General features: G+C 43.3%; 172 protein-coding genes, 5 tRNA genes and 1 other RNA gene. 76 read left to right on the forward strand and 102 right to left on the reverse strand.

All coding sequences use genetic code 11. From position 1 onward, the window contains the following. Positions 1-363 precede the first annotated feature (363 nt). From DV872_RS06020 to DV872_RS06030, 3 genes are all read right to left on the reverse strand, one after another. Complete coding sequence (locus DV872_RS06020) at positions 364-1,212, reverse strand: SDR family NAD(P)-dependent oxidoreductase (RefSeq protein WP_114628960.1); 849 nt, start codon at positions 1,210-1,212, stop codon at positions 364-366. Between the two features lie 66 nt (positions 1,213-1,278). Beyond that, the gene (gene dgoD, locus DV872_RS06025; RefSeq protein WP_114628961.1) at positions 1,279-2,415 is read right to left on the reverse strand and encodes a galactonate dehydratase; all 1,137 of its coding nucleotides are present in this window, start codon (positions 2,413-2,415) and stop codon (positions 1,279-1,281) included. 15 nt (positions 2,416-2,430) lie between these two features. Then, positions 2,431-3,213, reverse strand: a complete 783-nt coding sequence (locus DV872_RS06030; RefSeq protein ID WP_199563438.1) for an SDR family NAD(P)-dependent oxidoreductase — start codon at positions 3,211-3,213, stop codon at positions 2,431-2,433. Between the two features lie 149 nt (positions 3,214-3,362). On the opposite strand from DV872_RS06030, the gene DV872_RS06035 reads away from it, so the two are divergent. Continuing rightward, a complete protein-coding gene (locus DV872_RS06035; protein ID WP_114628963.1) occupies positions 3,363-4,223 on the forward strand; it encodes an AraC family transcriptional regulator in 861 nt (286 codons plus the stop codon). 32 nt (positions 4,224-4,255) lie between these two features. Here DV872_RS06035 and DV872_RS06040 read toward each other — a convergent pair whose 3' ends face one another. Beyond that, complete coding sequence (locus DV872_RS06040) at positions 4,256-5,128, reverse strand: AraC family transcriptional regulator (protein WP_114628964.1); 873 nt, start codon at positions 5,126-5,128, stop codon at positions 4,256-4,258. Positions 5,129-5,239: 111 nt separating this feature from the next. On the opposite strand from DV872_RS06040, the gene DV872_RS06045 reads away from it, so the two are divergent. Further along, positions 5,240-6,499, forward strand: a complete 1,260-nt coding sequence (locus tag DV872_RS06045; RefSeq protein WP_114628965.1) for a hypothetical protein — start codon at positions 5,240-5,242, stop codon at positions 6,497-6,499. Positions 6,500-6,575: 76 nt separating this feature from the next. Here the strand turns inward: DV872_RS06045 and DV872_RS06050 are convergent, their stop codons facing one another. Beyond that, entirely contained in the window at positions 6,576-7,262 is a 687-nt protein-coding gene (locus DV872_RS06050) for a hypothetical protein (RefSeq protein ID WP_114628966.1), read from the reverse strand. Positions 7,263-7,360: 98 nt separating this feature from the next. Here DV872_RS06050 and DV872_RS06055 point away from each other — a divergent pair, with 98 nt between their 5' ends. Beyond that, positions 7,361-8,815: a DUF2779 domain-containing protein gene (locus tag DV872_RS06055; RefSeq protein WP_199563439.1), complete on the forward strand. Its 1,455-nt coding sequence runs from the start codon at positions 7,361-7,363 to the stop codon at positions 8,813-8,815. Positions 8,816-8,833: 18 nt separating this feature from the next. Here the strand turns inward: DV872_RS06055 and DV872_RS06060 are convergent, their stop codons facing one another. The 7 genes from DV872_RS06060 to DV872_RS06090 form a co-directional block, all read right to left on the reverse strand. Then, complete coding sequence (locus DV872_RS06060) at positions 8,834-10,981, reverse strand: hypothetical protein (RefSeq protein WP_114628968.1); 2,148 nt, start codon at positions 10,979-10,981, stop codon at positions 8,834-8,836. Then, positions 10,978-11,805 (reverse strand): peptidyl-prolyl cis-trans isomerase, encoded by an 828-nt coding sequence (locus tag DV872_RS06065; RefSeq protein ID WP_114628969.1) that lies wholly within the window; start codon positions 11,803-11,805, stop codon positions 10,978-10,980. Before DV872_RS06065 ends, DV872_RS06060 begins: the two co-directional genes overlap by 4 nt. Beyond that, positions 11,802-12,722 (reverse strand): metal ABC transporter substrate-binding protein, encoded by a 921-nt coding sequence (locus DV872_RS06070; RefSeq protein ID WP_158546857.1) that lies wholly within the window; start codon positions 12,720-12,722, stop codon positions 11,802-11,804. Before DV872_RS06070 ends, DV872_RS06065 begins: the two co-directional genes overlap by 4 nt. Positions 12,723-12,733: 11 nt before the next feature. Further along, positions 12,734-13,903, reverse strand: coding sequence for an ABC transporter permease (locus DV872_RS06075; RefSeq protein ID WP_114628971.1), 1,170 nt, complete (start codon positions 13,901-13,903; stop codon positions 12,734-12,736). Continuing rightward, positions 13,900-14,592, reverse strand: coding sequence for an ABC transporter ATP-binding protein (locus DV872_RS06080; protein WP_114628972.1), 693 nt, complete (start codon positions 14,590-14,592; stop codon positions 13,900-13,902). Before DV872_RS06080 ends, DV872_RS06075 begins: the two co-directional genes overlap by 4 nt. A 29-nt stretch (positions 14,593-14,621) precedes the next feature. Then, positions 14,622-17,255, reverse strand: a complete 2,634-nt coding sequence (locus DV872_RS06085; RefSeq protein ID WP_114628973.1) for a HEAT repeat domain-containing protein — start codon at positions 17,253-17,255, stop codon at positions 14,622-14,624. An 86-nt stretch (positions 17,256-17,341) separates the two neighbouring features. Next, entirely contained in the window at positions 17,342-18,925 is a 1,584-nt protein-coding gene (locus DV872_RS06090) for an adenylate/guanylate cyclase domain-containing protein (protein WP_114628974.1), read from the reverse strand. 173 nt (positions 18,926-19,098) lie between these two features. On the opposite strand from DV872_RS06090, the gene DV872_RS06095 reads away from it, so the two are divergent. From DV872_RS06095 to DV872_RS06110, 4 genes are all read left to right on the forward strand, one after another. After that, positions 19,099-20,109, forward strand: a complete 1,011-nt coding sequence (locus DV872_RS06095; protein WP_114628975.1) for an NAD-dependent epimerase/dehydratase family protein — start codon at positions 19,099-19,101, stop codon at positions 20,107-20,109. 79 nt (positions 20,110-20,188) lie between these two features. Further along, positions 20,189-20,563 carry an FHA domain-containing protein gene (locus DV872_RS06100; protein WP_114628976.1) on the forward strand — a complete coding sequence of 125 codons (375 nt, stop codon included), beginning with the start codon at positions 20,189-20,191 and terminating at the stop codon, positions 20,561-20,563. Positions 20,564-20,574: 11 nt separating this feature from the next. After that, complete coding sequence (locus DV872_RS06105) at positions 20,575-21,312, forward strand: GntR family transcriptional regulator (RefSeq protein WP_114628977.1); 738 nt, start codon at positions 20,575-20,577, stop codon at positions 21,310-21,312. Between the two features lie 15 nt (positions 21,313-21,327). Next, positions 21,328-21,744, forward strand: a complete 417-nt coding sequence (locus DV872_RS06110) for an arsenate reductase ArsC (protein WP_114628978.1) — start codon at positions 21,328-21,330, stop codon at positions 21,742-21,744. Here DV872_RS06110 and DV872_RS06115 read toward each other — a convergent pair. After that, complete coding sequence (locus DV872_RS06115; protein ID WP_147283110.1) at positions 21,739-24,414, reverse strand: hypothetical protein; 2,676 nt, start codon at positions 24,412-24,414, stop codon at positions 21,739-21,741. The two genes, DV872_RS06110 and DV872_RS06115, sit on opposite strands and share 6 nt — an antisense overlap. A gap of 140 nt (positions 24,415-24,554) precedes the next feature. Between DV872_RS06115 and DV872_RS06120 the strand changes: the two genes are divergently transcribed. Next, a complete protein-coding gene (locus tag DV872_RS06120; RefSeq protein WP_114628980.1) occupies positions 24,555-25,400 on the forward strand; it encodes a hypothetical protein in 846 nt (281 codons plus the stop codon). Between the two features lie 98 nt (positions 25,401-25,498). On the opposite strand, the gene DV872_RS06125 is transcribed toward DV872_RS06120, so the two are convergent. Further along, positions 25,499-26,089 (reverse strand): hypothetical protein, encoded by a 591-nt coding sequence (locus DV872_RS06125; RefSeq protein ID WP_114628981.1) that lies wholly within the window; start codon positions 26,087-26,089, stop codon positions 25,499-25,501. Between the two features lie 64 nt (positions 26,090-26,153). Here DV872_RS06125 and DV872_RS06130 point away from each other — a divergent pair, with 64 nt between their 5' ends. Beyond that, positions 26,154-26,882, forward strand: coding sequence for a metallophosphoesterase (locus DV872_RS06130; RefSeq protein WP_114628982.1), 729 nt, complete (start codon positions 26,154-26,156; stop codon positions 26,880-26,882). A gap of 34 nt (positions 26,883-26,916) precedes the next feature. On the opposite strand, the gene DV872_RS06135 is transcribed toward DV872_RS06130, so the two are convergent. Further along, a complete protein-coding gene (locus DV872_RS06135; RefSeq protein ID WP_114628983.1) occupies positions 26,917-28,698 on the reverse strand; it encodes a B12-binding domain-containing radical SAM protein in 1,782 nt (593 codons plus the stop codon). A gap of 74 nt (positions 28,699-28,772) precedes the next feature. Further along, positions 28,773-30,590 carry an excinuclease ABC subunit UvrC gene (gene uvrC / locus DV872_RS06140; RefSeq protein ID WP_114628984.1) on the reverse strand — a complete coding sequence of 606 codons (1,818 nt, stop codon included), beginning with the start codon at positions 30,588-30,590 and terminating at the stop codon, positions 28,773-28,775. A 55-nt stretch (positions 30,591-30,645) separates the two neighbouring features. Here uvrC and DV872_RS06145 point away from each other — a divergent pair, with 55 nt between their 5' ends. Together DV872_RS06145 and DV872_RS27185 are read left to right on the forward strand one after the other, a co-directional pair. After that, positions 30,646-32,103, forward strand: coding sequence for a LamG-like jellyroll fold domain-containing protein (locus DV872_RS06145; RefSeq protein WP_158546858.1), 1,458 nt, complete (start codon positions 30,646-30,648; stop codon positions 32,101-32,103). Between the two features lie 10 nt (positions 32,104-32,113). Further along, a complete protein-coding gene (locus DV872_RS27185) occupies positions 32,114-34,486 on the forward strand; it encodes a lipopolysaccharide assembly protein LapB (protein ID WP_114628986.1) in 2,373 nt (790 codons plus the stop codon). Positions 34,487-34,507: 21 nt separating this feature from the next. On the opposite strand, the gene thyX is transcribed toward DV872_RS27185, so the two are convergent. Beyond that, on the reverse strand, positions 34,508-35,344 hold the full coding sequence (thyX, locus tag DV872_RS06155) for an FAD-dependent thymidylate synthase (RefSeq protein WP_114628987.1): 837 nt from the start codon (positions 35,342-35,344) through the stop codon (positions 34,508-34,510). A 105-nt stretch (positions 35,345-35,449) separates the two neighbouring features. Beyond that, positions 35,450-36,061, reverse strand: coding sequence for a YigZ family protein (locus DV872_RS06160; RefSeq protein ID WP_158546859.1), 612 nt, complete (start codon positions 36,059-36,061; stop codon positions 35,450-35,452). Positions 36,062-36,250: 189 nt separating this feature from the next. Between DV872_RS06160 and DV872_RS06165 the strand changes: the two genes are divergently transcribed. Next, on the forward strand, positions 36,251-37,669 hold the full coding sequence (locus tag DV872_RS06165; RefSeq protein WP_114628989.1) for a trehalase family glycosidase: 1,419 nt from the start codon (positions 36,251-36,253) through the stop codon (positions 37,667-37,669). Between the two features lie 116 nt (positions 37,670-37,785). Here DV872_RS06165 and recR read toward each other — a convergent pair whose 3' ends face one another. The 8 genes from recR to DV872_RS06205 all read right to left on the reverse strand — a co-directional run bounded on the left by recR (position 37,786) and on the right by DV872_RS06205 (position 41,115). Next, positions 37,786-38,373, reverse strand: a complete 588-nt coding sequence (gene recR, locus DV872_RS06170; RefSeq protein WP_114628990.1) for a recombination mediator RecR — start codon at positions 38,371-38,373, stop codon at positions 37,786-37,788. Positions 38,374-38,376: 3 nt separating this feature from the next. Next, positions 38,377-38,697 carry a YbaB/EbfC family nucleoid-associated protein gene (locus DV872_RS06175; protein WP_114628991.1) on the reverse strand — a complete coding sequence of 107 codons (321 nt, stop codon included), beginning with the start codon at positions 38,695-38,697 and terminating at the stop codon, positions 38,377-38,379. A 2-nt stretch (positions 38,698-38,699) separates the two neighbouring features. Further along, on the reverse strand, positions 38,700-40,481 hold the full coding sequence (dnaX, locus tag DV872_RS06180) for a DNA polymerase III subunit gamma/tau (RefSeq protein ID WP_114629122.1): 1,782 nt from the start codon (positions 40,479-40,481) through the stop codon (positions 38,700-38,702). A 79-nt stretch (positions 40,482-40,560) separates the two neighbouring features. Then, an RNA gene (gene ffs / locus DV872_RS06185) (signal recognition particle sRNA small type) lies at positions 40,561-40,659 on the reverse strand. A 20-nt stretch (positions 40,660-40,679) separates the two neighbouring features. Then, positions 40,680-40,764: transfer RNA gene (locus DV872_RS06190), tRNA-Ser, on the reverse strand. A 43-nt stretch (positions 40,765-40,807) separates the two neighbouring features. Continuing rightward, positions 40,808-40,881 (reverse strand) — tRNA-Arg (locus DV872_RS06195). A gap of 5 nt (positions 40,882-40,886) precedes the next feature. After that, positions 40,887-40,973, reverse strand: a tRNA-Ser gene (locus tag DV872_RS06200). A 57-nt stretch (positions 40,974-41,030) separates the two neighbouring features. Continuing rightward, positions 41,031-41,115 (reverse strand) — tRNA-Ser (locus DV872_RS06205). Positions 41,116-41,234: 119 nt separating this feature from the next. Between DV872_RS06205 and DV872_RS06210 the strand changes: the two genes are divergently transcribed. Next, positions 41,235-43,385 (forward strand): DUF4954 family protein, encoded by a 2,151-nt coding sequence (locus DV872_RS06210; protein ID WP_114628992.1) that lies wholly within the window; start codon positions 41,235-41,237, stop codon positions 43,383-43,385. Positions 43,386-43,431: 46 nt separating this feature from the next. Here the strand turns inward: DV872_RS06210 and DV872_RS06215 are convergent, their stop codons facing one another. Both DV872_RS06215 and DV872_RS06220 read right to left on the reverse strand, forming a co-directional pair. Beyond that, a complete protein-coding gene (locus DV872_RS06215) occupies positions 43,432-44,319 on the reverse strand; it encodes a ParB/RepB/Spo0J family partition protein (protein WP_171832065.1) in 888 nt (295 codons plus the stop codon). Further along, positions 44,312-45,085: a ParA family protein gene (locus tag DV872_RS06220; RefSeq protein WP_114629123.1), complete on the reverse strand. Its 774-nt coding sequence runs from the start codon at positions 45,083-45,085 to the stop codon at positions 44,312-44,314. The genes DV872_RS06215 and DV872_RS06220 overlap by 8 nt, the downstream gene beginning before the upstream one ends. 129 nt (positions 45,086-45,214) lie before the next feature. Between DV872_RS06220 and DV872_RS06225 the strand changes: the two genes are divergently transcribed. Together DV872_RS06225 and add are read left to right on the forward strand one after the other, a co-directional pair. Then, positions 45,215-45,439, forward strand: coding sequence for a NifU family protein (locus DV872_RS06225; RefSeq protein ID WP_114628993.1), 225 nt, complete (start codon positions 45,215-45,217; stop codon positions 45,437-45,439). A gap of 118 nt (positions 45,440-45,557) precedes the next feature. Beyond that, positions 45,558-46,637 carry an adenosine deaminase gene (add, locus tag DV872_RS06230; protein WP_114628994.1) on the forward strand — a complete coding sequence of 360 codons (1,080 nt, stop codon included), beginning with the start codon at positions 45,558-45,560 and terminating at the stop codon, positions 46,635-46,637. A gap of 395 nt (positions 46,638-47,032) precedes the next feature. On the opposite strand, the gene gyrA is transcribed toward add, so the two are convergent. Both gyrA and gyrB read right to left on the reverse strand, forming a co-directional pair. After that, complete coding sequence (gyrA, locus tag DV872_RS06235) at positions 47,033-49,591, reverse strand: DNA topoisomerase (ATP-hydrolyzing) subunit A (protein WP_114628995.1); 2,559 nt, start codon at positions 49,589-49,591, stop codon at positions 47,033-47,035. A gap of 20 nt (positions 49,592-49,611) precedes the next feature. Further along, positions 49,612-51,519 (reverse strand): DNA topoisomerase (ATP-hydrolyzing) subunit B, encoded by a 1,908-nt coding sequence (gene gyrB / locus DV872_RS06240; protein ID WP_114628996.1) that lies wholly within the window; start codon positions 51,517-51,519, stop codon positions 49,612-49,614. Between the two features lie 368 nt (positions 51,520-51,887). On the opposite strand from gyrB, the gene dnaA reads away from it, so the two are divergent. From dnaA to DV872_RS06290, 10 genes are all read left to right on the forward strand, one after another. Next, positions 51,888-53,249 (forward strand): chromosomal replication initiator protein DnaA, encoded by a 1,362-nt coding sequence (gene dnaA, locus DV872_RS06245; RefSeq protein ID WP_114628997.1) that lies wholly within the window; start codon positions 51,888-51,890, stop codon positions 53,247-53,249. A 333-nt stretch (positions 53,250-53,582) separates the two neighbouring features. Further along, positions 53,583-54,689: a DNA polymerase III subunit beta gene (gene dnaN, locus DV872_RS06250; RefSeq protein WP_114628998.1), complete on the forward strand. Its 1,107-nt coding sequence runs from the start codon at positions 53,583-53,585 to the stop codon at positions 54,687-54,689. Positions 54,690-54,691: 2 nt separating this feature from the next. Further along, positions 54,692-55,780, forward strand: coding sequence for a DNA replication/repair protein RecF (locus DV872_RS06255; RefSeq protein ID WP_158546860.1), 1,089 nt, complete (start codon positions 54,692-54,694; stop codon positions 55,778-55,780). Continuing rightward, positions 55,767-56,207, forward strand: coding sequence for a DUF721 domain-containing protein (locus DV872_RS06260; protein WP_114629000.1), 441 nt, complete (start codon positions 55,767-55,769; stop codon positions 56,205-56,207). The genes DV872_RS06255 and DV872_RS06260 overlap by 14 nt, the downstream gene beginning before the upstream one ends. Positions 56,208-56,286: 79 nt before the next feature. Further along, positions 56,287-56,442: a 50S ribosomal protein L34 gene (gene rpmH, locus DV872_RS06265; protein ID WP_114629001.1), complete on the forward strand. Its 156-nt coding sequence runs from the start codon at positions 56,287-56,289 to the stop codon at positions 56,440-56,442. Continuing rightward, positions 56,423-56,761, forward strand: coding sequence for a ribonuclease P protein component (gene rnpA, locus DV872_RS06270; protein WP_114629002.1), 339 nt, complete (start codon positions 56,423-56,425; stop codon positions 56,759-56,761). The genes rpmH and rnpA overlap by 20 nt, the downstream gene beginning before the upstream one ends. Then, a complete protein-coding gene (gene yidD, locus DV872_RS06275; RefSeq protein ID WP_199563440.1) occupies positions 56,754-56,987 on the forward strand; it encodes a membrane protein insertion efficiency factor YidD in 234 nt (77 codons plus the stop codon). The genes rnpA and yidD overlap by 8 nt, the downstream gene beginning before the upstream one ends. Positions 56,988-57,002: 15 nt before the next feature. After that, positions 57,003-58,748, forward strand: a complete 1,746-nt coding sequence (yidC, locus tag DV872_RS06280; protein WP_114629003.1) for a membrane protein insertase YidC — start codon at positions 57,003-57,005, stop codon at positions 58,746-58,748. Between the two features lie 54 nt (positions 58,749-58,802). Next, a complete protein-coding gene (gene jag, locus DV872_RS06285; protein ID WP_114629004.1) occupies positions 58,803-59,480 on the forward strand; it encodes an RNA-binding cell elongation regulator Jag/EloR in 678 nt (225 codons plus the stop codon). 138 nt (positions 59,481-59,618) lie between these two features. Beyond that, positions 59,619-60,023 (forward strand): DUF2784 domain-containing protein, encoded by a 405-nt coding sequence (locus DV872_RS06290; protein ID WP_114629005.1) that lies wholly within the window; start codon positions 59,619-59,621, stop codon positions 60,021-60,023. 80 nt (positions 60,024-60,103) lie between these two features. Here DV872_RS06290 and thrC read toward each other — a convergent pair whose 3' ends face one another. Next, on the reverse strand, positions 60,104-61,387 hold the full coding sequence (gene thrC, locus DV872_RS06295) for a threonine synthase (protein WP_114629006.1): 1,284 nt from the start codon (positions 61,385-61,387) through the stop codon (positions 60,104-60,106). Between the two features lie 9 nt (positions 61,388-61,396). After that, entirely contained in the window at positions 61,397-62,776 is a 1,380-nt protein-coding gene (locus tag DV872_RS06300; protein ID WP_114629007.1) for an aspartate kinase, read from the reverse strand. 161 nt (positions 62,777-62,937) lie between these two features. Between DV872_RS06300 and murA the strand changes: the two genes are divergently transcribed. Next, positions 62,938-64,215, forward strand: a complete 1,278-nt coding sequence (gene murA / locus DV872_RS06305; RefSeq protein WP_114629008.1) for a UDP-N-acetylglucosamine 1-carboxyvinyltransferase — start codon at positions 62,938-62,940, stop codon at positions 64,213-64,215. Positions 64,216-64,408: 193 nt separating this feature from the next. Here murA and DV872_RS06310 read toward each other — a convergent pair whose 3' ends face one another. Together DV872_RS06310 and DV872_RS06315 are read right to left on the reverse strand one after the other, a co-directional pair. Continuing rightward, positions 64,409-65,071, reverse strand: a complete 663-nt coding sequence (locus DV872_RS06310) for a winged helix-turn-helix domain-containing protein (RefSeq protein WP_114629009.1) — start codon at positions 65,069-65,071, stop codon at positions 64,409-64,411. Between the two features lie 33 nt (positions 65,072-65,104). Then, positions 65,105-65,659 carry an STAS domain-containing protein gene (locus tag DV872_RS06315; protein WP_114629010.1) on the reverse strand — a complete coding sequence of 185 codons (555 nt, stop codon included), beginning with the start codon at positions 65,657-65,659 and terminating at the stop codon, positions 65,105-65,107. Positions 65,660-65,859: 200 nt separating this feature from the next. Between DV872_RS06315 and DV872_RS06320 the strand changes: the two genes are divergently transcribed. Then, positions 65,860-66,339: a hypothetical protein gene (locus tag DV872_RS06320; protein WP_114629011.1), complete on the forward strand. Its 480-nt coding sequence runs from the start codon at positions 65,860-65,862 to the stop codon at positions 66,337-66,339. Between the two features lie 10 nt (positions 66,340-66,349). On the opposite strand, the gene DV872_RS06325 is transcribed toward DV872_RS06320, so the two are convergent. Genes DV872_RS06325 through DV872_RS06350 form a run of 6 tightly spaced genes read right to left on the reverse strand, consistent with a single transcriptional unit; the run spans position 66,350 to position 71,221 of the window. Next, complete coding sequence (locus tag DV872_RS06325) at positions 66,350-67,441, reverse strand: sigma 54-interacting transcriptional regulator (protein ID WP_114629012.1); 1,092 nt, start codon at positions 67,439-67,441, stop codon at positions 66,350-66,352. A gap of 51 nt (positions 67,442-67,492) precedes the next feature. Further along, on the reverse strand, positions 67,493-67,939 hold the full coding sequence (locus DV872_RS06330) for an FxsA family protein (protein ID WP_114629013.1): 447 nt from the start codon (positions 67,937-67,939) through the stop codon (positions 67,493-67,495). A gap of 24 nt (positions 67,940-67,963) precedes the next feature. Next, positions 67,964-68,695 (reverse strand): WecB/TagA/CpsF family glycosyltransferase, encoded by a 732-nt coding sequence (locus DV872_RS06335; RefSeq protein ID WP_114629014.1) that lies wholly within the window; start codon positions 68,693-68,695, stop codon positions 67,964-67,966. Continuing rightward, positions 68,695-69,426, reverse strand: a complete 732-nt coding sequence (locus tag DV872_RS06340; RefSeq protein ID WP_158546861.1) for a 16S rRNA (uracil(1498)-N(3))-methyltransferase — start codon at positions 69,424-69,426, stop codon at positions 68,695-68,697. The genes DV872_RS06335 and DV872_RS06340 overlap by 1 nt, the downstream gene beginning before the upstream one ends. Next, positions 69,423-69,824: a secondary thiamine-phosphate synthase enzyme YjbQ gene (locus tag DV872_RS06345; RefSeq protein ID WP_114629016.1), complete on the reverse strand. Its 402-nt coding sequence runs from the start codon at positions 69,822-69,824 to the stop codon at positions 69,423-69,425. Before DV872_RS06345 ends, DV872_RS06340 begins: the two co-directional genes overlap by 4 nt. A 2-nt stretch (positions 69,825-69,826) precedes the next feature. After that, positions 69,827-71,221: a S41 family peptidase gene (locus DV872_RS06350; protein ID WP_114629017.1), complete on the reverse strand. Its 1,395-nt coding sequence runs from the start codon at positions 71,219-71,221 to the stop codon at positions 69,827-69,829. Between the two features lie 178 nt (positions 71,222-71,399). On the opposite strand from DV872_RS06350, the gene DV872_RS06355 reads away from it, so the two are divergent. The 5 genes from DV872_RS06355 to DV872_RS06375 all read left to right on the forward strand — a co-directional run bounded on the left by DV872_RS06355 (position 71,400) and on the right by DV872_RS06375 (position 78,343). Continuing rightward, entirely contained in the window at positions 71,400-72,542 is a 1,143-nt protein-coding gene (locus DV872_RS06355) for a P-loop NTPase (protein WP_114629018.1), read from the forward strand. A 9-nt stretch (positions 72,543-72,551) separates the two neighbouring features. Next, positions 72,552-75,422: a FapA family protein gene (locus DV872_RS06360; RefSeq protein WP_114629019.1), complete on the forward strand. Its 2,871-nt coding sequence runs from the start codon at positions 72,552-72,554 to the stop codon at positions 75,420-75,422. 12 nt (positions 75,423-75,434) lie between these two features. Continuing rightward, positions 75,435-76,391: a prolipoprotein diacylglyceryl transferase gene (gene lgt, locus DV872_RS06365; RefSeq protein ID WP_114629020.1), complete on the forward strand. Its 957-nt coding sequence runs from the start codon at positions 75,435-75,437 to the stop codon at positions 76,389-76,391. Continuing rightward, positions 76,388-77,548 carry a transglutaminase domain-containing protein gene (locus tag DV872_RS06370; protein ID WP_114629021.1) on the forward strand — a complete coding sequence of 387 codons (1,161 nt, stop codon included), beginning with the start codon at positions 76,388-76,390 and terminating at the stop codon, positions 77,546-77,548. Before lgt ends, DV872_RS06370 begins: the two co-directional genes overlap by 4 nt. A 156-nt stretch (positions 77,549-77,704) precedes the next feature. Next, entirely contained in the window at positions 77,705-78,343 is a 639-nt protein-coding gene (locus DV872_RS06375) for a diacylglycerol/polyprenol kinase family protein (protein ID WP_171832066.1), read from the forward strand. 1 nt (position 78,344) lies between these two features. Here the strand turns inward: DV872_RS06375 and DV872_RS06380 are convergent, their stop codons facing one another. Beyond that, complete coding sequence (locus DV872_RS06380) at positions 78,345-79,154, reverse strand: hypothetical protein (RefSeq protein ID WP_114629022.1); 810 nt, start codon at positions 79,152-79,154, stop codon at positions 78,345-78,347. A 97-nt stretch (positions 79,155-79,251) separates the two neighbouring features. On the opposite strand from DV872_RS06380, the gene DV872_RS06385 reads away from it, so the two are divergent. The 3 genes from DV872_RS06385 (at position 79,252) to DV872_RS06395 (ending at position 82,586) form a co-directional block, all read left to right on the forward strand. Continuing rightward, positions 79,252-79,944, forward strand: a complete 693-nt coding sequence (locus DV872_RS06385; protein WP_114629023.1) for a DUF2259 domain-containing protein — start codon at positions 79,252-79,254, stop codon at positions 79,942-79,944. A gap of 168 nt (positions 79,945-80,112) precedes the next feature. Beyond that, on the forward strand, positions 80,113-81,837 hold the full coding sequence (locus tag DV872_RS06390) for a proline--tRNA ligase (protein WP_114629024.1): 1,725 nt from the start codon (positions 80,113-80,115) through the stop codon (positions 81,835-81,837). A 92-nt stretch (positions 81,838-81,929) separates the two neighbouring features. Next, positions 81,930-82,586, forward strand: coding sequence for a hypothetical protein (locus DV872_RS06395; protein ID WP_114629025.1), 657 nt, complete (start codon positions 81,930-81,932; stop codon positions 82,584-82,586). Here DV872_RS06395 and DV872_RS06400 read toward each other — a convergent pair. From DV872_RS06400 to DV872_RS06420, 5 genes are read right to left on the reverse strand one after another with little or no spacing between them, the layout of a single operon-like run. Continuing rightward, entirely contained in the window at positions 82,579-83,832 is a 1,254-nt protein-coding gene (locus DV872_RS06400; protein WP_114629026.1) for a dicarboxylate/amino acid:cation symporter, read from the reverse strand. The two genes, DV872_RS06395 and DV872_RS06400, sit on opposite strands and share 8 nt — an antisense overlap. 37 nt (positions 83,833-83,869) lie before the next feature. Continuing rightward, positions 83,870-84,532, reverse strand: coding sequence for an SDR family NAD(P)-dependent oxidoreductase (locus DV872_RS06405; protein WP_158546862.1), 663 nt, complete (start codon positions 84,530-84,532; stop codon positions 83,870-83,872). Positions 84,533-84,547: 15 nt separating this feature from the next. Further along, positions 84,548-87,673 carry an alpha-amylase family glycosyl hydrolase gene (locus tag DV872_RS06410; protein WP_114629028.1) on the reverse strand — a complete coding sequence of 1,042 codons (3,126 nt, stop codon included), beginning with the start codon at positions 87,671-87,673 and terminating at the stop codon, positions 84,548-84,550. A gap of 12 nt (positions 87,674-87,685) precedes the next feature. Then, the gene (gene lysA, locus DV872_RS06415) at positions 87,686-88,942 is read right to left on the reverse strand and encodes a diaminopimelate decarboxylase (RefSeq protein WP_114629029.1); all 1,257 of its coding nucleotides are present in this window, start codon (positions 88,940-88,942) and stop codon (positions 87,686-87,688) included. A 9-nt stretch (positions 88,943-88,951) separates the two neighbouring features. Continuing rightward, positions 88,952-89,131 (reverse strand): hypothetical protein, encoded by a 180-nt coding sequence (locus DV872_RS06420; RefSeq protein WP_114629030.1) that lies wholly within the window; start codon positions 89,129-89,131, stop codon positions 88,952-88,954. A 169-nt stretch (positions 89,132-89,300) separates the two neighbouring features. Between DV872_RS06420 and DV872_RS06425 the strand changes: the two genes are divergently transcribed. From DV872_RS06425 to hisE, 4 genes are read left to right on the forward strand one after another with little or no spacing between them, the layout of a single operon-like run. Continuing rightward, positions 89,301-90,293, forward strand: a complete 993-nt coding sequence (locus tag DV872_RS06425) for a WG repeat-containing protein (RefSeq protein WP_114629031.1) — start codon at positions 89,301-89,303, stop codon at positions 90,291-90,293. A 3-nt stretch (positions 90,294-90,296) separates the two neighbouring features. Beyond that, positions 90,297-91,298: a dihydroorotase gene (pyrC, locus tag DV872_RS06430; RefSeq protein ID WP_114629032.1), complete on the forward strand. Its 1,002-nt coding sequence runs from the start codon at positions 90,297-90,299 to the stop codon at positions 91,296-91,298. A gap of 59 nt (positions 91,299-91,357) precedes the next feature. Then, entirely contained in the window at positions 91,358-92,104 is a 747-nt protein-coding gene (hisA, locus tag DV872_RS06435) for a 1-(5-phosphoribosyl)-5-[(5-phosphoribosylamino)methylideneamino]imidazole-4-carboxamide isomerase (RefSeq protein ID WP_114629033.1), read from the forward strand. Continuing rightward, complete coding sequence (gene hisE / locus DV872_RS06440) at positions 92,101-92,673, forward strand: phosphoribosyl-ATP diphosphatase (protein ID WP_216664366.1); 573 nt, start codon at positions 92,101-92,103, stop codon at positions 92,671-92,673. The genes hisA and hisE overlap by 4 nt, the downstream gene beginning before the upstream one ends. Before the next feature lie 80 nt (positions 92,674-92,753). On the opposite strand, the gene gltA is transcribed toward hisE, so the two are convergent. From gltA to DV872_RS06460, 4 genes are all read right to left on the reverse strand, one after another. Then, on the reverse strand, positions 92,754-94,241 hold the full coding sequence (gene gltA / locus DV872_RS06445; RefSeq protein WP_114629034.1) for an NADPH-dependent glutamate synthase: 1,488 nt from the start codon (positions 94,239-94,241) through the stop codon (positions 92,754-92,756). After that, the gene (locus DV872_RS06450; RefSeq protein ID WP_114629035.1) at positions 94,238-95,092 is read right to left on the reverse strand and encodes a sulfide/dihydroorotate dehydrogenase-like FAD/NAD-binding protein; all 855 of its coding nucleotides are present in this window, start codon (positions 95,090-95,092) and stop codon (positions 94,238-94,240) included. The genes gltA and DV872_RS06450 overlap by 4 nt, the downstream gene beginning before the upstream one ends. Positions 95,093-95,188: 96 nt before the next feature. After that, positions 95,189-95,623: an Lrp/AsnC family transcriptional regulator gene (locus tag DV872_RS06455; RefSeq protein ID WP_158546863.1), complete on the reverse strand. Its 435-nt coding sequence runs from the start codon at positions 95,621-95,623 to the stop codon at positions 95,189-95,191. Between the two features lie 13 nt (positions 95,624-95,636). Next, positions 95,637-99,953, reverse strand: a complete 4,317-nt coding sequence (locus DV872_RS06460; protein WP_114629037.1) for an acyl-CoA dehydratase activase — start codon at positions 99,951-99,953, stop codon at positions 95,637-95,639. A gap of 203 nt (positions 99,954-100,156) precedes the next feature. Between DV872_RS06460 and mnmA the strand changes: the two genes are divergently transcribed. Further along, the gene (gene mnmA / locus DV872_RS06465) at positions 100,157-101,209 is read left to right on the forward strand and encodes a tRNA 2-thiouridine(34) synthase MnmA (protein ID WP_114629038.1); all 1,053 of its coding nucleotides are present in this window, start codon (positions 100,157-100,159) and stop codon (positions 101,207-101,209) included. Here the strand turns inward: mnmA and DV872_RS06470 are convergent. The 6 genes from DV872_RS06470 to DV872_RS06495 all read right to left on the reverse strand — a co-directional run bounded on the left by DV872_RS06470 (position 101,167) and on the right by DV872_RS06495 (position 107,314). Continuing rightward, positions 101,167-101,997 carry a glycerophosphodiester phosphodiesterase gene (locus tag DV872_RS06470; RefSeq protein ID WP_114629039.1) on the reverse strand — a complete coding sequence of 277 codons (831 nt, stop codon included), beginning with the start codon at positions 101,995-101,997 and terminating at the stop codon, positions 101,167-101,169. The two genes, mnmA and DV872_RS06470, sit on opposite strands and share 43 nt — an antisense overlap. 16 nt (positions 101,998-102,013) lie before the next feature. Next, positions 102,014-103,198 carry an iron-containing alcohol dehydrogenase gene (locus tag DV872_RS06475; protein WP_114629040.1) on the reverse strand — a complete coding sequence of 395 codons (1,185 nt, stop codon included), beginning with the start codon at positions 103,196-103,198 and terminating at the stop codon, positions 102,014-102,016. Further along, entirely contained in the window at positions 103,192-103,500 is a 309-nt protein-coding gene (locus tag DV872_RS06480) for an antibiotic biosynthesis monooxygenase (RefSeq protein ID WP_114629041.1), read from the reverse strand. Before DV872_RS06480 ends, DV872_RS06475 begins: the two co-directional genes overlap by 7 nt. 64 nt (positions 103,501-103,564) lie before the next feature. Next, on the reverse strand, positions 103,565-105,097 hold the full coding sequence (locus DV872_RS06485) for an NAD(P)H-hydrate dehydratase (RefSeq protein WP_114629042.1): 1,533 nt from the start codon (positions 105,095-105,097) through the stop codon (positions 103,565-103,567). Positions 105,098-105,100: 3 nt separating this feature from the next. Beyond that, positions 105,101-105,373, reverse strand: a complete 273-nt coding sequence (locus tag DV872_RS06490; RefSeq protein WP_114629043.1) for a hypothetical protein — start codon at positions 105,371-105,373, stop codon at positions 105,101-105,103. Positions 105,374-105,472: 99 nt separating this feature from the next. Then, a complete protein-coding gene (locus DV872_RS06495; protein ID WP_147283111.1) occupies positions 105,473-107,314 on the reverse strand; it encodes a hypothetical protein in 1,842 nt (613 codons plus the stop codon). A gap of 185 nt (positions 107,315-107,499) precedes the next feature. Here DV872_RS06495 and DV872_RS06500 point away from each other — a divergent pair, with 185 nt between their 5' ends. Further along, positions 107,500-108,963, forward strand: a complete 1,464-nt coding sequence (locus tag DV872_RS06500) for a tetratricopeptide repeat protein (protein WP_114629045.1) — start codon at positions 107,500-107,502, stop codon at positions 108,961-108,963. Beyond that, positions 108,960-110,165 (forward strand): TraB/GumN family protein, encoded by a 1,206-nt coding sequence (locus DV872_RS06505; protein ID WP_114629046.1) that lies wholly within the window; start codon positions 108,960-108,962, stop codon positions 110,163-110,165. The genes DV872_RS06500 and DV872_RS06505 overlap by 4 nt, the downstream gene beginning before the upstream one ends. Here DV872_RS06505 and radA read toward each other — a convergent pair. Genes radA through DV872_RS06520 form a run of 3 tightly spaced genes read right to left on the reverse strand, consistent with a single transcriptional unit; the run spans position 110,151 to position 113,615 of the window. Continuing rightward, the gene (radA, locus tag DV872_RS06510; protein ID WP_114629047.1) at positions 110,151-111,521 is read right to left on the reverse strand and encodes a DNA repair protein RadA; all 1,371 of its coding nucleotides are present in this window, start codon (positions 111,519-111,521) and stop codon (positions 110,151-110,153) included. The genes DV872_RS06505 and radA overlap by 15 nt on opposite strands. A gap of 21 nt (positions 111,522-111,542) precedes the next feature. Continuing rightward, a complete protein-coding gene (locus DV872_RS06515) occupies positions 111,543-112,556 on the reverse strand; it encodes an FKBP-type peptidyl-prolyl cis-trans isomerase (protein WP_114629048.1) in 1,014 nt (337 codons plus the stop codon). A gap of 30 nt (positions 112,557-112,586) precedes the next feature. Next, positions 112,587-113,615 (reverse strand): peptidylprolyl isomerase, encoded by a 1,029-nt coding sequence (locus tag DV872_RS06520; RefSeq protein ID WP_114629049.1) that lies wholly within the window; start codon positions 113,613-113,615, stop codon positions 112,587-112,589. A gap of 578 nt (positions 113,616-114,193) precedes the next feature. Between DV872_RS06520 and pheS the strand changes: the two genes are divergently transcribed. Continuing rightward, complete coding sequence (pheS, locus tag DV872_RS06525; protein WP_114629050.1) at positions 114,194-115,237, forward strand: phenylalanine--tRNA ligase subunit alpha; 1,044 nt, start codon at positions 114,194-114,196, stop codon at positions 115,235-115,237. Between the two features lie 14 nt (positions 115,238-115,251). Continuing rightward, entirely contained in the window at positions 115,252-117,666 is a 2,415-nt protein-coding gene (gene pheT / locus DV872_RS06530; protein ID WP_114629051.1) for a phenylalanine--tRNA ligase subunit beta, read from the forward strand. Positions 117,667-117,836: 170 nt separating this feature from the next. Here the strand turns inward: pheT and DV872_RS06535 are convergent, their stop codons facing one another. After that, complete coding sequence (locus DV872_RS06535; protein WP_114629052.1) at positions 117,837-118,439, reverse strand: hypothetical protein; 603 nt, start codon at positions 118,437-118,439, stop codon at positions 117,837-117,839. Between the two features lie 128 nt (positions 118,440-118,567). Beyond that, positions 118,568-119,215 carry a sensor histidine kinase gene (locus tag DV872_RS06540; RefSeq protein WP_114629053.1) on the reverse strand — a complete coding sequence of 216 codons (648 nt, stop codon included), beginning with the start codon at positions 119,213-119,215 and terminating at the stop codon, positions 118,568-118,570. 155 nt (positions 119,216-119,370) lie between these two features. Between DV872_RS06540 and DV872_RS06545 the strand changes: the two genes are divergently transcribed. Then, the gene (locus tag DV872_RS06545; RefSeq protein WP_114629054.1) at positions 119,371-119,961 is read left to right on the forward strand and encodes an ATP:cob(I)alamin adenosyltransferase; all 591 of its coding nucleotides are present in this window, start codon (positions 119,371-119,373) and stop codon (positions 119,959-119,961) included. Here the strand turns inward: DV872_RS06545 and DV872_RS06550 are convergent. The 12 genes from DV872_RS06550 to DV872_RS26370 all read right to left on the reverse strand — a co-directional run bounded on the left by DV872_RS06550 (position 119,947) and on the right by DV872_RS26370 (position 132,120). Then, the gene (locus tag DV872_RS06550) at positions 119,947-120,693 is read right to left on the reverse strand and encodes a GDSL-type esterase/lipase family protein (protein WP_114629055.1); all 747 of its coding nucleotides are present in this window, start codon (positions 120,691-120,693) and stop codon (positions 119,947-119,949) included. The genes DV872_RS06545 and DV872_RS06550 overlap by 15 nt on opposite strands. A gap of 22 nt (positions 120,694-120,715) precedes the next feature. Then, the gene (locus tag DV872_RS06555) at positions 120,716-123,790 is read right to left on the reverse strand and encodes an AAA family ATPase (RefSeq protein ID WP_114629056.1); all 3,075 of its coding nucleotides are present in this window, start codon (positions 123,788-123,790) and stop codon (positions 120,716-120,718) included. After that, complete coding sequence (locus tag DV872_RS06560; protein ID WP_114629057.1) at positions 123,787-125,007, reverse strand: exonuclease subunit SbcD; 1,221 nt, start codon at positions 125,005-125,007, stop codon at positions 123,787-123,789. Before DV872_RS06560 ends, DV872_RS06555 begins: the two co-directional genes overlap by 4 nt. 2 nt (positions 125,008-125,009) lie before the next feature. Continuing rightward, positions 125,010-125,627 (reverse strand): sulfurtransferase-like selenium metabolism protein YedF, encoded by a 618-nt coding sequence (yedF, locus tag DV872_RS06565; RefSeq protein ID WP_158546864.1) that lies wholly within the window; start codon positions 125,625-125,627, stop codon positions 125,010-125,012. After that, positions 125,614-125,868: a DUF3343 domain-containing protein gene (locus DV872_RS06570; protein ID WP_114629059.1), complete on the reverse strand. Its 255-nt coding sequence runs from the start codon at positions 125,866-125,868 to the stop codon at positions 125,614-125,616. The genes yedF and DV872_RS06570 overlap by 14 nt, the downstream gene beginning before the upstream one ends. After that, positions 125,861-126,895, reverse strand: a complete 1,035-nt coding sequence (gene selD, locus DV872_RS06575) for a selenide, water dikinase SelD (RefSeq protein ID WP_114629060.1) — start codon at positions 126,893-126,895, stop codon at positions 125,861-125,863. Before selD ends, DV872_RS06570 begins: the two co-directional genes overlap by 8 nt. Continuing rightward, positions 126,874-128,025 carry an aminotransferase class V-fold PLP-dependent enzyme gene (locus tag DV872_RS06580; RefSeq protein ID WP_114629061.1) on the reverse strand — a complete coding sequence of 384 codons (1,152 nt, stop codon included), beginning with the start codon at positions 128,023-128,025 and terminating at the stop codon, positions 126,874-126,876. The genes selD and DV872_RS06580 overlap by 22 nt, the downstream gene beginning before the upstream one ends. A gap of 5 nt (positions 128,026-128,030) precedes the next feature. Continuing rightward, positions 128,031-129,653, reverse strand: coding sequence for a selenium-dependent molybdenum cofactor biosynthesis protein YqeB (yqeB, locus tag DV872_RS06585; RefSeq protein WP_114629062.1), 1,623 nt, complete (start codon positions 129,651-129,653; stop codon positions 128,031-128,033). Between the two features lie 26 nt (positions 129,654-129,679). Beyond that, positions 129,680-130,447, reverse strand: a complete 768-nt coding sequence (gene yqeC / locus DV872_RS06590) for a selenium cofactor biosynthesis protein YqeC (protein ID WP_114629063.1) — start codon at positions 130,445-130,447, stop codon at positions 129,680-129,682. Continuing rightward, positions 130,444-130,632: a hypothetical protein gene (locus tag DV872_RS06595; RefSeq protein ID WP_114629064.1), complete on the reverse strand. Its 189-nt coding sequence runs from the start codon at positions 130,630-130,632 to the stop codon at positions 130,444-130,446. Before DV872_RS06595 ends, yqeC begins: the two co-directional genes overlap by 4 nt. Before the next feature lie 38 nt (positions 130,633-130,670). Next, positions 130,671-131,801: a KamA family radical SAM protein gene (locus tag DV872_RS06600; RefSeq protein WP_114629065.1), complete on the reverse strand. Its 1,131-nt coding sequence runs from the start codon at positions 131,799-131,801 to the stop codon at positions 130,671-130,673. 106 nt (positions 131,802-131,907) lie between these two features. After that, positions 131,908-132,120 carry a hypothetical protein gene (locus DV872_RS26370; protein ID WP_147283112.1) on the reverse strand — a complete coding sequence of 71 codons (213 nt, stop codon included), beginning with the start codon at positions 132,118-132,120 and terminating at the stop codon, positions 131,908-131,910. 224 nt (positions 132,121-132,344) lie between these two features. On the opposite strand from DV872_RS26370, the gene DV872_RS06605 reads away from it, so the two are divergent. Next, positions 132,345-132,551, forward strand: a complete 207-nt coding sequence (locus DV872_RS06605; RefSeq protein WP_114629066.1) for a zinc ribbon domain-containing protein — start codon at positions 132,345-132,347, stop codon at positions 132,549-132,551. An 8-nt stretch (positions 132,552-132,559) separates the two neighbouring features. Here DV872_RS06605 and DV872_RS06610 read toward each other — a convergent pair whose 3' ends face one another. The 5 genes from DV872_RS06610 to DV872_RS06630 all read right to left on the reverse strand — a co-directional run bounded on the left by DV872_RS06610 (position 132,560) and on the right by DV872_RS06630 (position 137,042). After that, positions 132,560-133,039 carry a PspC domain-containing protein gene (locus DV872_RS06610; RefSeq protein ID WP_114629067.1) on the reverse strand — a complete coding sequence of 160 codons (480 nt, stop codon included), beginning with the start codon at positions 133,037-133,039 and terminating at the stop codon, positions 132,560-132,562. A gap of 173 nt (positions 133,040-133,212) precedes the next feature. Continuing rightward, positions 133,213-133,950 carry an ABC transporter permease gene (locus DV872_RS06615; RefSeq protein WP_199563441.1) on the reverse strand — a complete coding sequence of 246 codons (738 nt, stop codon included), beginning with the start codon at positions 133,948-133,950 and terminating at the stop codon, positions 133,213-133,215. After that, positions 133,943-134,920, reverse strand: coding sequence for an ABC transporter ATP-binding protein (locus tag DV872_RS06620; RefSeq protein WP_114629068.1), 978 nt, complete (start codon positions 134,918-134,920; stop codon positions 133,943-133,945). Before DV872_RS06620 ends, DV872_RS06615 begins: the two co-directional genes overlap by 8 nt. Beyond that, positions 134,907-136,082, reverse strand: a complete 1,176-nt coding sequence (locus DV872_RS06625; RefSeq protein WP_114629069.1) for an ABC transporter permease — start codon at positions 136,080-136,082, stop codon at positions 134,907-134,909. Before DV872_RS06625 ends, DV872_RS06620 begins: the two co-directional genes overlap by 14 nt. A gap of 6 nt (positions 136,083-136,088) precedes the next feature. Continuing rightward, the gene (locus tag DV872_RS06630) at positions 136,089-137,042 is read right to left on the reverse strand and encodes an ABC transporter substrate-binding protein (protein ID WP_114629070.1); all 954 of its coding nucleotides are present in this window, start codon (positions 137,040-137,042) and stop codon (positions 136,089-136,091) included. A gap of 191 nt (positions 137,043-137,233) precedes the next feature. Here DV872_RS06630 and DV872_RS06635 point away from each other — a divergent pair, with 191 nt between their 5' ends. Together DV872_RS06635 and DV872_RS06640 are read left to right on the forward strand one after the other, a co-directional pair. Then, positions 137,234-137,833: a GPR1/FUN34/YaaH family transporter gene (locus DV872_RS06635; protein WP_114629071.1), complete on the forward strand. Its 600-nt coding sequence runs from the start codon at positions 137,234-137,236 to the stop codon at positions 137,831-137,833. A gap of 89 nt (positions 137,834-137,922) precedes the next feature. After that, a complete protein-coding gene (locus DV872_RS06640; protein ID WP_114629072.1) occupies positions 137,923-139,884 on the forward strand; it encodes a methyl-accepting chemotaxis protein in 1,962 nt (653 codons plus the stop codon). Positions 139,885-139,929: 45 nt separating this feature from the next. Here DV872_RS06640 and DV872_RS06645 read toward each other — a convergent pair whose 3' ends face one another. From DV872_RS06645 to DV872_RS06710, 14 genes are all read right to left on the reverse strand, one after another. Beyond that, positions 139,930-141,546 (reverse strand): carbon starvation protein A, encoded by a 1,617-nt coding sequence (locus DV872_RS06645; protein WP_114629073.1) that lies wholly within the window; start codon positions 141,544-141,546, stop codon positions 139,930-139,932. Positions 141,547-141,555: 9 nt separating this feature from the next. Beyond that, the gene (locus tag DV872_RS06650; protein WP_114629074.1) at positions 141,556-142,065 is read right to left on the reverse strand and encodes a hypothetical protein; all 510 of its coding nucleotides are present in this window, start codon (positions 142,063-142,065) and stop codon (positions 141,556-141,558) included. A gap of 145 nt (positions 142,066-142,210) precedes the next feature. Further along, complete coding sequence (locus DV872_RS06655) at positions 142,211-143,710, reverse strand: tripartite tricarboxylate transporter permease (protein WP_114629075.1); 1,500 nt, start codon at positions 143,708-143,710, stop codon at positions 142,211-142,213. Positions 143,711-143,721: 11 nt separating this feature from the next. Beyond that, positions 143,722-144,198, reverse strand: a complete 477-nt coding sequence (locus tag DV872_RS06660) for a tripartite tricarboxylate transporter TctB family protein (RefSeq protein WP_147283113.1) — start codon at positions 144,196-144,198, stop codon at positions 143,722-143,724. A gap of 67 nt (positions 144,199-144,265) precedes the next feature. Then, positions 144,266-145,273, reverse strand: coding sequence for a tripartite tricarboxylate transporter substrate binding protein (locus DV872_RS06665; protein WP_114629077.1), 1,008 nt, complete (start codon positions 145,271-145,273; stop codon positions 144,266-144,268). 140 nt (positions 145,274-145,413) lie between these two features. Then, complete coding sequence (locus DV872_RS06670) at positions 145,414-146,064, reverse strand: response regulator transcription factor (protein ID WP_114629078.1); 651 nt, start codon at positions 146,062-146,064, stop codon at positions 145,414-145,416. A 4-nt stretch (positions 146,065-146,068) separates the two neighbouring features. Continuing rightward, the gene (locus DV872_RS06675) at positions 146,069-149,197 is read right to left on the reverse strand and encodes a two-component regulator propeller domain-containing protein (RefSeq protein ID WP_114629079.1); all 3,129 of its coding nucleotides are present in this window, start codon (positions 149,195-149,197) and stop codon (positions 146,069-146,071) included. A gap of 5 nt (positions 149,198-149,202) precedes the next feature. Then, the gene (gene citX, locus DV872_RS06680) at positions 149,203-149,730 is read right to left on the reverse strand and encodes a citrate lyase holo-[acyl-carrier protein] synthase (protein WP_114629080.1); all 528 of its coding nucleotides are present in this window, start codon (positions 149,728-149,730) and stop codon (positions 149,203-149,205) included. Beyond that, on the reverse strand, positions 149,720-150,571 hold the full coding sequence (locus DV872_RS06685) for a triphosphoribosyl-dephospho-CoA synthase (RefSeq protein WP_158546865.1): 852 nt from the start codon (positions 150,569-150,571) through the stop codon (positions 149,720-149,722). Before DV872_RS06685 ends, citX begins: the two co-directional genes overlap by 11 nt. A gap of 32 nt (positions 150,572-150,603) precedes the next feature. Beyond that, positions 150,604-152,160, reverse strand: coding sequence for a citrate lyase subunit alpha (gene citF / locus DV872_RS06690; RefSeq protein WP_230391467.1), 1,557 nt, complete (start codon positions 152,158-152,160; stop codon positions 150,604-150,606). After that, the gene (gene citE / locus DV872_RS06695; protein ID WP_114629082.1) at positions 152,138-153,055 is read right to left on the reverse strand and encodes a citrate (pro-3S)-lyase subunit beta; all 918 of its coding nucleotides are present in this window, start codon (positions 153,053-153,055) and stop codon (positions 152,138-152,140) included. Before citE ends, citF begins: the two co-directional genes overlap by 23 nt. Next, positions 153,052-153,348, reverse strand: a complete 297-nt coding sequence (citD, locus tag DV872_RS06700; RefSeq protein WP_114629083.1) for a citrate lyase acyl carrier protein — start codon at positions 153,346-153,348, stop codon at positions 153,052-153,054. Before citD ends, citE begins: the two co-directional genes overlap by 4 nt. Further along, complete coding sequence (gene citC / locus DV872_RS06705) at positions 153,311-154,378, reverse strand: [citrate (pro-3S)-lyase] ligase (RefSeq protein ID WP_114629084.1); 1,068 nt, start codon at positions 154,376-154,378, stop codon at positions 153,311-153,313. Before citC ends, citD begins: the two co-directional genes overlap by 38 nt. 186 nt (positions 154,379-154,564) lie before the next feature. Continuing rightward, entirely contained in the window at positions 154,565-156,148 is a 1,584-nt protein-coding gene (locus tag DV872_RS06710) for a Na+/H+ antiporter NhaC family protein (protein WP_114629085.1), read from the reverse strand. 184 nt (positions 156,149-156,332) lie between these two features. On the opposite strand from DV872_RS06710, the gene DV872_RS06715 reads away from it, so the two are divergent. Next, positions 156,333-157,550, forward strand: a complete 1,218-nt coding sequence (locus tag DV872_RS06715; protein WP_114629086.1) for an aminoacetone oxidase family FAD-binding enzyme — start codon at positions 156,333-156,335, stop codon at positions 157,548-157,550. Positions 157,551-157,553: 3 nt separating this feature from the next. On the opposite strand, the gene pyk is transcribed toward DV872_RS06715, so the two are convergent. Together pyk and mnmD are read right to left on the reverse strand one after the other, a co-directional pair. After that, positions 157,554-158,969: a pyruvate kinase gene (pyk, locus tag DV872_RS06720; protein WP_114629087.1), complete on the reverse strand. Its 1,416-nt coding sequence runs from the start codon at positions 158,967-158,969 to the stop codon at positions 157,554-157,556. Between the two features lie 55 nt (positions 158,970-159,024). Next, entirely contained in the window at positions 159,025-159,792 is a 768-nt protein-coding gene (mnmD, locus tag DV872_RS06725) for a tRNA (5-methylaminomethyl-2-thiouridine)(34)-methyltransferase MnmD (protein WP_147283114.1), read from the reverse strand. Between the two features lie 149 nt (positions 159,793-159,941). Between mnmD and galE the strand changes: the two genes are divergently transcribed. Then, on the forward strand, positions 159,942-160,955 hold the full coding sequence (galE, locus tag DV872_RS06730; RefSeq protein WP_114629089.1) for a UDP-glucose 4-epimerase GalE: 1,014 nt from the start codon (positions 159,942-159,944) through the stop codon (positions 160,953-160,955). A 133-nt stretch (positions 160,956-161,088) separates the two neighbouring features. On the opposite strand, the gene DV872_RS06735 is transcribed toward galE, so the two are convergent. Continuing rightward, positions 161,089-162,462 (reverse strand): glycoside-pentoside-hexuronide (GPH):cation symporter, encoded by a 1,374-nt coding sequence (locus tag DV872_RS06735; RefSeq protein WP_114629090.1) that lies wholly within the window; start codon positions 162,460-162,462, stop codon positions 161,089-161,091. A 161-nt stretch (positions 162,463-162,623) separates the two neighbouring features. On the opposite strand from DV872_RS06735, the gene DV872_RS06740 reads away from it, so the two are divergent. The 6 genes from DV872_RS06740 (at position 162,624) to DV872_RS06765 (ending at position 170,628) form a co-directional block, all read left to right on the forward strand. Continuing rightward, positions 162,624-163,220, forward strand: coding sequence for a 4Fe-4S binding protein (locus DV872_RS06740; RefSeq protein ID WP_147283115.1), 597 nt, complete (start codon positions 162,624-162,626; stop codon positions 163,218-163,220). Between the two features lie 500 nt (positions 163,221-163,720). Beyond that, positions 163,721-164,491 carry an ABC transporter permease subunit gene (locus DV872_RS06745; RefSeq protein ID WP_199563442.1) on the forward strand — a complete coding sequence of 257 codons (771 nt, stop codon included), beginning with the start codon at positions 163,721-163,723 and terminating at the stop codon, positions 164,489-164,491. A gap of 9 nt (positions 164,492-164,500) precedes the next feature. Then, a complete protein-coding gene (locus DV872_RS06750; RefSeq protein ID WP_199563443.1) occupies positions 164,501-165,415 on the forward strand; it encodes a carbohydrate ABC transporter permease in 915 nt (304 codons plus the stop codon). Positions 165,416-165,469: 54 nt separating this feature from the next. Further along, a complete protein-coding gene (locus tag DV872_RS06755) occupies positions 165,470-166,999 on the forward strand; it encodes an ABC transporter substrate-binding protein (protein ID WP_114629093.1) in 1,530 nt (509 codons plus the stop codon). Positions 167,000-167,107: 108 nt separating this feature from the next. Continuing rightward, entirely contained in the window at positions 167,108-169,504 is a 2,397-nt protein-coding gene (locus DV872_RS06760; RefSeq protein WP_114629094.1) for a glycoside hydrolase family 2 TIM barrel-domain containing protein, read from the forward strand. Positions 169,505-169,554: 50 nt separating this feature from the next. Beyond that, positions 169,555-170,628 (forward strand): LacI family DNA-binding transcriptional regulator, encoded by a 1,074-nt coding sequence (locus tag DV872_RS06765; RefSeq protein ID WP_114629095.1) that lies wholly within the window; start codon positions 169,555-169,557, stop codon positions 170,626-170,628. Positions 170,629-170,771: 143 nt separating this feature from the next. On the opposite strand, the gene DV872_RS06770 is transcribed toward DV872_RS06765, so the two are convergent. Then, a tRNA-Leu gene (locus DV872_RS06770) sits at positions 170,772-170,855 on the reverse strand. Positions 170,856-170,982: 127 nt separating this feature from the next. On the opposite strand from DV872_RS06770, the gene DV872_RS06775 reads away from it, so the two are divergent. Both DV872_RS06775 and DV872_RS06780 read left to right on the forward strand, forming a co-directional pair. After that, positions 170,983-171,795, forward strand: a complete 813-nt coding sequence (locus tag DV872_RS06775) for a TIGR00282 family metallophosphoesterase (RefSeq protein WP_114629096.1) — start codon at positions 170,983-170,985, stop codon at positions 171,793-171,795. Then, positions 171,773-172,240 (forward strand): SoxR reducing system RseC family protein, encoded by a 468-nt coding sequence (locus tag DV872_RS06780; protein WP_114629097.1) that lies wholly within the window; start codon positions 171,773-171,775, stop codon positions 172,238-172,240. The genes DV872_RS06775 and DV872_RS06780 overlap by 23 nt, the downstream gene beginning before the upstream one ends. A gap of 6 nt (positions 172,241-172,246) precedes the next feature. Here DV872_RS06780 and DV872_RS06785 read toward each other — a convergent pair whose 3' ends face one another. Both DV872_RS06785 and DV872_RS06790 read right to left on the reverse strand, forming a co-directional pair. Then, positions 172,247-173,380, reverse strand: a complete 1,134-nt coding sequence (locus tag DV872_RS06785; protein WP_114629098.1) for a chemotaxis response regulator protein-glutamate methylesterase — start codon at positions 173,378-173,380, stop codon at positions 172,247-172,249. A gap of 14 nt (positions 173,381-173,394) precedes the next feature. Next, on the reverse strand, positions 173,395-174,213 hold the full coding sequence (locus DV872_RS06790) for a protein-glutamate O-methyltransferase CheR (protein WP_114629099.1): 819 nt from the start codon (positions 174,211-174,213) through the stop codon (positions 173,395-173,397). A 148-nt stretch (positions 174,214-174,361) separates the two neighbouring features. On the opposite strand from DV872_RS06790, the gene lptC reads away from it, so the two are divergent. The 13 genes from lptC to DV872_RS06855 all read left to right on the forward strand — a co-directional run bounded on the left by lptC (position 174,362) and on the right by DV872_RS06855 (position 186,430). Further along, on the forward strand, positions 174,362-174,916 hold the full coding sequence (gene lptC, locus DV872_RS06795; protein ID WP_114629100.1) for an LPS export ABC transporter periplasmic protein LptC: 555 nt from the start codon (positions 174,362-174,364) through the stop codon (positions 174,914-174,916). Further along, on the forward strand, positions 174,913-175,638 hold the full coding sequence (locus tag DV872_RS06800) for an LptA/OstA family protein (RefSeq protein WP_114629101.1): 726 nt from the start codon (positions 174,913-174,915) through the stop codon (positions 175,636-175,638). The genes lptC and DV872_RS06800 overlap by 4 nt, the downstream gene beginning before the upstream one ends. Beyond that, entirely contained in the window at positions 175,631-176,377 is a 747-nt protein-coding gene (lptB, locus tag DV872_RS06805) for an LPS export ABC transporter ATP-binding protein (protein WP_114629102.1), read from the forward strand. The genes DV872_RS06800 and lptB overlap by 8 nt, the downstream gene beginning before the upstream one ends. A 90-nt stretch (positions 176,378-176,467) precedes the next feature. Then, positions 176,468-177,847: an RNA polymerase factor sigma-54 gene (gene rpoN / locus DV872_RS06810; RefSeq protein WP_114629103.1), complete on the forward strand. Its 1,380-nt coding sequence runs from the start codon at positions 176,468-176,470 to the stop codon at positions 177,845-177,847. Between the two features lie 69 nt (positions 177,848-177,916). After that, positions 177,917-178,210 carry a ribosome hibernation-promoting factor, HPF/YfiA family gene (gene hpf / locus DV872_RS06815; RefSeq protein ID WP_114629104.1) on the forward strand — a complete coding sequence of 98 codons (294 nt, stop codon included), beginning with the start codon at positions 177,917-177,919 and terminating at the stop codon, positions 178,208-178,210. A gap of 167 nt (positions 178,211-178,377) precedes the next feature. Beyond that, positions 178,378-179,352 (forward strand): HPr(Ser) kinase/phosphatase, encoded by a 975-nt coding sequence (gene hprK, locus DV872_RS06820; protein WP_114629105.1) that lies wholly within the window; start codon positions 178,378-178,380, stop codon positions 179,350-179,352. A gap of 16 nt (positions 179,353-179,368) precedes the next feature. Further along, the gene (locus tag DV872_RS06825; RefSeq protein WP_114629106.1) at positions 179,369-179,635 is read left to right on the forward strand and encodes an HPr family phosphocarrier protein; all 267 of its coding nucleotides are present in this window, start codon (positions 179,369-179,371) and stop codon (positions 179,633-179,635) included. Continuing rightward, positions 179,592-180,188, forward strand: coding sequence for a hypothetical protein (locus DV872_RS06830; protein WP_147283116.1), 597 nt, complete (start codon positions 179,592-179,594; stop codon positions 180,186-180,188). The genes DV872_RS06825 and DV872_RS06830 overlap by 44 nt, the downstream gene beginning before the upstream one ends. Next, entirely contained in the window at positions 180,185-181,963 is a 1,779-nt protein-coding gene (locus tag DV872_RS06835; RefSeq protein WP_114629108.1) for a PAS domain-containing sensor histidine kinase, read from the forward strand. Before DV872_RS06830 ends, DV872_RS06835 begins: the two co-directional genes overlap by 4 nt. Beyond that, complete coding sequence (locus tag DV872_RS06840) at positions 181,941-183,302, forward strand: sigma-54 dependent transcriptional regulator (protein ID WP_114629109.1); 1,362 nt, start codon at positions 181,941-181,943, stop codon at positions 183,300-183,302. Before DV872_RS06835 ends, DV872_RS06840 begins: the two co-directional genes overlap by 23 nt. Continuing rightward, on the forward strand, positions 183,299-183,901 hold the full coding sequence (lexA, locus tag DV872_RS06845; RefSeq protein WP_114629110.1) for a transcriptional repressor LexA: 603 nt from the start codon (positions 183,299-183,301) through the stop codon (positions 183,899-183,901). Before DV872_RS06840 ends, lexA begins: the two co-directional genes overlap by 4 nt. Next, positions 183,894-184,865 (forward strand): DNA polymerase III subunit delta, encoded by a 972-nt coding sequence (gene holA / locus DV872_RS06850; protein ID WP_114629111.1) that lies wholly within the window; start codon positions 183,894-183,896, stop codon positions 184,863-184,865. The genes lexA and holA overlap by 8 nt, the downstream gene beginning before the upstream one ends. A 65-nt stretch (positions 184,866-184,930) precedes the next feature. After that, complete coding sequence (locus tag DV872_RS06855) at positions 184,931-186,430, forward strand: bifunctional diguanylate cyclase/phosphodiesterase (protein WP_114629112.1); 1,500 nt, start codon at positions 184,931-184,933, stop codon at positions 186,428-186,430. On the opposite strand, the gene DV872_RS06860 is transcribed toward DV872_RS06855, so the two are convergent. Continuing rightward, positions 186,405-186,998 carry an RlmE family RNA methyltransferase gene (locus DV872_RS06860; RefSeq protein WP_114629113.1) on the reverse strand — a complete coding sequence of 198 codons (594 nt, stop codon included), beginning with the start codon at positions 186,996-186,998 and terminating at the stop codon, positions 186,405-186,407. The two genes, DV872_RS06855 and DV872_RS06860, sit on opposite strands and share 26 nt — an antisense overlap. Before the next feature lie 75 nt (positions 186,999-187,073). On the opposite strand from DV872_RS06860, the gene DV872_RS06865 reads away from it, so the two are divergent. Genes DV872_RS06865 through DV872_RS06880 form a run of 4 tightly spaced genes read left to right on the forward strand, consistent with a single transcriptional unit; the run spans position 187,074 to position 191,150 of the window. Continuing rightward, positions 187,074-188,126, forward strand: a complete 1,053-nt coding sequence (locus DV872_RS06865; protein ID WP_114629114.1) for a polyprenyl synthetase family protein — start codon at positions 187,074-187,076, stop codon at positions 188,124-188,126. A gap of 33 nt (positions 188,127-188,159) precedes the next feature. Continuing rightward, entirely contained in the window at positions 188,160-189,722 is a 1,563-nt protein-coding gene (locus tag DV872_RS06870; RefSeq protein ID WP_114629115.1) for a hypothetical protein, read from the forward strand. Positions 189,723-189,781: 59 nt separating this feature from the next. Beyond that, entirely contained in the window at positions 189,782-190,441 is a 660-nt protein-coding gene (locus DV872_RS06875) for a rhomboid family intramembrane serine protease (RefSeq protein ID WP_114629116.1), read from the forward strand. 43 nt (positions 190,442-190,484) lie between these two features. Further along, positions 190,485-191,150, forward strand: a complete 666-nt coding sequence (locus tag DV872_RS06880) for a hypothetical protein (protein WP_114629117.1) — start codon at positions 190,485-190,487, stop codon at positions 191,148-191,150. Between the two features lie 10 nt (positions 191,151-191,160). On the opposite strand, the gene DV872_RS06885 is transcribed toward DV872_RS06880, so the two are convergent. After that, positions 191,161-192,336 (reverse strand): phosphoglycerate dehydrogenase, encoded by a 1,176-nt coding sequence (locus tag DV872_RS06885; RefSeq protein WP_114629118.1) that lies wholly within the window; start codon positions 192,334-192,336, stop codon positions 191,161-191,163. Positions 192,337-192,386: 50 nt separating this feature from the next. Beyond that, positions 192,387-193,016, reverse strand: coding sequence for a hypothetical protein (locus DV872_RS06890; protein WP_114629119.1), 630 nt, complete (start codon positions 193,014-193,016; stop codon positions 192,387-192,389). Positions 193,017-193,168: 152 nt separating this feature from the next. Between DV872_RS06890 and DV872_RS06895 the strand changes: the two genes are divergently transcribed. After that, complete coding sequence (locus DV872_RS06895) at positions 193,169-194,506, forward strand: cyclic nucleotide-binding domain-containing protein (protein ID WP_114629120.1); 1,338 nt, start codon at positions 193,169-193,171, stop codon at positions 194,504-194,506. Between the two features lie 263 nt (positions 194,507-194,769). On the opposite strand, the gene DV872_RS06900 is transcribed toward DV872_RS06895, so the two are convergent. Continuing rightward, positions 194,770-196,126 (reverse strand): transposase (locus DV872_RS06900; RefSeq protein WP_114629121.1); only part of this gene is annotated, 1,357 nt, incomplete at its 5' end.

Raw genomic sequence — 196,126 nt, forward strand, 5'->3', positions numbered from 1 at the left:
ACTCTTTATAGTCCCGGATTATGTGATCCCAATCTTCTGATGTTCTTCTTTTCATTTTCCACTCCTTTAGAATAGAAAATGCATAGAAATCTCAGTTACTGGTAGATGGGGCTTTATTAGCGGTTACGGAGGTTCGAGTCCTCTTCCAGGCACAATCAAAGCTTCAATGACCTTCAGGTCGTTGGAGCTTTTTTTTTATTTCTTTAAAGTGAGGACTCGAACCTGAGGAGCGGCCTGAATAATTGGAGGGCAAACAGACGGGGATGTCAATTTAGCTCTGCATGAGGTCTAAAAAAGAAGTTAAACATGTATCAATTATCAGAATATAGAAAATTATTGCCATTAAATTCCCATGGAATAAAACTACAGCATTGGGGAGAACCCCAGTTTTACGAATAGTTTCTCAGTTTCAGAATAGAGCAGGTCTCTATGTTTGTCATCTAAGCAGCGTTTATTATAGGGCACTATCTGGTCCTGTTTTTCAACGAAGAAACCGTTGAATCTGGAAACATCACCAGTCTCCACAAGATGAATGCTCGTTTCAGCACCCTCTTCTATGGTTTGATATTTTTTTCTGACTATAGGGGCCATCATCTTCATAAAAAAAGTGTCGCCGGTCCATATGTTTGAAGCGACTTCACCGGGGTGAACGGCAATAACATCAATACCGACGAGTGAATCGGCAAGACTCCTGGTCCATAAGACTAAAGCAAGCTTCGACGCGGAATATGCGGGAAAGCCATGAGCTGCTTTCAAACTGTAAAAATTCTTGAACCTGATCTTTCCAAAAAGAGCAGCCCTTGAAGATACATTGATAATTCTTGCGCGTCCGGATTCTTTCAATAAAGGCAGAAGCCCCTGGGTTAACAGCACCGGTGCAAAATAATTTACCCCAAGGGTCATTTCAAGACTCTGTGCAGTCTGCCGATAGGAATCACAAAACAGACCCGCATTATTAATCAGTACATCAACAGAACTGTAATATGATTTGATTTCCCGGCAAACTGACTGCACAGAATCAAGATCAGAAAAGTCCGCATTGAAATTTGTTATGCTCCCTTCTGTTTTAATATCCTTTTCAAACTTTTTCTTAACTTCCTCAGCCCTGTCAATGTTACGGTTAACTGTTATGAGTTCATGACCATTCTTAAACAGTTCTCGAAGAGTTGCATAACCAATTCCATTCGTTGTTCCGCTTATGATAATTCTCATAGTATTATTATATCATTAATCATATTCCCATATTAGTTAATAAAGAACAGGGGGGATTTATAAAATTCACCAGTCAACAATGGTGTTATCATCCTCTGTATAGAGCCGGGGAGAATCCCAGTCTCCTGAAAATGCCCTCTCCTGGAGCATCTCTTCATTCACAGTAATCCCCAGACCCGGACGATCGGTCAACTTGATATAACCGTCTTCAACCTCAAAAGGTATTTCTAAATATCCCTCACCAAGATCCCACTCTTCCTTCATCCCGAAATGCTCGGCAATCAGGAAGTTGGGAGTACAGGCTGCCAGCTGAATATTGGCAGCAAGGGAAACAGGGCCTAATGGATTGTGGGGAGCAACTTTGCAGTAATAGGTTTCAGCCATAGCGGCGATTTTTCTTACCTCGAGAATTCCTCCGGCATGGGAGAGATCAGGCTGAATAACAGAAACAGTACCGGCCTCAAAGAGTGGACGGAATGCACCGCGACCTACAAGACGCTCCCCCGTGGCAATGGAGGCTGTGACAGAGTTTGAAATTCCGGCCATGGCATCCGTATTCTCAGGAAGACAGGGTTCCTCGATAAATAGAGGATAATAGGGCTCGATTCCACGAATAACCTGTACAGCCATATCGGGAGTCAGGCGGCCATGAAAATCAATGGCAATATCCATATCATCCCCGACAGCTTCCCTGATTTCTTTAAAGCGTTGGATCTGAGATTCTATATATCTTTTTGTCCCCCTGTTTGCGGTGAAGGGTTCAACAAGAACTTTAATGGCTGTAAATCCATTTGTTTTTCTTTCAAGGCCTCGGGTGATTATCTTCTCTGTAGTTGCACCCCAGCAATGACCATAGATTCTGATTCGATCCCGGTACATTCCTCCAAGCATCTCATAGACGGGCATATTATAGAACTTACCTTTAATATCCCAGAGAGCCTGTTCAATACCACTTATGGCACTCATAAGAATGACCCCTCCCCGATAGAAGGTATTCCGATACATAGACTGCCAGAGATACTCAATCCTTAATGGATCCTTTCCTATCAGGAACTCAGCCTGCTCCATCACTGCAGCCTCAACTGTCCGGGCTCTACCCTCAAGAATGGGTTCACCCCAGCCGATGATTCCCTCATCAGTAGAGATCTTTAAAAAACTCCACCTGGGTTTAACATGAAATATTTCCAATTTTGTTATTATCATTTCAAGACTCTCTTTTTACTGAATTTTTGTGGAGGACCAATCTGTATCCAGATCATTTTCTGTATAAATGGGAAGAAGGGCCCCCCCGTCTATATCGAGACAGGAACCTGTCATATAGGCGAAATCATCTGAGATAAGATGACCGACAACCCGGGCGATCTCTTCCGGGGTCGCAAATCTCTTTAATGGAATTTTATCTGTGGCCTCATGAACAGGGTCTTCCGCAGGCCAACCGACATCAGTATATCCAGGGGCTATGGCAATGGACCGGATCTTATAGGGAGCCAATTCCATGGCGATATGCTTTGTAAATTTTGCAATAGCAGCTTTAGTGGGACCATAGACACTTGCCGTCGGCCAGCACCCGTCTTTCTGATTTGAAGACATATTAAGGATGACTCCACCCGATTTACTTTCAATCATATTCCTGGCAGCTCTCTGGGCAGAGAAAAAAGTTCCTTTCCAGTCAATATTTGTGATCGAATCCCATATTTCTTCTGTCACACCAACAAAGGGTTTGAATGTACTTATTCCGGCATTATTTACAAGGAGATCAATTTGCCCGAAACGTTCAAGAAATTGATCAAACAGAATATCTATATCAGCCTTTCTCCCTATATCAGCCCTGAAGAGTTCAACATCAACACCGGATTTTTCAGCAAGCTCCTTTGTATCAAGAGCCCCTATATCACTGCTGTGATAATTTATACCGATATCCCATCCTCTGCGGGCAAGCTCCAGGACGATTTCCCGGCCGATCCCCCGCCCTCCTCCGGTAACAAGTGCTTTCTTTCTCATAATTTCCCCTTACAGACATTCACTCAATTATCTTTTACAGAAAATTTCCTCCATAAAACAAATAAACATCAATTCCATATTAAGAGGGCAATAATGTAAATGAAATAGATATATTTGCACAAATAACTAGATTATATTAATATGGATCAATGAAAAGAAGAGACGGTTTTTCAAACCAGATCATGATTGTTGTGCCTCCTGAGAACTTTCAGAAGTCCGATGAAATAATAAAACAGCTTTATGTTAGTGATATTGGTCACTTTCCCAGGGCCGAAGAGAACCTTGTCTCCCGAAAAGAGGGATGTGATTCCGAGGTCATGATAATATGTACAGGAGGAAACGGCTGGTTTGAGTTCAATAACCAGCACTTCGATATGAAAAAAGATGAAGCAATCATCATGCCCGCAGGAATCCCTCATATATATGGAACAAGCGAGGGTGGATGGTGGCAGATCTTCTGGATTCATTTTGGAGGATTACAATCGAAGGAAATAAGAAGCAGTTTAAGAGGAATACATTCTGATGCTCCCTTCCCCCTACCCTTCGGTCAGGAGAGCCGAAATATTTTTTCACTCATATGCAGCTCCCTCCAGGACGGAATCAGCCCTATAAAATATGATCTGGCCTGCAGCAGGCTATGGCATTTGATGGGAGCTCTACGTAGTGATAGAAAGATGGGTTCTGCGCTTTCCCAGGGTGCAATCATTGAGTGCCTATCCATAATGGAAAGCAGGATCAACAGCTGTCTCACTCTTGAAGAATTAAGCAATAAGGTATCTATGACCCCTCAATACTTATGCAGACTTTTCAAGCAGAAAACTGGACACAGCCCTATTGAACACTTCAATCGGATGAAAATCCAGAGAGCCTGTAATTTGCTGGATATGACTTCAGAGAAAATTGGCGAGGTCAGCACACAGATAGGAATTAGTGACCCTTATTACTTTACCCGGATCTTTAAAAGAATTATGGGTGTTCCTCCCCGGGAATACAGAAATCGTCAGAAATAAGTAGTCCAGAATATCACTTACCGGAAGGAACTCTATTTCCCCCTGTAAATCTTCCTGTAGTTTCCAGGAGTAATGCCACTGTCTTTTTTGAACATATTTGTAAATTGAACTGGAGAAGTAAAACCCAGTTCATGAGATATGGACTTTGCAGGGATGGATGTATTTCTCAGTTTCATTTTTGCCATTTCAATCTTGCTTGAGATTATGTAGCGGTAGGGGCTTATGCCCAATTGCCTTTTAAATACCCGACTCAAGTGCTCTCTTGATATGGAAAGTTTGTCCGCAAGTTCTCCGGCATTGTACAAGCGGTTTGAATTGGTATTGATAATCTGCAATGCCTTTTCTATTAGAACAGTTTCAATGTTTCCTGTATTTTCTTTTTCTTTACTCCAGATCAGTTCATATAATAGTTCGCTAGCCAATTTTGCATTTTCAGAGGCAAGCATTGTCGAGTAGGATTCCTGCAAGCTTTTTAAATCGAGAAGCTTTTTAATAATGCCGGTCGTTTCGGGTAAATGAAAAATATATCCAAAACGGGAGTTTATCTCCTCAACCATTTTCATAGAATATGATGACTGGAAATTGCACCAGAGAACAACCTGCCGTTCAGTTAAACTTTCGGGATAATAGTATCTGTAATGTTTATCCATCGTATTAGTAAGGAATGCTGTACCTGAAGGCAGCCTGTGGACATTGTCACCATCATCAAAAGCTCCGCATCCTGATAGGGTAAACTGAAAAATAGAAGTCTCCTCACTTTTATATTGGCCATGTTCCTCGGAACTCCATTGATAGCGGGAATCATTTATTGTGCTTTCGTGAATATTGAGAATTCGGGGAAGATTCTCCATTGGGCTGATAATATTGAAATCAACACCCCAGTTATGAGTAACGATATCACACATAGATAATAATTATCATAAATTGTATGGTAGATTCAAGAGTCTTCCAATGAGATAATTATCTAATTGAATATAATATATGCATTTGGTAACAATAGTGGGAGATAGTAAATTATGGTTTTAGAAATCACAAATAATGAAAAATCATATTTGAGAGAACTGGCAAAGAAGTATAATGAGTATTCAAAACTGGATGTCATGGAAGAGAGGACAACTCTCTGGAATGCTCATAATCAGCTGAGTAGTGATAAGCCGGTAGTCGTTATGGAGAATATTACCTTCAATAGTGATTTTCTGCCTGAATTGAAGTGTTCCACAGTGCCTGGACAATACCTTGAAAATATCCTTTTGGAACAGATCCTGAATTATGAATTGATAAACGATGACAAGGTCATTCCTCCCTATATCCCCATGGAACTGAAAATTGACTTCAAAGCCTTTGCAAGCGGATATAAACACAAATATTCGAAAGACAGTGAGGGACGGGAAATAGGGTATGAAAGCAGTCATCTTATCAGTAATTTGAAGGACGATCTGCCCAAGCTGCAGCATTCAGAATATTCAGTCGACTGGATCCAGACAAATGAAACTAAGAATTTTATTGAAGGAGTCGTCGGAGACATTCTTCCCGTAGTGATAAAAAATACATCACTCAACTGGCACATTATGCCTACCGCCCAGATTATTGAACTTATGGGAATGGAGGCAATGATGTTTGCCATGTTTGATGATCCTGATGAGATGCATCAGCTTTTCTCCTTTATCAAGGAAGATATAATCAGATATATCAGATGGCAGGAAAAAGAGGGACTCCTTACTCTGAATAACGGCAATGATTATGCCGGTTCGGGAAGTTATGGATTTACATCGGAAATTCCCCGTAGGACTGTTGATGGAAATGATATTATATCAAAAGATTTATGGGGAAACATGAATTCTCAGGAGTCTGTAGGGATCTCACCGGATATGTTCGGCGAATATATCTATCCCTCTTATGGTGAACTGGCAGAAGAATTCGGACTCCTGTATTACGGCTGCTGCGAGCCTGTCCATGATGTCTGGGAAGATTACATAAGCAAGCTGCCCAATCTGCGGAAAGTATCCATTTCTCCCTGGTGTGATGAAAAGAAAATGGGAGAATACCTGAAAGGGCAGAATGTCATTTATTCAAGAAAACCCAGTCCCAATTACATCGGAGTTGGGAAGGAACTGGACGAAGAGAATTTTAAAAAGCATATAGATGAAACACTGGATGCGGCAAAAGGAAATACTCTGGAAATCATCTTCAGAGATATCTACAACCTGGAAGGCAATAAAGGAAAACCGGGAAGAGCTGTGGAGATCGTCAGGGAATTGATTGACTCAAAATGGTAATATATTTGTGTCGTTAATTTAGTCATTCTTTTTAACCCTTGATATCTTTATCATTTAACGGCAGGAAGATTCTTGTTTATTTCATCCTGATTTCAACGATTAAATCTTCTGAGATAGCTTCTGCCAGAGATTTGGTAATACCGGAACCACCATATTGAATCATCAAGAGTTCTCCCTTCGCCATTGAAAGGCTTTTATTGAACTTTAATTTAATAACGAATCCCTCAAGTTCGAGACTGGTTTCATTAAAAGCCTTACAAGCTTTCATCGCTCCCAGACCCTTAATTTTTTCACAATCAGCCGGCTTGGACTGGGCTATGGAAGAGGCTCTACCATCATTCCTTTGTACAGGTAAAAACTCATAAAAAAGAGTGTTTGTGGAGGTATCCCATTCTGCGGTCCCCGAAAGATGGTGTGTAAAATTATAATAGCTTTGTCTTGTGACTCCACCTAGGGGTCCTGCATCTGTTATTGAAAAATAATTTCCGAAATTAAGATCTCCAATAAACTGAACGATCCCGGGCGAATCACTGTCCCAGGTAAAGATCCAATCTCCCTTATATGGAAATGGTACTGCCGGAGAATCCTCTGTCCAATCTGCATTCTCCTCATAAAAAGTCACTTCTGTCTTTACAATTGCATCTACAGCCATTGGCATTTCGAGTGAACCGGAAATCCGTGCATGACCAACTCTGATCTCGCCATGAATTGACGTAATAAATATTAGAAAAAAGAGCCCGGTGAGTAGTTTCTTGACTTTCATTAAACCCTCCAGATTAACTATAAGATGAATCAAGCTCCCTATCATTAATTTTTAATATCTATGTAGTTCCGGCTGAAAACATAATCTATAATAAAATCATGCTTTCAAAATCTCAATACACATGTTATCTCCAATGCCCTAAATTCTTCTGGCTCTCCAGAAAGAAGCGTGAAGTTCTGACTCCTCCCTCTACACATCAGCAGCAGATATTTGATACTGGACATTATGTTGGAGAAACGGCCTGTAGATTATTTCCCGGTGGAGAGGAAATACCTTTTGACAGAACCGACCTGCCGGGGATGGCCGCCCGTACAAAACAGCTTATCCATGAAGGTGTAACCACAATATACGAGGCATCATTTATCTTTGATGAAATATTTGTTGCCGTAGACATTCTCCATTATGAAAATGGTCTATGGAATATATACGAGGTAAAAAGCTCCACGGGAGTGAAAGATATATATATTCATGATGCGGCGGTTCAGAGCTATGTGCTGGAAAACTGCGGAATAAAACTGAAATCTGAAAATATCGTTCATATTAATAACCGATATGTCAGAGGAGCTGAACTCGATCTGAAAGAACTATTTACTATTGCAGATATCAGCCTCAATATCCTTGCTCATAAAAGACTTATCCCCGAGAGAATTAAAGAGATGAAATCTCTTCTGGAAGAGAGTGAACCTGAACAGGAAATCGGACATCGATGCCTTTCCCCCTACGAGTGCTTTGCAAGGGACTACTGCTGGCAGACACTTGCCGGTATACCTGAAGACTCAGTATTCACACTGACAACCTCAAGAATGGATGACAAATTCAAATATTTCACAGAGGGAATTATCAGACTGAGCGATCTGAATCCGGCTGAAATGGGTAAGGCGCAACAGCTGCATATAGAGGGAAATCTTCATATTGAATCAGATCCCATCAGAGAGTTTCTCAGCTTACTGGAGTATCCTATCTCTCATCTGGACTTTGAAAGTTTCCAGCAGGCAGTTCCCGAATATGAGGGAGTAAAACCCTATCAACAGATACCCTTCCAGTATTCATTGCATATTGAGGATGGAAATGAGTTAATCCATAAGGAATTTCTCGGCCCCTGGGATTCAGATCCCCGTAGGGAACTGGCTGAAAATCTTATTAAAGATATTCCCGAAGAGGGAAGCATCCTTGCCTATAACAAATCTTTTGAAAAAGGTGTTATCAACAAACTTGCCGCCCTTTTTACCGATATTGAGAAAGAGCTGACTTCAATCAGTGAACGGATTTCAGACCTGATGCTTCCTTTCCAGAAACGCTGGTATTACCATCCTGAGATGAAAGGGAGTTATTCCATCAAGAAAGTCCTTCCTGCCCTGGTTCCTGAAATGGAAAAGGCCTATGCCGATCTTCCCGGGGTAAAAAACGGAGGAGAAGCATCGACGATATGGCTTTATCTATCGTCTTCGACTGATCCCCGGGACCAGGAAAAGATAAGGCAGGGACTTCTGGAATACTGCAGACTGGATACTCTTGCCATGGTGAAGATTCTTGAGATATTGAGAACCGTATAATTCAGATATCGGAAATATCTAGAATTCCCGCTCTTCCCTCAGCATCTTCAGATTTGTAATCTTCCAGCTCTTCTCTTCAACCGTAAGCAGAATATCGGCCAGATAGCGGTTTTTCCTGTAATGAGTATGGCCGAAATGTGAGACAGAGCCGCTGACGGTCCATTCAGCATCAGCCCTGAATCCATCTTTTTCCTTGCGTAGATTATCCATGGAAAGAAGCTCCAGATGATCCATCCTGGCCCTGGCACCACCTTTATTTTCAAGAACCATAGCCTTTCTGTTCTGCAGGAAAACATCCTGTAGAAGCTCCCCCGAAACCGATAGTGCCAGACGATCATAGACTTCTCTGTCTTCCTGAACATCAAATGAGCGGTAGAGATTTGTCAGCAGAGCTTCCGTTACAGCGGCAATCTGTTCTTCAGTTCTGGGAGACCATCCTCCGGGAATTGGAATTCTGGCAAAGGGATAAGTCAGGATGGAAGTAAGAAGCAGCAGGGATAGAGCAAGCCTCTGAGAAAATGCCTTTCTGATGACAACAACTGCAGCTCCAATTAGAAAAAGAATTGAAAGAAACGGTATCCCCGCAGACTTCACTGAGATCTCCTGGATTTCAGGAAAAAGAGAGCGCTTCACAGGATTGGCCCATGCCCATATATTATCTTCCCTGCTGATCATTACAGCCTCTGTTCCCCAGATCTGTGAAGTCCTGCCGGGTAGAGAATCAATTCCTGAAGGGAAAAAATTCCACTCCACCTGAACCTCTCTGAGAAGTTCTGCAGTTCCATATATAAGGGAAAGACCCACAAGCCCCTCATTGCGTTTTTCAATCACGGCAGTGGACCGCAGACTGACTCCACCGCTGCCTAAAGTCACAAAATCGGCCCTTTTGTCTATGGGGTGTAATGACACATCGTCAGCGCTGACTCTGATAGATGAAACAAACTCATCTATCAGAGTTATCAGAAAGTCCTTCTGATCCTCTAAAGCAAGGGAATTATCGTCCATATGCAGAGTGCTCATAAGTTCATCAAGACGGAGCAGAACTTCTATACGCAGTTCAAAGGGATCTATCGCCATATAGGCCTGTGCCGGAACAGTCATACTCAGCATGGATTTTGTATTCTGGTTATTCTGAAGAACCTGAGGATCAGGCAGGTCATAGCGGCTCTGGTTAGTACCGGCCGAAAGATTCAGAACATCCCGTTCTCCCGTCACGACTCTCTCCTGAAATAGGAGGAGGAAAAAAAATAAAGCAAAAACTCCACAGAGATATTTCAAGACTGAGGAGAGAAGGCCCTTCTCTATCAGAATTGATGATGCCAGAATCAGAAACATAGTAAACAAAGTAAAAAGCAGGTTCCAATAGACTGTACTGAGGAGGTGAAGGATAAGAAGAATATCCGGACTATAAGGAAGAAATGATATCTCATTGAATAAGCCGGCTCCAAAAAGATATCCGACAACTCCAGCCGGAGCAAACAAAACTCTCAGGTCTGGAATATCTCTGAAGGAAGCTATAAAAAGAGCTAAGGCGAGAACTAAAAGCTGAGCATATAGAAGATCGGGGCCCGGAAGGCCCAGTTCTCCTGTTACCATGGCCAATGACTGCCCGGCAAAAAAAATGAGACAGAAATTTAATGCACTTCTTAAAGATTCAAATGAAGCCAGTATCAGTGCCAGCAGGATAAAAGGGATCAGCAGTTCCGCCCTGGATAAAAGCTGCCGTATCCAGGCTGTAACAATCTCACCCTTAGTTCTTACCTTATGAAAATAACTGCCAAGAGGAATTTTAATCCCTTCAAGAGTCCTTAAATACAGGCGCTGTTTCAGATCGCCGTCCTGTCTGAATACGGTGAGGGATGTGCCGTTGATGATCCAGGGCAGTATAAGAAGATCCTTTTCATTAAGAGCATCTGTCAGGGAGTTATAGCGATAGTGAAGAGTGACCATCCCCTGGAACTCACTCCTCCCTTTTTCACTCAGAATAAAACGATCGGGAAAAACAGGGTCACCGATTGCAGATTCCTGAAGGATCGGAACCTCAACCTCCAGTAGATAATCTCCCTCAGCCAGCTCAATCAACCGGGACTTGAGAATTCCCGTATTGTCGGCATAAAGAGAATTCAGACTGCCCAGAAGAGCAATCAGAAGCAGAGCCTTTTTCATGGAATATCAGCTTCTTCTATGACAATCCTGTAAGACTCTCTCATCTGTAGAATCTTTTTCTCCTGAACTTCTTTATTTTTTGTATAAACATAGCTTTCACCAAGATAGATCTTAATGTCTTCATATTCAGGAACCTGACTTGGAATAACATCTTCCATCAGTACATAGTGAATACCCTCACCCGTGGCAATAGGTCCAGCCCAGCTTGAATCGGGAATATCAAACAGCATGGCCGCAAATTCTCTGCCGAAAAAAATACTGCACTGTTCAAAAGAGAGATGCCTGAACTCAAAACCATTAAGAAAAAGATCCCCTGCCCTATTAAAATCTGAATCTATTTCTTCAAAGTAACTCAGAAAACTCTGCAGATCGGCGGGTGTGTCACTGCTTTCATTGGAGAAGAAGACATGCTTAAAATTTCGCAGTGCCGGAATTCTGAAATCATCACGGTTATCCAGATAGAACTGTTTCAATACTTCCTCAGAAGGCTGCTTAATATTATCATTCAGTCCGCTGCGCATCAAATCGAGGAGCTGTTTCCGGACCCTGTAATTACTTCTGTCCAGGCCTTGTCTGTAGGCTTCTCTTATCAAAACCTCTTCATCAATATAGTCCTGTACCAGGTCTATTATTTCATCATTACTCAGAGGATTTTCACGGACCTCCTGCTCAGATCTGACAAGGCTGTTCATGGTCTGCCGGGTGATTATGATCTCTTCTTTTTCAGGAGGGAGGAGATATTCATATAGGATAAAAAGAGCCAGTGCAATCACAGCAAAATGGAAAATCGGAGCTTTCAGTATTTGATATAAGGCCTGCTTCATTTATTGAGATCCCTCAGACTCTCAAGTTCTTCAAGGTTTTTCTTAAGGATATCAAGATAGTCTCCCTCAAGAGGCTTATTGAATCCTGGTGATATAACAACCCAGATAATATCCATCTCTTTAAGTTTTTTCTGAGTTTCCAGAACTGGTTTCCCCTCCCAGATCATCAATGAAGAATTATTTTCTTTTTTAAGATCCGCCAGAAGATCCCAGTCTTCTTCGGAAGGAAAGATATCAGGCTCCAGAAGTAGAGATTTAACCTCTCCCGTATAGGCTCTGGAAAAATACTGATAGATGGGATGACTGGCCAGAAGGACCTCTGATTTGAATATTGCCCCGGCTGTGTGAAATGACTGATCCAGTTTGTCCAGCTCCTGAAGCAACTCTCCATGCCGCTGTTCAAGGATCTCTTTCTCTGCAGGAAGCAGTGTCAGGAGGGCTTTATGTACAGCTTCAGCCTGACGAGCATACAATTCCAGGTCCAGCCAGAGTGAAAATGCCGTAGCTCCATGATCATGCAGAGCACCGGCACCATGGCTGTGGCTTGTTCCCCCTGTTGTCACAATATAATCTTCTTTAAAACGGGAAGAGCTGTCCACTGCCAGGTTGGGATCAATAAAGCTGTACTCCAGCCATTTTTCATATTCGGCACCGTTCAGAATCAGAAGATCCGCTGTTTGCAGCTCTCTGATTTGAACATCCAAGGGCTCCCAGAACGCCGGATCTTCATCATCAGCGAAGGGCCAAATCAATTCGATGAAATCTCCGGAATATCGCTGACAGATATAATATAGTGGATAATTGGCGGCAAAAACGATGGGCCTGCCCAGTTCTTCTGGTTTTGTCTCATTCGATCCCGATGCATGAAGACTGGCGGCACAGATAAAAACAGTAAGTACCAGAAAAACCCTTTTCACAGTATTATCTCCTATTGAATCAATAGCTCAAGAATCCGCAGTCTGAACATCCAGGTCACAGCCAGAAGTAGAAAAGATATCAGTAGGGAGAGAAAGCTTAATATCACAGTTTCCACGGCGGTTAACTTTAGAATAAGGATACCGCTCCCCCCCATCCTGTAGAGAGTTAGACTCTCCTTCTTTCTGAGTCTAACCGTCAAAGCAAGTATAAAAAAAATGGCGGCAATGGTAACAACCAGAGTAACAGCTAATACCCAGTTCAGAATCTCCCGTATTCTGAAAAGTGTATGGAGCAGTTTGAGAATGACCTTGTCCGATTCAACTGCCTGCAGTAAATCATCATCTGAAAGTGTAGAGAGAATCAGGGCTTCCGATCTGGGATTGTCCGGGAAAAATAAAATACCGCTCAATGGAAACTCATCTACAGAACCGTGAAAGTGAAAGTTATTCCGCATATCAGGATCGATGGAGTTATACATTTTCACCGATGCATTCCCCACAACATTGCCATCTTCCTCTTTTAGAATACTGAAAGGATTGGCAGCCAGATTATCATGCCCATGCCCCAGTCCTCTGGCTATCCAGGCAGTTTTAATATCTGTGAATACGGCCTTGTCATCCCAGGATGAGGAGCTGGCCAGAATGCCAGTCACCCTGAGTTCCAACGGATAACTTCCGGCCAGATGATAGGGATTTTCCGGATCGGTAATAAGAGTATCTCCGGGTTTCAACCCCAGAGCATCGGCTGTAATTCTGCCCAAAATACAATCCCCCAGTCCGGTGATCATTGCACCCTCCTCAAGCCGAAGGTTCCTATGTGAAAAATAGGCAGGCGTAGTTCCGACTACGGCAATGCCGCGGGCCGTATCACCCAGATAATAGGGAACCGGAACACCCAGTTTCATGTCATTAAGGACTGTTAAGATTTTATAGGGAATCTCCCTCTGAGCCGAAGGCTGAAAATAGAGTGCATTCATTACAAGATCCAGATCACTTCCTCTTGATCCAATGACTACAGGACTGTCTTCAGCCCGGGAGCTCAGACTCTTCTCCGAAAGATCCGTTATCAGAGAAAGAGCCAGGGGGAGATAAAAAAGACTGACCAATGTTAGAACCAGAATCAGGGTTCTGATCCGGTGGTATTTTAAATAGCAGAGGGCAAGATAAAGGAGCTTCCTCATGGCAGCTCCTCAAGAAGAACTGTTTGAGCAATAGACGGCAGATCCAGAACCCGGTCAAAACGATCCATCCCGCTGCGGTCATGGGTAGCCTCCAGAAGAGTGGCCCCTTCCTTTCGGCAGAACCCAACAAGCAGCTCCCGGATCACATCCCGGTTAGCAGGATCGAGACTCCCTGTAGCCTCATCCGCAAGGATCAGTGAGGGTCGATTAAAAAGACCACGACAGAGTGCAACTCTCTGCTGCTCTCCCCTGGAAAGCCGGGATGGATAGCGGTGCAGATGTTTCTCGATTCCTGTCTCAGAGGCTAGAAATCTCACACGTTCTGCATACTCATCTTTCGTATGTTTTCCCCGAGTGGATGATTTTCCCAGGAATCTACTTACTGCAATATTGTCAAAAACATTGAGATAATCCAGAAGTTCAAAGTCCTGAAAGATAAAACCGATATTTTCAAGACGAAAACACCTCCGCTCCTTTTCAGGTAGCATAGGCAGATTCTTGCCGGAGATTATTATACGACCGCTTTGAGGAAGAAGTATTCCAGCTATCAGAGAGAGGAGTGTAGTTTTACCGAATCCGCTTGGACCTGTAATTCCACAGATCTCACCACTTTCGACAATCAGTTCCGGCAGTTCAAAACGGAACAGTCCTTCGGGGTAGGAGAAACGGAGATCCTGAATCTGAATCATATTCTTTCAGCCTTTCGATCACTGTTTAATCAAACCAGAGATTTTGTTCTCACTCTTTCCAGGGCCCAGAATGTATACTTTCTGACACTCTTATCCGGATCTTCTTCCAGAGCCTTCAAAATCTCCTTGCCCTCATCAGTATTCAGAACTTCCAGGGCTTTTGTGACTTCTATCCGGACATCTGGATTGGGATCCCTGGCAGCCAGAACGATACCTCTGAATGCGGCCTTAGTCCTGATTGCAGCCAGGAATGCTGCAGATTCCTGACGAACCGCGGAATCACGATGTTTGAGCTTTCTGATATGATTTTCCACAAAACCTGTGGACTCAAGAACTTCAGCAATATATTTCTGCAGAGAGGGTATATCTTCTTTAAGAAGTTCAACCATAGTCTTCTCTCCCTCATAGCCCATCATCTTGAAAACTGTACTCAAATCCTCCCTGAGCTGTGGTCCCGCATCTTTAAATAATTCGATTGCGGCGGAAATACTCTTCTTGTCCTTCTTTCGGCTCAGGCTTCGAATACAGTCCATCTTATATTCATCTTCATTGGCAATTTTTCTTCCAAGAATATCCACGGAGGCAGCACTTTCAGATGCCCCGAGACCATCGATAATTCCATATATAACTGCAGAGACTTCATTTTTATCATTCAGAACGGCTTCCATATCCTTAAGAACCGCCTGTGTTCCGCTGGTTCCCAGAGCTCTGGCGACTTCCTTCCTGACTTCAGGAACCGGATCCCGGAGCATTGATGTACAGCGGGCCAGCTCCTTGATCTCTTTATATTCAACAAGAGCCCATATACTGGCAATTCTTACAACTGGATTTGCGTCATCCAGAGCGGCTCTGATCTCCTTGAGAAAAGTCTTTTTACCTGTAGCAGGAAGAGAGACGATAATGGCTGCTCTGCTCTGGGCATCAACAGATTCCAGGATGGATTTCACCCTCTCATTAAAGAGATTTTCCGCATAGGAACTGAGCATTCCAGCAAACTCTCTGGCCTCTTCAAGAGGCAGGATGGGAAGATTCTCAAGGATAATCTGCAGACAACTCTCTTTTTTCATTGCTCCCAGAACCTTTAAAGCCTGGATTCTGACAGCATGGGAATAACTGTCACGTCCTTTTCTGATTATCTCCATAGCCACTGTCTGTACTTCTGCTTCAGGCATTGTCTGGAGAGTCGTCCGGAGTTCATCTTTAAGAGGAAAGTCCGGATCCTTCAGAAACTCCTCAAGAACAGGCATAAAGATATATGCTCCTCTGGGAGGCAGTGCTACCAGAGTATCTTTTAGGAGAATTACTCTATTCCGGATATCAAGGACCTCACGGCCCAATAGAACAAGGGCGGTATCATTACCCCGGAGCCTGACACATTCAAGAGTATTGGTGTAGAGCTCATTCAGTTCTGAATCCTCTTTCTTTTCAATATCCTGAGTAAAGACCCGGTCAGCCAGATGTGTGATTGAATCCTGAGGACCGGCAGTTTTCAAGAGTCTTGAAGCCAGGAGTAATGAGCCTCGATTGTTATTGGATTGAAGACCTCCAAGGAATCCGGAGACATTAACCTCCAGAGAATTCTTCAAAAGGGAGTAATTTCTCTCAAGCTGTTCACTGTCATTCATATAGCTTTCTTTAAACAGACGGTCTAATACAGCACATTCCTGAAGATAACTGGCAGCACCCTGCCGCAGCTCAAGATCATCTCCCGACAGAATCTGCAGAGCAAGATCCTGATCCTCGGGAGACTCAGGAGACAAAAGCTGAATAACATGCAGTACCTGCTCGTTATTCATAGAAGCGAGATCCAGGGAGTAGGATGTAGCAAAATCTTCCATTATTCTCTTTTTAGCTTCCTGTCGAACCTCAAATACCGGATCATTGAGAAGCAGATTAAATAGAACAGCATAGAGAGAAGACTGATCTGTATCGGAGAATTCTGTAGTATCATCCGACCCGAAGGGGCGTGCATCCCCGGGGATTTCCCTGATAACCGTACTGCGAATCAGAGAATGCGGGTCTTCAAAAGATTCCCAGACAGCACGAGCCGAACGTTCATCATCATCATGAAGAAGAATATGAATAGCGAAAAAACGTGACGCCCATTCGGGATCACCGGTCATTTCACGAATTTCATCCAACCGGTCTTTAAAGAGTTTCAACGCCTTGGCACCGTCAAAGGGCTCACCCTTTCCGGAAAGGGCTATTCTTCTCAGCTTTAAAAAATCACTGCTTCTATCAAGAAACTGTTCGAGTTTCTGAGCAACCTTTTGATGGTTGAGGGCTCTCTGAAAGACCGTAAATAGACCTCTGTCAGGTATGTATTCAAGTATCCAGCCAAGAAGCTTGCTATTGTGACTATTCCCATAGCGTGTGACCCAGTCTTCTCCCAGATCAAGAATTTCCGGAAGGTTAACATTTTTCCTTTTTGAGATATCCACCAACAGGGCAGACTTCTTCAAAAGCTTCTCTTTCCTGTAATGCTTTAGAATCTCCATTTTTTTCAGGTCCGGTTCAGCAGCAAGGGCTTCCAAAGATTTTCTGAATCGTCTTTTACTGATAAACAGAATGATAATGAGAAAGACAAGTGCTGCGATGATTAGAGCCGCCGCGATCAACACATAAAGTGGCAGAGAATAGACGACTTCCATCAGCTGTTCCATAAGGGTCTCCTTTTAACTACCGGGATTTGTTAATTTTCCCGGTAAAATATTCAAACTGGTCCGAAGAGTCCGGGCCCAGGGGCTTTCTATGACATTCCGATTACGTTAAAAATCTGAATGGGTTTTACTTTTCCCTTCACTTTTACCGCATCACGGGGTTCAATTTTGAATCTATCATCCAGATACCGACGTGTATCTTCTGTTATAATAATCTCTCCGGCTTCGGATACACCTTCAAGACGAGCTGCCAGGTTGACTGTATCTCCGATAACCGTATAGTCCATACGCCTGGAGCTTCCCAGGTTTCCTGCAACCAGATCTCCCGTATGCATACCGAAACCGACGGTAAGCTTGGAGGCCCGGCCCTTAAAAAACTGCCTGTCTTTAGCCTTCACAAGATTCTGTATTTCAACGGCACAGGAGACTGCTTTAATTGCATCTTCCTGCTCATTGACCATGGGAACACCCCAGGCTGCCATGATGCAATCCCCGATAAACTTATCTATATATCCGCCGTACTTGATAACAATCTCAACAGCTTCAGTAAAATACTCATTTAGTACTTCAATTATGTATTCAGGTGATTTGTCTTCAGAAAAAGAGGTATAGCCCCTGATGTCCGCAAAGAAAACAGTGGCATGTTTTGTTCCACCCCCGGGTTTCACCATCTCAGGAGAGTCCATCAGATTCTGAACAATATCATTTGAGAGGTAGCGGGCGAACATATCCTTTATCACCCGTCTGTCTTCGGTGGCGACTTCAATGGATGCCTTCAGTTCCTGCTCCCTGGTCTGATCGGTTAAAAGGAGGGTAAGCCCTTTATGTTTACCCCTGACACCTTTCAGAGTGGTCACATTGAGTGAAAAATCCATATCCCTGTCATCACCCGGCGGTTTGAATATTCCTTCCATACCTGGAATCTCTATACCGGTTTTCCCGGCTTTTTGAATCGCATTAAGAATTTTACGGCTCAGGGATTTTTTAAAAAACTGATCTACCGGAACACCTATGGCGTTCTCATCCATGCCCATGGATTCCTCTGCCATATGGTTGAAATATTCAATCCGGTTATCCTCATCCGTTGTGATTAGAATATTGGTCATGGATTCAAATATATTTTTCTGATACTGCTGCAGATCCTCAACCTGTTTCACATAATCTTTCAGCTCTTTATAGAGCTTGGAATTCTGAAGCATACCACTGGCCTGCTTGGTAAATGAATCGAGAAAGTTGAAACTGTTTCTGTTATAGAAAAGTTCCTGTTTAGAATTCAGAACCAGAACGGCAATCCTGGATTTCACAGTATTCATAGGCAGGGCGATACCGCTGTTCATCATGGGATGAAGAAATAGATCTTCAAAATGTACTTCCTGACGGGAAGAACGTCCCTGAAGGACAACAGCCTTTCCACATTCATTGAGAAATTCTATAAGCTCTGAATCATGAGACAGAGATTGGGGTGCCTCAAATGCACCTCTTTTATACATCTGTATCAAATCTGAATTTTTATCTTCAGAATTTTTGAAAAGATAAAGGACAGCCATATCCGATCTGGTAATATCCAGAGACTGCTCCACAAGAACAGAGATAAGGCTTTTAAAATCCCCTTCATCCGCCATCAGGGCACTGGCACGGACCAGTTCATCAAGAACCTGAAGTTCCTTTACCATACGCGGCTCCTATTAATAATCAACTGCTGAATAATAAAAATATAAATCAAGTGAGCATTATGTTACAAGCTAATTTTTGTCATCACATAACTTTAATCTAATTTAAATCTGGAAAGCAGCCATAAAGACCGGAAAGCTTTGATCTAACAGGCATAGCTGTATAAAATAAGATTATGACTCAAAAGATACTGATTACAGGAGGAACCGGCTTTATCGGTTCACATACTGTCCTTGAGATTCTGAAAGAGGGACACGAACTGCATCTCCTGATCCGTGATATTAAGAAGGCTCAGCGAATTTTCGGACAGCCTGATAATCTTTATTACCACAAGGGTGATATCCTTGATACAGAATCTCTGGAGTCCGCGGCCCGGGGCTGCAGCTCACTTATCCATTGTGCCGCCATGGTCACCCTGAACCTTAAACAGGAAGAACAGATGCACCGGGTGAACGAAGAGGGTACAGAAAATATTGTCAGCCTTGTAAAAAAGTGCGGAATTAAAAAAGTACTCTTTGTCTCCTCCTGCGTGACCCGCTTTCATCCCCAACAGAAACAAATGACTCCAGAGAGCCCTTTGCAGGAGGGATTTACACCCTATGCCTGTAGTAAGTCCAGAGGGGAGCAGATGATTCTGAGCCTCAGGGATGAGGAAATCAAAGTCTTTGTCACCTATCCTTCATCAGTGATAGGTCCCGATGATCCCGGTCTCAGTGAAGCAAATAATGCCCTGATCTATATGATGAATTATGCAGTTCCTATCTGCAGCGGAGGATTTCAATTTATAGATGTACGGGATCTTGCTGTAATTCACCGCCGTCTGATGAGAGAGGAGGCAGTTCCCGGACTCTATATGACTGGCGGCCATTTTTTTACCTGGAGTGAGATGCATCCTCTGGTTCAGAAACTCTGCAGCAGGAGAATCCTTCGCATCAGAATCCCCGGATTTGTATTACGCGGTGTTGGAAGAGTTGTTTCTTTCTTCCAGAAAAGAATCGGATTCACCTTCCATCTGACCTATGAAGGAGCCTTGTATATGACCCGCTGGAATATTCTCGATGACAGCAAAACCCTGAAAGCTCTGAACTTCACCTTTCGTCCGGCAGAACAGACTCTGAAGGAGACTGCATCATGGCTGACAGAGAATAATTATATACATATGAAGAATAGTCCGTTAGAACAATAGGGCTGATAAATTATTACTATTGAGGAAAGGGCATTCACTGGAGTATTATGCTATAATTATTTCCTAGAGGAGAGTATTAGTGGAAGACCAGACCATTATACAGAACAGCAAAAAAAAGAAAGAAACATTTCTGAAGGAAAAGGCTGTTCTTCTCATATTATCATCTCAGGAACTGGGAACATCATATATTATAGATACAGATGAGGTTGTAATAGGCAGAGATCCGTCTTGTACCATCCGCCTCCAGGACCCGGAAGTAAGCAGTATCCATTGCAGGATTTCTGTCCCCGAAGAAAAAACCTTTATTCTGGAAGATATGGAATCAACAAACGGAACATTCCTCAATAAAAAACCGGTTACGAAACCGACTCAGATTTTTTACAGTGACAGGCTAGTTCTGGGAAAAACTGTTCTCCGCTTCTTTCTGGAAGAATCTCTAAGTGATTCGGTTTAGGAGAAAGATCAATGGCCACCGGAAAATTACCAATACTTGTACAACAGACCTATGAAGATATTAAAGAGATTATTGAACGGGGAGAAGTAGAGGCCTCGGGGCAGCTCCCTTCGGAGAATATTCTCTCGGCTCAGCACAATGTCAGCAGAGCAACCGTAAGAACAGCACTGGCCAGACTCGAATATGACGGCCTTATCGTAAGGGTTCATGGAAAAGGGACTTTTGTCCGTGAAAAAACACTTAATCTGGAAACCTCTCTTAATGAGAAATGGGATTTCATCCCCATGCTTGAAGAGAACGGAAGAAAGGTAAAGATTGAGCTTATTGGAATACACCAGCGTTCGGCAGGATCAGAAGATGCCCACCTTCTGAATGTCAGACCCAATACTGAGATTGTTGAACTTAAACGGCTTTATCTGGCTGATGGAGCCCCTGTTATTTATTCTCGGAATATCTTTCCAAGAAATGCTCTGAGAAAAGGTGCCGACCCTGTACTTATGAATTATCAGTGCACTGCTTATGAACTTTTCAATGACTACTTTAATGAGGAAGCAGATAGCAGCCTGACGGACCTTCTCCCTGTTCTTCCTGATGAACAGATTGCGGCCCATCTTAAAATTGAGAAGACAACCCCTATATTTCTCTTTAAGGATCTATTTTTAACACAAAATGAACATATCCTCCTTGCAGGTGAAAACTTTATGCATGAGAATCTATTAAAATTGCGTTTTCTTAGTAACCCTAAGTAAGACACAGGAGATTTCATGAAAAAGAATATACTATTTCTATGTACCGGAAATTCATGCCGGAGCCAGATGGCCGAAGGCTGGATGAGAGAATTACACAGTGATGAATATAATGTCTATTCTGCGGGTATCGAGACACACGGTCTGAATCCCGCTGCCGTTAAGGTCATGGCGGAAGCGGGTGTCGATATCAGCGGACACAAGAGTACCCTTGCCACAGATTATAAAGAGATTGATTTTGATGTGGTAATCACTGTCTGCGGACATGCCGATGAAAATTGTCCTGTCTACCTGGGCAGAACAAAAAAAATTCATCACGGATTTGATGATCCTCCCCGCCTGGCAAAGGACATCGAAGATGAAGAGAAGAAACTTGATCCCTTCAGAAGAGTCCGGGACGAAATAAGAGATTATCTGAAAGATTTTACCCTATAGAAATGATGCATTCATAAAGACCAGCTGAAAAGCCGGTCTTTTTTCATCCAGCAGCCAGAGAAAACGAAAACCGAGATTAAATTCTCCCTGCTCCTGATTGGCTGCAGTCATATCAAGAGTAAGTTCTGTTCCAACGGATCTGTAATTCTGATCATCCCCGGCCAGATCTCCCTGAATCAGATAATCATAAAACAGATTCCCCCTGATCCTTTTGATATAGAGAAATGAACCTGCTGCGGCATCAGGATAGGCTATGGGAAAATCATAGTCTCCTGATACTTTCAGAGTTCGATATGCGACAGAGGAATCATAGCCCCTTGCAAAGGGGAAACGCAGAGAATAATTACCGCTCTGCTGTTCAAATGCCGCTCCGAAACTGAAACCTGCATTCCGGAAAAATCCAGGAGTATAGAGAATAGAATGAGTATAGTACTGATAAAACTCTGAAGGATCCGCAGGATTCATACTGCTGCCGCAGCGCTCATACACCCCCCACTTAGGTTTAATGGAACGGTAACTCCCCGGCAGGACGGCATATGCAATCAATCCGGTATTCACTGGAAAATAGTGGGCAGTCTCCTCTCCTTCAAGAGGAAGATAAGCTCTGATTCCAGCACTTACAGCAGGATTAAGATAAACGTCCCAGAGTTCTCTGCTCAGGTTCATGGGAAAGGAGAACATCATTCTGCTATATACATCAAACAGTTCGACTCCTGAGAGAACTCTGTAGTCCGCCGAATTTCTCAAACTTATAACAGGATAGAATCTCTGCCAGTCCATATCTAAAAAAGCGCCCCAGGTTTGCTCATTAATATCGTATTCCCCTCCTACAGACCAGTTGAAGGTTCCCATTATATTGGCAGACTGTAAATTGAAACGGAGGCCCGTCAGGGTTTCAAGGTTGGGAGAAATTCCCCAGCTGTGTATATTGAAAGCTGAGGCAAAAAGAGAATAGTCCTCAATCTCATCTTTACTGCTGTCATCTGCTGCAGAGTGAACCGACCAATCTCCCTCTCTTAGATACGGAAAGCTGCTCTCAGAATCTTCAACAGTCTTATCAAAGGGAATCCAGTTCTCAGGATTCAGCTCCAGGGCCACTGGAACAGATCCGTTTATTCCCCGGGTATCGGAGTAATAGAGTATATCCCCCCCTCTTTCAACATAGGGAAACCCTACGCCGAAAGCTCTGGAAGTCAGCTGATATTCCTCACTGCTCTCCAGATCCAGAGCCATGATATTTTCAAGCCCCCCGGCGTTGGATGCATATATAAGGTAGTTCCTCCAGGAACAGAGACGCTTAACCGTTTCATGGCTGTAATCTTTCTGAACATTGAATTCGCCACTCTCCAGATCCAGGGAGATGATGGCCCTTCCTTTTTCATTCTGCTGCAGGAAATAGAGAGTCTCTTCATCTTCTGACCAGGCAGGATAGGAGGGAAAACCCTCTTCGGGGACTTTATACTCCTTCAGGATTTCTCCATCTGACGGATTCAGAATACGGATGGAGCCCTCTCTTCTCCGGCTCCAGTAGACAGCAGCCAGACTCTCTCCTCCCGGAGAAAAGGCCGGAAAGAGTGTTCGGCTCTTTTTTGTCAGATACTTTTTCTTTCCAGTCTCCAGATCGTAACTGATCAGATCAGACCAGTTCAGAGATTCATACAGCATTGAAGGTCTGTTATAGGTCCAGATAATCTGCCTGCCGTTACTGCTCGCTCCCGCAAAGGGCTGGAGCCTCCGGATAGACTGCTCTTCCCCATCCTGAATTCTTAAGAGTTCAGACGGTTCAGCCAGAGAGTATTTACGAGCCAGTACTCCCCTTTCATCACTGAAGAGAACCTCATAGCGGCTGTAAATATTAGGAAGTTCATTCAGGAGGAGACTGTCCTCTCTCAGTTCAAGAGCATTAATTTCTTCTTCCCAGTTCTTCTTCAGATCCTCCATCATATCCAGAAAAAGACGAGACCAGGATTTACCGCTAACCTTCTTTGCACCCAGATAGAGCCCGAAGGCAGGGAGGGGGATGGCAGCTGTTGTCTTCAGGATTCTGTTCCAGCTCTCCTCTCCATATTCACGGCGGATATAACTGGTCATAAAATATCCGAAACTGTATCGGTTGGGATAATATATTTGATATGAACGGTTCACAAACTGCTGGTAAGAGTAATCACCCTCCAGACTCATCACCTTAAGCTGCTCATAAAATGCGGGATCACGCCCTCTACCGCCATCGGAGTATATGGTTTCTGCAGAAACAGCATCTCCTTCCAGAAACCAGCGTGGGATAGATAGATGGATTCCTCCGGTCTGAGCCAGTTCTCCCCCGATATAATAAAGGAAGCGGATAAATCTCATATTCATGGAATCCATCTGTACCATATGCCTTGTTTCATGAAGTCCAAGAAGATCATACCAGTCCAGTGTTGAGAGACCTTCCGCCGCAGGAGTTCCATACCAGACCCCTTTTCTGGGCGGCATGGCGACATAACCGTTACTGACCATTCCTGAATTTGTCAGAATAAGGGGCCAGCGGGTCTGTTTTCCACTGCTGAAATCCAGGCTCTCTCTCTTGTAAACTTCATCGATTTTTTCAGCCAGAACCAACGCTGTTTCACTCAGTTCTTCCGGAAAAATGAGGAGAATGTGTTCTTTTTCGATTTTTTGCCAGTTCACTCCGGGGGAGTATTGTGCGGAAAGAGGAAGGATGAAGATGAGAAAAAGAACCGGTACTTGGATTAATCTTTTTAAAGGCATTATAATCATCCTCATTAAGCGGACACTTTAAGATCTCTTCACCATTATGGAGTAAAGATATGATAAAATCAAAAGTAACCGCCCTTGATCACAAGGAAATAAAAAACAAAGGTATTCAGATGAAAAAAATTTTATTGCTTTCCCTTGCAACCTTCTTTCTTGCAGGCAGCCTTTTTGCCGAAACAACAAAGACCATTATAATTGAGAATTTTCTCGAAGAGACAGTCTACTATCTCTATCTATCTCCCGTTGATGAAAGGGAATGGGGAGAAGACAGACTTGGTGATGATCTCTTTGATATGGGCAGCACTATAGAAATCGAGATTACTTATGATGAATCTCAACCCATATATGACCTGATGGCGGAAGATGAGATGGAACAATCATACCGCATTGAAGAGATAAATCTGAATGAGACAAATTTCATTTCAATAAGCCCTGAATCTTTCCTTCCCTTCGGAGGACGAAATCCTGTGGTCAGAGAGATGACATTCAGCAATGAAACAGGGGAGGATATCTACTATCTCTATGTTTCTTCCAGAGATTCCATGTACTGGGGAGAAGACCTTCTTGGTGATGAAGTATTGGAAAACGGCGCGACCATAAGCATCACGATTCCAATTGATGAAGATTATCCTGATAACGACATACTTGCAGAAGGTGAAACCGGTTCATCATATGAACTGATGGACTTTAATATGCTTGAAGAAGATTTTTTCAGTATAACGTCTGATGATTTGAGTCAGTCCGGTGATGATTACAGTGACTATGACGACTATGATTATGATGATTACGATAATTCAAATGGTAATGACGAGTATCTTCAGGGGTATAAAGACGGATTTACAGATGCATGGAAGGAAGCATACAGCCAGGGATTTCAGGCTGCCATGGAACAGAACTGATTTATATAAAATAGTGATATATGATCCTCTTCTCAGGGGATCATTTTTTTGATATGAATCATATTGCATTCAGACCAGTTCACACACCAATGTTTCCCCTAGCTCAGTTTTGCCAGTCTTCTGAGAATAAGTGGCTTGTTCTCCTGCACATACTCTTTAAATTCTTCAAAATCATCTTTTGTTTCCGAAGCGGCTCCGGAAAGAATAAGCACACGGTTTTCCCATTTAAACCATAAGAAATGCTTTGCCTCTATCGGTCTATAACCGCCAGCAGCCAGACGGCTCTCGAGAGCACTGTCCAGTTCAATATGATTAGCCGTTCCGCTTATATACAGAATATCTCCATCCTGAGCCATAAATAAAACACAGCGTGTAAATCCCTGGGAAAGGGCATCATCATTTCTAAAACCTTCCAGCTTCAGATCCAGAGAGCCCAGGCGCAGATTATACCCCTGCATACGCAGTGCCTTTCTGATGATTACAAGCTCCCGCCGGACATCCTGCATAACCTCAGTATCGGTTCTGTTCTTTTCAAGCCTGTGACGCAACTCTCTCAACTGGGACTCATACTGATAAAAAATTTTCGTATTATTCGTCAGGAAAATTGTAGTATCTGACATGAGGGTCCATACAGTTGCAAAATACTCGTTGAGATTACCGATTGCTTTGTTGAATATATTTTTTTCCATTTATACCTATACTATAATCAAAAGAGAATTATAAAACTATGAAACTTTACAGTTGGAGATTTAATTGAAGGTACTTGTACTCTCAGATATTCATGGAAACCTGGAGGCTATGGAAGCCGTGCTGGAAGCTGCATCGGGTATGGACTGGAAAGAACTGTGGTTTCTGGGAGATCTCTGCGGCTATGGACCGGATCCCGAAGCCTGTTACAGAAGGTTGATTCAGGAGAAACATATATTTATACCCGGTAATCATGACCTCTATCTCTGCGGGCGTATGAAGGGAGAATTCTTCAGCACTGAGTCCCATAGAGCACTGATTCTCAGCCGTTCTCTTATTTCCGGAGAGTTGGTAAATCATATGAAACAACTCCCGGCATTTATAGAAAGAAAAGGATTTCTACTACTCCACGGTTCACCCGAAGAGCCGTCTCGGAGTTATATTCTTGGAGAAGATGATGCCTTAAGAAATTTCAAGGCGGCCTCAAAAAAATGGATACTCTTTGGGCATACCCATATTCAGGAGCATTACTCACTCAGAAGTAGAGAGCTCAGTTCATCAAGAGCTGCCGATGGAGATCTAATTTCTCTTAAGGGTGTAAAGATCCTGATCAATCCGGGGAGTGTGGGTCAGCCCAGGGATAATAATCCCAAAGCCGCCTGGGGAGTTCTGGATACGGGTAAAAAAGAATTCAACTTTTACCGCACAGCCTATGACTATACGAAGACACAGGCAAAAATGAAGGATTTGGGATTCTCAGATTTTCTTATTGAACGGATTTCCAGAGGGGTTTGATTCCTCCCCTGGATTTAACCTCACTTCTCTGGATTTATCCGGCAATAATATAGGCCTCCAGAATTCCACTGAGAATAAATTCATCAATTCCTTTATAGGAAGCCTTCAGATCCTTATAGCTGATCTTCCTACCCTTCAGCTTTCCTATTATCTCCTCTTCCTCTTCAGAAAGAAGATCAACACAAAGTTCATAATCCCTCAGCCAGAACAAGGTTCTGAATAATTCTGAGTCCACCATCAGCTCCTCAGAAGAGGCGGGAAATCCGGCAGTGACCACTGTGGGATGAAGATGAAGTTCCTGTACACGGCAGCTTGAGTGAAGTGAAAGCATTAGGTCATCTTCCAGAAGTATATGTTCTCCCGGAATCGTACTGCTCTCTCCGTTTTCCAGCTCCTCAAGAATATCCAGATAGCCGAGCAGGTCTTCAAGTACGGAATAGAGACGAATCTGTCCGGCCTCTTCATATACATCCCGGAGAAAATCCTTCAACAGAATATCCTGGGGAACTGCAGATTCATTCAAGTTTTTCCACTTTATAACAAGGTCAACAGCAGTCATATCCAGATCATAGCAGACCCTGCTGAACCAGCTGATCCCCCGGTTTTTATTGTACAGGGAATCACAGGCCTCACTCAGTTCACTGGCAGACTTTAAATCTTCAGGAGAAAAATCGGGTGTTTCACGTACAATATAGGGATCCGAACTATCCGCTTTCAGATCAAGATCATTCCGTCTGTCATACAGAGCCGTACCGGGAAGAACCGCCAGAGGAAACAGATCCAGATGATTCGGTTCCAGGGACAGAGCATATTCTATGGAATCTCTGAATCCCGAAAGAGTATCACCGGGAAGACCATAGATAAGATCGACTCCAAAGGAGACTCCCGCCTGACCCAGAAGATCTGTTTTCGCCCTGAACTCATCAGGATCAAAATTTCGGTTTATATTTTTAAGAACTTCGGGAGATGAACTCTGCAGACCTATCTGAAGGGTACAGGGAACTGATGCGAAAGCCTCTGCGGTCTCTTCATCAAGAAACTCTGTTCTAATCTCAAAATAGTAATAGGTTTCCGGTGTAAGCTCTCTGATCCAGCCCAGAATGGAAAGGACTCGATCTCTATTAACATTAAATGTGGGATCCAGCACAAAAACCTGCTGTATGCCGGCTTCCCTCATGACCTTCAGTTCTTTACGGATCCTCTCGGTATCAAAAACACGGACCATACCGCTTCCCTTCGATTCAAAGCAGAAGTCACAGGCAAAAGGACAGCCCCTGGACAGCTCCCAGAGAAGACCGGGATTCCGGCTCAGATCCAGGGATCCCGAGAGAATGGGAGATTCAAGAGTATTAATATCTTTACAGAAAGCAGACCGGGGAGAGAAAAAGTCAGCTGTACTCAATCCGGGAATACGGGGGAATGGTTCCCCTGCTTCAAGAGCATCCAGTACTGGATTGATAAGCTCTTCTCCCTCACCCTGCATGACAAGTTCGATTCCGCTGTCATCCAGAAATGCCTGAGGCGCCGCAGTAACATCGGGCCCTCCGGCAATAATAGGCACTCCGGGTCTGATTTTCCTGATAGCAGAAATAACCTCCAGAGCAAGAGATCTGTTCCATAAGTAGATAGGAAAACCTATACATCCACAACTTTCATCTGATGTAAGATCTTCTGCGATAAGTCGGGCACTATGCTCAAGGGTAAAATCCTTCAGCTCTATATCATGCTTCGGAGCCGCCGCTTTCAAACAGGCCGCAGCCAAAGGAATTGCCCGTGTAGACTCTTCAAGGTGAATCGTAGCCATTACTAGTTTCATATTATTTATTGTAACAGAAAGGCAGAATGCGGGACAGAGAGAAATACTGAGTTACATACAGAACCAAGTCCGCTTTATGGCTCCTCGGCCTTCTCTTTCCGTGAAAGATACTGACGTATCATTTCAGCTGCCTCAAGACTGACTCCCGCTGTATTGGAAATTTCCTCTGCCTTTGCTGCATACAGTTTCTCCATAGAACCGAACCCGACAAGGAGCTTTTTGCTTTTTGCAGGACCTATCCCCGGGATATTTTCCAGGGAATTCAGGGATATCTGTTTTTTACGGAGTTTCTGATTGTGGGAAGTTGCGAAACGATGGGTCTCATCCCTTACATGCTGTAAAACTCTCAGACCTCTGTCACCCTCAGGTAAATCTATTGGCTCTTTTTCTCCCGGTAAGTAAATAAGTTCTTCCCTTTTAGCCAGACCGATAAGAGGAATTTCAAGACCCAGGGCATCAAGAATTGAAACTGCAGCACTCACCTGCCCTTTACCTCCATCAATAAGAATCAGGTCAGGCATCTCCTTCTTTTCGTTCTTCAGCCTGGTATACCGACGGGCCACGGCTTCACTTATAGCCTTGAAGTCATCAATTCCCCCGTCCAGGGAACGAATATTATAATGTCTGTAATTTTTTCTATCCGGATTTCCATCTTTAAATGAGATCAATGATGATACTGTGAAGTGTCCGTCTAGCTGAGCTATATCAAATCCTTCGATTCTCCGGGGGAGCTTTTTCAAATTCAGAACCATCTGCAGATCTTCAAGTGCGGGAATATTCCCCATATCCTGCAGCTTTCTGGCCAGATCACTTCTCGCATTTTCAACAGCCATATTGAGGACTGCCTGATCCCGTTTACTCCGGGGCAGTTCAAGAACCATTTTATCTGCACCCCTTACCTCACGGTTCAGATAATCCTGAATCAGGCTCCGGTCCTTTAAAGATAGAAATACACGGGAAGGAAAATCTTTATCGGGAGTGCCGTAATATCGAAGTAAAAATTCCTGGGTGGCATCCTGTTCACTACCGTAGTACTCTGACCTGAAGGATTCTTTTCCTAGTAGTTTTCCATTCCTCATCTGAAAAACTACGAAGGAGTAGTAATTTCCCGAAGAATCCACCCCTACATAATCCCGGCTCTCTTCTTCAAAATCCTCGACTTTCTGTTCTGTCTGCAGCAGCTGCAGAGCAATTAGGATGTCCCTCAGTTCTGCGGCCTTCTCAAATTCAAGAGATTCCGACAAGACCTTGATCTCTTTTAAAAGATCTTTTTCCAGACCGACAGTTCTCCCCGTTAGTATGGCTCTTGCCTTGTTTACCAGAGTACGGTAATCCTCTTTACTGATCAGTCCGGCACAGGGTCCCGAACACTTTCCCATATGATAATAGAGACAGGGATTCTCTCTTTTCTTCAGTTTCCTGCATCTGCGCAGAGGGAGCATCTTCTTTATAAGTGCAAGTGTTTCATCCAGAACTTTAACATCCGGATAGGGTCCGTAATACTGAGATTTATCATTTACAATATTTCGAGTCCTGAATACACGGGGATATTCATCCGATGTAATCCGGATAACCGGATAACTCTTCCCGTCTTTCAGGTTGATGTTGTATCGGGGATTCCATTTCTTTATTAGATTATTTTCAAGGAGAAGTGCCTCATATTCACTCTTGGTGACTATATGATCAATACTGTGAATCTGATGGACAAGAGTTCTGGTTTTTATATCTTTTTCCCCTGAAAAATAGGAACGAACCCGGTTTCTCAATTTGACAGCCTTTCCGATATAGATGATTTTTTTCTGCTCATCCTTCATCAGATATACACCGGGTTGGAGGGGGAAATCTTTTATTTGTTTTCGAAGTGTCTCGACTCTTTCTTTATTACTATCCATAATTTACCGATAAGATTCATATATTGCTATGAAGATAAAACATACCCTCATTCTGATGATTTTACAAACCCTGATTTTCTCACAGATTCTGTTTGCCGAAAGCCTGACTCTCGGTGGAGAGGATGACTGGAACGGAACGGTTCTAAATAACCTGAAAACAACCCCCGGAAAGGGTGGTTTTCTCGATCTTGTACTGAACAGAACCGAACTGAACTCCCGTATAGATTCAACCGATATCCTTCTCCCCTTCAATGAAGCGGAAGGACGAGATAAATCGGGTAACTATATTATTGGAGAACAGCCGGAATACAGCCGCAAATACTTTAAATCCGGTGCCGGCAGTGCAACTTTCGATAGAGAAAACAGAATAACACTGAAAGCAGATACCCGTGGTTCCCTTTTTTATCCTTTTACAAACTGGGAAGATTTCACAATTGAATTCTGGCTCTACCCTGCGAATCCCAGGGAAGGTGAAAATATTATTCAATGGAAGGGACTGGGCCGTGACGGAGATGAAATTTACTCTCAGTCAATTCTTTGTCATTTTATCAACCGTCGCCTGGTATGGAGTTTCAGTAATATTTTTCAGATGCCCGACAGCCCTGAATCTTTCTATGAAATATCCGGAGATCCTGTCCTTCCCAGACAGTGGAATCACCATATGCTCCGTTATGACAGCCGTACAGGGATGCTGGAATACCTGGTAAACGGTCAACCCTCGGCAATAATCTATACAACTGATGATGGAAATGAATCCAGCACTGTTTACACTCCAAGAGTGGGTGATGAACCTGGTGAACTGGTCATCGGTTCCGGTTTTACAGGTTTTATGGATGAATTCAGGATGGAACGCCGTTTTGTTGAAAACCGTTCCACAAGACGCTACGACCAACCGGGCTATGGAATAAGCACCGTACTGGACCTGAAATTCACGGACTCCAGATTAAACAGTCTGAGTGCTGTGGACAGCAGTCCCGGAAATGCTGCTGTATTTCCCTACTATTTTGCAACAAACAGTCTTCTTGAAGCCGAGGAGAGAAGACAGAATTTCCAGGGAGAAAGCACTGTTCTGGACGCTCCTGAATTATGGAAACCATTTTCTGAAATTGATGAAGACAGCCGGGGACGTTATCTGCTGATGGCATTTCTTCTCTACCCCGACATGAAAGAAGATCTAACTCCGGGCCTCTCGTTTATGAAACTTGATTACACTCCTTCACTCCCGCCCCTTCCTCCGGCGTATATACATGCAAGGCGATCTGATAACGGAGAGCTCAGGCTGGATTGGAATCCCTCCGCCTCTCCTGAAGTTGAAGGATATCTTCTGTTCTTCGGGGAAAATCCCGGTGAGTATATATATCCCGGCAGTCCCTTAAAAATTGAAAAAGAGAGTTATACTCTTTTAGACGGACTCTCTCCCTTTAAACAGTATTTTTTCGCAATAAAATCCTATACTGGATCGGATAATCCCCGTTACAGTGATTTTTCCGAAGAAATTTCTATAAGACCCTGAAGGATGGTTCATGAGTAATTATCAGAACAAATACAATCAGGCCATTTCAGCTTACCTCCTTGAAGACTATGAACTGTCAAGAGATATGACTGATACCCTCCTGAAAGAAAACGGAGACAGCATACTTCTCCTTATTCTTTCAGGAAATATTCATGAGGCTCTCAAGAACTCGGATAAAGCCATCAATGACTATAGAAAAGCAATCCATCTCTCTCCTGAAAACCCGGAAGCATATAACAATGTAGGGGTCTCCTATAAAAACAAAGGCGACTTCACAAAAGCGGAAACCGCCTTTAAACAGGCCGCCAGACTTGCTCCGGACCGTCCGGACATAAGTTACAACCTTGGAAATCTTTATAAACGAAACGGCGATCTCGAACTGGCCGAGAAATGGTATAAAAAATCAATCAAACAGGATCCTTCCTACATAAAGGCCTATAATAATCTGGGAACCATCTTTGAGCAGAGCAAAAATTATGAAAAAGCCGAAGAGATCTATCGCCAGGGTCTCTCCATGGACAAAAATAATGCAACCCTCCACTACAATCTGGGAATAACATATCAGGACAGGGGAAATCTGGATGAGGCTAAAATCCAGTATGAAGAGTCCCTGAAATACAGGCCCGGCTGGACACCAAGTCTCGGAAATCTGGGAGAGGTTCTTCAGAATCAGGGATCCCTGGATGAGGCCGAAAAAAAATTCGAACAGCTTCTGGATAAAGAACCTGAAAATGTTCGTGCCATAAATAGTATGGGTACAATTCACGCCGAAAAAGGTGATGAAGAGAAAGCCCGCCATTACTTTAAAAAAGCTCTTTCCCGTGATCCTTCCTATAAAACTGCCACACTTAACCTTCAGCAGCTGTATATGAAACAGAATGCTCTGCAGGAAGCCCTGGAAGAGCTGAATAAACAGGCTAACTACCACCCTTCTGATATGCATATCCGTCTTCAGATCGGTGACATCCTGACAAAACAGGAACGCTATAAAGAAGCTGAAAAAGTATACAACCATGTCATTGAGAGACAGACAGATAACCTGGAAGCCTATAGAGCCCTTGCGGCACTCTATGCCATTGAGAAAAGACCGGATTTGGTCCGTTCCTGTGTGATAGAAATTTTCAAACTGGATCCTAATGACAAATCAATTCTTTATACCCTCTCCAAAACCTATCTGGAGGGAGAACGCTATGATGAAGCCCTGAAGTATATTGAAGATTATCTTGAAGCATTTCCTGCTGATAAAAAGGCACTTCATATTAAAGCAAGAATCCTTCAGAAGACATCCAGACAGGATGAGGCGGCGGAACTCTATGAACAGCTTGATGGAGATCCTGAACTGATCAACGATCCGGAAACACTTACCGATATGGCTGAAGCCTATTTTCAATCTGGAGAGAGAGAAAAAGCGGTTAACAAGCTGGAATCTCTGCTTAACCTCCAAGGTGCCTCAACTGCAACTGAAGATATCAATAACCTTACGCAGACACTGGAACTGTATGAAAAAACCGTATCCTCCTTTGAGGAAGGTTCTGAGAACTGGCACAACAATCTGGCAAAAATGAGACAGATAACCATCAGGGATTTGAAACAGGATCAATCCCAGAATTATTCGACAGGACCAAAACTGTCACAGATACCCATGGATGAAGAAGATGCCATCAGTCTGCTGGATATAAATGCCATGGAGCCCGTAATAAATATCAATGAGGAAGAAGATACTCTCCTTCTTGAAGAAGATACAGAAGATATGGAAGACGTTTACACTGAATTGATGAAAGAAGGTGTAATTCCTGAAGAAGAGGAAGTTATACAGGAAGCCCCACCACTTCCTCCTGCCGCCTATCCTCCAGCTCCGCCTTCTTCCTACCCGGCGCCCGAACCTTATCCTGTAGAGATGCCCTACCCGGTCAATCCGACACCGCCTCCGGCAGCTGAATCAGAACCCGCCCCCCCTGCTCCGGCGGGAGAATCCAAACCTGCAGCTCAGACAGAACCTGCTTCTCCGGAAGATCCCCTGAAAAAGAAAGAAGAGGATGAGCTGGAACCACGTCTGGATATTGCGGGAATGATGAATTATCTATTTACCCTTTCCCACGATCTGCCTGATGACAAAAGACAGATTCTTATAGATAAGGCTATTCCTCTGAAGATGGCATCGGTTGTTAAACGACTTTCCGGCGGACGTCATTTCAAGGAGAAAGTCTCCAGTTACGACAGACGAAACGGCAGTAGAAAAGATTTTAATATCAGTGAAGAAAATATGAAGGACTCACTCTCCGCCTTTAGAAATCTGACAGAGCAGCATCCTGATAGTCTCATCAGTTCAGCCTTTACTAAGAAAATGGATGAGCTGATGACAAAGATTAAGCCCTATCTCTGATCGAGTACGGCGGGAAAATATTTAAAGTTGCTTATGATCCTTCAGTTTTGCATTAAAGCGCTCAAGGTCTTTTCCTTTAAGAGAATTCTCTTCTCCCGCTATTACCCTGCTTAAAGCATCAAGCTCCGCTGCTGAAAAACGGACTGAACCTTTTATATGATTATCAAATGCCTCCATGGCAACCGGACAGACAAGACTGACCAGCTTGTGGATCTCCTCGGCATAGACTCTGATTTCCATCTGCGCATGGGCATCCATTCTCAATTTCAGAAAATGAAACATATTTTTTAAATCCATCTGCCAATACCACTCGGTATAAAGACTGAGGGGCAGATTGATACGAGCCAGTTCACGGGCGACATTGTCATCCAGAAGGGCTGTATAATTTTCGTATACCTTGTTCTGCTCTTCCTCAAGCATGCTTCGGACCTTCTGTTTCAATTCAGGGGGTATTTCCTCTTCAGAACGGCCCTGCTTATTATCAAGACTCTGAAACGCCACGTCTTTTTCAGACGGTAGATAAAACTCATTTTTCATAACGCTGTAGCGGCCTGAGATTTCATTTACCCTTGCAGTTCTATGACGAACCCACTGACGGGCAACAAAAATCGGCATCTTGGTATGAAAAGTAAATACAACCTGTTCAAAGGGTGAAGTGTGTTCATTTCGAAGGAGATAGTTTATCAGTCCCTTATCTTCACGGAAGGATTTGGTTCCGCTTCCATAAGAAACTCGAGCGGACTGTACAATTCTGTCGTCACTTCCCATATAATCAACGAGCCTGACAAAACCTTTATCCAGTACGGGAAACTCCTTGTCCAGTACGGCTTCAGCTTCAGGAATCACACTATGTCCCATAATATCTCCTACTCAGGGCATATCCTCTCTGGATTCCCTGTCTTTAATCTTTCCGCTGTATTGTAAATTGAAACAGAGGAAAGCTCAATATTCCTTTATATACACTTATTCCTCTTCAACAATATTGATTTCAATAGAACCCTGAGAGAAATTTTTTACATCTCTGCGGCAGTCTTCAATATTTCTCCGGGGTACTTTTCCCGATATTGTTACACCTTCTGAAAAATCTTCCACACAGTCCAGTGCTTTATTCTCTAGCAGTATTGCCTTCACACCTTCATACTGAGCATAGGAACATGATAGTGAATACTTTGAATACTCAATTTTTTCAACAGAATTCACCAGGGCCAGAACATCCTGGGCAGCCTGTGTATAGGCTGAAACAAGACCTCCAGTTCCCAGCTTTGTTCCTCCGAAATAGCGAATAACAAAAAGTGCCACATAAGTCAGGCCTGATCCCTTCAGAACTTCAAGAGCCGGTCTACCTGCCGTTCCATGGGGTTCTCCGTCATCACTCAGGCCGTAAAGAGTCCCCGCATCACCCAGAACATAGGACCAGACAACATGTCTTGAGCTGGGATGTTCTACCCTGAGCTCCTTCAATTTACTGCGAACTTCCATATCGTTTTCTACCGGAAACACCATACTTATGAACCTTGATTTCTTTACAGAGAACTCAGATTGAACTTTATTAGCCGGTATCATAATTTTTTTCATTTTTTTTATCCCGAATTTAAAAAATGTACTATAATTTATTAAAGTATATATAGTCAATTTCATAATTTAAAGCATCCAGCCGAACTGGTAAAAACTGACTCTTTTACATTGTGTAATTGATGAATTAATTGTATTATACGAAATTCACAATAATCGAATTTTTTAGTTATAAGCAATCGAGGAGCTATAGTGGTTAAGAAAGATTTTCCAAAGGTACACTATTACGACCAGGACTTTGTAGATATATACAACCGATCCTGGGCATGGGTACAGGACTACTGGTTTAAAGGCAGTTCAGAGATTAAGAACAGCTTCTTCAACCATAAGGAAAATACGACTCTCGATCTCTTCGAATCATGTATGTCTACTTTCTTTCTTGTTTATCATAATATGAAATACCCCGTTGCTCCCATGCTGGACAATTTTTACCAGCTGCAGGAAGAAAACGGTGCCATTCGTTCCAATTATGATCTTGAAACAGGAAAGCCGGTATTTACAGATGAAAATCCTGAGGGCGTATCGCCTCCCCTACTTGCATGGGTTGAATATAACCTATACCACAAAGTAGGTCAGAAAAAGAGAATCAAAGAAATCATGCCTTTCCTGGAGCGTTACTACAGCTGGCTTGATGTTACTTTTAAAGATGTAGATTCCGGACTTTATGTTGTTCCCCTTGAAGCTACAAAGATGACCAACTCTCCCAGAGAGAAAATGAAGTTTGCCGTCGATTTCAATGCACAGCAGGCTCTGAATTCACTCTACATGTCAGCTTTGGGAGATATCCTGAATGATAAGGAACTCAGCTTCAAATACAAAAAACAGTATTTTTCTCTGAAAACCAGAATCAACACTCTCATGTGGAATAAGGAAGATAATATCTACTACGATCTGGATAAAGATCTTGAGCAGGTAAAAGTTAAGACAGCCGCTTCCTACTGGCCCCTCCTGGCGGAGATTCCCAATGAAGCACGTGCTGAAGGAATGATTGAGCTGTTGAAGGATCCTGAGATTTTCGGAACGGATAATCCCTTTCCTTCTCTGGCTGCAGACGAACCTGAATTTGACAAGAAAGGAAACGGGTACCGTGGTTCTGTCTATCCTTTTCTCACATTCATGATCATCAAAGGGCTTGAAAAATTCGGCCGTTATGATTTTGCAAGAGAGTGTTCCATCCGTCATATGTACTATATCCTGGATACCTTTCATCCCGACGGGAATAAAAAAGGAACCCTATGGGAATCCTATGCACCCATGAGCGAAGGTCCTGCAGTTTGTAAGGATGAAAACATGGAGAATAAACAGCTCTTTCTGAGTTATGCAGCACTCTCCACCATCACTCTTATGATCGAAAATGTTGTAGGACTCTATATCAGTCTGCCACGTAAAACTGTAGACTGGATTGTTCCCACTCTTGAACTGATGGGAATAGAAGATCTTTGTCTAAAGAGAAACATGATCACGATCCTCAGTAATAAAAGCGCCAGAGGCTGGGAAATCCGTCTTGAATCAGAAAAACTCTATTACTTCACAATAGATATACTCGGTCAAAAGAAAAAGACACTTCCCATTCCATCTGGTAAATGTTCAATGCTCATAGATAAATTATAATTGAGCAGTCAGACTCTGAACGAACTCTGACGACAGAGAGCATCAACTTATAAATAAAAAAGCCTGATCCTTAGGGATTCAGGCTTTTTTTTATGTCCTGGTGAAAATAAATAAGCTCAGTATTCCATTCTACCTTTCAGAGCTCTGGAAATGCTCATCGTGTCAGCGTACTCCATATCACCTCCAACAGGGAGACCCGAAGCTATACGTGATATGCGGATACTGTTCCCATCAAGAAGATGTTTGATATACAGAGCCGTAGAATCTCCCTCAAGGGTGGGATTGGTGGCCAGAATAATCTCACTGACTCCAAGTGATTCAATTCTCTCCATCAAACGCTCAAAACCCAGCTCTGACGGCCCTATTCCGTCCAGGGGAGACAGTACACCATGGAGCACAAAATAAAGCCCTCTAAAGTCTCCAGTGCTCTCTATCATCATAATATCCTGAGACTCCTCCACGACACAGAGAACTTTACTGTCCCGGTCGGAAGAACTGCAGATAACACAGAGATCATCCTCCGTGTAATTTCCGCACTCTTTGCATTTATGGATTCTCTCTTTCAGCTCCCCGATAGATTGTCCCAGGAGCCTATTATAATCCTCATCTCCTTTAAGAAGGGAATAAGCCATTCGAACCGCACTTTTCTTCCCTATACCGGGAAGCCGCGACAGAAGGGTAATCAGATTTTCGAGGGTATTCATCCCTCAGACTCCGGGAAATCCGGGAGGAAGAGGCATTCCCGCAAGATCGGACATTTCATCCTTAATCTTCTCTTTAATGCTGGAAGTTGCTGCAGAACAGGCGGAGACAATAAGTTCCTCCAGCATCTTCACATCTCGTGGATCAACGGCAACAGGATCTATAGTTACACTACAGACCTCCATCTGACCGTTCATTTTGACAGTGACCAGATCACCTCCGGAAGAACCTTCAGCATATATATCTTTCAGCTTAGCCTGAACATCTCCCATCTTACCCTGCATTTCCTGCAGGTTCTTCATTAAATCCATCGGGTTAAAACTCATTCTCAACTCCTGTTTATCAAGGTTCCTCTGAATATATTCCGGACCAGTTCAACCTGTTCCTCTACTTCCTGATTCAGATCTTCTTCTTTTTTATGTTTTACAATTGTTTTTATATGCAGACTCCAGCCTAGAGCCTTTTTTACAATGGCCTCGATCTCTCTGCTCTCTTTCTCAATAAAAGTGGATTCAAAGGGACTGTTAAAACTGAGGGTAAGACCGGAGCCATCAAGATCCCAGCTTCCGGACTTATCCATAGCGGCAGCAAGAGAATGTCTTTCCTGCCTTAATGCTATCAGAACCTTTTCCCTGAATTCCGGAAGAGGAGGGAGGGGCTCATTCTGAACAGTTTCCTGCTGGATTTCCCCCGGGGCATCTTCAATTTCTTTAAGGTTTTGCAGCTGATTTTCGGTATGCCTTACAGTGGGTGTTTCTCTCCTCTCTTCCTTTTCATTAATTACAGGAGGAGCCGGAGGGTTCGATGAAGCCGAAACAGCTTCTGCTTCATTTGGTTTCGCAGCAGATACTGCAGGTGCTGAATGCCGCTCTCTCAGCTTTTGATCAAATGCATCTGATAATACCGTCTCAGGTATTTTCAGTTTTTTTTTTATCTCTTCCCCGGAAGAGCTGATCTGTATATTTGAAGAACCCAACTGTTCTTTCATCCTGGAGAGTTCCTCCAGAAGAGCCTTGGGATCGATATGATATCGGATACTGGAGAGACGGCTGACAAGCAGTTCCAGCTCAAATCGGGGGTTAAGAGAATAACGGATATTCCTGAACAGAGTGATAACCTCTTCAAGGGCCCACTCAATCTGCCTGGAATTCAGATTTTCAAACACAGCGGAGGAGAATCTGTCTTCGGTGTAGCCAAGGAGTGATTCCTTCCTGACACCATGAAAGATAAAGAGAATATTTCTCAGGTACTCAGCCAGGTCTACAATAAACTGTTCTACTGAAACACCGCCTGAGAGAATACAGTCCAGAAGATCCAGGGAGGCATTTGTTTTTTCCTCAACCAGATGGGTCATCAGATTATTTAGCTGATCCATTCCTATCAGGCCGAGTTTCTCCCTTATTTTATCCAGACTGAGATGTCCTTCGGAAAAAGAGACGATCTGGTCAAAGAGAGTATAGGCATCACGTACGGATCCCGTAGATTCTCTGGCAATCCAGAAAAGGGCATCCTCGTCATATTTAACTGCAATTTCATCACATACATTGGCAAGAAGTCTTTTAATCTCACCCAGTTCCACGAGTCTGAAATTAAACTGCTGGCAGCGGGAACGTATAGTTGCGGGGACCTTATGGATCTCTGTGGTGGCGAAAATAAATATAATATAGGGAGGTGGTTCTTCAATGGTCTTCAGCAGGGCGTTAAACGCACTGTTTGAGAGCATATGAACCTCATCGATAATATAGATCTTATAGCGTGAGCTTCCGGGACCGAAGAGAACTTCATCCTTGATCTCCCTGATGTCGTTTACACTTGTATTTGAAGCACCATCAATTTCAATGACATCCATGGAATTACCCCGGGCAATTTCCACGCAGTTCGAACAGACACCACAGGGTGTGATACTAGGTCCTTTTTCACAGTTAAGAGAACGTGCCAGAATTCTGGCTGATGAAGTTTTACCCACACCCCTGGGACCGGAAAACAGATACGCATGAGCAATTCTGCCGGACTCAATTGAGTTTTTCAGTGTGGCAACAACAAAATCCTGTCCTGATAATTCCATCAGAGACTGGGGTCTTTTCCGGGTGGCGGTTACTTCAAATTCCATATAGGGGATTATAGCTGAAAGGGAGGCAGACAGCAAGGTTGACTTGCATTCAAAAAAGGGCAAAAAAAATCCCCTCAGCTCCTCTCAAGCGGGTCATGACACATCAAACAATCACTTACGGCTGCTACCTTCCGATCCTGACCGGGTTGGGCGATGTTCAATTGCATGGAGCCTGAAAATCAACACTGAAGGGAAATACGGAGAGGGGGGGATTCGAACCCCCGGTACATTGCTGTACATACGCTTTCCAAGCGCACACCTTCGGCCACTCGGTCACCTCTCCAGATGATTCATATGAGAATAACAGGATACCTGCTACTCAATGATATGCCCAAGAGGGTTCGAACCTCTGACCTTCAATTCCGCAAACTGACGCTCTATCCAGCTGAGCTATGGGCACGTGTTCGGAGAGGGAGGGATTCGAACCCTCGGTGCGGTTACCCGCACAACACCTTAGCAGGGTGCCACCTTCGGCCGCTCGGTCACCTCTCCTGGTTTGTCTTTTTAACCAGAAACAATAATTAAGTAAAAAATTTGGTCTAAAAACTACGGAGAGGGTGGGATTCGAACCCACGGTAGGTCTCCCTACGCTGGTTTTCAAGACCAGATCCTTCGACCACTCGGACACCTCTCCAAAAACCGTAGCTTAAAATATCTTATGCCTAAATCTTTGTCAAGCCTTGAAAAGAATTAGATCAAAGTCCCCGGGTTTTTTGTCTTTGCCAGACTCTGTTTTTTAATTATAATAGGATTATGAACAATATCAGAAAGAATCCCCTGAAAGAAATCGGTTATGATTTCATACCTCTGGAATACCTCCCCGAAGGTAATGATGAATACTATATAAGAAACAGACAGATCGGCGAATATAAAGGGTACCGCCAGCTGTCGGCTCACGAGATAGAGGTCCTGGTTAAAAATGAGAATTCAGCGGATAACTGGAATGATATTTATGTTACAGACAAGTTCAATCCGAAACTTGTTAAACACAACGAGTTTCATGGTCTGATACGGATCGGAAATCTGGAAAACTACTCTCTGGAATTCCATGACATTCCATTTCCTGTAGGAATCTATAATTCCCAGATTATTTCATGCGATATGGGATCTAATGTCTCAATAAATAATGTAAACATACTCTCTCACTTTATTATTGATGATGAAGTCATTTTACAAAATATCAATGAACTGGTTACCACTAACTATGCAAAATTCGGTAACGGGATAATTAAAGAGGGTGAAGAAGAAGATGTCCGGATATGGGTGGAAGTCTCCAACGAAAACGGCGGAAGAAGGATTATCCCCTTTGATGGTATGACAGCCGGTGATGCCTGGCTCTGGTCACGAAACAGAGACAGAGAACAGCTCATGGAAAAACTTAAAGCCATGACACAGTCCCGCTTTGATGTAAGGCGGGGTTATTACGGCCGCATCGGTACAAGATCGGTTCTGAAGCACTGTCGCATACTCAAGGATGTAACCATTGGAAGTGATGCCTATATAAAGGGTTCTAATAAACTGAAAAACATAACCATCAACAGTTCTCCTGCAGCTCCTTCACAGGTAGGTGAGGGTGTTGAACTGGTCAATGGAATTGTCGGCTACGGTTGTCATATTTTTTACGGCGCCAAGGCTGTCCGTTTTGTAATGGATGATCATACGAATCTTAAATATGGTGCCAGACTGATAAACTCCTTTCTAGGTAACAACTCGACAATATCCTGCTGTGAAGTACTGAATGCCCTGATCTACCCGGGTCATGAACAGCACCACAACAGCTCTTTTCTATGTGCTTCCACCATTTTGGGCCAGAGCAATATGGCCTCAGGCGCAACAATCGGTTCAAATCATAACTCCAGAGGAAATGACGGAGAAATTGTCGCCGGACGTGGATTCTGGCCAGGACTGAGTACAAGTCTCAAACATAACTGTCAATTTTCCTCCTTTAATCTGCTGGTTAAAGGAGCCTATCCTGCGGAGATAAATAATCCCCTGCCCTTTTCTCTTGTTTCTAACGATGAGGCCCATGACTGCCTTAATATCATTCCGGGATACTGGTTCCGATACAATATGTATGCCCTGGCCAGAAACTCATGGAAGTACGGTGCACGTGATAAAAGAATAAAGAAAAATCATATGATTATTTTTGATTATCTCGCACCTGATACTTCTAATGAAATATTCACAGCAATGGATCTTCTGAGACAGTATATGGAAAAGACTCCGGAATACCAGAAACAGAATAAACACAGTTCCACACACGATTTTATGTGCAGCGAAGATATCCCCAACTTGAAAATGAACGATTTAGAGAACGGAAAGAGAGACGTTTTCATTCTGAAACCATGTTCTGCCTATAGAGAATACAGGGATATGCTTATCTACTACTCTGTAAAAACGATTGTCGAATCAGGAATAGAGGCCGGAACTCTTCTGAAACAAATTATTAATTGCGGCGAACGGACCAAGTGGGAGAATGTGGGTGGTCAGCTCATAAGAAAATCAAAGATTAAAAAATTCCTTAAAAACATAGAGACTGACAGAATCAGCAGCTGGGATGAGATTCATGAATATTATAAATATGAAGCTGACAAATATCAGAGAGATATGGGTGATCATGCAGTGGCATCTTTAAAAGATCTGCTGATCATTGAAGGTATGGAGGAAAACAGTGACTCCCTGATTAATTATTTCAGAAGGTCAGTTGAAATAAGCAGCAGGCTCACACAGCGCTGCTACGAATCCAGAGCCAAGGATTACAGCAACAGTTTCAGAAATATGACCTTCAGCTCAGATAGTGAACGTGATGCGGTTATCGGTCCCCTGGAAGAGAACAGTTTTATAAAGAAAACTAAAGAAGATGCCGCAGAACTGGAGAAAAAAATCAGCGCATTTCTGCGCTGACTGTTCTGCTGAGGTATCTGTCTGGATTTTTTCAGACAGATATTTATTAGTGTATTAGATCATAAATCCGTTCAAGATCATCCTCAGAAAAATAGGAAATCTCAATCCTACCTTTCTTGAGATTCCCCTTGACCTGTACTTTTGTGCCGAAATGATCGATAAATTTCTGTTCTATTCCCAGTATTTCAGGAGTTTTATTCTTGGGGAGAGCGGCTTTTTCACGATTCTGAGGGCGTTTACCCTGATTCAGATCCTCAACCATACTCTCAGTTACACGGACAGACAGTCCTTCATCCTTAATTCTGCTGTGAAGGATCTTCTGATCCGCAGGATTTATCACCGCAAGGATGGCACGGGCATGACCCGCTGTAATAAATCCCTGATTCAGAGATTCCTGAATATCTGAAGGCAGATTAAGAAGCCGCAGACTGTTTGCAATGGTTGATCTCTTCTTACCTACTTTTTGGGCAATTTCCTGCTGACTCAGATCCAGACTGACCATAATATGTTTATAGGCTCTTGCCTCTTCAATGGGAGTCAGATCTTCACGCTGAATGTTTTCAATAAGAGCTATTTCAAGTTTTTCTTCATTCGTAAAATCACGGATAATGGCAGGTATTTCCATTTTTCCGGCAAGCTGAGATGCTCTGAATCGACGCTCACCTGCAATTATCTCAAATGAGTCACCTACTTTTTCAACAAGAATGGGTTGTATGACACCCCGGGAAGCAATTGAATTTGCCAGTTCCTGCAGTGATTCTTCAGAAAATATTTTACGGGGCTGATCAGGATTTGCCCTGATCCGGGAGATTTCAAGTTCCTTGACTGCATCCTGTATTTCTTCAGGAATTATTACTTCAGCCTGATCATCATTATCATCCAGGCTGAGAAGGGCATCCAGACCCATTCCGCCTAGTGCTTTTTTCTTAGACACGCTTTAAAACCTCGTCAGTCAGTTTTTCATAACATTTCGCACCAATACAGCTTCTGTCGTAAAGGTTGATCGGAACACCGTGTGAAGGTGCTTCGGATAATCTTATATTTCTGGGAATAACAGTCTGAAAGACCATTTCGGGATGCTGTTTGAAGCTCTCCTGGACACTTTTGATCACTTCTTTACCGAGATTGGTTCTGGAATCATACATTGTAAATATAATGCCCCCTATCTTCAGTGCAGGATTCACAGATTTCTGAATTCGTTTAATGGTCATTGAATACATGTATTTAAGACCTTCAAGAGCAAAGTACTCACACTGAAGGGGAATAAGAACTGTATCTGCTGCTACAAACCCATTAATAGTGAGAACTCCCAGAGATGGGGGACAGTCAATCAGGATGTAATCATAAAAATCCTGCAGAGGCTGAAGAGCATTCTTCAGATATTGAAGGGACTCCTTCTTATCCATCTTACTCAGTTCCACTGTAGCACCCGAGAGATTCAGATTGGAGGGGAGAATCTCCAGGTTTTCCTGTGGAGTTTTCTGAATAGCCTCCTTTACACTGATCTCCCCCAGAAGTACTTCATAAATACTTTTGGATGTTTCCTTAATACCAAGACTGCTTGAAAGATTACCCTGGGGATCAAAATCCACAAGAAGTACACTCTTTCCAGCTTCCGCCATATACGCGCCGATGTTAACGGTTGTAGTGGTTTTACCCACTCCGCCTTTCTGATTCGCAAATACTACTACTTTTGCCATAGGCAGAATTATATCCGAACAGTTATTTCTTGTCACTTCAATCATTCAATGTTGACCAACAAGTTTTTATTTAATACCTTAGTAAATGAAAAATAATTTATTATATATATAGAATTGGGAGAATAATCAATGATAACTGAAAAAGTAAAGCAGGCTCTGGAAGACGTAAGACCTTCCTTACAGGCTGACGGTGGAGATATAGAACTGGTAGAAGTTAAAGAAGATGGAACGGTCATGGTAAGACTTCAGGGCGCCTGTGCAGGGTGTCCAATGTCCCAGATGACACTGAAACAGGGTGTTGAAGCATATCTCAAAAAACAGATTCCTGAAGTTAAATCAGTAGAGTCAGTTTAAATTCTTTTTTTAGGTACTTTGTTCCGATAATTTATAAAGCTTGATTTTTTTATTTTATGCTTTAAATTTCTAGTTACGCTCGTCATACTGAGGGTCATCACTAATAGAGGAACCAATAATGAGTACTTCATTACAGAAAGAATTCTCTAAGTCTTTACTAGGTAAAGACTTATTATATAAATTTCCTAAAATTGAACTTCATCGTCATTTAGAGGGTACCTTTGATTTAGATACCCTCTATAATTTATCCGTTAAAAATGATCTTGATACTCCCAGAGATAGAGCAAAATTCAAAGAATATTGTCAGTTTCCAAAGGATCATGATTCAGATTTTTTGCTTTTTCTTGGAAAATTTCACAATAATTGGTATAAATCTTTAGATGATGTCTCAGAAGTTGTATTTAATTCCGTAAAAAATATAAAGAAAGAGGGACTTCATTATATTGAGCTCCGCTTCTCTCCGGAGCATTATGCTCTGGTAAATGATTTTGATAGAATTGATATTACAAAGCTGGTTGTGGATTCTGCCAATTCTGCTGCCCGTCAGACTGATCTTAAGATAAAATACATACTTACATTCAACAGAGGTAAACAGACTGCTGATGGAATGATAGCGCTGTATAAAAAAATGCTTGATCTGAATATAGACAGCATCGTCGGTGTTGATCTGGCGGGAGATGAAAAAAATTACCCCCCCGAATTATTTATCAGGTTTTTTGATTTTGTAAAAAAAGTCGGTGTACATAAAATAGATATTCATGCCGGAGAAGTAACTGATTCCAGCCAGATATGGACTGCCATAGATAAACTGCATGCGGATAGAATTGGTCATGGTGTATCAGCTATTCACGATAAAAAACTGCAGCTTGAACTTATAGAGCGTCAGATATATCTCTGTCAGTGCGTAATATCAAATTTTCAGACAGCCGCGTGGTCTGATACTCCAACACACCCTCTTCCACGTCTTTTTAGAAATAATGTTCCTGTATCCATAAGTTCAGACGATCCTACTATTCAGAATGCTAACCTTGTAGATGATTACCGGACCATAATAGAATCTTTTGATTTTAATTTCCAGGATCTGGTAGATATTAATTTTAATACAATTGACGCTTCATTTCTATCAAAAGATCAGAAGAGCACAATGAAAGAGGACTATTCACAGGCCTTGGATTCTTTTATCATCGAGAACTCTTAACAGTTTATCCACAAGTAAAATTTATTATTATCCTTAGTATTAATACAATTAATTCTATTAATACTAAGGATATACAGGCAAAGATGCTTTTAAAAGCTGAATTTATCCCCAGTTTATCAACAGGCTGAAAGCTTTAAACTTTATCCATTATTGATATATCTATTGTAGATACCTAATCTGATTAGGCTGACATTTCAAATTGAGTTTTTTAATTCTATTCACATAGATATTTAGAAATATTAAAGTTGAATTTCATTGTGATGTTTCACGTGAAACAATACTAAATGAGTAAATGATCCACTGCAAAATATTAACAACTCCTGTGTTTCACGTGAAACAAAAAAAAAGCTGCACCCTGATGGATGCAGCTTCATGTTTAAATACTAATATTTACTTTATTCTTCTGTTTCACGTGAAACATCTTCTGAATCTGAAGGTTCTGTAATTACAGTTTCCTGCTCCACAGATACTGTTTCAATAACTTCAGACTGTTCAGAACTATCTAATTCACTTTCTTCATCTACATCTTCTTCTTTCTGCTGTACCGCAACTCCGACAAGTGTATCCTTATCACTGATATTAACAATTCTTACGCCAAATGCATTTCTCCCAATTATGGAAATACCATCCAGGTTTAGTTTAATTGTTTTTCCAAGAGTAGATATACATATAAGAGAATCAGTCTCGTTTACAGACATTACAGAAACCAGCTTACCTGATTTTTCATTTACATTGTAAGCTTTCTGTCCCTGAGTTCCTCTACCATGAGGATTAAACTCTGAAAATTGAGTTCTCTTTCCATATCCATTTTCAGATATAAGGAATAGCTGGTTTTCTTCAGAAACACAGGCTACACCAATAAGGATATCATCACCATTCAGTCTGATCCCCCGTACTCCATGTGAGTTTCTACCCATACAGCGTACAGAATCTTCAGGAAAACGTAATCCCTTACCGTTTTTAGTAATAATCATTATATCCCTTGTACCGTCTGTAAGTTCGGCAGATACAAGATGATCCTCTTCATCCAGGTTTATTGCAATTATTCCCCTGGTTTTAGCATTTCTAAAGTCATATGTGGATACTCTTTTTACAACACCCTTCTGGGTAGCCATGAAAAGGAAGTTATCTTCTGAGAATTCCTCAAGTTGAACCTGTGTTGTAATCTCTTCATCTGGCTCAAATTCAAACATGGTTTTAAGGTGTTTACCTCGGGAAGCTCTTGAGCCCTCTGGTATTTCATATACTTTCAGCCAGTAAGCTTTACCTGCGCTTGTTACAAAAAGAATATAGCTATGTGTATTTGCCAGGAATATATGTTCAATGAAGTCTCCGTCTTTCAGAGATGCTGAATTGGAGCCTTTACCACCTCTTCCCTGCTCTTTATATGCTGATAAGGGAACTCTCTTGATAAAACCTCTATTGGAAATCAGAACAACCATGTCCTCTTTCTCAATAAAGTCTTCCATATTCATGGAACCTATCTCTTCAAGACGAATTTCTGTACGTCTCTCGTCACCGTATTTTTCTGATACTTCTGCTGTTTCTTCTTTTACAACATCAAGAATCTTTTCTTCATGAGCAAGTAGATCTTCAAGATAATCTATAAACTTCATTATCTCGGCCAGTTCATCCAGTATTTTCTGGGTTTCCAGACTGGTAAGCTTTTGCAGACGCATATCGAGGATAGCCTGTGCCTGTATCTCAGAAAAATCAAATCTTTCCATCAGGTTAGCTCTAGCCATATTTACATTTGCAGATTTTTTAATTATTTCTACTATTTCATCAATATTTTCCAGGGCTTTTTTAAGACCTACCAGTATATGAGCTCTGGCTCTGGCTTTTCTCAGTTCATATTCAGATCTTCTTCTGATAACAATCTGTCTATGACTGATAAAATAATCAAGAAGGTTCCTCAGGTTGCATACTTTAGGCATCCCATTAACAAGCGCGAGATTATTTACATTGAAATTAACCTGCAGATTGGTATGGGTGAAAAGAAGGTTGAGAACTACTTTAGGAGAAACATTACGTTTCAGCTCTATAACAACTCTCATACCCGTTCGGTCTGACTCATCTCTTAAATCAGAGATCCCTTCAATTTTCTTTTCTCTTACAAGTTCGGCAATTCTGATAACCAGATTTGCTTTATTAACCATATAGGGGAGTTCTGTGATGATAATGGCATCTTTTTCAGCTGTCATCTCTTCCAGGTTATACCTGGCACGGACAGTTATCTTTCCGCGTCCGGTCATGGATGCCTGCCTGAAACCAGTTCTTCCGAATACAACTCCGGCAGTAGGGAAGTCAGGACCTTTTACAATATCCAATAACTCTTCCATCTCAATTTCAGAATTATCTATTACTGCAGATATGGCTTCACATATCTCTTTAAGGTTATGAGGTGGCATATTTGTTGCCATTCCAACGGCAATTCCACTCGCTCCATTTACCAGAAGCATGGGAAACGCTGAAGGAAGGATAAGAGGTTCCTTCATGGAATCATCGTAGTTGGGACCAAAATCAATGGTATCCTTTTTGATATCCATCAATATGGCTTCGGAAACTTTCGCCAACCGGGCTTCTGTATACCTCATGGCTGCGGGTGGATCTCCGTCTACTGAACCAAAGTTTCCCTGACCCTGAACGACTGGTGTTCTAAGTGAGAAATCCTGAGCCATACGTACCAGAGCATCATAGATAGATTGATCTCCGTGAGGATGGAATTTACCAAGTACATCCCCAACAATACGACCACATTTTTTATATGCTGTGTTATATCTTATGCCCATTTCACTCATAGAATAAAGAATTCTACGGTGAACCGGCTTCAATCCATCTCTGACATCTGGAAGTGCCCTGCTGACAATAACAGACATGGCATAATTCAGATAGGATTCTTTTACTTCATCTTCAATGGCAATTGGAAGGATTTTTCCAAAATTATCCTGCACGTTTGACTCCTGTGAGACTATTAAATATCAAGGTTAGATACGGTTAAGGCATTGTCTTCAATAAATTTTCTCCGGGGAGGAACATCTTCACCCATGAGAGTAGTGAACATTTCATCTGCAGCAACAAAATCTTCAAGCTTAACCTGTTTCATTAATCTAGTTTCGGGATTCATTGTCGTTTCCCAGAGCTGATCTGGATTCATTTCACCAAGACCTTTATATCTTTGCATGTTAATTTTTTCTTCAGGAACACTCAGAGTTTTAATATATTCATCTTTCTCAGCATCATCATAAACATAATGAGATTTCCCAGCAGCAGAAATTTTATATAGTGGCGGCATGGCCAGATATACATGTCCAGCTTCAACAAGGGGCATCATATAGCGAAAAAAGAAGGTTAAAAGCAGCACTCTGATATGAGAACCGTCTACATCCGCATCCGCCATGATAATAACCTTATGATATCTAAGTTTCTCAAGATTAAATTCGTCGCCGAGGTTGGTTCCAAGGGCTGTAATTATTGGGAGCATTTTTTCATTGGAAAGAACTTTTTCAAGCCTGGTCTTTTCAACATTGATCATCTTTCCCCAGAGAGGAAGTATGGCCTGGAATTTTCTGTCCCTTCCCATTTTAGCTGAACCGCCGGCTGAATCTCCCTCAACAATATAAACTTCACAGTTTCTGGGATCTTTATCAGCACAGTCAGCCAGTTTACCGGGAAGACCCGAACTTTCAAGAAAACCCTTTCTTCTGGTAAGATCCCTTGCTCTACGGGCAGCAGCTCTTGCTTTGGAAGCAGTGATAGATTTATCAAGAATAATATCTATTACCTGAGGATGCTCTTGGAGATAAGTAGTGAGTCTTTCATTAACTATTGAATCTACAATACCCCTGACTTCAGAGTTACCGAGTTTTGTCTTAGTCTGGCCCTCAAACTGAGGTTCTGGAACCTTAACCGATATAACACAGGTTAAACCCTCTCTTACATCATCTCCTGAAAGATTTTCATCAACTTTTTTGGCAAGCTTTGAATTTTTAAGAAAATCGTTAAGAGTTCTAGTTAAAGCAGCCTTAAAACCTGAAAGGTGAGTTCCACCTTCCCTGGTATTAATATTATTGACATATGAAAAAATTGTCTCAGCATATCCTTCATTATATTGAAGAGAGAGTTCAACAATTACATTGTCTTTTTCAAACTCAAAGTAGACTGGTTCTTCGAATAAAGGTGTCTTTGATTTATTAAGATATTCAACAAATGACTTTACTCCACCTTCAAACATAAAGCATCGCTCTTTCTCAGGAGTGATTCTTTCATCTGTAAGATTAATTTCAACACCCTTATTAAGAAATGCCAGTTCCCGCAGACGGTTCGATAAAATATCAAAACTATATTCAAGTTCATCAAAAATTGTAGGATCTGCCTGAAAGCGCACAACAGTTCCGGTTTGACTTGTTGTTCCTATAACCTTTACAGCCTCATCAGGGACACCTATTTTATATCTTTGATAATGAATACTTTTTAACCTGTGAACAGATACTTCACACCATTCAGAAAGGGCATTTACTACCGAAACACCCACACCGTGAAGTCCACCGGAAACTTTATAACTATCCTTGTCGAATTTACCACCGGCATGAAGTTTTGTCATTACAACTTCAAGTGCCGAAATATTTTCGACAGGATGTAAATCAACAGGAATACCACGGCCGTTATCAACGACACGAATAATATTACCTTCTTCTATGAATACACTGATTTTTGAACAATGGCCGGCTAATGCCTCATCGATACTATTATCAACTATTTCATAAACGAGATGGTGTAAACCTTCCGGACCAGTTGATCCGATGTACATACCCGGTCTCTTACGCACAGCTTCCAATCCTTTAAGAACTTGAATCTGCTGAGCATCATAGTTTTCCTGCATATTTATACCTAAATTTGTTATTTGAAAAGATTGAATTAGTATATCTCTACAGCATAAAAAAGTAAAGACAAGCTGACTCCTTGTCAGAAGAGATAAATTGCCATAATATACAGCTCAATCCGCTTGTTGATAATTTGTGGATAAGTATATTTAATTTTATATGTTATATAGATTAATAGCATAGTTAATTTGAGTTTATATTTTATATTTTATCCACAATCCTGTGGATAACTATTGTAATTACTTACTATACAAGGATTTATTAATTATTTTATTTTATTTAATAAATCAATGATAATTTTTTACATTTTCCTGGATTATCTATTAGAATAAAATTTAATCTGTGGAAAAACTGTTAATGGGGATATATGAACGAATTCGACTACAGCATATTCTGGGAAGAGACAATCAAACAGCTTAGAGAAGAAAAGGAAATATCCGACCAGGAATATAATATGTATTTCCAGAGCATTCATTATGTTGAATCCACCAGAGATAAAATTGTCCTCAGCATACCTTCCCGTTTTATACAGTCTCAGCTTAAGCAACGTTATACTTCCGCCATAGAGACCAGATTATATGAAATATCGGGTATTGAACTCAGTCTTGCATTTGAAATTGAAAACAGGTCCAAAGAAGAAGAAAGCAGTGAAAAACCAAGTGAAAAAGTAATAGAAGCAGTTCCTGAGCGTAAATATATACCCCACCCTCAGTTAAGAAAAGATTATACATTTGATAATTTTGTTGTTGGAAACAATAATTCCTTTGCTGCCAATGCTTCAAAGGCCATTGCCGAAAATCCCGGTTCCAAATATAACCCCTGTCTTATATACGGCGGTGTCGGTCTGGGTAAAACTCATTTAATGCAGTCAATTGGAAATACAATTCATAAAGAACAACCTGATATGAAAATTGTCTATATACCGGCTGAAACTTTTATTAATGATTTTATTGAATCTATAAATACTAAAAAGCAGACACATTTTAAAAATAAATATAGAAATGCAGATATTCTTCTTATTGATGATATTCATGATCTTCAGGATAAAAAAGGAACACAGGAAGAGCTCTTTCATACATTTAATGCACTGTATGATGCCAATAAACAGATGGTTTTTACCTGTGACCGTCCACCTTCAGAATTAAAGAACTTTGCAGACAGACTGAAAAACAGATTTGTCAGGGGTCTCAATGTAGATCTTCATCCGCCAAACTATGAAACCAGATATGCTATTTTGAGGAAAAAACTTGAAGATCGGAATGTAGTAATATCAGATGATATTCTCGAACTCATCAGTCAGAATATTAATACTAACATCCGTGATCTGGAAGCTGCGCTTACAAGTATTGTTGCCTACGCTGAACTCGTTCAAAAAGAGATAACTCCTGAAATTGCAAAGCAGCAGCTGAAACAATTCTTTTCATCACCTATACAGGCAAATATAACCATTGATAAAATTCAAAAACAGGTTTCAGAATACTTTAATGTTACTCTCAGTGATCTCAAAGGAAAGAAAAGAACCAAGCAGATAACATTTCCCAGGCAGATTGCCATGTATATAATACGTGAAATTACTGACTACTCCACTACAGAAATAGGATTGGAGTTTGGCGGCAGAGATCATACAACTGTAATGCATTCCTGCCAGAGAATAGAGGACAGAATAAAAACTGACTCAACAATAGAACCGACTGTACAGGAATTAATCCGCTCAATTAAAGAGACATAATGCCTGTTGATAAGTCTGTGAATTCTTTCTGATAAACCATGACTTATTAGATTATTTATGGATAATCAGAATTAATAATGCATACTGTGGATAAACGCTCAATTATATGTACAGCTTATGCACAGGGCTATTTTTAACTGTAATAGGCAATTAAGTGCTGAATTCACATATCCACAGGCCCTATTACTACTACTACTATTTAAATTTATTAATAAGTATTAGGAGAGTCTTTATAAAACTGTGTATAATCGATGATAATTCGTATGTATTTATTCTATACAAACAGGAAATTATTTTTTATTATTCTTCATAGAATATGAACAGGGGATCCAAATGAAATTTATCTGTGATAAAAGCGTAATTGTAAAAGAGATATCCATTGCTCAGGAAATTATTTCCTCAAGGAATGCTCTCTCCATACTTTCCAATGTATTACTGGAAGCTAAGGATGATGTTCTTATTATAAAAGCTACTGATCTAAAAGTAGGATTTGAAACAAGAATTCCTGCAGTTATAGAAATACCCGGAAGCACAACTGTTTTCTGTGATAAATTTCTTGGAATACTTCGTTCTCTTCCAGATGGTGAAATAACCTTTGAACAGAATGAAAATGAAAGACTATCCATTAAACCTTTGGATAAGAAAATAGTTTTTGAATTGAACTGTATTTCAGCTGAAAAATTTCCTGAACTTCAGAGTATTGAAGATGAAAGCTATTTTGAAATATCACAGAGTCTTTTTAATAATATGATTTCTCAGACTATATTCTCCATATCCGTAGATGAAGCTCGTTATTTTATGAACGGGGTCTATATGGAGAAAAGCGATAATTCTCTACTTATGGTTGCTACAGACGGAAGAAGACTTTCTTATATTTCTGCAAATCCTGAATCTGAGTTTAATGACTTCAGTGGTATTATCATTCCTCCAAAGATTCTTAATCTCATAAAGAAGCTCTCTTCGGGAGAAGGAAATCTTTCACTGGCTGTTACTGAAAAAACTATTTATGCAAAATTTGATAATCAGAAAATTACTTCTACCCTTATTGAAGGTCAGTTTCCTAATTTCTCAAGAGTTATCCCTGAAAGCCAGGAATACAATGTTATTATTGATAGAGCATCTTTGAATGAAGCATTAAAACGTGTTTCACTTCTAGCTGAACAGAAATCAAAGAGAATATACATGACATTCAGTGAAGGTAATCTAAATCTTAAATCTGAAGAAAGTGAAATTGGTATGGCTGATGAAGATATTGCATGTGATTATTCAGGTGAAGAGATCAGACTGGCTGTAAACTATATTTATCTTCAGGATCCCCTGAAGGTTATTAAAGAAGATTCTCTTAAAGTTGAATTTTCTGAAGCAAACAAAGCTGTAAGTCTTAAATGCGAACCTGAAGCAGATTATTTTCATATTATTATGCCTATGCAGATGGACTGACATTGGGTTTTACATCTGTAAAATTCAGTAATTTCAGAAATTTAGCAGAACAGGAAATTAATCTTTCTCATAAAGAAATTTTTCTTATTGGGGAAAACGGTCAGGGAAAGACTAATTTTCTGGAGATGCTATATTTTTTATGTTATGCATCATCTTTCAGAATTAGAAATGACAAAATATTAATACGTGAGGGTGAAGATAATTTTTACCTTTCTGGTCAGTTTCTCCACTCTTCTGATCTTATATCCAATAGACTTGATGTTTCTTTTGATTCCCATAATAAAAAAATACGTCTAAATGGCAAAAATGTAGCAGATAGAAAAGATATCCTATCCAATATGCCCTGTATTGTTTTCTGCCATAATGATATGTATTTTGTGAACGGCAGTCCTGAAAAAAAGAGAATATATATGGATCAATGCCTCAGTCTTCATGATCCTCTCTATATCAATTATTTAAGGCAATATAGAAAAATTCTCAAAGAGAGAAATTTTCTTCTTAAAAATAAGGAGAAATCGATGCTTCCGGTTTATACGGAGCAGTTGATAGATAAAGGTTTTTCTCTTCTGGAAAAAAGAAAAAGTTTAGTTGAGTTTTTAAATAATTCATTTTCTTCATACTATTCCCAGGTAAGTGGTACTGATGTTTCACTGCATATTTCATATAACAGATCCTGGAAAGATGATGATAAGGGCAAAATAAGAGAAACTATGCTGAAAAAGACTGAAAAGGAATTTCAGTATGGTCTAACCCTCTCAGGTCCTCATAGAGATTCATTTTCAGTTATGCTTGGGAACAATAATTTTCTTGATATGGCTTCCACAGGTCAGCTGAGGATTATTTCTCTATTATTGAGAATACTTCAATCTGAATATTATCAGATGGCAACAGGTAAAAACCCTGTACTTCTTGTTGATGATGTACTTTTAGAACTGGATAGTGAGAAAAGAAAAAGAATGATGGATATATTTCCTCAATATGAGCAGATATTTTATACTTTTCTTCCGGGTTATCTCAAAGATAAGAAGGAAAATTCGTTATATTTGAGGGTAAAAGAGGGCATATTGGAGAATTTTGATGGAGAAAGCTGAAGATATTATATCCGCCATATTTGATAAAAAAGCCGGGATTGAATCAAAATCCTTTGTAAGGGCATATAAAAACTGGCAAAACATTGTTCAGGATAACAGGCTTGCCGATCACTGCAGACTCGAAGATATAAGCAATAACAGCATAAGAGTATCTTTTGATCATCCAGGTTGGATACAGGTATTTAAAATGAATCAGAGGATGATACTGCAAAGGTTGAACTCTCAATACAAGGATCTGCATATAAATTCTGTTTCTATGCATCTGAAAGATCAGAAATTTCCTGAAAAAATAGTTAAACCTGAGCCTGTTAAAAACGATATTAAAGTTAATAAAAAAGACTTTAAAGGGAATATGAGTTCCATTAAAGATGATGAACTTAAACTGAGGCTTCTAAATTTAAAGAAAAAGCTTCAGGGAGATAAATAATGAGAGTTGACATAGTTAAAACATAACCGTATATTATGCACACTAAAAGATTTGACTATTAATTGAGGAGTTAAAATATATGAAACGTACTTATCAGCCTAGCAAGACAAAAAGAAATAGAAAATTCGGATTTCGTGCCAGAATGGCGACTAAAGCCGGTAGAGCAGTTCTTGCCAGAAGAAGACGTAAAGGTAGAAAAAAACTTTCTGTTGCCGATGAAAGAAAACCTTACTAAGAAAGAGCGCTTAGGTAAAAAATCTGATCTTAATAAAATCTTTGCTAGCGGCAATGTATATAAATGCCGTGGTGCAAAGATTTTATTTTTAGAGAGCTCTTTATCTTACAGCCGTTTTGCAATAACCCTTGTTAGAAAATTCGGGAATGCTGTAGAACGGAATTATACAAAAAGAATTTTCAGGGAATTTTACAGAAAACATAAGAATAAACTGGATCATGGCTATGATATAGTTTTTGTTCTTTATCCTGGAGATTTTTCTTATCAAAACAGACTGGAGCAGTTCAGTTCTTTGATGAAAAGAGCACATCTTGTTTAAATTTTTTAATTGGATTATCAGTAGAATTTTATTATTTTTTGTTATCATCTATAAAAAGGTGATTTCTCCCTGGCTGCCACGCTCATGCAGGTTCTATCCTACTTGTTCGTCATACGCTCAGGAAGCTTTACTTAAACATGGCCCCTGGAAGGGGTTATATCTTTCTGTAAAAAGGATCCTTAAATGTCATCCCCGGCATCCCGGCGGATATGATCCTGTACCATAATATTTTGGAGTCATCATGGATAAGAATACCTTTCTGGCTATTATCCTGTCAGTTGTAGTTATTTCAGTAGGGTTTGTCGTTCAGACAACATTTTTCGTGCCTGATGAGGCATTAGTGGAAGCTTCTGCTGAAGAAGTTGTTAGTGAAATAGCCGATGTTCAGGAATCTGCCTCTACTGTAAGTATTGCAGAAACAGCAGATATTGATGCTGTTGAATTTGAAATGGGAGATGAAGATTACATTTCCCGTACTATAGAAGCAGAAACAGATAAATTTCTGATTACCTTCAATACTGAAGGTGCCGTAATAACTTCACTTAAATTAAAAGAACATCTGGACGGTGAAGAGCCTGTTGATATGATACTGAGAGAAAACACAAATCTTGGATCATTCGGTCTTTCTTTCGGTGAGAATACTTCCTCCTATATGACTGAAGCTTATGATTATCAGCACGTTTCAAACAGTGATGAGTACAGCTTTATCAGAAATTATAAAGTAAAACTTAGCGATGGATCCTATTCAGCACCCTTTCAGATCAAAAAAACTTATATTTTCTTTCCTGATGAATATATGTTTGAAATTCGGGTAGCCATTGTAAACTCTGAAAACTCTGCAGTTCCCCTTAATTACAGCGGGGCTGCTTATACTCTGTCCACAGGTCCTCAGATTGGTCCTGAGTTTGTTAAATTGGACGGTAGAAATGAATATAGAAAATATTTTTCACTCTCCGGCGATAAACGCTCTACTATAAAAATTAAAGATGGTTTTGCAGAATCTTCTGAGCAGATGAAATGGAGTGCAGTCGTCAATAAATACTTTGCCCTGATAGGTATTCCCGGATCAGATATCTCAAAAGTTATCTGGTCTAATGATCCTACAGAGGGTTTAAAAGAGACTTCCAAGATGTCCTATGTCAGATCATCTACAAAAGGCTCACGCATTGAAGATGTATACCGGTTTTATGCCGGACCCAAATTAAACAATGAATTGGGAAAATATAATCTGGGAATGGATAATCCTTTCGGATTTTCGGATATGTATCTTGATAAGGCTGTTGATTCCAGTTCATGGCTGGGATGGCTTGAGTTTATTCTTAAATTTTTTATGGAGACATTCTATAAGCTTATACCCAACTATGGTGTAGCTATTATTCTCCTTACAATCCTTATTAAGGCCATTTTCTTCCCCATTACACATAAGAGTTATGAATCGACAGGTAAGATGCAGAGCATTCAGCCCAAGATTAAAGAACTCCAGGAAAAGTATAAAAGCGATCCAAACAAACTGAACAAAGAGATGGCGGCTTTATATAAAACAGAGGGTGTAAATCCCATGGGTGGATGTCTGCCCCTGGTAATCCAGATGCCTATCTTTTTTGCTTTGTACGGATTATTAAATAAATATTTTGATTTAAGAGGAGCCGTATTCATTCCGGGTTGGATTACCGACCTTTCGGCTCCCGAATCAATTCTTAATTTTGGTAACTTCACCCTCCCTATTCTGGGTTGGAATGATCTGAGACTTTTACCTATTCTTTATCTGGGAACACAGTTATTGATGAGTAAATTCACTCAGGCTCCCAGCAGCGGAGGACAAAGTGCTATGCAGACCAAGATGCTTACTCTGGGTATGCCTATTATGTTCTTCTTTATCCTGTACGATATGCCGTCTGGATTATTGATTTACTGGACATTTTCAAACCTTCTGACAGCAGCTCAGCAGGGTTATATAAGCAGTAAAAAGAAGAAGCAGGCCTCCTGAGGGAGGTTCGGAGTAAGCTCCTGAAATAGAAAATCGATAACCAGGAGTTATTTTATGGTAAAAGAATATGAAGGTAAGACGGAACGGGAGGCTATAGAAAAAGCTGCCGCAGATCTTGGAATGCAACAGGATCAGTTTGATGTTGAGATTCTGGAATCTGAACAGAAAGGATTGTTTTTCAAGAGAGGGAACGTCAAAATAAAGGTTTATGTAAATGAACCTCATCATCAGACAAAACGTGTTGTCGAAGCAATTGAACCTTCAGGGGATATTGAGCAGCAGTTGATTGATTTTTTAAAGAAAGCAATTGAGCTTATGGGTTACCCCGGAGAGGTATCTATTACTTTCAGAGAAAAGGGAAAGATTGGTATGGATATTCAGTCCGATCATTCTGCAATTCTGATTGGTAAGAAAGGAAAGAACCTTGATGCCCTGCAGATGCTGGTTAATGTATTTGCAAGTAAAATAGGCGGCAGCAGTTATAGTGGAAAGGTCATAATTGATACTGAAAACTACAGACAGCGTCGGGAAGAAAATCTGGTTCGTCTGGCTACAAAGACAGCTGAGCAGGTATGTAAATCAAGATCTTCCAAGCTTCTGGAACCTATGAATCCCTTCGAAAGAAGACTGGTTCATATGGCTCTTAATGAAATGGATGAAGTTATGACCAAGAGTGAAGGTGAAGGCCTCTACAAGCAGGTTCGCATTATCTATAAGGGAAGCAATAGCTGATAGATTCAGCAAAAATATTTAATTAAAAGAAAACCGGGTAGTTTCATTGTGAAATGACCCGGTTTTTTATTTCTTCTTTACTACAAGAGTGAATATACTATTTGCAGTTTTTATAATATCAAAGCATATTTAGATTATATGATATGGGCATTTATAGCTGACTTTATTGTATTTATACACTTTCTCTATGTGTTTTTTACCGTATTCGGTGAGTTGCTGATACTGATAGGGGGACTCTTTAAATGGCATTGGGTCAAAAACAGGATTTTCCGGATCACACATCTTATTGCTGTACTCTTTGTAACACTGGAGTCCATGGCAGGTATTCTTTGTCCTTTAACTCAAATAGAATATGAATTTAGAAGAAGAGCAGGACAAGTAAGAGAAGATAATATTTCCTTTGTCGGGCGATTGATAAGGAAGTTTATATTCTATGATTTCCCAGAGATTTTTTTTATTTTACTATATGTCGGATTTGGTCTAATGGTAATTCTGACTTTTTTATTTATTCCAATTAGTAAAAAGCGTAAACAAATTATGTAATTTCCGCCAGAGAAATGGCTCTCTTCTGGCGGAAATTTTTTTTCGGGGCTAAAGCCCTAAACAATCACTATCCATAGTTTTTAAGAAAACATAGTTAAAAGAGTCTTTTTAAGATTATTTGAACTGTTAGAAATTTTAGATGATTTTTTTTCAAGATCTTTTACAGCAATTAAGGAATCGGGTAAAACAGGTTTTGCTCCTACGGCCTTTTCATAAACCTCCGTAAATTTACCAGGATGTGCCGTTGAAAGTACCGTTAAGTGTTTTTCATTGCTGTCCATAGCAGCTTTTATTCCGACAGCCGTATGAGGACATACTTCATAATTATAGTCCCGCCCAATCATTGCCATGGTTTTCATTGTCTCATTATCGTCAACCATGACACCCCTGATATCCTTTCTCATGGCCTCTACATCATTGTTATAGAGTTGAAGCATCCTTTCAAAGTTGCTGGGGGCCCCAACATCCATTGCGTTTGAATATGTCTGTACAGAGGCTCTGGGCTCATATACTGAGCTTTCCAGATAGGAAGGTACAACATCATTTCTGTTGGTGGCAGCAATAAAGTGATCAATATCCAGGCCCCAGGATTTTGCATAGAGACCTGCGGTCAGGTTTCCGAAATTTCCGCTGGGAACACAGAATGTTGTATCTTTTCCTCTCAGTCTGCTTTCTGCCCATACATAATAGAATGACTGAGGAATCAGACGGCCGAGGTTTATTGAATTTGCTGATGAAAGATTGATACTGTCCAGTTCACTGTCTGTAAAAGAGTCTTTTACCATTCTCTGGCAGTCGTCGAAGGAACCCTCCACTTCAAGGGCATGGATATTTTTTCCCAGAGTTGTCATCTGTTTTTCCTGAAGAGGACTTACCCTTCCTGAGGGGTAAAGTATAACTACATCAATATTATTTTTATTATAGAAGGCTCTTGCAACAGCACTTCCGGTATCACCTGAAGTTGCAGTCAGTATTACTGCTTTATGATCGCTTCCCTTGAGAAAATACTCCATAGTACTGGCCAGAAAGGAGGCACCGAAATCCTTAAATGCGGAACTGGGTCCGTGATAAAGTTCCAGTATACTTATTTTTTCATTAAGATCTCTTATTTCAGGAGAAAATGGAAAAGCCCTTTCGGCTAGTTTCACGGCATCTGCAGAGGGGATTTCTTCTCCAAGAAGATTCTGGATCATTGAAGCTGCGATTGACTGAAAGCTGCTGTTTTTATCAAATCCATCAAAAACAGATTTTAAATCCGGAGTCTCCAGGGGATAGAACAGTCCTCCGTCGGGAGAGAGTCCCTGAAACATGGCATCTTTAAAGCTCAGTTTATAGTCAGCATTTCTTGTACTGGCAAATTTCATATACAATCCTTATCCAATAAACTTTTTATGTACGGCATTAAGGGCTTTATTCTTGTCTTTCTGCCTGATTACAAAAGATATATTTCTTTCTGAAGAGCCCTGCGCAATGGCCAGAATATTTATTTTTTCTTCACCTACGGCAGAGAATAGCTCACCTGTCAGCCCAATCTGTCCAATCATGTTTTCACCGATTACCGCTATTATAACGAGATTATCAACAACATCAATTTTTTGGATTTTTCTCCGTTTAATCACTTCTTCCAGGTTCTCATTGAGTTTATTAACTGCAGCTGCAGTCTCTTCGCTCCGGCAGAGAATAGATATACTATGCTCAGAAGAAGCCTGGGTTATCATGATTATATTGACATCAGCCTCCGCAAGAGAACTGAAAATACGAGATGCAATTCCCGGCATTCCCATCATACCGCCACCCTCAATATTTATAAGTGAGAGATCGTCAATTGAGGCAATACCTGTGATAATACGTTTTTTCTTTGTGTAGTCTTTGGTAATTACTGTTCCCTCAGCCGAAGGATTAAGGGTATTTTTTATATAAACAGGAATATTCTTATCTGTGGTGGGTACCAGAGTATAGGGGTGTATTACCTCTGCTCCGAAAAAGGATAGTTCCATGGCCTCCTGAATACTCAGCTGAGGTATTACGAAAGCGGCGGGTACAATCCTCGGATCCGCAGTTAGTACGCCATCAACATCAGTCCATATTTCCACTTTATCCGCATCAAGGGCTGCTCCGATGATACTGGCTGTATAATCACTGCCGTTTCTGCCTAGAGTTGTTGTACGTCCGGATTCATCAGAGGCAATGAAGCCGCAAATAATTGGAATAACCCGGTCGGCATCATGAAGCTTGCTTTTAACTTCTCGGTAGGTTCTTTCAAAATTTACATTTCCCTTTCCATGGGTACTGTCGGTTTTGATAATATCTCTGGAATCTATAAATTGAGCCGGAATATCTATAAAATTAAGATATTCTGCAACCTGCATACAGTTCAGGCGTTCTCCGAAACTCATAATAAGATCCATTGATTTAAGAGAACATTCACGGACAAGTTCCACACCATGAAGTATTTCACTGAGATCCAGAAGAAGTTTTTCTATTGTATCCTGTAGTTCAGCACTTTTCTTATCTGCAAAAAGATCATCAAGACAGCTTAAATGTTTCTCTCTGATAGTCTCTATATTCTCTTTATATTTCTGATCTCCTTTTTCGGCACAGATAGCGGCTTCAACAAGAAGGTTGGTAACACCCTTCATTGCTGAGAGTACTACGCAGAGGGGAGATGTTGCACTTTGTCTGATTATTTCTACGGTCTGTCGGATTTTATCGGCATCGGCGAGAGAACTGCCACCGAATTTTTTTACATTCATGTAAATGGATCCTTTTGTTTAGTATTAGATGTTTATAGCTTTTTTTGGTAAAATTATCTATACCTGTACTTTGTAAGCTGATAGGATAGCAGTTGTTTTTAAAGCAAATAATTTGTTGACCTATCCTTTACAGGAAAAGAAATAAGTGGTGAAAAAATTCTATGCATAAATATGATATTGAAGGCGGATTTCCCATCAAGGGTAAAATCAAGGCCAGTGGTAATAAAAATGCGGCATTGCCTTGTATTGCTGCAGTTCTCCTGAGTGATGAACCTATTGAACTGAAAAATATTCCGGACATTGAGGATGTCAGAGTCATGGTTGAAATCCTTGAGCATCTCGGTTGCAAGGTTGAACGTGCCGGAAAAAATCATCTGAAGTTTCAGATGACAGATATAAAAAATGAAGTTCCTGAAGCAATGGCTTCTGTAGTACGGGCTTCAATACTTTTTGCCGGGCCTCTCCTGGCCAGGACAGGTAAAGTTGTCCTTCCTCCTCCCGGAGGAGATGTAATCGGCAGAAGACGTCTTGATACCCATTTTCTGGCTTTGACAGCTCTTGGTGCCCAGGTCGATATTGACGGACAGTTTACAATCACGGCCAACAAGCTTGTTGGTGTGGATATTTTTCTGGATGAAGCTTCGGTTACTGCCACAGAGAATGCCATTATGGCCTGTGTTCTTGCTGAAGGTAAAACTATTCTCCGGAATGCAGCATCCGAACCTCATGTGCAGGATCTCTGCAATATGCTCAACGGAATGGGTGCAAAGATAAACGGAATCGGATCCAATATCCTCTATATTGATGGAGTAAAAAAACTGCATTCTGTTTCCTATACTATCGGGGCTGATTTTATGGAGGTCGGATCTTATATTGGTCTGGCTGCAGTGACCCGGGGTGAACTTGAAATTACTAATGCAAATCCCGAACATATGCGTATGTGTAAAATTGCATTTGCTAAATTAGGTATTCACTGGAATTCAGATGGAAATTCTATTTATGTTCCTCCAAATCAGAATATGAAAGTACTCAGTGATATGGGAGGGATGATTCCACAGATTGACGATGCACCCTGGCCCGGATTTCCACCTGATCTGACGAGTATTATTACCGTTGTGGCCACTCAGGTTGAAGGAACCGTTCTTATTCATGAAAAGATGTTCGAGTCCAGAATGTTTTTTGTGGACAAACTAATTTCCATGGGAGCCGGAATAATCCTCTGTGACCCACACAGAGCCGTTGTAAGCGGCTCCAGAGTACTCAGTGGATCAGATTTAGTCTCTCCAGATGTAAGAGCCGGTATGGCCATGGTTATTGCTGCTCTCTGTGCCAGGGGAACAAGTACAATTCATAATGTTTATCAGATTGAGAGGGGATACGAATCCCTGGTGGAGAAGCTTCTTTCACTGGGAGCCCATATAAAGAGAATAAAAGAGTAAATAAACTTTTCCACAGCTTATCCACAAGGGAATTTCCGAAAATTCGGAAATTCCCTTTTTTTATGAAAATATATGAAATAGAATATGAATGAAGTAAATATATACATAATAAGCAATTAAAATTTTTTTATTAGAATTTAGAACTTCTTTAGGAAATAATTAAGTGTTGATTTTCAGAGAACTAGAGAGTTATTTACAGTTTATCCACATCTTTACACAAGTTATCCACAGGTAAAAGTAATATATATCCACGACGATTTGAGTTTTTCACTGTTATTGATTTACCGTAGCTTTCGGGCAGCTTCTCTCGAAGGATTTTTCTAATATGATGAATCTGAACATAAAGTGAGTTCTCAGATGCAATATCTCCGGAAGGCAGAATATTCTGAAAATCCTTACAGTCAAAATAGAAATTTGGATTATCAAAAAGGATTTTCAGCAATCTGCTCTGCACAGGAGTGAAATGTATTAACTCACCATTTATATAAAAATTTTTATTCCTCCAGTATATTTCACTTTTTTCAACCTTGATTCTTCCATCACTCAGGAATTTACTGCTGCGGATGATAAGTTCAGAACAGTCCCAGGGATCCTTGAGATAATCCTTGGCAGCTGCCAGATATGAACTTTCCAGAAGACCGGCAGTACCGAAGGCAATGAGGTTTTTATACAATTTTTTTTGATCAGGATTCAGCAACAAAATTGAAGGGATTATCAGAAGAGACGCAGAATCCGGAATATTATCAGTATTCTGCATGAAAACACATCTATCGTACCAGGATGGATATTTATCTTTAAGTTCAATCTGTATCAGGGGCGGTAATTGAATACATACGATCTCTGCTGTTGTAGGCATATAAAAAAACCGGGCTGCAAAGCCCGGTTCGTTTTATCCCAGAAATACCTGGCCGGTATTGTCGATGGCCAGAATTGTTTTACATTCACTGCATCTGAAGCGTCCCGGCTTGGTAGCCTTAAGCTTTTTTGAACAAATGGGACATCTGAAAATCTTGGGAAAGATATCACTTGATTTCGTTTCACCTTCACTTTCAAAAAATGCAACTGCTTCATCAAGATTATCTTTGATATTAAAAAACTGAGAAAATCCAAGAAGCTGGAAAACTTCATAGACCTTAGGCTGTATTTCCAGAAGAACAAGATTTCCTCCTCTGGGTTTTACAGTTTTTAGAAAAGCGGTGAAAGAACCGATTCCAGTACTGGATACATAATTCAAGCTTCCACAATGGAAGATCAAACGCGAATAGCCGGATTCGATTGCTTTATTCACACGCTTCTGAAAGAGGTTTGAATTGTATGTATCTATATAACCGGTTAGATAAAGAACCAGACAACCCTTTACAGAATCAATTTTCTGAAGTCTTATTTTAAGACTGTCATCTTTCTCTATATCAAAACCAGCTACGATTTCATTATTACCACTCATATATAAATCACCTTTAACTTATGTAAAAATACAACTTGAATATACATCCTTTATTCTATTAATCTGCAGACTATTTGTCAAATGAATTAATTTTTGTCATTTTTTTCTTCAAGGATACTTAAAGAGTATACTTGATATGTGACAGATGGGGTTGTAATATTGAATGAAATGATGTTTTTATTTCTGTAGGAGAAAAAAATATGAAGAAACGGCTCATTTTTATTTTGCTTCTACTTTCTTTTTTAATTCCTGCTTTGCTGACAGCAGAGGAATCGGGGTTGGAAAATCTTCAATTCTCCATAACAATTAAAGATTTGAACAGTCTGAGTACCCGGCAGCTGGATGAACTTGCTGAGAAAGGCGACTGGTTTCTTTTAGATGGAATCATTGCCGGAATGACCCTTTATTCTGCAAAAGATGAGGAATATCTCCTGGATGTTCTGCTGATGCAGGGTGAATGGATAGGTCTTGAAGAGGTTAGAAAATATGATTGTCATCTTATTTTTCAAGGTGAACAATGGAGAGATTTAATTCCTGATAAGACCCCCCGAAAACCTGAAGAGGGTCAGATATTACTGAATGCTAAGGTTCTTGTTTTGGCTCAGGTTTTAAGTTATGAACGGACGGGAGATAGAATCCTTCCCTATCTTATGGTTGAAAAAATCCGCGAACTACCCTGATACTACTTCTCTAATAAAATTTAATATGTTCCTGTTTAATCTCATTTTCGGATTCTGAAAGAATACAGGCCCTCTTCAAAATTGATGACAGTTCTCTAATATTACCGGGCCATGAATAGTCAAGAAGTTTCATCATGGCTTCTGATTTTATAGTCTTATCAGATTTTTCCATTGTCAGAAGGTGCTGGCAAAGAAGGGGTATATCGGTTTTTCTCTCTCTCAGAGGAGGGATCTGAATAAGTAGAACATTGAGTCTGTAATATAGATCTTTTCTGAAACTCCCCTCTTCAATCATCTTTCTGAGGTTTGCTGCTGTGGCACATATAATACGGACATTAATTTCCCTGCTCTGTGTACTGCCGAGTCGTGTGACCCTTTTATCCTCAATTATACGAAGAAGCTTTGCCTGCATTCTTATTGGAAGCTCAGCTATCTCATCAAGGAAGAGAGTCCCTTCATGGGCGGCCTCAAAGTATCCTATTTTGCTTATGGAGTCTGTATATGCTCCCCGGATTGATCCGAACAGTTCCGCTTCAAGAAGAGTTTCAGGAATGGCGGCACAGTTAACAGGAATAAAGGATCCGCTGCGCCGGCTGTATTTATGAATGGCTTTGGCACAGACCTCCTTTCCGGTTCCTGTTTCTCCCAGAAGGGCGACAGAAGCCGGGTTCGGTGCAAACTGGCTTATTATTTTTTTAAGTTTTGATATGGAATTACTGATTCCATGAAGCCCCATATCATGGAAGAGCTGAGTTTTTCCATCCGGAATTTTTCTACTGTGAATTATTATAAAATCATTAAGTTTCTCATGTGTGTTCGGAAATGGAAAATAGCTGTATCCCTTCTCAATCATATAGACGACATCCGCTATTGTATCGTGCCTATTACCCCAGAGAAGTATCTTCTCACTGTAGGGCAGACCCTCTGTAACAAGTTCTTTTTCATTACTCCAGTCTTCTGAACCAAGAATTATTACATCAGGCTGAACCCTGTTGTATTCTTCCCTGGTGAAGCGGGAAATGTTTTGGAGACATATATAAGGCGGGACCAGGGATCTCAGCTGCTGAAAATTCCTGGAACAAAGACAGGAGAGAACAGTCATTTACTAATCCTGATAAAAAGTTATTAGTAAATTGTAATAAACAATTGTTAATTATTCAACAACATTAATAAATTCATGAATTTCCTTCCACTCTATTCTTAAAAAGTTGCTGAGAGAACTCCCGGCTCTGTATCTCAGGGAGGGGATGGAAATGATAAGTGCTACAACTGTTCCGATTATTCCCGGCATTATCAGGAAAATTGAGACAAAGACAGTTCCAGGAAACATGGAGTAATAATACTCTGAGTAGTAATGATTATCTGTATTACTTCGAATAATTCTAAGGTTTTTAATTATCATATGTCTGGACATATAAAATCCGCCCAGACTGAATGCTATCAGCACTGCAAGGAACAGATATTTACCTATATATGAAGCGGTCATTATTATCAGGTAGCAGTCCAGAAGTGGTATGAGAGCCGTTAGCAGAAGGATATAGAGATAGCGGACAGTATGCTCCGGATTTAGAATTTCATATAAAACTTTTATATTCAGCATTTATTATTCCTGTAATTTAAGCGGTCAGCGGTTTTTTATCTTTTCTATTGTAAGAAGCAGAAAAAAGAGGATATGTCTCAGAAGACGCCAGGGGAGAAGAACCGATAATATACTTTTAGATATTATTCTTCCGGGAGTATTACTCACCGGTTTTTTTGTTTTTCCGGAAAATATTTCAAAGCAGCTTCTGCCCCAGAGACTCAGTCCTGGGGGAAACATTTTTCTGTTTCTATAGAGCCAGAGGTTGTTTCCTTTAAGTCCCTTGCCCGTAAGAAGGAGCGAGGGAGAAGATTTCCTTACAGCCATAATGATGTCTTTTTCTTCCTGTTGTGAAAATGTTCCGGCATACCGTCCGACTATATGGAGTCCCGGAAAGGATGCTTTCAAATTTGACTCAGAAGTGAGAATATTTTTTTTTCTTGAACCGAGAACATAGATAGACTTTCCGGAATGTTCGAGAACTCCAAGAAGACGTATCACAAATGTAAAGGGATTGGAAATTCGAGGAGTTTCTTTTTTAAGGTATTTTGCTGCAAATGTTACAGAAGATGATATGGGAATATTGAGTCTTGATGAACGCAAACAGTCCATATATTCCCGGTTAAACTGGGCTTTCATGATATCCAGATAGCTGATAAGGCAGATCTGTCCGGTAGTTTCTTCCTCCAGCAGTGCTTTAACGGCATCACCAATCTGTTCTTCAGAAATCAGATCAATAGGTATATGAAGGATGCTGATTCGATTATTTTGATACATTAAATTAACTCCATGCAGCTGATAATTGTCCCCAGAGCAAATATACTTGCAGTCTCAGCCCGGAGAACATTATATCCCAGAAATAGAGAAGAAAATCCCTTTTTCTGCATTATTTCAATTTCTTTATTCGATAACCCGCCCTCTGAGCCAATCAGAAGATGCACTTCATTTACAGAGCTGCTGTTCATCTGTGAGAGTGGATTTCCATCAATTTTTTCCTGATGACAGAAAATACCCCATCTTCCTGAACTGCTGTCCAGATCCGGAAGTTCCGTAAACGAAATCAGGTCATTCAGTTCCGTATTCACAGGAGAACCGCTCTGCTGTCGGGCTTCACGGATGATTTTCCGCCATCGTTCATATTTATGAGCTTCGCTGCCGCTGAATCTTACCTGAGAATGCTGACTGTCTACAAGTGTGATGCTGTTAACTCCCGCCTCGACAGCCTGACGAATCATTGAATCCTGTTTTTTTCCTTTACAGAGACAGAGGTATAAGTGAAGTTCATATTGCCTGGTATAAGCTGTAAGTTCCTCTTCCACCAGAATGTCGCACTCGTCATTACGGATTTCCAGCATCCGGGCCCGAAAACGTGCGGAAGCTGAATCTGTGAGTTCCAGGATATCTCCCTTTTCGGAACGTCTGACCCGGCATAGATAATGAAACTCATCGTCCATGAGAGTTATGGTCTGCCCCGGTTTCAGTTCCTGATTACAGACAAACTGTTTCACTCGGCACCTTTCAATATCTGTACATGGAACTTTCTGTTCCGCGGACCATCATATTCACAGAAATAAATTCCCTGCCATGTCCCAAGAACGGCTCTACCCTGATGAACAGGAACCATAATATGAAGTCCCGTGAAAGTCGTTTTAATATGGGCGGCGGAATTTCCTTCCATATGGCGGTAGTTATCGGAAAAAGGAACGATCTTGTTTATTTCATAGATCATATCCCGCTGCACATCGGGGTCTGCATTTTCATTAATGGTTATACCCGCAGTTGTATGCGGGCTGTAGACCATGCATATTCCCTCTTCAATACCGCTTTTATCTATAAGCTGATTAACCCGGGCAGTTATCTCGCACATTTGAGCCTGCTTATCTGTTCTCAGTTCTTCGGTATACAAATTCAGCCTCCGATTAGTTCCATAACTTTCTGTAGAGACTTATCATATTCAAGATCAAATACAGGGGGGTTGTCCAGACGGCGATTTATTTCGTTTCTTACCATTATTCTGATAAAATCAATATCAAGTTTGATACCTTCTTTTCTCAGATTGGCGATAAAGTCATCTATTTCTTCTGCATCTGGTGTGCTCTCTTCATCAATAAAACGGCTGATTCTGTTCTCTTCCAGGAGAATCTTGTAATCGAGGATATCATCCTCGCTGAGTTCTTTCTCCTCGACCTTCACATCAGGTTCAATACCCGTCTTGTCGATGTTTACACCGCTGGGTGTGTAGTAGCGGGCCATTGTCAGTTTAATGGCACTGTTCCCCAGCATAAGCATCTGCTGTACAGATCCCTTTCCATAGGTTGTCTGTCCCACAATTGTGGCTCTTCCCCGGTCTTTCAAAACTCCTGTCAGAATTTCGGAAGCTGAGGCGGATCCGTTATCTATAAGAACATAAATATCTGTTTTATCAGAAACGAGGGAACCCGACTTTGCCTTGAAAATTTCATTTTCACCGGGGATCCTGGAGCGTGTACTCACAATTGTTCCGTTATCGAAGAAGAAATCGCTTATATCAACTACAGAGTTGAGGAGTCCGCCGGGATTGCTTCTGACATCCACGATTATAGAGTTGACCCGTTTCTTTCTAAAATCTTTTAGTGCTTCTTCAACTCTTTCTGATGTATAAGGAGTGAACTGAATTATTCTCAGATAGCCTGTTTTTTTATCGATGTATTCCCATTTTACTGTGGGAATTTCTATTATGGCTCTTGTTATGACAACATCGAATGTTATGTCCTCTCCTCTGAGGATTGTGACTGTAACATCCGTACCTGCCGGACCACGGAGAACGTTGGAAACTTCGTCAGTGGTGAGATCTTTAGCTGATTCACCGTCTATCTGATAGATAAAGTCTCCCGCATGTATTCCGGCCCTGTAGGCGGGGGTTCCCTCGATGGGAGATACAACTTTTACATAGGGTCTGCGGCCGTTGGCGCTCCCCTCTTCATAGATATCTTTGGAAATATATAGACCCACACCGCCGAACTGACCGCTTGTTGTGTCTGTAAGAGACTGAAGTTCTTCCTCGCTCAGGTAGAGGGAGTAGGGATCATCCAGACTTTCAAACAGCCCTCTCATGGCTCCCTGGAACAATTGTTCAGGAGGTACTTCATCAACATAATTTCTTAGAATAAGATAATATGCGGTTTCAAACAGTCTCAAATAGTTTTCTGTACTCAGCCCGGAGGACTGTGCCGAAACGGAGGGAGCCAGTATAATTACTGACAATACCAGTATTAATGAGAGAGTTACGGAAAGCCATAATGCTCGTTCAGTCTTTCTTTTCATTGTATAATCCTTTTGAAAGTATTGTAGATGCAGGGCATTCTTTGTCAACACCTTCACTTGACCTGTATTTCAAACAGTTTTACACTTAAACTTGTCGTGTCCCGGACCCATTCCGGATTTCCGGTTTCTATAAACCAGTAACAGGTTATGATTATAATATTATACGGGAGTTTGATTCATGCAAGTAATTGCTGTCGCTAGTGGTAAAGGCGGAGTGGGAAAATCCCTATTAGCATCCAATATGGCTATTGGATTGGCCGAAAATGATAAAAAAGTTATTTTAGCGGACCTCGATCTCGGGGGATCCAATCTCCATCTGGTAATAGGACAGAAACCCTCTACCATCGGACTTGGTTCCTTTATAAACAATCCCAAGCAGAAAATTGAAGAGATAATTCAGGATACGGATTATAAAAACCTCCGTTTTATCTCCGGTGAGGGAGAAGTCCCCGGGGCCGCCAACATCACGACTCCCCAGAAGAAAAAACTAATAAACAGGATGACATCCCTTGATGCCGACTACCTGGTGATGGACCTCGGAGCAGGATCCAATAGTACTATCCTTGATTTTTTCCTGATTGCAGGATGCGGTATTATTGTCACCACTCCTACTCTTACGGCAACCCTCAATGCGTATCTGTTTATAAAGAATGTTCTTTTCAGGATGCTTTATACTTCATTTAATAGAAAATCTCCCGCAATGAGTTATCTTGAGACTTTAAGGAAAGATGGAGTTTCTCTCCAAAAAGTCTATCTCTCAAATCTTGTGGATAAGCTTCGGGATCTGGATATGGCAGGAGCCGATCTGTTTGAAGAGAAAAAGAAACATTTTCAGCCCAGACTTGTAATGAACATGATGGATAATCCGGATGATCTGCAGAAGGTTGATAAACTGATAATATCCGTCAGGGATTATCTGGGAGTTAATCTGGATTTTCTGGGAGTACTCTATAGAGATGAATTTCAGAAAAAAGCTCTTAATTCCCGACTTCCTGTAATAAAATACAAACCAGGAGCCGTTGTCTCTCAGGGTATTTACAGAATATGCGACAAGGTTCTGGAGATTAAGATGGATGAAAGGATCAATCTTTCAAATCTTGATGCGGAATTTTCCTATCAGTCTGCAGGAATGGAAGCTGAGTCAGATTTTAATGATAAGGTTCAGTCTCTTGAAGAGTTGCTGCACAGCGGTGCCCTTACCCAGGGAGATCTTATTGAGACAATCCGAATGCAGCAGTATGAAATAAATAAATTGAAGAAAGAGAACAGGTTTATAAAGGCCAAACTGGTCAAAGCGTCAGAATCGGGATTTAAAGTGTAATTAAATTTTATGAGTATAGAATTCAGAGGCAGCTTAAAAGTAGAAATAGATTCTAAATGTCTATTTGCGAAAATAAAATTTACTCCCCTGGACAGTGCTGACCCGCACAGTCTTGATAGTTTAAAAGAACTCTTAGCCGCTGAAGGGATTGTCTTCGGTATCGATCAGGAAAAACTGGAAGAAACTGCCATAGAATTTTCTGAAGCCATGGAGCCCTATCTTTCAGATGTAATAGCATCAGGAGAAGTGCCCAAGCCCGGCAGCGGGCAGACCTATGATTTCTCTGAATTCAAATACCCCCCGAACCTGGAAAAAGTTGTAGAAAAAATAAGGTCCATGAACAAGGTTCCTCTGGTCTATCAGACCATGAAGGTCATGGTTATGAAGGACAAGCGGGTAAAAGATAAGGGTCTATTCAAGAGTGGAAAAGAGAAAATAATCACTGTTGAAGAGGAAGAGGAGAAGAAGATCAGGGTCGATGTCTCTCCTGCTATCAGGGAGCTTGGATTTTTTGAGAAGGGTGATGTCATCTGTACTGTTGTCACCGGTTCCGGAGAGCCTTCTGATGGGAAGGATATAAAAGGAAATGTGCTGAAGGCTCCTACCTCTATTGAAGGTGAGTTTTACCCGGGTCGCAATATCCAGAAGGAAAAATCAGAGTTTATTGCCGCAGAGACCGGTTTTGTCAGAAAAGGAGAAAACTGGCTGGATCTGATTCCTTTTCAGAATCACAGCTGGAGTCTACGGGTCAGTAATAATAAGGTTGACTGTTATATCGATATAATTGCCGGGCATAAATCGGCACCTCCCCCAGATATTAACATTGTTATGCAGGCTGTTAAAAAACTCTCATTTTCTGATGAGAGCCTGCTTGATGAGTCTCAGATTAAAAAACTTATTATCAGCGGCTGCCGCTCTGAAGGTGCTCAGTCTTTCTGCCTGACCAAAGACCGGGATGGATCATTTGATCTGGAATTGAATTCTCTAAAGACCGAAGCAAATCTTCATCTATATAAAGGCTCCGGACGGGGCCGGGCTCTGAACCTCAAGCAGGCCTGGGCCAGGGTGTTGGATCTTAAAATTGCCGGTTTTGAGGCTGAGCGGGTTAAAAAAAAGATTCTTGATTTCAACAGTTCTGAAGATCGGGAAGTTACTATTTTTCTTGCCAGAGGCGAAGATCCCAGAAGAGGGGATGATAGAGAAATCATTCTGGAAGCCGAATATCTGGCAGATAATGATATTCAGTTGATAAAAGAGAGAATAAAAGAGCGGAATCAGAAATTTCCCTCTTTCAAAGATTTTCCTCCCGATGAAATAGAAAAAATGGCCAAAGTAAGTAAGGGTACAAAACTCTTTCATATCGGTCAGCAGAAAGGCGGCAAGGACGGAAGGGATATTTTCGGCAAGGTTATAAAAGGGATAGAAGGTAATGATCCTATCCTCAATGTATATGAAAATATCGCTATCCAGGAGGGAATCGCCACATCAAAAATTGATGGAATTCTTGATTACTGCTGTAAGGAAATGGTTTATTCTCTCCGTGTCCGTGAACATCAGGATGCTAAGATTATCGTCTCTCTTTCAGATAATCATATGTCTGCAACAATTTCATTTTTATCTCCCCAGGGAAGCGGTTCTCCTGTTACCAGAGAGAGAATTGCTACAGCCCTTGAGCAAAACGGCATAGTTGAGGGAATTCTTGATGATGAGATCACTAATATCTGCAGTCTCGGGGAAGAGGGCAAAATAGTAACCGATCACCTTGTCGCTCAGGGACAGATTCCTTTTCAGGGAGAACAGTCTCTGAAGTTTCTTGTAGATCTTGAACCTGGAAAGAAAAATACAGTTCCTGTTGAAGAGGGTGAGATTGTTGCCGAGCTGGGACAGAAAGGTGATTCTTCATCAACGGGTTTTAATGTTCTGGGAGAACAGCTCTATGGAGAGGATGACAAAGGGATAGAACGGGAGAAGAATGTTCTCCAGGAAGAGATTGATGGACAGCAGGTTCTGAAAGCCGGTGCCAAGGGTCTTCTCTGTATTGAAAACGGCAGGATTTATATCAAGGAAAAACAGACTATCAGAGGAGATGTTTCCAGGGCTACCGGTAATGTTCAGTTTCCCGGGTCAGTAGCAATCTCAGGTTCTGTTCTCTCCGGAATTTTTGTCAATGCGGGGAAAGATCTGACTGTCATGGAGGTTGTTGAAGCCTCCCTCCTGACAGCCGGTGGAAATATTATGATTGGAAAGGGAGTCAAGGGAGACAAAAAGGCTGTCCTGCGCTCAGGGGGCAGTATCTCTGTAGGATTTGCCGAGTCGACCAATATAATGGTTACTGATATCCTGAAAATTAAAAAAGCCCTGATGAACTGTATCGTCAAGTGCAACGGTCAGCTGAAATCTGATTCAGAAGATACCAGAATCATAGGGGGTATTCTGAAAGTGAAAAACGGTTTGAGTGCCGGTACTCTTGGATCTGAACGTGAGATAAAGACTTATATTTCTTTCGGCCAGGATTATCTGGTGGAGGACCAGATAAATGTTGTAAGCCGTGAAATAGAGAAGATCAATGAGCAGCTTCCTCAGATTGATTCTCAGCTTGCTTTAGCTGAAGAGAAACAAAATCAGAAAAAGCTGATGGCTCTGCGTAAGAAGAAAGTCCAGATGCTGAAGATTCTGGAGAAGAAGGGGATTAAAAACTTTTTTTTGAAAGAAAAATTTGAGATTCACTATGATTCTGAAGTGAGAGTCAGTAATACTATTTTTCCCGGAGTTGTCTTTGAGAGTCATGGACGTTCCTTGGAAATTAAAGAAAAAATGACATCTGTCACTGTCTTTTTTGACAGTTCAACCGGTAAAATAACTACCAGATCAATATCCTGATAAGGACATAAAATGCTTTATATATATTTTCCTGAATGGATTAAACCCGAGATTATTCCGGGACTTCCGGTCCGCTGGTACGGACTTATGTATCTGTTGGCCTTCGGGGTTGCCTTTCTTTTGTTCAGGCGTCAGATGAAGGAAGAATCAATCGAAGTTAGTGACGACGATGTCTCAAATCTTTTTTTCTATCTGATTCTGGGACTCATTCTGGGAGCTAGACTCATTTCTGCTCTTGTTTACGATACTTCCGGTATTTACTGGCGTAAACCGTGGCTTATCTTTTGGCCCTTTATGGGAGGACGGTTTGTGGGTCTCCAGGGAATGTCCTATCACGGAGGGCTTATAGGTGCTGTCCTTGGGGGAATTCTGTTCTCCTATAAAAATAAATGGTACTTTCCCGCCATGGCGGACAGAATCGTGCTGGGTGTACCCCTGGGTTACACTTTCGGGCGTCTGGGGAATTTTATAAATGCCGAACTTTATGGAAGGGTCACTACATCCAGAGTCGGGATAATCTTTCCTCATGCAGAGCGTTTTTCAGCGGACAAGCAGTGGGTTCAGGATGCGGCTGCGAAAATAGGTATGGATATCTCATCAATGTCATCGGTAAATCTTCCAAGACATCCCTCTCAATTGTATGAAGCTTTTGCAGAAGGGATCGTTCTGTGGCTTATTCTGTGGTTTATTGTTCGAAAACGGAAGAAATTCGAGGGTGCTGTCACGGCTTGGTATCTTATAGGATACGGGACTTTTCGTTTTATTATCGAGTATTTCAGAGAGCCTGATGAAGGATTGGATTTTCCCATATTGCTGGGAGACCCCTCTCCAAACTATATCTTTTCCTCACTTTTGAATTTTACAACGGGACAGATTTTCTGTTTTGCGATGATTCTGTCGGGAATTCTCTGCCTCTTCTTTTTCAGATGGAAAAGCGGCAGGCGTAAAGGATCGGGTTTAATACTTTGAAAATAAGAGTTCTTGTCTTTTTTGTTCTGGTTTTACCATTGTTTTCCCTCTCTGCAGGAGAGTGGCTTCTTGGTGACAGCGGCAGTTCCGTTTTTCTTCCTGAAGGATGGAATCTGTTTTCTCAGGAGGAACAAAACAGGATCTCTTTTATTAATCCCGGGGAGGATATTATTTTCCAGATATCTGTCTACCCCGGAGATCTTTACAGTTCAGATACTGCCATGATTGATAATCACCTTGAAGCTCTGACCATCCTTGAGGAAGACAGATCCCAGTTTCTGTACAGAGGCAGCCCATGTACTCTGGCGGATCTCAGTCTTGATTCTGAAGGAGTACAGATCAGAGGATGGTTTCTGTTTATAAACAGGGATGATTTTGATTATTATCTTACGGTTATTACTTCCCCCGATAATTATGAAAATGCCCTGCCTCTTATCCTTTCATGCCTGGACGGATTTTCTCCTGACGAACAGAGTCGTAGTGAAGCAGGTCCCATTAGCTCTTTAATTGCATCTGCTGGCAGTGAAAATCAGATAAGTACTCTTGAGTATCCTGAAGGAGTTCTTGAATATGAGTGGAATGATGCCCGCGAAGAGGCCGGCAGACTTCTTATTGAAAGGGAGGCGTCCATACTTTCTGCCTACGGAGAGCCAGAGTTATTTGATGAAGCCTGGAAACGCTATTATCAGATGATTTACAGAAACAGTGCTGAAGATCTGAAGGATCTTGCAGCTCAGATCCAGGAGGATTTTCTGGCAGTTGAAGATACCGAAAAGGCGCGAATTCTTCTGCAATGGCTTCAGGAATTTGAATATGGGAGTACAGAGCGTTTTTCTGATCTTATGACTTCAACCGAGTCTCTTCTTACCCGGACAGGGGACTGTGATTCGTTGGCTTTGATTTATGTCATACTGCTGAACACTATGGATATACCGGCGCTGCTGATGGTTTCCAGGGAATTCAGTCATGCCATGGCGGCAGTTGCTGTTCCCGCCGAAGGAGCCAATATTCCTTTTAAAGACAAGTACTATGTGGTTGCCGAAATGACCAAAGATGTTGCTCTGGGTCAGATCGCAGCAGACATGGCTGACATAAATAAATGGGTGATCATTCCTTTTAAAGACTATGGACAGGGTGTATTGCCTCTGGGAGAGTAGTAATAAATGAACATCCTGTGTATACAAAAAGATACAGTATCCGTGTAGTTCCTTTATAATGAAATCTGATAATTTATTAAAGTCATATAATACAAGGTCTTAATTGATTGTGGATTAAATAGGACTGGTTGGTATGGTCCTTGCTTTAATGTAAGCATGCCCGGAAGAGAAAATTTCCTGTTTCACAATGATGGAACAGCAAGTACAAAAAGACTGATTCTTGATACTGTACAAAAAGAATTTATCAGAAAATCAATTCATTTGATGATTGCTCTGGTGCCTACACTGGCAGCGTGGAATTATCGTTTGACGACGATGCTCCTTATCGTCGGGATACTTGTGTACACATATGCTGAATATCTCAGAGGAAAAGGGCATTTTGTTCCTATAATTTCTGATATCACTGCTCTTGCTTCAAGAGATCGTGACAAGGGCCATTTTGTATTGGGACCGGTAACCCTGGGACTCGGTGCTCTGGCTGCACTTCTTCTTTATCCTCATCCGGCGGCAACCATTGCAATCTATGCTCTGGCATTCGGAGATGGACTTTCAAGTCTGGCGGGAAAACTTTTCGGCGGATACAAAATTCCTTTTACCGGCGGTAAGACTTTAAGCGGATCACTTACCTGTTTCGTTTCAGTTTTTATTGCAGGACTGACTCTGTCAGGAAATACAACCGCTGTACTTATTGTTGCAATTTCGGCCACTTTTCTGGAAGCACTTCCTTCAAAAGACCTGGATAATATTATAATTCCAATTGGAACGGGCCTGATAGCCCAGATGATTCTTTTCTGATTTAACTCCAGAGAAACAACTTTCTACTCGTACGTATAAATAGAATGGTTCCCGGTAACAGGCAGGCAAAGCCAGGTATTATAAAGGGAGTATGCAGAAAGAAAAGCATTTCGTATCCTGCAATGATCAGTAGACTGAGAGTTGCCAGACGGTAATATTCGGGTCTTCCCTGATTGTAGGCTGCCGAGATATAGGTCAGCACCGTAAGCAATTCAAGAATAATACACAGCAATGCAAGGTACTCTTCTTTTGCTATCCGGTTCAGAAGGGCACCGCTGATGGAGCTGATATTGATAGGTAAAATACTGGAAAGGGTAAATGCTGTAAGAAGAATCAACAACAGCACCATTCCGAATTTCTGAATCTGCAGGCCCGAGCTGAACAGGGATGCAGAAAAAAGGGCTGTCAGGGCAAGTATCCTGCTGAAGTATATAATTCTTGTAATCAGGCCGGAATCGGCCAGGAAATGTGAAGGATCAATCAGATTAGGCAGCCGGAAAATCTGAAGAGAAAATGAAAACAAAAACAGATAAAAGAAGGAGAGTTCGGCTGAGGGATTTCTTTTAATCTGATTGGAAATGATGAGGCTCATCAGAAAGGCGAATAGGAGCTGTGCGCTCAGGGAGAGTGCCTTCAGCAGCCCAGTTGAAGGTATGTCTGAATAGAGGGTCCACCATATCTGTTCTTCTGCCCAGCTCCGGGACATTTGGTTACCGTAATTGAGAAAAGACCAGACTGCCACAATAATAAGGGCCAGACCTGAGAGATAGAGCAGAATACGGACAATATACTTTCTGAAAATTAGGATCATACTCTCTATTAAAGACTAAATCCTCAAAAACGTCAAAATGTGAAAATTTATCTACAGTATGTTTTTAGATGTTCGATAATAATATTGAGGTAAAATCATGAAGAAGACGATTCTATTACTAACAGCATTAAGCCTGGTTTTGGTAGGTACAATATCAGCCGGTGATAAAGCAGAGTATGTAAATCTGGGTTTTTCCCCTGACGGTAACTATTTTTTCTTTGGACAATATGGTTTTGCTGCAGATATCTCCCAGAGCTATGCAGACCTGTACCTAGTGGACATCAGTAAAAACAAATTTGTTCCCGCAGGTCTTTTCTCAGGAGAATATACCGGGACCATTGAGCCGGGTCAGTCTCCTGACGGAGCGCTGTTTTCTCTTCTGGAAACAGCAGGAAGCGCAAGAAAAAAATATAATATTGATTACCTGAAGAAGGGACGTCCCCTCTATATAAGAATCAGTGACAGCGAAGAGTCTATAGATGTTCTGGATTTCAGAGATTTTGAAACTGGTTCACGTTTTTCAATGGAATTGATTCAGAGTGCTGACCTTGATGATGACGGTAAATCCAGTGATTCATCTTTTTATATTGAGATGACATTCACAGGATCCGGTGGAGTGGAAGTACCGTTCGTAATCGGACATCCTGATTTTAAGCGTAAAGGGATATCATCTTATAGAATAGAGAGGGTTCTGACAGATCCTGAGAATAAATCCATCATCATTATTATTGCAAAAATTGATAATGATCTGAATATCCGATACATGGTGGAGACCGTAAGAATCCGTTGATGGCTTATTCTTCTCTTTTTACAGTATGAACCGCCTGTTTAAGGGCGGTTTTTTTTATGATTCCAAAGAAATCAATTCTATCCTGTATTGAGAAATACCACTCTTTGGATATAATAGTCAGACAATTAAATAGAGAAAGAACTAATCAGTTCAGAATGAGGAGACAGAATGCGTATCAGCCAGCTCTTTTACCAGACAATGAAAGAAGTACCCCGGGAGGCCCAGGTACCGAGTCATCAGCTTATGTTCAGAGCAGGAATGATCCAGCAGTTGGCCAGCGGTATATATAACTATCTGCCACTGGCTAAAAAGAGCCTCAGTAAAATTGAAACTATTATCCGGGAAGAACTGGAAAAAAAGGGTTGTCAGGAAGTTCTGCTTCCTATTGTTCAGCCTGCAGAGCTTTGGGAAGAGAGTGGCCGTTGGGGATATTACGGTCCTGAACTTCTCCGCTTCAAGGATAGAAAGAATGGAGATTTCTGTCTGGGTCCAACCCATGAAGAAGTCATGACCAATATGGTTTCCAAGGTTCTAAAATCATATAAACAGCTTCCCTGGAATCTCTTTCAGGTACAGACAAAATTCCGTGATGAGGTTCGTCCCCGTTTCGGTCTGATGAGAGGCCGTGAATTCATAATGAAAGACGGTTACAGCTTTGATGTGGATGAAGAAGCATCAAAGGTAATGTACTGGAAAATGTATGATGCCTATACTACGATTTTCAAACGCTGCGGCTTAAGCTTCAGGGCTGTTGATGCGGCAACCGGTAATATCGGTGGAGATATGAGCCATGAGTTCCAGGTTTTAGCCCAGAGCGGGGAAGATCTTATTCTCAGCTGTGACAGTTGTGATTATGCGGCCAATGCGGAAAAAGCAGTAAGTCCTCGAGAAGCAGCTCAGCTGTCTGATGAAGGAATGGAATCCCTTGAAGATATTCATACTCCTGACTGTAAAAGTATTGAGGACATCTCCGGATTTTTAAAGCGGGATGAATCAGATTTTATCAAGAGCATTATTTATATTGTGGATGAAGAGCCTGTTCTGGTTCTGATCCGGGGCGATCTTGAGATCAATGAATCAAAACTTCAGACCGCCCTCAGTGCCAATGGAGTTCTCCTGGCAGATGATGCAGCAGTTCTGGAAGTGACAGGAGCCGGAACCGGCTTTGCCGGGCCTGTGGGTCTGAAGAAGAAGGTCCGCATAATTGCAGACTATTCTGTAACAGAAAAACAGAATATGGTCAGCGGTGCCAATAAAAATGATTATCATAGTCTGAATGTGAATTTCGGCAGAGATTACAAGGCTGATATTCTCGGTGATCTGAGTTTTGCTCAGGCCGGAGATCGCTGTCCTAAATGTGATGGAAAACTGGAAGCTCATAGAGGTATTGAGGTTGGTCAGGTTTTTTATCTGGGAACCAAATACAGTAAGGCCATGGATTGTAACTATCTGGATAAGGACGGTAAGTCCCACCCCGCTGTCATGGGTTGTTACGGCATAGGTGTAGGCCGGACCATGGCATCCGCCATTGAGCAGAACCATGATGAGGACGGAATGATATGGCCTGCAGCAATTGCACCGTTTGAAGTTGTTATCCTTCCTCTGCAGATGAATAAAGATGAGGTGGTACAGGCTGGAACAGATCTGTATGACAGTCTGAAAGAGGCTGGAGTAGATGTTCTACTGGATGACAGGGATGAACGTGCAGGATTTAAATTCAAGGATGCCGACCTTATCGGATATCCTCTGCAGATCATAATCGGTGCCCGTTCTCTGGAGGCCGGAGAGCTTGAACTGAAGATCAGAAAAACCGGTGAAAAGAAAAATATTCCCCTGAAGGATGTAAAATCCTTTGTTGAAAACTTCCTTAAAGAGGAAAAAACACTGAGCTGAAACCCTTTCAGAATAATATAATTGGAGCGGAGAGAATCTTTCGGAGATTTTCTCCGCTTTTTTTTTTATCTAAAGCGATATATATTGAAGACATGAGGAAATCCATTTTTTCAATATTATTAGTACTTATCTTTTTTGCAGCAGCAGATCTCTCTGCGCTCTCACTGAACTATGAAGGTATAGATGGAGAGATGGGTTTTCTATGGAAGAATAATGAAGGCTATGATACAGAAAAGGGAGACAGCGGTCCTGATACCCTGACCTTTATTCCAGGTGTGTCAGTTTTCTTCAGTATAGACGAGCACTGGTTTTTCAGACCATCAATATTCTATTACGGTGAGACTCTTGAGTATTTACCCGACAGGGATTATACGATTCCGGTTGATTATTCCAATATTAATTCACTTTCTGTAAGTTCTCTGTTTTTGCAGCCTGCTGCGGGATACAGATTTACATTCAAGGAGCGTCATACAATCGGAATACAGGTCGCTCCTGCTTTAAACTTTCAGTTTCCCCTCTTTGGACCGGGTAAGGAAGACCGGGCTGATATGTTCAAAACCCTGATGAAAGAATTCCTGTACTTTACCGTCGGTGTCTGGTATTACAACCCTCTGACAGAACGTTTCGGTTTCAACTTCAAGGTCGAAACAGCGCTTCCTTTCTACAATGTCTGGCTGGATAGGGGGCTCCCCTTCAGCGATGGTCTGATGCTCAGCTTTCAGTTCGGTATCAGAGTCCTGGTTAAATAAAATCTTCCGGCTCTTCGGCTATTCTTAATTCCTTATCATAACTGAAACAAAGGGTTAGATAGGCTGAGTTCACTGCATCAAGAAGTCCGGCAATCAGAATCAGAATAGGCAGAACGGGGAGAATTAGAATATATCCATCCACCAGACCTCTTCCGTAAAATGCACAGGCTGTTATAAGGGCCGTATAAACACCAAGATAGGACTGGGAAAAGAGGGTGTAGGAGACAATTATTGATATTCCGATAACCCAGAAAACCTGGAAAGCCGTTAGTTCCAGACTGGAATAGGATTTTAATATTGTCAGCATACTCACAGCCGTAATAAGAGCGGATCCTGAGCGGGAAAATAGTGTGAAAAACGGCAGGGAAAGAGCGGACAGTTTCCTTTTGACTCCTCCGTTCTCTTTGAGGGTTTTAGTCATTACCAGCATATTGATAAAATTATCTCCGCTGAACATGGCTGAAATCATCCCGGGGAGAAATGTCATCATCTCTCTATAGGGGTTTTTCCGGGTAAGCAGATAGACCGCCAGAGGCTGCAGAATAAAAAGAATAATCACAGATGCAACCGCAACAAGGCGGATCAGTGTGAAATATGATCCCAGGTCGGGGATCTGTCTGATATGTCTGACTGCATCAAAACTGAGGCTGAAAAGGGTAAATGCCAGGAATGAAGTAAAGAGACCGGTCATTTTATAGAACATCCGGCTGAAGGAATCGAAGAGGTTGTATACCGGTTCGGCTTCTTCTTTGTCATGATAGAGCTGAGTTCCCAGAAAAAATGCGAATAGTAGGGCAGGCAGAATAAAATTCCCGGCTGTATGAAAAATTTCAAAACCGTTTACAGGGATCAGTCCCCGCAGATATTCCGCAGTTCCAGGATTGAATATTCTGTTCCTGAAGGGGATTGCAGACTGCCATCCCGAAGAATCTGTGAGGATTGGAATACGCTGAACGGGAATGATAAAGGAGAGGCCTACGGCAACAAGGGTGTACAGAAATGCTGCCGCGGCACTGAGTCCCAGCAGACGCAGGAGAACTTTCCACAGGTCACCGCTTCTCCTTAACTGGCATACAGAGATACTCAGAGAGAAAAAGGCCAATGGGAAAACAAGGAAACGACCTGCCCTGAGTGTCAGTTCGGCAATAACCGTAAGTGTTCCGTCAAAGATCTGATTTTCTGGTATCAACAGGGCCAGGATAAGCCCAAAAGCGGCGGAAAGAGTATATTTCATCCAAAGTTTCACGGAATCCTCCAGGATTAATCTGCGTCAGTAGGAGCAGTTATTTTCTTTTGATTATGGGGAGGCTCTGAAAAAGAGCTTTCTTTTCGGAGAACTGAAGCCATTCACCGTTTATCTTAGGCTCTCCGGACTTGAGAATCCCCTTGATGAATTGTGCATAGTCTTCCATTTCAGTCAAGCGGGATGTAAAGGCGCATCGTATGTCGCTGCCCGAGGACGAGAGGAGAATCGATTCAGCCATATTGTGGAACCCTCCCCTTATAATAGAGGGAATTATAGATTCTGTGCTGAGACCCTTTTCAGTTTCAGCAAAGGCCAGTATCCCTTTCTCCTGTTTTTTAAAATAGTCCAGGATCTCCTTGATCAGGTACAGAGTACCGTGGGTATAAGTGTAGAGAGCTTCATCCAGCTTTTCGGTTTCACACTCTTCGAGGACAGAAGTTTCGCTGATTTCGGGATTAACCACAATTGCTTTATCCAGAGATGATAAATTTCTTAAAACTTCACGCATTACTGTTTTGGCCGATACAAGAGAGCTTCTGTTCCAGGGGATTACCTGTAGGTTTGTCTTTTCTGATCTTTTTAAAGTCTCCTGTGTGGTCATGACCGGGGCAATAACCTTATAGGCACTGTTAAGATATACTTCGATAAGCTTTCTACCCAGAAGAGTCTCACTTCCAATGATCAATACAGTTTTGCTCATATCCATTCCTTATTCTTATTCATTCATGCTCTCTGTGTCTTCATCCAGAACATGGGAAAGTCTGTATTCTGATTCTCCCAACCGGCACTGCAGTCTGCTTAGAGAAGATATATGTTGGTCAGTTGCTTTGCTGCTCAGTTCTGTTGATCTCATGTTCAGAAGACGAAGAGTCGACAGAATGCTGAACCACCAGAAGGCCTCATCCATGCTCTCTTTATTGTACCATAAAATGTCTTTATAACGGTTTATCCCCAGCCACGGGGCAAAGTCTTCGTCTTGAAGTATTCTGTTCCAGAGTCTTATGGAAGATTCTTTTTCTTCTGTCCAGAGTTGATAAAAACGGGTCATATAGAACAGGCTTGTATCATTAAGTTCACAGAGCATCAGCGACATAAAGGAGGGGCGGATAATGTCCTCCAGCAGTTTCTGTTCCTCTCTTACGGGTTTTTTATTCTGATTAAGAATCTTTCTGATCTTATTCAGATCCCTTGAGAACATTGTTATCAGGTCGCTCATAACAGCTGTGTCTATTACCCGTGAAGCCATAAAAGTTTTCATCATATGTATGAGAGGTTCAAGTTCGGAGTAGCGGAGGGCTCGGTCCAGATCAGGAACTCCGCGGTCTCCTATTTTCTGCTTCAGCTTTTCGAGTCTTCGCTCTTCATCATCTTCCTGATGCCTTATGGGTGAGAATACCTTGGACTGATAACCGTATAGTTTTACGGGAAGACCGTTTTTAATAAGATCAAGGTTGCGATGTATATACCACAGCCTCTTCTTTGCTTCGAAAAGAACAGTGTATCCCGTCTCGTTGAGATCCATTAGGGTGGCGATATCATTGTTCTCTTTATCCAGTCGTTCACCATCGTCGCTGTTGACCGCCTTGGTACATTCACGGAATATTCTTCCCTCTGTCAGGGTATTGCTGTTGTTGTAGAAAACCAGAACTTGGTCTTGATCCCGTGAGTTGCAGAAGGCATAAACATCTTCGTTGACCTTTTCCTGAACAATGTAGTCAAAGAGATGAAACTGTTTGGCTCCGGCAAATATAAGCCTTTTTTTCATGAGTGGGTATATTTCTCTCTCATGACGATCCAACAGCTCCCGATCCTCTTCCTCGTTGAAATAGGCCCTTCTGTACTCCATTCCGTATTTTTCTGTCAGACCCTCCATCTGGCCGTGTCCGATCATTGGCAGACCCGGCAGAGTGACCATCAGGGTACAGATACCGAAATATTTATCTCCCTTTCCGAATTGTGTGACAGCAGTGTCTTCATCCGGGTTATTCATGAAGTTGACAAAGCGTTTCAGAATTCTTGGATTGCTCTTGAGTGTCTCTTTCAGGATTTTTCGGAATTCACTGTTACTCTCTGTTTTCAGTAGATTCATAAAGGCGGAATTATAGACCCTGTGCATACCGAGGTTACGTACGAAGTATCCCTCCATCATCCAGAAAGCTTCAGCCAGAAGCAGAGTGTTGGGAGCTTCTGTATTGATCCGATCAACAACTTCTCTCCAGAATTCCTCGGGCATCTTCTCCCTGAATTCCTTTTCACTCATGCTGTAAGCTGACCGTGATGGAATGGCGCCTCCGTCTCCTGGTTTGGGAAACCATAGTCTCTGAACATGTTTTCGTGCCAGGGTCATGGCGGCATCAAAGCGTATAATGGGGAATTTTTCCGCTACCAGCAGTATCTGATGGATGAGTTCCTCTCGTACTTCCGGGTTTAAAAAATCAAGTTGAGCCGTATCATTCCAGGGCATGGATGTGCCGTCATTACCGTGATAGATATATTTTTTACCGCCGCTTTTATTATCCTTTCTCAGAAAAACGACAGCTGCATCACTCCGGTTGTAGTATCCCTCCTCCAGGAAGAGACTTATGTCGGGGCTGCTGCTCAGGTCGGGTCCTTCAAAGCTGTAGTTGGGGAATGGGGCTTCGGGTAGCTGCAGGAAATATTCAGGGTGTTCCTGCATCCAGACTGAATCAAGACCTGTATGGTTTGGTACCATATCACTGGCAAGGCGGATACCTTTCTGCAGACATCTGTCCCTGAGGGCGGCAAGTGCTTCTTCTCCTCCAAGATCATCAGCAATCCGATAATCCATCAGAGAGTAGGCCGACGCTTCGGCTTCAGGGTTGCCGCATATCCGTTTTATGGATTTTGAGGCAACGCTTCTTTCCCATATACCGATAAGCCACAATCCGGTTATTCCTCTTCGTCTCAGTTCATCCAGCTCCTCTGAGGGGATGTCGTTGAGGGTTTCGACAGGTCGGCTGTATTTCTGAGTAAGTTGATACAGCCAGACATAGCAGTTTTTTGCAATGAGGATAAGGTTCGGCATCCAGTCGGAGTCGATGGAAAAATGGGCCTCATTATCCTCATGAAAGGAGAAGTCTATCCCCTCTACAGGTCCCGGACCGCTTAAGCCGATTTTACTGTCCTCTCTCATCAGATCGAGTCCTGAAAGGAGATGCTTTTTGTCCGAAATAAAGGAATACAGCTCGGAGCTGCTGATAAAGCGTATCTGTTCCTCAAGAGAGTCGGGGAATTTCTTTTCGGGTGCCTTCAGAAGGGATATAAGATCATCCTTCCATTCTGAAGGAACGGGGAACTTTTTTATGAACAGTTCCAGCTGTGTCAGCTGATTATTATATGCTTTTCCTTTGATGCCCGTATCTGAAAAGAGCTTTTTCAATTTTCTGCAGCCCATATTACTGTTCAGCAGTTTCAGGGTCAGGCTGTCAATTATTCTTTTTTCAAGGATTTCAGGGGGAGAGGAGAGATCTCCTGTTGTTTGTACAGGAAAACTTTTATCAAGGCGTTTCAGAAAGGCATTCCAGCTGTACTCATCATCAGTAGGAATCATTCCCCCGAGACTGATATCAGCCCCCGTCTGTCTCAGAGAAACCATATAGCTGTCTATCAGAGTCCGGTAGAAATCCGTCAGTAAACCTGTCAGATATAATTCTCCAGCCTTCACTGTCTCTTCTACATATTCAGCCTTTCTGAGGAAGACTGCCAGCTGTCTTGCTTCACTTTGGTCCTGTATTGTCAGAAATCTGTGCTGAGACAGGGAATGTACCTCGGCAGGTAGAGAATCACGGATACTTTTTTCCAGGTATAGACAGCCGATCACAATGATTCCGGACTACAGCTCTGTAAAATCAAGAGTTGCAAAGTAGTCCTCAATGGTCTCTGCTCTTCTGATTAGACGAACTGATTTATCTTCATTGAGAATAAGTTCAGCATGGCGGAGTTTTCCATTATAGTTGAATCCCATGGCATGACCGTGGGCTCCGGTGTCATGGATTACAATGTAGTCTCCGTTTTCAATAAAAGGCAGATATCTGTCTATGGCGAACTTATCATTATTTTCACATAGTGAACCGGCGACATCATACTTGTGATCTGCAGCATTGCCTTCTTTGCCGGGGATGGTGATATGGTGGTAGGCACCGTACATTCCGGGTCTCATCAGGTCTGTCATACAGGCATCAACTCCGATGTAATGCTTGTAGGTATCTTTTTTGTGGATTGCCCTGGTTACAAGGTATCCGTAAGGTCCTGTGATTACACGGCCGCACTCCATCAGAACCCTCAGGGTGCCTTCATTTACTGTTCCTTCCAGTTTCTCCTTGTAGGCCTTCTCGATACCTTTTGAAACAAAATCAATATCCACGGGATTGTCTTCGGGTTTATAGGGGATACCTACACCGCCTCCCAGGTTGATGAATTCGAATGAGATTCCTGTTTCTTCGGATATTTCTCTGACCAGATCCAGAAGGAGAATTGCTGTCTCAACGAAGTAGGATGATTCCAGTTCGTTTGAGGCTACCATTGTATGCAGGCCGAAACGTTTCACACCGTAGGAAGCGGCCTTTCTGTATCCCTCTTTGAGCTGCTCTCTTGTAAAGCCGTATTTTGCCTCTTCAGGAGATCCTATAATAGCATTTCCCTCTTTCAGAGGACCGGGGTTATAGCGAAAACAGATCAGCTGTGGAAGGCCGGGACCCTTATGAAGATAGTCCAGGTGAGTAATATCATCCAGGTTGATTATAGCTCCCAGTTCTAGAGCTTTTTCATACTCTTCCATGGGAGTGTCGTTGGAAGTGAACATAATTTCCTCGCCCTTCAATCCTGCTTTTTCAGCAAGAATCAGTTCAGGCAGAGAGGAACAGTCCGCTCCCATACCCAGGGCTTTGAGCATTTTAATAATATAGGGATTGGGTAGTGCTTTGACTGCGAAGAAATTCTTGAAACCGCCGGGAACCCAGGAGAAGGCATCCATAAGGGCTCTGCCATTCTTCTCAATGGCCTCTTTATCATAGATATGAAAGGGGGTGCTGTGATCGGCAGAAATCCGGTCAAGGTCATCTTTTGTGAAGGGAATTGTCTTCTTGGTCATTTTTAATCCTTATTCTTTAAGCTCTGTGCACCAGGTTCTGAATGCGGCTTCAGAAATTTTCTTTAGAGATTCAAGTTCTTCTTCCAGAAGAGTATCCAGTTTTTTCCGGACCTTATCCAGAATTTCTGCAGAATATCCGCACTCCTCCGCACGAAGATGGATGTAGCGGATGCTTTCATGTCGCGTCAAGGTATCTCTCCAGTCTGGGCTATAGTTTTGTATTCGGCTTTTCAAAGATATTTTAAGACATATCCTCTGCATTGGGAATAGCGATTTCTCTATTGATTGATAAGAGATGTATTACATTAAGAGGTGGAATTCTATACAATAAGAGCAAATTTCCAGAAAGAGGATTTTCATGAAGCGACTACTTCCGGCTGTGCTCCTGCTGGCACTGACAGCTGTATCCTGTACAAACGATCTATATCCCGTATCCACCGGTGAAAAGGTGGGTTATATAAACAGCCGGGGCGAAACGGTACTCGATGCTGTTTACGATAAGGGTGATAGTTTTTCAGAAGGCTTTGCCCTGGTTTCCATTGAGGACTCACTCTATTTTATTGATACGGAAGGTGAAATTCTTGATACACAGAATTTTGATTCTGCTTCACCTTTCAGCGAGGGTCTGGCACTGGTTGTCAGGGACGGACGCGTCGGTTATATCAACAAAAAGGGCGAAACGGTTATACCTTCTGTTTATCTGAGGGGCGGTAATTTTTCAGATGGACTCTGCCCTGTTTATTTTGAAGATAAAAAAACATATCTCATCAATAAAAAAGGTGATCATCTAAAAGAGCTTCCTTATGAATATATGGGTGATTTCAACGATGGTCTTGCCCTGGTTATTCAGGATGGAAAAAGCGGCTTTATCAATAAGAAAGGTGATCTGATTATTCCCTGTGAATATGAGTTTGCCGGAGATTTCTCTGAAGGTCTGGCCCTGGTTGTTCATAAAGGTCTGGGAGGATATATCGACAGGAAAGGCCGTTTGATTATTCCCCATAAATTTGGTTATTCCTCATCACTGAAAGAAGGCCTCATACTTGTCGTAGAAAATGGCAAGGCTGGATTTATCAATAAGAAAGGGGAGACCGTCATAGATGCAGTCTACAGTTTTGCCGGTGATTTTTCCCAGGGATTCAGCAGAGTTCAGATAGATGGGAAAATGGGATTTATCGACACAAAGGGCGAATTGATGATCGACCGTATTTATGATTACGGAGAGGACTTCAAGGGAGAGCTTGCTCTGATGGTGAAGGATAATCTTCTTGTTTATGTAAATCAAAATGGTGAAGAGGTCTGGATCGCAGATCCGCCGGTGGAAGATACTGAAGAAGAGAAGAAGGAATAGGATATGACTGTTATAAAAATCAGAAAACCTGATGATCTCCATCTTCATCTGAGACAGGGTGAACAGATGGGATTCTATGCCAGGGAAACAGCCCGCTCTTTTGCCAGGGCTCTGGTTATGCCCAACACTCTTCCTCCTGTAACTGATCCTGCCGGGATGCAGGCCTATAAAAAAGCCATTGAGACTGAGGCCCCGGGGCTGGAGGCTCTGATGGCTTTTAAACTTTTACCCGAGATGCCTGCAGAAACTGTGGGGGAGATGAAAAAAGCCGGAGCTATTATCGGAAAACTTTATCCCGCCGGAGCGACTACCAACTCTGAAGATGGAATTTCATCCTACAGACAGATTCCCGGACTCCTGGAGGCAATGGAGGCCGAGGGAATGGTTCTCAGCATTCACGGAGAGCATCCGGAGAAACCGGTACTGGAGAGAGAAATCTCTTATCTGAAAGAACTTGAACAGATTGTCAGAGACTACCCGAAGCTCAGAATTGTTATGGAACATTTAAGCTGCCGGGAGAGTATAAAATTTCTTGAGCAGTTACCGGAACATATTTCCGGAACTGTCACCACCCATCATCTGATGTTTACTCTGGATGACCTTATGGGGGGAGCACTCAAACCTCACCTTTTCTGCAAGCCTGTTGTAAAGAAAGAGGAGGATCGCCGAGCTCTTGTGGATGCTGTCTGCAGTGGACATCCCCGCCTTTTTTACGGTTCTGACAGCGCTCCCCATCCAAGAGCTTCAAAAGAGAGTTCCAGCTGCGGTGCGGGTGCATTTACGGCTCCAGTTGCCCTGCCCCTCCTTGCTGAACTATTTGAGAGAGAATCAGCTTTGGATAAGCTTGAGGACTTTGTCAGTAGGAAGGGTGCGGAGTTTTATGGACTTCCCTTGAATTCAGAGAGTCTCAGTCTAAAGAAAGAGTCCTGGACAGTACCAGCACTGATCGGGGGATCCGTACCATTGATGGCCGGCGAAGAGATCCGCTGGAAGGTTTCAGATTAATTTTAATAATGATTCCCTGAAGGTGTGTAAAAAACTCCTGTAAGAGAGGAAGGAATATAATGGTAATAATACCTGCAATTGATTTACTTGGTGGAGAATGTGTCCGTCTCTATAAGGGCGATTACAACGAGGTCAAATCTTATGAGAGTGACCCGGCTGTAGCCGCAAGAGCTTTTCAGAAACTGGGTGTGAAACGGCTTCATCTTGTAGATCTGGATGCCGCCCGTGGAGAGGGAAAGAATAACCGGGAGGCCCTTCGTAAAATACGTTCTGTGTTTTCGGGAATACTTGAACTGGGTGGCGGAGTCAGAAGGGATGAGGATGTTAAAGAACTTCTGGAGATCGGTGTGGATAAGCTCATTGTCGGGACAATCCTGGCAAAGACTCCTGAACTTGTTGATCAGTGGATTAAATCCTACGGAAAAGTTTTTATTGCAGGAATTGATGCCCTTGACGGCGAGGTCAAGGTTTCGGGCTGGGAGAAAGGAACAGCTCTGAAAGATTCAGATCTTGGTAAAAAATGTGCCTCCATGGGTATTGAGAATATTATCTATACAAATATAGACAGAGACGGAACCCTTGCCGGGCCGGATCTGGAAAGTACAAACAGAATGGCCCGGGAAACGGGGCTTCTTATTACTCTCTCAGGAGGCATCAGCAGTCAGGATGATATGAAGAATGTCTGTGACAACGGTGATCCCCTGGTCAAAGGGATAATAACCGGAAAGGCTTATTACGAAGGAAGGATTGACCTTGAGAAAGCCCTTTCAGATTTTCAGAAAGAGGATGAGGAGTATAACTGGTGAGCCGCGGAACAGTACTTGGATTAATAATTGAAATTGACGGGGGCAAAACAACTGCCGCCCTTATGGATGAGAAAGGATTTTCCAAGAGTCGTGAACAGGGCAGCCTCTGGCTGACCCATCCGGAGACGGGGCGGATACTGCCCTATGCGGGTGAGGGCAATTTCAAGATTCTGGAGAAAAGAGGAAATTACTACTATACCCTCCTTCCAGCCGGTGCAGCCGGAGACGCTTATGAAGGTCTTATTAAAGAGCACGATATTGAGGAACATGAAGAGCTGGAAGAGAGCTTGAGTCTCCAGGAAGGAATCATTGCTTCGCTGACCTCCACTATCCAGAAACGTCACCGTTTGATGCCTGCCGGGTCCTATACAACCCATCTTTTTGAGAAGGGTACTGGTAAAATTAAAAAGAAATGCGGTGAAGAAGCCATTGAGCTTATTCTTGCTGAAAACTCGGAAGATCTGGTCTTTGAATCAGCTGATCTGATTTATCATCTGATGGTACTTTTAGAAGATCAGGGACTTACAATGGCTGATGTTCTGGCAGAGCTGCAGAAAAGAGACGGCTGATTTTTACCGTCTGTCATTAATAAATTCTCCCTCCTGCCTCAGCGGCAGGAGGGAGAGGAATATACTTTTGCTATATGAATTTACTGTCTGTTCAGGTCCTCATTTATTGCGGCAGCAGCACGTCTTCCGTCACCCATAGCCAGGATTACAGTCGCTGCTCCCTGGGAGATATCACCACCGGCATATACATGATCCAGTGTTGTCTTCTGTTCATCATTAACAACGACCGTACCCCAGTCAGTAAAATCAAGTCCCGGAGTCGTCTGTTTTATCAGAGGATTGGACGCATTTCCAATGGCGGGGATGCAGGTTTCCACCTCTATCTGAAACTCGCTGCCTTCAATGGCAATGGGGCGTCTACGGCCTGATTCATCTGGTTCGCCAAGTTCATATTTCTGGCATTCGATGGCCTTGACCCGGCCTTCTTCGTCACCGATGATTCTGACGGGATTGGTGAGTATTTTGAAAATAACACCTTCCTCGTGTGCATGATGGACTTCCTCTACACGGGCGGGCATCTCTTTTTCTGTTCTTCTATAGATGATATATACTTCTTCAGCACCCATTCTGACAGCTGTTCTTGCTGCATCCATGGCCACATTACCACCACCGAAAACAGCTACGCGCCGCGCTTTGTATATTGGTGTTGCCGCATTGCTGTCATAGGCTTTCATAAGGTTGGACCGAGTGAGAAATTCATTAGCTGAAAAGACACCCACAAGGTTTTCACCTTCAATATGCATAAACTTTGGAAGTCCAGCTCCCGAAGCGATATAGACTGCGTTGTAACCGTCTTTTTCCATCAGGTCTTTAAGCTTTCTGGTTCGGCCGACAAGGAAATTATTTTCAAAATTAACTCCCATTTTCATAAGGCCCTGCACCTCTTTCTCTACGATGGCCTTGGGGAGACGGAATTCGGGTATACCGTAAACTGTAACTCCTCCAGGTTTATGAAAGGCTTCAAAGATTGTTACCTCGTGTCCCTCTTTTCTCAGATCCGCAGCTGCGGTGAGACCGGAGGGTCCGCTGCCGACAATGGCAACTTTCTTTCCGGTGGAAGGCTTCAGTTCTATGCTGGTTTCCGGACGGTTTTCCCGTTCCCAGTCTGCCAGATATCTTTCAATCCGGCCGATGGCGACAGATTTTTCCGGATCCTTAAGGATTTTACCCAGTGTGCAGGTTTCCATACACTGTTTTTCCTGAGGACATACACGGCCGCATATGGCGGGGAGCATGCTGCTCTCCTTGATTATATCAATTCCCTCTTCAAATTTTCCTTCACCCGCCTTTGCAATAAAACGGGGAATATCAATGCTTACAGGACAGCCGTTGATGCAGGGGGCATTTTTACATTGAAGACAGCGGGCAGATTCAATAAAAACCTGTTCTTTTGAATATCCCTTTGCAACCTCTTCCATGTTTGACCTGCGAATGGATGGGTCCTGAGTTGGCATATCCTGCTGAGGAATATCTTTTCTGCTTTTAGCGTTCAGTTCTGAAGGGTTGATGCCTTTCCATAGTTCCGAAGCTTCCTGAGCCAGTGTAGCTGATGATTTATATTCGCTCATTTCCGTTTTGCCTCCAGTCTTTCAGCTTCTTTATCGAGGTTACAACTATGGGCTTCCTCTTTCTTATAGGATTTCAGGCGCATCATCATATTATCAAAATCAACCTGATGTCCGTCAAATTCGGGACCGTCAACGCAGACAAATTTTGTTTCTCCACCGATGGAAACACGACAGCCGCCGCACATTCCGGTTCCGTCAACCATAATAGTATTCAGTGACACCATGGTATGTACCTTAAAAGGTCTTGTTGTTTCTGCACAGAATTTCATCATTATCGGGGGGCCGATTGCGAATACTTCTGCGGGGGGATTATCAGATTCACAGAGCTCTTTCAGAGGAACTGTAACCAGATCTTTTCTTCCGTAGGAGCCGTCATCAGTACATATGATAAGTTCATCAGAGAGGGCTTTCATCTCATCTTCCATTATCAGAAGATCTTTGTTTCTGGCTCCCATAATGGTAATAACCTTGTTGCCTATCTCATGATGAGCCTGAACAATCGGATGCATGGGAGCCACTCCGATTCCTCCTCCCACACAGACAACGGGACCGTCTTTTTTCTCGATTATAGTAGGCTGTCCTAAAGGTCCTAGGACGGCTTCTATCTTCTCTCCTGCTTCTTTCCGGCTCAGCTGCTGGGTTGTTGCCCCTACTGCCTGAAAGATGATCTCAATAAATCCCTCTTTCGCATCTGCATTGGCAATGGTCAGGGGAATTCGCTCTCCCAGTTCCTTATCAACCTGCAGAATTATAAACTGCCCCGCTTTTCTCTCCTCTGCAATGAGAGGCGCATTTATTTTCATACGGAAAACATCAGCGGACAGCTGACTTTTTTCTAGAATTGTATTCATTAATTTATTCCTTTCTCCCGTAATATCCGGGTTAATATGACATAGTGAAATACTAATATTTGATTTAGTATATATCTGAATAACTAATTTGAAAAGTTAAACATATTTGTTAAAACTTTTAAGCATCAGAAAGCTTTCGGTCGAACTAACTCCCCGTACCCCTGCCAGTTCTTCTGTCAGAAAGTGGACAAGTCCACGGTTTGAGTCAACCAGAACCTCAACAAAGAGGTCATAACGTCCGGAGGTGATGGAAACACCCAGAACATTGGGAAGATCTGAAAGCTCCTTAGCTTTAGACTCCAGAAGGGATGATTCACTGACGTTTACAGCAATCGTTGCCAGTTGCTGATTTGCCAGAACTTCAGGATTAATAAGTGCCTTGATTTTTATAATACTGGATTCTTTCAGTTTCTTGAGCCGCTGACGGACTGTTCCTTCAGAGATTCCCAGCTGCCTGGCGATAGCGTTATTATTCTGGTGGCTTTCGCGGAGAAGGTTAATTATATTCCAGTCAATTTCATCGGGCTGCATTGTGACCTCCTGGTCAGTCATTACCTGAGACCATGGCCTCATCCTTGTCTGAACTGGTTTCTCCGCTTTCTATCAGCTCTGAAGAGTCGGGATCTGTCCTGAATCGGAGAACATTCATCATAAAAATATTGAGTTTATTGATAATGTTGGGAGGTAGAATATTGCCGTCAACTTCCAGAGAGAATGCAGGGTAGTTCTTTTCCCGTGCCCATGGCGTTACCAGCCCCTCAATTACACGGCCGATAAGGCAGGCAAAGGGTGAAATATTGACAATCCCCGAATACCCCTCTTCCATTGCTGTGGCTGCGACTCCGCTGGAAATAGCAATTTCTGAGTTCAGTTCAAGGTTTACGAAATTTTCACTGGTATTCTTCATGATCTTCTTCATATCATGAGGTGTATGGGGAATCAGGTCTGTTGTATCCAGTATTCTTTTTGCCTTTCTCTCTACAGCATGTTTCCAGGCTGATTCAAGATGAAGGGTCATTAGTTTTCTCTGTTCCACTGCAAAGGGCCGTTCATACCAGGGACGGAGTCTTAGGCGTTTTTTCAGGTCATAATCACGTACAAAATCCAGGTAGTGTATCCACTCGGATATTCCTGAAACCTTTGCGATGATATTCTTTTTGCTCATCAGATCAACAAGTTCGTCAACAGCAAAGTCATCCCTTCGGACATAGATCTCACCTACAATCAGAACTCTGGGAACTTCATGGATCGTTTTTTTCAAAGGGATCTCAGAAACCCTTTTTGCAACCTTCTTCAACGCCGGATAGGCGAGTTTAAAATCCTTGTCTATGACTGCAATCATCTCGTGCCACTGTTCGTTATAGATTTCCAGGGCCTCTTTCGGGTTTTCGGCACAGGCTCTCAGAGAGGTCTGAATATCTTTCATATAGTCTGAGATAACCAGTCCGTGCCACATATTTTTTGAAAAATCGGGACCCAGTTCTGTGTATGAATTATCCGCACTCAGAGTCACTACAACAACATTTTCCAGACGCATATCTTTAAACAGATTCTCATAGAAGACAAAGTACTGTCCCGTACGGCAGGGACCTGTCGTGATGGGTACAAAGAGGAGGTATATTTCATCCTTACGATACTCTTCGGAATTGATGAACTTCAGTGCTGCACCCAGTACCAGATGGGATGGAACGCACTCTTTTCCTGATGCATGACTTCGGGCAAGCTGCAGGGTTCTTGAATCCGCCACCGGCAGAGCCTGGGCGTTGATTCCTGACCTGCGGACAATAGATGCCATCATGGCAGTGGACAGATCTCCCATATTGGAGAGGAGCATCTTCACCTTTTTATTATTCATGATGGGAATAGTCTCACCATTAAGCTCATTTTTAAGGTGAAGAGGATCCCTTCCGTTATTAATAAAACGAAGACCGTTGTCATAACGCTCAGCATTACTTTCAGCCTCTCTTGATCTGTATCCTTCAATGATATCCAGGAATGCTTCAACCCTTGTGTCTACACCCGCATCTGCTGAATGGGAATCCAGTTCCAGAATCAGGAAAGGCTTAGTCCCCATCATCCATTTCAGATAGTGAAGTATGAAAGAGTCGGGGGCACAGGAGAAGTTGGTGATAAATGTAATATAGATATTTTCTTCATCCTTGAGACGGGCGGCAGCCTTCATATCAAGCTGGCCGTAATACCAATACATGTTTTCAAATATTTTTTCATCACCCTGAGGGATAATATCAAAGGGGATAATTGAATAACCGCGGCTGCTGAACTTTCGTGGAATTCCCATATTTGCTTCAGCCGTAAAGGCATTATAGGGACGTCCCAGAAGGGCGATTACCGGATGGTCATGCTCTTTTGCTTTTTTCAGAGCCTCTTTTCCCATCTCTCTTGAGGCATGGAGGTATTCTTCCTGTTTTTGAACTGCTTTCTTGAATGCAGCTTTGATCTCAGTCTCTGGAATTGAAAGTTGTTCTCCCAGTTTATAGAAGTATTCCAGTGCCTTGGCTTCGCCGAATTTGAATGTGACAATCAGGGGAATCAGTTTTTCTTCGGGAACATAGGGAAATGCCTTCTGTATGTAATAGGGCAGACTCTGGGTAATAGGACAGAAGTTTGCATGAACATCTTTTTCCATACTGGGCATATCCCTGAAATGCGGTACAAAAATATAGTCTGTCTTTTTATTGATAATATCCTGAACTGCCCCATGGGCAATTTCTGCAGGAAAACAGTAGGTACTCTCGGCCCGGGCAACACCTTCATGGGCTATCTCATCGGACAGAACTGTTTTGATTCCCAGTTCATGGAAAAACCATGAGTAGAGGGGATAGAGGCTGTGAACTGAGAAACATCGGGGAATCCCGATGGTAAAATCCCTTTTTTGTCTGAAGCTTTCCACTGTAGGAGAAAATGTTGTAAACATCATCTCATTGCGTTTATCAATATAGTTGATCACCTGTGTGGATGATTCGCTTTTCTTTTTTGAGTTGGCGTACTTGCTGCAGCGGCCTCCGAACATATATTTGTGTCCGTTGACATTGAGAACCTGAATAGGGCAGAAGTTCTCACAGGACTTACAGGTGAAAACTCTTTCATACTCAATCTCTGTGTCCAGTACGGCTTCCATATCGATGGAAGATTTCTCAATGAGCCCTTCCTGAAGTTTCTGTCTTGCCAGAATTCCCACACCGAAACATCCCATCAGTTCGGGAGCCGGGGGTACAAGAATCTCCTTATCAAGGAGCATGGCAAAGGCCAGGGGTACGGCCTTGTTTTTAGCAACACCTCCCTGGAGGAAAATCTTTTTCCCGATAGTTCTGTTTCCCACAACCCTGTTGAGATAGTTGGAAACAATAGATGTAACAATCCCAGCTGTAATATCTTCTCTGCGGGCTCCCTGCTGTATGGCCTTGCGGATATCAGAATTGATAAAAGCACTGCAGTGTTCACCGAATTTCAGAGGATTCTCGGCCTTCAGGGCGATCTCTCCGATCTCCCAGGCATGAGCGATATTAAGGTCTCCCGCCGCTGACTCTTCCAGAAAGGAACCGGTTCCTGCAGAGCAGGCTTCGTTCATGGCGTAGTCTATGGGAACCTTGTTTTCAAGGAGAACATATTTGGCATCCTGTCCCCCGATCTCAAAGATTGTATCTACATCTTTACTGAAAAAAGTCGTTCCATGTGAGTGGGCTATAATCTCATTGTAAACGGCAACCGTTTCCATATATACACCCAGAATCTCACGGGAGGATCCTGTTGTGGCCGCCAGGGAGATCTTGATAGCCGAGGGATTTCCGATATCTTTATGTATTTTTTTTCTTAATTCAATAATACAGTTCTGCAGTGCTCTGACAGGATCCCCATGGGTTCTTCCATAATGGGCGGCTACAATTTCCGAGCTCTCCATATCAATAAGACAGGCTTTTGTTGTTGTGGAACCACCGTCAATTCCAAGAATATATTCATGGTCTTTTTTTACAGTACCAATTTCAGTTTCGAAGTAGCGAACCTTATCAGACGCCGATTTCAGATCTTTGTAGCGGTCAAATCTGACCTTGCTGTTTTTCAGGATCATTTCTGATCCGGGAAGGGGTGAACCGTTTTCCACGGCCAGGTGGGCTGCTCCGAATGCTTCGAAATAGGGGGCTTCTTCAGGAATAATAAATTCAATGTCAGGAGATTTCTCTTTCATAAATCGGAGAATATGTTTGTTTCGGGTAATCCCCCCGCTGAGGAGTACTTTTCCAGATTCTATTTTGGCCCTGTTTAAAAAGTCACAGACCTTGGTGGCCATCACATCACTCAGGGATACGACAATATCATCCTTCGTTGCTTCTTTCTTGTTCAGTTTATGAGTACAGTCACTCTTCATAAATACGGAGCATCGTGCGGAGAGGGAACAGACCCGGCTCTCTTCTGAGACCCGGTTTACTCCGTCCAGGTTCATATCCATACGGGCCAGCTGTTGTTTGAAAAACTCACCTGTTCCCGAAGCACATTTGCTGCCGGAAAAATTATTGGTTATCTTGCCCTCTTTGTTGACAGCATAGACCACAAGATCTTCACCGCCCATACTCACAACAGCATTAACAGAATATCCTGTTTTTTCCAGGGCTTTTTCTACACATACAGGTTCGATTACAGAGTTGGCAGCAAGGAGGTAGCGGCCTTCAGTTCCTGTGACCAGCAGGGGTATTCCCTCTTCAAGATCGTTTTCATCCAGCAGATTTACTACTGCATTCTGAAAATCTCCTTCATGGGGGGTTACTTTGCTCCACAATTGTATTCCATCTTCTAGGAGTACACTTTTAAGACTCGAGCTGCCTATATTGATACCAATACTTTTCATAGTTGACCTCATTCCATGAATATATTAATTCTTTTTATCTTGTAAAAAAAGGTGTTATTTGACAAAAAAGTAGTTTGTGTCCAGTAAATGTTGATTATTAAACATTATTGAGCAGAATAAAGATTTTGTCTACGAGTCGGATTAATGAATACACCATGTAAAGATCTTGCAAAAGCGGTATAAGTCTGAAAGAATCTGATGTCATGAAGATTGCCCTTTTATTATCCGGAGGAGTTGACAGTTCCGTCGCTCTCTACCGTCTCCTGGAACAAGGTTATACAGATATAACAGCCTACTATCTCAAGATCTGGCTTGAGGATGAATTAAGTTTTCTCGGGACCTGTCCCTGGGAGGAAGATATGGCGTATGCACGTGCTGTATGTGAGGCCAAAAATATTCCTTTAAAGGTTCTGCCTCTGCAGCAGGAGTATTTTGACCGGGTCGTTTCCTACACGATTTCAGAGCTCAAGAGAGGTCACACCCCCAGCCCGGACATCTTCTGTAATCAGAGAGTGAAATTCGGTGCCTTTTACGATAAGGTAAACGAGGAATACGACAAGGTTGCCACCGGTCATTACGGCATTGTTGAGGAGATAGACGGACTCAGCTATCTAAGGCGTTCTCCGGATCCCGTAAAGGATCAAAGCTATTTTCTCTCCCACCTCTCACAGGATCAGATAAGTAAGATCATATTTCCCATCGGCTCTCTTATGAAGGAGGAGGTTCGTGCACTGGCGCAGCGCTATGATCTTCCCAATAAAGACCGAAAGGATAGTCAGGGAATCTGTTTTCTGGGGAAGATTAAATATTCGGATTTTGTAAAACATTACCTCGGTGAAAAAGAGGGAGAGATTCGGGAACTGGAAACAGAAGAGGTTCTTGGAAGCCACAAAGGTTTCTGGTTTCATACAATAGGACAGCGTCAGGGTCTGGGGCTGAGTAATGGTCCCTGGTATGTCACATCCAAGGATCTGGAGAATAATATTATCTACGTATCCTCAAGCAGGAATATTCTGGAACAGAAGAGAACAGTCTTTAATGTCTGTGAGCCGAACTGGATCAGTCGAAAGCCCCGGACAGATGAACTGACCCTTAAACTGAGGCATGGCCCCCGGCTGAACAGCTGCCGCATAAAGTGGCTTTCTGCAGAACGCATCGAGGTGACCATGGATGAGGGAGATAAGGGAATTGCTCCCGGACAATTTGCTGTTTTCTACGAGGATGACATCTGCCTGGGTGGTGCCAGAATAGAGTAGTCTTTACAGACTTTTACCAGCATCTGAGGAATATCAGAAAAGATTCCATCCACCCCTTCTGAGAAGAGGGATCTCATCTTTTCTTCTTCATTGATTGTCCAGACCTGAACCGCCAGTTTATTCTTTCTGCACCAGCTGAGAAAGGATGGCCGGATCAGTCTGTAGGGTCCTGCCTTTTCGGGGATTTGAACAGCCCGTACCTGCCCTGATTTTACTGAAGCCGGAACCCAGCCCGATCTGTATAACAGCAGCACCTTGATCATCTCTCTCTGGCAGAGGGAGGTGGCTGTCCCTGGAAGTTCCTCCCGGAATGCCCTGATACTGCTGTGGTGGAAGGATCCTATGCAGACCCTTTTTTCCGCTCCCGCAGCCTTTATCACTCCGGCAGTCTTTTCTGCCAGCTCTCTGCCCGGATCTTTCATGTCGATGTTAAAGCGGGTCTCCGGAAACAGCCTGAGAGCATCTTTCAGAAGTAGAGGCCTGATTCCCCGGTCTCTGTGTGGAAAGGTCCTGCCCTGGTCTTTTGAGAATAGAAATCCCATATCAATATCTTTCAGATCCTCAAGACTGAGGGTCGAGATAAGGCGCCGGTCTCCCGTACAGCGGCTCAGGTCGGGATCATGGAAAATTAGAACATCTCCGTCCTTCATAAGCCTTACGTCTGTTTCAATAACATCCACTCCCATCTCATAGGCGGAGCGGAAAGATGCTTCGGTATTTTCAGGGAAATCCTGACTGTTCCCCCTATGTGCCAGAGCCCTGGGCTGCGGTGAGAAAAAATCGGTCATTTGAACAGCTCTGTCATCAGAATACTTCTTTTAGAAGCTCAAGGCGTTCTTCTTTGCTGAATGAATAAGGATTGTTTTTATTTCCGGAATCGGCTGCGGCCTTTTCCAGCAGATCCGCATTGAGACCAAGTTTTTCAAGGGAGGGCAGAGCTGCCGCGGCGGCCCATTTTTCCAGTTGTTCCGTAAGAATGGCTGTGGAATCAGAGATTGAGGCAGATTCCTTTCCACTGATCCTGACTGCCAGGGTCTGTACCTTTTTTAGTGCCGGATTGTTCCTATCCTCCCGGAGCAGTGCTTCAAAGGTCTTTTTCATTACAGGAGGGAGGAGTAGCCCGCATGCCGTTCCATGAGGCAGTTCAGCAAGTCCTCCGAGGGTTCCGGCAATCCCATGAACCGTTCCCAGGCCGGCATTTGCCAGAGTCAGCCCCGAAAGGCTGGCTCCCAGGGCTATCCGGTCGAAATCATCTGTCGAGGCTTTTCCCTCAAGGAGCGGGGAGAATGATTTGAAAAATCCTTCAAGCCCCTCAAGGGCAAGGGCATCACTCAGTGCTGAGGCGCCGGTGGATATATATGATTCCAGAAGCTGGGAGAAGGCATCCATACCGCAGGATGCGGCGGTTTCCTGTGGAAGGCTATCCAGCCAGGAGGAGTCTATTAGGGCCAGGTCGGGAATATAGTTATCATGCCTCAGGGATTTCTTGAATCCTTCTTTACCAGGACGGCTGATAACCGCATTTTTAGTACATTCACTTCCGGTTCCCGCTGTAGAAGGGAGTGCATAGAGGGGAAGCCTTGAGCCGGAAGGAAGCCGTGTTCCAACACCCTCCAGATAATCCTGTACCGAAGCAAATCCCTCCAGAACAGCTGGTTCTGTCAGCATCGCAGATACAGCTTTTCCAGCATCCAGAACACTTCCTCCCCCAAGGGCTAAAAGCGCTGATGGTAAGTTTCCTGCAGCTTCTCTGCAGATTGAATCTATATCTTCCGGTGAGGGCTCTCCTGATATCTGTCTGTAATCACATCGAATTCCCTCACGCATCAGAGCATTCTGAAGAGATTTCCACAGGCTTGAAGAGGTGATACTTCGTCCGGAAATAACCAGGATGGTTCCCTCATGCTTCTTGAGGTATGGAATTACCTCAAGAGTTTTCTCCCGGCCGAAGATTATTTTCCGGTTTGCATCAAAAGAGAACCCTACCATTTGCTCAGCTCCAGAGGTGCACAGACCTTATGAGATGTTCCTTTTCGGGGTTCTGCCATCCAGGGTGCGACATTTTCACGCCATTCCAGATAATGGGCTGTCTCCTTATGGGATTTTACAGCCTCTTCAGAACTGTATGCTTCATAGAGAAAGAAGCGGCAGCTGTCTTCAGTCTGCTGCAGTACATCAAAACGGATATTACCCGTCTCTTTTCGGGTTTCCATATGGTTTTTGTGACTGGCGGCTTTGAATTCTTCTTCCTTACCTGGAATAACATGAACTTCTACACAATAGACTAACATCTGATTTCTCTCCTTAGATACCGGATACATTCATTCTCTGAATATAGTTGAGGACTGAAGCTGTTTATGGAATGATTTCCATTCTGTTGTAGCAGTTTCTGGTCCAGTTTACATGATTTTCTCTATAGGCGGTAAAACATCGGGGCAACAGTTCAATAATATCAGAAGCTGTAAAACTGTCGCTTGCACCATCGAATAAATCGGCAGCCAGGCCATGGAGGAGAACAGCTTTTTTTACTGCTTCGCTTTTATCCTCTTCCTGTGCCAGCAAAGCGCAGATTATACCTGCCAGTACATCACCACTGCCTGCGGTACCAAGTGCTTCGTTTCCTGTCAGGTTAATATATTCCCTGCCCTCGGGAAGGGAGATGACAGTCCGGGGACCTTTATAGACACAGATTGCGTTATAAGCTTTTTCCAGAGCGTCTTCAGTCTTTTCAGCAAGACGTCTCTGTTCTCCAGGGTGGGGTGTTATAACTGTGGCAGACTTCCGCTTAAGGGTCAGCTCCGGGAACCCGGCAAGAGCATTAAGAGCATCCGCATCGATTACCAGAGGTACAGGTATTGCCGGGATCAGTTTTCTGATAAGGGAAACGGTCTCCTCCTGTTGAGTCATTCCGGGACCCAGAACTACAGCATCCTGTTTTGAGGAGAGCTCCAGCAGGAGTTCAAAATTCTCTTCAGAAATAGTAGCTGCGGCTGTTTCTTTCAGACCTTTAATAACGGCTTCCGGACAATGAATCGAGAACGTTCCATTATGAGATGCCGGAACCGCTACAGTGACATACCCCGCTCCTGAACGGTAGGCAGCTCTGGCTGCAAGTGCCGGTGCACCTATATAGTCACCACCTCCCCCGATCACAAGAATCTTTCCGAAACTGTTTTTATACCCCAGGGGATCTCTTGTTTTTAGAGCTTCCGGAAGATTCAGCTCGGATTTGAATTTTTCATCTTTATAGAGTTCAGGGGGGAAGGATATACGGGAGCAAATGAGCTTTCCATTCTTTAAATATCCGGGACTCTTTATATTTCCGTATTTTGGTGCGCCGAAGCATATTGTACTCTCCGCTTTGACTGCACAGCCCAGTTCTTCGGAACTCTTTCCATCCAGTCCCGAGGGAATATCCAGAGAGACTACAGGGCTTCTGCTCTGGTTCATTTCAAGGATGAGTTCTTTTTTATCACCGTCGACTTCTCTGTTTAATCCTGTTCCTAACAGGGCATCAACAATCAGTTCTGAATTATTGAAGAGCTTTTCACGCCGTTTTTTGTCGGGATTATAGAAGATGGGAATTGGCAGCTTTTCAAGGCACAGCAGATTCTGCAGTGATGAATCAGTCATCTTTCCTTTTGAACCGGAAATAAGGACTTCCACTTTTTTTTCAGTGCTGTAGAGTTTACGTGCAAGTGCAAGACCGTCTCCACCGTTGTTCCCTCTGCCGCAGATAATGAGAACTTTATTGAACCTGTAAGAATCTAAAATATGATTCAATGCCGCGGAGGCGGCATTTTCCATCAGGATAAGTGCAGGAATTCCGTATTGACGGATGCAGTTCTCATCCATCAGACGCATTTCTTCAGGACTGAGAACTATCATAAACTATTCCGGTGTGGTTCCTGCAAATTTGAAAATTTCAGACTGAACCCACATAAAATTCTGATTTTCCGTGGGAACTAGAAACTGTGATGTCTCTACGACATTCTCGTCTTCTGCAACAATGGTGACATCCTTGACTGCTAGTACGGGATATTTAATACCCTGTCTGAAGTTCTTGGCTATCTTTACGTATTCTGAGGAGATATAAGGAAAAAAGTCATTATGATCTGTATCATAATTCTCTCTGATAACAACATAAAAAATACAGCTTTTCATTGGATCCTCCGTGAAGCTGAGCAGTGATTTCATTAGTATTATACAGGATCAGAAAAAAATGCACCTCTTTTTTTCCTGAAAAATAGAATAATTGATGATTTATCTGCTTGTTGAGCCCGGGCCTGTCGTCGTTCCTGAGCTACCGGCAGAGCCTGCGGTACTGATCCCTGATCCTTCGGCGGCAGTCTCTGCAAGTTCTGTTGTCTCCCCTGGTTCTGCAGGTTCTACCGCAGGTTCGGGTTCCAACGGGTTGAAGAGAATACGTATAGTCTCTTTCTCTTTGCGGTGTTTAATCTTTATATAGAGTGTTTTGCTTATTGAATTATAGGCCCATCCATCTGAATAACGCTGAAAGCGTGGATCGCTTTTCCAGCGGATATTATGAAGGAAGATCCTGTCAAAGGGTTCCACTCCCTTAATTACAAGATGATGTATCTGTCCTACAGGAAATCGGACATCAAGTTCTATGGATTGTTCCAGTTTTCTCACACTGCTGTTTTCTGCAGCGGTATAGAGCCATGCTCCGGAAGCGATCTCACTGCTGAGATCTGTTATCCTGGGAGAAAATCTTTCTTCCTGGTAGAGTGTGTAAACATCTTCGGCGGGGATTTTACCTATTTCCATAGAGGCTCTTTCTCTGGAAAAGGATATCCGTGCAGGAAGGGTACCGTCTGCTTCAGCCCTGGAAAGAATGGAGTGTGTCAGGGCAGCTGAAATATCCATTAGATTCTGATCTGCTGTCTTTTCTGCTGCATCTTCAAGTAATTCTGCAGCCTTGAGAGAGCAGATACTGCCGGCCTCAGGGTTCTCGGGGTGAAAAATGTAGAGACCTTCATCCAGCCAGACAATCAGGGGATAAATATTTTCTTCAATCCACGGGACAGGATCTGTCACCCCCGGATCGGAAAGAATCTCTTTAAGTTCCATTATCTCTTTGTAGGGAGAAATCCCGCTGTTTTCACCGGAATCAAGAGTTTCTATTTCCCTTAGAAGAGTGGAGGGCGCTGTTCTTAAAAGCGCTGCGGTTCTGTTTACCACATCACCCGTATAAGGGCTGGAATACCATGACAATTCAGAACTTTTCTTCTCAGCAGCCTTCAGGAGGTCTGAGACATAAAGGGTTTCTTCATTTCTGCTGTACATTTCAGAGAGATAATAGACCAGAGCCTGTTCAGAGAAAGCCGGCATACCTTCAGGCATTTTTAAGCTTCCTGTATTTTTATCAAAACGCTGTGTCCAGCCTTTATAGGCCTTGTCTTTATAATCACTGATGGTTTGAGCCTTATTGGGAATAATCTTATCGCTGTCCGCCAACCATTCAAAGGCGGTTCTTCCCAATCCCGGGGCTTCGTCCTTGAGACTGACAATGGAAGTGACATGGTCTTTCATCGAAATGATAAGAGATCCATTTCTGTGTTCAATACCTGAAACGCTGTCAAGAAAATAACTACTGGTTCCGTCACTCAGTATTATCCGCATCTGCTCATCCTGACTGATCTGAAAACTATCCTGGGCTTTTACACTCACAATCAGCTCTTTAACCGGTGGAATTGTCTGAGGAACAGTGACTTCTATACTGCTGTCGCTATTCTGAGATATAATTTTGATACTGATGTCGTATTTAAAATGAAGAATTATACCGTTTTCAATAACTTCAAGTTCCTGAACCGATAGTTCTCTGACAATATCATCTTCTGTGATGACCTGCAGTTTCTTTCCTCTGGAAAAATCGATCTGTAAACCGTTTGTAAAAACGGATAATTTATTTATTGAGCTAGGTGAAAGACCGGTTTCTACCGTTCTTGAACCCTTGTATGAGACATTTTGTACAACTAGAGACATCTCCTCAAAACGAGAAAAATGGTAAAATAAAAAGAGTAGCATAAATAATGCATATATAATGGGAACTGCTTTGAGAATGGGCTTGTACTTACGTTTCATATGGCCCGAATATTACCAATAGGAAAGTAAAAAAGCAACCTTGTCCAAATTGGATTACAGAGGTATATTTACTTCTGTAATTCGCTTTATTTACTCTTTTCCGCCGAACATGTTTAACTTTTAAAATAATCTGAAAGCTCCAGTTCCTGTAGAACACTCTTTCAGTTCCCTTATAAGGAGATAAAATGATCAAGAGCAGACTCTCAATCACAGGGGCTATTCTGCTTGCCCTTATCTTTATTACTTCATGTGGATGTGAAAGTACTCCAACAGGTAAACCGGCAGATTCCTCTTCTGTTGAGAAACCTGAGGATTCAGGTTCAAAGAATGAAGTTGAAAAACCCGAAACACAGGACGATACTGTTTCTGAAAAACCGGTCCCGGAGGATGTGGTTGAAGAACCGACTCTTGTGGAATCCCTGAATGAACTCAGTGATGTTGAAGATACCGGAAAGGCTCTTGCCCTCCTCGAGGATGCTGATGAGCTGACCCTGGAAGAGAATATTCTTAAAGCTGTATTAATGATTTCTGAAGGACAGTTTGTCAAAGCCCGTGAGGAGCTTGATTTACTGCTTGAAGAGAATCCGGGGAATTCAGATATTCTTTACAATCAGGCAATTCTTGAAAACGCAGAGGGACACTTTCCTCAACGTGATAAAATTGTCTCTGATATCCTGAAATCTGATCCCGATCATGAGGGTGCTCTTCTTATGAAGGGGACCGTGGATCTGGCAGCCAAGCGCTATGAAGATGCAAATAAAAGCTTTCTCCGTATACTGAAAAAGAATCCTGATAATTTTATGGCTCTATCCGGCGGAGGTTCCGCACAGATGAATATGGATAAGCTGGAGTCCGCCATAAAACTTCTGGATATGGCTATCAAGCTGGAACCTGAGTTTGCCTATCTTTATGTGGATCGGGCACGTGCCTGGAAAGGACTCAAGAATTACGGTAAATCCGAAGATGATTACGGCAGAGCTATCGAGCTTGAACCCAATGTTGAGTGGCATTATCTGGACCGCTCCCGTATCCGTATTCAGTACTTTCATAATCTGGAAGGAGCCTGGGAGGATCTTGAGACACTGGAGTCTCTTAATCCGGACAACCTTTTTGCCAATATCTATAAGGCGGGGATTCTTGATGAGTGGGAACGGTATGATGAAGCAGAGATTTATTATGAAAAAGTTCTGGCTGCCCGTCCCAATTATGGTTATGCCCATGAACCATTGGCAAAGTATGCCTATATGAATGGTGATTTTGTAAAAGCAAAAAATCATTTTCTTCTGTCATATCAGTTTGATGACAGAGATCCTCTTTTCGCTCTTGCCGCCGCACTGTGTATGGAGAAAACGGGAGATCGAAAAAAAGCAGAATCTTTATTAAAGGAAGTAGCACCCCGAGTCATAAGAGACAGTGTGGAATATGAAATGTTCCGCTATTATCTCCAACCGGGATCCAACTTTTTTATAACAGATAAAATAGCAAAAGAAAGTAATGAAGACCTACGCAGCCGTATGTATTTCTATCTGGGTGCCAGAGATGACCTTAATGGTCTGAGAAAAACTGCACTGGCCAGTTATGAAATGGTTGAAGATTCGACCGGCTTTTTTGAGTCGGATCTGGCTGCCTGGGAAAGGAATAATCCATGAGTGAAAATTTTACTGTAGAGAATGAAAGCGATACGGTAAGCCGTATCAGAATGGGAGAACGGGAGATCCTGATCCTTGGTACTGCCCATGTTTCTCTAGACAGTGTAGATGAAGTTACCAATACAATCCGTGAGGAACTCCCTGACAGGATCTGTGTCGAAATAGATGCCGGACGTTATCAGTCTCTCTCCAAGGATGAGAAGTGGCAGCAGATGGATCTGACTAAAGTATTCAAAGAGAAGAAGGGATTTCTTCTTCTTGCCAATCTTGTGATGACCTCCTTTCAGAGAAAGGTCGGGAACAATACGGGAATTAAACCCGGTGAAGATATGAAGATGGCCGTTGAAGTAGCCAAAGAACTCTCCATTCCCTTTTCATTCAGTGACCGTCCTGTACAGATGACACTGCAGAGAGCCTGGGCAAAGAGTAGTTTATGGAACAAGATGAAACTTCTGGCTTCACTGATCAGCTCTGTTTTTGCCAACGAAAAAGTTGATGCCCAGGAGGTCGAATCCCTTAAGGAAAAGGGAGCTCTTGAGGATATGATGAATGAACTCTCCGATTATCTGCCCTCTGTCAAAGAGGTTCTTATTGATGAGCGGGATCAGTATCTGGCAAGCAATATTTTTGAAGCTCCCGGAAACAAGGTTATTGCCGTTGTGGGTGCGGGACATATGAATGGAATCGTCCGCTGGATTGAGGATCTGCATAATGGAAACAAGAAAGTGGATCTGAAAGAGATCTCTACTCTTCCTCCCAGAAGTATGGGCAGTAAGATGATCCCCTGGATCATTCCGGCTCTTATTCTGGCCATTGTGGTTACCGGTTTTGTTACATCAGGTGTGGACGTTGGATTGAGAATGCTTCTGGTCTGGGTTCTGGCTAATGGAACACTGGCGGCTTTAGGAGCTATTCTGGCATTGGCTCATCCTCTGACCGTTCTGTGTTCATTTCTGGCGGCACCTATTACCAGTATGAATCCTACAATCGGAGTGGGAATGGTTTCCGGAATAATGGAATACTTCTTCAGAAAACCAAGAGTACATGATATGGAGACGCTGCAGGATGATGTAACCACCCTTAAAGGATGGTACAGAAACAGAATATCCAGGATTCTGCTGGTATTCTTCTTCTCCTCTCTGGGAAGTTCTATCGGAACTTTCTACGCGCTGCCCCGGATTTCAATGCTACTGGGGGGCTGAGAAAACAAGGCGGATAGCCTCTTTAATATCCCGGGCGATGATAGGGCTTTTCCCCTTCCAATCCCGGGTCTCCTTGGATTTTCCTGATATCAGAATACGTTTGAATCCCATCTCTTCGGCTGCTTTGAGGCGCCGGCGCAGATGGGGAACAGGACGGATCTCACCGGTAAGGCTCATTTCACCAAGGGCAATCAGATCCGAGGGGAGCTTTATTCCTGTACGTGCTGAATAAATTGCCAGTGCCAGAGGGAGTTCCATCCCGATTTCGGCAATTTTCATGCCTCCTGCCACATTAATATAGATATCCTGATCGGAGAATTTGATCCCCAGATGTTTTTCCATTATGGCGGCAACCCTTGAGATTCTGCTGCTCTCCACCCTGTCTGAAAATATTCTGGATATAGCACCCTTTGCGGGTACTGTAAGAGACTGGATTTCTACAAGTAGAACCCGTGAACCTTCAAATACCGGAGCAACCGAGATTCCTGCGGGGAGTTCACCGTCCCGGTTTTCCAGAAACAGACCTTCCGGATGGCTGACCTGTTCCAGTCCTTTGGAGCTCATATTGAACAATCCAATTTCATCCACAGATCCAAAACGGTTTTTAGTGGACCTCAGTATACGCAGTTCGTTGCCTGAGTGGTCAAAATAGAGAACGGTATCCACCATATGCTCTATGACCTTGGGGCCTGCTATTGAGCCCTCCTTGGTTACATGTGCTATAAGAAAAAGGACTGAGTTTCTGCTGCGGACCCAGTTAATCAGCTCAAAGCATCCATACTTAAGCTGGTTAACTGTCCCGGGGACAATGCCCTGGGATGGGGACTGAACGGTCTGTATGGAATCTATGATAACCATTCCGGGTTTTCTCTTTTCCAGAGTCTCCAGAATCTCCTCAATCCTTGATTCACAGTAAATAATGAGATTATCTGAATCTATTCCCAGTCTGTCGGCTCTTAACTTTATCTGTCCCGGGGATTCCTCACCTGAGATGTAGAGAACCTCATTATCCTGAGCCGCCATCATGGCTATCTGCAGCATAAGAGTAGATTTTCCTATTCCCGGTTCTCCGCCGAGAAGAATGGCTGAACCTTCTACAAGACCACCTCCGAGAACCTGGTCGGCTTCAGGAATTCCGGTACTGCGTCGTTCTTTATTTTCAATTTTTATGCTCTTCAGACTGCTGGGCACGGAAGCAGGCGCTGAAAAACCGGAGGGAGAAATTGGTGCTGAGGGAAGGGATCTTTCTTTAAAGCTGTTCCACTCCCCGCATCCGGGGCAGCGGCCGAGCCATTTAGGCTCTTCATGGCCGCAGGAGGAACAGCAGAAAACGGTCTTGTTTTTTGATTTTGCCATCACACCAAGATCAGGGGTTTTCTACTGAAAGTCAACCAGTTCTATATCAAAAACAAGCCATGCATCCGGGGGGATGGGACCGTAGCCGTTCTTTCCATATGCAAGTTCGGGGGGGAGAACGATTGTTCTTTTCTCTCCGCTCTGCATACTGATGGCAGTCTCAACCCACCCTGGAATGACACCGTCCACACCGATGGTGAACTGAAAAGGTTCACCCCTGCGGTAGGAACTGTCGAATTCCTGGCCGTCCAGGAGACGACCTGAATAATGCATACGAACAGTACTTCCGGGACGGGGCTTTCCACCCTCTCCGTAGTTTGTAATCTTATAAAAGATTCCTGTTTCAGACTGCTGTATGTTATCACCCATTTCTTCAAGGACTGCTGCCACTTCCGGCTGCTCTTCGGCAAATAGCTCTCTCTGTTCTAAACGGGCTTTGCCAATCATCTCATTGACTGATTCTGCATCGGGACGAAAGGCCTGAGCCTTGCTGCCGACCCTTATGATGCTGACTGAGTTGACTGTGTCTCCTCTTTTCAGCTTCATCAGAGTCTTCTGTCCTGACTGGAGCTGACCGAAGGCTGTATACTTTCTGTTAAGAAAGGGATCTCCCGAGATCATCAGCATCAGCTGGCTTCCGTGATCTTCTCCACTCTGAGATACCATAACAAGTGAGCCTGGTGTTCCGGTTGAAAGGAGAGCTCCTCTCTCCCGGGGGATCGTATAATCCACACCGCCGTCACCGCTTCCTTCGGGATCTCCCAGAAAAAGGGCATAGCCTTTTATTTCATGAAAGAATTTCTGGCCGGTATAGTAGGGACCTGAAGGATCAGTTTCCATTTTTCCTTCAGCCAGTGCAACAAAGTTGGATACAGTCCTGGGCAGACGCTCATAGTTCAGCAGAAAAAGGAGGTCTCCCTTTCTGGTTGAAAAGCGGGCGTAGAGTCCCGGTGGAAGTTCCTTCTCTTCTGCAGACAGCAGTAGAGGGCTTGCAAGACATAGGATCATCAGAATCCAAAGGATTTTATGCTTCATAAAAATTTTTCTCCAGGTCCGCTTATTATATTAGAAATCGAGGAGTTCAACCTCAAATACGAGCCATGCATCAGGAGGAATAACACCACCGGCTCCTCTGCTTCCGTAGGCAAGTTCGGGAGGAAGAATAATAGTTCTTTTTTCTCCCTTTTTCATATCCAGAAGAGTTTCATCCCAACCGGCAATAACACGTCCGCCGCCTGCAGGGAACTCAAAAGGAGTTCCTCTGTCAACAGAGCTGTCGAATGTGCGTCCGTCAAGAAACATTCCGGTGTAATGAACTTTTACGTTTGTACCTTTGGAAGGTTTTGGTCCGGAACCTTCTTTTTCAATTATATAGCGGATTCCTGAATCAGAAACCTCGGCATCAGGCCATTTTTTGTTAATTTCATCTATCATGACTTTTTGAGCCTCCTCATTGCGTCTGATTTCATCACCCGACAGATCTTCCAGGGCGGCATCAAAGGCTTTCTGGTCATTCTTGAAAGCTTCAGCAGCCTTACCGATGCGGATAATTTCAACAGTCTTGATTTTATCATTCTGTTTGATGCTGTTTACGACGTTCATTCCTTCAACAACATGTCCAAAAATAGTGTGTTTTCCCTGAAGCCATGCAGTTTCAACATGGGTGATGAAAAATTGACTACCATTTGTTCCCGGTCCGGAATTGGCCATGGCCAGTATACCTGGGCCGTCAAACTGAAGGCTGTTGTCAATTTCATCGGGAAAGTTATATCCCGGGCCGCCGGAACCTGTACCGGTGGGGTCTCCACCCTGTACCATAAAGTCGTCGATGACTCTGTGGAATTTTAGACCATCGTAGTATTTACCCTTACTGTTAGCATCGATCTTTCCTTCTGCCAGACCTGTGAAGTTGATAACTGTCAGAGGAGTTTTTTCAAACTCAAGACTTATCAGTATTTCACCTCTGGTGGTATCGATTAGGGCATACATACCGGCATCGAGTTTTTTCGTATCAATTGCACTTGCACTCATAGTTGTTGTTATGAGCAGCACAGCTGTCAGCAGTAGATTCTTAAGAGAGTAGAGCTGCTTCATATTTCCTCCTGTATTTAAATAGAAACCGGTAATCGGTGATAGGTTACTCAAAATACCGGTATTTTTGTCCAGAGCATATCATTAAAGCTCTGTTGAATCAATTCTGCAGAGCTTCAGGAGGCATACTGAGAGAGAATAATTCCCTGGAATTCCAAAACAGATAAATTATCCTCCAACTATGAGAAAATTTATTTTGTTTCTATTCTTCACTTTTCTCACTGCCTCCTTACTCCCTGTACAGGAGAGTTCTGAAAAAAACTGATGGGATCCGATGATGACGGGGCAATCGTTTTTGTTATGGGTAATTCCTGGCGTTAGGGCTTGTTATGTTGACAGCTCACTGAGAACTCTATAAAATTACGATAATTTATGAGAAAGCCCAAATTTTACTTTTTTAACTTTTATTTCTTCTTTTTTATCAATGGGGAAACCCCGGGGCTTACTTAAAGAACGAATGTTCAAATTGAGCCGCAGAGGGTTTCCTATACAGGAGACCTGCTGCGGCTCTTTTTTTGCATCAGAAACAAGACCGGGACGGTTCTAATCCTTTCCGGAAAATCAAATTGTGAGGCATAGAAATGCTACAAAATCTGGAAGATCTTAAGAGCGAGTTTTCCTCGGCACTGGCAGAGGTTAAAGACCGTTCATCCCTGGTAAATCTGAAAGCGGATTATCTGGGAAAGAAAGGAAAGCTGAATGACATCCTTAAATCTCTGAAGGATGCCACTCCTGAAGTTAAAAAGACTCTGGGAATGAAATCAAATCAGCTGAAGGAATCCATCCTCGGAGAAATCGATAAAACGATGACCGCCCTGGAACTTTCCGAAATTAATGAAAAACTGAAAAAGAACTGGCAGGATATAACCTTCCGTTCTTCTATTCGTGACCAGGGCCTGAGTGCTGCCGGTTATCACCCTGTAAGCATCATTCAGAGAGAGATCGAAGATATTTTTACTTCCATGGGATTTGAGATTCTTGACGGACCTTATATCGAAGATGACTATCATAACTTCGAAGCCCTGAACATTCCGGATACACATCCTGCCAGAGATATGCAGGATACTTTCTGGTTCAAGGATATGAAGCACCTGCTGCGTACTCATACATCCTGTATCCAGGCGAGAGGTATGGAGACCCGGACTCCTCCGTTCAAGTTTATCGGCCCCGGTAAGGTATTCCGCTGTGAAGCAACTGACGCCTCCCATGAAGCGGCATTTCATCAGCTTGAAGGGATGATGGTGGGTAAGAATATCTCTGTCGCCAACCTGATCTACTTTATGAAAACCCTTCTTTCTGAAATTTTCAGAAAGGATGTAAATGTAAGACTCCGTCCCGGGTTTTTCCCCTTTGTAGAGCCGGGTTTTGAGCTGGATATTGAATGTCTTATCTGTGGCGGCAAAGGCTGCTCTGTCTGTAAACAGTCAGGATGGGTAGAGCTTCTTCCCTGCGGAATGGTACACCCCAATGTCCTCAAACATGGAAACATTGATCCTGATGAGTATAACGGTTTCGCCTTCGGTCTCGGACTGGACCGTCTTGTTATGATGCGTTACGGCATCGATGATATAAGGCATCTGCACAGCGGAAATCTTTCATTCGGTTCCCAATTCAAGACTTATTAGGAGAGGCCCCTTAAATGTATATTTCAATTGACTGGATAAAAGATTTTGTAGCGCTTCCCGATATGGACCCCGAAAAGCTGGCCGAGCGTTTCACCATGGCCACCTGTGAGGTTGAGGAAGTTCTGACAACAGGAGAACTTCTGGACAGAGTTCGGATTGTAGAGATAACAGAGATTGAGGATCATCCCGATTCCGATCATCTTCATCTTGTAAAATTCACCGACGGAAAAGAGGAGAGGCAGGTCGTCTGCGGAGCTCCCAATGTTGAAGTCGGAAAGAAAGTTCCCTTTGCTCCTCTGGGAACCACATTTGCCGGAGGATTCACCCTTACCCCCAAGAAGATCCGGGGGATAATGTCTGAAGGTATGCTCTGCTCCGAAACCGAACTGGAAATCGGTACAGATGACTCAGGACTGAAGATCTTCGAAAGTGATGCTCCCCTGGGACAGACCGTAGGAGACTATGTCGGGCAGAAGAAAGATATCCTTCTGGATATTGATAATAAGTCTATTACTCACCGCCCTGACCTCTGGGGACATTACGGAATGGCCCGTGAATTTGCCGCTGTGTTCGGCAACCCACTGAAGACTCCCTTTGACTCTGACTGGGAGAAAAAGGTCCGCTCCTGGATGAGTGATGAAAAGGCTCCTGTCAGTATTACGGTTGATCCCGACTCTGCTAACCTGGGATTCACCGGAATCTCAATGGATAATATTGAAATTAAACCCAGTCCGCAGTGGATGCAGGACAGGTTAAATGCCTGTGGAATGAGACCCATCAACAATATCGTAGATATCTCCAACTACACCATGCTGGAGCTGGGAATACCTAATCATATTTTTGACAGAGACAGCATCCGGGGAGGGCAGATTATTGTCCGCCGTGCGGGAGATGATAAAGAGTTTGTAACTCTGGATGAAGTAAAAAGGGAACTGATTCCCACTGATACCATGGTTTGTGATGCGGTCGCTCCTTCAGGGATTGCCGGAATAATGGGAGGCCTGGACAGTAGTATCGCCGATACAACAACAAGGATTTTTCTTGAAGCCGCTAACTGGCGGGATGCTGAAGTCCGCAGGACGGCAACACGCCTCGGTTTGAGAACCGATGCTCTGCAGCGTTATGAAAAGTCTCTGGACTCACAGCTCCTGGAGCGAACTCTTCTCCGTCTTATTGAACTGGTTAAGGAGAGCTGCCCCGAAGCCGTTGTGAAGGGACAGATCGTTATAGATAATATGCCTGAGTATACTCCTCTGCTTATCAAGATCAGTGCCGAGAGAATCCGAGGTGTTCTGGGTAAAGAAGTGGCAACCGATGAGATTGTCCGCATTCTTGAAGCCCTGGATTTCGTTGTTAAGAAAAATGATGAAGATCTCAGTGTAACAGTTCCTTCCTATAGATCCACCAAGGACATCGAATGTGATGCCGACATCATTGAAGAGATCGGCCGGGTTATCGGCTATGATAATATTACTCCTGTGGCACCTCTTAATGAGGTCAGCGCAGTAAGACTCTCAGAAGCTAAAGTGATGTCCAGAAAGATTCTGGATTTTATGGTTAACAGAGCAGGAGCTCTAGAGGTTATGACCTACCCCATGGTGGGTGAGAAGCTTCTTGATCAGGCATACTGGCCTGTGAAAAATGAGTCTCTGGTTCTTGCCAATGCCATGAGTCCCGAATCCGACAGAATGAGACCCTCACTGATTCCCAGCCTGCTTTCTGCAGCTGCACTGAATCAGAAGACTTACAGCTCATTTCGTTTCTTTGAACTGGGACGGTCCTTTCAGGAGGATCCAAAGAATTTTTCCACTGAGCGCTACCAGCTGGGAGTGGTTTACTTTGATAAAAAGAATTCTCCCTTCCTGGATCTTGCCGATTCAATGGAAGAGCTGATGAACTCTCTGAACATTCCTTTCCGTATGGTACCGGGAACCAATGACAAGAATCCTCTCTATCCTGAAGGATGGGAGGGAATTCATCCCTACGAAAGTATGGATATTCAGATCATGGGCCGCTCCCGCGGATATATAGGAACGGTTCATCCCCTGGTATGCCGTAATTTCAAGATCAAGGGACAGCTGGTCATGGGGGTACTGGATATCACAGACTTCCAGAATCAGAGAATGAAAGATAAGACAAGGTATCAGCCTCTGGATCGTTTCCCTTCATCTATCTTTGACTGCACCGTTGTTGCAGATACCCATACTCCTGTAGAGGATGTGGTCAAGGCTCTACAGACAATGAAGATGAAGGAATTGGACTGGGTGAAGGTTGTGGATGTGTTTATCATGTCTGAGACTCAGAAGTCCGTAACCCTGAGATCCTCATTCAAGGATGCTGATAAGACAATGTCCGGAGAGTTTATCCGTGAGGCGGAGGACAAAGTTGTGAAGACTCTGGAATCCAAAGGATATCCTCTGAAGGTCTAGTTCCGGTAATAATTATTATGAGACTCCTCCATAGGGGGAGTCTTTTTTTATCTGTTATAAACAAACTGTAGGCCTGGGGCACTCCATGCTTATCCAATTCATTGAGCATTTTCTTATGAAGCATTTGCTTATGAAGCATTTTATAGCTTCCGGGTCTTAAAGTATGAGGGTCACCGATTTCTTCTTCTCTTTTTTTCTTTCGGGCAGAAAGCTGTGATGCTTCCCATAACTGTAAATCCTTCCACTTCGATCCTCGGACCCGATGCATCAGACTCGACCTTATTTTCAATGGAACCTAGAATAGGTATTCCGCTGGTACTGATCTGAACACCCCTTGGCAGTTTCATTTCGATGCTGCCCATAAAGGTGAATGCTTTAATTCTCACTGTTTTCCTGGGGAATCGGGCTTCCCTGAAATCCAGTACCTGGCTTCCCAGTATGGCGCTAACATCCATTTCGGAGGGTACATCCCAGACTCCCTTTCGGCTGTTGCTGCCTAGAAGGGAGAAATAACTCTCAGCTTTTTTGCCTGTACCGCTGTGATACCAGGCATTGTCGGCAGATGCTTCTTCCTTTTTTGGAGAAGGGGCGGGCAGGTCCTGCACCAGTTCAATGATCTTCATTTTGTCATCTGTCTTATGGAGCTCTTCCAGGCGTTGTTCCAGAGCCTCTATGCTTATATGACTATGGGCATAACACCACTGGAGCCGTTCCTCGGCCTCTTTCCTGAGATCAGAAATATTGATGGAACTGTAATTATCGATAAGGGACATTGGATTCTCCCGTCAGTTAATGTGTTGGATTTAGGTATTTCGCCCTCTATTGTAACATCTATCAGGAGCTGTTGTGTCATAAATTGATGAGTAATTTGCCAGGGGCAGATGAACTGATGACCAGCTGTTCAGGCTGTGTCTTCGTCATCTCCCGCATTGAGGAAGAGTGTCGCGATGGTCTCTTTTCCGTTTGTATCTACATTGAGTGCTTCGGAACCGAAACCCAGATTGTCCAGAAGCTGCATTATCATGACCAGACCGAGACCAGCACCTTCGCTGTAATCTTCCAGAACACTGTATGCCTCGGGGATGGAGCTGAAATTTTTCATGGTTTCGAATTTCTGGTGGATACGATCTTTCTCTTCATCCGTGAGGGTTGTATTGTTTCTGACTCTGATTCTCAGAGTCTCTCCCTGAAGCTGAAAGTCAATTTTTATATACAGGCCTGCAGCCTTCTGTTTCGCATGAAACTCACTGATCTGACTGAAGGTTTCGGCTCTGAAGGTAGAGAGACCAGCCTGATAGTCCTGTGGACAATGGATATCCAGACCTTTCTCGTCAAAATAGACCCGTTTAGCATTGGCTCTATTTGCATTTCCCGCCAGTTCATGAAGGCAGTATGCCACCTGATTTACAAGGAATGGTTTTTCTATTTCCTTAAGATACTGCTTAAGCACACGGTCAATATAGTTCCGTTCACGGGAGAGGTATGAAGTTGTTTTTACTGTCAGGGTCTTGGACTCACTGATGGCGTACTCAACTAAAGACTGGCTCATATCATTTACCGCTCGACATATTTTTTAATAATCTTAACACGACTATGAAAAAATACCATTATAGAATTTTTTTTAATCGAATAATAACTATTTGAATTATCTATACCCCTTCTTATGATCTTGCAAAAGATGTTTTAAGAAATAATACTTTCTTTATGAAGAAGAAAATTAAATATGAATTCAGCCAGATTACTACCCGGGGAGGGGATCACGGTGAGTCTACCCTGTTTAATGGAGAGAGACGAAGAAAGGATGATCCTCTGTTTTTCCTGCTGGGAGACCTGGATGAGCTGTCCAGTTCAATGGGGGTTGCCATAGCTGGATTGAAGCGTTTCGGTCCTCTTTCGGCGGATGATCCCCGTACAGTACGCTGGCTTGAAGCCATGGATGATATACAGGGAAAGTTGATTATTCTTGGAGGAATGGCTGCAAACCCCGATAACAGGAGCAGGTTAAAACTCAATCCTCTCACAGAGAAGGATACTGAGAAATTGGAATTCTATCAGAAAGAACTGATGGAGCTGACAGCAATTTCCAGAGAACTGATTCATCCGGGTAAGACTCTTTTTTCAGCCTGGATTGATGTTGCCCGGACAGTCTGCCGCCGTTGTGAGAGGAGAGTTGTAAAAGAGATCAGGGTCTCTGTTATGACTCATCTTATTCCCGGTCAGATCTATCTGAACCGTTTATCGGATTTTCTATTTATTTCAGCCAGATACTGGGAGCAGATATCAGAGGAGAACTGAATACTTTCTGAATGACTTCAGAAAAAACATGGAGAGGATTTCGGCACCTCTCTGATTCAGATGGGCACCATCAATTGTCAGAAGGAGACCCCGTTCCCTGCACAGTATCTCTTCCCCTCTCTCCATGATTGTCAGTGCATCACTCTGCAGATCTTCAGGAGATCTGAACAGCCAGCCAGCAGAACTTTCTGAAAGGATGGGTTCTATCTCAGCAGAGGCATCAAGACAGATACAGCTGAAAAAGATATTTGTGTATTCCAGGCAGAGATCCCGGAGAATCCTGTTATATTCCTCTCTCTGTCTATTCAGTTCAGAACTCAGATCCTCTCCCAGACAGGTAATTGTACAGACAAAGACCTGAGCTATTCCTCCATCAAGAGCGGTGGAAAGAACAGCGCTGCAATGTGCTCGGAACTCCAGAGAAGATGAGGCAGGTATAGAACCATGACGGCTGAGTTTCCGGATAAAGGGATTCCAGGCAGTTCCCGCTTTCTGCATATGGGGAAGGAGAAGATCATTTGCACCTCCCTCCAGTACTAGGGTGTCGGGCGTATTGTTCTCTTCAAGGTATTTCTCCAGCTTAAGCTGGAGACCTGCCATGGTGAATCCATCTTCTCCTGCATTGATAAGTTTATGACCTTTGAGGCTCTCCTCTTTTTCAAGGAGTTTAAGATAGGATGCTCCTAAATTCCCTGCGGTAAGGCTGTCGCCCAGAAACATGATATTTTTCATTCTAGCTCTCCATAGCAGTGGATTATTTCCAACTGCATTGAACTTTACTGCCCTCTTCCGGGTCTCGTTTTATCTTTATCCAGACATCAAGGTCCTGCTGCATCTCTTCGACATGAGAAATGAGTCCGATGATTCTGCCCTTACGGCTCAGCTCACGGAGAGTGGTCATAACCGTTTCCAAAGAGGCCTTGTCCAAAGATCCAAACCCTTCATCCAGAAAGAAAAAGCTTCCCTTTCCTCTTCCGGTCTGTTCCGCCAGGGCGAGGGCAAGACAGAGTGCTGCCTGAAAAGACTGCCCACCCGAGAGGGTTTTTATATGGCGCAATCTTCCTTCATTGAGAAAGTCCCGGACCATGATCTGATTGTCCTGAAAGACCAGTTCCAGGCTGCGGCCAGTAATAGGGGAGAACCGCCTGTTGGCAAGCTGACACATCTCCTGCATATAAACAGCGGCAATATACTGGACAAACTTTCCCCCTTTGAAGAGAGAGGAGAGTTCTTTCAGGTTTTCTTCCCGGATTTTCTGTTTATCAAGCTCAGAAGAGAGGGAATCTTTCTGCTTCAATTTTGCTTTAAGATCTTCTATCTGCTCTCCCAGGGCTCCCGAACCTGTCAGTAGGCTCTGCAACTCCTCATCAAGCCTGTTAAGCTCCTGCTGCAGATGCCGGGGATCGGCCTGAGCGGCACCCTTGAGGGCCGGATTTTTCTCCATGCTCCTGACAGATGCGCTGAGAGTTTTCTTCTGCTCCAGAAGGATATTTCTGTTTTTGTGAAAATTGTCGATTCTTTCCTGTCCAGTCTTCAGGTTTTCTGTTCCGCGGAGAAAACTGTTCAATTCTTCTCTGCCGGAGAGTCCCTGATCCTGCAGTTTTTTCTGAATCTCATTCCGCAGCAGTTCCAGTTCATCCGAGGATTTCTGAATTAGATGACCATTACTCTGCATTCTGTTTTTCAGGTCCTGAAGTCTATTCTCATCACTTTCCCTTACAGATTTTATTCTGAAGTAGTCTCTGTCCAGATCTTCGAGTCTTTTCCTGAGGGAGGAGTACTCTTCGGCATCTGGTGTCGTCTCTTTGTGCTGATCAATGATGAGTTCTTCCAGATTCTTCTTCTGTGTACCCCGATGTTCCGATCTGGTTTCCAGTCGTATCTGTTCACCCTCTTTCTCTCTTATCTTATTGTCGAGTTTTCGGAACTCCACTTCCAAAGCCGAGTTTTTCTGCCTCAGCTCTTTCAGTTCTGATCTGTGTCGATTCAGTTCTATTTTAAGGCTGTCGAATTTTGCTCTGTCACCGGCCTTCAGAAAGGACCAGATGAATGTATCCATATGATCTTTTTCTGAAGACTTCAATTCACTCAGAAGATCTTCAGACTTTGACCGCTCCTGTTCCAGATATTTGAGACGAGGCATTATTCCCAGAATCCCTTCCTTCTGTTTCAGAAGGATCGGCCTGTCTTTATTCAGGGCTTCCTGTTCTGCTGAAATGCCATTATCAGTTGATATTCCATGGGCTTGAGGATGATGTTCAGAGCCGCAGAGAGGGCATGGTTTTCCCTCCTCCAGCTCCTCGGTCATTTCATTGAGCAGTTGGAGACGGGTCGAGTCCAGCTCTTTCTGTTTCTGTTGTTCTTCTTTCTGTTTCAGTTCATCTTCTCTTCTCTGAATTCTCTTCAGAAGATGTTTCTCCAGGGATTCAGCTGAATCAAATCTATTCAGATCCTCAGAAGGAAAAAATTCAGCAAGCTCAAGATATCCCTTTTTCTCATCCTTTATCAGGCTGCTGATTTTCGAGCTCAGGTCCTGCCTCTTTTCAGCAAATACATCCTGATGTCTGTACCAGTTTTCAACGGCTGAAAGATCATCGCCCTGTTCCACAATCTTTTCCAGATTCATGATGGAAGAATCAGAGCTTTCTCTGCTCTCTTTATGCTTTCTTATCTGTGATCTGAGGACAGTCAGATCTTTTGAGATAATACTGTTCTGAATATTATCCTGCTCTGCCCCTTTGTTTATCTCTTTCAGCTCTTCCAGAGCCTTGAGAGAATCGAGGATACTACGGAGTCTGGAGTAATCTTCCTGATCTTTTTTCAGGCGCTGCCAGTACTCTTCGCCGCCTTTCAGCTTCTCTTCAACACGCTCACTGTTTTTGATCAGCATACGGGATTCTTCTTTCAGCCCAGTCAGCTCATCAGTAGATTTTTTCTCCCTCAGGAGCAGGGGGTTGAAAAGTTCTTCCAGCATTCGGCTTTGTTTTAAGAGCTCTTCTTCTTTGAGGATTCCTTCTTTTTTCAACTCCAGTTTACCCAGAGTCTGAAGGGTCTCTTCCAGAGCAGCTTTGCCTTTCCTGTATTCTGACAGAGCAGTGAGCTGTGCACTCAGCTCTTTTTTCTGAATATCCTTTGTACGAAGTTCTTCTTCTCTTTTACGGGCAGCCTGCTCCAGAAATTCAAGGTCCTCTTTTTTCAGTTCCTGAAGATCATCCAGTCTCCCTTCCAGAAAGGAGCACTCTTCTCTGCTGCGGGCCAGAAGGAAGTTGCAGTCTGCCGAGAGATTAAAGCGCTGCAGTCCGAAAAGAGTTTCTATCATTCCTGTACGCTGTGAAGGCGGCAGCTGAATGAACTCCTGGAATTTTCCCTGAGGGATGATAACGGTCTTCCGAAAGTGTTCATAATTAAGACCGATGATACTCTCTGCGGTAATGCCCCCTCTGACTCCCTCATCCGGGAGGGGAACCCAGTCCTCTCCCTCTTTCCTGTAACCAGTCCGCTCGGGACTGAGGATCTTATTAAAATCCTTTTTATGTCTTTTAGCTGTTACGGCAAAACGATAGTCCACACTTTCCTGGGAGAACTCAAAATCAATATAGAGAGCGGAAGACTGGAGGTTCATGATATTGTAGCCTCGCTGCTCCTTGTCATTCAGTCTTTCTATCTGTCCGTAAAGGGCATAGGTCATGGCTTCCAGAACGGCTGATTTTCCACTCCCCACATTTCCGAAGACTCCGAAAATCCCTGCCTCGCTGAGGGTGGTGAAATCGATGATCTGCCTTTTTTTGTAGGAGTAGACTCCCTCTATAGTCAGTTTTCGGGGGATCATGCATTCCCCCTGCTGATGATTTCTTCCAGAAGGTTCAACATCTGATCTGAGGGATCACTGTTCTGTCTGCTGTGGCGGTAATAATCTCCAAAGATCTCCTGTACTGTTTTGCCGGCAAAGCTTTTCTGTTCTTCCAGGCTGCTCTCTTCAGGATGGAGCAGTTCGGGGATAATGGAAAGAATTCTCGGATGACTCTTCAGTATCTTCTGTTTCTCACTTCCCGTAAGATAAGCTTCGGTTCTCATTGTGATTTCCACATATCCCCCGGGATGATCAGACAGCCAGGAAACGGCTTCGTCACAATCTTCAAATGTCTCTCTGTACAGAGGCCAGGGGCTCTTCAGTTTTATGAAGTTGTAGCGGGCTTTTTTTCCGGGCTCCAGATCAATAAGAACCACAGATTTGTCTTTATGGTTTTCCGACAGGCTATAGGCTCCGGGGCTTCCGGAGTAGACTGCGGGCACGGGTTCAGTACTTACAGGAAATCCCCGGTGCAAATGCCCCAGGGCCATATATTGGCAGTCAGAAGGGAGGGCATCACAAAAGATCTGTTCCAGGCCTCCCGGATGGAGAATGGATTTTTCTCCTTCCGGTTCTTCTTCTGACAGAAGTTCAGATCGGTTGCCCATAAAGAGATGGGCGGCCATGAGGTTAATCCCTTTTTTGTCAAAGTATTTCTCTCCCAGGCTTTTCCAGCGCTCAGTCAGGATATTGCGGAGAGCCTCCTCCCTGTTCTCGATATCCAGATACTGACGCATTCTGGTTTCGCTGGCATAGGGAGTACATATCACTCTCAGTGGGCTGGAAAGACCCTTTATTAAAACCATTCCGGCTTCAGGAAACAGAATCTTTACTCCCGATTCCAATTCCATATCCGCCGGCTGACTGCCGGGGTAGCCGATGAAGAATATTCCACTCTCTCTGGCAAGGGCGTCGGGGGCCTCAATATGTTCCGGAGCATCGTGATTCCCCGCCAGTGCGAGTATGATACGACGGCCGCCGTCACTCATCCTGGAGAGGGTTCTATAGAGGAGCTCAATGGCTTCATGAGGAGGATTCCAGCTGTCATAAAGGTCTCCGGAGAGAAGAATCAGTTCGGGATCCTCTTTTCTGCAGACTTCAAGAATTTCAGAAAGGATCTCTTTCTGTTCTTCAAGACGGGACCAGTTATTCAGCTTTTTTCCCAGATGCCAGTCTGATGTATGGAGTATTTTCATAATCAGGTAAGGCTGATCAGCCCCTGGGGATCATGAAGTTTTGATGTGATCTCATACATATTTGAGATAGTACCCACTGCCAGCTGTTCCCGGACATCCAAAAATTCCAGACAAGTACCGCAGACCAGAATTTCCACTGATTTCTTCTCCAGGAGTATGAGATCATCAATATTCGCTGAATCCTTCAGACAGAGTTTTACTCCGCTGTTCATGAAGATCAGTGAGGAAGGAAGTTCGTCCAGCTGGGTCAGGGTGTAGATATAACCCTTCATCAGGAGCCTGCCGAGTTCATCTTCTTCAGATCCGATCCGGGTATCAGTTATAAGAACTGTTTTTCCACCCCTGCTTTCTCGGCTGAATGCGGGAGCGATCTCTGATTTTTCAGTGTTTACAGTTTGTTTTCCGTCTCTGTTTACAGTGATAATAAAGTCGCCGTTCTGCTCCTGCCATTGGGGAGAGTATCCGGAATGACTCAGAAAGCGGCATACATTTTCACGAGCCGGGACATTGGCTACCATTACAACGAGGGTCTCAAAGCTCTCTTCGCTGAGGGCTTTTTTTGTTCTTAGTAGGGGCTTAGGGCAATCCAGCTCCCTTGCATCAATTTCAAATTTTTTCATATCCGATATTTCTCTCACCTTCTTTAAGGGGTACATAGCAGTCAACATGATTGACCTTCTCATCTTTACTGACTTCTTCATGGGCCTCTTCTGTCAGATAGACAAGGAGAGAGAAACCGCATTCGGAGAATATCTCAAAAGGAGTAGGGATCAGTTTGACCCTGTGATTCAATTTCTTAAGATACTTTTCTGCCTTCAGTGCCTGATGGGTATTCTGAAAAGTAAAGAGGATCTCATGCATTCAGTATAATCCTTCCGTCCCCTTTTACAACAGATCCGATAACTGCCGCTGCCGGCTGTTGAAGCTCTTCCATAAATGCCCGGGCATTTTCCTTCGGCAGGGAGATCAGCAGGCCTCCGGATGTCTGAGGATCAAAAATCAGATCAAGAATTTCCGGCGTTACAGTTTCCGGATTTTTAATCCTGGACAGGCGGAACTTTCTGTTGTTGTAGCTTCCGGCGGGAACCAGTCCCATGGATATATACTCCATGACGTCAGGCAGGAGAGGCAGCCTTTCAATGTCGAAAATCAGATCTGTTCCGCTGTCCATAGCCATCTCTGCTCCATGACCGGCCAGTCCGAAGCCTGTGATGTCGGTGCAGGCATTTGCTGCGTATTTATGGAGGAGCAGTGCGGGAGCTTTATTAAGAGCTCTCATGCTTAACCCTGCCGCCATAACGGCTTCATCAGCGGCTATCTCCGCCCTGAGGGCTGTATTGATTGTTCCGGTTCCCAGGGCCTTTGTCAGGATAAGGACATCTCCCGGAGCAGGGCTGTTGTTGCGGATAATTCTGTCGGGGTGAATTATCCCGTTTACTGAAAAACCGAACTTCAGTTCTTTGTCATTCACGCTGTGCCCGCCAAGCAGAGCAGTATCCGCCTCTGTCAGAGCTTCCAGAGCTCCCTCCATGATTTTTCTAAGATACTCTATTGGAAGGTCGTCTTCTGGGTAGCAGAGCACATTTACTGCACTCACAGGCCGCCCTCCCATGGCATAAATATCCGAGAGGGAATTGGCTGCTGCTATGGCACCGAAGAGTGCCGGATCATCCACGATGGGTGGAAAGAAGTCAACGGTCTGAACCAGAGCCATATCATCACTGATTCTGTAAACCCCGGCATCTTCACTGCCGGTAAAGTCGGCAAGAACCTCCGGTCTTTCGGGTTGGGAGAGTCCGCATAGGGCTTTATCCAGCAGCTCGGGCCCCAGTTTGGCACCGCAGCCGGAAAATCGGGAATATGTAGTCAGTTTTTCAGGGTTAGCCATCTGTACTCCTTGAGGCTTTCTATAAGCAGTTCAATTTCTCTATTTGTAGTAAAAAGACCTGGTGAGAGTCTCAGGGTTCCACCACTCTCAAAACTCCCCAGTACTCTATGGGCTGAGGGAGCGCAGTGGAGGCCTGAACGTACCGCAATGTCTTTACTGTTGAGGAATGCTGTCAGTTCTGTGAGATTTCCTTTTTCAGGAAGTATGGAGAAGACTCTTGTGTAGTCTCTATCTTTTGACCTGCCGATGATTCTGTATCCTTCCAGTTCATGCAGGCGGCGGCAGAGGCGGCCGCAGCGCTCCTCGGCAGCTCTGTATAAAGTCTTTGAACTCTGAAGGAAATTCAGACTGTGAAGAAGTCCGGCAAAGCCGGGAATATTGGCTGTACCGCTTTCAAACCGGTCGGGCATAATCTCGGGCTGAATCTCTTCACGTGAGCGGCTTCCTGTTCCACCCAGAATCAGTGGCCTGACCCTTTCGGGATCTCTGATATAAAATCCACCGCAGCCTGCGGGACCCAGGAGTCCCTTATGACCGGCAAAACATAGAAAATCAATACCCCAGTTTTCGGGGTAAAGGGGAATCTCTCCTGCTGCCTGGGCGGCATCCACACATAGGGGAATGCCTTTTTTCCGGGCAGTCAGGCACATCTGTTCCAGAGGGAAGATAATGCCGTTTACATTGGATGCAGCTGTCAGTACAAGGAGATCAGGTTTCTCGTCCAATAACTTTTCAAAGGCTTTCAGATCGGGATATCCGCTTTCCGGCTCTGATGGTATACGGTTTATCTGCAGCTGTCTCTCCTGCTGCAGCTGCATCAGGGGTCTCATTACAGAGTTATGCTCCATGGAACTGCATAGAACCTTCTGTCCTTTTTTAAGAAAACCCGAGAGAATGGTGTTTAGGGCAGAAGTACAGCCCGGGGTCAGGGCTACAAGGCTGCTGTCACCAATACCGAAGAGATGAGCCAGAGATTCCCTGAGTTCAAAGATTATTCTATCTGCCGATATCCCCGCACTGTGGGAGGTCCGGCCCGGATTTCCCAGGGGAGAAAGGATCGCATTACTTAATACTTCTGCAGTCCCCGGTGCCTTTGGCCAGCTGGTGGCAGCATTGTCCAGATATATCATTTCTCTTAATTCCTCAGTAGTCCCGGGTTCAGAAAGAGGATTGCTTCAAGAACTCCTCCCCCTACGGCCCTGGCTTTATCAGAGACAATATGACAGTAGGAGGCTTCCCCTCTGGGGTCTACATCTCCAATCTTGAGTCCCTTTGTTACAGGGGTCTCCGGAGCAATCATGCCCCTCACAACTCCATCCAGAGGAGAAAGAACTTCAGTGCTGCCTATGATGGCAATAATTTCCCCTTTTTTTACTATGCTCTCAATATCCTTCAGTACCTTGATCTTTCCTGCCACAGGAGCATGGAGAACCCTCTCGGCATTGTATCCTGCAATGGTACCTGGGATGCCCGTGTCTTTGAGGGCAGGACCTTTTAAGATCATCTGTCCCAGACTATGACCTCTGTTGGTTTCAATCACTGCATGAACATCTTCTCCTGCAGTGAATCCGGGGCCCAGTCCGATCACAGTGGGAGCCATGGTCTTTGAAGTTCCCAGGTTTTTCTTGGCAAGGATGGCATCCACAACACAGAAAGGGGTCAGTCTTTTTATCCACTGACCCTTCGGGTCGGGAATAACAGGAATCTTCCCTTCGTTTATGGCATCAAAAAATTCAGATTCTGTTTCGGTTCTGACGGCTTCGAGTCCTTCCACTGAGGCATTGCCGGTTCTTAGGACATCGGCGAAGGCTATGGTTCTGCGGATCACCGTGGGATTTTCAGTTTCAAGGGCAGCCACCCTGAAACCGCTCTTCTGTAGGCGGCAGATTACACCGCTGGCGATGTCTCCTGCTCCCCGGACAATGATAAGAGGGGCCTCTACTCTCTTCGAGCTGTTTTTCAGGCTCATGCTGCTGCCGCTGGTTCCATTCTGTTTCATCATTATTTCTGCCAGAATACTTACGGCAATCTCTTCGGGAGTCTCTGCTCCGAGGTCCAGACCTATGGGGGACTGAACTCTGTTCAGAGAATTCTCATCAAAGCCCTGGTCCTTCATCTTTTTCATAAAGAGGGTTACTTTTCTTTTACTTCCCAGCATTCCAATATATCTGCTCTCGGTTTTGAGGGCGGCGGTCAGGGCTGTGTCATCATGATTATGGGTTGCGATGACCAGAGCTGTATTTTTGCTTATCAGTTTTTTTTCAATCGCCCTGTCGAAGAGGGCGGCCGAATCGGCTTCACAGATTCTGTCCAGAGCCAGGGGGAAACGTTCTTCGCTGGCAAAGTCAGGACGGCTGTCAGCCACAATATAGGGGTATCCCAGTTTTTCTGCCAATGCTGCAAGAGCAAGGTTTACATGTCCGCCTCCTGCCAGAAAGAGGCTTGGCTTTGGTATAAAGACTTCGATAAAGAAATCCATACTGCCGCCGCAGACCATATCTATGCTTTCAGCTGAGTTTCCTTTGTCCAGACGATAGGAGACGGAACGGGAGACACCGTCCTCCAGACATTTCAATCCTTCTTTTGTCACAAGTCTCTCAGCAGGCCCGCCGCCTACTGTCCCGATTCCCTTACCATCCGGTAGAAGAATCATTCGGCCGGAACTCCGCGGTGCCGAACCTTTTGAAGCGGTAATTGTAATTAAGGCAAATGCTTTATTCTTTTTTTCAAGTTCAGCAGCTTTGGCAAAAAGGGACATGGAAATCTCCTTGTAATAGATAAGTCTCAGTCCTGGAAAACTGTCTGCCCTGTTTTCAGGCAGGTTCCGATAATCCGGACAGAAGGACACTCTCTGGTCAAATAAGCTATTAAATCATGAATCTCAAATTCAGGATTCAGCAGATCAATTTTATTCAGAATAACAGTTTTTTTTACACTGTGCTTCTCTGGACAATTCTTAAACAGTCCGTTTTTCCGGTTGATCAGAGCAGCCAGTGTTCCCGGACTGATTTGTGAACCGCGGTCCAGGGGCAGATGATTTTTGAACAAGTCTGGGCGATGTACCATTGATTCTGTTACTTTTGCGCCCAGAGCCTCAAGGCCTATACAACCTACTGCATGATTCACTTCTGCAGGGATGACAGGTTCCTTTTTTGAGGGAAACTTTATCGGCCTTCCGGCAGCTCCGTCTGCTTCGATTATCAGGATAGGCCAGCTGCCCATTGAATTCCAGCTCTCCAACAGCTTGTTCGACAAGCCGCGGACCTTATCCTTTACACCGGGAGTTGCAGATTTAATAATCTCTCCGGCAACGAAACAGCTGCCGGGAATGAATGGTGGAGGATCCGCGGAAGGCCAATCAAGATGAATCTCCTGAAAGGGATGATTATCAAGGCGGGGGTTAAACATTTTTGTAGTTGTAGTATAGAGACCTCCGGATAAATAATTTTCCCGGGCAAGGGTATAGAGAATGCTTGTTTTTCCTCCACCACCAGAAAGAGATATGAAATTCCCGATCTGAAGATTCAGAATTTCCGACAGGAGAGGGGTCATTCAGATTCCTCCTGATCTTTGCCGGGGCAGCTGGGATGGGGAAGGGTGAATTCAAACTCATCATCCCCGTTTTCCAGGCCGAGGAAACGGCCCATTTTAAATATGTCGTGACTGTTTAATAAAATCCGCATACTGCCGCTGCAGCATTCACCGCAGAGGGTGCAGCCGTATTGTATTTTCTCCAATTCCGACTCTCCTCAGGCGGTGTATTTCAAATCTATTTTTATTCCGGACCATAGGAATGGTAGATACTGTCCAGAGGGTTTTTTACATGAATCTCATCGTAATCATCCAGCCAGAATGCTTTTGGATTTCGTTTCAGGACCATAAAGGTTCCACTGTCCGCATCATTGGCTGCACGATGAAATTTCATATAGATTTTTTCCTGATCCATACCGACAACTTCAATTTTTCCTGTCATATGGGACATTACAAAGCGGGCTCTTTTTGCCAGTCCTGAAACCTGTACTCTGGCTTTTTCAAATATACCATATCCTTCTTCAATAGGAACTGCATAGTCGGAATTTCCAGAAGCCGGACGGCACTGGAAAATATAGTAGGGAGGAACACCAAGAAATGAGAGTTCCCTGAACAGATCCCCCAGAGCTTCCGGGGTACAGTTTACTCCTCTGATGATGGGAGTCTGATTGGCAAGTTCCGCACCCGTTTCTCTCAGGAGACGGATACCTTCTTTTGCTTCTCTGCTGAGCTCTTTTACGTGGTTGAAGTGAGTCATGATATAGATCTGTTTTCCCCTGGAGTTTACTTCCTTCAGAAGATCTCTGAGCCCATCATCCTCAATGATTCTAAAGGGGTTAAATGCGGGCATCTTGGAACCGAGCCGGATAATTTTTATATGATCAATATCTATCAGTGCTTCAAGATATTCTCTCAGTTTATTGGTTCCCAGCATCAATGGGTCTCCTCCTGTGAGGAGGACATTGGTGATTTCCTTATGTTCTCTGATGTAGCTGACAGCTCCCTCTATATCATGGAGTACCGCATCCTGCCCTTTCATAAAGACTCTTTTTCTAAAGCAGTATCGGCAGATTCCTCCGCAGACATTGCTGACCAGCATCAGGGCAGTGGAGTTATATTTATGCTCCAATCCCGGGAGGATTGTGTAGTTGTGTTCTCCAGAAGGATCGAGACGGCCCCATTCATTTAACTCTGATGCCTCTGGCATTATCAACCTGGCAATAGGATCATCAGGATCGTCCCAATTAATCAGGGATTGATAGTAGCTGTTGGTTCTGAACTGATATGTTCCCGTAACTTTTCCCGCCGTTTCAATGGCTGAAGAAGGAGTGTCCTGTGGTAGGTTCTCGGGATTGTTGATGTATTTTACTTTCAATACAAGGCTCCTTGAATATTGTTGAGTCAAGTATTGTATCATGGATTGACTAGATCGTTAAGTCTGCCGCCATTGGTAATCTATTGCTCATAAAGGATTTATGAGATCAACTGTTTACGGTTTGTTTTTTTACCAGATATTTACCTGAAACTTTCCCAATACTCAGTCCCTGAACAATGATAGAAAAAATAACAATAATATAGGTTCCCAGAACAATAATGTGTCGCTGGTGTGATATTGGAATCGACAATGCAAGAGCAAATCCCAGGCCTCCCCTCAATGCTCCCCAGAACTGATGTAAATAGAACGGCTTCTCCAAAGATGGGGATAATCTGATGTCCCGGTAAAAATATTATGGAGAAAAATAAAGAGATTAATAAAGCGGCAATTGTAGGAGATATTTTCAGAAATCTTTCATTTAGATAGGTGATAAAGGTTGTTATGGCCAGAATTATTGTGAAAATTCCAGAATATGCATTAGACCTCCCGAAGAATGGTGTAATCAGATATATTATAGCATAGCTATCTAAAAGGAGGAGAAAGATGCAGAATAACTGGCGCTGCCCCAAGTGCGGGAATACAAGTTATGAAACAGATCAGTTTGCCGCCACAGGAGGTGGATTCTCAAAGGTTTTTGATGTACAGAATAAAAAGTTTACAACAGTCTCCTGCAGCCGCTGCCGCTTTACAGAACTTTATAAAGCGGAAACCAGCGCTTTAGGAAATCTTTTTGATTTATTTACCAACTGATAAAGACTTCAAGCCTCTCCGCTTTCATCCTTATCAACTTTTTTTGTAGATTTGGAAGTTGTCTTTGAAGAGCTTTTTGCAGTAGTTTTTGCAGTCGTTTTTGCTTTTTTGGGTGATGCCCTGGGCGGTGTCTTCGGTTCAGCCTCGGGTTCAGTCTCCTTTTCATCGGGATCCTTAATATCACTCTCTGCCGAGCTGCTTTCGCTCCGTCTGAGCATTTCACGGATATCATCATATTCTTTCCGGCTCCAGCGTCTGGCATCCCTGCTGAGTGTTTCAAAATTATCCTGTATTTTCCAGTCCTCTCCGGAGCGGATAGGCATAAGGATTGCCGCCAGCAGATAGATTGCCAGGATTATCCATGCTTTGAAAATAATTGCCAGAATAATAAATATCAGCCTTGAATATCTGGCAGGGATTCCAAGGGATTCTTCCAGTCCCTTGCAGACTCCTAGAAATAAACCGTCGTGTGATCTGTAAATTTTCATTTTTATCTCCTATTCCTACCAGGCTTTATTATAGCTCAGGTTTTTATTTTGTCCAAAACCAATGGATCTAATAATAATTATGCAAGAGTCGTACCAAGCACTTAAATTCTTATTTACAGAGAGATTAGACAACCCCAGACTGTGGTTTTTCGGTAATATTGACCGGCAGGAGGTTAGTCAAGCCTTCGGAAACGGGAGTCCAGAAGAGCAAATGCTTTATCTGTAAAGAAGGCAAGAAGTGCGGCGCAGAGAGCTCCTGTAAAAATATATGCCCCGTTATCGTGTATCAGACCGGCCATCAGTACGGTTCCCAGGCCTCCGGCCCCTGCAACGGCTCCTATGGTGGCTGTGCCGATGTTGATGATTGTGCTCGTTCTTACTCCTGCCACTATTACAGGAGCTGCCAGAGGAAGCTCTGTTTTCAATAGAATCTGCCATTCTGTCATACCCAGTCCCCGGGAAGCATCTACAAGATCACGGGACAGAGAGTTAAGTCCGCTGACAGTATTGCTGATGATGGGAAAGCAGCTGTAGACAAACAATGCCAGAACTACGGGTTTGAATCCGAAACCCGCCAGAGGGATTGCCAATGCCAGAACCGCTGTGGGCGGGAAGGTCTGCGCCATGGATGCAAGAGACTGAACCATGGGGAGGTAATCTTTTCCTCCCCGCCTGGTCACAAAAATACCAAGAGTACATCCAAGAACAACAGCAAGGGATTCGGATATCAGTACAACCAGGAAATGTTCCAGAAGCAGCTCTGAAAGGGGTGCTCTTGAGTAAAGACGGTCAATTTCTGATGGAAACAGTACATTCAGCAGGGCCTCTGCAAAATCAGGAATGAGGATGAATGAGAGAAAGAACATAGCCAGGAGAAGATATCCTGCCGTTTTCAGCCATTTTCTACTCACTTTTTTCTCCCGATTTTCGATGGAGATTGCTTAGTTCTTCAATGGTTTGTCTTGCCAGTATCCCTTTTTCACCATTTTTTCTATTTTCTACAAAAATATTATCGATACTCATTTCCAGCATAATGGAGAGTGCAGTTTTCAGGTTGTCCCCGGTATCAAGAACGGGAGCATTTTGCCAGGCGCCAGCAGATTCGATTGGAATGGGCTGCATAAAGTTTCCCGCAAGATAGTAATTGAGTAGCTTCAAGCTTCTATCCGGTCCTACAAAATCCCGTACAAAGTCATTAGAGGGCTGTCCCAGAATTTCTGCAGGGCTGCCGTTCTGCTGTAGTACGCCCTCTTTCAATACAAATATTTTATCCCCCAGACGCACCGCTTCTTCAAGGTCGTGTGTGACAAAGACTACAGTCTTTTTGAGTTTTCTCTGAATCTCAATAAACTCGTTCTGCAGAGACTCTCTGTTGAGGGGATCCACAGCACCGAAGGGTTCATCCATCAAAAGGAAGGGCGGGTCTGCGGCAAGTGCACGGGCTACGGCGATCCTCTGTGCTTCTCCTCCGGATAGCTGTGAGGGGTATTTCTTTCTATACAGCTCTGCATTCAGTCCAATCATATCCAGAAGTTCTAGACATCTAGACTCTTTCCGCTTTTCATCCCATTTGAGCAGGGTTGGAACCAGGGATATATTCTCTTCCACAGTCATGTGGGGCAGTAGGGCTATACTCTGGATAACATAACCCATGCTTCGTCTCAGATCCACAGATCTGATATCCCTGATATTTTTGCCGTCGATTGAGATATTTCCCTCTTCAGGAATAATCAGCTTGTTAATCAGGCGGAGGGTTGTTGATTTTCCGCATCCCGATGGACCGAGAAGAATACTGGTTTCTCCTTCGGGAATTGTCATGGTGAGGGAGTCTAGAGCTTTCTGTTCACCATACCATTTGCTTATATTGTCACATTGAATCATATAGAAGCTCCAGTCCTTTGGGTGTCAGCAGTTTTATAAGAAGACCTACTACCTTATCAAGTAGGATTACCAGGAGAATAATCGGGATAACCCCCATTAGAATCAGATCAGGGGCAGCCTGCTCAAGCCCGCGAAATACGAAAAAACCAAGGCCTCCTGCTCCGATAAGAGCGGCTACAGTTGTATTTCCTGTAGTCTGTACAAGAGCGATTCTCACTCCTCCCAGGATGATGGGAAGACCGATGGGAAGTTCCACCTTCCAGAAAAGCTGGGAGGTGGTCATACCCATACCACGCCCGGCATCAAGCAGTCTGTTTTCAATAATACTCAGGCTTGTGAACGTATTTCTTGTAACCGGCAGCAGAGCATATAGAGTGAGGGCTATTATTGCCGGAGTCTGACCGACTCCCTTGAAACCAAGCTCTCTAAGTTCGGGGAAACGGAATGAGAGCCAGGCCAGAGGAGGAATAAGAATTCCAAACAGGGCAAGGGATGGAATCGTCTGGAGCGAATTAATAATAGCAAAAACTGAAGCCCGGGACTTTTCTCTTTTCCATGCAAGAATCCCCAGGGGGATGCCGATTATCAGAGCCTGAAAGACTGATCGAAGGGATAGATAAAGGTGTCTGCCCAGTTCTTCATAAAAGCGTTTTTTCTCATTGCCGAATTCTTTAAAGATTCCCAGGTCTTTCATTGTTCCGCTGAGTGCAAAAGCAGTTATGATTAACCAGGGAAGGAGCTTTAATAATGAGGGTATATTCTCCCTTTTTCCACTGTTCATCAGCAGATAGGATGAAAGGAAAAGCATCCAGGCTCCTCCTGACATACTGATACGGCCATATGCATATTGGTCAATTGCCAGCACGAAAGCACTGAGCACCAGTGCCGTCAATGTCAGAGAGAGAATCAGACAGCCCGCAATATAATTGATTATCTGCTTTCCTGGAGAGAGCTTAAGGAAGCTGTTCAGGAGAACGGCGGCAATGAGAAGCAGAATTGCAACGGGGAGCCAGAAAGGAGTACTGCTGAATAGAGAATACCCTGTTCCCTCGACAACTCTGTTTTCCTTGAGAATGATAAAATTCATAAATAAAGCCGCAATCCCGGTGAAAATACCGGGATAAGCGGCTTTTCCTGATTCAGGTTTGAAGAAAAACTTCATGGATTTCTACTTAATAAATCCTTTTTCTTTCAGGTATTCTGCAGCCACATCTGCTGTATTCTTCCCCTCAACGGCAATAGAGGAGTTGAGAGTCTGAAGTGTTTCAAGGCTGAGTGATTCAAATACGGGTTTCAGCAGGGATTCAATTTCAGGGTATTTCATGAAAACCTCAGAGCGAACAAGAGGAGCCGGTTCGTATACGGGCTGAACATTCATGGAATCTTCCAGAACCACCAGTCCCAATGCCGAGAGCTGTCCGTCGGTTCCATAGGCCATGGCGGCATTAACGCCTTCAGTCTTTCTTGCGGCTGCCTGTTCTGTCTGTGAAGTATTTCCCCCGGATAGAATAAGGAGCTGACTCTTCTCCAGTTTGAATCCATAGGCTGCTTCGAATGCGGGGAGTGAATCGGGTCTGGAAGCAAACTCCTCGGAACCTGCCAGTTTGAGTTCTCCACCTCTGTTTACATAGTCTGCGAGGTCTTCAAGTGTTTTCAGGCCTTCCGCATCTGCCAGATCTTTCCTGACACATATAGCCCAGGTGTTGTTGGCGGGAGCCGGAGTCAGCCATACAATTTTGTTAGCTTCGAAATCCAGTTTTGCGACTTCTTTATATCCTTTTTCTCTGTCTTTCCATATGTCGGAATCAGCCTGGTTGAAGAAAAAGGCTCCGTTACCCGTATAGTCGGGATAGATATCAATTTCACCGCTTATAATGGCTCTACGGACAACATCGGTAGGTCCGAAAGAAATTTTATCTACAACCTCAAATCCATTTTCTTCAAGAACGAGTTTGATTAGATTACCCAGAAGGGCACCTTCGGTATCAATTTTGGATGCCACAAGAACAGGACCCTTGCTCATTTCCAGCTGGGGAGCTGCTTCTTCCTGAGCTCCGGCTGCAAAAAGAGTGCCGCCTATAAAACAAAGAATTACTAATAAAAGAAAGGACTTATGTTTCATTTTGATCTCCTTTCTTTGATTATAAGGATCCCCGAAGAGGATTCCACCATATATCACATCTCTCGATCTTAAAAAAAATTAAAAAGAGGGGGCAGGTACTTTCTCTCAAATTGATTCTTGTATATTATTTCCTGACTCTGAACAGCAGGTGCACTCTGTGTCTCTGATAAATAATCTCCAACAGGAATAATATGAATAAATCTTCACTCAACACAGATAATCTGCATCTTATTGCAACAAGAAAAGATCTGAGCGCCAACCCGGCTCCTCTGGGACTCATGGGTTTCGGGATGACCACAGTTCTGCTGAATCTCCACAATGCCGGATTTTTCGGACTGGGTTCAATGATCCTGGCTATGGGAATTTTCTATGGCGGACTGGCTCAGGTAATCGCAGGAATTATGGAATGGAAAAAGGGAAATACCTTTGGAACAACAGCCTTCACATCCTATGGATTCTTCTGGCTATCCCTTGTAACAATCAAGGTCATGCCTGAAACCGGACTGATGGAAGCGCCCTCCAATTCTGCTATGGCTGCCTACCTGATTATGTGGGGTATCTTCACCGGAGTCCTTTTTCTGGGAACACTCAAGCTGAGCAGATCTCTTCAGGTTGTTTTCGGATCTCTGACTCTTCTTTTCTTTATGCTGGCCCTGGGAGATATCACAGGAAATACATTTATCAAACATCTCACTGGCTTTGAGGGTATTTTCTGCGGTCTGTCTGCCATTTATGCCGGACTGGCTCAGGTTCTCAACGAAGTCTACGGGAAAACTGTAGCACCCGTATAAACATATTACTTAAATAATAATCTTTCCGGACAAATTATTGGACAATTTGATTTCTTATTCATTAGGATTCAAATCAGGTAGGTTCGGAAATGAAGTATTTACGTATTAAGATAATATGCGGTACTCTGCTGCTTTCAGGAGCAATGGGAGGAGCCGGGTGGGTTTATCACGGGATCTATGTCCTGCGTGACCTCTCTTACTTTTCCAATAAACCATATATCTTCTGGGCAGGGGTTTTTACTCTGCTTGCAGTCTCCGTCCTGGTTATGGGGCGGAATCTCAAGCCCCTTAAATATTTATACCAGCCAGAGAATATTGTCGATGAAGAGTCTCGTCATTCCATCATCCATGCCATTGGGCAGGTCCCGAAAATTCTTATAATTGTAAATGCTGCCGGATTTATTGCCTGGCCCATAGCCAACAATCTGATTGCTGTTATGCTGGCCGGTAGGGAGTTGGACAGTCTTATATTCATTCTCACAATCATCTATAACGGCTCTATCGGTCTGATGGCCTGTATTATGGGAATATCCATAAGCAATACTCTCTTTCTTCCAGTCTGGAAAATACTGGAAACCCATGATTTTGAGGAAGCCCCTCATCAGCAGAATTTTATGGCGAAGAATCTCCTTCACACATTTGCCAGTATCTTTTTCATTCTGGCGCTCGGTTTCTCCGGTGCTATCGGTTATGTCAGCTCTCTCTCCGGGGCAGTCTTTGATGCGTCAAAGACCGGCAGCTCTGCTCTACCTTTTCCAATGGATATGGAGAACAGGATCAAATTTGCAAACCATGTGAATCTGGAATTTATCAGTGGACTGATATTTCCCATGATTCTCTGCTTTATAATCATCATCATTGCCAATCTTCTCTCCCTTTCTGAACAGAGGAGCAAAATCAAAGCTCTCATCGAAACAGTAGGGGATCTTGCGGAAGGCCGTAAAAATCTGGAAGACAGGCTGATTCTTTATTCTGCAGATGAATTTGGATTTGTTGCGGATAAAATAAACCGCTTCATCTCTCATCTGGGAATTCTGATAAACAATACCGGTGAAAATGCCTCTTCATTGAGTGCCAACGCCCATTCCCTCAAAGAGAGTTCATCCAATATGGAGGATGCTACCAGATCCATGAGCCAGTCTCTGGAGCAGGTGGGGGAATCTATCAGCCGCAGCCGAAAGGATATGGGTCATGTAGAAGATTCAGTATCTGATATTCTGAGTTCTGTTAAGAAAGTTTCGGAAGAGGTCATAAAACAGACGGATCTGGTAAATCAGAGTTCTGCATCCATTGAAGAGATCTCTGCCAATATTGATTCAGTTGCCCTGAATACAGAACAGGCGGATCTTCTTTCAGCAGAACTATATTCCATCTCCAAAGAGGGGCAGAACGCAGCAGGAGAATCTATGACAGCCATTAAGGATATAGAAAAGAGTTCTTTCCTTCTGCAGGAATTTGTTTCATCCATAGCAAAGATTGCTTCTCAGATTAATCTCCTGGCCATGAATGCAGCCATTGAAGCGGCCCATGCCGGTGATTCGGGCCGGGGGTTTGCCGTTGTTGCCGCAGAAGTACGGAATCTAGCAGAAAGCAGTGCCATCAGCGCAAAGGGTGTAGGTAAGAGTATCCAGGGAATGACAGAACAGGTCGGACGGGCCGTAAAGCTTATGACTCGTTCCAGAGAATCATTTGAAAAGGCCACGGCCAATGCCCGGATGAGTTCTGATTTGAGTAAATCCATTGCTCAGTCTATGAAGGAACAGCGGATAGGGGCAAGGGATGTCCTGGACTCAGTAAGAGTCCTTATCGATTCTACAGCTCTGCTGAACAGTATCAGTGACGAGCAGGAACGCTGTTCTGAGGGGATTAAAGCAGCAATGGAGAGTTTGACATCAAGTTCCTCCAAAATCGCCGATGCTATGAAAGAGCAGAACCACCAGAAAAATAGGGTGCTTGAAATCTCCGGGGCTGTCAAAGAGATTTCTGAGGCAAATAAAAATACAGCACTTAAACTTACAGAGGATCTCTCAGTTTTCGGAGGCGGCAGTTAAAAAAACCGCCCCGGGTGGAGCGGTCCTGTTGAACGCAGTTGATAATTATGCTGTTACCACTGCAGGTTTTTTAGAACCGAAAAGAATCTTGTAAGACTCTTTAATAAGGACAATAGCAAGAACAAACAGAACTACCGCAAAGAAAACAAGGATGTAGTTTCCTGCGACAATGTTAGCCTGAGCTACAAAAACAAGTGCAGTCAGGGTAACAAGGAACATGAAAATCATAGGAATTTTTACCATCCTGTTCTCTTTTCCTTCATTGGCAAGCCAGGCAGCGATGGCCAGTAGAGCCAGTGCTGAGAGCAGCTGGTTCGCAGATCCGAAAATAGGCCAGATTACTCTCCAGTCGGAGAATCCCAGAAAACCGCCGACAGCTACAGAAAGAATAGTGGCAACATACTTATTTGAAAGTGTTTTTGCGACTTTATTTTCTTTCTCATCAGCAGCCATGCTAAAGAATTCCTGGAATACAAAACGGGCCAGTCTTGTTGCTGTGTCCAGACTTGTCAGTGCGAAAGCCGAAATCGCCAGAGCAATAAAGGGAACACCAACTTCCATGGGAAGTCCGAAGGCATTCATAAAGGTTCCTACTCCGATGGAGAAGGTGGGGATTGCTCCGCCTTTCTGCATACCTACAGCGCCGATGGCTACAAGTGAAATAACCGCCAGAACACCCTCTATCAGCATACCGCCGTAACCGATGAGTTTAGCATCACCTTCTTTGTCTACCATCTTGGAAGAGGTTCCGGATCCTACGAGTGAGTGAAAACCGGAGATGGCTCCACAGGCAACTGTTACAAAAAGGATGGGGAACATAAATGCACCCTTAACCTTAAAACCGGCAAATGCGGGAACAAACTCGGGGTTTATGGTGGGATTGGCAAAAATCAGTCCTACAACGGCTCCGATAATCATGGCATATAAGAGGAACGAGTTAAGATAATCACGGGGCTGAAGGAGAATCCAGACAGGTGTCACAGAGGCAATAAAGATATATGCCAGAAGCAGCCACATCCAGACCTTCGCAGAGAGGACCAGGGGAAACATCATTCCCAGTTTGATACAGAGACCCAGGAGAGCAACCCCGATTACAGTACTGAGTACCAGATTCATTCCTCTTCTATAAACAAAAAAGCCGAATAAAATGGCAATTCCTATGAAAAGAACAGATGCTGTTGCTGCTTCGGGTGTGGAAGCAAAGGTGCTGGCAACTATGTTCAGGAAGGCTGCTACAACAAGGATAAGAGTGAGCCATGCGAAGATAGCAAAGAGCTTTTTACCTTTTTTTCCGATATTCTTTTCAATAATTTCACCAATGGTTTTCCCATCATGACGGATAGATGCCATGAGAGCGCCAAAGTCATGAACACCTCCGAAGAAGATAGATCCGATGATGATCCAAAGCAATACAGGTATCCAGCCGAAGAAGGCTGCAGCTATTGGACCTGTAATGGGTCCGGCGCCTGCAATTGAAGCAAAATGATGACCCAGGACAACACCCTTGGAAGCGGGGACATAGTCTACGCCGTCTTCTTTGGTATGAGCCGGGGTCTCTCTTTTTGTGTCTACACCCCACTTCTTGCATAGCCATCCGGCATAGAAGACGTAGGCAGCGAAGAAAAGGGCAATTGACACCAGTACGATGAGAATTGAATTCATAGATTTCTCCTAAACAGTCTTTTCCGGTGTAAAAAAAGAAGCTGTTTTAATAAATTTTTTATGTGTAACTACCCTGTTTGATTTCAGGGAGATGACAACCAGTCCCAGGTCAGCCCAGCCTTTAAATCCGAAGGCAAAGCCCTTCTGAAATTTAGTCCTGCGCGCAATTTTGGCAATTTCTTCGGGTATTTCTTCCTCAAGAATATGAACAAGGAGTATTTGAGAGGACATATGTTCACTATGGGGTTGTGCTATATCTCTTATATGAGCTTTTATGATATCTATTTCGTTTAATAAGGACTCTTTTGTATCTGAAAGACCTGTTTTCAACAAAAAATACTCATTAGTTTCAAATCCATAGATCTTTATCTCTTTCAGGACAGCAAATTTTGTATTTATTGCATTAAATGAAGCAAGGAAATCGAAATTTAAAGAGTCTATTGAATAGTTTTCTGAAAAATCGAAGTTTGAAGACAGTTTTTTACGTATTACGTTCAAGTATTCACTGATGATGCTCATATTTATGGATAATATCACGGATTCATTATCTGTAAATAACAATGTAGATATTTTTTTATCAATATATTATATGGATTTACTTATGATTAAATTAGTAATAATTAAAAATGCCGGAGATACAGAATCTCCGGCATGGAAAATATTATTAAGCGGTTGCTGTTTTTACTCTGTTTCTCAGACTCTTGATCATTGGATAAACAATCGAGATGACTGTCAGGGCAAAAAGAATCAGACAGATGGGTGAGCCGAAGAAAATTCCAATATCACCATCGGCAATCTTGTACGCTCTTCTGAATGACTGTTCCATATTATTACCTACAATTACAGCCAGAATCATTGGAGTGGAAGGAAACTTACTCTTGCTCATAAAGTATCCAAGCAGACCGAATCCTACGAGCAGGTAAAAGTCCATAACGCTGTAGCTGATAGCATAGGCTCCTACAAATGAAAGACCCAGAACAATTGGATAGAGAATCTTTGGAGGTACAGATAGTACCCGTACAAGAAGTCCCGCCAGGGGAATATTCATAACCGCAAGGATGATGTTTCCGATGAACATACTTGCAATCAGACCCCAGACAATTAAGGGTTGTTGTTGAAAGAGCATGGGACCGGGCTGTAATCCAAGAAGAAGAAGAGCTCCCATCATAACAGCTGTTGTTCCTGATCCGGGAATTCCCAGAGTCAGCATCGGAATCATGGCTCCTACAGATGCTGCATTATTAGCAGATTCCGGAGCTGCAAGTCCTTCAATAGCTCCTTTTCCAAACTCTTCCGGATTTTTTGACAGCTGTTTCTCATTGTTATAGGACATGAGAGACGCCATGGTACCGCCGGCTCCGGGAAGAGCTCCTACAAAGAAACCAAGAGGTGCCGATCTTAATATGGGCCATACACAACGTTTCCATTCTACGCGGCTTATCCATATTTTACCAAAGTTTTTCTGAACCATGGCTTTACCGGAATCAATGTTTTTAAAGCTTTTAAATACTTCTCCCAAAGCATATACAGCGATGATTACAATCAGAAAATCGATCCCACTCTGCAACTCCAGGATTCCCATAGTAAAGCGGCTTACACCTGATTGTCCATCAATTCCGATGGTGGCAATCATAAGACCCAGTATTGTGGCGATAAAACCGCGAAGTCTGTTCCCTTCAGTCATGGAAGCGGTGGCAGACAATGCAAAAAGGAACAGCATGAAGTACTCTGCAGGACCGAATTTCAGGGCAAAATGTGCTACAGGTATAGCAACAGCTACCATACATATTGTTGCGAAGATACCGCCGATAAAAGATGCTATAGCTGATATGGCAAGGGCTGATTCGGCTCGCCCCTGTTGAGTCATCGGGTAACCGTCGAATGTCGCAGCAACAGCTGCTCCGTCACCAGGTGTGTTTATAAGAATGGATGCCCTTGAGCCTCCGTACATTGCTCCGTAATAAACACCACCCATAGTAATAAGAGCTGCAGTAGGGCCCATTGAAAAGGTCAGGGGAAGTAGAACGGCTACACCTGTAGCAGGCCCCAGCCCTGGAAGCATGCCGATTATGGTACCCAGCAGACCACCGATTGTAACCCACATAAGATTGGCAGGTGTCAGCGCAACCATAAATCCGTCTAATAGAAATGATAATGTTTCCATAGTGTATTCCTTTAAACCCAGATTCCCGGTGTCAGTGGAAGGTAGACACCCAGAAGTTTGGAAAAGACGATATATATAAACAGGCTGAACAGAACTGCAACAGCTGTATTTATTTTCCAGTTTTTGGCTCCATTGAACAGAAGCAGTTCAAGTTCAAGGAATATTATTGTACTGATAACATAACCGGCTTTATCAAAAAGCAGAGCATAAACAATGGATGCCAGACAGGTAAGTCCAATCTTTTTAAAACCGGCTTCTTTGAAGAAAGGAACATCAGAGGGCTCTTTTTTTTCGGTCTCTTTTTGTTCTTTCAATTCCCTGATCAGCAGGGAGATGGACATTGATATTAATATAATTCCCAGCATCAATGGAAATATTTTAGGTTCAAAAGCTCTGCCCACAGATGCTTCGGGAAGCATCAGGGTAGCCGATGTATAAACCAGGCCCAATAGTAAGAATAATAGGGATGGTAAAACAGATAAACTCACGGATTCCTCCAATTTGGACAGCCTGTGTTTTAGATCCAGAAGGGATAGACAGGCTGTCCAAAGATTATTATTTAATCATTCCGATATCAGTCAGGATAGATGTGTATTCATCATTAACCTGAGCCAGGAAGTCAGAAAACTCGGGAGCGTCAAGATATGCATCGTCCCATCCGTTTGTCTTTTTAGCCTGATCCCATTCAGGAGTTGCAACCAGTTCAGCAAGAGTCTCTCTCCAGTAGCTGACAGCATACTCGGGCATTTCGGGAGCACCGAAGAGACCTCTCCAGTTTACAAAGGTTGCGTCGATTCCCTGCTCTATACAGGTCGGAATATTGGCAACAACACCTTCACCTACGCGGTGATCGGCTGTCTGACCAAGTGCTTTCAGGTGTCCACTTTCAAGGAGACCGAGAACTTCTGAAAGACCGGTGGAGTATACATCAATGTGTCCTCCGAGAACCTGTGCAGTGGCAGAGTCGTCAAAACTTACGTAGTCAATCTCTTTCAGATCAGTGATACCAGCGGCTTTTGCCATCATCAGGAACTGAATGTGGTCCATTGAACCTACAGAGGAAATCCCTCCGATTTTTACACTCTTGATATCTTTTTTTAGAGCTTCCATAACATCTGTCATACTATTGTATTTTGAATCTGCTCCTACAACAAAAACGGCATAGTCAGCGATAAGACGGGCCAGGGGAGTTACATCTTTATATCCCAGTTCAGTCGTTCCGTTCAGCTGTGTCAGAATCAGAGGGGATGAATATACACATACAATCTTGGCTGAGCCTTTCTTTTCCTGAAGGCTGGCCAGGTTTACTGATCCACCGGCACCGGGGTTGTTTCTTACGGGCATGGGAACTTTTACAAGTCCAGTATCTTTCAGAGCTTTGGCAGTGGTTCTTATGGTTAAGTCCCATCCACCACCGGCTCCTCCAGGTGCTACAAAGTCAAGCACACCCTTAGGGTAAGTCGGGTTTCCGTCTGCGGAATCACTCTGACCTTCTGCACTCAGACTCATACCAAGCACCAGAAATAATGCCATCATAAGTGACATAACTTTTACTTTTCTCATTATCAATTCTCCTTTTGTTTTCCCGATCAGGGATTGTGAATAAATGACACAGGCCCGGTTCGGCCTGACTGAGATTATTTTAAGCCCGGGAATTTAAATCGGGATGTAGGAGAGAAATGGAAATGTATGTAGGACTCATCCTACAGGGGGAGTTGAGATTCGGAGATCAGCTTATGCTTTACAGCGTAGTATGTCAGCTGAGCATTATTTTTTAGATTCATTTTCTGCAGGAGTCTGGTTCTGTAGGTGCTTACTGTCTTGATGCTGAGATTGAGTTTTTCGGAAATTTCACTGCTGCTGAGCCCACTGACCAGCATGATCATAACCTGATACTCCCGTTCAGAAAGCTGCTTATGAGGAAGGTCGCTATGGTCTCCCTGATAATCATCAAGTAGAAGCTGGCTTACTTTTTGAGTGAGATAGCGTCCACCTCTCAAGACTTCCTTAACTGCGTTGACAAGCTCTTCGGGGGCACTGGCCTTATTCAGACATCCAGAGGCTCCCATCTTCAGGGCCCGCAGGGCGTACTGGCTTTCTGATTGAATACTCAATATTAAAACCGGTATCTGTGGATATTGAATATTTAGATCTTTCAATACCTCCAGACCGTCTTTACCAGGGAGAGATATATCCAGAATGACTACATCATATTTTACTTCATTCATTTTCTGGAGAACTTCATTTCCATTGGATAACTCATCCAGTTGTTTTAAAGGTATGAATTCCTGAAGAATCTGACAGAGCCCTCTGCGAACTAGGGGGTGATCATCCACAATAAGTATCTTATGCATATTATCATTCCTTTAAAGGGAGATTTATTCTAACAATTGTGCCACCATCAGGATAGTTGTCAATACTGAAGTTTCCACCGAAGTGACGGCAGCGTTCTCTCATTCCAATTAGACCGAATGAGTCATCTCTTTTTTCTGTATTCTTATTGATTCCTCTACCATTATCTCTGACATTGAGAGATAAATTTCCGCCCTCTTTCACAACCCGGACTTCAACTTTGGAAGCGGCGGAATGGCGGATTATATTGGTTAGAATCTCCTGATATATTCTGAATACGGCAGTTTTTATTTCCTGGTTCTCTTCAGTAAAGGGCTTGCCTCCCATTTCGATCAGAATGTCCAGGCTTACCCCGGTTCTTTTTCTGAATCGACGGCTTTGCCATTCCAGCGCTTCTTCCATGGTAAGGTTATCCAGAGCTTTTGGTCGGAGATTTGTAGATATGCTGCGTACAGACTCGATTGAATCATTGACAATTTCCAGGAGGGTTGTGATCTTTTCCTTTCTTATATTTTCAGATGATTCAGGGTGACTGTTTAGCCAATAGAGATCGAATTTCATGGCAGTTAGCTGCTGTCCCAGTTCATCGTGATAGTCCCTGGCAGCACCACGCCGCTCCTCTTCTCTGGCCTGTTCCATATGCATTGAAAAACTTCTGAGTTGGGCATTATTTTTATTAAGTCCTCTAAGACGATACCAGATGATAACTCCCAGTATCAAAAATAAAAGGAGACCTGTAAGGAAATAGAACCAGAGATGCATCCAGAAAGGGGCCTGTACAATTATTTTCAGCGCTTTTACAGCGTTCTGTCCGTTATGATCGCTCCCTTTTATTTCAAGCTCATATTCTCCATGAGGCACGGAGGCATAACTGACCTCGTTGTTGTTTCCCAGAAAACGAGGGCGATCTTCCAGCCCTTTAAGTTGAACCGTATATTGATGCTTGCCGGGATCAATATAAGAAAGCAGTGAATATCTGATAGTCAGGTTATTAGCTGAATAGGGAAGGGTTATGCTCTCTTTCAGCGAAATATCTTTATCGAGAATTACCATACCATCTACACTCTGGTTAATTTTGACAGGGAGATTATGAATACTCAGAGCAGTTATTTGGAGATGGCCTGTCAGAGGGTTTTCAAAGTTTAAGGCTGCGGGGTGAAAACTGCTGATTCCTCCGGGACCGCCCCAGAAGAACTCACCATTTTTTGTCTTAATATAGGCATTCTGTGAAAATTCATCACCCACAAGACCATCGGCACTGCTGAAGTTTTGAATTCTTTCGTCTGTCAGATTAACTCTGGAGAGACCATTGTCAGTTGAGAGCCAAATATTTCCTTCTTCATCATCAAGTATCCCATAAATATTGTCTCCGGAGAGTCCTTCTCTGGTGGAAATTGTCCGGAAAAAAATATCATCAGGGTAGAAGATATTAACTCCTCCGCCGGCTGTACCTATCCATAGACGGTTCATTTGATCTTCAAATATAACATTCACAGATGTGTCACTGAGACTTCCTGATTTACCTGGAGAACGGACGAAACTCTTAAACTCATCCAGATCTTTCATATATAGATTGAGACCGCCGTCCCATGTTCCCACCCATATCTGATTTTGTGAATCCTCGAAGATACAGCGCACGGCATTTCCATTCAGTCCCTCGGGCTTTCCAGGATCATGCAGATATTGTGTCAGTATCCCTTCTTTCATCCTGAATAAACCGCTTCCTTCAGTACCTATCCACAGACTGCCTTCTCTGCTTTCATGGATAAACCAGACAGTCTCCCGGTTGGGAGACCCTGGTTCAGTATTCAGAAGAGGGATCGGAACAACATCATTTATGGAGAGCCCCGGGGGGATCATGAAAAGGCCGCTGCCGTCAGTACCTATCCACTGCCTTCCCTGAGAGTCTTCCAGCAGGGAATAGATCTGATCATTTTCAGAGCCTCTGTCCCTGTCATTAACATCAATCCAATCCATTCTGCTCGTTTTTCTATCCAGGACAGTTATGCCACCTCCGTCTGTGGCTACCCACAGAGAACCGTCGGAGCGTTCCTCCATCTGTCTGATATGGGGATTGCTTAATCCGTAGGGTGCCTCAGCTTCGGCTGTATATGTTTTTATCAGTGTACTGGACGGGTTGAAAAGGTTGACTCCGCCGCCTCTGGTTCCTGCCCAGATCAGGCCGCTTTCGTCTTTGTAGAGGCTTCGAATCTTATTATAGGAGATGTTGCTGTTCTCTTCGTTCAGTCTCTTCCAACTGTTTTTTTCAAAGTCCAGAATGAAAATACCCGAGCGTTCTGTTCCCAGCCACAGATAGCCGTTGTCAGAAGTAATGGAGCGGATAGAGGTCTTCTCCGGCAGCGCGACAGACCGGACAGACTCCCCATCAAAATGAAAGAGTCCCTGATTCGTTCCTATCCAGATTCCGTCATTTTCATCAGGATAGAGGCTCCGGATAAAAGACTCCCTAAGCATTTCACTGCCCGGGATAAATGATTTGTTTAAGAATCTGCCGCTTCTTGTATCATATAGGGAGAGTCCCTTCTCTGTGCCTATCCATAGTCTGTTTTTATTGTCACAGAGGATTGTTCTTATTCTGTCGTTTATCAGATTAGAATTTGCTTCATTGAGGATTAAAAATTTCTCATCACCACGGTACAGGGCAAGCCCTCCCCCTGCTGTTCCGATCCAGAGCCTTCCGTTAAGATCTTCCTCAATGGCGAAAACCTGGTTGCTCGGAAGACTGAGCGGGTCTTCAGGATTTTTTAAATAGGCTTTGAATTTATGTGTCTCCTTGTCGAAGAGATTCAGGCCGCCGCCATCGGTACCTACCCAGATTCGGCCGCCGCTGTCTTCAAGAATACTGAATATTACAGAACCGCTGATGCTGTCATTATCACCTCTTCCCGGTCTGAAAATGGTGTTGTTTCTACCATCGTAGCGATTCAGACCGCTGAAAGTTCCAAACCAGAGATATCCTTCTGAATCACGGGTCATACAATATACAGAGTTACTCGAGAGTCCATCTTCCATTGTAAGCTGTGAAAATCGGTAGTCAGTGGGTTGCGGGAAAATTTCCTGTAGAAAGAGCAGCAGAGTTGAAATGAGAATGATACGGAATACAGAAATTCTCATACTTCCTATGATATCCTAATTCTGTCTGAATAGCTTTGATAAATATCCAGAATAAATGCCTTAAGATCTTCCTGGGTGTGACGCTGGGAACGGGAACACACATGAGCTGGTTCTCTGCAGATATAGCACAGTCTTTCAGGGAGACCAAGTTCTTTACGGGACAATAGCCTTTTATCTACATCATAAACATCAATGTCCCAGAGTCTTCCCAGGGGATGGGACAATTCTATACTGCTGGTTTTCATCTTTATTTTCCTGGCAGGGAGGGCTATTGCAATAAAGGCCTGGGGGCCTGTATTACTCTGAGTTTCGGAATTATATTCAATGATACTCTCATCGAACTTTTTCAGGATAGATCTAAGGCCTTCTGAAAAAATCTCAGTTATTACAGAGCTGTTTTTTTCAGATCCCGGACTGTTGATACTGAGCTGTATCAGAGCTGATTTGTGAAGACAGATCAGTTTCTGTCTATGATGGCTGCGCATTTCACGAGCATCCAGCATCTCTGTGAGAGTGACAGGGCTATAGTTCATAGGCTTCTTCAATGCTATGGACAAAGAGTGTAAGGGCCAGTAAATCGGCACAGCCCCCAGGTGAAATATTCATACTGGTAAAGATTGAGTTCATCCCCTGCAGTCTGCATACTGCGCCCTGCTGTCTGATTCCTCCTTCTTTCAGAAAAGAAGTGGATAGATGGCGCAGCATCTTCAGACCGCCAGTACCACATCTATGGAGTACGTTGCTGTCTTCTACAAAGCTGTAGAGAAGAATCAGGGTTTCCAGGGAGGCTTCTTCAGGAGTACAGCCCGATTTCAGAAGTTTTTTTAAACGGGGCAGAGCCCTCAGGCGGACTGAGGCAAATCCGGATTCTGCTTCGCCCCGGATACCTCTGTATCCCCCTTCACGGTAGAGTTTTTCCCCATGACTGGAGGCTGGGCCGCTGTGTTTCAGCTCTTCACTGATACCCCGGCATATTTTTCCGGCTTCCATAAGAATTTCAACCCCTGAAATTCTGTTGATTCCTGCTTCCTCTGGCTGACAGATCACTCTATTGACAGCTGCCAGACAGACTCCCAGTGAGAATATCTGCCCCTTGTGAGTATTGATACCTCCTGTTGCCTGAAACATCGCCTTTTCGGCTCTGATCCCGGCAGGCCTGATTTCAGGGAGAACCTTTTCAGAAGGAGAATCTATGGATGTGCTGAGAAGCATTTCTTTAAAAAAAGGTCCAATAGCCTTTGCACTGCAGTAAAAGATCTCAGGAGTCATATCTCTATGAGCTCCATTGTTCAGTCTGTCAACAAGACCCGGTTTTGGACAGAGCTCAACTTCTCTGATCATAGATGAGACTGCCAGAGAGCTGAGCTGTTCCATATTTATTCCCCGGGTTCGGAGGAGAGCAGGCATCAGTCCAGAGCCTTCACCTGACGTATTATATCTATAATAGTCCCGTCTCTGTATTCTACGAGTCCCACAATTCGGTCTGTAAATTCAATTGGATCCGGTTTTCCTACAAGTCTTTCCGCCTTATCCAGAAGTTCCTCCATGGTGGCGAAGGGGAGCCTTACGTCTTTGAAATGTTCAATCAGATCTTTCCGTCGTGGATTTATGGCAATCCCTCTATCGGAAACAAAAACATCCACTGATTCTCCGGGAGTAATTACTGTAAGAACATTCTTGGTCACAGTTGAAGTTCTTCCTCTAATCAGGGGAGCCACAATAATGGAGAGTCCAGATCCGACTGCCGTATCTGAATGTCCTCCTGAAGCACCCATAATGACGCCGTCGGAGCCAGTCAGTACGTTTACATTGAAGTCCAGGTCTATTTCCAGAGCACTGAGAATAACAACATTAAGTTTGTTTACGGCACATCCCTTATTCAGGGGGTTGGCATAGTAGGACGCATCAATTTCAGTATGCAGACGGTTCTGACCGATGGAACGGATTGCATCCATATCAAAACTCTGAACATCCAGAAGCCTTTTGATGTATCCGGCTTCATGCATCTTGACCATTTGACTGGTTATACCGCCGAGAGCCCAGCTGCATTTTATATCTCTCTGTTCCATATGTTCAGTCAGGAAGCGGGTTGTTGCGAGAGAGGCACCTCCTGATCCGGTCTGCATAGAGAATCCGTCTTCAAAATAGGGGGATGATGCGATAAAATCTGCGGCATTCTGGGCAATAAGCAGATCCCTTGGGTTCTTTGTTATCCTGGTTGCACCTGTACTGATTTTGTCGGGATTTCCAACAGAATCAACTTTAACAATTAAATCCACAGTATCCTGGTCAATGCTGAATGGTGTATTTGGATATTCGGTTAGATAGTCAGTGAGTAGAACAACCTTTGATGCATGTTTTGCATCAACCTTGGCATAACCAAGGGAACCGCAGGCTGATGGACCGGTATAACCGTTGGCATTTCCATATACATCACTTGAGGGGACACCTAGAAAAGCAACATCAATTTTAATCTGCCCAATTTCTATAGCTCTTGCTCGGCCTCCATGACTGTGAAAGAGTACTGGCTCTTCCATATTACCGTTTGAAATAAACTCGGCCAGTTTTCCTCTCAGACCGCTTGTAATTAGACGACAGACAGTCCCTTTTTCGATGTGCTTTATCAGTTCATCATGTGCAGGAGTAAGAGAACTGGAAGCCAGGGTCAGATCTTTAATTCCCAAATTACTTATAACATCCATGACCATGTTAAGGACAAAATCTCCTGATCTGAAATGGTGGTGAAAGCTAATAGTCATTCCATCCTGTAGTTCTGATTTCAGCACGGCCTGTTCAATAGTATCTACAAGTTTGTTCAGCCTGGGCAGCCTTCTGTTTCCTTTGTCCTGTCGTATCAGGGGAGTGTGCTTAAAGGCACCTTCAAAGGTTTTTAATTCCTCTCCGTTTATCATTGCTGGAATTTCTCTGCCGATAGAATTTTTATTCATCTTCGTCACATTCATCACAGTATGCCTCCAGTTCATTGATTCGGATACCAGTTGCCTTAGCCATTTCAAGGACTCTGCGTGCACGGTCGACAATGGGTTTATCCACCATCTTTCCATTGAGTGAAATAACACCCGAATTTTTATCTTCAGCCTCTTTTATGGCCTGAATGACCCTGATGGCATGATCGATTTCGTTGTCGCTGGGACAGTAGACTCTATGGACAGGTTGTATCTGTCTTGGTGATATGACTGATTTTCCATCAAAGCCCAGCTGTTTGATTTGCCTGACTTCATCCAGAAATCCCTCATCGTTATTAACATCTGAATAGACTGTATCCAGAGCATAGATTCCTGCAGCTCTGGCGGCTGTTAATATCTGAGAGCGGGCAAAGAGCAGCTCTATTCCTTCCGGGGATCGACTGGTTTTCATACTGGTTACAAAGTCTTCGGCTCCCAGGGCAATACCGATCAGCCGTTTGGATGATGTGGCAATCTGATAAGCATTGAGAACACCAAGAGGACCCTCGATGGCAGCCATCATTCTAATACTACCGATCTCATAACCACAGCTTTTCTCTTCAGCTTCCAGTAATCTTTCCACCTCAAGCACATCTTCTGCACTGTCTGTTTTAGGGAGTCTGATCACATCGGGTTTTACCCGGACCATGGCTTTGATGTCCTCACGGCCAAAGGGTGTATCGAGGCCATTGATACGGACAACCGTTTCAATTCCTTCATAGTTCAGAGTGTTCAGAGCATTGAATACCAGAAAGCGGGCGCTATCTTTTTCATTTAATGAGACTGAGTCTTCCAGATCGAACATAACTGAATCTGAGCGGTAGATATGTGCGTCCTTCATCATTCCTGCGTTGTTGCCAGGGACGTAGAGCATTGTTCTTCTCAGTTTCATGACAATTTCTCCCAGGGATAGGTTGCACTTCCCACAGCTCTGTAAACAGCGGCTTCAAGGCGGGCTCTTATGGTACAGTCCAAAGCACCCTTGTCTTCCAGACGTATCTTAACGTCTACAATTGAAAGGCGATCCAGAGTCTCATCCACTACTTTTAGAATCTGCTTTCCGTACTGTCTTTTTACAGTACTGTCCAGTGAGATATCCCGTCCATTGCCGTTATTACTGTCAACGGTGATCAGAACATCGCTGGACTCAAGAGAGCCTGCCAGTCCTGTCTTCATTATTTTCATTTTCTTTCTCCCTGATAATGTTCCCTATATGGGATCCTTTTTCAGAATTCAGATATTTAAAGGTGGTCATAGGAACCATCTCTTTAATTGTGTTCAGTTCTCCTTCTCCCAGGGCTTTTCTAATCTCTGTTGCACTGATTGTTCTACCGGCAGTTTTTATCCGCGGTATTTCAAAGACTTTGATGCCCTGTGAAGGAAGGGTTTTTTTCATCATTTTGTTATAAAGAGATGTCACAGGACAGAATGGTTCTTCTCCCACATATCGTTTGGTAATATTCAGTTCCGGTGCAATTCGCTTTGAAAAAAGGTCAAGATCAAGAAGGGCATGACTCTCATTTAGAATTTTTTCTTCTTTCAAAAAATAGCTTGGAAAAGTTGCTCTGGAAATAATATAGTCTCGACCTTCATGGATGTAGAGATTTTGCAGATCTTCGGTGCCCTGTTTAACCATTTCGATTCTGTCTTTGAAAGGGAACACCGAAAGATCTTCCTTCAATACAAAAAGATGAACAGTCTCGTTTTCGGAGCAGGCTTTTTCAATTAGAAATCTGTGTCCCAGAGTGAATGGATTACAATTCATAACAATAGCGGCTGCTTCGGCTCCATTCTCCGGTTTTTCCATTTCAGATAAGTACTCGCTGCATCCATTCTTACTATTTTCCATCAGAATAGCATCTGGTGCAGCAGCCAGAAGAAAGAATCCCAGTTCAGAAAAAATAGATTCATTTTCAGGTTTCGTGTATAAAAAAAGTGAATTGATCCCTTCATGATAGGCTCTTAGACGAAGATAGGACATGACTCTATTTGTAAGAGCCTGTCCCTGATAATCCTCGCTGACTGCTATACACTTAAGGATCTTTCCCGAGGAGCACCCGGTAGCAATGATTTTACCGTTATCTTCAAGACAGATGGCATAGTCAATATCTTTGTCCAGTATTAGATCATGGTAGTTCAGAAACTCAATAAGAGCTTCTCTTTCAGATGTGTATTTCAGGTTCAGAGTTCTTAATTCATAGCTTTCGATAGACATAAGCGCATTTTCTCATTGCACTGTCTTAACTGTAAGTAGGAACTGATCGTCACTTTTTGTAGGACTATTCCTACAGTGCTTCCCTAAAAAAAAGACCCGCCGTAATGGGCAGGTCTTTACTTGTAATAATTGAATTAATTATCCGCTTATAATTACAGGATATTAACTGAAAATAAGATTAAAAAACTAACTGATAATATTCCCTTCTGTATCAATCTCTTTACCAAAGAATTTAACAAATATAATAATACCGGCAGCTCCTACCGTAAGGCTGATCCAGGGGGATATGCCTAATCCTGCCGGGATTGTTCCCAATACCAGTGCAAATACTGCTGCTGTTATTGCATAGGGAGCCTGGGTTGTTACATGGTCAAGGTGGTCTGCTCCGGATGCTGAAGAAGAGAGAATTGTTGTATCCGATATGGGAGAACAATGGTCTCCGAAAACGGCACCAGTCAGAACGGAACCGATACATGCAAGTATCAGGGGAGTCACATCACCGGATGCCGCAGATGCATTGGCCGCTACGGGGATAACGATGGGCATCAGGATTGAGTTGGTTCCCCATGATGTTCCTGTTGAAAAGGCAACAAACATGGCAGTAAGGAAAATCAGCGAGGGGAGGAGTATGGTGAATAATCCACCATTGCTGAAGGGAATTACATGCACAAGCCACTCGGCCAGCATCATTTCTGATATTACAGCTTTCAGTGCAAATGCAAGAGTCAGGATGATAACGGCCATAAACATGGATTTAGCTCCGTTTACCCAGGCATCAACTGCGCCGCTGAGGCTGTACTTCTTTCCGGCGATTCCCTGAATGGCAGCCGTAATGGATGAGATAAAGGCTGCCCATGTCAGAACAACAGATGCATCCGAGTCTCCAATGGAATCTCTAAATGATTTACCTGCTTCATGTCCGTTGTACCAGAGACCTACAAAGGTAACCAGGATGAATATTCCGATGGGGATTAATACTCCCCAGATAGAGCCCTTAATTCCTTCATCAGGAAGGAGTGACTTGTCATCGGTGATCATGGGAGTAGCTCCCTCTCTGTTGACCTGTCCGGTTTTTCTGGCTCTGATTTCCGCCTTCAGCATGGCACCGTAATCTCTTTTCTGTAGGATCAGAGAGAAGAGAAGTACCAGGGCAAAGAGAGAGTAGAAGCGATAGGGTATGGTCTGGAAAAAGACCAGCATGGAATTCCCTTCGATATTGAGGGCTGTCAATCCGGCGGCAATAAGGCTGAGCTCCATGGCGATCCATGTGGATATGGGTGCCATTGAAGAGACAGGAGCCGCAGCTGAGTCTACAATGTAGGACAGTTTCTCTCTTGAAATTTTCTGTTTGTCTGTGATGGGGCGCATGGTGTTACCCACAATGATGGAGTTGGCGTAATCATCAAAGAAGATAGCAATTCCCATAAGAGCCGTTGCAAGCTGTGTGGAACGGACATCCTGTGCTTTAGCAGAGATGCTTTCGGCAATAGCTTTGGTTCCGCCCATCTTTCCGATCATACCGATCATGCCCCCTACGGCAAGGAGGAAAACGATGATTCCAATATTCCAGGAATCTGCCAGTGATTTACCGACGATATAACCTGAAAATGTTTCCAGAAGACCTGTGAGGGGGTTCCAGTTATTAATAATTGTAGATCCTGCCCAAATTCCTGTTAAAAGTGACAGAAGGACCTGTTTTTTCCAGATTGCCAGGATAATGGCAACCAGAGGGGGTATCAGAGCCAAGGCTCCGTAACTGAGTTCATCCATAAAGATTAATCTCCTGATTAATTATATTGTTCGGGGAGTTTATCTGACAGTCAGTTGTCATTCAAGTTCCTGTGAGTGTTAAAATGACAAGACAGTATAAAATGTTATAATAATTGTCAGGAACTTATGCCGATTGTCTGAAAACAGCTATCTGTTTTCATCGATTGCAGAACAAGGAGATCCTATGGAATATGATCTGATTATCATTGGTGCCGGTGCTGCCGGTCTGTTTGCCGGAGCACGAGCCTCTGCGGCGGGTCTCCGCTTCTGTATTCTTGAGAGCATGAATCAGTCGGGCCTGAAACTTCTAACATCCGGATCGGGTCAATGCAATATTACCAATGCAGAAGATATCCGCTCCTACCCCGAGCGTTATGGAAAAGCTCACAAATTTGTAAAACCGGCTCTTCTTGAATGGAGTAATCAGGACCTTATCACCTTTGTAGAGAAAGAAGGGCTTCCTTGTGAAGACCGTGGAGACGGTAAGATTTTTCCTGTCAGCAGAAACAGCAGGGATGTGCGGGATCTTCTACAGAAACTTTCACAGAATGGTGAAGGGAGAATTTTCTGGAAGGATCCAGTCAGATCTATAGAGAAGAAGGGTGTTCTCTTTTATGTAAAAACCGGCAGCTCTCAATATAGCGCTCCTAAAATTCTGTTGGCTGCAGGAGGGTTGTCCTACCCCTCTACGGGTTCAACTGGTGATTCTTATATTCTGGCAGAAAGACTTGGGCACTCCATAGTCAAGCCCAGGCCCTCACTGACTCCTGTATTTATAAAGAATTTCATACTGGTAGAATCCTCAGGCTCGGCTTTTCCTGTATCCATTGATCTGTACCGGGAAGGGAAAAAGCTGCATAGCTTCATGGGAGATCTGCTTATTACTCATAAGGGATTTTCCGGTCCTGTTATCCTGAATAACAGCAGGGATATGACTCCCGGGGATGAGCTTAGAGTTTCATGGCTTCCAGACCGGGATCGTGAAGATCTTGATCAGGATATCCTGAACCGGATTCAGAATTCCGGGAAAAAATCTCTTCCCTCGGGTCTGGGTCAAAATGGGATATCTGAATCTCTGATGAAAGGGCTTCTAAAAAAGGCCGGTTTGAGTCCTGAAATGAAAATGAATCAGCTCAGTAAGAAAAATCGAATTTCTTATTTAAAGGAAATATTCAGCTCATCCTTTATTGTGGATTCCCTGGGTGGGTTTAATCAGGCCATGGTGACTGCCGGTGGAGTCTCTCTTAAGGAGATAAATCCCAGAACCATGGAATCAAAACTCTGTGAAGGGTTGTTCTTTGCTGGAGAAGTAATGGATGTGGATGGAGAAACCGGAGGCTATAACCTCCAGTTTGCATTCTCATCGGCAGCCCTGGCTGTTAAGACTATGACCGCCGAATAAGAATTATTCCCTTCCACCCAGGAACATTCCCGCTTCACCGGCTTCGATGAAGTTGGTTACTGTTGAATGGTTGGGAGAAGATCCTACAAGAACTACCAGTTCGTTATTTCCGACAATGCCTTCGTTCAGGACAGTTTTTACAGATTCACTGACCATCTCATCCAGTGTGTCCTGTGATCTCAGATGAAATGAGGTGACACCGTAGCTCAGAGCCAGCTGCCGTACGACAGTGGGGTTGGGCGACAGTGCAAGTACAGGTGTTTTTCCTCTCAAAGAGGAGAGAAGATTAGCAGAACGTCCAGTGTCTGTCTGGACTATAATAGCCTTGGCTCCCAGCGCTCTGGCTGTGGATTCAGCCGCGGTGATCATCTGAAGACGGACTGGATTGAATTTCTCAGTGTTCTTTCTCCGAACTTTACTCTTCTTCTGCGATTCACTTGCAGCGGCAATGTTGGACATCGTGGTGACAGCCTCGTAGGCATAATTTCCATAGGCTGTTTCACCTGAGAGCATTAATGCATCTGTTCCGTCTAATACAGCGTTGGCCACATCACTGACCTCGGCTCTGGTAGGACGGGGATGCTCTATCATGGTATGGAGCATCTGTGTGGCTGTGATTACGATTTTGCTCCGTTTGATACACTTACGGATGATCTTTTTCTGTACCAGGGGTACTTCTTCTGCGGGAAGTTCTATTCCCAGGTCCCCTCTGGCAACCATTACACCATGACAGTGATCCAGAATCTCATTGATATTCTCAATACCCTCTGTGTTTTCAATTTTAGCAATCAGTCTGATGGGACTGTTGTATTTATCAAGAATTTTCTGAACGGCAATCAGGTCCTCTTTGTTTCTGACAAATGAGTGGGCGATAAAATCCACACCGATCTCTGCAGCAAAGTTAATATACTCAATATCCTTTTTAGTGAGAGAAGGAAGGGCAATGGGAATCTTGGGTACATTGACGCTTTTTTTATTCTTTATTTTACCAGCATTATTGGCAATACAGCGGAGCTGATCATCTTTTTTATCAATTACGATTAAAGACATGTCACCATCATCGATGAGGACTTCTGTTCCCCGTGTCACCACGTCACAGAACTTATCGTAACTTACTGAAAAATGGGGCCGATCCATCTTCACTCCCTGGGGAATGACAAAGACCTCATCACCTTCTTTCACTTCAATGGTTTCTTCAATGTCCAGTGTTCTGATTTCCGGGCCCTTTGTATCGATCAGAATCGCGGCTCTGTCAGAGACCTCTCTGATTCTGCCTATTATCTGTTCTGTTTCATCGGGAGTCTGGTGAGCTGTGTTCAACCGGAAGATTCCCGCTCCGGCTTTATAGAGCTTCTTAATAAATTGTAAATCATTGTGTATCCCGATAGTGGCAACGATTTTTGTCCGGTTTGTTTTCATGTTTTTTTCCTATATATAATTAGTTCGATACTTTTACAGGGAATTCCTTATTATTTCAAGACTTAAGTCCCTGAATCATGTGCCTTTTTGCTCCAAATCCTTTTTTTCTCTTAATGAAGAAGCCTGCTTCCCTTAATGCCCTTTTTACCATACCGGAAGCTGTGAAACTGGCCAGTGTTCCACCTATTGCCGTATTTTCGTATACAGACTTCATTATTCCCGGGGACCAGATCTCCGGATTCTTATCCGGGCTGTGTCCATCAAGAAACCAGGCATTTACATGAGCCTCAGATTTTTCACTGCTCCATGTTAAAGCATCGCCGTTGTACAGCTTGAAATCAACCTCAACTCCGGGAAAAGACCATGTAACATTATTCCACTCTTTATTAAGAGTAGGATAAAAGGACTCCCAGTAGGATAAATATTTAGGCAGCAATTCAGATAATCTGTCAGCAAAAGGGCTTAAGAGTTCTTGAATTCGAGTCGGATCCAGTGGGTACTTTTCGATGCTGGAATACTTAAGTCTCATTCCAGTTATTCCACTCTCTTCAATAATCTTCAGCAGAGTCAGAAAATTCAAACCAGTCCCGAAGCCGGTTTCCCCTATATGAAGACCCTCGACGTCCCTGATTCTGTTCTTGAGATCATTTCCGTCAATAAATACATATTCCGATTCATCAAGACCGTCATGTCTTGAAAAATAAAGATCTCCATAATAGGGATTAATATCTGAAAGTTGTCCGGTAATAATATCCTCTCTTTTATCGAAAATTTGATTTAGTTCAATTTTATAATAATCCTTTATGCTTCTTTTTGTGCAAATTCATACATCTTTTCATGAGAAATAGGATAAAATTCTTTTTAAAAGTACACGTGTACTAGTAAAAAAGGACAATTTGAATTAAGTTAAGCTGCAAGCCCTCAAATATCGACAAAGCAGTATTGCAGCTTTGGAAAGAATAGGAGTATCAAATGGGAAAAATTCTGATCACCGGCGGTGCCGGCTATATCGCCTCACACACAAATCTGGAACTGCTTGATGCAGGATATGATATCGTCCTTGCGGATAACTTCTGCAATTCATCCATGGAGGCTGTACGCCGTGTTGAAGAGCTGAGCGGGAAAAAACTTCCAATGTATGAAGTGGACCTTAAAGATATTGATGCTCTGAGACAGGTTTTCGATAAAGAGCCTGGAATAAGCGGAGTCATTCATTTTGCTGCACTCAAGGCTGTAGGGGAATCTGTTGAAAAACCCCTGATGTACTATGAAAATAATATTACAGGTTCTTTGAACCTCTATAAAGTTATGGATGAAAAGGGAGTAAAACAGCTTGTTTTCTCCTCATCCGCCACAGTTTACGGAGATCCTGAATCGGTTCCTGTAAGAGAAGATGCCAGACTGAATGCAACCAACCCCTACGGTCAGACTAAACTGATGATGGAGCAGATCCTAATCGATGCAGCCAAGGCCAAGGGCTGGGACGTTACAATCCTCCGTTACTTCAATCCCGTAGGAGCTCACCCTTCAGGACGGATCGGAGAAGATCCCGAGTACCCCAACAACCTTCTTCCCTTTGTCTCTCAGGTTGCCGCTGGTGTTCGTGAAAAGGTTATGGTGTTCGGAAATGACTGGCCCACTCCTGACGGAACAGGCGTTCGTGACTATATACATGTTGTGGACCTGGCCAAAGCACATGTTAAAGCACTGGACAAACTGAAAGTTAATAAAGGCGTGTCCATCTATAATGTGGGTACGGGTAAGGGATTCTCTGTTCTGGAAATGATCAAGGCTTTTGAAGATGTCTGCGGTCATGCTATTGCCTGGGAATTCGGACCCCGTCGGGCCGGTGATATCGCCACAGTTTACGGTGACCCTGCCTATGCAGAAAAAGAGCTGGAATGGAAAGCCGAATCAGGGCTGCAGGAAATGGTCGCTTCCGCCTGGAAATGGCAGAGTGATAATCCCAAGGGATATAAAAGCTGATTTCCTTTTCTTTATATAGATAGACTTCCCTGTTTGAGGGATCCTATCTATATAGCTTCTTTCCCTTTTCAGCCGCAGCCGGTCATTCTGTCATCTTTGGGCCATTCACAGATAATGAATTCAAGGAAAGCGATCATGTTTCCAGAATCAGATCACCTCTTCTTTTAAGGTCTTCAACCATTGTGGAATAGAAATCCGCATCAATCCTGTACCATTTTCTATAGACCAGATATCCTGCTGTAATTAGCAGGGGAGGGATGCCAAGCATCGCGATTTTCATCATCAACAGCCCCTGACTTGTAACATCTGCGGCGCTTTGAGCCTCATTTATTCCGGAAAGTATAACAACAGCACCCACAATACCACCGCCAACGGCTCCTCCCATCTTGTTGATAAAGGGCTGTAAGGCAAAAGTAACACTTTCATTACGTCTGCCCAGTTTCCATTGACCGTATTCAATGGTGTCAGCAAGGAACATCAGCATAAGAATTTGAATAAAGGCCTGACCAAGGAAGAGAAGGATTCCGGCAGTACCGATATAAATCATATTCATAGGACTGAAGAAGAAGATCAGATAACCCAGCAGTACCAGAGCCGTCGCGGCTGTATAAAGGGTTCTTCTGCTGTACAGTTTTGAAAAGAAGGGGAAGACTGACAGTGCCAGAATCTGGGATACACCCAGAACCAGGGCGAAAAGGGCATACATCCCTTCATCTCCATAGGCATACTTGAAAAAATAGAGACCGAAACTTGTGGTTGTTACATAGCCGATCATAAAAAGAACCATGGCAATTGTAGTAAATAGAAGCTGGTCATTTCCGAAGATGATGTGAACCAGGTCCTTCATTGTTGTGTTAGATTCTTTCTTGAATTGAGTTCTGTTTTCCTTTACACCGAAAAGGGTAATGGACTGTCCCAGGATGAGTATAACAACAATTCCCATGGTGAGAATCCCATACGCTTTTGTCATGTTGCCGGTCGTTTTACTGAGAGCTTCTGTTATGGGGACAATACCGGCTACTACCGCAAACAATCCGATGTTTGCACAGATTTTTGCAAAGGAGCCTATTTTTTCACGTCCTTTCTGATCCATAGACAGGGAAGGAAGCATAGACCAATAGGCTATGTCATTCATGGTGAAAGTAATTCCAAAGAACAGGTAGGCAATTGCAAAGACAATGATAAAGGGAGTTCCACGGAATCCGAAATCAGTGAATAGGATAATTGTGAAAAAACCGGAACCCAGAGCTCCCGCTGTGATCCAGGGTTTGAACTTACCCCATTTAGTGCTTGTATTATCAACAAGCACTCCCATAAAGGGATCATTGACGGCATCAAAAATTCTTGCGAACAGGATTACTCCTGTTACCCACCACATGGTACTGTCAGGCAGCTGCAGGATATCTGTCAGGAAGTAGATCAGGTACATGGTTATCATGGTGTACTGCATGTCTCTGCCGATTGTTCCCAGACCGAAGCAGTAGTGATTGCGGGTTTCGTTTGTCATCGTTTTTTTTAACTCTCTTTTTTTGTGAGGTTTCAGATCTTCAATTATTCAGAAAGGCAAAGTGATAGTGTGGCCATCATTATAAGGGTGTTATTCTCAGGAGGCAAGGTTTTAATTTTAGGATTCTTGACTGAGTGGCATATTTGATGTATATATCAAATATGGAATATATAAAAACAAAGATATCTCAAAAGACTTCTTCTGCCCTCTTTCTGATAACAATTCTGTACTTTATTACAGGTTTTATAAATATCACCCTGGCAATGCTGGCTCTGATTTGTATGGCTTTGCCTTTTATTTTTGTTTTCAAAGACAGGAAACAAACCTGGTGTCGCGGGGTCTGTCCCCGGGCGGATTTACTCTCCCGAATAGGGAAGCGATTCGGTGCCGGAAATAAAGCACCCCGCTGGTTGCTGGGAGCCAAGGCTAAAAGAGGAGTTCTAACATACTTCTGTATGAATCTGATGTTTATCATGGCATCCACATATGCCGTATCCCAAGGGATAATTGATCCAATTGATAAGGTTCGTTTTATGATTGTCTTTGAATTCCCCTGGAGTCTGCCTCAGCTGGTTCAGATTGCAGCTGTTTCCGATCCATTGCTGCATCTCTCTTACAGGCTGTATTCAATAATGCTTACTTCAACGGTTATCGGGGTGATTATGTCTCTGTTTTTCAAACCGAAAAGCTGGTGTGCTGTCTGCCCTGTGAATACAATGACCGCTGGGGTTCTGAAGAATCTGGATCTTAGATCATAAGGTTTTATTCCCCGTACTAACAATAAATTACCGGCAAAACAGAATGCAGTAATATCAATGTTGTTCTAACATGCCGGTTCTATAAATATGCGGTTACTAAAATCACTCCCTGGAGCATCATGAGGATACTCCAAAGAGTGATTTACTTTTCTCATATTGAATTGTCATTACAAAGGCCTTTCTGTAAATTTCTCTTGACAGATCATGAAACCGGTTACATAGTGTCTTTAGGTTGTTTTGAAACCGGTTACATAAGTTGAGTAACCATACAAGATAATTATGATTCTTCCTTAAAGAGAGGTTCTATGTCCGGTACAACTGCTTTAATAAGAAAGGCAGAAGAAAGAAAAAATGAGAAAGCCCAGAAACGCAGAAAAACGAAGAACGGGCGCGTTTTGCTGCTCATGTGTTCCCCGGCGCTCCTATTTTTCTTTGTTTTCAATTACTTACCCCTGCCCGGGATATATCTTGCTTTCGTCAGATATAACTATTTTGACGGAATGTTTAAAAGTCCCTTTGTCGGTTTAGAAAATTTCCGTTTTCTATTTATATCCGGCAAACTATGGCTGCTGACCCGAAACACAGTACTTTATAATCTTGCGTTTATCCTGAGCAGTAATTTTTTTGCAATCATGATCGCGGTTATGCTCAATGAAGTAAAAAGCCGCCTGTTTAAAAAAGTCACTCAAACAATAATGCTTTTACCCCATTTTATATCCTTTGTTATTGTTGGAGTATTTGCGTACAACATCCTGAGTTACGATTTTGGACTTCTCAATGGATTCATTAAAAAAATGGGTATGGAGCCGATTTCAGTCTATGGAATGCCTGAGCTATGGCCGGGGATTATCGTATTTGTAAATCTCTGGAAGAGTGTAGGTTACAGCACTATTGTTTATTTTGCCGCCATTACAGGTATCAATCCCGAAATATATGAAGCGGCTCATATCGATGGTGCCAACGCCTGGCAGAGAGTCCGGAGTATCACACTTCCCAACCTGAAACCCACCTTCATTATTCTGCTTCTTTTTGCTCTGGGACAGATTATGAGGGGTAATTTTCAGCTCTTCTACAATCTCGTCGGTCCTAATGCCCGTCTGTTTCCCCTGACAGATATCATTGAAACCTATGTATTCCGTTCCCTTCTTGTGAATTTCAACTTTTCCATGGGGGCTGCGGTAAGTCTGTATCAGTCAATATTCGGATTTGCTCTGGTAATGTTTTCTAACTGGGTTGTACGTCATTATGAACCCGATTATGCCCTGTTTTAGGAGTCGTACATGTCATTGTTAATGAATAATTCTGGAAAGGTCAAAACAGATTTTTCCACAGTAATATTTAAGATTATATCTGTCATTGTTATATCTCTGTTTTCTGTTGTCTGTCTTTATCCCTTTATAATTATGGTCACCGGTTCTTTGACTGCAGAGCATACCATTGTAAAATATGGTTATCGGCTGTTACCTCTGGAATGGTCTACTGAGTCATACAAACTGGTGCTGCAGAACCCTATGATCATAGGCGGGTCCTATATGGTAACCATTGTACTTACAGCCGTGGGAACAATCATCGGTCTTTTTATAACCTCTATGACCGGGTATGCATTGGTGAGAAAGGATTTTGCCTATCGCAACCATATTTCATTCTATATCTATTTCACAACACTTTTTTCGGCGGGAATCGTCCCGTTTTATATCCTCATGGTGAATACATTTCAATTGAAGGATAATTACCTTGCTGTTCTGCTGCCTCTGTTACTCAGTCCCTGGCTTGTCATTCTCATGAAAAATTTCAACCGGTCCATCCCGGAGTCCATCACTGAATCTGCCAAGATGGACGGGGCGGGTGATTTTACAATATTCCTAAAGCTGATCATGCCCATGTCTAAACCGGCAATGGCGTCTATCGGTCTATTCACCGCATTGGCCTATTGGAATGACTGGTTTTATTCCATGCTGTTTTTAAGCCCCAACGTGAAATACCGTCCCCTTCAGCTGATTCTGTATAACCTGGTTGCACAGGCCGATTTCATGAAGACCAGTGCTGCCATGATGGGGATTCCCCCTCAGGATATTCCCAGCGAGTCATTAAAACTGGCGGCTGCAGTGGTTGCCACAGGTCCGATCGTTCTCGTTTATCCCTTTATTCAGAAATATTTTATCAAAGGGATAACCATAGGAGCCGTAAAAGGCTGATTCACAGGGTTCAACATTGACGTAGGTCAGTGATAATAATTAAAGGAGGGACTTATGATTAGTCTCAAAAAATTGATGGCAATATTGCTTGCCCTATGTATCTCAGGATTTGCTTTCGGCGGCGGCCAGCAGGACAGCGCCGTGGATGACACATCGAAATTTGTTGAGGTAACTCACCATGTGATGGGTAATCCTCCCACCAATGGAATGGATAAAATTGCAGAGGAGGAGTGGAACAAAATACTCAAAAAAGAGATCAATACTCATATGAATCTCCGCTGGATTGAATGGGCTGACTGGTATACCAAGTACAACCTTATTCTTGCCTCAGGTGAGTCTGTCGATCTGATTCATTCCTCATCCACATGGCTGGATATGTGGCCCAATGCTCAAAAAGGTGCTTTTCTGCCCCTGGATGATCTGCTTCCACAATATGCTCCCAAGACCTGGGATGAAATCCCCGCCGGAGATTGGGATCAGGCCCGATATGATGGAAAGATTATTGCTTTTCCTGAAAATGCTTATACCCAGTATGTTAATCACGGTTTTATGTACAGAGGTGATTTTGCAAAAGAGGCAGGGATAACTGATCCCATTGCATCTTATGAGGATCTGGATGAATATTTCATGGCTGTTAAACAGAATCACCCCGATGTAGTTCCCTACGCAGCTTCCGGTAGTTTCAAAGACTGGACCATGCATGGATATTTTCAGTCCAAGTCTGACCGTATTCTTGTGAATCTGCCCACGGAATATCAAATTTTCATGGCTAAGAGCTTTGATGATCCCTATACCCTTGAATCAGTGGTCTATACAGATATGTTTGTGGATTTTGCCTATTTGATGAAAGATTGGGCCGATAAGGGATTCTGGAGTAAAGACGCTCTGAATAATACAACAGATCCACGGGAAGCCATGAGAGCCGGTAAGAGTGCCAGTGATCAACATCATACACAGACCTACAGATATTTCAGGACAGAAATGGACACTAAATTCCCCGGAAGTGATTTGCAGTTCTATTCTTTCAGTGATACCAATGACAACCTGGTGGCCGAGCCTATCACTCATGGGGCAACCAGTGTCGGCCGAACATCTAAAAATCCCGAAAGATCAGTCATGGTCTATGAACAGCTGAGACAGAATAAAGCATTCTATCAGCTGGTTAATTATGGTGTGGAAGGCTCTCAGTATGAAATTGCCGATGGTGTCCGTGTCCAACCCGAAGGCTATAACAGAGAACTCCATCTCTTCGAATCAAACTTCTGGGGTGGTCGAGTGGATAAATTTGAGATTCCCAGCGATCAGGAATTTCTCGGGACCAAAGATCTCTGGGCAAAGTTTGATAAAATCGTCAAGTCTCCCTTTCCCTACAGCAAATTCATTCTGGATAAAACTCCTGTAGAGGCTGAAATAGCGGCTGTTTCTGATGTAATCAGTCAGTATCTTGTTCCTATCATGTTCGGAGCTGTTGATGATCCTTCAGAAGCCGTAGAAGAGTTGAGATCCGCCCTTAAAAAAGCCGGTCATGATCGCCTGCTGGATGAGTTCCAGACTCAGGTCAGTGAGTACGGAAAAAACAATTAATTTTGTGAAGAGTAATCTTTAAAAAATAGTAATTGTCCCCCTCCGGGGGGACTTATGTAAATTAAAAAAATTGAGTCAAAAATATAATGATGATCTACAGCCTTCTATATGGCTGAAAAGATCCTTCGGGTGAGGTATAAAATAATGGGACGCATAAAAGAAAAAATAAACCGAGACTGGAAATTTATACGTCATGATCAGCCTTTTCCCGGCTATAAAGGGATCGATGACAGCCAATGGGAGACAATCACTCTCCCCCATGACTGGTCTGTGACAGAAGATTTTGACCAGAAATATTCGAGCGGAACCGGCTATCTGGCCAACGGTGTCGGCTGGTACAGAAAGAGATTTACTCTCCCCGAAGAGTACAGTCATAAGCGGGTATATGTGACCTTTGAGGGGGTTTATAATCACTCACAGGTCTGGTGCAACAGTTCTTATTTGAATAAAAGGCCCAGTGGCTACAGCAGCTTCACATACGATATCACTGACTTTGTAAACTTCGGATCCTCTGATAATGTAATCTCGGTCCGGGTCGATCATAAGGACAGCGCCGATTCACGCTGGTTTACGGGTTCCGGAATCTACCGGAATGTTTATCTGACAATGACAGATCAAGTGCATTTAAAAGAATATGGTGTTTTTGTCACAACTCCTGATGTGAGCCGTCATAGGGCTCAGGTTCAGGTTGAAACAGATCTGATTAATCATATGACAAAGGAGAAGACTCTGACTCTTGAGGCTGTTCTAAGTGATTCTGATGGTCTCAGTTGTGCTCAAGTGGAGTCCGCACCCTTTACAATAGGGGCTGATGATGAAATAAGCCATTCCCTCAGCCTGTCTGTTGAAAATCCGCAGCTCTGGTCCCCTGATCATGCTGCCTTATACACTATTTCTGTAAGGCTGAAAGAATCGGATAGGATTCTGGACAGCTATGATGGGAACATGGGTTTCAGATTTTTCCATTTTGATCCGGAAAAAGGTTTTTTTCTCAATGGTGACTCTCTGAAAATGAAGGGGGTCTGTCTCCACCATGATGCCGGTTGTCTTGGTGCTGCTGTACCGAAAAAAGTATGGGCCAAGCGATTGGCAGATTTAAAGGATGCCGGTTGCAATGCCATAAGATGCAGTCATAATCCACCGGCTCCGGATTTTCTGGATCTATGTGATGAAATGGGATTTTTAGTACAGGATGAGGCTTTTGATGAGTGGGAAGGTGTCAAAAACAAATGGTGGCAGGGGCATAATGTCTATCCACCCAGACACTTCGGCTATTATGAGGATTTTCCCGAGTGGCATCAAAGAGATCTGCAGGACATGGTAAAACGGGATCGCAACCATACGTCCATCATTTTCTGGAGCATCGGAAATGAAATTGATTATCCCAATGATCCATATTGTCATCCTTCATTCGCTCAGATGACAGGGAATAATGATGAAAACAAGCCTGAAATCGAGAGAATGTACGATCCCAATAAGCCGAATGCCGAACATCTTGTTAGAATCTCAAAACGACTGGTAAAGCTTGTGAAGGAATGCGATAGCACCAGACCTGTTACCGCGGCCCTGGCTTTTCCCGAATTATCCAATATTACAGGTCTGTCCGAGTCATTGGATATCGTGGGATACAACTACAAAGAGCAATGTTACTCCGAGGCAGCGGATAAATGGCCTGACAGAGTGGTCTATGGAAGTGAAAACAGCAAAGATCTGGAAGCCTGGCAGGCAGTGGAAAATAACCCGCGAATCTGTGCCCAGTTTTTATGGACAGGCATTGATTTTCTGGGAGAAGCTCAGGGCTGGCCGGTCAGAATTTCCGCCGCGGGGATATTGGATTGCGGAGGGCATAAAAAGGCCAGCTACTATTACCGTCAGAGTCTCTGGAGTCCCAATCCCATGGTCATGCTGACCACAATGAAAAAAGTTGACAGAGAGCTTTACGACGGAGAGGTCTTTCATTGGAACTACTCCGAGGGTGAGTCCGTTGTGATTCGTGGATATTCCAATTGTGAGCAGGTGGAATTATTTATCAACGGCAAGTCTGAAGGCATTCAGAATCCCCGAGAAAATAAAGACAGATATACAGAATGGACAACTGCTTATACAGAGGGAACAATCAAAGCTGAGGCCTTGGATATAGACGGGAATAAGTATGGATATGAGTTGAAAACTTCTGATGATGAAATCAACATTCACCTTCATTCTCCTCTTAAGAAACTTCACTATGATGGGGAAGACTTTGCAGAAATTGACATCCGTCTTCAAGACAGTCAGGGGAATCCCATTAACCATCAGGATCAGAAGCTGAGTGTTCAAATAAAGGGGGGGGCCGTCCTGATGGGACTGGAATCGGGAGATCCCCAGGATCTTACTCCTTATTATTCTCATCAGCGTTCCACATACAGAGGCAGGCTTAAGGCCTATATTCGCAGTATCCATGGAGCTCGGAATGCCGTGGTAGAAGTGAGAAATGAATCGGGTGCTAAACAAGTTATTGCTTTTTGAGTATTATCATGTAAGCGGCATGAGCCTGTGATCAGGAGTGAAATATTCATATGTTTAAAGATAAGCCCGGAAATGGTAGCGAGGGTATAACAATCTATGAGATAGCCAGAGAGGCTGGTGTGTCTACGGCCACGGTATCCAGAATCCTGACGGGCCATCAGAAAGTCAGTAACGAAAAAAGGGTGAGAGTGGAAGCTCTTATTGAGAAATATAATTTTACACCCAATTCAATGGCCCGGAATCTATCAAGTGGCAAATCCAGAATACTCGGATTTATCCAGCCCGATATTGAACATCCCTATTATGCAAAGCTCTATACCTCTGCTGAAAGGCGGGCGGCAGAACTGGGTTATTCAATTTTTCTGGGAAATACTCTGAACGATAACAGCCGGCACATCAATAATCTGGAGATGAAATATCTGAGGCAGATGCAGGAAAAGAAAGTGGATGGCATTATGATTGCCGGAGGTCGTCTGCAGGATATAGAGCATCGCCGGGAGTATGAGTCAGAATTGAAGGCAATCATCTCGACTACTCCCATCGTTTCAATCAATACACATATGCCATGGATAGACTGTCCAAGTGTTAAGACCAATGAGGAGGCGGGAATCATTCAGATGATGGATTATTTTGTTTCTTTGGGGCACACAGACATTGGCTTTATTGGCGGAGTTGAGGGGATCGACCCAAGTGCTGAACGCTTACAGTCCATGAGGATCGGCCTTGAAAAGAATGGCCTCGTATTTTCTGAAGAATGGCATATTGGAAGTTCCGGTTTCAGTGCTGAAGATGGGCGAATCGCCCTGTCCAGGTTTCTGAAATTGGATAATATGCCTACGGCAGTGTTATGTTTTAATGACCTGGTCGCCATTGGATTTATAAATGAAGCCCATAATCAGGGCTTAAAAATCCCAGAAGATATTTCAGTTGCAGGAATTGACAACATAGCTTTTGGTGATTATCTGATTCCTTCATTAACGACTGTAGATCTTAAAGCAGAAGAGCAGGGGCGTCGGGGAGCCGAGATAATGGTGGATTACTTGAACAAACAGATCGAAGATCATCATTCTGTAATTGAACCTCGGCTGATTCTAAGAAATTCCTGCTCAAAAAAATCAGGATAAGAAAAAATCTATAAGATCATTATTGAAAGTCCCGTCTCCATTTGCCCTCCAGGTATTCGGGCACGATCTCCGCTTCGAGTCTACTTTTCTCGTAGAAATAAAAAAAGCTTCAACGACCTGAAGGTCATTGAAGCTTTTATTTGTGCCTGGAAGAGGACTCGAACCTCCACGCCCTTGCGAGCACTAGTCCCTGAAACTAGCGTGTCTACCAATTTCACCATCCAGGCAGACGTGAAGGTAGTATAGAGAGGCTTGTTTTATTTGTCAATATCAGCCGGGAAAAGCTTAAAATTATCTTTTTAATACATCCCTTTTGGAATTGTTTTCATCTCAATATTTATATATATTAGGAGCATGAAAGTCCTGTTCATCGGAGAAATAGTCAGCAAAGCCGGAGTTTTTACTGTTAAGAAACTCCTTGCCGGACTCAAGAAAGAAAAAGAGATCGATTTCGTCATTGCAAACGGTAACGGGGTTACCGGTGGATTCGGTATGGGGAAAAATCATTCTCTGTACTTGAAGAAGCTGGGAATTGATGCAATATCATCCGGAGAGTGTGTCTTTTATAAAAAAGACATGGTCAGTTTTATCCCTAAAGCCTCTTTTCTACTCAGACCGGCCAACTATCCCCCCGGAAGCCCCGGAAGAGGATGGGGCATCTATAATGTGGGAGATCAGAAAATTGCAGTAATCAATCTTCTGGGACAGTCAGGATATCAGAGAGTTCATCTCTCAAATCCTTTTTCCTATGTACCCGATCTGATTAAGAGGGTGAAGGAGACAACTCCCAATATAATCGTGAACTTTCATGCCACAACTACAGCCGAGAGGCAAACCCTTTCCTATGTGGTGGATGGAACAGTGAGTGCCATGATCGGTACGGGGACAAAAGCCCTGACCGCCGATGCATGCCTGATGGAAAAAGGTACGGCCATGATTACCGATGCAGGACGCACCGGCAGTCTTAACTCCGTCGGAGGCCTTGCCTCTGATGTGGAGATAAGAAAATTTATAAACCAGATTCCAGAGAGATCCCAGGATGCCTGGGATCAGTTAGAACTGCAGGGAGTTCTGCTGGATATTGATGATCAGGGTAAAGCCCTGAGTATAGAAACTTTAAGAATACCCTGTTTGGAGAGACCAGATGATACAACCGACAATCGTTGAAGAAATACAGGCGGATAATACTGTCCTGGTAAGATACCCAAATCCCAAGGCTGAAAAGTCTCAGACATCACGCTCTTTCTGGAAGGTTAAGGAGAGGACTTTCCCTGCTGAAAATCCTGAGAATCTTTTTCTTCTTAAGGGGGATATGGTCGAGATTCTTGTTGATCCCAAGGCCTCCATCAAAGCGGCTTTTATGATATTTATGCTACCCTTGATTGGCTTCCTGGGTTTTTATGGACTGTCTACTTTTGTTTTTCAGAAAGAGGCCTTTCTATTTCTATCGGGAGTTCTGGGACTGTGCGCCGGAATGGGAGTCAATATCCTGGTCAGAAAATTCAAGGGACAGGGAGAACTTCCTGTCATTCAGAATAAAATGACCCCCCAAGGGGTGCAGGAGTTTAAGGAATGTCATGACGCCTGTAAAAGCTGTAAGGGCTGCGGCTGAAACGTATCACTCCGCGAGCTTGCTGATAGTGGCAGCCATATCATCCAGGGAAACCACTTGACGGATATAGTCATGTTCAATGGCGACCCTGGGCATTCCGAATACGATACACGACGAGCTGTCCTGGGCAATCGTCATGCCTCCCTCTTTGTAAATCTGACCTATCTCTCTTGCTCCGTCTTTTCCCATTCCTGTCATTATCACAGCCATGGATTTGTTGCCATATGATTTGGCAACTGAATCAAAGAGTACTCCAGCCGAAGGTTTGTGACCGTTTACAAGGTCTGTATTCTGAAGCCTGATTATTGATGCCAGACTTTTTTTCTCAATAGTAATATGTGCATCTCCCGGTGCTATAAGAATTCTGCCGGGTTTGATGATGTCACCTTCTGCAGCTTCCTTGACTTCCAGGGGGCAAACTCTATCCAGACTGGCGGCAAATTCCTTGGTGAAACCGGCAGGCATGTGCTGAACCACTACTATTGGTACCGATAGAGCAGGGTCAATCTCAGCAAATACTTTTCTCAGGGCATTAGGACCACCAGTCGAAATTCCGATGGCGATTATTTCTGGTTTTTCTGGTTCTTTTTTAGGTTTCACTTTTTCCCAGAGCTGTTCCGAACGGTTTCTTTCGGCAGGGGCTGGAGTTGCTTGTCTGGTTCTGTTTATTTCCCTGAGCTGGGTATCGCTGTCTTCAAGAGGCGGTACAGTATTGCCCCTTTTTCTTCTGTAATCACTGCCGTAGGCTTTGAGAACCGAAACCAGTTGTGAGCCAACTTTATCCAGCTCATCCACAACACTTCCGCTTGGTTTGGTTATGAAGTCGGATGCTCCCAGAGAGAGAGCCTCCATTGTTACCTTTGCCCCTTTCTTGGCGATGGATGAAAGAATTACTACAGGAATCTCATATTTGAGCTTATGCATCTCTTTGAGGAATTCAATTCCATTCATCTCGGGCATTTCCAGATCAAGAACAATGATGTCGGGATTCAGCCGCGGTATTTTGTTTAAACCGAAGCGCCCGTTCATAGCAGTTCCTATGACACGAAGGGAACTGTCTTTCTCTATAAGCTTGGATATTATATTTCTCATCAGAGCTGAATCATCTACGATCAGAACGGATATTTTATTATCAGACACTTAAAACCTCTTAATTAATCCTGAATCTTTCCATATATACAGGCCCAGTCAGTCTTGATGAATTTAAACTGAGTGTCCATACCGAAGAGTGATTCGGAATGTCCTATAAACAGGTATGAGTGGGGAGCCATGGAATTCCAAAAATTATCAATTACATTTTTCTGAGCAGGTTCATCAAAATAGATAAGTACATTTCTGCAGAAAACAATATCAAGATTTCTTAAATTGCTTCCAAATTTCAGATTGTGATAATCAAATTTGATTAGTGCGCCAATCTCTGGATTTATTTTAAAACTGTTATCCTCTTCAATAAAATACTTCTTCAGGTAATTTTCGGGAATACCGGTTGTTCTATTTTTTAGATAAACTCCCTCTTTTGCTTTCATAAGAGATTTCAAACTCAGGTCTGATGCTACAACTTCAATTTTAAAATCAGGTGGAAGGTGCTCCTTCAGAACCATGGCATTAGTATAAGGCTCTTCGCCTGTGGAGCACCCGGCACTCCATATGGTAATTTTCTTGTTGCCGCTTTTTCTTTTTTGTTCAACAAGATCCGGAATTACATGATTTATAAAGGTATCGTAATGAGCCTGGTTTCTAAAAAAACGGGTCAGGTTGGTGGTCACCGAATCCAGGAAGTCTTTGAGTTCACTGTCGCTGCTTTTTAGGGTGGAATAGTACTCTGGAATATTGTCCAGTTTGAGAAGTTTCAGACGTTCTTTGAGACGGCTTTCCAATATGGTTCTGTTTGAATCTGAAAAGTGGATTCCACTTTCGTTATATATGAGATCTCTGATTTTTAGAAAATCAGAGTCTTTTAGGAAATCTGACATATGGTATTCCGTCCTTTAGCTTATCTATGAGTCTAATTCCCTGTATAAAGGACTGTCAATATATTAAAGATAAAATGATCTTTACAAGCCCTTTGTCGGGGAATAACAGATTGACAGCATGGAAGTATAAAACCATAATTTCGAAAGAATGCGAAAAACATCCCGTTTCCTTATTATTCTTCCTCTTATTATTACTGCCTGTTCCCTGGATTATGACTCCTCGGTTACAGATAGCCTGGATGAGTCCATTCCCACTTCCCGCCTTTATGGGGTGAAAAGGGTTCAGATTCAGGAAGGGAAGCCGAAGGTGACTTTTGAGGCTGAGGAAGCTGTTGTCTGGGAAGACCGGGAAGAAACTGAACTCTTTAATTTTGTTTTTTATGAATTTGGCGATCAGAGGGATATCATTACCAGAGCTGAAGCTGAGTATCTATTGATTTCGGATGATAATGATGCCGAAATTGAAGGAGATATATACGGTTATTCTGTACGTAATGAAGCTTCTGTCGAAGCAGATAACCTTAAGTGGTTCGATGAAAAGAGAGTTCTCAGCAGTAGGGATGATTCTTTTGTCTCTATCGAAATGGATAACGGATCACTTCTTGAAGGCCGTGGGTTTGAAGCGGATCTTTTTACAAATACAACAACCTTTTCATCTGGAATAGGCGGAACCCTTGAGTCGGGGACAGAGGGTGCAGAATGATAAATAAACGTTCAGTCTTATTTCTTTACTATATTCTTATAGCAGGTACTCTCTTTGCAGAGCAGTACAGTTTTTCAAGTGATTTTCTTAAGTCGGTAATGGCAGAAGGAAAAGAGAAAACACTGCTTGAGGGCAGTGTTCTTGTTCAGTCTGAAAAGAAAAAGATAACTGCTGATCGTGTGGAGATTCTAGGAAAGGACTTTCAGTTTTTTATCTGTGAAGGAAATGTAAAGGTTGAGGATCTGGAGAAAGATTTCACCCTTAGTTCCGAGGTTTTTCATTATGACAACGATAATCGGATTATCAGAATCAACGGTCCCTCAATAATGGAAGACCGTGAAAACGAGATGATCATAAAATGCAGCTACCTGGAAAACCGTGAGAAGGAAGATCTTATCATCATGCAGGTGGGGGTCCGTATACTCAAAGAGGATTTAGCCTGCCGCAGCGAGTTTGCTGTATATGACAGGGAACGGAATATGCTTGAATTGACCGGATTGCCTGTTGTTTACAGAAAGGATGATGTGTTCAGAGCCTCCAGGATTACAGTCAACCTGGATAATGATGAAATAAGCATGGAGGGAGTGGTCCAGGGATCTCTCCTTTCTAAGAGTGAAGATGATGAGAAAGATGAAAAGGCAGATTCTGTAGTGGATGAAGGAATAACGGAATCTGAATCATTGCCTGAAGAAGAAAAAACCGTGGAGAGTGCAGATGAGTGATCAGGTAATTGAGAAAACGTCTCTCCAGGTAGATAATGTCAAAAAAGTGTACGGTAAGAAAACCGCTGTTAAGACAATGAGTTTCTCCATGCATCAGGGTGAGATTGTAGGACTGCTCGGACCGAACGGAGCAGGAAAAACGACTTGTTTCTATATGATTGCCGGATTTATAAAGGCCTCAGACGGCAGAATCCTTCTTGATGATGTTGAGATTACACATGAGCCTATGTTCAAACGTTCCCGTCTTGGGATCTCCTATCTTCCTCAGGAACCCTCTGTCTTTCGGAAACTCTCTGTTGAAGATAATATCTGGGCAATTCTTGAAACCAGAACAGATCTTAATAAAGCAGAAAAAATAGAAAAAATGGAACATCTCATTGATGACCTGGGAATCCATAAGGTACGAAAACAGAAGGCATTTACCCTCTCCGGAGGAGAACGTCGGCGTACCGAGATTGCCCGCGCCCTTGCGACAGATCCCCGGTTTCTGCTTCTGGATGAACCTTTTGCCGGAATTGATCCCATTGCTGTCTATGAGATAAAGAAGATAATTGAGCATCTCTCTGGAAAGGGCATAGGGATTCTCATTACAGACCATAATGTGCGTGATACTTTTGAGATCACTCATCGCTCTTATATCTGCAACCTGGGTGAGATTATTGTAAGTGGAAACAAAGAAGAGCTTCTTGCCAGTGAGCTTGCCAGAACTATCTATCTGGGTAAAGATTTTTCAATGTAGTCCGTTCTGGACTATTGTAGGCACGTATCTTGCTTATTCACAGAATAATGGTACAATTCTCATTACACTATTTAATAAGCGGAGGAAGTTGTGCAGTCGCAAAGAACTGTAATTTCACAGGAACAGCGCCTGAAGATGAGCCCTCAGATGTATCAGTCAATACAGCTGATGGCTCTTCCCATTCAGGATCTGAGGTTGAAAATTGCAGAGGAGATAGATAAAAACCCCGCACTGGAACAACTCGAGATGGAAAGGACCGCCTCTTTAGATGAGGTCCCTGAAAAAAAGAGTGAAGATTTTGATCCATTTGAGAACAGTTCTGATCCCGGCTATACCACACAGAGTGGAGGAAGCAGCGGCGGTGAAGATACCAAAAGGAAATTCCTGGAAGGTACTATCTCAAGAGGAGAGTCTCTTCAGGATCATCTGCTGTGGCAGCTGCATATGACTTACCTCACCGAGAGAGAGCTGGAGATCGGAGAGCTGATCATCAGTAATCTGGATGGTAACGGTTTTCATATTGGTCCTCCCTCAGTCCTTGTCAGAGAGGATGAGAGTGAAATCCTTGAGAAGATGATTGTACAGATTCAGGGCTTTGATCCCCTGGGGATTTGTGTTGCTGATCATAGAGACTCTCTGCTGCTCCAGGCACAGTTCAGAGAAGATATGCCCGAAGAACTTGAGACAGTTCTGACCGATTTAATGGAATTGCTGGAGAAAGAGAAATATAATGAAATTATAAGGCAGCTGAAAATCAGCCGGGAACGTTGGGAAGAGATAATGTATTTTCTTAAATCCCTGGATCCTTATCCCGGCAGTTTCTATTCAGAGAGTTCTTATAACTATGTGATACCGGATTTGATTGTTCGAAGGAAAGAAGGTGAGTTTGTGATCGTCCTCAATGATGAGGAAATCCCAGTGCTCAGGATTAATTCTTTCTTTGAGGATATTCAGGAGGGGGAAGCCGCAGCCAAAGACAAAAAAGTGAAACAATTTGTGAATGGACGTGTTAGGGATGCCCGCTGGTTTATTGGAAGTATCAATCAGAGAAATATGACCCTTCTTAAAACAGCAACTGCGATTTTAGAATTTCAGAGAGAGTTCTTCAGAAGAGGACCGAAATATCTGAAACCCCTGACATTGAAAGATGTAGCTGGGGAAATCGGGGTTCATGAGGCAACCGTATCCAGAATCACAACCAATAAGTATGTGCAGACCGAATGGGGCATATACGAATTGAAGCACTTTTTTTCTAACTCTATTTCCGGTGCCGGATCGGGAGGCTCAAAGTTTTCCAAAGAGGGAGTCAAAGAGGTTATAAGAGAAATTATCGCTGAATCATCGAGTGAAAAGAAACTGTCTGACCAGAAGATTTCGGATCTTCTGAGTAAAAAAGGAATTAATATCGCCCGGAGAACTGTTGCAAAGTACAGAAATGAACTTGCATTGGGCTCTTCTTTTAAGCGGTAATAGTTTAATTTTTTGGTGACTTTGTCCGGATAACAATTGAAGGGCAATGCCGCTTGATAGGAGGCTTCTATGACAATAGAGCTTAAAGGTGTTCATTATGATGTATCTGACAAAACCCGTGAGTACGTGGACAAAAAGCTGCTAAGGCTTAAACATGTGGAGGAATTGATTGTTGATTTCCATATGACCTTATCCAGGGAACCTAAGGGGATGTACATTGCTTCATCAGATGCTCATTTTCGCTGGGGACAGAAAAGCCATGTCAAAGTGGAGGACCGTGATTTGTATAAAGCGATAGATATAATGTTTGATAAGATGGAAAATAAAACAACGAAAGAAAAAGAAAAAATTCAGGCACATTGATCTGAATCATTAATTTTGATAAATACGGGGTGCTCTTCAATAAAAGAGACCCCGTTTTTTTATGTCATTCATAACTGTAGTCCTCAGCAGAGTAAAAAAGAGTAGAATTTTAGCTGGAAAACAGCTAAAATCAAGTTCCTGAGTGAATCATGGAAAGATGAGGAATTATGGATAAGTTTACAGTTCTGGATCTTTTGGATTTGGACCTGCATGATTACAATGCCCTGAAACTGAGCTGCATTGCCGGCCGGAAAGGTCTTGTGAAAACCATTGATCATATGGATCTCAACCGTCCCGGATTAGCTTTGACCGGTTTTTTCAAGACATTTGCTCCCCAGAGAGTTCAGGTCTTCAGTCTTGCAGAACATGAGTATCTGAAAGAGATGGAACAATCAGGTGATACCTCAGCGGTAGAGAAGCTTTTCAGCTACCCGATTCCCTTCTGTGTCTTCTGCAGAAATTTGACACCGGGTGACTGGTTTCTGGAAATAGCGGAGAAGGCCGGTGTACCGGTTTTGAAGACTGCCCTTCCTTCCAGTGAGTTTTCTGTCAAAATTATCAGGTCCCTCGGAGATATTCTGGCACCTCAGGAAAAACAGCATGCTGTCATGGTTGAAGTATTTGGTATGGGTGTACTTATTAAAGGTGAAAGCGGAGTCGGGAAAAGTGAGACTGCACTGGAGCTTCTTGAGAGGGGACACCGACTGGTTTCGGATGATTCGGTACTGCTGAAATGTTTTAGCGGAAAGATTATTATGGGATTCAGTGATGACAGAATTCTGGGGCATCATATGGAGATCCGGGGACTGGGGATTATTAATGTTTCCCAGATATTCGGAGTACGTGGAATTAGAGATAAAAAACAGGTTCAGATGGTAATAAATCTTGAAGAATGGGATTCTTCAAAAAATTATGATCGTCTTGGAACAACTGAGCAAAAATCTGATATACTTGGGGTAAAGATTCCCACATTTGATATACCAGTCAAACCGGGTAGGAATATTCCGGTGATTATTGAGACAGCGGCACTCAATGAGAGATTGAAACATAAGGGACATTATGCTGCTAAAGAATTTAACAAGAACCTGATACAGATGCTGGAAAGTGACAACGCCAGGAAGATGTATCAGGATAATTATTGAATAACAGGAATAAATAATGGTTCAAAAAAATACAAAAGTTAAAAATAGAGCAGGACTGCATGCCAGACCGGCTGCCATGATTGTTCAGACAGCATCTAAGTTTGAAGCTACTATTTTCATAGAAAAGGGTACTGAGAAAATTAATGCCAAATCCATTATGGGTATTCTCACAATGGGTGCCGGTTATGATGCCGAAGTGGTAATCAGTGCCGAAGGAGCCGATGAACAGGGAGCACTGGATGCACTATTTACCCTTTTTGAAAACAGGTTCGAAGAGGAGTAGTTCCGCCTGCCGGATAATTCTCTGTTGTCTTATTTCCTTCTCTGCAGTAATTCCTCTGTCCGGAAATGAACTGGGTAACTGTGTCTACAGCACATCTGAGGAAGGAACTCTTGTTCTTACCTTTACTCCGGAGTCCATTCCGGAGAGAAAGATACAGTATAACATTGAGCAGGGACATAAATCCGAACTATCTATCACCTACCGAATTCAGAAGAATACAGAAAATTCTCTTCTGATGGGAGGGGAGCATCAGGAAATTAATATAAGAAGAACAGGTTTCCGAGATCAGATTACGGGAGACTATGTTCTGATGCTGAACGAAAGAGAAATTGCAGTATATAGAGACTGGTCATTGTTCATAAAAAATTTTCTATCCCCCATTGTATATCCCAGCAGAATAATTCTGAATGTGAATCAGAATATACTTGTTAAAGTACGTTCCAGGGTTATCTATAAAAAACTTGTTCCCCCTTTCAGTATTATGTACCTGATTCCCGGTAAGTTTATGCACAGCCATCCCTGGCAGAATGCAAAGACTGAGGAGGATCTGTGAATTTCCAGCGTCTCCGGGACTTTCTTCAGAACAGCATCATCACTGTTATTCTCTTATATCTCCTTATAATAGTTCTGATCCTTATTTTTGCTTCAAGCATTCTGGGAGGAATGGATCAGAATACAATTGGTGAGAATCCTTCTCAGCTTATACTGCTTATTGCAATTCCTCTATTGATTCTTGTAGCTCTTGGATACAGTTTTATCTATGTGTGGAAAAAGGTTAAAACAAAACACTCCCGTTACCGTTTTCGTCTGCGTCTTGTTCTGTTTATTTTCCTTATCATAGTCCTGATTTCTCTTCCTCAGACAATTTTATCCGTCAGTTTTGTGGATATGGTCTTCAGCAGATGGTTCGGTCCCGATGTGGGGGATGCTCTGAACAGTGGTCTTGAAATTGCCCTGGAGTATTATTTTGATCTTAACCGGGAGCTTGAGGATATAGGAAACAGTCCCTATCTTGCCCTCTCGGTTTCCAAAGTCATTCATTCTCCGGATCAGGTCTGGAAGGAAGTGAAGGTTCAGTATCCCCGTATTGAGGGGATGCAGATTGTATCTCCTGATGAATTGTATGTTTTCGGAGATCCCCGGCTAACCTATTCACGGAATGAAATTGCTCAGCTGCAGAGTGGGTTAATACCAAAAAGAACGGTTCCAGAGTTCAGTATTCTGGGTTTTATCAAGGAGTATCAGATAGGAGGTGAGCCCTATCAAATTGTACTTTACAGAACAATTCCCCGAAAATTTGATGAGCACGCCAGAAACCTTACTCAGGTTATTGAGAAGTTTAAGCAGTTTAATGAATATGAGGGGATCTTCAGAATCGGTCTGATACTTTTTTATGCAATTTTCCTCGTTCCAGTTCTCTTTTTGGGACTCGTTGTAGCTCTTTATGTCAGTCAGAGATTGATTCAGCCATTTTTAGGGCTGGAGGAGGCTACCAGAAGGGTTGCCCAGGGGGACTACTCCTATCGTCTCCTCAGTCGGGAGAAGGATGATTTTTCTTTTCTGACCGACTCATTTAATTCCATGGTCCAGGAACTGGAAGTCTCCAGAAAAGAAACTCTTCAGACTGAAAAAGTTTCGGCCTGGCAGGATATTGCACAGCGTCTGGCCCATGAAATCCGCAATCCCCTGACACCCATCCGCCTTTATGCTCAAAGGGTGCTTGCTCGTCTCGGAGATGATGAGATGCCCGAAGAGGTTATCCGGAAAGGGATGGATCGTATCCTTGTGGAAGTGGATAATCTGAATAATCTGCTTACAGAGTTTCGGGAATTCGCCCGGCAGAAACCGCCGGCCCTGGAAGAAGTCAATCTGAAAAAATTTATCTACACCATCATTGAGGTGCTGGAAGAGTCTTCTCCCAGAGTCTCTTTTATTACAGATGATTTTCCTACGGATCTTTTGATCCAGGTTGATCAGGGTCAGTTGAGGCAGGTGTTCAATAACCTCATATCCAATTCTATACAGGCCATGGATGGGGACGGAGTTATTATCCTGAGGGCTGATCTTGTGAAAAAGGGCTATTCTGTCTACTGTAGGGTACAGGTTAGCGATTCCGGTCCGGGAATCCCCGAGGAGATGCTGGGTCAGGTATTTAAACCCTACTACACAACACGGGAAGAGGGAACTGGTCTGGGTCTGTCTATTGTAGAACGTATCATTCATGACCACAGGGGACGTATCTGGGTTGAATCCGCCCAGGGAGAGGGAACTACTTTTTATCTGGATTTACCTTATGAGGAGCTGTATGGAAAAGATTCTGATTATTGATGACGAGGCTTCGGTCAGGGAGGTTCTGAAAGATATCCTGAGTGATGAAGGGTATGAAGTTCTTGAAGCTCCCGACGGTATTGAAGGTCTCCGTATCATGAAAACAGAGCCTGTTGATCTTGTATTCCTCGATATCTGGCTTCCTAAGATGGGCGGTATTGATGTCCTGAAGATAATTAAAGAGGAGTATCCCGTTATATCTGTTCTGATTATTTCCGGACATGCCAATGTGGATCTGGCAGTTAAAGCCATAAAGATCGGAGCCTTTGATTTTCTGGAAAAACCCCTTGATCTCACCAGAGTTCTGACTCTGAGTCGGAATGCACTGGAACTTGAAAAACTGAAGAAAGAGAACCGCTCCCTTAAAACTGCCAGGGTTCCTGATGATCAGATGGTGGGCAGCAGTCTGGGGATGCTGCAGATCCGTGAGATTATTTCCCAGACTGCAGATTCGGAAGCCCGGGTTCTTATTCTTGGAGATAATGGTACCGGAAAAGAACTGGTAGCGAGAGCTCTGCACAACAGCAGTTCCAGAAGGATGGAACCTTTTGTAGAGGTGAACTGTGCGGCCATTCCGGAAAATCTGATTGAGAGTGAACTTTTTGGTCATGAGAAAGGTTCTTTTACCGGTGCGGCAAGACAGAAAAAAGGTAAATTTGAGCTGGCAGATGGAGGAACCCTGTTTCTTGATGAAGTCGCTGATATGTCTCTGGCGGCCCAGGCAAAGGTTCTCAGAGCAATTCAGGAGCTGAAATTTGACAGGATCGGGGGGACAGATCAGATCTCTGTTGATGTCAGAATCATCTCGGCAACCAATAAGGATATAATGCGGGAGATTGAAGAGGGCCGCTTCCGGGAAGACCTCTACTTCCGTCTTAATGTTGTGCCCATTCATGTACCTTCTCTGAAAAACAGAGTTGAAGACCTGCCTCTTCTGGTGGATCACTTCATGAAGCTCTTTACTCCCTCCGGAAGTCCGGAGCGTAGAATCTCTGTGGAAGGCCTGGCTGAAATGAGCCGTTTTCCATGGACCGGTAATATCCGGGAATTGAAAAATTTTATAGAAAGAATTAATATCATGTCCGAAGAGATTGAGATTACAGCAGAGACTGTTGTGGAGTTTCTGGGAGAGCAGAAGCTGACTAAAAAGTCTCCCTTGCTTGAAAAATTCGGGATCATGAAGCTTAATGAAGCACGTGATGAATTTGAGCAGATACTTTTACAAGACAGACTGGAAACAAACGGGTATAATATATCACGTACAGCCCAGGATCTGGGAATATATCCCAGTAATCTTCATAGTAAGATTAAAAAGTATGGTCTGGAAATAAAAAAATGAAAGCATTAACAAAAAGACAAGGTGAGATTCTGGAGTTTATCCGGAATTATATCCACGACAATCAGTATCCGCCCTCAATTCGTGAAATCGGACGTAATTTCAGTATCTCTGTTAAGGGAGCATATGATCATGTCAAAGCTCTTGAGAAAAAAGAAGTTATTGCTATCAGTCATAATAAATCAAGAGCCATAACTCTGGCACCCGAAGAAGAGGGGCGTGAAGAGACCAGACGTATTCCGATTCTTGGAAATGTTGCCGCCGGACTTCCTCTTTTTGCTGAAGAGAATCATGACGGGTCGGTCACTCTGCCTTCAGATCTACTGAAAAAGGGTAATCTTTTTGCCCTCCATGTTCAGGGCGAGAGTATGATCGGGGCCGGCATCTTTGATGGTGACCTTGCTGTATTTGTTCAGCAGCCTCAGGCCAATAACGGTGAAATTGTTGTAGCCATGGTAGATGATGCTGTTACTCTTAAACGTTTTTACAAAGAAAAAAACAGAGTGCGTCTTCAGGCGGAGAATCCTGCCTTCCCGGCGATATTTACTCAGGATGTCAGAATTCTTGGAAAGCTGATAACCGTCATCAGGCAATATGGCTGAAAAACAACTTCATATGCTCCTGGGCCCTGAAAAAGGGCAGAAAGACCAGTATCTGGACAATCTGAGAAAGAATCTCAAAAAGAAATATAGTGAAGATCCCGAATCCCATCGCTTTTATCCTTTTGAAAATGATATGAGTCAGATCCTCTCAATTCTTCGGAACGGTTCCCTTTTTTCTGCACATAAGATGGCAATTATCCTCAACTGTGAAGAGATAAAAAAAGCAGGGGATATTAAGATGCTGGCCCAGTTCTGCAAGAATATGCCCGATGATGTGACACTTGTTTTTCAAAGTGATTCTGTCTCTGTGGATAAGAGGATTGTTGCTCTTATCCCCCCCTCGGAAAAGAAAATTTTCTGGGAGATGTTTGATAACCAGAAAAAAGGCTGGATTCAGAAATATTTCTCCGACCAGGGGCTGAAAATTGAAGCTAAGGCCATCAATGTTCTTCTTGAAATGGTGGAAAATAATACCACGGATATGAAGGAAGCCTGTCAGAAGCTGGCCTTCTATTTCAGCATAGGTGATATTATCCGTGAAGAGGATATTGATAATTTTGTCTATCACAGCAAAGAGGAAAATGTCTTCACTCTTTTTGAAAAAATGCTGTTGAAAGATCTTTCGGGTACACTGGAAGTTTTCTCAAAAATAACTCTCTCAGGAGACACCGATCTTGTCTATCTTCTCTCCGGTCTGATGCGTCAGATCCGCAGGGTATTAAAGGTTAAGATGGCAGTTGCCGAAGGTGAATCTATACAAACAGCTTTTCAGATGTATGACGTCCGGGGTAAAAAGAACCAGAAAGTAACCGGGGATGGTCTGAGAAAATTCGGGCTCAAGGAACTTGAGCAGATTCAAAGAAAGGGAGAAGTATTGGATCGGCAGATGAGGGAGTTGAAAAAGGATATGCAGGTCATTTCATTTCAGCTGTTTCTAACCCGTTCTTTAAGAGGGATTCAATAAGCTGAAACATAGAACTATTTCGCACCTTTTTTTGAATACTCAGGAATTACTATCAAAAGAATTATATGAAAACATTTGTTAAAACCCTGATTATTCTCAGCTATACTCTCCTTCTGGGAACCCTTATATTTCTTGAATTCTATAACAGCCGACTCCTACCCATACTTATTCCTCAGCTGATAATTACATTCCTCATCTCCTATCCTGCCAGTCGTCTCTACTTCAGAAAGATGAATAATGACCGTGAACGGCTTATTGAAAAAATTTACTTTGACAGAATAACAGGTCTTCCCAACAGAGAGAAACTCCGCCTCGATTCTGCCCGCTCCGACTCGGTTCTTTATCTTATAAATATTGATTCCTTCAAGGAAGTTAATGATTTTTACGGGAATGCAGTGGGAGATGCGGTCATACAGTCTCTGGCCAAGAGACTGAGAAGTCTGGCACGTTCTTCCCATTCCCGCTTATTTGATGGAGTTGAGCTCTACAAGCTTGAGATAGACGAGTTTGCCTTCCTGTTTAACTATTCTCCCGATATTGAACGGGTGCACCGCACGGCTGATGTTATTATAGAGATGGTAAATGATTATCCCTTTCAGGTAGAGAATACGGAAATAACAATTACCATAACCCTCGGGGTTGCTTCTGTTAATGATAAAGAGCTTCTTGAAGAATTCAGCATCAGAACTCCGGGTATTCTTGCTCAGGCTGATATGGCACTGAAAAGAGCAAAAGAGAAGCATGCTTCCTTTCTAGTTTATCATCACGCCATGGATATTCCCCGTGAATATGCCGAAAACATACGCTGGACCCATGAAGTCAAACAGTCCATAAAGGAAGACCGGGTTTTCCCTTATTATCAGCCTATCATCAATAACAGAACAGGTCTCATTGAAAAGTTTGAATGTCTGATGCGGATTATCGATGAAGAAGAAAATATTATATATCCCGAAACATTTCTGAAAATATCCAAACGCTCCCGTCAGTATCCTACCTTGTCGCGGATAATGCTCCGGAAGATCATCAGGGAAATGAAGAATACTACAAAGGATTATTCTTTCAATATTTCTGTTGAAGATATTCAGAACAGGGATACTGTTATGTTTATACGCCGGATTCTGGAAAATCACTGGAAGGAAGCTCCCAGGATCATATTCGAGATTCTGGAGAGTGAGAATATTGAGGGTGTTCCCGAGGTTCCTGAGTTTATCCGTCTTGTAAAGGATTATGGATGCTCCATCGCCCTTGATGACTTCGGAACAGGTTACTCCAACTTTAATTACATCATGGCTCTGGAAGTGGACCTGATTAAGATTGATGCATCAATTATCCGTAATCTGGATAGTGACAAGAATGCCATGGCCATCGCCGAAACAATTGTGGGTTTTGCCAGAAGGACCGGAACTAGAACTGTTGCCGAATATGTCCATTCCCAGGAGATCTATGATATTGTCCGTTCTATCGGGATTGATTACTCTCAGGGTTTTTTTCTGGGAAAACCGGAATCGGATTCTACTAGAGTGGAGATCAGAACTGAAGCTATCCCTTCCGTTTCAGGCCGATAAGGTAGTATTCGAATGATTCCTTTCGAACTGCCTTGGGTTTTAATTTTTTTACCTGTTCAAATTCATCTTTCATTTTGTCAAAAATCTCAGTTTCATCACCGCCCTGAAAAACCTTGACCGTGAAATTTCCTCCGGGTTTAAGCCATTCCAGTGAAAAATTGAGAATCTGTTCAACAAGATCATAAGAGCGGCGTGTATCCATCAGACGGTTGCCCGTGGTTGAAGGAGCCGCATCGCTGATAATAACGTCAAAGGGGCCCCATTGAGAGAGCTCCCCTCTGATCTCTTCCGAGAATACATCACCCTGAATGAAATGGAGTTCTCCATTGGCTCTGAATTTTCCCAGAGGCTTAAGATCGGCACCTACCACTATCCCCTTTCCTTTAAGGAGTTTCAGGCAGTACTGGGTCCAGCTTCCGGGGGATGCTCCAATATCCAGTACAGTATCTCCGCTGTTGATCAGTTTTGTCTTATTCTGAATCTCTTCCAGTTTAAAAACTGAACGGGCCATATAGCCCTCTTTTTTTGCTTTCTGGGTGTAAAAATCCGGACGGGTCCTGTTGGACATAGTGTGGTCTCCTTCTATAATGGGTTTAAGAAACTGCAGTCAAACCCTGCAGGTATTATCAGCAAGGGGACGAATATGGATCAGTATAGCCAGAGATTGGAAAAAATTGAAGAGGAACTGTACAACCTGATGCCCCGGAAGGCCGGAGATTCCTGGCTCACAGGAATGACCGATTCTCTTTCTGCTGATGTACCGCCTTCTATGATTGACCGTTTCCATGCTCCGGGACTGGAACTCCTTGAACGGGGAGGGAAACGCTGGCGCCCCCTTGTGATGGTTCTGTGCTGCGAAGCAGCAGGCGGCCGGGGAGAAGATGTTTATCCTCTTACTCCCCTGGTGGAGATGGCTCATAACGGAAGTCTGATTGTAGATGATATCGAAGACAAGTCTGAGGAGAGACGCGGTAAGCCCGCTGTTCATCTACTCTACGGTGAAGATCTCTCCATCAATGCGGGAAACCTCATGTATTTTAATGCCACCGCTCTGATCCGTCATCAGCAGGATATGGATGATTCTCTGAAATATAAAATACTGGATGCCTACTGCGACAGCCTGAGGCGTCTTCATTTCGGGCAGGGTCTCGATATCCAATGGCACAACGATCATAAGAGCGTACCAGATGTTCCCGTATACCTTCAGATGTGCCGCTTCAAGACTGGTGCTCTGGCTCGTTTTGCAGCCTATGCAGGCTGTCTTATGGGTGGGGGGGATCAGGAACTCTGCCAAAAGGCGGCTGAGAGCTGGGAGAAGGCGGGAGTCGGTTTTCAGATACTTGATGATGTGAAAAACCTGACCACAGGAAATCCCGGAAAACACAGAGGTGACGATATTGTGGAAGGGAAGAAAAGCCTTCCTGTTATACTCTTTCATCAGCAGGCGGGAGACAGGTTCAAGGATTTTGCAGAGTTAATGGAGAAAGCCGGAGAAAAGGGAATCGATAAGGGTGTGGATGAAGTGGAAGCCGCAATTTCTATGCTGGAGGAGAGCGGAACCATAAAGGGCGCCGGAGAGAAAGCTCTGCTTATGCTTCAGGAATCACTCTCCGAAATCAGGACACTATTTCCGGATAAGGCATATTCGGCACTTCAATGCGGTATTATTGAGTCCTTTATCGAGAAAATGCTTTGATGTTCATTTTATTCAGGGTATTATTATTTTAATATGGCAACAATTGGAAAAAAGCTGTGGCAGAAACTGGCTGCAGCCTGTGAGGATTCCAGAGAAGATAAGGCTGCCGGTCAGAAACTTTTTAAAGAGTTTACCCGGCATGGATATATCCACCTCTCTCCGGCTGAGAAGGTAACCCTCTCTTCCGGGGCAGTATTCGATTTCTATCGTCGACTCTCTCTTGTTAGAACAGCGTCCAGTCCAGTTGTGCGTCGTCGTGATGACCGCTGGCTCAGGGACGGAGATTTTCAGTTTATCAATCTGCAGGACTACGGTTCTTTTTTCAAAGTCCTCATGGATATTCCCCGCCTGCGGAATGACTGCCTTATTTTCTATCCAGTCACAGATTGTAATCCTGCAAGGCCTCTGCATCCAAGAAGTCACTCACAGCTTGACCGTCATCTGTCAGATCCTGTTCTGGACAGTCTGGGGCTGACTTTGGAACAGCAGTTTCGTCTGCTTGTGGCAGCCGCCCATCTCTGCGGAAAGAAAGCCGGCTATTATCTATCGCCATTAATTGATCCTGTCTCGGCAGTTATCTACCGAAAGCCCGAGTTCTTTTCATGGAATACTCTATCCGGCCGTTCTGTGGACAAAGCCACATTGCTGGCAGAAGTACACGCACTTGTACAAAATGAGCACGGGAGGAGCGGGGTTTATGATTACTCCCGGCTGAAAGAACTTGCCGGCAGTGCCGACCTTGCTGTTTCGGATACTGATGCTGAAGATGGAGCTGTATGCTTTGATTTTGAAGAAGCCGGTGCCCTCGCTTATTTTTCCAGGATTTTCGGTGGACTGCAGATGCAGTTTGCTCTGGACTTTGTCTATCTGGCTCTTCCTCATGATTTTTCTGATGGACAGATTCAGAAGGTCTACAGCGCCATCAAGGAGGCTGAGGGCTGTAAACGTTATACGGGTTATGTCCTGGAGCTTTCTGAAAAACAGAATTATCCTGAAGAACCTACGGAGCCTGTTGTTCTGACCAACAGGGAGAAGGATCGTTTCCCTCTGGATGAAGAATCGATTCATACATGGTTTCATCAGCTTGGAAATCTCTTTGAAAAGAATAAGGGACGGCGTATTCCTGTGACCCAGGGAATTCTTCTGGCAAAGGGTGAATCCTCGAATAATTCTGATCTTCTGCGTAGTCTGTTTCTTTCCCGTTTCAGCGGTGTTACCCTCTTTCGCCGTCCCCTTGTACTGCAGCGCGACCTGACAGAAATGCAGAATCGCATGGAAGATATATATCAAAGATATAAAATTGTTCTGGAGAAGGGTGAGCTCCTCCGTGTTGTCGCAGATGAGACGTTTGCCTGGTGGATTATCAATGAAAAGGGAAGACTTCTTATTCCTGTTATGTCTCTGAATAATGCTGAGAATAAAAAACCTGTGAAGGTAAAGATTGATTACAGCAGTATCACAGGGCGGAATGGAATTCTTTCTGTCGTGGATTATGATTTCTCTTCAAGCCAGGGTAGTTTGTTTCTGTCTGCTGACAACACCCTGACCATATCAGATCTCAAACCGGGCTCTGTCAGATTGTTCTCGCTGCAGTAAGTCTTTTATCGCAAAACAAAATAATTGATCTTTTCGGTTGCTAGCAGTACTTTATAAGAATGAAAAATAAAGCCCGGGGAATCAGAAAACCCTTCCCCTATACATTTAATAATATTTCCCTGATTCTGATAGGGATAAATATTACCGTTTATTTTCTGACAATGATGTCACCAAGGCTGACAGTTTATCTGTCTTTGAATCCGGTGCTCTTTTTTCGGGATCATTTTTATTGGACAGCTCTGACCTATATGTTTGTTCACGGAAGCATGAACCATATTCTTTTCAATATGCTGGGGCTCTTCTTTTTCGGACCACAGCTGGAAGAGCGGATGGGAAGCTGGGAGTTTCTGACCTACTATTTAGCGACGGGTCTTCTGGCGGGACTTATGTCTTTGGGGGTCTATTTTCTGACGGGCAGTACCAATGTCTTTCTTATGGGAGCCTCGGGAGCACTCTTTGCCATCCTTCTGGCATTTGCCGTGTACTTCCCTTTTTCCAAAATTTACCTTTTTGGAATTATCCCCATGCAGACAACCGTAATGGTTTCTCTCTATGCGGGTATTGAAATATTCTCTCTTCTTTTCGGAGGCCGGGGGAATATAGCTCATGGAACACATCTTCTTGGACTGTTAATCGGTTACCTCTATTTTATGATCCGTCTCGGGACAGATCCTGTAAAGGTTTTTAGAGATTCCAGAAATAATCCCTGGAAAAGGTAGGTCCTATACGAAGAACCTGTGGCTTGCTGCGCTGCTTTTCTGCATGCTGACAACATCTCTGTCAGCTGCCGATCCCTACCTCTCCCTCTCTCTTGAAATAAACTATTCGGCTCTCGGTTTTGCCACCATGATGAAGCCTTCTGAAGATAATAAAGCGATCTTTCCCGACGGATATGACGAGATTCGGGAAGAGGCTATTGAGATTCTCCTGGAAGATGCACGATGGATCTTTTCCGGTATGCTCTATGGCTTCGATTTTCGATATATTCCCGGAAATGCTGATCAAGGATTTGATGAGCTCTTTAAGCTGGAGCCTATCCATCAGATTGAGCGGGGTGATCCGGCTCTTGAGGTTTATCAGGTTGATGATGACTATGAGAATATGAGGATTCTGTTCTATTTCTGGCCCGATGAGCATCAGTACAGACGAATGGGGATTAGCAGGGGAGGAGGCTTTCAGGCTGCAGCAGCAGCCGGTGGCATTCCCATGATGCTGGAGGGAGCCAGAATCCTGTCAATGGAAGAAGCTGTAAAGCAGGCTCTGCGCTCTGATCTGCGTTCCCTTATTTATAACCGGCCTCTTGAGGTCGGAGGTGTTGTGTATCTCTTTTCTTCTCCCCGGATCAGCATCTGGGCAGGGGAGTACAGAAGCAGTCTGGGGATACTCTATAAGAGGGACGAGCTTAAGACCTTCCCTCTTAATTATTGATATTTAGTTTTCAGTCATCCAGAGGTGGGATGGTTCTAACCATCACTACCCCGTCGATGCCTTTCAGCTTATCCAGCAGTTCCTGTGTTACCGCATTGTCGATATCGATGATATTGTATGCGATATCATTCATATGTTTATTCATCATATCCTGAATGTTTATACCATTGTCTGCCAGCATGGTAGAGATCTGCCCAACCATATTGGGTATATTTCTGTTGGCGATTAAGAGGCGGTGGCCTCCGCTGTAATCCATGGCACAGGAGGGGAAGTTTACAGAGTTTTTGATATTTCCCGTTTCGAGGAAGTCTTTTGTCTGTTTTGCGGCCATTACTGCACAGTTTTCTTCGGCTTCAGGAGAAGAGGCTCCCAGGTGGGGGATTGTTATGATTCCGGGATTTCCCAGCACTTCTCCATCGGGGAAGTCAGTAACATAATGGCTGATTTTTCCATCTTCTATAGCTTTCTTAAGACTGTCGTTGTTGACCAGCCCTCCTCTGGCAAAATTGAGGAGACGGGTGGCGGGTTTCATATGTTCAAACTGCTGTGCATCAATAATGCCTCTGGTTTTATCAGTCAGGGGAATATGAAGGCTGATGTAGTCGGATTTGGCAATCAGCTGATCCAGTGATTTAGCTTTGTGGACAGAGGGAGAGAGCCCCCATGCAGCGTTGATGGAGATAAAGGGGTCATACCCGGTTACTTCCATTCCCAGGCTCTGTGCCGCATTGGCTACAAGAACCCCTATGGCACCGAGTCCGATGATTCCCAGTTTCTTGCCCTGTATTTCGGGTCCGGAGAATCTGGATTTTTCTTTTTCTACCAGTCGGGAGACCTCATCTGCGGGATTCAGACTCTGTGTCCAGTTGATTCCGTTGATGATGTCTCTGGAAGAGAGGAAGAGGCCGGTGAGAACCAGTTCTTTTACACTGTTGGCATTAGCGCCGGGGGTGTTGAAGACGACGATTCCTTCTTCGGTGCAATAGTCGACAGGGATGTTGTTGACTCCGGCGCCGGCTCTGGCGATGGCCTTGACCGTGGAGGGGATCTCCTCTGTGGCGATCTTGTAGCTGCGCACCAGAATGGCATCCGGATGGGTCATATCTGAGGCTGTTTCAAAGTCTTCACGTGGAAGACAGTCCAGGCCTTTTGTAGAAATCTTGTTCAATGTCTGTATGCTGTACATCTCTCTCATCCTTACAGGCTGCAGCAGGTTTAACGCTTCAACCGAATTATTTATTTTTCCACCCCGTTAATACGGGAAACAATACTTAGAAAACCGGCTGTAAGATCAGCCTGATGATAAAAAATATTTTCCGGGACCATTAACGGGCAGCTTGTCAGGTTGATGATCCCTTCAGCTCCACCCTCAATCATCCGCTTAAGGATACGTTCGGGATCACTGCTCTCGCTGGCCAGTATCCCGACCCTGATATTCTCCCTCTTGAAGACCTCTCTGATCTCATAGGACGGGTGAAGAGGAAGAAGGGATTCAGTTCTCTCGATCCTGTTCTGGCTGCTGTCGAAGGCAGCTGTAATAATAATTCCGGGAAAACTGTCTGGATTTTTCAGAAGCACGGCACCCCAGCTGTCCAGCCCGGCAAGACCTGCACTTAGTTCCTGCTGCAGTTTCAGTGTTACCTTCAGTGATGTAGTCAGTTCTGATACTCTGTAACCTCTGCCTGATGCAGAACAGCCAAGGGCATTAAGATCCTTGCGGATGTTCTCAGCACTCGTAGCGATAAGATTTCCCAGTTCTCCTGAACTCAGAACTGTCTGTTTCCAGTCTTCATCCATTCTGTCCAGAATAATAAAGAGTCTTATCATTCTGGTATGAGAGGCTCCTGACAGCTTTTCCCTGTTCATTCTGATCTGATAATAATAGGGCTCTGAATAAACAGCAAGGACAAACTGTGAAAATTTTCACAGTTTACATTTTTTTATTATTGAAAAGCTGACTTTTTCCATTCAATTTTATGGGTCTTTGGAGCGATACTTATACCAAAGGGCCATTATAGATGAACACAATAGTTACGATTTGCAGCGACAGCATTATCAATCAGGGAATTGAACGGGTAATTCAGAATGAATTCCCCGGAGATTACAACCTCCGTTTCACCGACAATATTACGGACGCACTGGATATTCTCAACTTTGAGTTACCTGAACTGACGATTCTTCATCTGTCGGATAAGGAATTGGATCTGACCTTTCTCAAGGATAAGATCGTAGAGGATTCCTGGCTTCATAGTTCGGGGATTATCGGGATCTACGATCTCGGACGTCATGAAGAAGCCCGACTTCTAGACCAGTTTCGCAGTCTCAATCTTCTGACCCTTTTAGACTATTCACGTATCCGTACTCATTTTGCCAAAATCCTTTCCATCGTCTATGCCAACAGACAGCTGATTTACCAGAATGAACTGGCAGATAACATCCTTGATAAATTTTCCGGGGCCTTCAGTATTTCAAATTCCGACTATTCGGTTGTTTCGGTATATACAGGACTTCTGTCGATCAATATGGTCCGTTCCGGGCGTGTTACAAGTGAAGAGCGTTTTAAGCTGCAGATGGCTCTGTCCGAATTGATTCTCAATGGAATCGAGCATGGCAACTGTGGTATCACTAAAGAAATGAGGGATCAGAAGCTGTCAGAGGGCGGAAGCCTGATAGAACTAATTCAGGAAAAGAATCTTGGTAAGGATATCCGCCGGAAAAAGGTACTCCTTGAATGGATACTAACGGAGAAGGAATCCCGTTTTGTCATACATGATGAGGGTGAAGGATTTGATGTTGAAGCCTATAAGCGCTCACTTCAGAATGCTTCTTCAGATAATCTCAGCAGCCGTGGTATTCTATTATCCCGTATCGTAGCCGACCGTATTCTTTTCAATAAGAAGGGAAATCAGGTCACAATGGTTATGAATCACAGACATCTGCATGAGCGTCTGACACCAGCCGGATTTTCAAGCGAAGAGATGCTGATTGTTAAAGAGGGTGATATTGTTGTGAGATCGGGTGATCCCGGAGATTCAATATTCTATATTTCAAGCGGCAGCTATAAGGTCGTTCACCATGGACAAATTGTAGGGCGGATCACTCCGGAAGATGTATTTCTGGGAGAGATGGCTTTCCTTCTGAATAAGGATAGAAGCGCATCGGTAATTGCAGAGACCAGTGGAAAGCTGATCCGGATTCCCCGAAAGTCATTTATCAAGGTGCTGAAACAGTATCCTCAGTATGGTCTGTTTCTCAGTCGTCTCCTGGCGTCAAGGCTGAAAAGAACCAATGAGTTTATTGTCACCTCTCTTGGAGATGAGGATGAAGATGAATCAAAGAAGGATCTGACTATCTGACCCTAATTCCGATTGATCCGGATTGTTTCTATTAGCAATAATGCAAAAAAAAGGGGCTGTTGCAAAAGTAAAATTGCAGCAGCTCTTTTTTTGGTCCACAATCCTTTCCTGAATATTCTTATGTTAAATCTATAAACAGCACCTTAGTTTGCCCCTGTGTCACCAAGTTTTATCATTATCAGTAGAAAATTCATGTATTATTGAGGATAGTTTCACTGTCAAAAGTAGATTGAGTCGTCTTTTTATGATGATACCAGCTGATACTATGCTGTTTCTTCAGAAATCCGATAATGGAAAGGCTTTCCGATCTCATTACGGGCCAAACGATTTCCTAAACGGATTGCATTCATAGCTAAACACATTATAAGCCATTCTGTATGAACACCGCTCATCCCAGAGTGTAAAAATCTTCGAAAAGACCAGTTTGCTTTTATCTGAGCAAAAGCTCCCTCTGCCTGAATACTTCTGTTGACACGAATCTCAGAGCCTTCATCACTGGTAATCAGATTCAAGGCCTGCCGATGATATTTGGCTAGCTTATTATTCACCTGGACCTGTTTGTAGGGAGCCTTGCTTCTTTTCATGCAGGCTGAGCGTGTGGGACAGGTTTTACATCCTCTTCGACAGCGGTAGATATGAGTGGTTGTCTCATATCCATACTGGTTTTTGCGGGTACGAACATATTTGTGTTCCAACTTCTTACCCCTGGTACAGATAAAACAGTCCTGATCAGCATCAAATGTCATATTCTCTTTTTTACCGATATCTTTTCTGAATTTACGTTTTTTCTCCTGCTCATATCCCTGAGGCTTGATATAGGCCCTAACACCCTGTTCTTCCAGATATTCAAAATTTTGCTGACTATCATATCCACTATCTGCACAGTACTTTGAGTACTTCCAGGTTAAAGACTTATGCATATGATCTATGGCTGGAATCATGGTGGCATAGTCTGTACGATCGGCACTAGCTAAGCTTCCGACAATGTAACCGCTATCAACCAGGACTTGCAGATTGTAGGCGGGCTTGAGTTGGCCGTTTCGCATATAGTCATCTTTCATTCGCATAAATGTTGCATCTGGATCGGTTTTACTCATACTGTTCCGCCCGACCATCGAACTTAGATAATCCTTGTATCGATTTAATTTCTCTTTGTACACAAGCGCATCCCGGTAAAGTTTCTGCACCTCAGAAATACGATGCCCACGCCCAGTTCTTTTAGGGATCAGATCTTTTCCTGTACCTTTTAACTGTTCAATCAAGGTATCCAACCCATAATCATAATCCTTAAAATCTAAAGTCCAGCCTAAGTGGTTGTTTGCTTCTGATAAAAGGATCTCAATATGTCGATAAAGCTTATCCAAGTTTTTACTTGTAGCTTTCTTCCAGACAAAACTGTAGCGACCTGCCTTGGATTCTACCTTAGTACCGTCCTGATAGATGATATCCTTGGATAGCTCACCCAGTGAACCAAGCCGCTCGATAACCTGGAAGAACAGTCCATCAATGGCATTCCCGTGTCGCCGAATAAATCGATCTATAGTTGTGTGATCAGGAGCCTTCCTTCCCTGAAGAATCTGGGTTAAAAACAGATCCCTTTTACATAGGTGCTCAACTTGC

Source organism: Oceanispirochaeta sp. M1, from assembly GCF_003346715.1.
Classification (GTDB): domain Bacteria; phylum Spirochaetota; class Spirochaetia; order DSM-2461; family DSM-2461; genus Oceanispirochaeta.

What these genes read in the sequence shown, in the direction of transcription:
- lgt (WP_114629020.1), top strand. Translation starts at nt 75,435, where the DNA reads ATGCTTTATATATATTTTCCTGAATGGATTAAACCCGAGATTATTCCG.
- dnaX (WP_114629122.1), bottom strand. Translation starts at nt 40,481, where the DNA reads ATGGAATTTGAAGTAACCGCCACCCGGAAAAGACCCCAGTCTCTGATG.
- DV872_RS06030 (WP_199563438.1), bottom strand. Translation starts at nt 3,213, where the DNA reads ATGAGAAAGAAAGCACTTGTTACCGGAGGAGGGCGGGGGATCGGCCGG.
- DV872_RS06545 (WP_114629054.1), top strand. Translation starts at nt 119,371, where the DNA reads ATGAAGAAGAAAATTAAATATGAATTCAGCCAGATTACTACCCGGGGA.
- DV872_RS06800 (WP_114629101.1), top strand. Translation starts at nt 174,913, where the DNA reads ATGATAAATAAACGTTCAGTCTTATTTCTTTACTATATTCTTATAGCA.
- DV872_RS06610 (WP_114629067.1), bottom strand. Translation starts at nt 133,039, where the DNA reads ATGAAAATTTACAGATCACACGACGGTTTATTTCTAGGAGTCTGCAAG.
- DV872_RS06620 (WP_114629068.1), bottom strand. Translation starts at nt 134,920, where the DNA reads ATGATTCAATGTGACAATATAAGCAAATGGTATGGTGAACAGAAAGCT.
- DV872_RS06635 (WP_114629071.1), top strand. Translation starts at nt 137,234, where the DNA reads ATGAATAAATCTTCACTCAACACAGATAATCTGCATCTTATTGCAACA.
- lexA (WP_114629110.1), top strand. Translation starts at nt 183,299, where the DNA reads ATGAAAGCATTAACAAAAAGACAAGGTGAGATTCTGGAGTTTATCCGG.
- DV872_RS06450 (WP_114629035.1), bottom strand. Translation starts at nt 95,092, where the DNA reads ATGAATACAATTCTAGAAAAAAGTCAGCTGTCCGCTGATGTTTTCCGT.
- DV872_RS06320 (WP_114629011.1), top strand. Translation starts at nt 65,860, where the DNA reads ATGAAGAAACGGCTCATTTTTATTTTGCTTCTACTTTCTTTTTTAATT.
- DV872_RS06040 (WP_114628964.1), bottom strand. Translation starts at nt 5,128, where the DNA reads ATGTGTGATATCGTTACTCATAACTGGGGTGTTGATTTCAATATTATC.
- DV872_RS06390 (WP_114629024.1), top strand. Translation starts at nt 80,113, where the DNA reads ATGCGTATCAGCCAGCTCTTTTACCAGACAATGAAAGAAGTACCCCGG.
- murA (WP_114629008.1), top strand. Translation starts at nt 62,938, where the DNA reads ATGCATAAATATGATATTGAAGGCGGATTTCCCATCAAGGGTAAAATC.
- DV872_RS06315 (WP_114629010.1), bottom strand. Translation starts at nt 65,659, where the DNA reads ATGAGTGGTAATAATGAAATCGTAGCTGGTTTTGATATAGAGAAAGAT.
- DV872_RS27185 (WP_114628986.1), top strand. Translation starts at nt 32,114, where the DNA reads ATGAGTAATTATCAGAACAAATACAATCAGGCCATTTCAGCTTACCTC.
- hisA (WP_114629033.1), top strand. Translation starts at nt 91,358, where the DNA reads ATGGTAATAATACCTGCAATTGATTTACTTGGTGGAGAATGTGTCCGT.
- rnpA (WP_114629002.1), top strand. Translation starts at nt 56,423, where the DNA reads ATGAAAGAAAACCTTACTAAGAAAGAGCGCTTAGGTAAAAAATCTGAT.
- citX (WP_114629080.1), bottom strand. Translation starts at nt 149,730, where the DNA reads ATGAACTATAGCCCTGTCACTCTCACAGAGATGCTGGATGCTCGTGAA.
- mnmA (WP_114629038.1), top strand. Translation starts at nt 100,157, where the DNA reads ATGAAGATTGCCCTTTTATTATCCGGAGGAGTTGACAGTTCCGTCGCT.
- DV872_RS06310 (WP_114629009.1), bottom strand. Translation starts at nt 65,071, where the DNA reads ATGCCTACAACAGCAGAGATCGTATGTATTCAATTACCGCCCCTGATA.
- radA (WP_114629047.1), bottom strand. Translation starts at nt 111,521, where the DNA reads ATGGCAAAATCAAAAAACAAGACCGTTTTCTGCTGTTCCTCCTGCGGC.
- DV872_RS06260 (WP_114629000.1), top strand. Translation starts at nt 55,767, where the DNA reads ATGGAGAAAGCTGAAGATATTATATCCGCCATATTTGATAAAAAAGCC.
- DV872_RS06085 (WP_114628973.1), bottom strand. Translation starts at nt 17,255, where the DNA reads ATGGAACAGCTGATGGAAGTCGTCTATTCTCTGCCACTTTATGTGTTG.
- pyk (WP_114629087.1), bottom strand. Translation starts at nt 158,969, where the DNA reads ATGAAAACAAACCGGACAAAAATCGTTGCCACTATCGGGATACACAAT.
- DV872_RS06875 (WP_114629116.1), top strand. Translation starts at nt 189,782, where the DNA reads ATGAAAAATAAAGCCCGGGGAATCAGAAAACCCTTCCCCTATACATTT.
- DV872_RS06325 (WP_114629012.1), bottom strand. Translation starts at nt 67,441, where the DNA reads ATGACTGTTCTCTCCTGTCTTTGTTCCAGGAATTTTCAGCAGCTGAGA.
- pheT (WP_114629051.1), top strand. Translation starts at nt 115,252, where the DNA reads ATGTATATTTCAATTGACTGGATAAAAGATTTTGTAGCGCTTCCCGAT.
- gltA (WP_114629034.1), bottom strand. Translation starts at nt 94,241, where the DNA reads ATGAGCGAATATAAATCATCAGCTACACTGGCTCAGGAAGCTTCGGAA.
- DV872_RS06505 (WP_114629046.1), top strand. Translation starts at nt 108,960, where the DNA reads ATGAGTGAAAATTTTACTGTAGAGAATGAAAGCGATACGGTAAGCCGT.
- DV872_RS06520 (WP_114629049.1), bottom strand. Translation starts at nt 113,615, where the DNA reads ATGAAGCAGCTCTACTCTCTTAAGAATCTACTGCTGACAGCTGTGCTG.
- DV872_RS06885 (WP_114629118.1), bottom strand. Translation starts at nt 192,336, where the DNA reads ATGTACAGCATACAGACATTGAACAAGATTTCTACAAAAGGCCTGGAC.
- DV872_RS06830 (WP_147283116.1), top strand. Translation starts at nt 179,592, where the DNA reads ATGCACTATTTACCCTTTTTGAAAACAGGTTCGAAGAGGAGTAGTTCC.
- DV872_RS06395 (WP_114629025.1), top strand. Translation starts at nt 81,930, where the DNA reads ATGAGGAAATCCATTTTTTCAATATTATTAGTACTTATCTTTTTTGCA.
- citE (WP_114629082.1), bottom strand. Translation starts at nt 153,055, where the DNA reads ATGAAACTGAGAAGAACAATGCTCTACGTCCCTGGCAACAACGCAGGA.
- DV872_RS06645 (WP_114629073.1), bottom strand. Translation starts at nt 141,546, where the DNA reads ATGAATTCAATTCTCATCGTACTGGTGTCAATTGCCCTTTTCTTCGCT.
- pyrC (WP_114629032.1), top strand. Translation starts at nt 90,297, where the DNA reads ATGACTGTTATAAAAATCAGAAAACCTGATGATCTCCATCTTCATCTG.
- dgoD (WP_114628961.1), bottom strand. Translation starts at nt 2,415, where the DNA reads ATGATAATAACAAAATTGGAAATATTTCATGTTAAACCCAGGTGGAGT.
- DV872_RS06870 (WP_114629115.1), top strand. Translation starts at nt 188,160, where the DNA reads ATGGCAACAATTGGAAAAAAGCTGTGGCAGAAACTGGCTGCAGCCTGT.
- rpmH (WP_114629001.1), top strand. Translation starts at nt 56,287, where the DNA reads ATGAAACGTACTTATCAGCCTAGCAAGACAAAAAGAAATAGAAAATTC.
- DV872_RS06780 (WP_114629097.1), top strand. Translation starts at nt 171,773, where the DNA reads ATGATACAACCGACAATCGTTGAAGAAATACAGGCGGATAATACTGTC.
- DV872_RS06745 (WP_199563442.1), top strand. Translation starts at nt 163,721, where the DNA reads ATGTTTAAAAGTCCCTTTGTCGGTTTAGAAAATTTCCGTTTTCTATTT.
- yidC (WP_114629003.1), top strand. Translation starts at nt 57,003, where the DNA reads ATGGATAAGAATACCTTTCTGGCTATTATCCTGTCAGTTGTAGTTATT.
- DV872_RS06500 (WP_114629045.1), top strand. Translation starts at nt 107,500, where the DNA reads ATGATCAAGAGCAGACTCTCAATCACAGGGGCTATTCTGCTTGCCCTT.
- DV872_RS06135 (WP_114628983.1), bottom strand. Translation starts at nt 28,698, where the DNA reads ATGAAACTAGTAATGGCTACGATTCACCTTGAAGAGTCTACACGGGCA.
- DV872_RS06075 (WP_114628971.1), bottom strand. Translation starts at nt 13,903, where the DNA reads ATGAGGAAGCTCCTTTATCTTGCCCTCTGCTATTTAAAATACCACCGG.
- DV872_RS06605 (WP_114629066.1), top strand. Translation starts at nt 132,345, where the DNA reads ATGCAGAATAACTGGCGCTGCCCCAAGTGCGGGAATACAAGTTATGAA.
- lysA (WP_114629029.1), bottom strand. Translation starts at nt 88,942, where the DNA reads ATGACCAAGAAGACAATTCCCTTCACAAAAGATGACCTTGACCGGATT.
- DV872_RS06360 (WP_114629019.1), top strand. Translation starts at nt 72,552, where the DNA reads ATGAGTATAGAATTCAGAGGCAGCTTAAAAGTAGAAATAGATTCTAAA.
- DV872_RS06790 (WP_114629099.1), bottom strand. Translation starts at nt 174,213, where the DNA reads ATGTCAGATTTCCTAAAAGACTCTGATTTTCTAAAAATCAGAGATCTC.
- DV872_RS06405 (WP_158546862.1), bottom strand. Translation starts at nt 84,532, where the DNA reads ATGAGCAAAACTGTATTGATCATTGGAAGTGAGACTCTTCTGGGTAGA.
- DV872_RS06210 (WP_114628992.1), top strand. Translation starts at nt 41,235, where the DNA reads ATGAACAATATCAGAAAGAATCCCCTGAAAGAAATCGGTTATGATTTC.
- DV872_RS06675 (WP_114629079.1), bottom strand. Translation starts at nt 149,197, where the DNA reads ATGAGAATTTCTGTATTCCGTATCATTCTCATTTCAACTCTGCTGCTC.
- DV872_RS06125 (WP_114628981.1), bottom strand. Translation starts at nt 26,089, where the DNA reads ATGGAAAAAAATATATTCAACAAAGCAATCGGTAATCTCAACGAGTAT.
- DV872_RS06375 (WP_171832066.1), top strand. Translation starts at nt 77,705, where the DNA reads ATGCCCGGAAGAGAAAATTTCCTGTTTCACAATGATGGAACAGCAAGT.
- DV872_RS06630 (WP_114629070.1), bottom strand. Translation starts at nt 137,042, where the DNA reads ATGAAACATAAGTCCTTTCTTTTATTAGTAATTCTTTGTTTTATAGGC.
- DV872_RS06335 (WP_114629014.1), bottom strand. Translation starts at nt 68,695, where the DNA reads ATGTATCAAAATAATCGAATCAGCATCCTTCATATACCTATTGATCTG.
- DV872_RS06670 (WP_114629078.1), bottom strand. Translation starts at nt 146,064, where the DNA reads ATGCATAAGATACTTATTGTGGATGATCACCCCCTAGTTCGCAGAGGG.
- DV872_RS06880 (WP_114629117.1), top strand. Translation starts at nt 190,485, where the DNA reads ATGCTGACAACATCTCTGTCAGCTGCCGATCCCTACCTCTCCCTCTCT.
- DV872_RS06740 (WP_147283115.1), top strand. Translation starts at nt 162,624, where the DNA reads ATGGAATATATAAAAACAAAGATATCTCAAAAGACTTCTTCTGCCCTC.
- DV872_RS06035 (WP_114628963.1), top strand. Translation starts at nt 3,363, where the DNA reads ATGAAAAGAAGAGACGGTTTTTCAAACCAGATCATGATTGTTGTGCCT.
- DV872_RS06475 (WP_114629040.1), bottom strand. Translation starts at nt 103,198, where the DNA reads ATGGTAGGGTTCTCTTTTGATGCAAACCGGAAAATAATCTTCGGCCGG.
- DV872_RS06865 (WP_114629114.1), top strand. Translation starts at nt 187,074, where the DNA reads ATGGATCAGTATAGCCAGAGATTGGAAAAAATTGAAGAGGAACTGTAC.
- citF (WP_230391467.1), bottom strand. Translation starts at nt 152,160, where the DNA reads ATGAATGTGACGAAGATGAATAAAAATTCTATCGGCAGAGAAATTCCA.
- DV872_RS06550 (WP_114629055.1), bottom strand. Translation starts at nt 120,693, where the DNA reads ATGAAAAATATCATGTTTCTGGGCGACAGCCTTACCGCAGGGAATTTA.
- citD (WP_114629083.1), bottom strand. Translation starts at nt 153,348, where the DNA reads ATGAAAATAATGAAGACAGGACTGGCAGGCTCTCTTGAGTCCAGCGAT.
- DV872_RS06425 (WP_114629031.1), top strand. Translation starts at nt 89,301, where the DNA reads ATGAAGCGACTACTTCCGGCTGTGCTCCTGCTGGCACTGACAGCTGTA.
- DV872_RS06220 (WP_114629123.1), bottom strand. Translation starts at nt 45,085, where the DNA reads ATGGCAAAAGTAGTAGTATTTGCGAATCAGAAAGGCGGAGTGGGTAAA.
- DV872_RS06455 (WP_158546863.1), bottom strand. Translation starts at nt 95,623, where the DNA reads ATGCAGCCCGATGAAATTGACTGGAATATAATTAACCTTCTCCGCGAA.
- DV872_RS06750 (WP_199563443.1), top strand. Translation starts at nt 164,501, where the DNA reads ATGTCATTGTTAATGAATAATTCTGGAAAGGTCAAAACAGATTTTTCC.
- DV872_RS06060 (WP_114628968.1), bottom strand. Translation starts at nt 10,981, where the DNA reads ATGAAAAAGGCTCTGCTTCTGATTGCTCTTCTGGGCAGTCTGAATTCT.
- DV872_RS06105 (WP_114628977.1), top strand. Translation starts at nt 20,575, where the DNA reads ATGGCCACCGGAAAATTACCAATACTTGTACAACAGACCTATGAAGAT.
- DV872_RS06640 (WP_114629072.1), top strand. Translation starts at nt 137,923, where the DNA reads ATGAAGTATTTACGTATTAAGATAATATGCGGTACTCTGCTGCTTTCA.
- DV872_RS06825 (WP_114629106.1), top strand. Translation starts at nt 179,369, where the DNA reads ATGGTTCAAAAAAATACAAAAGTTAAAAATAGAGCAGGACTGCATGCC.
- lptC (WP_114629100.1), top strand. Translation starts at nt 174,362, where the DNA reads ATGCGAAAAACATCCCGTTTCCTTATTATTCTTCCTCTTATTATTACT.
- DV872_RS06490 (WP_114629043.1), bottom strand. Translation starts at nt 105,373, where the DNA reads ATGAAAAGCTGTATTTTTTATGTTGTTATCAGAGAGAATTATGATACA.
- DV872_RS06855 (WP_114629112.1), top strand. Translation starts at nt 184,931, where the DNA reads ATGAAAACATTTGTTAAAACCCTGATTATTCTCAGCTATACTCTCCTT.
- DV872_RS06020 (WP_114628960.1), bottom strand. Translation starts at nt 1,212, where the DNA reads ATGAGAATTATCATAAGCGGAACAACGAATGGAATTGGTTATGCAACT.
- selD (WP_114629060.1), bottom strand. Translation starts at nt 126,895, where the DNA reads ATGGCTAACCCTGAAAAACTGACTACATATTCCCGATTTTCCGGCTGC.
- DV872_RS06535 (WP_114629052.1), bottom strand. Translation starts at nt 118,439, where the DNA reads ATGTCCCTTATCGATAATTACAGTTCCATCAATATTTCTGATCTCAGG.
- DV872_RS06300 (WP_114629007.1), bottom strand. Translation starts at nt 62,776, where the DNA reads ATGAATGTAAAAAAATTCGGTGGCAGTTCTCTCGCCGATGCCGATAAA.
- recR (WP_114628990.1), bottom strand. Translation starts at nt 38,373, where the DNA reads ATGAATACCCTCGAAAATCTGATTACCCTTCTGTCGCGGCTTCCCGGT.
- DV872_RS06485 (WP_114629042.1), bottom strand. Translation starts at nt 105,097, where the DNA reads ATGATAGTTCTCAGTCCTGAAGAAATGCGTCTGATGGATGAGAACTGC.
- DV872_RS06385 (WP_114629023.1), top strand. Translation starts at nt 79,252, where the DNA reads ATGAAGAAGACGATTCTATTACTAACAGCATTAAGCCTGGTTTTGGTA.
- thrC (WP_114629006.1), bottom strand. Translation starts at nt 61,387, where the DNA reads ATGAAATTTGCCAGTACAAGAAATGCTGACTATAAACTGAGCTTTAAA.
- DV872_RS06580 (WP_114629061.1), bottom strand. Translation starts at nt 128,025, where the DNA reads ATGATATATCTGGACAATGCTGCCACCAGCTGGCCAAAGGCACCGGGG.
- DV872_RS06760 (WP_114629094.1), top strand. Translation starts at nt 167,108, where the DNA reads ATGGCTGAAAAGATCCTTCGGGTGAGGTATAAAATAATGGGACGCATA.
- DV872_RS06650 (WP_114629074.1), bottom strand. Translation starts at nt 142,065, where the DNA reads ATGAGCATCATCAGTGAATACTTGAACGTAATACGTAAAAAACTGTCT.
- pheS (WP_114629050.1), top strand. Translation starts at nt 114,194, where the DNA reads ATGCTACAAAATCTGGAAGATCTTAAGAGCGAGTTTTCCTCGGCACTG.
- DV872_RS06560 (WP_114629057.1), bottom strand. Translation starts at nt 125,007, where the DNA reads ATGAAAATACTCCATACATCAGACTGGCATCTGGGAAAAAAGCTGAAT.
- DV872_RS06460 (WP_114629037.1), bottom strand. Translation starts at nt 99,953, where the DNA reads ATGAAAAGTATTGGTATCAATATAGGCAGCTCGAGTCTTAAAAGTGTA.
- yqeC (WP_114629063.1), bottom strand. Translation starts at nt 130,447, where the DNA reads ATGACCCCTCTCCTGTCGGAAATTCTGAATCTTCAGATCGGGAATTTC.
- DV872_RS06090 (WP_114628974.1), bottom strand. Translation starts at nt 18,925, where the DNA reads ATGGTAAAGGAACTTCAGGTTCTTGATGAACTGGTCCGTGCCAGTGCC.
- DV872_RS06555 (WP_114629056.1), bottom strand. Translation starts at nt 123,790, where the DNA reads ATGATCCCCCGAAAACTGACTATAGAGGGAGTCTACTCCTACAAAAAA.
- hpf (WP_114629104.1), top strand. Translation starts at nt 177,917, where the DNA reads ATGACAATAGAGCTTAAAGGTGTTCATTATGATGTATCTGACAAAACC.
- DV872_RS06470 (WP_114629039.1), bottom strand. Translation starts at nt 101,997, where the DNA reads ATGACCGATTTTTTCTCACCGCAGCCCAGGGCTCTGGCACATAGGGGG.
- DV872_RS06895 (WP_114629120.1), top strand. Translation starts at nt 193,169, where the DNA reads ATGAACACAATAGTTACGATTTGCAGCGACAGCATTATCAATCAGGGA.
- holA (WP_114629111.1), top strand. Translation starts at nt 183,894, where the DNA reads ATGGCTGAAAAACAACTTCATATGCTCCTGGGCCCTGAAAAAGGGCAG.
- citC (WP_114629084.1), bottom strand. Translation starts at nt 154,378, where the DNA reads ATGTCTATCGAAAGCTATGAATTAAGAACTCTGAACCTGAAATACACA.
- DV872_RS06045 (WP_114628965.1), top strand. Translation starts at nt 5,240, where the DNA reads ATGGTTTTAGAAATCACAAATAATGAAAAATCATATTTGAGAGAACTG.
- DV872_RS06065 (WP_114628969.1), bottom strand. Translation starts at nt 11,805, where the DNA reads ATGAAGCAGGCCTTATATCAAATACTGAAAGCTCCGATTTTCCATTTT.
- hprK (WP_114629105.1), top strand. Translation starts at nt 178,378, where the DNA reads ATGGATAAGTTTACAGTTCTGGATCTTTTGGATTTGGACCTGCATGAT.
- DV872_RS06080 (WP_114628972.1), bottom strand. Translation starts at nt 14,592, where the DNA reads ATGATTCAGATTCAGGATCTCCGTTTCTCCTACCCCGAAGGACTGTTC.
- DV872_RS06755 (WP_114629093.1), top strand. Translation starts at nt 165,470, where the DNA reads ATGATTAGTCTCAAAAAATTGATGGCAATATTGCTTGCCCTATGTATC.
- DV872_RS06515 (WP_114629048.1), bottom strand. Translation starts at nt 112,556, where the DNA reads ATGAAGCATAAAATCCTTTGGATTCTGATGATCCTATGTCTTGCAAGC.
- yqeB (WP_114629062.1), bottom strand. Translation starts at nt 129,653, where the DNA reads ATGTCCCTTTTTGCCAAAGCTGCTGAACTTGAAAAAAAGAATAAAGCA.
- DV872_RS06655 (WP_114629075.1), bottom strand. Translation starts at nt 143,710, where the DNA reads ATGGAAACATTATCATTTCTATTAGACGGATTTATGGTTGCGCTGACA.
- DV872_RS06765 (WP_114629095.1), top strand. Translation starts at nt 169,555, where the DNA reads ATGTTTAAAGATAAGCCCGGAAATGGTAGCGAGGGTATAACAATCTAT.
- DV872_RS06715 (WP_114629086.1), top strand. Translation starts at nt 156,333, where the DNA reads ATGGAATATGATCTGATTATCATTGGTGCCGGTGCTGCCGGTCTGTTT.
- jag (WP_114629004.1), top strand. Translation starts at nt 58,803, where the DNA reads ATGGTAAAAGAATATGAAGGTAAGACGGAACGGGAGGCTATAGAAAAA.
- DV872_RS06735 (WP_114629090.1), bottom strand. Translation starts at nt 162,462, where the DNA reads ATGACAAACGAAACCCGCAATCACTACTGCTTCGGTCTGGGAACAATC.
- galE (WP_114629089.1), top strand. Translation starts at nt 159,942, where the DNA reads ATGGGAAAAATTCTGATCACCGGCGGTGCCGGCTATATCGCCTCACAC.
- DV872_RS06110 (WP_114628978.1), top strand. Translation starts at nt 21,328, where the DNA reads ATGAAAAAGAATATACTATTTCTATGTACCGGAAATTCATGCCGGAGC.
- DV872_RS06480 (WP_114629041.1), bottom strand. Translation starts at nt 103,500, where the DNA reads ATGTTAGTCTATTGTGTAGAAGTTCATGTTATTCCAGGTAAGGAAGAA.
- DV872_RS06055 (WP_199563439.1), top strand. Translation starts at nt 7,361, where the DNA reads ATGCTTTCAAAATCTCAATACACATGTTATCTCCAATGCCCTAAATTC.
- gyrB (WP_114628996.1), bottom strand. Translation starts at nt 51,519, where the DNA reads ATGCAGGAAAACTATGATGCTCAGCAGATTCAAGTTCTTAAAGGATTG.
- thyX (WP_114628987.1), bottom strand. Translation starts at nt 35,344, where the DNA reads ATGGGACATAGTGTGATTCCTGAAGCTGAAGCCGTACTGGACAAGGAG.
- DV872_RS06380 (WP_114629022.1), bottom strand. Translation starts at nt 79,154, where the DNA reads ATGATCCTAATTTTCAGAAAGTATATTGTCCGTATTCTGCTCTATCTC.
- DV872_RS06355 (WP_114629018.1), top strand. Translation starts at nt 71,400, where the DNA reads ATGCAAGTAATTGCTGTCGCTAGTGGTAAAGGCGGAGTGGGAAAATCC.
- DV872_RS06840 (WP_114629109.1), top strand. Translation starts at nt 181,941, where the DNA reads ATGGAAAAGATTCTGATTATTGATGACGAGGCTTCGGTCAGGGAGGTT.
- DV872_RS06050 (WP_114628966.1), bottom strand. Translation starts at nt 7,262, where the DNA reads ATGAAAGTCAAGAAACTACTCACCGGGCTCTTTTTTCTAATATTTATT.
- DV872_RS06890 (WP_114629119.1), bottom strand. Translation starts at nt 193,016, where the DNA reads ATGAACAGGGAAAAGCTGTCAGGAGCCTCTCATACCAGAATGATAAGA.
- dnaA (WP_114628997.1), top strand. Translation starts at nt 51,888, where the DNA reads ATGAACGAATTCGACTACAGCATATTCTGGGAAGAGACAATCAAACAG.
- add (WP_114628994.1), top strand. Translation starts at nt 45,558, where the DNA reads ATGAGTACTTCATTACAGAAAGAATTCTCTAAGTCTTTACTAGGTAAA.
- DV872_RS06175 (WP_114628991.1), bottom strand. Translation starts at nt 38,697, where the DNA reads ATGAGTTTTAACCCGATGGATTTAATGAAGAACCTGCAGGAAATGCAG.
- DV872_RS06330 (WP_114629013.1), bottom strand. Translation starts at nt 67,939, where the DNA reads ATGCTGAATATAAAAGTTTTATATGAAATTCTAAATCCGGAGCATACT.
- lptB (WP_114629102.1), top strand. Translation starts at nt 175,631, where the DNA reads ATGAGTGATCAGGTAATTGAGAAAACGTCTCTCCAGGTAGATAATGTC.
- DV872_RS06775 (WP_114629096.1), top strand. Translation starts at nt 170,983, where the DNA reads ATGAAAGTCCTGTTCATCGGAGAAATAGTCAGCAAAGCCGGAGTTTTT.
- DV872_RS06095 (WP_114628975.1), top strand. Translation starts at nt 19,099, where the DNA reads ATGACTCAAAAGATACTGATTACAGGAGGAACCGGCTTTATCGGTTCA.
- DV872_RS06860 (WP_114629113.1), bottom strand. Translation starts at nt 186,998, where the DNA reads ATGTCCAACAGGACCCGTCCGGATTTTTACACCCAGAAAGCAAAAAAA.
- DV872_RS06495 (WP_147283111.1), bottom strand. Translation starts at nt 107,314, where the DNA reads ATGAAACGTAAGTACAAGCCCATTCTCAAAGCAGTTCCCATTATATAT.
- DV872_RS06540 (WP_114629053.1), bottom strand. Translation starts at nt 119,215, where the DNA reads ATGAGCCAGTCTTTAGTTGAGTACGCCATCAGTGAGTCCAAGACCCTG.
- uvrC (WP_114628984.1), bottom strand. Translation starts at nt 30,590, where the DNA reads ATGGATAGTAATAAAGAAAGAGTCGAGACACTTCGAAAACAAATAAAA.
- dnaN (WP_114628998.1), top strand. Translation starts at nt 53,583, where the DNA reads ATGAAATTTATCTGTGATAAAAGCGTAATTGTAAAAGAGATATCCATT.
- DV872_RS06290 (WP_114629005.1), top strand. Translation starts at nt 59,619, where the DNA reads ATGATATGGGCATTTATAGCTGACTTTATTGTATTTATACACTTTCTC.
- DV872_RS06570 (WP_114629059.1), bottom strand. Translation starts at nt 125,868, where the DNA reads ATGCATGAGATCCTCTTTACTTTTCAGAATACCCATCAGGCACTGAAG.
- DV872_RS06710 (WP_114629085.1), bottom strand. Translation starts at nt 156,148, where the DNA reads ATGGATGAACTCAGTTACGGAGCCTTGGCTCTGATACCCCCTCTGGTT.
- DV872_RS06685 (WP_158546865.1), bottom strand. Translation starts at nt 150,571, where the DNA reads ATGGAACAGCTCAGCTCTCTGGCAGTCTCATCTATGATCAGAGAAGTT.
- DV872_RS06120 (WP_114628980.1), top strand. Translation starts at nt 24,555, where the DNA reads ATGATAAAATCAAAAGTAACCGCCCTTGATCACAAGGAAATAAAAAAC.
- DV872_RS06160 (WP_158546859.1), bottom strand. Translation starts at nt 36,061, where the DNA reads ATGAAAAAAATTATGATACCGGCTAATAAAGTTCAATCTGAGTTCTCT.
- DV872_RS06225 (WP_114628993.1), top strand. Translation starts at nt 45,215, where the DNA reads ATGATAACTGAAAAAGTAAAGCAGGCTCTGGAAGACGTAAGACCTTCC.
- DV872_RS06625 (WP_114629069.1), bottom strand. Translation starts at nt 136,082, where the DNA reads ATGAAGTTTTTCTTCAAACCTGAATCAGGAAAAGCCGCTTATCCCGGT.
- DV872_RS06145 (WP_158546858.1), top strand. Translation starts at nt 30,646, where the DNA reads ATGATTTTACAAACCCTGATTTTCTCACAGATTCTGTTTGCCGAAAGC.
- DV872_RS06350 (WP_114629017.1), bottom strand. Translation starts at nt 71,221, where the DNA reads ATGAAAAGAAAGACTGAACGAGCATTATGGCTTTCCGTAACTCTCTCA.
- yedF (WP_158546864.1), bottom strand. Translation starts at nt 125,627, where the DNA reads ATGAAAAAATTTGAAATTGATGCAAGGGAGCTGGATTGCCCTAAGCCC.
- DV872_RS06665 (WP_114629077.1), bottom strand. Translation starts at nt 145,273, where the DNA reads ATGAGAAAAGTAAAAGTTATGTCACTTATGATGGCATTATTTCTGGTG.